This window comes from Ardenticatenales bacterium (genome assembly GCA_020634515.1).
Taxonomy (GTDB): Bacteria; Chloroflexota; Anaerolineae; order Promineifilales; family Promineifilaceae; genus JAGVTM01.
Genome location: JACKBL010000004.1, coordinates 1 through 230,686, shown reverse-complemented (window position 1 = coordinate 230,686; position 230,686 = coordinate 1). Strand labels below are relative to the sequence as shown.

181 protein-coding genes and 4 pseudogenes are annotated in these 230,686 nt (G+C 59.4%); 106 read left to right on the top strand and 79 right to left on the bottom strand.

The window, feature by feature from the left end:
* Positions 1-589: 589 nt before the first annotated feature.
* Together H6650_12675 and H6650_12670 are read right to left on the bottom strand one after the other, a co-directional pair.
* Positions 590-1,543 (bottom strand): polyprenyl synthetase family protein, encoded by a 954-nt coding sequence (locus H6650_12675; protein MCB8952859.1) that lies wholly within the window; start codon positions 1,541-1,543, stop codon positions 590-592.
* 187 nt (positions 1,544-1,730) lie between these two features.
* Positions 1,731-1,898 carry a hypothetical protein gene (locus tag H6650_12670; GenBank protein ID MCB8952858.1) on the bottom strand — a complete coding sequence of 56 codons (168 nt, stop codon included), beginning with the start codon at positions 1,896-1,898 and terminating at the stop codon, positions 1,731-1,733.
* A gap of 541 nt (positions 1,899-2,439) precedes the next feature.
* On the opposite strand from H6650_12670, the gene H6650_12665 reads away from it, so the two are divergent.
* Genes H6650_12665 through H6650_12655 form a run of 3 tightly spaced genes read left to right on the top strand, consistent with a single transcriptional unit; the run spans position 2,440 to position 5,582 of the window.
* A complete protein-coding gene (locus H6650_12665; GenBank protein MCB8952857.1) occupies positions 2,440-3,345 on the top strand; it encodes an alpha/beta fold hydrolase in 906 nt (301 codons plus the stop codon).
* 12 nt (positions 3,346-3,357) lie between these two features.
* A complete protein-coding gene (locus H6650_12660; protein MCB8952856.1) occupies positions 3,358-5,058 on the top strand; it encodes a hypothetical protein in 1,701 nt (566 codons plus the stop codon).
* A gap of 50 nt (positions 5,059-5,108) precedes the next feature.
* A complete protein-coding gene (locus tag H6650_12655) occupies positions 5,109-5,582 on the top strand; it encodes a universal stress protein (protein MCB8952855.1) in 474 nt (157 codons plus the stop codon).
* A gap of 69 nt (positions 5,583-5,651) precedes the next feature.
* Here the strand turns inward: H6650_12655 and holA are convergent, their stop codons facing one another.
* The 3 genes and pseudogenes from holA to galK form a co-directional block, all read right to left on the bottom strand.
* A complete protein-coding gene (gene holA, locus H6650_12650) occupies positions 5,652-6,608 on the bottom strand; it encodes a DNA polymerase III subunit delta (protein MCB8952854.1) in 957 nt (318 codons plus the stop codon).
* Positions 6,609-6,661: 53 nt separating this feature from the next.
* Positions 6,662-7,237 (bottom strand): hypothetical protein, encoded by a 576-nt coding sequence (locus H6650_12645; protein MCB8952853.1) that lies wholly within the window; start codon positions 7,235-7,237, stop codon positions 6,662-6,664.
* A gap of 661 nt (positions 7,238-7,898) precedes the next feature.
* Positions 7,899-9,026, bottom strand: a pseudogene (galK, locus tag H6650_12640) (galactokinase).
* Between the two features lie 185 nt (positions 9,027-9,211).
* Here galK and H6650_12635 point away from each other — a divergent pair.
* The gene (locus tag H6650_12635) at positions 9,212-9,805 is read left to right on the top strand and encodes an orotate phosphoribosyltransferase (GenBank protein MCB8952852.1); all 594 of its coding nucleotides are present in this window, start codon (positions 9,212-9,214) and stop codon (positions 9,803-9,805) included.
* A 234-nt stretch (positions 9,806-10,039) separates the two neighbouring features.
* On the opposite strand, the pseudogene H6650_12630 reads toward H6650_12635, so the two are convergent.
* The 3 genes and pseudogenes from H6650_12630 to H6650_12620 form a co-directional block, all read right to left on the bottom strand.
* Positions 10,040-10,147, bottom strand: a pseudogene (locus H6650_12630) (DNA-binding response regulator).
* Positions 10,148-10,165: 18 nt separating this feature from the next.
* Positions 10,166-11,629 (bottom strand): NAD-dependent succinate-semialdehyde dehydrogenase, encoded by a 1,464-nt coding sequence (locus tag H6650_12625; GenBank protein MCB8952851.1) that lies wholly within the window; start codon positions 11,627-11,629, stop codon positions 10,166-10,168.
* Positions 11,580-12,950 (bottom strand): MerR family transcriptional regulator, encoded by a 1,371-nt coding sequence (locus tag H6650_12620; GenBank protein MCB8952850.1) that lies wholly within the window; start codon positions 12,948-12,950, stop codon positions 11,580-11,582. Before H6650_12620 ends, H6650_12625 begins: the two co-directional genes overlap by 50 nt.
* Before the next feature lie 427 nt (positions 12,951-13,377).
* On the opposite strand from H6650_12620, the gene H6650_12615 reads away from it, so the two are divergent.
* The 5 genes from H6650_12615 to H6650_12595 all read left to right on the top strand — a co-directional run bounded on the left by H6650_12615 (position 13,378) and on the right by H6650_12595 (position 22,133).
* Complete coding sequence (locus H6650_12615) at positions 13,378-15,807, top strand: AAA family ATPase (protein ID MCB8952849.1); 2,430 nt, start codon at positions 13,378-13,380, stop codon at positions 15,805-15,807.
* Positions 15,797-16,639, top strand: coding sequence for a universal stress protein (locus H6650_12610; protein MCB8952848.1), 843 nt, complete (start codon positions 15,797-15,799; stop codon positions 16,637-16,639). The genes H6650_12615 and H6650_12610 overlap by 11 nt, the downstream gene beginning before the upstream one ends.
* A gap of 351 nt (positions 16,640-16,990) precedes the next feature.
* Positions 16,991-18,256 carry a hypothetical protein gene (locus H6650_12605; GenBank protein ID MCB8952847.1) on the top strand — a complete coding sequence of 422 codons (1,266 nt, stop codon included), beginning with the start codon at positions 16,991-16,993 and terminating at the stop codon, positions 18,254-18,256.
* Between the two features lie 14 nt (positions 18,257-18,270).
* Positions 18,271-19,998 (top strand): NapC/NirT family cytochrome c, encoded by a 1,728-nt coding sequence (locus H6650_12600; protein ID MCB8952846.1) that lies wholly within the window; start codon positions 18,271-18,273, stop codon positions 19,996-19,998.
* 425 nt (positions 19,999-20,423) lie between these two features.
* On the top strand, positions 20,424-22,133 hold the full coding sequence (locus H6650_12595; GenBank protein MCB8952845.1) for a hypothetical protein: 1,710 nt from the start codon (positions 20,424-20,426) through the stop codon (positions 22,131-22,133).
* A 166-nt stretch (positions 22,134-22,299) separates the two neighbouring features.
* On the opposite strand, the gene H6650_12590 is transcribed toward H6650_12595, so the two are convergent.
* Together H6650_12590 and fdhF are read right to left on the bottom strand one after the other, a co-directional pair.
* A complete protein-coding gene (locus tag H6650_12590) occupies positions 22,300-22,956 on the bottom strand; it encodes a hypothetical protein (protein MCB8952844.1) in 657 nt (218 codons plus the stop codon).
* 68 nt (positions 22,957-23,024) lie between these two features.
* Positions 23,025-25,139 (bottom strand): formate dehydrogenase subunit alpha, encoded by a 2,115-nt coding sequence (gene fdhF, locus H6650_12585; protein MCB8952843.1) that lies wholly within the window; start codon positions 25,137-25,139, stop codon positions 23,025-23,027.
* Between the two features lie 622 nt (positions 25,140-25,761).
* On the opposite strand from fdhF, the gene H6650_12580 reads away from it, so the two are divergent.
* A complete protein-coding gene (locus tag H6650_12580; GenBank protein MCB8952842.1) occupies positions 25,762-26,799 on the top strand; it encodes a methyltransferase domain-containing protein in 1,038 nt (345 codons plus the stop codon).
* Positions 26,800-26,815: 16 nt separating this feature from the next.
* Here the strand turns inward: H6650_12580 and H6650_12575 are convergent, their stop codons facing one another.
* Positions 26,816-27,826: a dihydroorotate dehydrogenase-like protein gene (locus tag H6650_12575; protein MCB8952841.1), complete on the bottom strand. Its 1,011-nt coding sequence runs from the start codon at positions 27,824-27,826 to the stop codon at positions 26,816-26,818.
* Positions 27,827-28,170: 344 nt separating this feature from the next.
* Here H6650_12575 and H6650_12570 point away from each other — a divergent pair, with 344 nt between their 5' ends.
* On the top strand, positions 28,171-28,971 hold the full coding sequence (locus tag H6650_12570) for a class I SAM-dependent methyltransferase (protein ID MCB8952840.1): 801 nt from the start codon (positions 28,171-28,173) through the stop codon (positions 28,969-28,971).
* Between the two features lie 316 nt (positions 28,972-29,287).
* Here H6650_12570 and H6650_12565 read toward each other — a convergent pair whose 3' ends face one another.
* Positions 29,288-29,581 carry a hypothetical protein gene (locus tag H6650_12565; GenBank protein MCB8952839.1) on the bottom strand — a complete coding sequence of 98 codons (294 nt, stop codon included), beginning with the start codon at positions 29,579-29,581 and terminating at the stop codon, positions 29,288-29,290.
* A gap of 336 nt (positions 29,582-29,917) precedes the next feature.
* On the opposite strand from H6650_12565, the gene H6650_12560 reads away from it, so the two are divergent.
* The 5 genes from H6650_12560 (at position 29,918) to H6650_12540 (ending at position 34,965) form a co-directional block, all read left to right on the top strand.
* Complete coding sequence (locus tag H6650_12560) at positions 29,918-30,397, top strand: MarR family transcriptional regulator (protein MCB8952838.1); 480 nt, start codon at positions 29,918-29,920, stop codon at positions 30,395-30,397.
* A 60-nt stretch (positions 30,398-30,457) separates the two neighbouring features.
* On the top strand, positions 30,458-30,889 hold the full coding sequence (locus H6650_12555) for a cupin domain-containing protein (GenBank protein ID MCB8952837.1): 432 nt from the start codon (positions 30,458-30,460) through the stop codon (positions 30,887-30,889).
* A 235-nt stretch (positions 30,890-31,124) separates the two neighbouring features.
* Positions 31,125-32,354: a beta-lactamase family protein gene (locus tag H6650_12550; GenBank protein ID MCB8952836.1), complete on the top strand. Its 1,230-nt coding sequence runs from the start codon at positions 31,125-31,127 to the stop codon at positions 32,352-32,354.
* Positions 32,355-32,622: 268 nt separating this feature from the next.
* Positions 32,623-34,524 carry a hypothetical protein gene (locus H6650_12545; protein MCB8952835.1) on the top strand — a complete coding sequence of 634 codons (1,902 nt, stop codon included), beginning with the start codon at positions 32,623-32,625 and terminating at the stop codon, positions 34,522-34,524.
* 150 nt (positions 34,525-34,674) lie between these two features.
* Entirely contained in the window at positions 34,675-34,965 is a 291-nt protein-coding gene (locus H6650_12540) for a hypothetical protein (GenBank protein ID MCB8952834.1), read from the top strand.
* A gap of 392 nt (positions 34,966-35,357) precedes the next feature.
* On the opposite strand, the gene H6650_12535 is transcribed toward H6650_12540, so the two are convergent.
* Positions 35,358-36,188, bottom strand: a complete 831-nt coding sequence (locus H6650_12535) for an ABC transporter permease (protein ID MCB8952833.1) — start codon at positions 36,186-36,188, stop codon at positions 35,358-35,360.
* 37 nt (positions 36,189-36,225) lie between these two features.
* Positions 36,226-37,188, bottom strand: a complete 963-nt coding sequence (locus tag H6650_12530) for an ATP-binding cassette domain-containing protein (protein ID MCB8952832.1) — start codon at positions 37,186-37,188, stop codon at positions 36,226-36,228.
* A gap of 460 nt (positions 37,189-37,648) precedes the next feature.
* On the opposite strand from H6650_12530, the gene H6650_12525 reads away from it, so the two are divergent.
* The 3 genes from H6650_12525 to H6650_12515 all read left to right on the top strand — a co-directional run bounded on the left by H6650_12525 (position 37,649) and on the right by H6650_12515 (position 40,606).
* The gene (locus H6650_12525) at positions 37,649-38,476 is read left to right on the top strand and encodes a hypothetical protein (GenBank protein ID MCB8952831.1); all 828 of its coding nucleotides are present in this window, start codon (positions 37,649-37,651) and stop codon (positions 38,474-38,476) included.
* A gap of 83 nt (positions 38,477-38,559) precedes the next feature.
* The gene (locus tag H6650_12520; protein MCB8952830.1) at positions 38,560-39,702 is read left to right on the top strand and encodes a YHYH protein; all 1,143 of its coding nucleotides are present in this window, start codon (positions 38,560-38,562) and stop codon (positions 39,700-39,702) included.
* Positions 39,703-39,922: 220 nt separating this feature from the next.
* Entirely contained in the window at positions 39,923-40,606 is a 684-nt protein-coding gene (locus H6650_12515) for an isoprenylcysteine carboxylmethyltransferase family protein (GenBank protein MCB8952829.1), read from the top strand.
* A gap of 101 nt (positions 40,607-40,707) precedes the next feature.
* Here the strand turns inward: H6650_12515 and H6650_12510 are convergent, their stop codons facing one another.
* The 8 genes from H6650_12510 to H6650_12475 all read right to left on the bottom strand — a co-directional run bounded on the left by H6650_12510 (position 40,708) and on the right by H6650_12475 (position 46,997).
* The gene (locus H6650_12510; GenBank protein ID MCB8952828.1) at positions 40,708-40,938 is read right to left on the bottom strand and encodes a hypothetical protein; all 231 of its coding nucleotides are present in this window, start codon (positions 40,936-40,938) and stop codon (positions 40,708-40,710) included.
* A 177-nt stretch (positions 40,939-41,115) separates the two neighbouring features.
* Positions 41,116-41,739: a response regulator transcription factor gene (locus H6650_12505; protein MCB8952827.1), complete on the bottom strand. Its 624-nt coding sequence runs from the start codon at positions 41,737-41,739 to the stop codon at positions 41,116-41,118.
* Positions 41,740-41,838: 99 nt separating this feature from the next.
* Positions 41,839-43,545 carry a GAF domain-containing sensor histidine kinase gene (locus H6650_12500; GenBank protein MCB8952826.1) on the bottom strand — a complete coding sequence of 569 codons (1,707 nt, stop codon included), beginning with the start codon at positions 43,543-43,545 and terminating at the stop codon, positions 41,839-41,841.
* Between the two features lie 74 nt (positions 43,546-43,619).
* A complete protein-coding gene (locus tag H6650_12495) occupies positions 43,620-44,852 on the bottom strand; it encodes a DUF3267 domain-containing protein (protein ID MCB8952825.1) in 1,233 nt (410 codons plus the stop codon).
* A gap of 5 nt (positions 44,853-44,857) precedes the next feature.
* Entirely contained in the window at positions 44,858-45,082 is a 225-nt protein-coding gene (locus H6650_12490) for a DUF2277 domain-containing protein (GenBank protein ID MCB8952824.1), read from the bottom strand.
* Positions 45,083-45,321: 239 nt separating this feature from the next.
* A complete protein-coding gene (locus H6650_12485; protein ID MCB8952823.1) occupies positions 45,322-46,056 on the bottom strand; it encodes a hypothetical protein in 735 nt (244 codons plus the stop codon).
* Between the two features lie 99 nt (positions 46,057-46,155).
* Positions 46,156-46,311: a hypothetical protein gene (locus H6650_12480; protein MCB8952822.1), complete on the bottom strand. Its 156-nt coding sequence runs from the start codon at positions 46,309-46,311 to the stop codon at positions 46,156-46,158.
* A 26-nt stretch (positions 46,312-46,337) separates the two neighbouring features.
* On the bottom strand, positions 46,338-46,997 hold the full coding sequence (locus H6650_12475; GenBank protein MCB8952821.1) for a helix-turn-helix domain-containing protein: 660 nt from the start codon (positions 46,995-46,997) through the stop codon (positions 46,338-46,340).
* A gap of 258 nt (positions 46,998-47,255) precedes the next feature.
* Here H6650_12475 and H6650_12470 point away from each other — a divergent pair, with 258 nt between their 5' ends.
* The 4 genes from H6650_12470 (at position 47,256) to H6650_12455 (ending at position 50,492) form a co-directional block, all read left to right on the top strand.
* Complete coding sequence (locus tag H6650_12470; GenBank protein MCB8952820.1) at positions 47,256-47,945, top strand: MBL fold metallo-hydrolase; 690 nt, start codon at positions 47,256-47,258, stop codon at positions 47,943-47,945.
* Positions 47,946-47,947: 2 nt separating this feature from the next.
* The gene (locus tag H6650_12465; protein MCB8952819.1) at positions 47,948-48,517 is read left to right on the top strand and encodes a WHG domain-containing protein; all 570 of its coding nucleotides are present in this window, start codon (positions 47,948-47,950) and stop codon (positions 48,515-48,517) included.
* A gap of 280 nt (positions 48,518-48,797) precedes the next feature.
* Positions 48,798-49,922, top strand: coding sequence for an AAA family ATPase (locus H6650_12460; protein MCB8952818.1), 1,125 nt, complete (start codon positions 48,798-48,800; stop codon positions 49,920-49,922).
* A 45-nt stretch (positions 49,923-49,967) separates the two neighbouring features.
* Positions 49,968-50,492 (top strand): DUF4276 family protein, encoded by a 525-nt coding sequence (locus H6650_12455; GenBank protein MCB8952817.1) that lies wholly within the window; start codon positions 49,968-49,970, stop codon positions 50,490-50,492.
* Here the strand turns inward: H6650_12455 and H6650_12450 are convergent, their stop codons facing one another.
* Positions 50,493-51,302 carry a hypothetical protein gene (locus H6650_12450; GenBank protein ID MCB8952816.1) on the bottom strand — a complete coding sequence of 270 codons (810 nt, stop codon included), beginning with the start codon at positions 51,300-51,302 and terminating at the stop codon, positions 50,493-50,495.
* Positions 51,303-51,581: 279 nt separating this feature from the next.
* Between H6650_12450 and H6650_12445 the strand changes: the two genes are divergently transcribed.
* The 11 genes and pseudogenes from H6650_12445 (at position 51,582) to H6650_12395 (ending at position 62,346) form a co-directional block, all read left to right on the top strand.
* Positions 51,582-52,649, top strand: a complete 1,068-nt coding sequence (locus H6650_12445) for an alpha/beta hydrolase (protein MCB8952815.1) — start codon at positions 51,582-51,584, stop codon at positions 52,647-52,649.
* 57 nt (positions 52,650-52,706) lie between these two features.
* Positions 52,707-53,516, top strand: coding sequence for an alpha/beta fold hydrolase (locus H6650_12440; GenBank protein MCB8952814.1), 810 nt, complete (start codon positions 52,707-52,709; stop codon positions 53,514-53,516).
* A 78-nt stretch (positions 53,517-53,594) separates the two neighbouring features.
* Complete coding sequence (locus H6650_12435; protein MCB8952813.1) at positions 53,595-55,067, top strand: substrate-binding domain-containing protein; 1,473 nt, start codon at positions 53,595-53,597, stop codon at positions 55,065-55,067.
* A gap of 58 nt (positions 55,068-55,125) precedes the next feature.
* On the top strand, positions 55,126-55,893 hold the full coding sequence (locus H6650_12430) for an ABC transporter ATP-binding protein (GenBank protein MCB8952812.1): 768 nt from the start codon (positions 55,126-55,128) through the stop codon (positions 55,891-55,893).
* A 61-nt stretch (positions 55,894-55,954) separates the two neighbouring features.
* Positions 55,955-56,656, top strand: coding sequence for an ABC transporter ATP-binding protein (locus H6650_12425; GenBank protein ID MCB8952811.1), 702 nt, complete (start codon positions 55,955-55,957; stop codon positions 56,654-56,656).
* Positions 56,657-56,699: 43 nt separating this feature from the next.
* A complete protein-coding gene (locus H6650_12420) occupies positions 56,700-58,250 on the top strand; it encodes a branched-chain amino acid ABC transporter permease (protein ID MCB8952810.1) in 1,551 nt (516 codons plus the stop codon).
* Between the two features lie 110 nt (positions 58,251-58,360).
* Positions 58,361-59,434, top strand: a complete 1,074-nt coding sequence (locus H6650_12415; GenBank protein MCB8952809.1) for a branched-chain amino acid ABC transporter permease — start codon at positions 58,361-58,363, stop codon at positions 59,432-59,434.
* A 184-nt stretch (positions 59,435-59,618) separates the two neighbouring features.
* The gene (locus tag H6650_12410) at positions 59,619-60,413 is read left to right on the top strand and encodes a hypothetical protein (protein MCB8952808.1); all 795 of its coding nucleotides are present in this window, start codon (positions 59,619-59,621) and stop codon (positions 60,411-60,413) included.
* Positions 60,413-61,636, top strand: a pseudogene (locus H6650_12405) (DNA methyltransferase). Before H6650_12410 ends, H6650_12405 begins: the two are co-directional and overlap by 1 nt.
* 173 nt (positions 61,637-61,809) lie before the next feature.
* Complete coding sequence (locus tag H6650_12400) at positions 61,810-62,181, top strand: GNAT family N-acetyltransferase (GenBank protein ID MCB8952807.1); 372 nt, start codon at positions 61,810-61,812, stop codon at positions 62,179-62,181.
* 6 nt (positions 62,182-62,187) lie between these two features.
* On the top strand, positions 62,188-62,346 hold the full coding sequence (locus H6650_12395; protein ID MCB8952806.1) for a hypothetical protein: 159 nt from the start codon (positions 62,188-62,190) through the stop codon (positions 62,344-62,346).
* Positions 62,347-62,814: 468 nt separating this feature from the next.
* On the opposite strand, the gene H6650_12390 is transcribed toward H6650_12395, so the two are convergent.
* Positions 62,815-63,105, bottom strand: a complete 291-nt coding sequence (locus H6650_12390; protein ID MCB8952805.1) for a hypothetical protein — start codon at positions 63,103-63,105, stop codon at positions 62,815-62,817.
* A 311-nt stretch (positions 63,106-63,416) separates the two neighbouring features.
* Complete coding sequence (locus H6650_12385) at positions 63,417-64,112, bottom strand: response regulator transcription factor (GenBank protein ID MCB8952804.1); 696 nt, start codon at positions 64,110-64,112, stop codon at positions 63,417-63,419.
* A gap of 345 nt (positions 64,113-64,457) precedes the next feature.
* Between H6650_12385 and H6650_12380 the strand changes: the two genes are divergently transcribed.
* Entirely contained in the window at positions 64,458-65,549 is a 1,092-nt protein-coding gene (locus tag H6650_12380; protein ID MCB8952803.1) for an amidohydrolase family protein, read from the top strand.
* 89 nt (positions 65,550-65,638) lie between these two features.
* A complete protein-coding gene (gene pyrB / locus H6650_12375) occupies positions 65,639-66,562 on the top strand; it encodes an aspartate carbamoyltransferase (GenBank protein ID MCB8952802.1) in 924 nt (307 codons plus the stop codon).
* A gap of 164 nt (positions 66,563-66,726) precedes the next feature.
* Here the strand turns inward: pyrB and H6650_12370 are convergent, their stop codons facing one another.
* Positions 66,727-69,483, bottom strand: a complete 2,757-nt coding sequence (locus H6650_12370; GenBank protein MCB8952801.1) for a bifunctional acetate--CoA ligase family protein/GNAT family N-acetyltransferase — start codon at positions 69,481-69,483, stop codon at positions 66,727-66,729.
* 179 nt (positions 69,484-69,662) lie between these two features.
* Here H6650_12370 and H6650_12365 point away from each other — a divergent pair, with 179 nt between their 5' ends.
* The 4 genes from H6650_12365 (at position 69,663) to H6650_12350 (ending at position 73,797) form a co-directional block, all read left to right on the top strand.
* Positions 69,663-70,028 (top strand): hypothetical protein, encoded by a 366-nt coding sequence (locus H6650_12365; protein MCB8952800.1) that lies wholly within the window; start codon positions 69,663-69,665, stop codon positions 70,026-70,028.
* A gap of 434 nt (positions 70,029-70,462) precedes the next feature.
* Positions 70,463-71,593, top strand: coding sequence for a hypothetical protein (locus tag H6650_12360; GenBank protein ID MCB8952799.1), 1,131 nt, complete (start codon positions 70,463-70,465; stop codon positions 71,591-71,593).
* Between the two features lie 54 nt (positions 71,594-71,647).
* Positions 71,648-72,484 (top strand): universal stress protein, encoded by an 837-nt coding sequence (locus H6650_12355; GenBank protein MCB8952798.1) that lies wholly within the window; start codon positions 71,648-71,650, stop codon positions 72,482-72,484.
* 185 nt (positions 72,485-72,669) lie between these two features.
* Positions 72,670-73,797, top strand: coding sequence for an acyltransferase family protein (locus H6650_12350; GenBank protein ID MCB8952797.1), 1,128 nt, complete (start codon positions 72,670-72,672; stop codon positions 73,795-73,797).
* Between the two features lie 68 nt (positions 73,798-73,865).
* Here H6650_12350 and H6650_12345 read toward each other — a convergent pair whose 3' ends face one another.
* The 3 genes from H6650_12345 to H6650_12335 form a co-directional block, all read right to left on the bottom strand.
* Positions 73,866-74,462: a DUF2202 domain-containing protein gene (locus H6650_12345; GenBank protein ID MCB8952796.1), complete on the bottom strand. Its 597-nt coding sequence runs from the start codon at positions 74,460-74,462 to the stop codon at positions 73,866-73,868.
* A gap of 666 nt (positions 74,463-75,128) precedes the next feature.
* Positions 75,129-76,034 carry an alpha/beta fold hydrolase gene (locus tag H6650_12340; GenBank protein ID MCB8952795.1) on the bottom strand — a complete coding sequence of 302 codons (906 nt, stop codon included), beginning with the start codon at positions 76,032-76,034 and terminating at the stop codon, positions 75,129-75,131.
* A gap of 132 nt (positions 76,035-76,166) precedes the next feature.
* Positions 76,167-76,709 carry a helix-turn-helix transcriptional regulator gene (locus H6650_12335; protein MCB8952794.1) on the bottom strand — a complete coding sequence of 181 codons (543 nt, stop codon included), beginning with the start codon at positions 76,707-76,709 and terminating at the stop codon, positions 76,167-76,169.
* 438 nt (positions 76,710-77,147) lie between these two features.
* Here H6650_12335 and H6650_12330 point away from each other — a divergent pair, with 438 nt between their 5' ends.
* The 3 genes from H6650_12330 to H6650_12320 all read left to right on the top strand — a co-directional run bounded on the left by H6650_12330 (position 77,148) and on the right by H6650_12320 (position 80,408).
* On the top strand, positions 77,148-78,212 hold the full coding sequence (locus tag H6650_12330; protein ID MCB8952793.1) for a YHYH protein: 1,065 nt from the start codon (positions 77,148-77,150) through the stop codon (positions 78,210-78,212).
* A 104-nt stretch (positions 78,213-78,316) separates the two neighbouring features.
* Positions 78,317-79,000, top strand: a complete 684-nt coding sequence (locus H6650_12325; protein ID MCB8952792.1) for a response regulator transcription factor — start codon at positions 78,317-78,319, stop codon at positions 78,998-79,000.
* Between the two features lies 1 nt (position 79,001).
* Positions 79,002-80,408 (top strand): HAMP domain-containing histidine kinase, encoded by a 1,407-nt coding sequence (locus H6650_12320; GenBank protein MCB8952791.1) that lies wholly within the window; start codon positions 79,002-79,004, stop codon positions 80,406-80,408.
* 609 nt (positions 80,409-81,017) lie between these two features.
* On the opposite strand, the gene H6650_12315 is transcribed toward H6650_12320, so the two are convergent.
* The 4 genes from H6650_12315 to H6650_12300 all read right to left on the bottom strand — a co-directional run bounded on the left by H6650_12315 (position 81,018) and on the right by H6650_12300 (position 84,336).
* The gene (locus tag H6650_12315; protein MCB8952790.1) at positions 81,018-81,737 is read right to left on the bottom strand and encodes a sulfotransferase; all 720 of its coding nucleotides are present in this window, start codon (positions 81,735-81,737) and stop codon (positions 81,018-81,020) included.
* A 120-nt stretch (positions 81,738-81,857) separates the two neighbouring features.
* Positions 81,858-82,991 carry a HAMP domain-containing protein gene (locus H6650_12310; GenBank protein MCB8952789.1) on the bottom strand — a complete coding sequence of 378 codons (1,134 nt, stop codon included), beginning with the start codon at positions 82,989-82,991 and terminating at the stop codon, positions 81,858-81,860.
* Positions 82,991-83,680: a response regulator transcription factor gene (locus tag H6650_12305; protein ID MCB8952788.1), complete on the bottom strand. Its 690-nt coding sequence runs from the start codon at positions 83,678-83,680 to the stop codon at positions 82,991-82,993. Before H6650_12305 ends, H6650_12310 begins: the two co-directional genes overlap by 1 nt.
* Before the next feature lie 188 nt (positions 83,681-83,868).
* On the bottom strand, positions 83,869-84,336 hold the full coding sequence (locus H6650_12300) for a hypothetical protein (GenBank protein MCB8952787.1): 468 nt from the start codon (positions 84,334-84,336) through the stop codon (positions 83,869-83,871).
* Positions 84,337-84,674: 338 nt separating this feature from the next.
* Between H6650_12300 and H6650_12295 the strand changes: the two genes are divergently transcribed.
* Together H6650_12295 and H6650_12290 are read left to right on the top strand one after the other, a co-directional pair.
* Positions 84,675-85,601: a PAC2 family protein gene (locus H6650_12295; protein ID MCB8952786.1), complete on the top strand. Its 927-nt coding sequence runs from the start codon at positions 84,675-84,677 to the stop codon at positions 85,599-85,601.
* A 288-nt stretch (positions 85,602-85,889) separates the two neighbouring features.
* Positions 85,890-88,595, top strand: a complete 2,706-nt coding sequence (locus H6650_12290) for a PQQ-binding-like beta-propeller repeat protein (protein MCB8952785.1) — start codon at positions 85,890-85,892, stop codon at positions 88,593-88,595.
* Between the two features lie 127 nt (positions 88,596-88,722).
* Here the strand turns inward: H6650_12290 and H6650_12285 are convergent, their stop codons facing one another.
* Together H6650_12285 and H6650_12280 are read right to left on the bottom strand one after the other, a co-directional pair.
* A complete protein-coding gene (locus H6650_12285; protein MCB8952784.1) occupies positions 88,723-90,099 on the bottom strand; it encodes an AAA-like domain-containing protein in 1,377 nt (458 codons plus the stop codon).
* A complete protein-coding gene (locus H6650_12280) occupies positions 90,096-93,320 on the bottom strand; it encodes an FtsW/RodA/SpoVE family cell cycle protein (GenBank protein MCB8952783.1) in 3,225 nt (1,074 codons plus the stop codon). Before H6650_12280 ends, H6650_12285 begins: the two co-directional genes overlap by 4 nt.
* A gap of 369 nt (positions 93,321-93,689) precedes the next feature.
* On the opposite strand from H6650_12280, the gene H6650_12275 reads away from it, so the two are divergent.
* Entirely contained in the window at positions 93,690-95,126 is a 1,437-nt protein-coding gene (locus H6650_12275) for a penicillin-binding protein 2 (protein ID MCB8952782.1), read from the top strand.
* An 11-nt stretch (positions 95,127-95,137) separates the two neighbouring features.
* On the opposite strand, the gene H6650_12270 is transcribed toward H6650_12275, so the two are convergent.
* On the bottom strand, positions 95,138-96,184 hold the full coding sequence (locus H6650_12270; GenBank protein MCB8952781.1) for a response regulator: 1,047 nt from the start codon (positions 96,182-96,184) through the stop codon (positions 95,138-95,140).
* A 364-nt stretch (positions 96,185-96,548) separates the two neighbouring features.
* Between H6650_12270 and H6650_12265 the strand changes: the two genes are divergently transcribed.
* The 4 genes from H6650_12265 to H6650_12250 all read left to right on the top strand — a co-directional run bounded on the left by H6650_12265 (position 96,549) and on the right by H6650_12250 (position 102,587).
* A complete protein-coding gene (locus H6650_12265) occupies positions 96,549-98,696 on the top strand; it encodes a substrate-binding domain-containing protein (protein ID MCB8952780.1) in 2,148 nt (715 codons plus the stop codon).
* A 202-nt stretch (positions 98,697-98,898) separates the two neighbouring features.
* Complete coding sequence (locus H6650_12260; GenBank protein MCB8952779.1) at positions 98,899-99,666, top strand: sugar ABC transporter ATP-binding protein; 768 nt, start codon at positions 98,899-98,901, stop codon at positions 99,664-99,666.
* Entirely contained in the window at positions 99,663-100,895 is a 1,233-nt protein-coding gene (locus tag H6650_12255; protein MCB8952778.1) for an ABC transporter permease, read from the top strand. The genes H6650_12260 and H6650_12255 overlap by 4 nt, the downstream gene beginning before the upstream one ends.
* A 90-nt stretch (positions 100,896-100,985) precedes the next feature.
* Positions 100,986-102,587 carry an ATP-binding cassette domain-containing protein gene (locus tag H6650_12250; GenBank protein ID MCB8952777.1) on the top strand — a complete coding sequence of 534 codons (1,602 nt, stop codon included), beginning with the start codon at positions 100,986-100,988 and terminating at the stop codon, positions 102,585-102,587.
* A gap of 16 nt (positions 102,588-102,603) precedes the next feature.
* Here H6650_12250 and H6650_12245 read toward each other — a convergent pair whose 3' ends face one another.
* Together H6650_12245 and H6650_12240 are read right to left on the bottom strand one after the other, a co-directional pair.
* Positions 102,604-103,371: a hypothetical protein gene (locus H6650_12245; protein ID MCB8952776.1), complete on the bottom strand. Its 768-nt coding sequence runs from the start codon at positions 103,369-103,371 to the stop codon at positions 102,604-102,606.
* On the bottom strand, positions 103,328-104,185 hold the full coding sequence (locus tag H6650_12240) for a sigma-70 family RNA polymerase sigma factor (protein MCB8952775.1): 858 nt from the start codon (positions 104,183-104,185) through the stop codon (positions 103,328-103,330). Before H6650_12240 ends, H6650_12245 begins: the two co-directional genes overlap by 44 nt.
* Before the next feature lie 212 nt (positions 104,186-104,397).
* On the opposite strand from H6650_12240, the gene H6650_12235 reads away from it, so the two are divergent.
* Together H6650_12235 and H6650_12230 are read left to right on the top strand one after the other, a co-directional pair.
* Positions 104,398-104,760, top strand: a complete 363-nt coding sequence (locus tag H6650_12235; protein ID MCB8952774.1) for a hypothetical protein — start codon at positions 104,398-104,400, stop codon at positions 104,758-104,760.
* On the top strand, positions 104,747-104,953 hold the full coding sequence (locus H6650_12230) for a helix-turn-helix domain-containing protein (protein MCB8952773.1): 207 nt from the start codon (positions 104,747-104,749) through the stop codon (positions 104,951-104,953). The genes H6650_12235 and H6650_12230 overlap by 14 nt, the downstream gene beginning before the upstream one ends.
* Before the next feature lie 67 nt (positions 104,954-105,020).
* Here the strand turns inward: H6650_12230 and H6650_12225 are convergent, their stop codons facing one another.
* The 4 genes from H6650_12225 to fabG all read right to left on the bottom strand — a co-directional run bounded on the left by H6650_12225 (position 105,021) and on the right by fabG (position 109,068).
* Positions 105,021-105,359 carry a DUF3253 domain-containing protein gene (locus tag H6650_12225; protein ID MCB8952772.1) on the bottom strand — a complete coding sequence of 113 codons (339 nt, stop codon included), beginning with the start codon at positions 105,357-105,359 and terminating at the stop codon, positions 105,021-105,023.
* A 176-nt stretch (positions 105,360-105,535) separates the two neighbouring features.
* Positions 105,536-107,086 carry a long-chain fatty acid--CoA ligase gene (locus H6650_12220; GenBank protein MCB8952771.1) on the bottom strand — a complete coding sequence of 517 codons (1,551 nt, stop codon included), beginning with the start codon at positions 107,084-107,086 and terminating at the stop codon, positions 105,536-105,538.
* A 94-nt stretch (positions 107,087-107,180) separates the two neighbouring features.
* Positions 107,181-108,194: a ketoacyl-ACP synthase III gene (locus H6650_12215; protein MCB8952770.1), complete on the bottom strand. Its 1,014-nt coding sequence runs from the start codon at positions 108,192-108,194 to the stop codon at positions 107,181-107,183.
* Between the two features lie 109 nt (positions 108,195-108,303).
* On the bottom strand, positions 108,304-109,068 hold the full coding sequence (gene fabG / locus H6650_12210) for a 3-oxoacyl-ACP reductase FabG (GenBank protein MCB8952769.1): 765 nt from the start codon (positions 109,066-109,068) through the stop codon (positions 108,304-108,306).
* A gap of 400 nt (positions 109,069-109,468) precedes the next feature.
* Between fabG and H6650_12205 the strand changes: the two genes are divergently transcribed.
* From H6650_12205 to H6650_12105, 21 genes are all read left to right on the top strand, one after another.
* Positions 109,469-110,188 carry a Crp/Fnr family transcriptional regulator gene (locus H6650_12205; GenBank protein MCB8952768.1) on the top strand — a complete coding sequence of 240 codons (720 nt, stop codon included), beginning with the start codon at positions 109,469-109,471 and terminating at the stop codon, positions 110,186-110,188.
* A 170-nt stretch (positions 110,189-110,358) separates the two neighbouring features.
* Positions 110,359-112,365, top strand: coding sequence for a Sec-dependent nitrous-oxide reductase (gene nosZ / locus H6650_12200; GenBank protein ID MCB8952767.1), 2,007 nt, complete (start codon positions 110,359-110,361; stop codon positions 112,363-112,365).
* 120 nt (positions 112,366-112,485) lie between these two features.
* Positions 112,486-113,130, top strand: a complete 645-nt coding sequence (locus tag H6650_12195) for a cytochrome C (protein MCB8952766.1) — start codon at positions 112,486-112,488, stop codon at positions 113,128-113,130.
* 17 nt (positions 113,131-113,147) lie between these two features.
* Entirely contained in the window at positions 113,148-115,424 is a 2,277-nt protein-coding gene (gene nosD, locus H6650_12190; GenBank protein ID MCB8952765.1) for a nitrous oxide reductase family maturation protein NosD, read from the top strand.
* Positions 115,425-116,261: an ABC transporter permease gene (locus H6650_12185; protein MCB8952764.1), complete on the top strand. Its 837-nt coding sequence runs from the start codon at positions 115,425-115,427 to the stop codon at positions 116,259-116,261.
* Positions 116,258-116,734, top strand: a complete 477-nt coding sequence (locus H6650_12180; GenBank protein ID MCB8952763.1) for a nitrous oxide reductase accessory protein NosL — start codon at positions 116,258-116,260, stop codon at positions 116,732-116,734. The genes H6650_12185 and H6650_12180 overlap by 4 nt, the downstream gene beginning before the upstream one ends.
* Before the next feature lie 333 nt (positions 116,735-117,067).
* Complete coding sequence (locus H6650_12175) at positions 117,068-117,466, top strand: cytochrome c (protein ID MCB8952762.1); 399 nt, start codon at positions 117,068-117,070, stop codon at positions 117,464-117,466.
* 295 nt (positions 117,467-117,761) lie between these two features.
* Positions 117,762-117,986 carry a hydrid cluster protein-associated redox disulfide domain protein gene (locus H6650_12170; protein MCB8952761.1) on the top strand — a complete coding sequence of 75 codons (225 nt, stop codon included), beginning with the start codon at positions 117,762-117,764 and terminating at the stop codon, positions 117,984-117,986.
* Positions 117,987-118,312: 326 nt separating this feature from the next.
* The gene (dhaR, locus tag H6650_12165; GenBank protein MCB8952760.1) at positions 118,313-120,292 is read left to right on the top strand and encodes a PTS-dependent dihydroxyacetone kinase operon transcriptional regulator DhaR; all 1,980 of its coding nucleotides are present in this window, start codon (positions 118,313-118,315) and stop codon (positions 120,290-120,292) included.
* Between the two features lie 595 nt (positions 120,293-120,887).
* Positions 120,888-121,622 carry an aquaporin family protein gene (locus H6650_12160; protein ID MCB8952759.1) on the top strand — a complete coding sequence of 245 codons (735 nt, stop codon included), beginning with the start codon at positions 120,888-120,890 and terminating at the stop codon, positions 121,620-121,622.
* Positions 121,623-121,752: 130 nt separating this feature from the next.
* Positions 121,753-122,826, top strand: coding sequence for a dihydroxyacetone kinase subunit DhaK (gene dhaK / locus H6650_12155; protein MCB8952758.1), 1,074 nt, complete (start codon positions 121,753-121,755; stop codon positions 122,824-122,826).
* 54 nt (positions 122,827-122,880) lie between these two features.
* Complete coding sequence (gene dhaL, locus H6650_12150) at positions 122,881-123,516, top strand: dihydroxyacetone kinase ADP-binding subunit DhaL (GenBank protein MCB8952757.1); 636 nt, start codon at positions 122,881-122,883, stop codon at positions 123,514-123,516.
* Positions 123,517-123,547: 31 nt separating this feature from the next.
* A complete protein-coding gene (gene glpK / locus H6650_12145; GenBank protein ID MCB8952756.1) occupies positions 123,548-125,053 on the top strand; it encodes a glycerol kinase GlpK in 1,506 nt (501 codons plus the stop codon).
* A gap of 56 nt (positions 125,054-125,109) precedes the next feature.
* On the top strand, positions 125,110-126,279 hold the full coding sequence (locus H6650_12140; protein MCB8952755.1) for an FAD-dependent oxidoreductase: 1,170 nt from the start codon (positions 125,110-125,112) through the stop codon (positions 126,277-126,279).
* A 105-nt stretch (positions 126,280-126,384) separates the two neighbouring features.
* Positions 126,385-127,116: a succinate dehydrogenase/fumarate reductase iron-sulfur subunit gene (locus H6650_12135; GenBank protein MCB8952754.1), complete on the top strand. Its 732-nt coding sequence runs from the start codon at positions 126,385-126,387 to the stop codon at positions 127,114-127,116.
* A 51-nt stretch (positions 127,117-127,167) separates the two neighbouring features.
* Complete coding sequence (gene sdhC / locus H6650_12130) at positions 127,168-127,572, top strand: succinate dehydrogenase, cytochrome b556 subunit (protein MCB8952753.1); 405 nt, start codon at positions 127,168-127,170, stop codon at positions 127,570-127,572.
* Between the two features lie 50 nt (positions 127,573-127,622).
* Positions 127,623-128,009 carry a hypothetical protein gene (locus tag H6650_12125; GenBank protein MCB8952752.1) on the top strand — a complete coding sequence of 129 codons (387 nt, stop codon included), beginning with the start codon at positions 127,623-127,625 and terminating at the stop codon, positions 128,007-128,009.
* A 24-nt stretch (positions 128,010-128,033) separates the two neighbouring features.
* Complete coding sequence (locus H6650_12120) at positions 128,034-128,612, top strand: methyltransferase domain-containing protein (GenBank protein ID MCB8952751.1); 579 nt, start codon at positions 128,034-128,036, stop codon at positions 128,610-128,612.
* A gap of 31 nt (positions 128,613-128,643) precedes the next feature.
* On the top strand, positions 128,644-131,151 hold the full coding sequence (gene ptsP / locus H6650_12115) for a phosphoenolpyruvate--protein phosphotransferase (protein MCB8952750.1): 2,508 nt from the start codon (positions 128,644-128,646) through the stop codon (positions 131,149-131,151).
* A 633-nt stretch (positions 131,152-131,784) separates the two neighbouring features.
* Positions 131,785-133,608: an ABC transporter ATP-binding protein gene (locus H6650_12110; GenBank protein ID MCB8952749.1), complete on the top strand. Its 1,824-nt coding sequence runs from the start codon at positions 131,785-131,787 to the stop codon at positions 133,606-133,608.
* Positions 133,609-133,618: 10 nt separating this feature from the next.
* On the top strand, positions 133,619-135,481 hold the full coding sequence (locus H6650_12105) for an ABC transporter ATP-binding protein (GenBank protein ID MCB8952748.1): 1,863 nt from the start codon (positions 133,619-133,621) through the stop codon (positions 135,479-135,481).
* A gap of 171 nt (positions 135,482-135,652) precedes the next feature.
* On the opposite strand, the gene H6650_12100 is transcribed toward H6650_12105, so the two are convergent.
* From H6650_12100 to H6650_12055, 10 genes are all read right to left on the bottom strand, one after another.
* The gene (locus tag H6650_12100; protein ID MCB8952747.1) at positions 135,653-136,318 is read right to left on the bottom strand and encodes a response regulator transcription factor; all 666 of its coding nucleotides are present in this window, start codon (positions 136,316-136,318) and stop codon (positions 135,653-135,655) included.
* 339 nt (positions 136,319-136,657) lie between these two features.
* The gene (locus H6650_12095) at positions 136,658-137,719 is read right to left on the bottom strand and encodes a hypothetical protein (GenBank protein ID MCB8952746.1); all 1,062 of its coding nucleotides are present in this window, start codon (positions 137,717-137,719) and stop codon (positions 136,658-136,660) included.
* Between the two features lie 88 nt (positions 137,720-137,807).
* Positions 137,808-138,377 (bottom strand): hypothetical protein, encoded by a 570-nt coding sequence (locus tag H6650_12090; GenBank protein MCB8952745.1) that lies wholly within the window; start codon positions 138,375-138,377, stop codon positions 137,808-137,810.
* 362 nt (positions 138,378-138,739) lie between these two features.
* Positions 138,740-139,555 (bottom strand): metallophosphoesterase, encoded by an 816-nt coding sequence (locus H6650_12085; GenBank protein ID MCB8952744.1) that lies wholly within the window; start codon positions 139,553-139,555, stop codon positions 138,740-138,742.
* A 296-nt stretch (positions 139,556-139,851) separates the two neighbouring features.
* A complete protein-coding gene (locus H6650_12080) occupies positions 139,852-140,061 on the bottom strand; it encodes a hypothetical protein (GenBank protein ID MCB8952743.1) in 210 nt (69 codons plus the stop codon).
* Between the two features lie 13 nt (positions 140,062-140,074).
* Positions 140,075-140,287, bottom strand: a complete 213-nt coding sequence (locus tag H6650_12075; GenBank protein MCB8952742.1) for a hypothetical protein — start codon at positions 140,285-140,287, stop codon at positions 140,075-140,077.
* A 249-nt stretch (positions 140,288-140,536) separates the two neighbouring features.
* A complete protein-coding gene (locus H6650_12070; protein ID MCB8952741.1) occupies positions 140,537-140,650 on the bottom strand; it encodes an SUMF1/EgtB/PvdO family nonheme iron enzyme in 114 nt (37 codons plus the stop codon).
* Positions 140,651-140,681: 31 nt separating this feature from the next.
* Entirely contained in the window at positions 140,682-141,047 is a 366-nt protein-coding gene (gene avd / locus H6650_12065) for a diversity-generating retroelement protein Avd (GenBank protein ID MCB8952740.1), read from the bottom strand.
* Positions 141,001-142,122, bottom strand: a complete 1,122-nt coding sequence (locus H6650_12060) for an RNA-dependent DNA polymerase (protein MCB8952739.1) — start codon at positions 142,120-142,122, stop codon at positions 141,001-141,003. Before H6650_12060 ends, avd begins: the two co-directional genes overlap by 47 nt.
* A 133-nt stretch (positions 142,123-142,255) precedes the next feature.
* Complete coding sequence (locus H6650_12055; GenBank protein MCB8952738.1) at positions 142,256-143,890, bottom strand: formylglycine-generating enzyme family protein; 1,635 nt, start codon at positions 143,888-143,890, stop codon at positions 142,256-142,258.
* Positions 143,891-145,182: 1,292 nt separating this feature from the next.
* Here H6650_12055 and H6650_12050 point away from each other — a divergent pair.
* The 10 genes from H6650_12050 to H6650_12005 all read left to right on the top strand — a co-directional run bounded on the left by H6650_12050 (position 145,183) and on the right by H6650_12005 (position 158,023).
* The gene (locus H6650_12050) at positions 145,183-146,214 is read left to right on the top strand and encodes a S8 family serine peptidase (protein MCB8952737.1); all 1,032 of its coding nucleotides are present in this window, start codon (positions 145,183-145,185) and stop codon (positions 146,212-146,214) included.
* Entirely contained in the window at positions 146,108-147,469 is a 1,362-nt protein-coding gene (locus H6650_12045; GenBank protein MCB8952736.1) for a S8 family serine peptidase, read from the top strand. Before H6650_12050 ends, H6650_12045 begins: the two co-directional genes overlap by 107 nt.
* Before the next feature lie 571 nt (positions 147,470-148,040).
* Positions 148,041-148,931 carry an ATP-binding cassette domain-containing protein gene (locus H6650_12040; protein ID MCB8952735.1) on the top strand — a complete coding sequence of 297 codons (891 nt, stop codon included), beginning with the start codon at positions 148,041-148,043 and terminating at the stop codon, positions 148,929-148,931.
* Positions 148,932-149,184: 253 nt separating this feature from the next.
* Positions 149,185-151,188, top strand: coding sequence for a Gldg family protein (locus H6650_12035; protein MCB8952734.1), 2,004 nt, complete (start codon positions 149,185-149,187; stop codon positions 151,186-151,188).
* Entirely contained in the window at positions 151,185-151,988 is an 804-nt protein-coding gene (locus H6650_12030; GenBank protein ID MCB8952733.1) for a hypothetical protein, read from the top strand. The genes H6650_12035 and H6650_12030 overlap by 4 nt, the downstream gene beginning before the upstream one ends.
* A 3-nt stretch (positions 151,989-151,991) precedes the next feature.
* Positions 151,992-152,462 (top strand): DUF4340 domain-containing protein, encoded by a 471-nt coding sequence (locus H6650_12025; protein ID MCB8952732.1) that lies wholly within the window; start codon positions 151,992-151,994, stop codon positions 152,460-152,462.
* Positions 152,450-152,989: a DUF4340 domain-containing protein gene (locus H6650_12020; protein MCB8952731.1), complete on the top strand. Its 540-nt coding sequence runs from the start codon at positions 152,450-152,452 to the stop codon at positions 152,987-152,989. The genes H6650_12025 and H6650_12020 overlap by 13 nt, the downstream gene beginning before the upstream one ends.
* 352 nt (positions 152,990-153,341) lie before the next feature.
* Positions 153,342-155,381: a glycosyltransferase family 39 protein gene (locus tag H6650_12015; protein ID MCB8952730.1), complete on the top strand. Its 2,040-nt coding sequence runs from the start codon at positions 153,342-153,344 to the stop codon at positions 155,379-155,381.
* A 482-nt stretch (positions 155,382-155,863) separates the two neighbouring features.
* Entirely contained in the window at positions 155,864-156,712 is an 849-nt protein-coding gene (locus tag H6650_12010) for a hypothetical protein (protein MCB8952729.1), read from the top strand.
* A 63-nt stretch (positions 156,713-156,775) separates the two neighbouring features.
* Positions 156,776-158,023, top strand: a complete 1,248-nt coding sequence (locus H6650_12005; GenBank protein MCB8952728.1) for a hypothetical protein — start codon at positions 156,776-156,778, stop codon at positions 158,021-158,023.
* A gap of 523 nt (positions 158,024-158,546) precedes the next feature.
* On the opposite strand, the gene H6650_12000 is transcribed toward H6650_12005, so the two are convergent.
* Positions 158,547-158,765, bottom strand: coding sequence for a hypothetical protein (locus H6650_12000; GenBank protein MCB8952727.1), 219 nt, complete (start codon positions 158,763-158,765; stop codon positions 158,547-158,549).
* A gap of 127 nt (positions 158,766-158,892) precedes the next feature.
* Here H6650_12000 and H6650_11995 point away from each other — a divergent pair, with 127 nt between their 5' ends.
* The 14 genes and pseudogenes from H6650_11995 to H6650_11930 all read left to right on the top strand — a co-directional run bounded on the left by H6650_11995 (position 158,893) and on the right by H6650_11930 (position 174,950).
* Positions 158,893-159,312: a hypothetical protein gene (locus H6650_11995; protein ID MCB8952726.1), complete on the top strand. Its 420-nt coding sequence runs from the start codon at positions 158,893-158,895 to the stop codon at positions 159,310-159,312.
* Between the two features lie 991 nt (positions 159,313-160,303).
* Positions 160,304-160,849, top strand: coding sequence for a hypothetical protein (locus H6650_11990; GenBank protein ID MCB8952725.1), 546 nt, complete (start codon positions 160,304-160,306; stop codon positions 160,847-160,849).
* Positions 160,850-160,862: 13 nt separating this feature from the next.
* Complete coding sequence (locus H6650_11985; protein MCB8952724.1) at positions 160,863-161,354, top strand: hypothetical protein; 492 nt, start codon at positions 160,863-160,865, stop codon at positions 161,352-161,354.
* A 1,391-nt stretch (positions 161,355-162,745) separates the two neighbouring features.
* Positions 162,746-163,021 (top strand): hypothetical protein, encoded by a 276-nt coding sequence (locus H6650_11980; protein ID MCB8952723.1) that lies wholly within the window; start codon positions 162,746-162,748, stop codon positions 163,019-163,021.
* Between the two features lie 3,256 nt (positions 163,022-166,277).
* Positions 166,278-167,195 (top strand): RHS repeat-associated core domain-containing protein, encoded by a 918-nt coding sequence (locus H6650_11975; protein MCB8952722.1) that lies wholly within the window; start codon positions 166,278-166,280, stop codon positions 167,193-167,195.
* A 120-nt stretch (positions 167,196-167,315) separates the two neighbouring features.
* Complete coding sequence (locus H6650_11970; GenBank protein ID MCB8952721.1) at positions 167,316-167,741, top strand: hypothetical protein; 426 nt, start codon at positions 167,316-167,318, stop codon at positions 167,739-167,741.
* 48 nt (positions 167,742-167,789) lie between these two features.
* Positions 167,790-168,809: pseudogene (locus tag H6650_11965) on the top strand (RHS repeat-associated core domain-containing protein).
* Between the two features lie 264 nt (positions 168,810-169,073).
* Complete coding sequence (locus H6650_11960; GenBank protein MCB8952720.1) at positions 169,074-169,946, top strand: PD40 domain-containing protein; 873 nt, start codon at positions 169,074-169,076, stop codon at positions 169,944-169,946.
* A gap of 398 nt (positions 169,947-170,344) precedes the next feature.
* Complete coding sequence (locus H6650_11955) at positions 170,345-170,800, top strand: RHS repeat-associated core domain-containing protein (GenBank protein MCB8952719.1); 456 nt, start codon at positions 170,345-170,347, stop codon at positions 170,798-170,800.
* 638 nt (positions 170,801-171,438) lie between these two features.
* On the top strand, positions 171,439-171,801 hold the full coding sequence (locus tag H6650_11950) for a hypothetical protein (GenBank protein ID MCB8952718.1): 363 nt from the start codon (positions 171,439-171,441) through the stop codon (positions 171,799-171,801).
* 329 nt (positions 171,802-172,130) lie between these two features.
* Positions 172,131-173,117, top strand: a complete 987-nt coding sequence (locus H6650_11945; protein ID MCB8952717.1) for an RHS repeat-associated core domain-containing protein — start codon at positions 172,131-172,133, stop codon at positions 173,115-173,117.
* Positions 173,118-173,418: 301 nt separating this feature from the next.
* The gene (locus H6650_11940; protein ID MCB8952716.1) at positions 173,419-173,835 is read left to right on the top strand and encodes a hypothetical protein; all 417 of its coding nucleotides are present in this window, start codon (positions 173,419-173,421) and stop codon (positions 173,833-173,835) included.
* A 129-nt stretch (positions 173,836-173,964) separates the two neighbouring features.
* Complete coding sequence (locus H6650_11935; protein MCB8952715.1) at positions 173,965-174,345, top strand: hypothetical protein; 381 nt, start codon at positions 173,965-173,967, stop codon at positions 174,343-174,345.
* Complete coding sequence (locus H6650_11930) at positions 174,342-174,950, top strand: hypothetical protein (protein MCB8952714.1); 609 nt, start codon at positions 174,342-174,344, stop codon at positions 174,948-174,950. The genes H6650_11935 and H6650_11930 overlap by 4 nt, the downstream gene beginning before the upstream one ends.
* An 86-nt stretch (positions 174,951-175,036) precedes the next feature.
* On the opposite strand, the gene H6650_11925 is transcribed toward H6650_11930, so the two are convergent.
* The 10 genes from H6650_11925 to H6650_11880 all read right to left on the bottom strand — a co-directional run bounded on the left by H6650_11925 (position 175,037) and on the right by H6650_11880 (position 198,148).
* Complete coding sequence (locus tag H6650_11925) at positions 175,037-176,161, bottom strand: hypothetical protein (protein ID MCB8952713.1); 1,125 nt, start codon at positions 176,159-176,161, stop codon at positions 175,037-175,039.
* Between the two features lie 136 nt (positions 176,162-176,297).
* Complete coding sequence (locus H6650_11920) at positions 176,298-177,833, bottom strand: acyl-CoA carboxylase subunit beta (protein ID MCB8952712.1); 1,536 nt, start codon at positions 177,831-177,833, stop codon at positions 176,298-176,300.
* 143 nt (positions 177,834-177,976) lie between these two features.
* A complete protein-coding gene (locus tag H6650_11915; GenBank protein MCB8952711.1) occupies positions 177,977-178,780 on the bottom strand; it encodes a 4'-phosphopantetheinyl transferase superfamily protein in 804 nt (267 codons plus the stop codon).
* Positions 178,781-178,850: 70 nt separating this feature from the next.
* The gene (locus tag H6650_11910; protein ID MCB8952710.1) at positions 178,851-188,033 is read right to left on the bottom strand and encodes an SDR family NAD(P)-dependent oxidoreductase; all 9,183 of its coding nucleotides are present in this window, start codon (positions 188,031-188,033) and stop codon (positions 178,851-178,853) included.
* 46 nt (positions 188,034-188,079) lie between these two features.
* The gene (locus H6650_11905; GenBank protein MCB8952709.1) at positions 188,080-189,711 is read right to left on the bottom strand and encodes an acyl-CoA dehydrogenase family protein; all 1,632 of its coding nucleotides are present in this window, start codon (positions 189,709-189,711) and stop codon (positions 188,080-188,082) included.
* Between the two features lie 200 nt (positions 189,712-189,911).
* Positions 189,912-190,934, bottom strand: coding sequence for a tyrosine-type recombinase/integrase (locus H6650_11900; protein ID MCB8952708.1), 1,023 nt, complete (start codon positions 190,932-190,934; stop codon positions 189,912-189,914).
* A 197-nt stretch (positions 190,935-191,131) separates the two neighbouring features.
* Complete coding sequence (locus H6650_11895) at positions 191,132-196,003, bottom strand: hypothetical protein (GenBank protein MCB8952707.1); 4,872 nt, start codon at positions 196,001-196,003, stop codon at positions 191,132-191,134.
* Positions 196,004-196,232: 229 nt separating this feature from the next.
* Positions 196,233-196,961: an alpha/beta fold hydrolase gene (locus H6650_11890; GenBank protein ID MCB8952706.1), complete on the bottom strand. Its 729-nt coding sequence runs from the start codon at positions 196,959-196,961 to the stop codon at positions 196,233-196,235.
* Positions 196,962-197,193: 232 nt separating this feature from the next.
* The gene (locus H6650_11885) at positions 197,194-197,628 is read right to left on the bottom strand and encodes a rhodanese-like domain-containing protein (protein MCB8952705.1); all 435 of its coding nucleotides are present in this window, start codon (positions 197,626-197,628) and stop codon (positions 197,194-197,196) included.
* 34 nt (positions 197,629-197,662) lie between these two features.
* On the bottom strand, positions 197,663-198,148 hold the full coding sequence (locus H6650_11880) for an isoprenylcysteine carboxylmethyltransferase family protein (protein ID MCB8952704.1): 486 nt from the start codon (positions 198,146-198,148) through the stop codon (positions 197,663-197,665).
* 370 nt (positions 198,149-198,518) lie between these two features.
* Between H6650_11880 and H6650_11875 the strand changes: the two genes are divergently transcribed.
* The 3 genes from H6650_11875 (at position 198,519) to H6650_11865 (ending at position 201,823) form a co-directional block, all read left to right on the top strand.
* A complete protein-coding gene (locus H6650_11875) occupies positions 198,519-199,832 on the top strand; it encodes a GAF domain-containing sensor histidine kinase (GenBank protein ID MCB8952703.1) in 1,314 nt (437 codons plus the stop codon).
* A gap of 37 nt (positions 199,833-199,869) precedes the next feature.
* A complete protein-coding gene (locus H6650_11870) occupies positions 199,870-200,487 on the top strand; it encodes a response regulator transcription factor (protein MCB8952702.1) in 618 nt (205 codons plus the stop codon).
* Between the two features lie 160 nt (positions 200,488-200,647).
* Positions 200,648-201,823: a hypothetical protein gene (locus H6650_11865; protein ID MCB8952701.1), complete on the top strand. Its 1,176-nt coding sequence runs from the start codon at positions 200,648-200,650 to the stop codon at positions 201,821-201,823.
* Between the two features lie 21 nt (positions 201,824-201,844).
* Here H6650_11865 and H6650_11860 read toward each other — a convergent pair whose 3' ends face one another.
* The 5 genes from H6650_11860 to H6650_11840 all read right to left on the bottom strand — a co-directional run bounded on the left by H6650_11860 (position 201,845) and on the right by H6650_11840 (position 205,380).
* Positions 201,845-202,930, bottom strand: a complete 1,086-nt coding sequence (locus H6650_11860; protein ID MCB8952700.1) for an alpha/beta fold hydrolase — start codon at positions 202,928-202,930, stop codon at positions 201,845-201,847.
* A gap of 65 nt (positions 202,931-202,995) precedes the next feature.
* Entirely contained in the window at positions 202,996-204,096 is a 1,101-nt protein-coding gene (locus H6650_11855) for an alpha/beta fold hydrolase (protein MCB8952699.1), read from the bottom strand.
* Between the two features lie 42 nt (positions 204,097-204,138).
* Complete coding sequence (locus tag H6650_11850; GenBank protein MCB8952698.1) at positions 204,139-204,468, bottom strand: hypothetical protein; 330 nt, start codon at positions 204,466-204,468, stop codon at positions 204,139-204,141.
* A 16-nt stretch (positions 204,469-204,484) separates the two neighbouring features.
* On the bottom strand, positions 204,485-204,733 hold the full coding sequence (locus tag H6650_11845; GenBank protein ID MCB8952697.1) for a hypothetical protein: 249 nt from the start codon (positions 204,731-204,733) through the stop codon (positions 204,485-204,487).
* Positions 204,734-204,897: 164 nt separating this feature from the next.
* Entirely contained in the window at positions 204,898-205,380 is a 483-nt protein-coding gene (locus H6650_11840; GenBank protein ID MCB8952696.1) for a hypothetical protein, read from the bottom strand.
* A 208-nt stretch (positions 205,381-205,588) separates the two neighbouring features.
* Here H6650_11840 and H6650_11835 point away from each other — a divergent pair, with 208 nt between their 5' ends.
* Positions 205,589-207,838, top strand: coding sequence for a hypothetical protein (locus H6650_11835; GenBank protein ID MCB8952695.1), 2,250 nt, complete (start codon positions 205,589-205,591; stop codon positions 207,836-207,838).
* Between the two features lie 2 nt (positions 207,839-207,840).
* On the opposite strand, the gene H6650_11830 is transcribed toward H6650_11835, so the two are convergent.
* From H6650_11830 to H6650_11820, 3 genes are all read right to left on the bottom strand, one after another.
* Positions 207,841-208,719: an acyl-CoA thioesterase gene (locus H6650_11830; GenBank protein MCB8952694.1), complete on the bottom strand. Its 879-nt coding sequence runs from the start codon at positions 208,717-208,719 to the stop codon at positions 207,841-207,843.
* 267 nt (positions 208,720-208,986) lie between these two features.
* On the bottom strand, positions 208,987-211,257 hold the full coding sequence (locus H6650_11825; GenBank protein ID MCB8952693.1) for a transglutaminase domain-containing protein: 2,271 nt from the start codon (positions 211,255-211,257) through the stop codon (positions 208,987-208,989).
* Positions 211,258-211,259: 2 nt separating this feature from the next.
* Positions 211,260-212,546 carry a DUF58 domain-containing protein gene (locus H6650_11820; GenBank protein ID MCB8952692.1) on the bottom strand — a complete coding sequence of 429 codons (1,287 nt, stop codon included), beginning with the start codon at positions 212,544-212,546 and terminating at the stop codon, positions 211,260-211,262.
* Between the two features lie 229 nt (positions 212,547-212,775).
* On the opposite strand from H6650_11820, the gene H6650_11815 reads away from it, so the two are divergent.
* The 5 genes from H6650_11815 to H6650_11795 all read left to right on the top strand — a co-directional run bounded on the left by H6650_11815 (position 212,776) and on the right by H6650_11795 (position 216,828).
* Positions 212,776-213,624 carry a pentapeptide repeat-containing protein gene (locus H6650_11815; protein ID MCB8952691.1) on the top strand — a complete coding sequence of 283 codons (849 nt, stop codon included), beginning with the start codon at positions 212,776-212,778 and terminating at the stop codon, positions 213,622-213,624.
* A 195-nt stretch (positions 213,625-213,819) separates the two neighbouring features.
* The gene (locus H6650_11810) at positions 213,820-214,254 is read left to right on the top strand and encodes a CBS domain-containing protein (protein MCB8952690.1); all 435 of its coding nucleotides are present in this window, start codon (positions 213,820-213,822) and stop codon (positions 214,252-214,254) included.
* Between the two features lie 383 nt (positions 214,255-214,637).
* Positions 214,638-215,288 (top strand): CDP-alcohol phosphatidyltransferase family protein, encoded by a 651-nt coding sequence (locus H6650_11805; GenBank protein MCB8952689.1) that lies wholly within the window; start codon positions 214,638-214,640, stop codon positions 215,286-215,288.
* 1 nt (position 215,289) lies between these two features.
* Positions 215,290-216,189 (top strand): lysophospholipid acyltransferase family protein, encoded by a 900-nt coding sequence (locus H6650_11800; GenBank protein MCB8952688.1) that lies wholly within the window; start codon positions 215,290-215,292, stop codon positions 216,187-216,189.
* A 3-nt stretch (positions 216,190-216,192) separates the two neighbouring features.
* The gene (locus H6650_11795) at positions 216,193-216,828 is read left to right on the top strand and encodes a VTT domain-containing protein (GenBank protein MCB8952687.1); all 636 of its coding nucleotides are present in this window, start codon (positions 216,193-216,195) and stop codon (positions 216,826-216,828) included.
* Here H6650_11795 and H6650_11790 read toward each other — a convergent pair.
* The 8 genes from H6650_11790 to H6650_11755 form a co-directional block, all read right to left on the bottom strand.
* Positions 216,806-217,513, bottom strand: coding sequence for an ABC transporter ATP-binding protein (locus H6650_11790; protein MCB8952686.1), 708 nt, complete (start codon positions 217,511-217,513; stop codon positions 216,806-216,808). The two genes, H6650_11795 and H6650_11790, sit on opposite strands and share 23 nt — an antisense overlap.
* Before the next feature lie 2 nt (positions 217,514-217,515).
* Complete coding sequence (locus H6650_11785) at positions 217,516-220,206, bottom strand: ABC transporter permease (GenBank protein MCB8952685.1); 2,691 nt, start codon at positions 220,204-220,206, stop codon at positions 217,516-217,518.
* Between the two features lie 25 nt (positions 220,207-220,231).
* Positions 220,232-222,253 carry a hypothetical protein gene (locus H6650_11780; protein MCB8952684.1) on the bottom strand — a complete coding sequence of 674 codons (2,022 nt, stop codon included), beginning with the start codon at positions 222,251-222,253 and terminating at the stop codon, positions 220,232-220,234.
* 8 nt (positions 222,254-222,261) lie between these two features.
* Positions 222,262-223,638 (bottom strand): hypothetical protein, encoded by a 1,377-nt coding sequence (locus tag H6650_11775; GenBank protein MCB8952683.1) that lies wholly within the window; start codon positions 223,636-223,638, stop codon positions 222,262-222,264.
* A gap of 618 nt (positions 223,639-224,256) precedes the next feature.
* On the bottom strand, positions 224,257-224,397 hold the full coding sequence (locus H6650_11770; GenBank protein ID MCB8952682.1) for a hypothetical protein: 141 nt from the start codon (positions 224,395-224,397) through the stop codon (positions 224,257-224,259).
* Positions 224,398-224,613: 216 nt separating this feature from the next.
* On the bottom strand, positions 224,614-225,885 hold the full coding sequence (locus H6650_11765; protein MCB8952681.1) for a M50 family metallopeptidase: 1,272 nt from the start codon (positions 225,883-225,885) through the stop codon (positions 224,614-224,616).
* A complete protein-coding gene (locus tag H6650_11760; GenBank protein MCB8952680.1) occupies positions 225,882-228,116 on the bottom strand; it encodes a B12-binding domain-containing radical SAM protein in 2,235 nt (744 codons plus the stop codon). Before H6650_11760 ends, H6650_11765 begins: the two co-directional genes overlap by 4 nt.
* A gap of 659 nt (positions 228,117-228,775) precedes the next feature.
* The gene (locus tag H6650_11755; protein MCB8952679.1) at positions 228,776-230,647 is read right to left on the bottom strand and encodes a hypothetical protein; all 1,872 of its coding nucleotides are present in this window, start codon (positions 230,645-230,647) and stop codon (positions 228,776-228,778) included.
* Between the last annotated feature and the right edge of the window lie 39 nt (positions 230,648-230,686).

Genomic DNA, 230,686 nt, shown 5'->3' with positions numbered 1-230,686 from the left:
CAACTTCGTTGTCTTGTTTTAGTTTCCGTTCCTTAGGGATAGTTGCCCTGAGCGTTGCTACCATGCCTGGAGAAGAACAGTTCCTTCATTTCCATAGGTGGCTGCGGCGAGAATGCCGGCATTACCGCCATAAAGACGGTACAGCCTCCTCTGAGAAGGAAAAACAAAAAACAACGGCGGCTATCAGGTGAAAAGCGACTATCCCGTTTTCTGCTTCAATAGATGCCTTTCTTGCGCCAGGCCCCATTTTTTTTTTGAGCGTCGCTGCCAATACCGACGCTCGGTCAGCAGAAATCAAGTCTGTTTCATGCGCGTAGCAACCATTGTTTGATATGACATCTCGGAAGACCCCCATCCCCCCGGAAATATCCTTTGCTACAGCAACGAAGCCCGTCAGCGCGGCGCAAATCCATAAACGATCTTTATGCTAACCGCGCCTTACTGCTGCCTGACCATGGGGCGAGAATTTTGGGGTGGAGGTGAATTGAGCGATGTGGAAATGACGCTGAGTGGAATCATGTAAAAGCATGAGCGTGATACCCACCGCCAGGGGCAATGGGATGCGACATGATAGAAAACAGGCGTTCTCCTAGACCTGGATCCCACTCTTTTGCAGAAGAGTCGTGACCAGTCTGATCTGTTTGGTTAATAATTCTAACAGGGGTTGTGCATCTGCCAAGCCCAAATCTGCCAGCATCTGCCGGCCTTTCTCATAACGCGCCATTATCTGAAAAGCAGCATAACTGACCGCGCCGGAGCGCATGAGAATTTGCTGTGCTTCGTGCAAGGAGGCGCTGTCGGCCACCTGTCCCTGCAGTTGGCGGAACCGCTCTCTTTCCGCATGATCGATGGATTGGGCGTAGAGCAGCAGCAGGTTGTTGCGCCCTTCCAGCCAGTCAGGATTTGCCGGGGATTGAAGGGCATCTAGCAGGTCGTCCTGAATCTGAATCATCTCCCCCAGAAGCAGCCCAAACTGGCGCAGTTGCCCCGCTACCGTTGGCGGGGCTTCTCCAGCTACCGCGCCCAGATAAAAAGCCGTGCCATAAAAGGGGGTACTCTTGGCCTCCACCACCCGCCAATAGTTGACTTCCCCCGTCAGGTTTTCGCTATCCAGATGTTGCCCCAGCGCCGTGGCGTGTCCCATCCAACCCAATTCCCGCGCCAGCGCCACGCGCAAATTGTCGCCAATCTCGCTTTGCAATAAAACCCGAAAAGCCGCGGCCTGGAATGCCAGGGACATATTGGCGGCCGCCCCCGTCCCTACCTGGTTGTGCCAGCCGCGCGGGTCATTGTCAAGCATATCATCCGTCAGGATGATGCTAATCTGCATACAGGCAATGGCGGCAGCGGCCGGAATCGCCTGCTCCGCGGGCGCGCCCACTGCCTGGCAGGTCAGTAAGGGCAGGTCCCAATCCGGGCGGGGTTTCTGTTGGGCTACGTCAAATACGCCAAGCATGTCGGGCCACGCCGCCGCTTCTGGCAGAGCCAGCAGGCAACGGTGTATGGCGTCAATGGAGGAACGGGAAGAAATAGTAGGAGGCAAGATGGCTCCTATTTACGCATTACGCATGTGCGAAGACGACCCCGAGGATGACGTGCCAAACAGAAGCAGAGCAAAGCCTTCATGTTGGGGCCGCGACTATCCACTCCGTGGACGAGGTGCTATGTGATTGATGGGGTCGGTGGATCGTGAGGCCCGGTGGTAAATGAACTATTGACCCATTCGATGATTACCACCACCCGGTCCAGGCGGGACTATCTGGAAGCAAATCCTCTTGCAAAAGCCCCAGGTCTTTGACTTCCATTAGCTGTTTCAGGGCGGCGATAAGCTTGTTGTCGTCGCTGCTTTCGGCGGAAAGCATCTGATTGAACTGTTCCATTGAGATGACTGCTTCCATATTTTTTCTCTCCTTTTGCATGAAAAAGGCAGTTGTGATCACGGGAAATCCGTGTTTTCGCCCAACTGCCGGCATAACTCAAAATGACACTGAATGATCATGGCCGTCGAGCAACAATTGGCACAACCCAATTTCGCTATCGAGCGCATCATCACTAAAAAGATTACCATGATTTGCGCCGAGGCACAAGAGTAAGCGCTATAATGGGTGCGCGGAGCTTCTGTTGATGACCCGCAAGCCGAAAATTTCTTACAGAAATCCGAGGGATAACAAGGGGTTACTGCCAGGGTAAGTGGGGTTTTTCCGTTCATGGGGTGAAAATGACCCCAAGAACGGAAAAACCCCCTAAAATTCCTGGCCCAGGGCCGTATTCGCCTTACATAAACGAAGGTGTCAACAAGAACTCCGCGCACGCCTCCACAATGCTATATGGCAAAAATGCGCGGCTTGCCCTAAAATGACAGCAGTCGTGGTGTTCTGTAACGATAATTCGGTTGTGGGGATGGTTTATTGATTCTGGTCATGTAGGTGATAGATGGCAATGATGCACTTAAGTTTGCTCCCTGGGGCTGAACCTTTCTTTTTTCGTGGGGTGGGCGAGCGCGGGCAGATTGGTTGCCTGATTTTGCACGGGTTTACGGGTGTGCCCGGAGATGTGCGCAGCCTGGGGGCGCACCTGGCGGCGCACGGGTACACGGTTTACGGGCCACGCCTGGCGCACCATGGTAGCGATCCCGCCGACTTGAATCGTTCGGAGTGGCATGATTGGTATTTGTCGGGGTTGGATGGGTGGCATGTGTTGCACGCGCAGTGCCGGCAAATCGTGGTTATCGGCCTCTCCATGGGGGGATCCACCGCCTTGCTCCTGGCGGCGCGCCTACCCGTGCAGGCCGTCATCGCCATGGCTGCGCCGCTCTACCTCTATCCCGACTGGAAGCTGCGCCTCACCCGCTACATCTGGCGCGTCTACCCCTTCTCCGCCAAGCCCACGCGCGGTAGTTTGCAGGAGGCGGAGGAGCAGTTTGAGCGCGAGTCTTACAACGTGAACCCGGTGCGTGGCGTAGCGGAACTGCTGGAGTACCTGGACGTGGTGGAGGCAAATTTGCGGGATGTGAATGTGCCGGCATTACTCATCCACTCGCGCCAGGATCAAACCGTCCCCCCCGGTAACATGGACTACATCTACGAGCGGCTCGGCTCGTCCCATAAAGAACGCCTGTGGCTGGAACAAAACAGCCACGTGATCACGGAAAGCGCGGAAAAGGCACTCCTGTTTGCGCGTGTCTCCGACTTCGTGGCCGCGCACACCACGCCCGTCGCCCTGGAAGAACCCCCTGCGACGCCCGGTGAGAACGCGCGCTGGCGGCAACGCTGGCAGATACTGTGGCAGCGATTCCGCCCCACGACGGAGCCGGTCGCTGGTGGTCCCAAGCCGACCGCGCATTGATTCGGAAAACTCATGCATCTACCAAGAAGAATATCGTTGTGGATTGGCCTCATCCTCGCGCTAGCCTGCGCGGGCGTACAGGCGCTGCATGCGCAGGAAGCCGGCGTGCCCACGGGTGAGTATCTCATCTCCGGCCAGATCGTGGACGAACAGGGGCAGCCCGTTGCCGCGGCAGACGTGCGCCTGTTGGCCGTGGATGAGACGCCGCTGGCGGAAGGAGAGAGCCAGGAAGATGGCTCGTGGACGTTGCGTCTGGACGCGCTGCCCGCCCAACCCCTCCAGCTGATCATTGAACGTCCGCACTTCGAGGCGCTTACGCTGCGGATCAATCCGCAAGACTTCAGTGACGCCGAGGACTACACCACGGGGCTGCAAACCTTACAACGGCGCATTACTGCCGGGTTTTGGGCCGCGGGCCTTATTTTCCTGAGTGTGTTGCTGCTGATCGCTTTTGAGCGGCTGCACAGCACGACGGCGGCCCTGGTGGGCATGTCGGCGGTCTTTGTGGTCACGTTTATCGGGCAGGCATTTAATCCGAACTGGTACATTATCAGTTTTGAACAGGCGCTAGATTATGTTAATTGGGAGGTCATTTTCCTGGTGATGGCGATGATGATTGTGATCGCCGTCATTGAGGGGACAGGCATCTTCCAGTGGACGGCGTTTCAGGCGTATCGGCTCAGCCGCGGGCGGGCGTGGCTGCTGGTGCTGATTCTGATTTTGGTGACGGCGGTGGCGTCGGCGCTGTTGGATAACTTCACGACGATGCTGTTGATGACGCCCATTAGCCTCCAAATTGGGTTGGCACTGGGCATCAATCCCCTGGCGTTGATCATTCCAGAGGTGCTGGCCTCGAATGTGGGCGGGATCAGCACGTTGATTGGCACGCCGACGAATATCTTGATTGGGGCACATGCCGGCATCGGTTTCAACGATTTCCTGGTCAACCAAACAGTAGGCGTGCTGCTGGCGCTGCTGCTGATGAGCGGCTACGTGCTGTTCCACTTTCGAGGAGAGTTGTTTGGGCGTCATGCCGGCATTTCCGAAACCCTCTACCAACGCCTGGAAGCCAACGCCCGTATCGCCGACCCCACCGTCCTCCTCAAATCCGGCATCGTCTTCATCTTCATCCTCGCCGGCTTCGTCATCGGCGAACGATTCCACGTCGTCCCCGCCGTGCCCGCCCTCGTCGGGGCCACCGTCCTCCTCGTCTGGCTCAAGCCGGATGTGCATCAGATGATCACCGCCGTCGATTGGACCACGCTCGTCTTCTTCATGGCCCTTTTCATCGTCGTCGGCGCGGTGCAGGAAGTCGGTCTGATCAGCATCTTCGCCCAGGCCATTGGCCGCCTGGTTGGAACCAACCTGCCGTTGGCCGTCTTCATGATTGTCTTTGGTGTGGGCACATTATCCGTGGCTATCGCCAACATCCCCCTGGCTGCTTCCATGCTACCCGTGGTGGATTTCCTCACCGGCTCGCTGCCCGGGGCCAGCAGCAAAGTGCTGTACTATGCCCTCTCCATGGGCGCGGCCATGGGCGGCAATGGGTTCCTGGTGGGCGGCGAAGCCAACCTGGTTACGGCGGGCATCACGGCCCAGGCCGATTTCCCCATTTCGTTCGTTGATTTTCTCAAAGTAGGGCTGCCCGTCACCTTTCTCACGCTGCTGGCCGGTTATTTCTGGTTGGCGGTGCGGTTTGGCCTGTTGGGGTGAGCCGCGGCGTCTTGCGCGTTCGTCCATTCAACGGAAGGGAGGTTTTTTGAATGGCTCCGATGGCAACGATTTTGTGCCCCACACGGGGCGGTACGGCCAGTGTGCCCGCGCAGGAGTGGGCAATTGACCTGGCACGGCGGATGGGCGCGGATCTGGTCTTTCTGTACGTGTCCAACACGCACTTCTTGGACCGGTTTTCATATCCGCGCAGCGTGGATATTTCCGCGGAGTTGGATGAGTTAGGGGAGTTTTTGTTGGCAATGGCGCAGGATCGGGCGGAGAATGCCGGCATTCCCGCGCAAACCGTCGTGCGTCAGGGAGAGTTCCGGGAGCAGTTGGCCGACGTCATCCGTGAACATAACGTCTCCATCGTCGTCATCGGCCTCTCACGACAAAGCACCGGCGTCCTCACGGAAACCTACCGTACCTACCTTTCGCGCTCGTTGTTGGAAGAACTGGGCGTAGAAGTATACGTGATTGGTGATGGGCAGGTCATGGAGCATTACGCGCCCAACGACGCATAGGGCTGACTTTCGGCAACCGCCGGCCATTGGCCCCGCCGAAACCGCGCGCCGCCGAAAACGCCCGGTCACTCAACCCGTCACACCCGCCACAAACAGGTCCAGCGCCGTGCCCATGTCCATGCGCCCCGTCTTCACCCCGACGTCCATCTCCAACAGGTGCGCATAAATCTGCTTAAGTTGATCGAGGGAAAAATGCTGGCTTTGTTGGTAGATTTTGCCGGCAACAAAGCTGTGCATCTTTAACTGCCTGGCAATCGCCGGCGGGCGCAATTCCTGGTCCGCCAGCGTCTTCACCTGGATCAGCAGCCGAAACTGCCGCACCACCATCGAATACAGAAAAAACGGATCCGCCCCCTCGTTGATCTTCTGCTGCAACAGCAGTGCCGCCCGCTTGCTGCCCCGGTTCCCCAAAGCATCCACCAGATCAAAAATACTCGCCTCCGCCGCATAGGGACACAGACGCGCCACATCTTCCGTCTCAATCGCCCCGTCCCCCATCTTGTACAGCGTCAACTTCTCAATCTCCTGGCTCAAAATCCGCAAATCACCGCCGACATTTGCCGCCAGCGCGTGCGCCGCGCGCGGCGTGATCTGCCCGCCCAGACTCTCCACCCGCCCCCGCACCCACCGTTCCAGCGCCCCCCCTTGCGGCGCGGTGAATAACTTCGCGTAGCCGTTGGCGGCGCTGTCCGCCAGCTTGAGGATGGGATGGTTATCCGACAAAGGCTGGCTCTCCAGAAAAACGAGGCGTGTGGTTTCGGAAAGGGTGGGGAGGTAGGATTCCAGTTCCTTGAGGAGCGACTTCGGCGGTGTTTTCGCAAACAGCCCCTCGCAAATCACCAACCGCACCTCCGCCAGAAACGGCAGCGCGTCGCACGCATGGCGCAACTCCGCCAGCGACACCCGCCCACCATCCAACCGCGTCGTATTTAACGCCAGCATATCCGCATCCCCCAGGCGGGCGATCAAACTTGCCAGCGTTTCCCGCTGCGAATATTCGTCATCCCCATGAAAAACATAAAACATCGCGCCCTACTTTTGCCTTCTACCTTCTACCGTCTGCCTTCCGCCCGAATCGCTCACCCCTCCGTATCCACCTGATACGCCTGTACATGCTGGTTCCCCGACTGCCCCAGCAAAAACTGAAACACCCGCGTCACCGGCGAAGGCGTGATCCGGCGAATGCGCGTGATCCGCAACTCCTTCAAGTCGCCATCCGTCGTGTACTTCTCCTGCACCATCATCCCCACGGGGCGGGACACGATCAGCGCCGTCACCGCCGCCAGGACCGCCCCCGGCAGCGCGTGCAGCAGCACGGCGGGCGTCATTTCCCGCACCTTCTGCCGTCGCATCTCCAGGCCAAACGCCAGTTGGCTGGCCATCGTGGCCATCGTGGCCGTCGTCAGCAGCACCGTGCCGCAGTTGGGATGGACGGCCAACTGCCGCTCTCCCGCCTTCATCCGCCGGTACGCCTCGTGTACCGCCGCCTCGACCTCCTCGTCGCTGATGTTGCCATAGATGTTCAGGAAAAACCCTTGCGCCGTCGAATTTCCCTGGGCGCTAAAGCGGTTGGCGTACTTCTCGCTGAGGACGTGAATCGTTGCGTGTTCCAATCCATGATTGCGTCGCACCCGGCTGATCATTTGCGCTAACATTGATACTCCTCATACCCTGTAGGGCGCGTTTCTCACGCGCCCGAAAACGGTTGGCAGTTGGTGGTTGGCCGTTGATGGTGTCCGCGGCGCCACCCGTTCGCGGACAAAACAAACATTTGCGGCATCCGCGAAGCCCGTGGTTGTTTTCATCCATATTAGCGCAAAGACGACGTGGCGCAAGCAGACGCGCCATCCGTGGCGCAAGCGGACGCGCCATCCGTGGCGCAAGCGAAGCGCCATCCGTGGCGCAAGCGGACGCGCCATCCGTGGCGCAAGCAGACGCGCCATCCGTGGCGCAAGCGGACGCGCCATCCGTGGCGCAAGCAGACGCGCCATCCGTGGCGCAAGCGGACGCGCCATCCGTGGCGCAAGCAGACGCGCCATCCGTGGCGCAAGCAGACGCGCCATCCGTGGCGGCGCAGACGCAGCCATCCGTGGCGCAAGCAGACGCGCCATCCGTGGCGCAAGCAGACGCGCCATCCGTGGCGCAAGCAGACGCGCCATCCGTGGCGCAAGCGGACGCGCCATCCGTGGCGCAAGCAGACGCGCCATCCGTGGCGCAAGCAGACGCGCCATCCGTGGCGCAAGCAGACGCGCCATCCGTGGCGCAAGCAGACGCGCCATCCGTGGCGCAAGCAGACGCGCCATCCGTGGCGCAAGCAGACGCACCATCCGTGGCGGCGCAGATGTAGAGCGCGGGCGTCAGGTGGGTTGCCTTTTCGTAGGCGGCGGAGACGGCGGTGACGAAGGCGGGGGCGGATTCTGCCGCGACCAATGCCACGGCGCAGCCGCCGAAGCCCGCGCCCGTCATGCGCGCGCCCAGGCAGCCCGGCTGGCGGCGGGCCAGATTTACCATCTGGTTCAGGGCGTCGCTGGATACGTCGTAATTGTCGCGCAGGCTGTCGTGGCTTTCGTTCATGAGGCGGCCCAATGTGCCGGCATTTTCATTTCGCATAGCCCGAACAGCCGCCAGCACACGCGCGTTTTCGCCGATGACGTGACGCGCCCGCCGCCGTAGTTGTGCCGGCATCTGCGCCGCCTGCTCGTGAAACATGCTAAGGGAAACATCGCGTAATGCCGGCACGCCCAAGAACCGGGCCGCGGCGGCGCACGCCGCCCGCCGTTCGTTATAAGCGGAATCGACCAGGCCGCGACGGGTGGTCGTGTCCATGATGACGATGGCAAATGCTGCCGGCAGGGGGACGGCTTCCACAGCCAGGGTGCGGCAGTCAATGAGCAAGGCGTGGCCGGCCCGCCCCGCCGCCGCGATCATCTGGTCCATGATGCCGCATTGAACGCCGACCCATTCGTTTTCGACATGCCGGCACAACCGCGCCATCTCCCGCACATCCCAGGGCAGGTCGGACACGCTGGCAAACGCCCGCGCCACCGCCAACTCCAGCGCCGCCGAAGAGGAAAGCCCCGCGCCGAGAGGCACGTCACCGCTCATCACCCCCTCCCACCCGCGCAGCGCGTGGCCTGCGCGCCGCAAAGCCCAGGCCACCCCGCTGACGTAGGTGGTCCATCCCTTGTCCCCACGGCGCAAGTCGTCCAGGTGGAAGATCGCCGTCTCGTCGAATTCCAGCGACGTGAGACGCACGACCTGATCCGGGCGTGGCCGCAGGGCAATGGTCACGTCACGATCAATCGCCAGGGGCAAAACGAAGCCGTCATTGTAGTCCGTGTGTTCGCCGATCAGGTTGACGCGCCCCGGCGCGCGCGTCATGACAGCCGGACCCGCGCCATATTGAGCATGAAAAGCGGCAATAACTCGTTCGCGTAGGGACATGGGGGGAGTTGGTGGTGGATAGTTGACGGTTGACGGTTGACGGTTGTTCGTTGGTGGCGTGTCACTTCGGGCCATTCGTTGCGTGATTGTAGCCGCGTCTTCATTTCGGCGCGATACCTGCTTCTCCCATCAACTTCCCCCTCCGACCGTTTGCCCCCCAGGCGCGTTTGTGCCATGATAGGGGCATGGATCCAGAAAGCGTGCAATCCCTGGCGGCAACGTTGTTTGATATTGGCGCGGTGCAGTTTGGTAATTTCACATTGCACAGCGGAAAACGTTCGTATATTTACATGGACTTGCGCGTGTTGGTGTCTTTCCCGGAGGCGCTGCGCCGGGTGGCCCTGGCTTATCGCCAGATTCTGGTGTCGTTGTCGTTTGATTTGCTGGCAGCGTACCCGTATGCGGCGCTACCCATTGGCACGGCTATTGCCCTGGAGATGAATGTGCCTCTGATTTATCCACGCAAGGAAGTGAAGAATTATGGCACGGGGAAATTGATCGAAGGGCGCTGGCAGATTGGGCAGCGGGCGGTGCTGATTGAGGATTTGGTCACGTCGGGGGCGAGCATTGGGCAGGCGATTGCGCCGTTGAAGGCGGAGGGGCTGTTGGTGGAGGAGGCGGTGGTGTTGATTGATCGGGAGCAGGGGGGGCGGGAGACGCTGCGCGAACAGGGGTACAGGCTACACAGCGTGATGACGCTGTCGCAGTTGTTGGCCGAATTGGAGCGCGAAGAGCGGATCACGGCGAAGCAGCGCGCGCGCGTGCTACGCACATTGTAACCCCCCCCCCCTCGGTCCCATTTAGAAAATGGGACAACCCCATGTAGTCCGATTGTGACTATACAGGTCATCTGCCCAGATTGGACCAATTTGCTCCGGTTGAATCTTATTGATGTCTACAAAATTGGTCCAATCTCTCGGAGACGTGAATAGTTACGTCCGATTTTCCAAATCGGACACCCCCCCCGACATCAGGCATTAAAAGCCGGCGGCGGGCGGCGTCTCCCCTTCGTAGCGACGCAGCACGGCCTTGATGTGCGCCAGCAGCACGTCCACGTTAAACGGCTTCGTTATGTAATCGTCCGCCCCCAGCTCCAGCCCGACCACTTCATCCAGTTCGCGGCGGTGGGCCGATTGGTCCTATTTATCCAATCCCCCCAGGCAGACGTACTTCACTTCCACGAATGCCTCAATGCCATACTTTGAGCCTTCGCGCCCGATACCCGACTCCTTGACGCCGCCGAAGGGGGCCACGGTGGTGGAGATGAGGCCGGTGTTGATGCCTACCATGCCATACTCCAATCCTTCCGCCACGCGCCAAATGCGTCCGATGTCGCGGGCGTAAAAATAGGCGGCGAGGCCGTAGGGAGTGTCGTTTGCCAGGCGGATGGCCTCGTTTTCGTCGTGGAAACGGCGCAGCGGGGCTACGGGGCCGAATATCTCTTCGTTGTTGATGGACATATCCGGGCTGATGTTGGTGAGGACGGTGGGTTGGAAGAATGTGCCGCCCCGTTCGTGCCGCGTGCCGCCCGTGACGATCACCGCGCCGCGCGCGACGGCGTCGCGCACCAGGCGGGCTACTTTTTGCACGGCGGCCTCGTTGATCAGCGGACCAATGGTGACGCCCGGCTCCAGGCCATCGCCCACGCGCAGATCGCGCACGGCGGCGGTGTAGCGCGTGGCAAAGGCGTCGTAGACGCTGTCTTGCACGAAAATGCGGTTGGCGCAGATGCAGGTCTGACCGGCATTGCGGTATTTGGCGGCGATGGCGCCGTTGACGGCTTCGTCCAGGTCGGCGTCGTCGAATACAATGAAGGGGGCGTTGCCGCCCAACTCTAGCGATACTTTTTTGACGGTGTCGGCGCATTGGCGCATGAGCCGTTTGCCGACCTCCGTGGAGCCGGTGAAGGAGAGTTTGCGCACCAGGGGGTTGCGTGTCAGTTCGCGGCCTACGGCGTCGGGGTTGTTGGTGGTGATGACGTTGAAAGTGCCGGCAGGAAAGCCAGCACGTTGCGCGAGTTCAGCCAGAGCCAGCGCGGAGAGCGGCGTGTCCTCGGCGGGTTTGACCACGACGGGGCAGCCGGCGGCCAGTGCGGGCGCGACCTTGCGCGTGATCATGGCGATGGGGAAGTTCCAGGGGGTGATGGCGGCGACGACGCCCACGGGCTGTTTTAAGGCCAGGATGCGTTTGTCGGCCATGTGGCTGGGGATCACGTCCCCATAGATGCGGCGCGCTTCCTCGGCGAACCATTCCACGAAGGATGCGCCGTAGCGCACTTCGCCGCGCGCTTCCACCAGGGGCTTGCCTTGTTCCAGCGTCATCAGCCGGGCCAGGTCCTCCAGGTGGATGTGCATGAGGTCGTGCCAGCGGCGCAGGAGGGCGGCACGTTCGCCGGCGGGGAGGGCGCGCCAGGCGGGCCAGGCGGCGTGCGCGGCGTCGATGGCTTGCTCTGTTTCCGCCGCGCCCATGTCGGGGACGTCGGCGAGGCGGTGGTTGTTGGCGGGATTGGTAACGGGGAAGGTGGCCTGGTTGAAGGCGTTGGTCCAGTGGCCGTTAATGAAGGCCTGGGTACGCAGAAGTTGGGGGTCTTTCAGGGGAGACATGGGGTTCATTTCCAGTTTGCACGGCGGCGCTGCCGGTGTCTGCGAGATGTTCTAGCCAGGTGGTGATGGCGGTGGCGGAGGGGGGCAGGTTGTGCTGGGTTGCCCGGTGGTAGGCGGCCAGGTAGTGGCGCAGGTAGGGGGGAGAGAGGTGGTAGTTGACGCAAAGGTCGGCAAACCAGGAGAGGGAGGTGTCCAGGAGGGGGAGGATGCCCAGTCTGAGGGCGGCGATGATGATCTGGGCTATTTTGGCGTTGATTTCGGGGAGGTGGTCGGTGGGCTGGTTGCCGGCATTCATGGTGTCCCAGGTGGTGGATTCGATAGCGCCACGGCGGGAGCGATAGTGGGCGAGGGTTTTGGTGTCGGCGGGGGTGGGGGAAATGCCGGCATTTCCCCGTCCTTTCCCTTCTAATAATCGTCGCACCGCCTGGGGCACGTCCGCCAGGTGCTGCCCCAGAAAATGGCCGGTAATGCGCTGACGCAAGATAGGGTACGTATTGAAGATGCGTCCACCAAAAGCCAGGGCCGTTTGCCGCGAAGCCAGCCGCCCCGACATTTCCATTAGATCGGCGGCGCTTTGCAACTGCTGCGCGCACATGATTACCAACCGTGGCGCAACCTGCGCAATTGTACTCTCGATGGCCGAGGGGACGTTAGCCCCCAGGTAGACCACGTCCCATCCCTGTCGGCGCAGCAGTAAGGCGATCAGCAGCGGGCTGAAGGCGTGATGGTCGCCGGGGGCGCAGCCGACGAGGATGCGTTCCGTCCGGATAGGCATGGGGGCGGCGGACAGGAGGAGGTAAAGGCGGCGCATGGCGAGGGCGGAGGTGAAGTGCTCCTGTTGCGTGGAGACAATGCCGGCAAACCAGCCCCGTCCCAATTCCGCCAATCCCTTTTGCAGCACCTCCTGGCACACTGTTTCCGGGGGGAAAAATGAAAACGCCTGCCCCAGAGTCCGCTCCGCCGTTTCTTCGTCAAAGGCAAGGCAGGCGGCAAGCCATGCGTTTCGCAGGCGTTCCTGTTCGGTTGGTGGTGAGGGAGACGAGGATGTTGTCTCTGCCGGCATCTCTTCCGCCAGCGGGTCTTCTCCCATTTCTCGCAGCGTATGCCACAAAGACACGGCGTGGCTGATGCTCATGCCCTCTTCCTGCCGCGCTTGCAGCCATTGCACCGTCTCAATGTCCTCCTGGTTGTAAAGCCGCTGTCCTGATTCAGAGCGCGCCGGTTGGGGCAGCCCATACCGTCGCTCCCAGGCGCGCAGCGTTACGGCCTTCAGGCCCGTTCGGGTGACGACAACGTTGACAGGAAAAGTGAGTTCATTCATGGCTGTGTGGCAGTTGGCGCGTGGCAATGTTGTTGGTACATGGCCCGCTTCCCGGAAGCTGTGTTGATGCCATGTGCTATGGAGGGCGGCGCTTCCGGGAAGGTTTGTTGGAATATGTACCGTGAGGCTGAAATGTTGCCCTTATTCTAGCCTAAAGTCAATTATGTAGTAAGGGGTTGATGCCGGCATGAGACAAGATGAAGTGCGATTGACGGGGGTGGTTGAACTGGAGTAAACTAGCAAAAGGGAAAAAGGCAACTACTAAGCCAGATTGGACCAATTTGCTCTGGTGAAAATCGCCATTGAACGCGTGAAATTGGTCCAATCTCCAGAGAGCGTTAGTAGTTACGGAAAAAGGGAGAAAGAGCGCCTTCTTTTCGTTCTTAACACATTCCCTTCCTCACGTCCGCCTGGAGGTGCGAAACATATGAGCCAATCACTATCTCCTGAAGCACTATACCGCGCATGTGATCCGGAGCAATTTGAATTCGAGACGACGGCCTCTCTGCCCGACCTGGAGATGATCATCGGCCAGGAGCGGGCTGTAGACGCGGTGCGTTTTGCCATTGGGATTCGCCACACGGGTTACAACTTGTTTGCGCTTGGCCCTTATGGGACGGGCAAGCATACGGCTGTGATGCAGTTTGTGGCGCAGCAGGCATCCACGGAACCGACGCCTTCTGATTGGTGCTACGTGTACAATTTTGATCAGCCACATCAGCCGCGGGCCGTGGAAATGCCGGCAGGCAGAGGCATCATCTTCGCGCAGGATATGCAGCGCCTGGTTGAAACCCTCTTCACCGTGATTCCCGCCGCCTTTGAAAGCGACGAATACCAGGCCCAACGCGGCAATATCGAAGAAGCATTCAAACAAAAACATGACCAGGCGCTGGAAAAATTAGAAGAGGAGGCCAAGTCGAAAAGCATCACCCTGATCCGCACCCCCTTGGGGCCGGCCTTTGCCCCCTTGCGCAGTGGCGAAGTGCTTTCCCCGGATGAGTACATGAAGCTTTCCGAGGAAGAGCAGAAGCATATTGAGGGCGAGGTGCAGGACCTGCAAGACAAGCTGCGCCGTATCCTGCACCAGGTGCCGCAGTGGAAACGGGAAGGGCAGGAAGAGCTGGACAAGCTGAATAAGGAGGTGGCGGAGTTTGCCGTGAAGCCGCTGTTGGATGAACTGCGGCAAAAGTATGAGGGTGTGCCCCCCGTGCAGGCGTATTTGCAGGAGGTGCAGGGGGATTTGGTGAGTAATGTGCCGGCATTTCTCAACCCCCAACCCCCCTCCGGCGTCCCCGTGGAAGGCTCCGATGGCTCCCAGCCTGCCCTCTCCCCCATCACCCGCTACCAGGTCAACGTCCTCGTTGATCATAGCCAAACCAAAGGCGCGCCCATCGTCTACGAAGACTACCCCACCTACCACAGCCTCGTTGGCCGCGTCGAGCAAGTCGCCCACATGGGCGCGCTCCTCACCGACTTCACCCTCATCAAATCCGGCGCATTTCACCGCGCCAACGGTGGCTACCTCATCCTCGACGCCCTCAAAGTCTTGCAGCAGCCCTACGCCTGGGAAGCCATCAAACGCCTCCTGCGCGCCGGGCGCATCCACATCGAATCCCTCGGGCAAATGGTCGGTCTCATCAGCACCGTCTCCCTCGAACCGGAACCCATCCCTCTCAACGTCAAGGTCGTTCTCATGGGCGAACGGCTCCTCTACTACCTCCTTTGTCAGTACGACCCCGACTTCGTGGAACTGTTCAAAGTCGCCGCCGACTTCGACGACCAGATGGAGCGCACGCCCGAAAATAACCAGTTCTACGCCCGCCTCATCGCCACCCTATCCCGCAAAGAATCGCTGCGCCATTTCGACCGCCAGGCCGTCGCTCGCGTTATTGAACACAGCGCCCGCCTCGTCGAAGACGCGGAAAGACTCTCCGCCCACATGCGCAGCGTCGCCGACCTGCTGCGCGAGGCAGACTACTGGGCCGGAGAAGCTGCGCGCGAGGTCGTCACCCGCGCCGATGTGCAGCGCGCGATTGAGGCGCAAGATTATCGCCTGGGGCGCGTGCGCGACCGTCTGCGCGAAGCCGTCCTGCGCAATACCATCATGATCGACACGGACGGCACCAGAGTCGGACAGGTAAACGGCCTCTCCGTGCTGGCGTTAGGCAGCAGCCAGTTCGGCAGCGCCAGCCGTATCACTGCCCGCGTGCGCATGGGCAAAGGAGAAGTCATCGACATTGAGCGACAGGTGGAAATGGGCGGCCCCATTCACGCCAAAGGCGTCCTCATCCTCTCCAGCTACCTGGGCGCGCGCTACGCCGCCGATTTCCCCCTCACCCTCTCCGCCAGCCTCGTTTTCGAGCAAAATTACGGTGGTGTGGAGGGAGACAGTGCCTCCTCCACCGAGTTATACGCACTCCTTTCCGCGCTGGCGGATGTCCCCTTGCGCCAGTCGTTGGCCGTCACCGGCTCCGTGAACCAGCATGGACAGGTACAGGCAATCGGCGGCGTTAACGAGAAAATAGAAGGCTTCTTCGACCTGTGCCAGGCGCGTGGCCTCACGGGTGAGCAGGGGGTCATGATTCCCGCTGCCAACGTCAAGCATCTGATGTTGCGCCAGGATGTGGTCACCGCCGTGCGCGCGGGCCAGTTCCACATTTACCCCGTAACCACGATTGATGAAGGGATTGAAATACTGACGGGCACGCCCGCCGGGGAAATGGATGCCGCAGGGAATTACCCCCCGGATTCCATCAATCAGCGCGTGATCGCCCGCCTGCAAAGCTTCGCGCACAGGGCGCGGGAATTCCAGGCTCCGCCCAAAGAGCCAACCGCGGAGAAAAAAGATGAGCAGTGAGAATCCCGAAGCAATCATACAGCGAATTCTGGTAGCCCTGGATGCGTCCAGCTACAGTCTCGCCGCGCTGGAAGCCGCCGCCCGGCTGGCGGCGACGCTGGAGGCGGAACTGGATGGCCTCTACGTCGAGGACGTGAACCTGCTGCGTTGGGCCGAGTTGCCCTTCACGCGGGTGGTGCGCTATCCTGCCTCCACGGACGAGGAAATCGACGCAGTCATTATGGAAGAGCAATTGCGCCGCCGCGCGGAATCGGCGCGGCGGGCGCTGGCGCACATTGCCCGCGAGTTGGATGTCACCTGGTCGTTTAAGGTGGTGCGTGGACAGGTGACGTCCGAGCTGCTGGCCGCCGCATTAGAAGCGGATATGCTGGCGTTGGGCTGGCTGAGCTACCCGCGCACGCGGCGACGGCGGCTAGGCTCCACGGCGCTGGCGCTGGCGACGCAGTCCCCCCGCGTTGTGTGGCTGCCTTCGCGGGAGGCGGCGGAGGAGGATGCGCCCATTTTCGTCACGTATGATGGCTCGCCGGTGGCGCGCAAAGCCCTGGCGCTGGCGGACCACCTGGCGGCGCAGGCACCCATCGTTTGTGTGTTGACGGGACCGGCGGACGCGGTGCGCCAGTTGAAGGAAGAGGTGCAGGGCCTGTTGACGACCAAGGAGGCGCGCCAGGTCATGTTCCGCCACCTGCCTGAGGTCAGCGTGGAAAATCTGGCGCGGCTGGTGCAGCTAGAGCAAGGTGGGGCATTGGTTGTGGGAGGGCAAATCCCCTTCCCTGAACTGGCGCTCGAATATCTGCTCAATCAACTTGATTGCTCACTCCTCCTTGTGCGCTAAGCCGCCATCCGCGCATTTGACTGCAGACGGGAGTGGTTTCCACTTCCCGATCACGCCGGTTTTTGTAATCTGTTGCCGGCAACACGATCCGTGACGTACGTGGCCGCCCAAAGATTACATTTGACCCCCAAACGAATGACAATTGACCTGCGCACATAGTTGGGAGGGTACCTATACTTTCTGCGTCAGGGCAACAATCCTTGTTGCCTTTTTCGCTGTTTCGTGTCACCATTGCCGTTTCATCGCTCCAGCAACCCCAGTCCAACAGATCTATGCTGGATTGACGGAAAACCCGAGCAACTTGCCCGTCTGATTTTTGGGTTGCTGCCAAACCACCCAGGAGGCCAATTGATGTTTCGTCGCCAGATCCGCTTTTGGGTAACAGGCAGCCTGATCTGCTTGTTCTTTCTTATCGGGTGTCGGGGGGTAGAGGGGCCAGCGGGTCCCGTGGGGCCGGCAGGTCCACCAGGACCGATGGGGCCTGTGGGGCCGGCGGGCGAGGATGCCAGCGCCAGCCAGAGTTACGTGGGATCGGAGAAGTGCGGACAGTGTCACGAAAGCGAGTATGCCCGTTTTTCGCTGTCGGGGCATCCGCAAATCATGTCCGCGGTGGCCGGCGACCAGCCGCCTGTGTTCTCGTCCGCCAGCGAGACGGGCGGCGTGCCGGAACCGCCCGCCGGTTATGACTGGAATGACATCAGCTACGTGATTGGCGGTTTCCGTTGGAAAGCGTTGTTCATGGACAAGGCTGGCTACCTGATTACGGGCGCGGAAGGGGAGACGACACAGTTTAACCTGCCCAACGACGACCTGGATGCGGGCGCGGGCTGGGTGGCGTACCATGTAGGAGAGACGCTACCTATGGACTGTGGGCCGTGCCATACGACGGGCTATCGCGCGCAAGGGCGTCAAGATAACCTGGAAGGGGTTGTGGGAACCTGGGCGTTTGCGGGGGTGCAGTGCGAAGCCTGCCACGGTCCCGGCAGCCGCCACGCCGCCGATCCGCAAGGGGTGCGCATGGTCCTGGATCGTGCTTCGCAGTTGTGCGGTGACTGCCATCAGCAGGGGAGTCTGGTTTTGATGCAGGCGCATGATGGCTTCGAGCAAGGCGGTCAGGAGTTCACCGATCTGTATAACTCCAAGCATTTTGCCCTTAACTGCATCACCTGCCATGATCCTCACGCCAGTTCCCAATTCGCCGATGCGGAAGTCAATCCTGACCAGGGCATTCGGCAGGCGTGCGAGAACTGCCACTGGGAAAATCTGACGCAGGGCGTGCGCAAGCATCTGGGTGTGGATTGCGTTGACTGCCATATGCCGCCCCTGGCGAAATTGGCGCAGGCCAACCCTGACCTGATGCAGGGGGATGTGCGCGCGCACCAGTTCTCGATCAACCCGAATCCGAACGCGCAGCAGTTTACTGATGATGGGGCGCGGGTGAATCCCTATTTGACGTTGCAATATGTGTGTCAACAGTGCCACAATGGGGAAATTGCCGCGGCGCAGGACGCAGAGACGCTGGCGGAAGCTGCTCGTGGGTATCATTTGCCGGCAACGGCCACACCGCTGCCTACTCCTGAACCCACTGCCGCGCCCGAAGCCACGCCCACCCCATAGCAGGAGGCAGCAACATGCGAAAATTACTTCGTGGAATCAAGCACTTCTTCTTCCCCCCGCCGGGCAGCCCGCGCTGGGTCCGCGTGCTGCCATTCGCCATCCTGGGCATGGTTACGGCCCTGGCGATTTATGGCAGTGTGGAAGCCTGGACTTACACCAACTCTCCTGCCTTTTGTGGATCGACGTGCCACACGATGCCGCCCGAATTCAGCTCCTATCTCCGCTCTCCGCACGCGCGCGTGCAATGCGTTGAGTGCCACCTGGGGCGCGATGTGTTCACCACGCAGTTCTCGCGCAAAGCGGGCGACTTGCGGCACGTGATCAAGACGGTGACGGTTGATTACGAATTCCCTATTTATGCGCACGATATGCGCCCGGCCACGGATTCCTGTGAGCGCTGCCATTTCCCGGAGAAGTTTTCCGACGACAGCCTGCGCGAGATTCGTCACTATGGTGACGACCTGGCGAATACACCGGAGTTCATCTACCTCATTTTGAAAACGGGGGGGGGCACGCAGCGCGAGGGATTGGGGCGTGGCATTCACTGGCACATTGAGAATGAGGTGTATTTCCTGGCGACGGATCCGTTGCAGCAGGAGATCCCTTATGTGCGCGTGGTGGAGGACGATGGCAGTATTACCGAGTATTATGACATTGCTTCCGGGGTGACGCCTGACGATGTTGCCGGCACGCACCTGGAGCGCATGGACTGTATCACCTGCCACAACCGCGTCACGCACGGCATCTCCTCCCCCGAAGAAGCCGTCGATCAGGCGCTGAAGAAGCATCTTATCTCCATCGATCTGCCCTACGTGCGGCAACAGTCGGTGGCACTGCTGCGGACAGGCTATGAAAGCACCGACGCCGCCCGCGCCGCCTTCGAGACCCTGACAACCTACTATGCGGATAACTACCCTGACGTGGCCGCGGCGCAGTCCGACCAGATTCGGCAAGTCATTGCTACCCTTAATGACATTTACGTGCAGAGCATTTTCCCTGAGCAGAAAATCGACTGGGAAACGCACCCCGACAACCTGGGGCACAAAGATTTCCCCGGTTGCTTCCGCTGCCACGATGGCAAGCACCTCACCGGTACGGGTGAGTCAATCCGGCTGGAGTGCAACCTGTGTCACTCTATCCCGCAACGGAATAACGGTTTCGATCTCGTAACGACCCTAGAAATCGTGCGCGGCCCCGAACCCCCTTCACATACGCATTCCAACTGGATCAGCCTGCATGGGCAGACGATTGATCAATCTTGCGCGATTTGTCACAAGCCCGCGTCGCCGGACGTGGATTACACCCAACTAAACGGCACGCCACTGGTGGATGGTTCTTTCTGCGGCAACGTGGCCTGCCATGCGAATAAGTGGACGTTTGCCGGGTTTGATACGCCGGAGTTGTTGCCGGTGCTGGAGCGACAGGCGTATATCTTGCAGCATACCAGCCCGTATCTTTCCGCCGACCTGGCGCGCACCTACACGGGCACGTTCAAGGCGATGCTTGATGGTCGTTGCGTCATTTGTCACAGCGGGCCTGAGGCGGAGGCGGGATTGGATTTGAGCCGTTATGCCGGCATTCTCACCGGCGGCAAAGATGGTCCAGCACTGATCGCCGGGGACGTCGCCGGCAGCCTGATCATCCAGAGACAAACGGAAAGCGCCCCCCACTTCGGACAGATGTTGGACGACGAAATCGAAGCCATGACCGCCTGGATCGCCGCGGGCGCGCCGGAAAAATAGACAAAGCAGCATCCCCCACGCCACCAGAACAAAGCCGGGAGAGCCAACCGGCGAACGATGCTTGAGCATAGGGGCTTTGGTCAGAACAACACCAAAGCCTCCATGCCGCCCTCAATAAAACAGCCCCATTGACGCCCGCTCGCCCGTTACTTTTGCCGCGATTGAACGACCTGATTATCAGGTCCGTTTAGGTCAGTTTCCCTTTCGCCAGGAACAAGCTTGGGATCCGGTAAAATCCGATCCTCCTTCTTTCCCCCTATCCCTGGCGGAGAACGGCGGCTCTTCGTGAAAGATGACGCCGGATTTCCTCACATTACTCGTGTTAACAAGAATCAGGTTCCCGCGGACGGCCAGAACGGACACCGTGGGTGGCCCTTCTGACCACTGCCCACTATCAACTGGCAACCTTTATACAGGAGGCACATATGAAGAAGTTTGTGTATCGTTCTCGAAGGCGTTTGTTACGAATCGCGCTGCCATTGGTCATGCTTTTGCTCACCATGAGCGTCTTTAAGATGACCGGGGCGGCCAATCCCGCGCTCAAGGTGGCGCTGAAGGAGGCGGGGGATTACGTGGTACTGGCCTGGAATGATTTGGGTATGCACTGCTACAATCCCGACTTCCAGGACCTGGCGGTGCTGCCGCCCTTTAACACCCTGTTTGCCCAGGTGGTGCAGGTGGGCGACCCGCCGCAACTCGTGACCAGCGGCGTAGAGGTGAGTTATGCGTTTGCCGACAACACCTATTCCGTGGGCAAAACCAATTTCTGGGATTACGAGGAAGCCCTCTTTGGGGTGGACCTGCCCCCGGATGTGGGTCTCACGGGGAAAGGGTTGGCGGGCAGCATGGACCTGGTCAACGCCAGCTACGTTGCCGAGGGCATTCCGCTCACCGAATACAGCGACAGCAACCCCACCGTGCGCCAACCCTACCAGTTAGCCACGGTGACGGTGCATGATAGCAACACCGGAGAGGAATTGGCGACGGTGCATCCCGTGGCCCCCGTTTCCACGGAAATGCACTGCGACAACTGTCACTACGATGGCGGCGTGGGGGGTATCTCTACCGGACGGGTGGAGACCAATATCCTCACGCTGCACGATGAGGAACACGGGGATGATTACCCACCCGGCCATGAAGGACCGTTGATGGGACGTCGCCCCATTCTCTGCGCCGAGTGCCATGCTTCTAATGCGCTGGGCTTGCCCGGCGTGCCCGGCCTGCCCAGCCTGTCTAAGGCGATTCACGAGAAGCACCATGACGCCGTCCCGGATACGCTGAATGGCTGCTACAACTGCCATCCTGGCCCGGAGACGCAATGCCTGCGCGACGTGATGTCCACGCAGTATGGCATGGATTGCATGGACTGCCACGGCGGCATGGAAGACGTGGCCGATAATCCTAACCCCTGGCTCAACGAGCCGCGCTGCGACGACTGCCATACGCAGCCCGGTTATGAGCAGAATAACGCGCTCTATCGTTTGTCCACGGGGCATGGCGGTCTTTACTGCGAAGCGTGCCACGATAGCACGCACGCGATTGCCGCCAGCAGCCAGCCGCTTGATGGCGTTAAGTTCATGGAGCTACAAGGGCACGTGGGTACGTTGGATACGTGTACGGTGTGCCACGCGACGCAGCCCACGGGGCCTGGTCCGCACGGGATCATGGCGCCCCAGGTAGCGAATCTGGCCAATTATGGCATCAGCAAGGGGGTGTTGGAAGGGGGTAATTTGCAGTCGCTGCGCTTGTCGGATGATGACCGTTTGCAGGTGCATACGGTGGCGATGGGTGGCGGCGTGGCGCAGGGGTTGTTGATGAATGTGGTGGCGATCAGCCCGGTGACGACGGGCAAGATGGATGTGCGGCTGGAGTGGAGTTCGGATATTGCCGGCACAAACGCGATCCTCTACCTCTTCAATTTCAACCAAAACACCTGGGTCTCCCAGGGGCAATGGCCGTTGGGTCTGAACGACTACACCGTTGTGGCGGCCATGAACAATGCGGCCCCCTACATCCGCAACAGCGATGGGCTGGTTGCCGTCCGGCTGCTCAGCCTGGGTCGTACCCAGACCTTCCCGCAAGGGTATTCCTTGCGCCTGGATCAGGTGGAGATCAGTATCACGCCCAATAATTAGCCAAGATTGGTTCATTCTTCAAGAATGACTCTACTGAAAAAAGGCCAAAAACCGGGTTTTTACACATGAACCACTCTGGTAATTTTGGCCGGGCACTCGAAAAACCCGGTTTTTTCAGTGAACTCAAGAATGAACCAATCTTTTTTTTGCCGGCATTCCGGTTATGTCACACGGGCGGGCGGCGGAAAATTTCGTCGCTGAGGACCTTGTCCGCCTTGTCCGTTGTTTTCTGCCGCGACCGGGCAAAGACGTCCGCGCTTTCCTGGAGAATGCCGGCAACGCCCGCCACCACCGGGTGCGCGGCGTCCATCTCCTCCGCCGCTTTGTCCAGTAAAGCCGTGACCGGCACATCACAGATCAGGTGCGGCCACCCTCGTGGATTCATGTTGCGCCCGCCCCAGCCATTGCGAATAGTCGGGTATTCATCAATGCCGAACGTGACATGCGTGTGTCCCTGCTCCGATTTCGCCACGCCAAAGCGCACGGTTTGCACACTGTAGGCGGCATCTTCGCCCAGGTCGTCGGGCATTTCCAGCGCCAGGTGCAGGCGAGCCTGAATCTGATCCGCGCGCGGGTTGTCCAGGTGGATGAGTGTCGTCGCGCCGGGTGTGAAATCGGCGGTGTTGAAAGGTTCATCGTCGTCGAAAGTGGGCGCGGGGCGATACTGGTCAAATGGTTGGGGGTAGGAGGCCTGTATGATGTTGCCTGTGAGCAGGGGTTCCGGGTCTACGTGGACGACCTTGATCCATCTATCAATAACATCCACCTGAGTCCAGGGGGCGTCCGTATCAATTTTTACGGTGAGGTGAATACGCTTACTCATGGGGTTATTCCTTCCCGCGTGGGGATGTGCGGGGGTGATCGTTTGCCGCGCCGACGGCTGCCGTGTGGTCAGGTCGGTTGCCCATTTTTCCGTTCGTTGGGAAGTGGTTCCAGTTGCACAGCGCACACTTTGTATTCGGGGATTTTGGCAACCGGGTCAACCGCGTCAATGGTGAGGAGGTTGACGGCGGCTTCGGCGAAATGGAACGTCATAAAAACAGTGCCTGGGGGTGAGCGATGGGTGATTTCGGCGGCGGCGGTGACTTCGCCGCGCCGCGAGCGCACACGCACCATCTGGCCGGCATGGATATGGTCGCGGCGGGCGTCGTCGGGGTGGATTTCCACGGTGGCGGCGGGGGCGATGGCGTCAAGACCGGCGGAACGACGCGAGAGGGTGCCGCCGTGCCAGTGGAAGAGCATACGCCCGGTGGAGAGGATGAAGGGGTAGTCGGCGTCGGCTTCTTCGACGGGGGGGGCGTAGCTGACGGGGCAGAAGAGACCGCGCCCGCGGCTGAAGGTGTCTTTGTGCAGAATGGGCGTGCCCGGATGATCGGGCGTGGGGCAGGGCCATTGCAAGCCGCCGTCTCGTTCGAGTCGGGTGTGGGAAATGCCGGCATACGACCCCGTTAACCCCGCCATTTCCGCGAAAATCGCCGCCGGATTCTCGTATTGCCAGGATGCGCCCAGCCGGTTTGCCAGATCGATGAGAATTTGCCAGTCGGGGCGGGCTACGCCGGGGGCGGGCAGGGCGGGACGAATGAGCTGCACGCGCCGCTCCGTGCTGGTGAACGTGCCTGATTTTTCGGCGAAGCTGGATGCCGGCAAAACCACATCTGCCATCCGTCCCGTTTCATTGAGGAAAATATCCAAGACCGCCAAAAAAGGAACCTGCTCCAGAGCCGCGCGGACGTGGTGCAAATTGGGGTCCGATAGCATCGGATTCTCGCCCATGACCACCAATCCCTTGATCCGTCCCGACAAGGCTCCCTCCATCACCTCCGTTATTGTCAGGCCGGGCGTGGGGTTGAGCTGCTCGGGCGGCACATTCCAGCCGGCGGCAAACTTCCGGCGTACGGCTTCGTTGGCGACGGGCTGGTAGCCGGGGAAGACGTTGGGCAGCCCGCCCATGTCGCACGCGCCCTGCACGTTGTTCTGCCCGCGCAGTGGGTTGAGGCCGGTGCCGGGGCGGCCAATGTGCCCGGTGAGCAGAGCCAGGTTGGAGAGCGCCTTGACATTGTCTGTGCCCGTGGTGTGTTGGGTGATGCCCATGGCCCAGAAGATGGCGGCGTTGCCTGCCTCGGCGTAGAGATGGGCGGCGCGTTCAATGTCCGATGCCGGCACGCCCGTGATCGCCGCGGCGCGCGCGGGTGTCCAATCGCGCACCGATTCCGCCAGCGCCTCGTACCCCTCGGTGCGCGCGCGCACGAATGGCGCGTTTACCAGTTCGTCGCGGATGATCACGTGGGCCAGGGCGTTGAGCAGGGCTACGTCCGTGCCGGGGTGATGCCGCAGGTGTAGGGCGGCGAAATTCGCCAGCTCAATACGGCGGGGGTCGACGAGGATCAGCCGTGCCCCGTTTTGGCGCACGGCCCGCTTCATTTGCAGGCTGAGGACGGGGTGGGCCTCGGTCGTGTTGGAGCCGATCACCAGGAGGACATCCGCGGCGGGGATGTCCATGATGCTGTTGGTCATGGCGCCGGAGCCGACGGTGGTGGCCAGACCGGCCACGCTGCTGCTGTGTCAGAGCCGGGCGCAGTGGTCTACGTTGTTTGTGCCGATGATGCCGCGCGCCAGTTTTTGCATCAGGTAGTTTTCTTCGTTGGTGCATTTGGCGGAGGTGAGGAAGGCGATGCTATCGGGGCCGTGGGTGTCGCGCAGGTGGCGGAGTGTGGTGGCGGTCAGGGTGAGCGCCTCGTCCCAACTGGCCTGGTGGAAATCTCGTGCGGCGCGTGGGGCGATGCCGGCATTTTTCAGCAGCGGCGCGCGTAATCGATCCGGGGCGTGCACAAAATCACACCCGAAGCGTCCCTTGACGCACAGGTTGCCCCGATTGACGTCGTTATCCCAGCGGCCATCGATGCGGTAGATAATGTCGTTGGCGACGTGTAGATCGATCTGGCAGCCGACGCCGCAGTAGGGGCAGGTGGTAGGAACGACGCGGTCGGCCTGCAAAGGCGTTTTCATATTGGGTGACTCCATATCCATACTCGTTGTCGGCGGGGGAATGCGCCGCGCGGGGCGGAATTGCCCTATTGGGATTGTAGGGATGGCGGGCAAGTGGGGTTAGTGACAGAATACACAGGTTTGCGGGATGAACGTCACTGTCGGCGCGGGCGGCGGATTGTTGACAAATGTCACATGCAGGTAATGATAATAATCACTATGGTTTTGGGCAGCAATAACGTACTCTTATGGAAGAAGGGTTTCCTCGCTCTTCGTGGAGCAGAGTTATTAGGCAGCACGGCAGAGGGGGTGGGGGCCGGGGGAATATATTTCGAGGCTCAAAAGGTGTCGCAGCCTTTTGAGCCTTTTTTGTTGGATGGGGAGGGGAAATGCCGGCATTCTCCCCCCAAGAGACCACGCATTTGCCCAAAATAGCACCCAGACACCTTGCATAGATATATTCAGTCGTTATAATTCGATTTCAGGTACGGCGCACCTCTTCTTGATGCGGCGGCCTTCCTCGATTGTTTGTGTGATGAAACGACCGCCTGCAGTGGCGTCATATCATCATGTTTTCTGGGGCCTGGCGTAGCTATTAACCTCTTCAGTGATCTCGCCGGACTACAAAAGGAAATGAGACTGTATGCTCGATCGATTGCGAGTCGCTCGTGTATTGGGATTAACGCGATTGCGGGATCTCTATCGCGGCTACAAATATGGTTGGATGGGAGCGATTCACGGATACGTGACCACGCGCACCATGCAAACGCTCTTTGACGTTGGTTTCTTCGAGGAACTGGAAGCGCGTGGGCGTATAAACGTAGACGCTTTTGCGCGGGAGAAGGGGCTGGACGCTCACGTCCTCGGTGTCTTGTGCAACTCGCTGTACGCCCAGCGCGTGTTGCGGCGTGAGGGCGACGACTACGTATTTGGCAGCCGTGGCGTGCCCCTGGCCCAGGTATCTCGCGGCTGGTTTGATGGCATTTCTGGCTATAGAGAGATCTATGACAACCTGGAGGGGGTGCTGCGCCGGGAGCGTGTGTACGGGGAGGACGTGTACCGGCGCACGGATTTGGTGGCGCAGGGTAGTGGCGAGGCGGAGTCGTGGATTTATTTTCCCCTGGCGATTCATATGATTGTGGACGGCGGCTATCGGCGGGTGCTGGATTTAGGGTGCGGAGACGGCACATTTTTGCGACATTTGTGCGCGGAGACGTCCGTGGAGGGTTTTGGCATTGACCTGGCTCCGGAAGCTATCGCCGCCGCCATCGCCGCCACGGAAGCCGCCGGGCTAAGCGAGCGCATTCGCTACGCCGTCGGCGATGTGACCCAACTTGAACAGACCCCGCCCGCGTTTCAGGACGTAGAAATCGCCACCACCTTCTTTGTCCTGCACGAAATCCTTTGGCAAGGGCGGCAGGCGGCCGTGGATGTGCTCAAAGGCTACCGCCGCCTGTTCCCGCAGATCCCCCTTCTGCTGTTTGAAATCATCCGCCCCACCGACGAGGCGATGCGTCGCCGTCCCGGCATGATGGTGCAATACCTGGTGCAGCACGAGCTTTCACATCAAAAACTGGTGGGACGGGATGATCTGTACGGCATTTTCCATGAAGCAGGATTTGCGGACATCGACGAATGGTACATCGACGCCGTACGCACCAGTATTTTTACCTTGCGCTGAAGACGCTCGCGCCGCGTTAGCCTTGCACGTAGCCAGGGCCGTAGGAGGTGACGGCGCGGATGTAGTTGGCGCGTTCGAAGGCGGCGGGGGCGGCGAAGTTCGACTGGCTCATGCTGCCGCGGAACTGCTCCAGCGATTCGTATTCGTGTTCCACCAACCACATACCCACGCCGGCTAACATTTCCGACAGCCGCTGCACGCCATTTTTCAATAGCTCCGAAGCCAGGGTGACGACGGTGGCGCCGGCGGCCAGGCTCTTGAGGACGTCCTGGGTGGTGTGGACGCCGGTCGCCAGGGCGAGGTCGGTTTCCACGCGCCCGTAGAGGATGGCGATCCAGCGCAGGGGGAGGCGGAGTTCGTTGGAGTCGCTGAGGGTGAGGTGGGGAACCACGGCTCCTTTTTCCAGGTCAATTTCTGGTTGGTAGAAGCGGTTGAAGAGGATGAGGCCATTGGCCCCGTTGTCTACCAGGCGTTGGGATACGTTGGCGATGGCGCTGTAGTAAGGGCTGAGTTTGACGGCGACGGGGATGGAAACGGTGTTTTTGACCTCGCGCAGGACGTCAACCGTCATGTCCTCTACCTGCGCGCCGGTGATTTTGGGGTTGGTGGGCAGATAGTAGACGTTGAGTTCCAGGGCGTCGGCGCCGGCCTGTTCGATCTGTTCGGCGAAGGATATCCAACTGCCGCTGGAGACGCCGTTAATGCTGGCGATGACGGGGATGTCCACGGCGCTCTTGGCTTGTTGAATGTGCGTGAGGTAGGCGTCGGGGCTGGTGTCGCGGTAGGTGGGGGGTTTGGGGTAATAGGAGCGTGCTTCGGCCTGGCCTTCGTTGTCTTCGAGCAGAAATGGATCGAGGATGCCGGCATCTCGGTTGATGTCCTCTTCGAATAAAGAGGGGAGTACCACGGCTGCCGCGCCCGCATCTTCCAGGCGGCGCAAGGTGCTGAGGTGGCGTGCGAGGGGAGACGATGCCGGCACAATCGGGTTGCGCAGTTTCAGGCCAAGATAAGTCGTTGCCAGGTCCATAAAAATTCTCCTTCTTGCTGAGTTTGTTCCGTTGCCGCTACGTACTCGTTCCTGAGCGCGGACCTGGCAGGCGGGAAATGCCAGGGGCAAACGAGTAGAGCCACAGCCGCAGGGCGAAAAGGTCCTTTCCGCACGGCTGACCGATTCAAAGTAGTATGCCGAATGCCGGCAACTTCCTCTAGTGATAAATCGCCATCGCTGGGAAGACAAATGTCATCATGTAAACTGGCGTGCCCTTCTAGTATATCCCACTTTGGACAGATGAAAACGAAGTTGCCGGCATTCCCTGGTTGTGTAAAATCACCATCAACCAACCAACTGTCAGACAGCGAGAGAGACGAGTGATGACCGGTGTTCGGGACCAATGGGCAGCGGGATCAAGCTACGAAGACTTCATGGGCCGATGGAGCCGCCGCCTCGCGCCTGAGTTCGTTTCCTGGTTACAAATTCCTCGCGGCGTTCACTGGTTGGATGTCGGGTGTGGTACGGGTGCGCTTGCCGATGCTGTCTGTCGCCACGCCGACCCTGCGTCGGTCGTAGGTTGCGACCCATCGCCCCCCTTCGTCGCATACGCGCGAGAACTCAGTCGTGACGCCCGGCAATCCTTTGTGATTGCTGGCGTTGGCAGTCTGCCGCACCGCCCAGGGGGGTACGGCAGCGTTACTTCCTTGCTCGCTTTGAATTTTCTGCCAGACCCCGAAGGGGCCGTTCACGAAATGTGTTCCGTGGCTGCACCGCGGTCCACGGTGTCCGCGTGCGTGTGGGATTACGGTGACGGAATGCTGTTTCTGCGCCACTTTTGGGATGCGGTGGCCTCGCAGGATTCAACCGCCTCGGCGCTCGACGAAGGTGCCCGATTCCCTCTTTGTCGCCGTGACGCGCTGGCATCGCTGTTTCATGCCAGCGGTCTTCGTGATGTGCGCTGCGAGTCGCTGGAAATCCGCACGGAGTTTGCCGGCTTCGATGACTATTGGCGACCGTTTCTGGGAGGAACAGGCCCCGCGCCATCATACGTTGCATCCCTCAACGCTGAGCGTCGCGCGAACCTGGCGCGGAAGCTCGAAGAGAAGTTGCAACAAGGACCAGATGGGATGATCATCCTCAACGCGCGAGCCTGGGCAGTTTGTGGAACCGTGAACGGATAAGTGCGCGGCGTTCGGTTGCTGAAGATGAAAATGCCGGCACGCATCCCTCCCCAAACGGGTGCGCGGAATGCAGCCCCGTTTTGTCCGTGATGGTGTGCGGCGAGTGGGGGGGGGCCGGCATTCAGCTGCTGCCCCGTCTACCCCGCCCCTGCATGAATACCCGCAAAATGAGAACCGCTGCTGTATCTTCAGTCGTTCTAAATCAGGCTGACGCCACTCAGCAAGCGTCAGTCGTTTTTCCAGGCGCATGGACCTGATTGTGCCGGCAATAGCCTATGCCCACTATCTGAAGTAGCGGGCATAGGCCAATCAAAGATTATTCGCTGACAATGGTGAAGAATCCGGCGGACATTGTACGCATATCAATGAAAGACATGAAGGTATGAGCCATCTCACTGGTGTCTCTTTGGGCGCCACCGCGCGCGTTTTCCATCGTGTCGTAGCGCAACACCAACAGCCACTCGCCATTTTCTCCTACTGTGGCCTCCCGCCGCAATAGTCCTGGCAAAGTAGGAACGACCTCTTTCTGGAATCGCTCATTGATAGCCCGAAACGCGGCTTCATCTACGCCCGCATTCAGCTTGAACCGTACAATTTGAATCACATTCATTACAGTTTTCTCCTTGTTGTTTTGCTGTCGCAACGGATCCGTGTTACAATAATGACAAATTATGTGCGTGCGCACGCACATAATCTGTATTGTATATGCGTGAGCACGCATCTGTCAACAGCAAAAAGTATCTTCTCAATAAAGTGGGGCAAAGTTGGCTGAGCCTGTCGAAAACAATGTCCTTCGACAAGCTCAGGTTGCGGTTCCCCCGAAATATCGAGAAGTTACAGCAAAAAGATGTAACTGCAACGGTGCCGCCTGCTTTTCCCGTGGGTGGCACGATGAAAAAGCTGTTTGTAAGTGAGACGCACCTCTGGTGGTCGAACAGGTTCTGAAATGGATGACGATTTTACCCCTTTGGAACAGAATGCCTGGGGCGGTTTACTGGGCATGTATGGTCGGCTAGTCCGTCGGATTGAGGCCGACTTGCAGGAACACTCGCGGATTAGCCATGTTGAGTTTGAGGTATTGTTGCGTCTGTCCTGGACGGAAGACCATCGGTTGCGGATTCAGGATTTAGCGGAGCAAAGTGTGTTAACCCGCAGTGGTGTTAGCAGAATGGTGGGACGTTTGGAGCAAGCCGGGTTGGTCGTTCGTGAAAGTGCCACGGAAGATCGGCGGGGCGCCTATGCGGTACTCACCGAAACCGGCTTGGAACACTTTCGCCGGGCTTTGCGGGCGCACATTGTTTTTGTGAGGCGCAATTTTTTGGCGTTTTTCAGCGATGAGGAGTTGGCGCAGATGGCTGAATTCTGGCGGCGGGTTGAACAACAGGATAGCGCCTCAATACCCGAAGCCAAAACCAGTACAGAATGAAAACGGCCAGGTCGATACCAATCTCCAGCAGTCGCTAACCCTATTATCAGGAGAAGACATATGCAGCAGCAAGTTGTTCCCCCCAGCCAAGGCATGGAATATGATTGGTCTAAAGATCACATTTTTGTTAAATGCGGTTTGGATTTAACCGGAGGGCGAGTCACGTTAGTGGAAGATACCCTCAAAGCGGGTTTCCATTTGTCTCGGCACTATCATAAAATCATGACTGAAATTTTCTATATTCTGGCGGGTGAGGTTGCGTTTAAGTTTGACGACGGACTGGTGGTGGCGACGCCCGGTACAACGGTCAACATTCCTCCGGGCATCTGGCACGAGGTGACTTGTGAACAAGGAGGAAAACTGCTTACCATTTTCAGTCCGGGGGGATTTGATCAATACCTGGTCGAATTGGCCTCCCTCACTGAGCTTGAGTTTGCTGACGAAGCATTTATGATGGCGCTGGCCGAGAAATATGACACCTGGAATCGGTAGCGCCTTGAGATAATCTCCGGCCAAATGCGCCGTGCCGCTCATCTGTCCGCCAGCGCGACCACGTGCCAAACCGCTCTGGCAAACTTACCGCATATCATCCATCACGGAACGCAGTCTCATTTTGTCGGGATGCCCAGGCGCGTGCTATTGTGCGGTGGGCAGGAGATGACTTGCCGGCATTTTCCCGCAAAAAACAAGCGGTTGGTGGAAACGCCGGTCGCCAAAGGGCATTGAAGTGAAAAATCAAAGAACAGTCCACATCATCAACCTACTCGTTTTGCTTCTCATCCTCCTCGTCGGGTGCGGCGGACCGGAAGCGGATACAATGGCCGATAACGTTCCGGGCGCGGATGAAAGCGTTAGCCTTGTTCCAGAGGGGGCAGGTGGCGCGGATGGAGAGGAAATAGCCCAAGACCAAGGGGATTTTGCGCAAAAGATCACGGAATTTGTCGAAGGCCGGATGATGGCGGATGGCCTTCCGGGGGCGGCGGTCGCGGTTGTGCGCGGCGATGCCGTGGTCTTCGCGGAGGGCTTTGGGTTTCGTGACGTGGAAAAGCAACTGCCCGTCACGCCGGAAACGCTGTTTCACATTGGCTCTACGAACAAGTCAATGACCGCGATGATGATGGCCACGTTGGTTGACCAGGGGCTGTTCGATTGGGATACGCCGGTTGTAGAAATAGACCCCGATTTTGCGCTGTCGTCGGCGGAAGCGACGGAAGCGGTCACGATTCGTCACTTGTTGAGTATGCAAAGCGGCATCCCTGATGATGCCGAAGATGATTTTGATGTTGATGATGCCGCCGGCGAAGATCTTTTTGCGTATGTGAAAACCGTTCCCCTCCTGGGCATGCCCGGCGAGCAATTCAGTTATAGCAATATCTCCGCTTCTCTCGCCGGGTATTTGGGCGTCATGGCCGCCGGGGGGCGCTATCCTGACCTCTACACGGGGTATGCGCGGCTTTTACGGCGGCAAGTGTTCGACCCCATCGGCATGAGTGCCGCCGTGGTGCATGTCAGTGATGCCGAAACCAACCCGAACTACGGTAAATCTTATGTCATCAAGGCGGGGAATGCGGTTGCGGCGGAACGGGAAGATTTCGACGGCGATCCGCTGGCTCCCTCCGGCACGGTCAAGGCGAATGTGATGGACATGGCCGCTTACATTAGCACGCAGCTCCATCGCGGGCAAGCGCCCAATGGCACGCGCGTGGTCTCGGAGGAGAATCTGCGCGAGACCTGGAAGCCGGACCTGGAGAATTATGCGATGGGGTGGGAAATCAGCGAGCATGAAGGCCATGAGGTTATTTGGCATGACGGGGCTTACGACAACTACGTGAGCGTCATTGGTTTTGTCCCCGACCTGAATATGGGGTTTGTCATTCTCGCCAATTCGGAAGAGGCGGGCGAGGGGTTGATTGATGAAGGGCCGGCATTTTTGATTGCGTTGGTGATGGATTCTTGAGGGGGGAATGCCGGCATTCCCTTCGCGGAACGCGGAAAAAGGCGGATAGAACATCAATCCGCGCCATCCCGCGCCATCCTGATTGTCTTCATCCATCGCGGCGCGCCTTGCCCATACTTCCTGGACCATTCCTGAGTAGGTAGGTTTTCTTGCGGGAACGCATTGAGCAAGCGTTGTAGGGCACGAAGCCGTCAATGGGGTGCGGAATGCCCGCGCGTAGGTCACGGGCTATCCCTCGCAGTGTCTGGAGTGAGGTATACTGGTGCGCATGAACAATCGCCCCACGGAAAACACCGACGTCGTTAAACAAAATCGCCTGCGCGTGCTGCAAAACCAGATCGACCGCCTACAGCGGCGCGTGGAGGTGCTGCGCCGCCTCAGTTATCGCTACTCCTGGCTGCGCTTGGGCGCGTTCTTCGGTGGTGTGCTGCTGGCGGGAACCGTTTATGAGCAGGCGGGCGTCCTCTGGGGGGCGGCAGCGCTGCTGTTGGTCCTGCTGCTCTTTGGCCTCGTCGTGCGCCAGCACCGCCGCATTGACCGCCACATTGCCCAGTATACGCTCTGGCAGCAAATCAAACGGGCGCACATTGCCCGCGCCACGCTCGACTGGCAAAACATCCCCCCCGCCATCTTCACGCAGCCCGATTTTGACCACCCTTTTGAGCCGGACCTGGACCTGGTGGGACCGGTGGCGCTGCACCGCTTGCTGGACACATGCGCGGCGCAGGGGGGCAGCCGCTTGCTGCGCGATTGGCTGGCCGCGCCCCTGCCGGAACGGGAGACGATTGCCTTGCGCCAGGCGCAGGTACGCGAACTGACGGCGCAAACGTTGTTTCGGGATCGGCTGGCGCTGCACGCGCAAACGGCGGCGCGCCGCCCGGTGCTGGCGCTGCGTGGCGGACCGGAAACCCGCGCCGCCGCCGGAGAGAAATGGCGCGCGGATGAACTGCTGGCGTGGCTGGGGCGGCAGCCGGTCCACGCCCATTTGCGCCGCTGGCTGTGGGTATGCGGGGGATTAGCCGTGGTGAATGGGGTGTTGGCGCTGCTGTATGGGGTGGGCGTGATGCCGGCATTCTGGCAAATCACCCTCCTCCTTTACTTCAGCCTGATCATGCTTCAATCCCGCGCCACCGGCTCCGCCTTCCGCGACGCCGCCCTCCTCCAGGACGCCCTCCAGCAACTCATCCAGGTTTTCCACCACCTGGAAACCTTCTCCTACCAGGCCACGCCCCACCTGCGCCCCGTCGCCGCCCCCTTCTGGCAGCCCGCACAGCGCCCCTCCCGCTTCCTCGCCCAGGTCCAACGCCTCGTGGCCGCCACCGGCGCGGGCAAAAACCCCGCCCTCTGGCTCGTCCTCAACCTGCTCTTCCCCTGGGACCTTTACTTCGCCTACCGCCTGCAACAGCAGCAGCAGGCGCTGCGCCGACAGCTTCCCCACTGGCTGGACGCCTGGTTTCATATCGAAGCCCTCGCTGCCCTGGCGAATTTCGCTCACCTCAATCCCGACTACGTGTTTCCCACTTTTGCCGGCACGGATACCCCCGAACCCGTCTTCACCGCCACCCAACTGGGGCATCCCCTGCTGCCAGCAGCGGAAAAGGTTTGTAATGACTTCACCCTGAGCCGCCTGGGGGATGTTGTTATCATTACCGGCTCCAACATGGCCGGAAAAAGCACCTTCCTGCGCACCGTGGGCATCAACCTGGCCCTGGCCTACGTGGGCGCGCCCGTCAACGCCGCCGCCCTCCACGCTCGCCTTTTCCGCCTCTTTACCAGCATCCGCGTCAGCGACTCCCTCGCCGACGGCATTTCCTACTTTTACGCCGAGGTGCGCCGCCTGAAGTCGCTGCGGCATCACCTGGACACGCCCCACCCCTTGCCCCAATTCAGCCTCATCGACGAGATTTTTCGCGGCACGAACAACCGCGAACGCCTCATCGGGAGTCGCGCTTATGTCCGGGCGATTGCCGGCAAAAACGGCGTTACCCTCATCTCCACCCACGACCTCGAACTGGTCCAACTCGCCGACGAAATCTCCACCGTGCGTAACGCCCACTTCCGCGACGACATCCGCGACGGGCGCATGACGTTCGACTACCGCCTCTACCCCGGCCCCTGCCCCACCACCAACGCCCTCAAAATCATGCGCCTCGAAGGCCTGCCCCTGTAGAGGCGGGTGGCGGGTGGCGAGTGGTCAGTGCCCCCCCAACTACAAACCATCAACGGCAAACTGTCAACCATCCGCCCTACCCCCTCTTGTCAAATTCAGGACGAGAGATATAAATATACGCGGAAGCCTGATAGACAAGTTGGAGGCAGAATGGCGCAGCAGAGTACCGCAACATTAAACACACTTTACCAGATCATTACAGTGGCAGTCGAAGATTGGGCGCGGGGGTATTTTGCCTGCCCGGATGTGGTCGTTCATGTGCTGGATCAGGAAGAGGATGACGAACCGGATCGCTATCTGACTTCATTGGCCGTGCGCGGCTTCGATTTGTGGCAGGCGGCGGAGGTGTGGCTGGAGGGGAGCGAGGTGGTGGCGATTAACGACTTGGGGGAAGGATTACCGCCAGACGGGGTCAACTGGCCCTGGCCCGACGATAGCTAAAAATGGGGACAAACGCCCGTTATTTCGGGCGCGGCAAGGAATCCCGATGGCGCGCGCCCACAACGTCCGCCGGGATTCCTCTCTTCAGCCTGCCCTGAGCATGACATGCCCAAAACGCCGCGGGAGCCTAAAGTTCTTTTTTGCCGGCAATTATGCATCCGTCAATTCCCGAGCGAAGCCTTTATGAATGGATGCGCCCTAAGGGTTCGCTCGGAATTAACTTTGGACTTTCCAATACATAAGAACCCTTCCAGCGCATCCGTCAATTCCCGAGCGAAGCCTTAATGAACCGATGCGCCCTAAGCTCGTTGCCTGAGCCTGTCAAAGGCTGTATGGGCTTTGACAGGCTCAGCCCACGAGAAGGGTAGCCGGTAGCCGTTTTCTTTGCGGAATCAATTGCGCCGTGTGCGCACACGCAGGGCGTAGACGGCCAGGGCATACATGATGGCCGCCAGAATGAGGCACGCCAGGACGCCGCGCCAGATGGCGTTCCCATCCCATCCCGTGTTCAAGACCGTGCGCATCGCTTCCAGCACATAGGTGATGGGATTGAAGCGCGCCGCCGTATTCAGCCAGCCGCTGAGCAGGTCCAGCGGCACAAAACTGGCCGTAAGAAAGGTGAGGGGGAAGAAGATGAAGCTGGCTCCTTGCGTGGCGGCGGCGCTGCCGCTGCCCAGCGCCGCGGAGACGGTGAAGCCCGCGAATCCCGTGCCCAGTAGAATTGCCAGCCCGATGACGAGCAGCAGCCCGCCCAGCCCCGTGGCCGATTCCAATCCCAGGATCAAAGCCACGGCAATGACGATGCTTGCTTGCAGCCCCAGGATGAAGGACCCGGCCAGGATAGGTCCCAGCAGCAGGGCGGCGCGGCTGATGGGAGTAAGCAGCAGCTTGTCGAAATACCCCGTTTCAATGTCCCGCACCAGGTTTTGCGCGGCGATGCCCGCGCCCGACAATGACGAACTGACGATGGAAAGGGGCAGAATGAAGCCCAGGTAGCTGTTGCCGCTCAGGTTGGGGATGAAGTTGGCCGCCTTGCCCAGCGTTGATTCGTAAATCACCAGGAAGAAGATGCTGATCGCCAGCGGCGGCAGTAGGGCGGCGGGCGTGCGGAAGATCGTGATCAGGTTGCGCTGGGTCACGAGCAGGATTTGCAGTAGCAGGCTCGCTTTAGGCGCTTTGACGGGGGCCGTGGTGAATGTTTTCGTAGAAACATGCGTTGTCATAGTCAGTAACCTCGTAGGAAAGGCGATGGGCGGCGGTTTATTGCGCCGCTGCCTGCGTGGTCTCTAGCCGCTGCCCCGTGACTTGCAAGAACACGTCATCAAGCGTGGGCTGCGTCAGGGTGAGCGAGATGGGGTTGAGCCGGGCCTGTTGCAGGCGGCTGACGACGGCGGGGATGGTTTCGGCGGCGTGGCTCATGTACAGGCGCAGCGTGTCGCGGTCCGTCTGGATGTTTTGCGCCATATCGCTCAGTTCCGCGCGCGCCTGGTTCGCCACCTCCCGATTGTCGAAGGCCAGATTGATGGATTCCGTTCCCACGGCGGCCTTCAGGCGCGCGGGAGAGCCTTCCACGGCAATTTTGCCCTTGTCAATGATCGCCACCGTGTCCGCCAGTTGGTCCGCTTCCTCCAGGTATTGTGTGGTGAGGAAGATGGTCATGCCAAAATCCCGATTGAGGCGGCGCACCTCTTCCCACACGTCGCGGCGGCTGGCGGGGTCCAGGCCGGTGGTTGGTTCATCCAGGAAGAGGATTTCCGGTTTGTGGACCAGGGCCAGCGCCAGGTCCAGGCGGCGGCGCATCCCGCCGCTGTATGTGCCCACGCGCCGGTCGCGGGCGTCCGTTAGTTTCACCAGTTCTAGCAGTTGTTGCGCGCGCATGGTGGCCTGTTTGCGATTGGCGCCAAAGAGCTGCCCTTGCAGGGTGAGCAGTTCCATGGACTTCATCATGGGGTCAATGCTGATGTCTTGCAGGGCGACGCCGGCGATCCGGCGTACTTGTTCCGCTTCGTTGACCACGTTGTAGCCGCCGATGGTGGCAATGCCGGCACTAGGCAAAGCCAGCGTCGTCAGAATTTTAATGGTTGTGCTTTTGCCGGCGCCATTCGGCCCCAAAAAGCCAAACACCTCGCCAGAACGAACGCGGAAGGAAACGTCATCAACCGCGACCACGTCCCCCGGATACCGCTTGACCAGATTGGCAACAATAATTTCACGATTCGACATAGGTGTACTCCAGTTGGTCCTATTCACGACCACCTTCCCGGAAGCTGTCCTGATGCCAGATGATCGGCATGATGAGGCGTTTTGGGCTGGACAGCGAGCTTCCGGGAAGATCTCTAGGCTGAATAGATACCTCCAGTTTTGCTTAGCGGTTGCCCCTTTCGTGGACAACCATGGCAAAGCATAACACATTGCCCAGCTATTGTCAAAGTATTGTCCATGCACGTATGAGAGAAAATTGGTCCAACCTGGCTTAGCCGTTACCCAAAATCTGCACAATCCGCGAAATCTGTGATGTCATGTTCGTCTGAAGCAAGACGCGGCTCACGGCGTCTCCGTAAAACTGAAACAAATCTCAAGCAGTTCTAAACGCAATCTAAACCTGGGAGATGTACCATGTCTACATTCTTCTCCAGAAGTAGTCGGTCCAATTTTCTTGACGTGGATAGTAGGAATGACCCCCATGAGACAACGATTGCCACACCCCCCCCAACGAAAACGCCGTCGCCGCAGGATCACCGTCGCCACTTTTCTGTTCGCGCTCTTCGCCGTCCTGTTTGCCAACATCGCCCCCGCCCGCGCCATCAGCGGCGACATCCACTACCAGGCAACCTGGGCATGGGGACGCGCCGTGGACACACCGGGACCCGGCTGGCAGGTCACAAACGATCTCGGCTACCTGGTGACCGTGGAAGAAGGCTACCTCGCCTCCTACAGCACGGAACTGGTGGAATGCGCCCGGCAGGATACCCCCTCACTCCTGGAGCAGATTCTGGGGGCGATCAACCCCGGCGTGGCCCTGGCGGGGCATTCACAAGGCCCCAACCCTGCGGCGGTCGCCGTCTCCCGCGTGGAGTCCCTGGCGGAACCCGCCTCCGTGGACCTGGGGCAGGTTTCCGTTTCCTACGCCACCTATTGCCAGGGGCATTACTTGCTGGCGCGGGCTACACCGGATGCTGTCAATCTGCCGGCATCCGACGCCATCGGCACCACGCTCTATCTGCAAGGCACATACCAACTCGGCGACGACGAAGCCGTTCCCTTCGTCATCGAAACAAACCTGGCCTGGGGCGGCATGAGCGACCTTTACCTGGCGGATGCGCCGGACCAGCCCATCTACGCGGCCATCAGTCGAGACGCGCTGCAAGTGACCATTGAGCGGGACCTGGGAACGCTGTTTGATGGCGTGGACTTCGCCACCACGGATGCCGAAGCGCGGGCCAAAACCATCCTGCGCACCTTCACGAGCAACGCCCGCTTCATTATCACGGGAGGGAAGACGCATGAGTAGTTGACAGTTGACAGTTGATAGTGACTCGCCACTCGCCACTCGCCACTCGCCACTCGCCACTCACCACTCACAAGGAGTACGAAATGTTGAAGAAACTTAGTGCCGGCATCGCCGTCTTCACCCTGGGCGCACTATTCTGGCTCATGATGGCCCACAGCAGCGCCGCCGCCCCCCTGGATGTCCAGCAACTTGCCACCCTCAACGGCACCGTCTGGATGAACGGACAGGCAACCAGCAATACCTGGTCTATTGACTTTACAAACATCGCCTATCCCAACCTGTCCGGCGTGTTCACGGACGCATACGGAGCCACCGGAAACAGCTATATGAATTTGAACAGCAACCGCCTGATCCTGCGCTATGGCAGCGGCTGCGACCCCATCTACGTGGGCATCAGCAACGGCGCTTCCGTCACTGGCGTGGTCTACAACGCCTGCACGGGCGCAACCACCGGCCAATGGCAGGCCACCTGGGAAGGTGGCGGCGGCACGCCCACCCCCACCCCCGATCCCAACTGCCCCACGGACACCTTCATCGACGTTTCCGAGTACCAGCAGCAGCCCCCCTATCCCGATCCCGTCCTCAACGTCTACTGCGACAACGACCACATCATTGCCGAATCCAACGGCATCCCCAACTTTGAATTCGTGCCCATCACGCCCAACCAGCTACAGGAGCAAGATTACACCTGGATGATTCCCCTCAACCCGCAGGAAGCCGCCCAGCCATCGAACATCCCCCTGCTCGGTCCCGTGGCTATTGCCGTCAATGGCCTGCCCATCTTCGGCCCCAACGAAGCCCCGCCCACCTATGGCGACCCCTTCCTGGATGGCATCCTCGACTACTGCCTGGGGCACACGGCGCAATTCGGCAACTACCACTTCCACGCCCGCCCCGAATGCCTCTTCACGGACATAGAAGGCAACACCTCGCTCATCCTCGGCTACGCCTTCGACGGTTACCCCATCATGGCCCCCTTCATCTGCGCCGACCCCGACTGCAACGAGGTAACGGAGGTGCAGAGCAGTTGGGTGCTGGTCAATCCCGGCGCGACCAACGCCTGGGTGCAGCATCAATATATTGAAGGCGCGGGAGACCTGGACCAATGCAACGGCATGGTGGGACCTGACGGCGACTACCGCTACTACGCCACCGACACCTTCCCCTACTTCCTCGGCTGTTACCACGGCGTCGCCGAACTCCCCGGCCCGCCCGGTCCACCCTAACACCCGCCCCAGACTACAAAAGTCTCCAGCGCGAATGTTCATGAACCCGTCTGGTTCAAGACTTTTGTAGTCTCATCAACCCGCCGTCTTGCTCACGCATCACCCATGACTTTCTTCCGGCGGCGCGCTGTTGTTTATCAATAGCGCGCCGCCTGCTGTTTGCGCTACACTACGTCTATGATGAACGCGAGGTGGGAGTGTCTCATGCCGGGAGGTTACTATGCAAGCCGCCATTCGTAGACGCATCATCCAGGTTGTGGTCCTCATCCTTCTGTTTTGCCTGCTGCTATTTGGCGTGGGGGGGCAGTGGGACTGGGCGGCGGGTTGGGCCTACGTGGCGCTCTATCTGCTGGGCACGCTCATCAACGCCTACATTCTGCTGCGCAAAAGCCCTGATCTGATTGCGGAGCGGGGAAGGCCAGGAGAAGGGGTGAAGGCGTGGGATAAGGCGCTGGCGCCTCTCGTGGGGTTCTTTGGTCCCTTTGCCCAATGGCTGGTCGTGGGGTTGGACCATCGCTTTGGCTGGTCGCCGCCGCTGTCGCTGCCCATTGTCGTCGCCGGTTTCGTGCTGGTGGCGTTGGGGTTTGCTCTCACGGTGTGGGCCATGGCTGCCAACCGTTTCTTTTCTGGCATGGTGCGCATCCAGGCGGAGCGGGGGCATGTGGTGGTTTCCACGGGGCCTTACCGTTACGTGCGCCATCCAGGATACGCGGGGATGCTTCTCTTCACCGTGGCCACGCCGTTTGCTTTGAGCGCGTTGTGGGGGCTGCTGCCGGCATTATTCACCCTCATCGGTCTCGTCATACGCACCCAACTGGAGGACCAGGCGCTGCAAGTGGAACTGGACGGCTACGCCGCCTACGCCCGGCGCGTGCGCTCTCGCCTGCTGCCCGGCGTCTGGTAGAACAGCATGGAGCCAGCCGCTCCCCTATTCCCCGCGGAAGAAGGGGGCGGCGGCCAGGGAGAAGAGGAGGATGTCGGAAAGAAATACCTGGGGTGCATCCGTCATTTCCAATCTTGACTACGGGTGGCCCCTTTGGGCGACTGCTGCTGCCGCCGATATTCGCGCAGGGAGCCGATGCCGAAGCCAATACTTAACCCCACCGGAATGCCCCACGCCCAAATAGCCTGGTTTCCCGTAAGCTGGCTGATGATCAAGGCCACCAGCGCGCCGCCGAGGATGCCCCAGGTCATTTCCTTGCCAACGTTGCGTGTTGGCCGCTTCTGCTCGTTCATGGTTACTGCTTCCTTGTCTTGGGCGCGGAGCATCGCCGGCACGCGCCGCGCTCTGGTCGAATGGATATGCCATCAGTATAAGCGGCGACACCGGTTTTGCTTTTAGCCAAAGGGAGCAATTGTTTCTATAACTTTCGTTATAGGTGGGGGGCGAGTTACGAATTGCATCTTTCGTCTTTATTCCAAGCGGATGAGGCCGCGGCGGAGGGCGGTGGTGACGGCCTGGGTGCGGTCGCTCACGCCGAGTTTACCCAGCAGGTTGTTGACGTGTGCCTTGACGGTTCCTTCGGTGATGTGCAGGGTCAGGCCGATTTCGCGGTTGCTTTTGCCGGCAGCGATTAACACCAGCACGTCTCTTTCTCGTTCGGTTAATGCCGGCATCGTCAAATGCTCCGCCAGACGCGCGGCCACGGCAGGCGGGATATGCTTCTGGCCCCCATGCACCGCCCGAATCGCCGCCAGCAGTTCCGCCCGCGGCGTGTCCTTCAATAAATACGCCCTGGCCCCCGCCCGCAAACCACGAAAAACATCCTCATCCCCATCAAACGTCGTCAGGATGATAAAACGGGCCTCGGGAAACTCGGCGTGGATGGCCTCCATCGCCGCCACCCCGCCCATCACCGGCATGCGCAAATCCATTAGCGTTACGTCGGGGCGTGTCTGGCGGAACAAGGTCACCGCTGCCGCCCCGTCCGCCGCTTCGCCCACCACCAGCATATCCGCGCGCCGACTGAGCATTGCCGCCAGCCCCTCCCGCACCACCGGATGATCATCCGCGATCAAAACACGAATCTGTTCCATCTGCTCTCCATATTTGGGGGGACGCGGAGGAGCGCGGATGGACGCGGATTTTTCAGCAACGGGGTCTCACCCTCATTGGCCATCCAACAGTTCACCCATTCACCCATTGATTATTACCACCTCTGCTTCCACTTCCGTCCCTTTTCCCGGCGCGCTTGTCACCGTCAGTGTGCCGCCCAATTCCGCCATGCGCTCGCGCATCCCCGCCAGCCCATACCCCGCGGGCATTTGCTCCGGGTCGAAGCCGCGTCCATCGTCGCGCACCGTCAGCCGCACCGCGTTCGCGTCGAAGGTAAGGTGCAGATCGATGTGTTCCGCCTGGGCGTGTTTGAGCGCATTGGTGACGGCTTCCTGGCCGATGCGTAGGAGATTGTCCGCCGCGCGTGCCGGCATTTGGCGTGTTTCCCCCTGTTGATGCAGACGCAGCCGGGGCTGCCGTGTATCCAGGTCCTCCAACATCCGCCGCAGCGCCTGCGGCAGCGTCGCCTCCTGCAACGCCCGCGGACGCAAGGCGCGCACCGAACGACGCGCTTCCGCCAGACTATCCCGCGCCAACTGCCGCGCCCGCTCCAGGTGCGCGAGTACGGCGGCGGGTTCCACGGTTAGACTGTCTTCGGCGGCCTCTAACTGGATGACGATGCCCGTGAAGCCCTGCGCCAACGTGTCGTGAATGTCCCGCGCCAGGCGGTTGCGCTCCTCCAGCACCGCTGCCGCCACCGCCGCTGCTTCCGCCTGCTCCGCCAGCCGCGTCAACTGCAGCGCCAGCGTGATTTGCTGCGCCAGCGCCTGCGCCAGGTCCAGTTCGGCGGCGGAATAATGGCGCGTGGTCTGGCTGTTTACGCTATAGTGCCCCACGACTTCCGCGCCCAGCAGCAGCGGGACGATGAGGATGCCGCGGATGCCGTCGGCGATGATGCGGGCGCGGTATTTCAGGCGCGGATCGTTGGAGACGTCGTCCACGAGAATGGGGCGGCGGGTGGCTTGCAGCTCCGCCCACAAGGGAATCTCCGCCACGGGGGTGGGGGGCGGCGGCTGCGGTTGAATTTGCGCCTGGGGGGTGATCTCGCCTTTGATGTAGGCGATGCGCAGGGCGAGGACGTCTTGCGCCGGATCGTGGAACCAGAGGGTGACGGTGTCCGCCTGGAGTTGGGCGGCGATGGCTTGCAGCGCCTGCCCCAGGAAGGTGTCCAGGTTGTCGGTGTGCGTGAGGGCGGCGAGGGTGTGGGCGAGGGCGGCGGTTTGTCCTTGTGAGACGCGGGCGGTGTGTTCCAGATTGCCGGCATATAGCCACACGAGCCAGGCCGTGCCGGCAAAAACCACCCACCAAAACAGAACCCATCCCGCCAACCATTCCCGGCTGGCCGGCGGCCCCCACATGCCCATCCCTTGCCCCAGCGTCGCCAGCAGCAGCCAGCCACCGCAGGCCGCCGTCCAAAAGCGGAGGAACCAGCCGCCGATCACCAGCCCGCTGATAATGATGCCGCCCACGAACAGCGCATTACTCGGGCTGCCCACGCCGTACTGCTGGCTGGCAGCCGCCAGCGGCCAAAACAAGCCCGCCAGCAGCCACCGCGCCGCCGCTTCCACGTTGCCGCGGCGCAGCAGCCAGGCGCAGCCGAGGCAAACGGCCCACGTCAGCAGCCCTAACCACGGATACAGCCTGTCCGTCGGGAAGAGGAAGAAGCCCGCCAGCAGGTAGATGGTCGCGCCCACGCCCGCGCCCCACAGCAGCCGCCGCACGAACGGGGCGCGCAGGTTGACGTCATAGGTGGGGGGAGCGGTTCGTGATTTGAACGTGTTTCGCATAGTCAGATGCCTGGAGCAAGCGACCCGCCGGGTCTGACGCGGCTCCCCACGAATGAACCAATCGGAAAACCGGGTTATACCCGTCCCTCGTGGGGTGCAGGACGCGAGGCGGTTAATTCGGCGTGGAGGTTGCGGCGGGCGGGGGGTTCCAGGTGGGCCAGCGCTTCCGTGAGGAAGATGCGCGGGCGCGCCAGGAATGCTGCCAGCACTTGTTGTCGTCCCAGGTGGTAAAGGTTGTCGGGGATGCCGGCATATTCCCGACGAATCGCCTCCTGATAACGTGTGTACACGTCCGCGCTTGTCGCCAGGATGCTCAGGTCCAGGTCCAGCAGCAGCCGGGCGGCGGGATCGTCGGGGATGGCGCGGTGCGTGGTGGCGCGGATGAGGGCGGCGGCGTGGTCCAGAATGAGGTGGGGGACCAGTCCCGCCAGATTGTTTTGCGCATAGTCCGCGCTAAGAGCCTCGTTATCGCCCGCGCGCGGGTCGTAGATGACGTCGTGATACCAGATAGCCAGGTGGAATGCCGGCATATCCGTGTCATACTCGTCCGCCAGTTGCAGCAGATGGTGGATGTGCGTCAGATTGTGGTAGGGGCGGGGGGCGTAATGGGCACACAGGTCGGCGAACAGCGCCTTCGCTTGCGCTTCGGCCATGCCGAACCCCGCCGCCAATGCCCACCAGCGTCGGCGCAAATCGGGCAGAACGTCCGCCACGGGTGTGAACAGGACCATCGTGGCCCCTTCGTCACGCACGAGGGCGGCGCGGGGCTGGCGCAGCAGGCGGGCCACCACGTAGAGGTCGCCCGCCGCGCCGGCGGCGTTGATGATCAGGCCGACGAGGAGGGGGGGAACCCAAGGGAAGGGCAGCCAGGGCAGGCCAATCAGGCCGATGGCGGAGAGGAGAACCAGCGGGGCCAGGCCGATGATGATGAACTGGTTGCGCGGCAGATACCAGCCGGGGGCGGCGGCGTAGGCGTAGAGCAGCCCCACGCCAAAGGTGGGGCGTTCGCGGGTGAAGAGCCAGAAAAACAGGCCATGCGCGGCTTCGTGCAGGATGACGACCAGCAGCATGACGCCGATGAGGAGGGGGAGGTTTAGATGGACGCGCAGGCTGTGTAGGGCGGATGCCAGCAGCCGCAATTCGGGACGCAGCCACGCGCCGGCGCGCCAAAAAGCCCACCCCCAGAGAAGGAGCAGCAGCAGCCCGAGCAGGTTTAGCCCCAACGTCATCCACGGCGAAGCGAGGTTGAGGGTGGCGCGGTGGGCAAATCCGGGCGGTGGGACTTTGGCGGGCTGGGGGGATTCCATGTTGATCAGGCGATCTCGTCGGTGGCGGCAGGTGGGGCGGGGAGGGCGGCGAAGAGGGCGCGGGCGGCGGCGGCGACGTCGGCGACGGCCTGGTCGAAGGCGACCTGGTTGGCGCGCGAGGGGGCGCGGTAGCCGCTGATTTTGCGCACGAACTGGAGGGCGGCGTCATGCAGTTCGGCGTCGGTGGGAAGGCGGTCAGAATAGCGTAGTTTTTTGATGTTACGGCACATGGGCGTCTCCGGGAGTGAATGGTTAGGAGACTATTGTATCATTTTGGAGGGGAGTTGTTAGTTGGGAGTTGCGGGTTGTTAGTTGGGAGATGGGGAAAACGATAAAGCGCCGTGCCAGCCGGGTGCTGACACGACGCCATATCGTCTACCAACGGGAGGCTTTATCAGGGGGGCGTCGTGGGCTTGCGCCGCCCCTGTTTTTTGCGGTGGCCGGGCGGGTTGCGCCGGTCCGTTTTGTTTCAGGCGCGCGCTCGCGCGGGCGCGGTGGTTTCGCCGCGGGTTTCCGGGCGGGCGGCGGTGAGGAAGCCGGCGAACATGAGGGTGGCGGCGATCAGTTCGCCCAAATAGAGGAGTGAGCCGTAGCCGAGGCGGGTGAGGGTGCTGGCGAAGCCGATGGAGAGGGCGCCGACGGCGATGAGGACGTTGGCGACGACGCGGTTGGGCAGGACGCGCTTGCGCCAGAAGAGGTAGGAGGACCAGAGCGCGCCGCCGACGAGGGTGACGAGGCCGTAGATGTTGAAGAAGGGGGTGGTGAGGCGGACAGCGCCGCCGTCGCTGACTGCCGGCATAATATTCCGGTATTGCTCACTAATGGGTAGCGACGTGGTGAACTGGGAAGCGTCGAGGCGGGGCATGATTTGCAGCATCAACACCAGCGCCCCCAGGCTGCCCAGGATGAGGATGGCCGTGAGGATGTGGACCCATTTCTTGCGGAAGAGTAAATAGACCGTGCCGTGCCCGATCCAGCCGGCGTTGAGGACCGCGCCGAAGAAGTACCACATGAAAAAGACCCATTTGTTCCAGGCCAGGGCCAGGTACGCTTCGGCGAAGCTGCCCGCGCCGAACATGGCCAGCCCGATGCCCCAGAAGAGGAAGTGCAGTTTGCGGCGCACGAGGTACCGTTGCAGCACGAAAAGGGTGAAGGCGAGCATGACGGCGGAGGAAATGAAGGGGAGAATGAGGTTGATGGACATGAGTTTACTAGGGGGTGGGTGATTGGTTGTTGACGGGTAACTGCTAAGCCCAATGGGTCTAATCTCCAGAGCGTGTTAGTAGTTACGTTGACGGTTGGGTTATTGGAAGGGGATGAGGCCGAGGAGAATGCCGGCAGCGACGACAATCAAAATGACCATGATAATCCCCAGGCCGACGAGTAATGCCGGCACAACCTTCTCATAAAATGTAGAGTCGCCGGGCATGTGGGAAACGTTACGCTGTTTGCGGGCCATAATCGGAAATTCCCTCTTTGAGTGGCTCAAGCATACGCCTCGGCCATCGCTAGCTGGATCACGTTTAGCACCGTGTTGATGCGGCGCAGGAGTTTTTTGCGCGCCTGGGGCCGGACTTTCACGCTGTCTGGCAAATCAATGGCTACTTCCATCAGCGTGTCGCGGAAAAACATGGTGGCTTGCATTGCCTCTGTCAATGACAGCCCCGCGTTCAGGGCGTTGGCGGCGTATTCGTTGGCAATGGCGCGTACTTCGGTGAGGAGGCTGCCGGCATCCGCCCCATCCTCCCCATCCGCCGACACATATTGCAGCAGCAGCCCCATCAGCCGCCGCCCCAACAGTCGCTTGCGCGCCCGGTCTTCTTCATCAAACGAGGTCAGCCACCGCGCTTCCCCCAGTCCCACGATTTCCGTGCGTGTGTGGCTCAACGCCTTCTCCGCCAGCACCAATTCCAGAGTATGCGCCGGGCGCGCCTCTTGCCGCCGCTGCGCGATAAACCGCTGAATGTCCGTCAGGGCGAAGCGGCGATGGCCGCCTGGCGTGAGCATCACCGGGAATTCCGCCTGGTCTGCCCAGCGGCGCAATGTGGCCGGATGAACCCCCAGCCGGTTGGCCGCGTCCGTCAGCGATAGCCAGGTCTCGACGGTAGTGTCTGTTTCCAAAATCTCTTTTTTGCTCATCATCATGAATTTACCTTCCCGGCGCGGAATGCTGCGCAAACCGCTGAAATTATATGTAAATCTATACAAGGCAACAACCTGACAAACGTCATGAATCTCCGTGACTTTTGTCCCCTTGCCGCTGTTCGCGGATTTCGTTCCTGGCAAGGCTTGACAAACTAAGATTAGTAGTATATAAACTAAGCATATTAGTATATGACGGCTGGGTGGAAAAATGCCGGCATTCTCCCACATCCACCGCCGCCCCCAAAAAGGAAACCTGTCATGAAAACAACCCAACACGGAGCCAACCTGCTGCAATTGACCCGCCTGGCGGCATTCAACTGCTACCTGGTACGCGAAGAGGATGGATTCACCCTGGTGGACACCGGTCTTGCCGGCAGCGCCAACGACATTCTGCAAGCCGCCGCCGCCCACGAACACCCCATCCGCCGCATCCTCCTCACCCACGCCCACGCCGACCACGCCGGTTCTCTGGATGCCCTCAGCGCCCAAATGCCGGCAGCGGAAATCCGGGTCTCCCCGCGCACCGCCCAATTCCTGGCCGGCGACCTCAGCCTAAATCCTGACGAACCCGCCGCCAAAATTCGCGGCGGATTTGTCCGCTGCCAGGCGCAGCCCACGCGCCTGCTGCATCCCGGCGACCACTGTGGTTCGCTGCGTATCATCGCCGCTCCCGGCCATTCCCCGGACCATATCGCCTTCTTCGATGAGCGCGACGGCACGCTCATTGTCGGCGACGCCTTCCAGACTCAGGGAGGCGTCGCCGTTTCCGGGACGCTGCGCTGGCTTTTCCCCTTCCCTGCCCTGGCTACCTGGCACAAACCCACCGCCCTGGAAACAGCCCGTCAATTGCGCGCCCTCAACCCCACGCGCCTGGCCGTGGGGCACGGGCGCGTTTTGGAAGCCCCCGCCGCGGCCATGGACGCGGCCATTCATGCCGCCGGGGGATGATCATGGGCAAGCTACGGCGACTGAACAAGGAAATCGTGGTGGCGGCGGCGGCGGAACTCGCTAACCGTCGTTCCACCGCCGACCTCACCCTCACGGAACTGGCGGCCGTGCTGAACGTGCGCGTCCCCTCCCTCTACAACCACATCGCCGGATTAGACGGCATGCGCCGCGACCTGGCCTTGTTTGGGTTGCGCGACCTGCTGGCACGGCTGCGGCAGGCGGCCTTTGGGCGCGTGGGGCGGGAGGCGCTATTGGCGCTGGCTCACGCCTATCGCCAGTTTGCCCACGAGCAGCCCGGCGTCTATCCGCTGACGCTGGTCGCCCCCGCCGCCGACGATGCGGAATGGGTGGCGCTTTCGCGGGAGTTGGTGCAGATGATGCTGCTCCTGCTGGCTTCCTATGGGTTGCAAGGGGACACCGCGCTGCACGCCATTCGCGGCCTGCGCGCGCTGCTGCATGGCTTCGTCTCCCTGGAGGCGCAGAGCGGCTTTGGCCTGCCCCTGGACCGCGACGAGAGTTATCAGCGACTGGTGACGACATATCTGGATGGTTTGATGATGCGTGGCGAATGAAGGAGGGGCGAGGGGGGTACTCAATGGACGGGATGCGTTTTACATCGGTCAGGGAAAGTCTGGCTTCGCTTGATTGTGGCAAATGCCGGCATCCACAACGCCCCCTCCTCACCCAAGTCTAAATCATCCTCACCCACTGCCCCCACGCAAGGTGGTAAAACAGAGACGGTGACTTCCCGTCTCTGCTTCCTTGTTTCAGCGAAATAACTCATGTAACATCTATTTTGAAACCACTATTTGCGATAGCTTCACATTTGGGGGTGGTTTTCAGGAGGTTCCGTTGAATAAACCCCAATTAACAAATATCACCATCAGAGGATTCAAAACACTCAAAAACCTTGAGGACTTTAATCCGGGACCACTTACCGTTTTTGTCGGGGCAAATGGTGCCGGCAAGTCCAATTTCATCTCGTTCTTTCGCCTGCTTTCCTGGGCAATTGCCAGCAGCCCCGGCAACTTGCAGAGGTATGTCGGCGAGATGGGAGGCAGCAGCAGCCTGCTCCATGATGGTCCGGCCATCACCCGCGAACTTGAGGTGGCGTTGTCATTGAATACGGACAAAGGCCGAAATGATTATGCTTTTCGGCTGGTGTTTGCCGCCAAAGATACCTTTATTTACGCGAATGAACGGTTTCGTTTCTCGCGCGAAGATCAAGCTACGGCGGCCTCGTGGATAGACTTAGGAGCCGGCCACCGGGAGGCGCAGATCTTGGAGCGGGCGGGCGAGGGCGACAAAACAGCGCGTTTCATACTGGGATCGCTGCAAAAGATAAAAGTCTACCAGTTTCACAACACAACTTCCTATGCCCGTATTCGCACCCGGTCATCCGTTGAGGATGGTCAATGGCTGCGAGAGGATGGGGCGAATCTTGCGCCATTTCTTTATCGCTTACGCGAACATGAGCCGGCGTATTACCGGCGAATCGTGGAAACCTTGCGCCTGATCTTGCCGTTTTTTGCTGACTTTGAACTGGAGCCAGATTACGGCACATTGCTTCTACGTTGGCGGGAACGAGGCAGCGATCTTGTTTTTGACGCTTCTCAGGCCGCGGACGGTATGTTGCGCGCGATGGCGCTCGTATCCTTGCTGTTGCAGCCCGAATCTGATTTACCCAACGTTATTCTTCTTGACGAACCCGAATTGGGCCTGCATCCCTATGCCATCAACATCATTGGGGGCCTCATCCGCAGCGTAACGAACTGGACGCAAGTGATAGCGGCCACGCAATCCGTATCGCTCATCAATTGTTTCTTGCCTGAGGAAATCGTTGTTGTGGATAGGGTGGATAGGGTGTCGTCTTTTCGCCGGCTTTCTTCTGACGAGTTGGCCGTCTGGTTAGAAACGTACACGTTATCAGAACTCTGGGAGAAGAATCTTTTTGGGGGAAGGCCGGGATGGGCATAAGGTTACTTTTCGTTTTTGTATGGTCTGCCGGACGATTTTCCCCAGATGGCCGATAGTCGCGGCATACGTGACCCCTACGAAAGGGTTTTGTTTTTGGAAAAGGCTCTGGCCCAGGACATCGAAGATCACCGCTTTATTCCATATCTACAATTGAGTTCACTGAAAAAACCGGGTTTTTCGATTGTCCGACTGAAATTACCAGAGTGGTTCACGTGTAAAAACCCGGTTTTGGGCCTTTTTTCAGTAGAGTCACAATTGCATGAATTTGAGGCGCTCATTTTGTCCGAGCCGGCGCGATTGCTTTCCGAATTTCCCATGCGGCATGACGCCGTAAACGCATTAGAGGGGATATTGCGCGAACATGGTAGTAATGCGGAACTGGTCAATGATGGACAGGAAACCGCGCCTTCCAAAAGGATTATGCGTGTGATTCCAGAGTACGAGGGGAGCAAGGCGTCCGCCGGTCCGCTTGTTGCCAGTGCGATAGGGTTAGACGGGTTGCGGCACCGATGCCGGCATTTTGCTCATTGGCTAAAACAGTTGGAAAACTTGGGCGGGGCGGCATTTTAGTCAAAGCGGCTTGCCGGCAATAATCTGCTCGTAAAGATGGATCGTTGCCGGCATCGGCTCAATCCCCAACTCATCCGCCAGTGCCAGCCGGCACTGACGATAAACACGCAGCGCCAGGGGGCGATTCCCGTTCGCCATATGCCCCCGCATCAGCAGGCGGTAGGCCTCCTCCCAACAAGGATCAATCGCCACCACCCGCTGACACCAAAGCACCATCTCCGGCGCGGCCCCCGCCCCCAGCAGCAGACGTGCCAGGCGCGTCGCCGCCGCCAGATAAAGCGCCGTCAGCCGTTCCCGTTCGCCGCTGGCCCAATCCTCATAAATCGCATCCGGCAAATACTCTCCCTGATACAGGTCCAACGCCCGGCGATAATGCGCGATAGCCGCCGCGTCGTCTTCCCCTTCAACGCGGCTGCCCGCCGTAATCAAGCGTTCAAAATCCATTACATCCACGCGCAAGGACGAATCTGGGTCCAACCCATAGCTCGTCCCCTGCCGCGCCACGTAGACGGAGAGGGAGCGCGGCGGGCGGTCCGGCTCCAACGCCGTGTTCAGGGCATTCAAGGCCACCTTGAAGTCGCGGTCGGCGCGGTCCGGGTCCAGTTCCGGCCACAGATCGTCCACAATCCGCTCCTTGCTTGTCAGACGCTGCCGGTGCGTGAGCATGTACTGGAACAACTGCCGCGCCTTCTCGCGCCCCCAGATTTTGCCATCCAACCGTGCGCCATCTCGCCACACGGCAAAACGGCCTAGCGTCTGGACATATAGTTCGGCGGACATGGTTGGTAGTTGGTCGTTGACGGTTGGCATCAATAGTTGAGTTCACTGAAAAAACCGGGTTTTTCGATGGTTCATGTGTAAAAACCCGGTTTTTGGCCTTTTTTCAGTACACCCCTTGTAACTTGCACGTAACTTTCGGGCAGTATATTGTCCCTATTCTATCACCTTCCAGGAAGCTCACACCTTCCAGAAAGCGCACATTTTTTCAGGAAGGTTACACCTTCCGCACCTTCCAGGAAACTCACAGCTTTCTGGAAGGTCGAACTGTGACGTATCCCCCACCGGAGGCGGGCAACAAGCCCGAAACAATTGATGAGCGTTCCCACTTTGCCTCACATTGAATCGCGCCTCGTCCCCACGGCGCGCATTATCACGCATGTATTGTTCAGCGGCCCCAGCCATGGCGAGCCGGTTGTCTTTTTGCATGGCAATTTCTCTTCCAGCACCTACTGGGAGGAGACGATGGTCAACTTGCCGCCGGGCTATCGCGGCATCGCGCCCGATTTGCGCGGCTATGGCCTGACGGAGGATAAACTGGTTGATGCTACGCGCGGCATGGGGGATTGGAGCGACGATCTGGCGGCGCTGTTTGCGGCGCTGGGGATTGCGCGGGCGCATGTAGTAGGCTGGTCATTAGGGGGCGGGGTGCTGTATCGGTTTTTGATTGATCATGCGGAGAAGGTGCGTTCGGTGACGTTGGTGTCACCGGTGTCGCCTTTTGGGTTTGGCGGGACAAAGGGGGAAGAAGGGACGGCCTGTTATGCGGATTATGCCGGCAGCGGCGGAGGCGTCGTCAATCCCGAATTCGTGCGCCGCATCATCGCCGGCGACCGCGGCGCCGACGACCCCAACTCCCCGCGCAACGTCATCAACACCTTCTATTATAAAGCCCCCTTCCACGCCAACCGTGAAGAAGAGTTCCTCAGCGCCGCCCTGCTGGAAAAAATGGGCGACGACCGGTATCCCGGCGACTTCACCCCTTCCGCGAACTGGCCCAACGTCGCCCCCGGCCAATGGGGTCCCATCAACGCCGGGTCGCCCAAATACGTGCTAGGCGACGTGCCCCAGTTGCTCAACCTCCCGGTCAAGCCCCCCATCCTCTGGATACGCGGCAGCCACGACCAGATCGTCGCCGACAACTCCTTCTTTGACTTTGGTACACTGGGGCAGTTGGGCTTCGTTCCCGGCTGGCCCGGGGCAGACATCTACCCGCCGCAGCCGATGGTCAGCCAGACGCGCTACGTGCTGACGCAGTACGCGGCCACCGGCGGCGCATTCAGCGAACACGTCATCGAAGATACCGCGCACAGCCCGCACATTGAAAAACCAGACTCTTTTGACGACCTCTTGCACGCCTTTTTGTTGCGGAATCGTTAAAAGCATCGCAAAAACCCGGCTTCTCCCCGAAACCGGGTTTTTCACCCCCTTCCCTCTATGCCTGTATGCACAGCCAACAACATCCAAATCGAATATGACGACCACGGGAGTGGCGATCCGCTGCTGCTCATTGCCGGCCTGGGATACGACCGGTGGATGTGGCACAAAATGGTTCCCGGCCTCGCCGCCCATTTTCGCGTCATCACCTACGACAATCGCGGCGTCGGCGGTACGGACCAACCCCCCGGCCCCTACAGCGCGGAGATGCTCGCCGACGATGCCGCTGCCTTGCTCACGGCATTGGGCATTGAACGCGCCGCCATCATGGGGCACTCCATGGGCGGCTTCGTGGCCCAAGCCTTCGCCCTCAAATACCCGCAACGGCTGACGCGCCTCATCCTGTCTGCCACCAACTTCGGCGGCCCGCGCCATGTACCCATCACGCCGGAAGCGATGGCCGTCCTCATGGATATGAGCGGCGATCCGCTGGAACGACTATGGCGGGGCATCGTGGTCAGTACCGCGCCCGGATTCGCCGAAGCCCACCCGGACATGCTCGACGAGTGGCTGGCCTACCGCGCCGCGCACCCGATTGCCCCTGCCGGCTACCAGGCGCAGCTTGGCGTGGGCATGGGCTTGCTGTCCGAGGCTGCCGCCTTTGAGCGCCGGCTGCCCCAGGTGCAGGCCCCCACGCTCATCCTCTTTGGGGCGGCGGATAAAGTGGTTCCCCCGGCCAATGCGGACCTGCTGGCGGCGCAAATCCCGCGCGGCCGCGTCAAAATCCTGCCCAATGCAGGGCACTTCTTCCCCTTTGAAGCGCCGGAGGCCGCCAACGCGGCCATCATCGTGTTTTTGCGCGGAGAATAGCTGCTCATGATGGCGGGACACGCGCGCCGGCCGTGTCGCGCCGATGAGAATACCATTTACATTTACGAGAGGAGAAACATGAAACCGTATCAGAAGTATTCTTTGTTGATGATTGTACTGCTGGTGTTTGCGGCGCTCTTGAGCGCCTGCGGTGGCACGACGCAAGAGTCGGTGCAGGCCACTGTGGCGGCGGTTGCGCCGACGGTGCAGGCTGCCGCCGAAGAATTGGCGCCGACGGTGGAGGCGGCAGTGGAAGACCTGGCCCCGACCATTGACGCGGTGGCGACGGAATTGGCCCCCACGCTGGAAGCCGCTTTGGAAGAATTAACCGGGGATGAAGGGATGGCCGGCATTTCCTGCGAGAAGCCAATTAAAATTGGCCTGATCACGGACCAGACGGGCGCACTGGCGATCTACGGGGCACACATCATGCGCGGGTTCCCCCTGGGCATGGAGTACGCTACCGGTTCGGAAAACGCGAGTACCGACACGGCGATGATGTCCTACAAGCTGGATAACTGCGAAATCCAGGTGTATGTGCGCGACGATCAGAGCACGCCGGATACGACGGCGACGGTGGGGCGTGAGCTGATCGAGGTGGAAGGCGTGGATATCCTTGTGGGAACGGTCAGCTCCGGCGCGACGGCGACCCTGCAAGAACTGGCGCGAGAGAATGAAAAGGTGTTGGTCGTAGCTCCCGCCGCCGCCAACGACATCACGGGCATCAACTTCAATGAGTACACTTTCCGTGTCAGCCGCAACAACTACCAGGATGCGGTGAACATCTGCCAATATCTGACCACGGAGTACAAGACGTTTGTGCAGATCGCGCCCGACTACGCCTTCGGTTATGGCGGCGCGGCGGCGTTCCGCGATGCCTGCACGCTGTATGGCGGCGAGTTTGTGGCGGATGACATTTTTGCGCCGGCGGATACGACGGATTTCACGCCGTATATGGAGCAGATTATGGACTCCGGAGCAGAGGCGTTCCTGGTGACGTGGGCGGGCAGTGGCTTTGTGCCGCTGCTGCAAGGGGCGACGGACCTGGGGGTGCTGGATCAGATGTCGATGGCTTCGGCGTTTGTGGATAACGTGGTGATGCCGGCATTCTTCGCCAACGCCATCGGCAGCACCAGCGGCATCCTCTATCACTACACCCTGCCCAACAACCCCGTCAACGACTGGCTCACGGAACAAGACAAAGCCCGCTTTGGCGTTCCGCCCGACCTGTTCGACCCCGATGGCATGAACGCGGCCCTGCTTATCGTCGAAGCCCTGAAGAAGACGGGCGGCGACGCCAGCGCCGCGGCCCTCATCCCGGCCATGGAAGGGCTGGAATTTGAAGGCCCCAAGGGGTCGATCACCATTCGTGCTGAAGACCACGTGGCCATGCAGGATATGTATATCGTCAAACTGCTGAACGTGGACGATCCCGAATCGAAGTTCTTTGAACTGGTGGAAACCAACCGGCCCGATGTGCCCTGCCTCCTGCCGGAAGACCTGAAAGCGCGCTGCGGCGACCTGCCGTATGGCAGCTTGAGCGGACAGTAACGGATTGCTCGTACCTTCCTGGAAGCTTTGCGCTTCCAGGAAGGTTTTGGCCCCCCTCATGACGAACGAGATTATTCTGGAAACACGGCATCTGCGCCGGGAGTTTGGCGCGTTGGTGGCCGTGGCGGATGTGTCGATTCAGGTGCGGGCGCGCACGCTGCATTCGATCATCGGCCCCAACGGCGCAGGCAAGACCACGTTCTTCAACCTCCTCAGCGGCAATATCGCCCCGACCGGGGGGCAGGTTCTCTTCAAAGGAGAGGATATTACCCGCTTGCCACTGCACCGCACGGCGCACCTGGGCATTGGGCGGTCGTTCCAGATTACGAACATTTTCCCCAACCTGACGGTGCTGGAGAACATTCGCCTGGCGTGCCAGGCGTTGGGCAAGGACAACTTCCGCTTCTTCCAGTCGCACCGTCGCTTCCGCCGGTATGAGGAACGCGCTTGGGCGGTGGCGGCGCAGGTGGGGTTGGTGGAAAGGGCGTTAATGCCGGCACGTACCCTCCCCCACGGCGATCAGCGCAAACTGGAACTGGGCATGATCCTGGCCCCGGACCCGGAACTGCTGCTGTTGGATGAGCCAACTGCCGGCATGGCCTCGGAGCAAGTGCCCGAACTGCTGGCCCTGATCCAGGAAATCCAGGCCGCCGGCAGCAAAACCGTCATGCTCGTGGAACACAACATGAACGTGGTGATGAGCGTCTCTGATACCATCACCGTCATGCACCAGGGGCGCGTTCTGGCGGAAGGGTCGCCCGCGGAAATTGCCGACAATGAAACCGTCCAAACCGCCTACCTGGGCGGACTGTATGAGATTGGTTGATGGTATCTACCGTCAGCTATTGTTCACCAACCACCAACTACCACCAACTACCAACCACCAAATGTCCCTACTCGAAGTACAAGACATCCACACCTACATCGGTCAGTTTCACATCCTGGAAGGGGTGTCGTTGGCGGTTCCGCGGGGGGAGATTGTGGCGTTGTTGGGGCGGAATGGTGCCGGCAAAACCACTACCCTCAAATCCATCCTCGGCCTCACCCCGCCGCGCCAGGGCACCATCCGCTTCGATGGGCAAGAAATCCAGGGACGGCGCAGCTTCGACGTTGCCGCCCTGGGCATCGGCTTTGTCCCGGAGCATCGCGCCATCTTCCGCGACCTCACCGTGGCCGAGAATCTGCGCATCGCCGAGCGGCAAAAAGGGGATTTTGCGCGCAAAGAGGCATTCATCTTCAGCCTGTTCCCCGATCTGAAACGGCTGATCAAGCTCTCCGGCACGAATCTTTCCGGCGGGCAGCAGCAAATGCTGGCAATCGCCCGCGCCCTCGTCCCCGACAACAAGCTGCTCCTCATTGACGAGCCAAGCGAGGGACTGGCTCCGGTGCTTATTGAGCAGATGATGGAAGCAATCCGCCAGCTTTCCCACGAGACAACCGTGCTGCTGGTGGAGCAAAACTTCATCGTCGCCAGCAAACTGGCGCAGCGGTACGTCATCATCGAAGAAGGGCAATCCGTGCGGCGCGGCCTCATGGCGGACCTGATCCACGACAAGGAAACGATTCACCGCTACCTGGGCGCGGCGTAGCGACCGGGAAAAAACCGGGTTTTTAGCATCAGGAAGAGAACGCATGGAGACGCTGCGTAAGAATCGCACCCGCATCATCACGTTGGCCGTCCTGGCCTTTCTGTTTGTCACGGCTTTGCAAGGAATGGAGCCGAAGGATTGGGCTATCACCGTGCTGCGCGGGCTGTCCGTGGGGGCGATCACGTTCCTGGTGGCGGCGGGGTTGTCGCTCATTTTGGGCCTGATGGACGTGCTGAATCTGGCGCATGGGGAGTTGTTCATGATTGGCGCATATGTGGGTTGGACGGTGTATGTGCGCCCGGATACGTTTGTGGATTTGCTGACGCCGGCGTTGTTGCTGGCGGCGGGGCTGGCGTTGATGCCGTTGTGGCGGGGGGTGTTGGGGCGGCTGCGACTGTCGCCACGCGCGGCCAACATCTGGCCGTGGGTGGGGCTGGTCGTTTCCGGGCTGATTTTGGCGCTGGCGTTGGGGCGCTATCCGATTGCTATCTGGAACCCGGATGTGTTCGCGGAGAGTCCGGGCACATATGCGTTGGCGTTGGATCAGGGGCGGCTGCAAATGCCGGCAGCGGCCACCTTCGCCCCCATCTCCCCCTTCCTGGACCTGTTGGGTATTTTGTTGGGCGGCGGGCTGCTGGGATTGTCGCTCGTGGGGTTGGGAATGCGGCGCGGCGCGGCCGCCGTTGCCCGCGTGGAGCGCGGTCCCTTGTGGACGGCGGGCGGGCTGCTGGCGGCGGGCGTGGCGATCTATCTGGTGAACACGCCCCTCAGCGAGGCCCTTTTCAATATGAATTCCACCGCCCGCTTCTTCGTGTCCATGGCCGCGGCCACGGGCGTCGGCTTCCTCCTCGGTGGCCTGATAGAAGCCACCCTCATTCGTCCCCTCTATGACCGCCCTATCTACCAGATTATGCTCACCCTCGGCCTCAGCTTCATCGGCATTGAGCTGGTGCGGGCCATCTGGGGGCGACCCGAATTTACCATGCCCAAGGCGGCCCTGTTCAGTGGCACGGGGGATGGCTGCCCCGCTACCAGCCTGGGTGATTTGCTCGCGCATCAATGCTCCACTATTTTGCTTTTTGACGGGCGCATCCGCACCTACAACGAGGTCTTCATCATCCTGGTGGGCGTGGTGGTGCTGGCGGCGGTGTGGCTGTTGTTGCAGCGCACGCGGTTGGGCATGATCATTCGCGCCGGCGTGCAGGACAGTGAGATGGTGGAGGCGTTGGGCATCAATGTGCGCCGTGTCTTTACGTTGGTGTTTGCGTTGGGCGTGTCGCTGGCGGCATTGGGCGGGGTGCTGGCCGCGCCTTCGATTGGCCTGTCCAACGACATGGGCACGCGCCTGCTGCTGCTGGCCTTAATTGCCCTGGCGATTGGCGGCCTCACCAGTTTTCCGGGGGCGGCGGCGGGCGCGCTGCTGGTGGGGTTGATGCAGCAGTTTATTATCAAGTATGGGCAGATTGGTATTCATTTGCCGTTTTTGTCGGAACCATTTAAGCCGTCGCCGCCGTTAGTGCCGGCATCTACCGTCCTATTGATGGTCATTATTCTTCTCGTCCTGCCTAACGGCCTGTTTGGACGAAGCGAATAACAATAAATAATGGGTGAACGGTTGAATGGCTGAATGGTTAATGTCCGTGGGCGACGCCATTAACCATTCACGTATTTACCCATTCACCGATTAACGATGGAGTGTTCTTCATGAGCGAAAGCGTATCCGCCGGGCGCGGCGGCTGGATAAAAAGCAACGGCGGCTGGCTGACGCTGACGCTGTTTATGCTGCTGCTGCCCTTTATCGCTGCCATGCTGGACGGACAGTCGCCCGGCAGCGTTCTCGCGGGAGAAACGGGCAGCGCCAAGTTCATGCAAGGGTTGCTGATTGAGGTCTTCGTCCTGGCGATTTACGCCCTCAGCTATGACCTGGTGCTGGGGGTGACGGGGCTGCTTTCCTTCGGGCACGCCATGTTTTTTGCCGTGGGGGCCTATGCCACGGGGATCGCGTTGAAGACGCTGCAATGGGGCCTGGGGCGGACGCTGTTGGCGGTGGTGGCGGCGAGTGTGGTGCAGGCGCTGCTGTTTGCGGTGGTGCTGCCGCGGGTGAAGGGGATCACGTTTGCGCTGGTGACGTTGGGGATGGCTTCGGTGTTTAGTATTGTGGTGCGCTCCAGCGATTTGAGCGCGTACACGGGGGCGGATGTGGGGCTGCAGGGGGTGATTGTGCCGGCATTCCTGAACACCAACACGCAGCGGTTCCGCTTCTACGTCATGGCCTTGCTCGTTACCGTTATCTTTTATCTCATCTACCGCCGCTTTGTGGACTCCCCCACGGGGCGGGTGTGCATCGCCATCCGCGAGAACGAAGACCGCGCCCTGATGTTGGGGTACAACACCTTCACGTTCAAATTGGCGGCCTTGTTACTGTCCTCGTTGGCGGCGGCCAGTGCCGGCATGTTACACACCCTGCACCAGCCCATCGTCAGCCCCACCATCGCCAGCCTCGGCTACACCGTCGCCGCCCTCCTCATGATCCTCATCGGCGGCGTCGGCACCCTCAACGGCGCCATCGTCGGCGCCGCCGTCTTCCGCCTGCTCGAATTCTTCCTCGACCGCTGGTTTGGCGAAGTCGCCAACTTCCTCCTCGGCCTCATCTACATCGGCCTCGTCATGTTCCTCCCCTACGGCATCGTCGGCACCTGGCGCGCCAAATCCTTCCAGATCAAACAAGGCTGGGACCACCTGCTGCGCCTCCTCCATCTCCAACGCCGCGCGCCCTAAAGGCGTCTTCCCCCAAAGTTCTTGCAGGTTTTTGCTATAATCTGGGTAAAGCAACCGCATCATGCCGTTTGGATGGTGTTATTCGATCCTATTCCCAATCAACTTGTCCGCTTTTTAGATTGGTTCATTCTCCGAGAATGAACCAATCTGAACGCTCACATAGCGAAAGTCGGTAAAAATCAAAGTGAATGAAGAACGATACCTGGAAACCTTCCTGGAACCTATCAGAAAATCCAAAGAATATAAGCCAAAATTCGGGCAGGGTGGCAGTAACGGTGGTCTTTCCCTAAGTCAGTTCAAGCATCTTTACGGGTCAGACCCCTTCTATGCCTGGGTTGGCCTGGATACCAACCTCATATATTCGGCCCATCGCGCAGCGGGTGGGATGACTTCCGTTTATCGTCAGCTTGGTATTGGGTGTGAACGCCTTTTTCGCACCGTGTTGGTCGATGTTACCGGATATACAGACCCGGAATCTGCAACATGGTCATATACAACACAAACAAAGTCAGGAAAATCCAAAAAACTATCTCTTGATGGCCGGCTGGAACTTGGCAAAATACAAAACAGGACCGTGCTTGAGAATGTCCAGCAATGGATCATTGACTATTGCGCAAACCTGGGAGAAGTGTCCAAACCCTCAAACGGCATTGTTTTTGAGGTTCGTCAAGGATACAAGAGTAAAGATTCTAAGCGTCAGAATGCGGATATAGATAACGCTACTGTGGCATGGGCGAACGATTATCTCCCGGTATTCGCTATTTTTTCGTCACAGATAGATTCTGATATTGTGTTGAGATACAGAAATAGTCGTTGTGGCATTCTCATTGGTACCACAAACGGAAATAGTCAAGTGTCTTTGTATGCGTTTTTTGAACAGATTCTTGAATATGATTTGGCTGGTTTCTTCCAAAGAAATAGCGCTGAAATAAGAGAAGAGATCCACAACGTGCTTGAAATACTGTTGCGTGCTGAATGATGGATATGATGAAGGTTAAACAGCGTTCTGATTATACGTTCAAGTACAATGCAAAACTTGGTAGACATGGATGGTTGCGTCTAACGCCAGCTTACTCGGTGAAGTTAGTTGAAGAAATAATTGACTCTCTTTCGGAGGATTCTCTTATTCTTGATCCTTTTTCTGGGACAGCAACAACAGGGCTTGTTGCCGCTGAGCGTGGCATTTTGGCCCATTGCTTTGACATAAATCCGTTTCTAATCTGGCTCGGCAATGCCAAATGCAGAAACTATGCCTCTTCGGAAATAAAGAATTTGAGAATATCCGTTGATAAGGTGCTTGATGAATGCAAGCGATTGGTAAACGAAGACAACTGGTTGCCGGATATTCATAATATTACAAGATGGTGGTCTGCACACACGCTCAGCGTTCTTGGCGCACTTCGTCGGGCGTTGGTGAATCAATTGGGAGAGCCAAAGGATAATCACGTTTCTTCACTTGCCTGGGTGTCTTTTTGCAGACTCGTCATTGAAACATCATCTGCTGCATTCAATCACGTCTCAATGTCATTTCAGGATGAAGTGACCTCGTTTGATATTAAACAGATTGAGTCTCTGTATATAGATATATTGGAAGCCGTTATTCGAAGTGCAAGCGTGCCACTTCCTGGTTTTGCATCTGTTTATTCCGTGGACGCGCGGGAGCCTGCATCAATTGACAACATTCAATACTCGCATATTGTCACGTCCCCACCTTACCCCAACAGAATCAGTTACATTCGTGAACTTCGACCTTATATGTATTGGACCCAATTCCTCGATACCGCCCGTGAAGCGGGTGAACTTGATTGGAAGGCAATAGGTGGGACTTGGGGGGTCGCTACCAGTAGGTTGCAAAATTGGGAGCCAAGTGGGATTGCGCTTCCAGAGTCATTGCGAATGGTCGTTTCTGAAATACTGTATACAAATGAGAAGAATGCTTTGCTGATGGCGAATTATGTCTGGAAATATTTCCATGATATGCATTTGCATTTTCAGAACTTGCGCCCGCGATTGAAAAAAGGTGCCGTGCTTTCATACATAGTGGGCAATTCTAGCTTTTATGGCGTGCAAGTTCACACTGAAATTCTACTTGAGGACTCGCTAAGGTCGTTGGGGTTTACGAATATCGGGCACAAGATTGTCAGGAAGCGTAATAGCAAAAAAGAACTCTTTGAGTATTGCGTTTATGCCACCTGGCAAGAAGCAAGCCGCTTTGAGCCAGAGTACTTTCGCTCACGTGACCATCAAGCTGTTCAGCTTCAGTTTTTATTGGAATGCAATGCGAACCTTGAGCCAACAAGGCTATGAATTCAGGCCGCAAAGTGGTTTAATGGTTTCGCGCGCAGTGGCCTGATTATTACGCGGGGCGCGCACCGGTGGATGTGGCGCGGGATTTTGCCGCTGAAGCGAATCGGCGCGACTTGCCGGTGCGGCTGGTGGCTTTTGTGGATGAGGCGCTGGCGGGTACGATTGTGCTGCGTGAGCGCGCGATGGAGGCGCTGCCGGCATATACGCCCGGTCTTGGTGGGTTGTTTGTCGCGGAGCCGTTCCGTCGCCGGGGTGTGGGGACGGCGTTGATTGCGGCGGGTATGAATTTGGTTCGGGAACGGGGGGATGGGTGCGTTTATGCCGGCACAATCACCGCCCGCAACCTCCTGAAAAAGTCAGGTTGGGAGCTGGTTGGCTGGAAGGTGATCGGGCCAATCCCGCACGAGCAAGAGCATCTGGCGCTCTATCGCTGGCGTTGAAATCGGATGACAGAATTCGAGCTGCGCTTCAATTATGATTTTCACTTCTGGTGGGCGCACACGACATTCTGCCGTGACCTGGCGCGGCAGGTCAACGTATCCATGCGCGCGTTAGATCCGGCTCTTTGGCAGTATTCGCGGGAGAATCAACAGCGAAAATGCTAATGCTTTTTCCGGCGACGGGGAAGTTGCGTGCACGATTGAAGGCACTATGCGCGCAGGGTTGGCCGCCTATCTCCTGCGAAACGGCATCTTTGCATAAGATGCGCGACATCGTGCCCCCCAGAGGAGGGGGGTTGCCCGGCACGAAAGCCATGCCGGTGGCGGGGCGATCCATTGCCCCGCCCGATCATTGAGCACAACGTTTATTTAGTAACCGTCCGAAAATAACTTCACACGTTTTACGGACGGTTACTGCGCCCGCACATTTCCGCTATTTAATTGCGGACAGCCCCTCAAACCCACGAAGCGCTGGGCGTCTCCCGTTTCCTCCCTTCCGGCCTCATCCGACTTCCGCCTGCATGATTGCGCCGCCGTAGGCTAAGGAACGGAATTAAATAAGACAACGAAGCTGTTTCCTCACTGTTCCTTCAAGCTGACGATGCAATTCCGTACTTCATTTCATCGTCAGTCCTAATAGTCGTCTGTGTCGTCGAAGTCGTAATCGTCTTCGTCGTCAAAGTCGTAATCATCATCATCGTCGAAATCGTCATCGTCATAATCAAAGTCGTCATCGTCATCGAAAGGTTCTTCAAAAGCCCAATCGAGCTTGACGGTAGGGGAGAGTTGGACGATTTCCAGGTCGTCGCCACATTCAGGGCAGGTCACGATTTGCCCGAGATGCAGCTTTCCTGAAAGACGAATGGTGGTGTCACAGCTTGGGCAAGTACCCAATGCCGGTTTGTCAGTACGTTTGGAAGCCATCTAGTTGTTACTCCTTCGAAGATAGTGGCCAGTGGTCAGAAGCGCGTTATTCGCTGCCCGTGTCTCGTGAATTGCCGGCAGAAACCGATGCGACAAACATCTCCATCCAGCGCGGCTTTGGCACGGGCCTGGCCGTACAACGCGCAGCGTGCCTGAGGAGCACCCTGGCCGAAAGGGATTTCCCAAACTATAGCAACACGTCGTATCAAACCTGGGTGAAGGGCTGTGCAAAAAGCGTGTCAACTGGCCGCCTGGTGTGCCAAATGCGTGTAAAATGGTGCGAAAACGTGGGGGATGGGGGGAACGCCCGCTCAGGAGTCGGCGGGGGCGTCCGTGGAGAAGCGGTAGCCGACACCGGGGATGTTTTGGATGAAGCGTTGCGACGCCGATGGGGTTTCGATTTTGCGCCGTAGGCGACGAATCAGGCCGCGCACCAGTTCGCGGTTGCCCTGCCCGCTGTAGCCCCAGACACGCTCAACGATCATGTCCGCGGGAAGCACCTGGTTCTGGTTGCTGACCAGGAGATAGAAGAGGCGGAATTCAAGTTGGGTGAGGCGCTGGGGGTCGCAGCCGCTGACGGTGACGGTGCGGGTGGTGGGGTCGAGGAGGATGGTGTCTGTTTCAAAGCGGGGGAGGACGGATGCCGGCACTGTTCTTGACCGCCGCAGCAAAATTCGCACATACCGGCTGAGTACCCGTGCCGAAAATGGGCGCGGCAACACCAGGTCCACCCCCGCATCCAGCAACGCGCAATGCAACTCCTCCGTCAGCATCCCCATCAACGCCACCACCGGGACCTGCGTCACCAGGCGCAGCGCCTCAATATCCGGCAGCAGGCGCCCACTTTCCGGCAGCGACAGCAGCACCAGGTCCACCGGACGCTCCGCCAACGTCGCCGTCACCGGCTGCAGCGCCGCCGTCGTCGCCACGGCCACCCCCGCGTGCCGCAAAACAAAATTCAAAAAGTCTCGGTCTTCCTGATTATCGGCTACCACGATGGCCTGCATCGCCGCTCTCCCTTCTATTCTCCGCCAACATGCGGAACTCTCGCCCGCCTCTACCTTCAGACAAAGTTTAAGCCAGATTCAGCGGCTTGCGCCACCGACCACGATCATTTTACCTGAAACCCGCGCCCGCGCATTGTCATTTGCCCCCACTGACGCAACGTGCTAGACTTGCCGCTTGGTGTTTACGCTAGACTGTCTTCTCGTTCGCATACTGCTTTTGCGCCCGCGAAAACTTCTTCTTTTTTCGCCTTCATTGCCCGATCCTTTTTCAGGATTGGGCTTTTTTTTTGCCTATTGCGATTGTCTCAACGCAGCGCGCTTGTGTTGCGCTCCTGGTGAGGAATTATGTCTGACCTGATTTTACCTGGCTTGATTGATGTTCACACGCATTTGCGCGTGCCCGGTGGGGAACACAAGGAGGATTTTGCCACCGGCACGGCGGCGGCGCTGGCCGGCGGCGTGACCATGATCCTGGGAATGCCGAACACATCCCCGCCCCTTTCCACGCCCGCGACGCTGGCGGCGACGCGCGAAACGGCGGCGCGGACGATTCGCTGCGACGTGGGATTGTTCGCCGGAGCCAGCCCGGCGGAAGTGGCGCAGCTTGCCGCGTGCGCTCCCCATGCGGTGGCGTTGAAAGTCTATCTCAATGACACATTTGGCCCGCTGCGCGTGGATGACGTGCCTACGCTGCGCGCCTGTTTCCGCGATTGGCCGCGGGGGAAGCTGATCGCCATGCACGCGGAGAAGCAGAGCGTGGCCGTGGGCATTGGCCTGGCCGCCGCCTACCAGCGCCCGGTACATTTCTGCCACGTTAGCCGCCGCGAGGAGATTGAGTTGATCGCGGATGCGAAGATGGCCGGATTGCCTGTCACCTGCGAGGTGACGCCGCATCATTTGTTCCTGGATGCGGCCGCGTTTGACCGGCTGGGGCCGCTGGCGGACATGCGCCCCGTGTTGGGAACGCCGGATGACGTGGCGGCGTTGTGGGCGCACCTGGGGGAGACGGTGGATTGTATTGCTACGGACCACGCGCCACACACGCTGGCGGAAAAACAACTGCCACAGCCGCCGCCGGGCGTGGCCGGGTTGGAAACGTCGCTGCCGCTGATGCTGACGGCGGTGCATGAGGGGCGGCTGACGCTGGCGCGGTTGATTGATTTGATGCACACGAATCCGCGCCGCATTTTTGCGTTGCCGCCGCAACGCGATACCTGGGTGGAGGTGGACGCGGAGGCTTCGTGGGTGATCCAGGATGAGATGATGTATTCGAAGTGTGGCTGGACGCCTTTTGCCGGCATTCCCGTCAAAGGAAAAGTGCGCCGTGTCATCCTGCGTAACCAGCTTGCCTTCGAAGACGGCCTTGTCCTGGCCCCGCCGGGCAGCGGCCAACTTCTCCCGCAAACCACCAACGGAAAACCGAACACCAACAACTGAATACCAACAACTGGAGACCCCCAATGTCACTCAAACCATTATTCGACTACACACGGCTGACGGACAAAAACCATCGTCAATCCAACGGCATGATCGGCTGGGACATCCTTTCCGTGGACCAATTCGACAAGGCGCGCCTGAACTTCGTCTTTGCCCGCGCCCGCGAAATGCGCGAAATGGTCCAGCGCGCGGGCGCGGCGGATTTGCTCAAAGGCTACGTCCTTGCCTGCCTCTTCTACGAACCCAGCACACGCACCAGCGCCTCCTTCATCGCCGCCATGGAGCGATTGGGCGGCAGCGTCATCCCCATCACGCAGGGCGTGCAGTTCAGTTCCGTGAGTAAAGGGGAAACGCTGGTGGACACGATTCGCACGCTGGAGCAGTATGCGGACGTGATTGTCCTGCGCCACCCGGAAATCGGCTCCGCGCAGGTGGCCGCCGACTACGCCCATGTGCCGGTGTTGAACGCGGGCGATGGCGCGGGGGAGCATCCCACGCAGGCGCTGCTGGACCTGTTCACGATCCACGAGGAGTTGGGGCGTATTGATGGGCTGAAGGTGGCCATGGTGGGGGATCTACGCTATGGACGCACGGTGCATTCGCTGACAAAACTGCTGCTGCAATATGACGTCAGCCTGCGTTTTGTCTCCCCGGAGATTTTGCGAATGCCGTTGAACATCATGAATCGGGTGATAGATGCCGGCATTCCCGCCCGCGAAACCCACGACGTTGCCGACGTCATCGAAAACGCCGACGTCCTCTACGTCACCCGCGTGCAAAAAGAACGCTTCAACGACCTGGCTCAATACGAAGAAGTGAAAGATATGTACGAAATCACCCCCGAACTGATGCGGCGGGCCAAAGAGAAAATGGTCGTCATGCACCCCCTGCCGCGCGTGGGCGAAATCCACTACGCCGTAGATAACGACCCCCGCGCCGCCTACTTTCGCCAGGTGCAAAACGGTATGTTCATCCGCATGGCCCTGTTGGCCGCCGTCCTGGGCAAAGCATAAGTAACCGTCCAAAAACAACTGCACACTTTTTACGGACGGTTACTGCCAAGCCATCATGGATAGCCGCTATCTGGATAGCCGCTATCCATGATGGCCGCCATCTGGACAGCCACTAAATAGGCGTGTCTGGGCAGAGGAATGGGCGCAGACACGCAATGACGCGCTCACAGGGTGAGGATGGCTTCCAGGACACCGTCGTTGAAATGGAAACGGAAGCCCAACCGCTGACAAACGCGCTTCATGCCGACGTTTTCGGGCAGCATGTAGGCCAGTACGCGCTGCAACCCTTCGTCGCGGGCGACGTCCAGCAGGCGGCGCAGCAGTTCCGTGCCCACGCCCTGGCGCTGGTAGTCGTCGTGGATGAGCATGGCAAATTCGGCATCGGCAGTGCCGGCAATTTTGCTCAACCGACCCGCCGCGATAACCCGTCGCTCACCCGTGTGCGCATCCCGCAACGTCGCCACCAACGCCATCTCCCGATCATAATCAATAAAGCAAATCCGCGTCAGCCGCTCGTGCGCCACCCGCTGGCTCAAATCCAACGTATGGAAATACCGCATAAACACACTCTGCGCCGACAGCCCCTGGTGGAACTGCCCCATCAGCGGCTCATCCTCCGGGCGGATAGGACGGATATTCACCGCCGTGCCATCCCGTAGCGTCCACGGCTGAATATACTGTGTCGGATAGGGGCGAATCGCCAATTGCGGCGGCTCCGTCACCTCTGACGGATACAACACCACCCGCGCATCCAGCGCCAGAATTTGCTCCGGCGACGCCAGCAACGGGTTAATGTCGATCTCCTTGATAAGCGCCTGCTCCGCCACCAACTGGCTAAAACGCACCATGATCTGCTCCAGCGCAGACAAATCAACCGACGCCCGCCCGCGAACACCCCGCAAGGCGCGGTAGATTTTCGTCCGCTCCATCATCCGCCGCGCCAGCGTCGTGTTCAACGGCGGCAGCCCCAGCGCCCGATCCTGAAACACCTCCACCAACGTCCCGCCAGTGCCGAACAGCAACACCGGGCCAAACTGGGGGTCTGGGCTGCTGCCGACGATAATTTCGTACCCTTCCAGTTTCACCATTGGCTGCACCGTCACCCCCAGGAAGTCGTCCGGCAGGGGATCGCGCCCCGCCTGCGCCGCATAGTCGCGGGCGCCGGCGGCAATGCGCGTGAATGCCTGACGCACGGCGGCCGCGTCCGCCAGGTTCAACTGCACACCGCCCACGTCCGTTTTGTGCGTGATGGAGCCGGAATGGAGTTTGAGGACGACAGGGTAGCCAATGGCGGCGGCCAGTGCCTCGGCTTCGTCGGCGCTGGCGGCGACGCGGGTGTCCACGGTGGGAATGCCATAGGCGGCGAAGATTTGCTTAGACTCGAATTCGGTGAGGATGGTGCGCCCCGCCTGCCGCGCGGCGCGGATGACCGTTTCTGCCAGGGTACGATCAGGTGCGCCTTCCTCGGTTCCTGCCGGCAAAACGGGCGTCTCATACAAGCTGCGTAAATTATCACTGTATCGCCACATATAGTTGAACATCTCCGTGGCCGTATCAGGATAATCGAATGTGGGAATGCCGGCCTTATTCAGCACAGCCTCCCCCTCATTCACCTCCGCGCCCCCCATCCAACTGGCCAGCACCGGCTTCTTCTTCAAACGATGGCTCACCTCCTTCAACTCCACCGCCGTCTCCGTCGGGTCCGACATCGCCTGCGGCGTCAGAATCACCAGCAAACCATCACTGTTGGGGTCCGCCGCCGCCACCTCCAGCGTGCGCGCATACCGTTCCGGGCTGGCGTCTCCCAGCACGTCAATCGGGTTTCCGTGGCTCCAGTGCGGCGGCAGAATCTCATTCAACTTCGCTTCCGTCTCCGCGGAAATCATCGCCAGTTCACCCCCCCCAGAAATGAGCGAATCCGTCGCCAATACACCCGGCCCGCCCGCGTTCGTCACAATCGTCAGGCGGCGGCCACGCGGCAGCGGCTGCTTCGCCAACACCTCGGACATGGCAAACAGATCAGAAATATCATTCACGCGCAGCACCCCGCAGCGGCGGAAAGCCGATTCCAGCACCTCGTCGCTGCCGGTGAGCGACCCGGTATGCGAGGCGGCGGCGGCCGCGGCGGCCTGGGTGCGCCCTGGCTTGATCACGATGATGGGCTTGGTCAGGGCCACTTCCCGCGCCGCGGACATAAATGAGCGGGCGTCGCCGATGGTTTCCATGTAGATGACGATGCTTTTGGTGTTGGGATCGTCGCCCAGGTAGTAAATCAGGTCGCCCCACCCCACGTCCAGCATGGACCCAATGGAAACGAAGGCGCTGAATCCGACGTGCTCGCGCAAGCTCCAGTCCAGGATCGAGGTGCAAAGGGCGCCACTCTGGCTGATAAAGCCCACGTTCCCCGGCAAGGCAATGGTGCTGGCAAACGTGGCGTTTAGTCCGGTGATAGGACTCATGGCGCCGAGGCAGTTGGGGCCAACGATGCGCATGTTGCCCCGGCGCGCTTCCGTCAACACTTCCTGCTCCAATGCCGCCCCTTCCGGTCCTGTTTCTTTGAATCCGGCGGAAATGATGATGGCCCCGCGCACGCCATAAGCAACGCACTCGCGCACCACGTCCGGCACGGTGGGGGCGGGCGTGACAATTACGGCCAGGTCAACGGGATCGCCGATGGCCGCCAGGTTGGGGTACGCCTTGATGCCCAACACAGCTGGCCGCTTCAGGCTGACGGGATACACGGTTCCGCCAAACGGGCTGCTGATCAGATTGGAAAGAATGGTGCGCCCCACGCTACCGGGGCGTGCCGTTGCGCCAATAACGGCAACGCTGCGCGGGCGGAAGATGGCATCGAGCGGATGATGTTCATAACGGAGGATGTCGTGGATTTTCTCCGTACGGGAGACAATTTTCGTGGTCATGATAGTCCCTTGCGATGTTTGCGGGATGAGCGACGCAGGTTGTTGGTAAAGGGGTCACGGCTTTCCCGGCATGTCGGGCGACAGCAAACAGAGGAAGAAACGCGCCGCCCCTATAGGGAGTATACCAGTTCAACGCCACGCCGCCGATTCATCCCCGCCAGCCGGGCCTGGTCACCGCCTTGCTTGATGACGGACGCATCACGATCGGCCTCATCGTCAATGGCATTCACGTCTGTCCCGCGCTTGTGCGGCAGGTGTGGCGGCTGACCGCGGGCCGCCTCAATCTGGTCCGCGACGCGATGGCCGCGCTCGGTATGCCAGACGGACTCTATCAACTGGGGGATTTTGCCCTGACGGGGGGGAATGGGCGGGCGCGGTTGGCCGATGGCACGCTGGCGGGCAGCATCCTGCCACTGGACCAGGCGGTGCGGCATTTGATGGCCTACGCGGCGTGCGATTTTGCGGCAACCGTGGACGCGGCGATGGTGCGGCGGTTGGCGGCGGCCATGCGCCTGTTTTTGCTCTTTTTGGACAGTTGGATATGATTATCTTACTGCTATCGTAGCGACTTACGTTCTCTGGAGATTAGACCAATTTCACCGGAGAAAATTGGTCCAATCGGACTTAGTAACCGTCCGAAAATAATCTCACACTTTTTACGGACGACTACTGACAAGGTGTCCGCCCATTTCCGCTAACTTCATTGCGGACAGCCACTTAGCAGTTACCTTCTATCACCATGCCCTCCGGGGGATGGTGATTTTCAATTACGCTCCAGGAATTGTATTCGGGAATCGTAGGGAGATCATGGACTGAGGCGCGACCCGCCAACTTCTACCCCTTCTCCCTCGGGGAAAGCAATCCATTTTGAGACCACATCACCGTTCCCCTCGCAGGAGGAACGGGGTAATAACACGATTGCCGGATGATTGCCTTAAGCGCAACTGGCCACGGTTTCCGTCTGAAAGGAGAACCCGTTATGAGCTTGCATGTGGACGTGAAGAAACGTCGTGCTGTGAAAAAAAAGCAACTGCAATCCACCGTGCTAAAACGGTGGCAGTATCTTGTCGGGCGCATTGCCTGGCGTAAAGTGGGGATTTTTGTTGTCAGTCTGTTTCTGTTCATTCTGGCGATTACGTTGATGAAGGAGGGGGCGCGGGGGCTGGCGCCGCTGGTGCGGGATAGTTTTGCCGTAGACAATCCGGCCAATAGCCTCGGTTTTGGTTGGCTGTTCGCCTATGTGATTATGAGTGGTTCTCCGGTGGCGGCGGCGGCGTTGACTTTTTATGATGCCGGCATTTTCAACCAACTCAGCGCCTTCACTATGATCACCGGCAGCCGCCTGGGGGCGAGCTTCATCGTCCTTTTCATCGGCTTCATCTACGTCCTGCGCGGGCGCAACCGCGCCAACAGCCTGGGCATGGGTCTGCTCTCACTCATCGTCACGGGGACCACGTATCTTGCCGGCATGATCATCGGCCTCACCCTCCTCACCAGCGGCATCCTTACTCCCCTGCAACCCCAATCCGGCGTCCTCCTCAACGCCATCACCGACCGCATCTTCGACCCCATCACCGCCTTTTTCCTCAGCTTCCTGCCCCGCTGGACCCTCTTCCTCGTCGGCCTGGGCATCATCATCATCAGCTTCAACCTCTTCGACAAATGCCTTCCCGACATGGCCCTCAAAGAAAGCCAGGTAGGCCGCATGTCCCGCCTCATCTACCGCCCCTGGGTCATGTTCCTGCTCGGCTCCCTCATCACCCTCATCTCCATGTCCGTCAGCGTCTCCCTCAGCATCCTCGTCCCCCTCAGCCAGCGCGGCTTCGTCCGCCGCGAAAACGTCATCCCCTACATCATGGGAGCCAACATCACCACCTTCATTGACACCCTCCTCGCCGCCGTCCTCATGAAAAACCCCGCCGCCTTCACCATCGTCCTGGCGGAAATGCTCAGCATCACCATCATCTCCATCCTCATCCTCACCTTCATCTATCGCCGCTACGAACGCGCCATGCTGCGCGTCGTCGCCTGGATCACGGACGACAACCGTCACCTTGCCCTCTTTATGTGCGCCATCCTTATCGTCCCGCTCATTCTTTTCTTTCTATAACCAGTCACTCACCAACCACTGTTCATGGACCCTGGCTACCAACGGAGTAACCCTATGCGTATCCTCATCGCCACAGGCGGCGCACCCCATTCACACATCGCTGTACGTCTTGGTGGTCGTATCGCCGCCGCCACCAACAGCCCTCTGCCCACCCTGCTCACCGTCATTCGCCATGAAAGTGACCGGGCAGAGGGAGAGACTATACTTGCCCAGGCGCAAGCCCTGCTTGCTGCCAGTGATGCAGCCCTGACGGAAGCCGGCGAGCCTTCCGTCCTGCTGCGCCAGGGCGCGCCCGCCGAAGAAATCATCCGCGCCGCCAGCGAAGGGGCGTATGATTTGCTCGTGATGGGAGAAAAACCTGAGCATGGATTCGTCAAACGATTGCTCGGCCCTACCTCCACCCGCGTCATCGCCCAACTCCCCTGCCCCGTCCTCATCGCCCGCCGCGATACGCCTGCCTTGCGGCGATTCCTTCTCTGCGAAGGGTGGCGCGATCCGCTCTTGCTGCGTCGGCTCATTCATCCATTGGCCCCTCTGATGCAGTTGGCTCAGGAGATGACCCTGCTGCACGTCATGTCGCAAATGGTCGCCGCGCCGGGTGTGCCCGGCTGGGAACTGCGCGCGGAGGCGGCGGAGTTGATGGAGCGGCACACCCGCGAAGGCAAGCTGCTGCAACAGGACCTGGCCGCGCTACAGGGGGTGATCCCGCATATTCAGCCCAGAGTACGGCACGGCCTGGTCGTGGATGAAATCGTGGCCGAAGCCGACGAGGGAGATTACGACCTCGTCGTCATCGGCGCGCACCAGGGTGAGGGCTGGGCGCGATTGCTGCTAGACGACATCACCAGCCAGATCATGTCCCAGACGGATCGCTCCGTGCTGGTTGTCTGAACCATCCGCGCCCCACTCAAGAAGACTGGCGCGACTTGCGACGTTTCACGCAGGGGCGGGAAAGGCGGGATGTCATGTAGATGATGACCAACCCGCTGTCTCCCGCCTGTCTCCACCGCCCGGATTGAGGATGGCTGATACAATTGCCGCGCAGTTGCCGCCTTTATCATACGGAGGGAAGATTCATGCAATCGGAAAACATGGCGACAGTCGCGCCCGCAACCGTCACCGACCATCGTCGCCACGACGTTGATTGGTTGCGGACCCTGGCCCTGGCTTTGCTCATTGTTTATCACGTAACCGTCAGTTTTCAACCCTGGGGCGTCTACGTCGGTTTCCCTCAAAATGAGCAGCCGCTGGAAGGGTTGTGGTTGGTCATGATGATGCTCAACGTCTGGCGCATTCCCATCGTCTTTGTGATTTCCGGCATGGGCGTTCGCTTTGCTTTGGCGCGACGCAACTGGCAAGATTTGCTGCAAGATCGAACGATTCGTATTCTCGTTCCGTTTGTTTTCTGCGTATTTTGCATTGCCCCCATCAGCGCCTATTTTTTCCAGAAGTATTATGAACAGGAAATCGCCTACACGCCCAATGCCGGACATCTCTGGTTCTTGGGGAACATTTTCGTGTACGTCTTGCTCTTGTTGCCGCTACTGACTTATCTAAAGAATCGCCCGCACAATGCCCTGTTCCGCTTTCTGTCCAGATTATTCAGCCATGCGGGCGGGATTGTGGTCCTGGTGCTACCGCTTGTCCTGGAAGCAGCGTTAACCAGGCCAGATTCATTTGTGACCTATCAGTGGGGCTTCAGTCCAGATGGCCTCTACGTGCCGGCGCATGGTTTCTGGCTGGGCCTGGTTTGCTTTTTTATCGGCTTCCTGATCATTTCGGTGCAGGATGCTTTCTGGCCGGCGGCGGAGAAAATGCGCTGGGTTGTGCTGATAGCGGCGTTTTTGCTGTTTTTGATGCGGTTGTTTGTCTTTACGTTTTGGCTGGAAATGGAGGTCGGGTGGTTGGTTGCCGTAGAGTCCATGCTCTGGATGTTGGCATTTCTGGGTTTTGGCGCCCACTATCTCAATAAGCCGTCTCCCCGTCTGCGCTATTTCAGCGCAGCGGTCTATCCGGTGTATATTGTCCATTTACCAACGCAGTTTGTGCTGGCGTACTTCCTTCTCCCTTTGTCGCTGCCGGCATTTCCTAAGTGGATTTTGTTAAATGCCGGCACTTTCGCCATCAGCCTCCTCCTCTACGAAATCCTCAGACGCATCAAATTAGTACGTCCCCTTTTCGGCATGAAAGCGCGTTACGCCTAAGGGCGCATCCGTTAACAAGTTTGGAATGAACGGACGCACCCTTCGTGCCGGCATCCGCGAAAACCCGCCTACTTACCACGCTCCATCGGCGAACTGATAATGGCTTCGTAAGCGGCCTGGTCAAGGTATTGTGGTTGATATTCCCCGTTTTGCTTTTGCAACGTGGCAATAAAAGCGCGCAGGTGATTGCGAGAACCTTTCATCAGATTCTCGTAAACCAGAACAATATCCGCGTTATCGGTTCTGGCAACGGCATTTTGCAGATCGACAATATCCAAATCCTCAATGGTCGCACCAACCTGCAAAGCCGCGACAAGTGACTGGCTTCCCTGGGCCACCAATTGGTCATACAGCGCCTGGAGACCCTCATTGGCGAAAACACCCACAGCCCTGTCCAGAGCCGGGTCAGCCAAATCATACCGCACCAGTAGCGTTCTGATAGCTTCGGTATGTGTCAACTCGCTGTTGGCGATATTTTGAAAGATACGCAAACCCCACTGTTCATACAAAGTCAGGTAAACGTCGTGGGCCAGTTTTTCTTCTTCGCGCATAAAGAGCAAATCGGCCACCTCTTGCTCATTCAGCGCCATTGAATCTTGTTGACTGAGCACGTTGTCTAAAGAAGTTGTATCCACAGTCGTATCTCCCTCGTCGCCTACCGTCATAACGTCGTCACCCGCGACCGGCTGCGCAACGGGAACGACGGTTGGCACAACTGGCGTGGGACTACTGGCCGGCTCGGTGGGCGGAGGATTTGTAGCAGCCGGGGCCGTGGCTGTGGTCGCAACGGGAGATTCACTGGCACAGGCGACGATAACAGTGGCCAACAACAAGAAGATTATAATTGAAAGATGCTTTGTCATGAGGTTGCTCCATCAAAGGGCATGCCCAGTTGGTCACGCCGTTTCCACTTGATTGATGACGGTGCCTGATGCGTTCAGCCACCGTCATCTGGAGAATAGCGGTAAGGTATGAAGCAGTGGTGAAGAAGACGTAGAAGAGTGATGTGGTCGGCGCGAGTCAGCAAACAGGGCAGGGGGACATGGAACGGGAAACCTTCCCGGAAGGTCGATTTCAGGCAAAGGGCATCAAAACAGCTTCCGGGAAGGTGGCCGTGAATGGCAGCTCTCAAGAAACCTTCCCGGAAGCTCGCTCTCAGGCAAAAGGCATCAAAACAGCTTCCGGGAAGGTGGCCGTGAATGGCAGCTCTCAAGAAACCTTCCCGGAAGCTCGCTCTCAGGCAAAAGGCATCAAAACAGCTTCCGGGAAGGTGGCCGTGAATGGCAGCTCTCAAGAAACCTTCCCGGAAGCTCGCTCTCAGGCAAAAGGCATCAAAACAGTTTCCGGGAAGGTGGCCGTGAATGACGACTCTCAAGAAACCTTCCCGGAAGCTCGATTTCAGACAAAAATCCCATCACCCTATCCACTGTGTCCACCAGGGCGTGCCCCGCGCCGGGAATGATGGAAACCGTCAGCCGGGGCAGATGCCGATGCAGGCGAGCGGCAATCGCCGCCATATCCCGCAGTGCATCCTGGTCGCCACCCAACAGCAGCACGGGCATCCGCAACCGCGCCAGTTCCGCATCCGTGAACAAAGGTAGCACACCCAGGCGAGCGTTAAAGCCCTTCATCACCGCCGTGAAGACCTCCTCCACCCCTGCCGGAATGGGCTGTTGGGCATAAAGGAGGCGGATCATGCGGCGCACGCCCCACCGACCCAACAGCGAATAGACCACGGCGCGAAGCAGAAACGACATCCGATCCGCCGTCACGCCGCCGGGGCAGAGCAGCGCCAGGCTCGTCACGCGCTCCGGCTGCGCCACGCCAAACTTCAGCGCCGTCCAGCCGCCCTGAGAAATCCCCACCAACGTTGCCTGTTCGACCGCCAGCGCGTCCAGCACGTCCGCCAGCCACTCGGCGTAGGTGGGTGTCTCCCAGGGGGGACGATTGGGCGCGCTCTTGCCTGCCTCGCCCAACAGGTCTACTGCGTAAACGCGGTAGCGTTGGCTATACTGGGCCACATCGCCGATCCAGATGGCCGAGTTTGTGCCCGCGCCATGCAGCAGGACAAGGGGCGGCGCGCCCTCGTCCCCGCAGGCGATGACGAAGGTGTCTCCGTGGCGCGTCGGGATCAGGCGCGTGTGGTAAGGCACGGGCCAATGGGACAAAGCCTCGTCGTAAAGGGTCATAATCGCTTGCTCGGCTGCCGCCGATTTGTAAAGCGGGTTGTACGTCATGATGTTGCCTCCTGCGAAAAAAACTCGTCGGGCGAGATTGGTTCATTCTCTGGAGATTGGACCAATTTCACCAGAGAAAATTGGTCCAGGCTTGGCAGTTACGGAGAATGAACCAATCTTGGGAATCACCTATCACGAATCCGCCTGACTCAGATTTTGGCGCGTGGCGTGCGCCCAGGTCTGCTGCGTCTCATAATAGGAAATCCAGTTCTCGTCAATCGCCCGCCACAAAGCCATCTCGCGTGGCGTGCGGGCGGGCGCGTTGTGGCCGCGCTGTGCCTGCTCGCGTAGCATAAGCACCTGCACGCGCATCTCTTCCTCGTACCGCGCCAGGAGGTCGTCCAGTTCGGCGGGAGTGAGCAGGTCCGCCCAGGCCAACTGCACCAGGAAGGTGTTGCGTAGCTGGGGCATGTCGGGGGTGGATTGCACCCACCGACGCAGGGCGTCATGGCCTGTGGGGGTGATGGTGTATTCTTTGCGTGCCGGCAAATTCTCTTGCGACTGCACCTCACGCACCACCAACCCTTCCTGATGCAATTCCACCAGAGCGCGGTAAATCTGGTTGCTGTTGCCCGACCAGTGCATCGCCGCCGACTCCGCGAACAACTTCTTCAAGTCGTATCCACTCAACGGCTTCCAACTGAGATAACCAAGAATAGCCTGCTTAATTGTCATCGTGACCTCCAGGAGCGCCTGACGGCGCCATCGCCTACGGAAATTGGTTTTCCAGACGGGAGCCGTTTTGGAAGCCGCGCCAGTCTGGAATCGTAGTCCCTATGCAACATATGTTACTAGTGACCTATGTTACTAAGATATTTTCTTTTTGTCAAGTGATCCGATCGTGACTGGAAAGGAACGAAATCAAATAAGACAACGAAGCTGTTTACTGATCGTTCCTGCAAACTGACGATGCCATTCCGTACTTTATTTCATCGTCAGTTCTAAAGGTCTCCAAAAGCTTTCGGGTTTCTTGTCTATACCACATCTAAACGTCCCCTGAACGGTCCCTTGACACGCCTCAACTACAATGCCCAACATGAGGTCGCGGAGAGCCGCGACGACAACGCATACGCCGCGGGCATAATCACGTCCGCGCATCGGAGGAAAAATCTCATGACACGCCGTCTCGTTCTTTTACTCATCCTGGGCCTGCTGCTGACTGCTTGCGGCGCTACCGTTACTGCTTCGCCGGGCAACACTGCTGACGAAAATGCCGGCATCCAACCCACCACCACCCAAAACGCCCCGCAACCAGCCGCCAACACCGCGACAGCAACAACCACCCAGCCCACCGTCGCCGCAGCCGGGGCGACAGCAGACTGCCCCACAGCCAACTTCCAGGACGTGCAAGCCCACCCCGCCAACAGCGCCTACCCCGCGCCCGAACTCACGGTGACTTGCACGGAAGACAGCGTCGTCATCCACACCAACAACATCCCCAACTTTGAATTCATCTCCATCACCCCCAACGAATTGCAGGCGCAAGACATCACCATCACCCTGCCGCGCAATCCCACGCCGGCGGCGCAGGTCACGGATGTGCCATTGGGCGGCGCTTCCGCCATCACCGTCAACGGCCTCGTCATCTTTGGTCCCACGGAAGCGCCGCAAACGGGCTACCGCGACCCATACCTGGACCAGATTCTCGACTACTGCAATGGACACACCGCGCCCGGCGGCGTCTACCACTTCCACGCCCGCCCCGACTGCATCTACGCAGAGATAGACGGACAGGTCGGTCTCGTGCTGGGCTACGCCTTCGACGGTTACCCCATCCTCGCCCCCTACATCTGCGCCGACAGCACCTGCACCAGCGTCAAAGAAGTGCAAAGCAGTTGGGAAATGCAAAACCCGGACGAAAGCAACGCCTGGGAGCAGCACGTCTACGTTCCCGGCCTGAGCGAACTGGACCAGTGCAATGGCCTGGCCTTCGCCGACGGCTCCTATGCCTACTTCGCCACGGACACCTTCCCCTACTTCATGGGCTGCTATCACGGCACGGTGACGCAACAAGCGGCCGGCGGCGGCAACAACCCGCCCCAGGGCGGAACGCTGCCGCAAGGGACACTGCCCAACCAGGGCGGACAATCGCCTCAAAGCGGAGGGCCACTCCAGGGAGGCGCGCCGCCGCCAGGAGGCCTGCCGCCCCAGGGAGGCGCGCCGCGCCGCAATGGTTAGGGTGATCCAAATGGGTAGTTGCTCCGCTGCCCCCGCTTGCCTATACTCTGGCAAGATTCGCGGCTTCCGCCGTGCCGCGAACCCATCCGCGGAGGGCAATCTTTATGCAAACGATACTCGTTGTTGATGACAAGGCCAGCGTGCGCCTGCTGCTGCGCGAATATCTTGAGGAACAAGGGTTCCGCGTTGTTACCGCCGAGAATGGGCGCATGGCTTTGTTCGTCGCTCGCCAGGCGCATCCCGACGTCATTCTGCTGGACATCATGATGCCGGAAATGGATGGCTACCAGTTCATCACCCACCATCGGCGCGAAGCCAACACGCCTGTGATCGTGATTACGGCACGCAACGAGGAAACTGACGCGGTGATTGGCCTGGAATTGGGAGCGGATGATTACGTGACGAAGCCGTTTCGCCTGCGTGAACTGGTGGCGCGCATTCATGCTTTGCTGCGGCGCGTGGGGCAGGAAACGACGAACCGGGGGCGGATGCAGATCGGCGGCGTGGTGTTGGACAAGAACGGCTACACCGTGACCGTTGATGGCGCGGCTGTGTCCTTGACGCCCACGGAGTTTACGCTGCTGGCAACGTTGATGAGCGCGCCGGGGCGGGCCTTCACGCGGGAGATGCTGCTCAACGACCTGGTGGACATCGGCTACACCGGCCTGGAACGCACCATCAACGTCCACATTCGCAACCTGCGCACGAAGATCGAACCTGATCCGGCCAAACCACGATACATTGAAACCGTCTTTGGCATTGGTTACCGTTTTTGCCAGGATGAATAAGATGATGATACGCACCTCGCTGGCGTGGAAATTTATTCTGGCTTTGATGCTCGTCTCGCTCACGGTGGCGGCACTGGTTGTATTCGCCATTCGCCAGATGAGTGTGAGTCAATTGCAGTCGTTGATTATCGAACAGGAGCACGCTTTGCTGGCCGAGGAACTGGTCAACTATTATGAGCGTGTCGGTTCCTGGGACGGGTTGGAACGGTATATTCGCCAGCAGTATCCGCCAGGTCCCGCTCCGCTTCCCCCTGATCCTGGTGCGCCGGGGCAGCCAATGCCGGCATCTAATGCACCACGAGGCCGTTATGCCATTGCCAACGCGGAGGGCCGGGCGCTGCTGCCGCTCCCGCCAAACTACCGCATCGGGGAGATCGTTTCGGAGACGATTCTGGCGCAGGGCACACCCGTGCTGCTGGAGGGAACGCAAATAGCCACGATCATCGACGCGAACGTGCGCCCGCTAGGGCTGCGGGCCGAGGAAGCGGCGTATTTGCAGCGTACGAATCAGGCGCTGTTGCAGGCAACGTTGGGGGCATTGGCGGTCGCGGCGCTGCTGGGGGTGCTGCTGACGCGCCCGTTGCTGCGCCCGATTCGCGAATTGACGCGGGCGGCGCAGGCGATGCGCGCGGGAGAGTTGGCGCAGCAAGTGACGGTGCGGACGCGGGACGAGTTAGGGCAGTTGGCGGAGACGTTTAACCAGATGAGCGCGGACCTGGTGCGCGCCAATGAGGTGCGCCGCCAGATGACGGCGGACATCGCCCACGACTTGCGCACGCCGCTGACGGTGATCGCGGGTTATCTGGAGTCTATGCAGGAAGGGGTGCTGCCGCCGACGCCGGCGCGGCTGCGCACGATTTATCAGGAGGTGGAGCATTTGCAGCATTTGGTGACGGACTTGCATACGCTGGCGCGGGCGGATGCGGGGGAACTGGAGTTGTATTTACAAGTGATGCCGGCATCCACTCTCTTGCAACGAACGGCGAATGCGTATTTCTATCAGGCGGAGCAGAAAAGGGTGACGCTGGAAGTGGCGACGGAGCCGGACCTGCCCCTGGTGCAGGTCGATGAGGAGCGCATGGCGCAGGTGTTGGGCAATCTGGTGAGCAACGCGCTGCGCTACACGGATGTGGGCGGCGTCATCCGCCTGGGGGCGTCCAACGTCAACGGTCAGGTGCGGCTACAGGTGGCGGACAATGGCAGTGGGATTGCGCCGGAGCATCTGCCTCACATTTTTGACCGTTTTTATCGGGCGGACCAGTCGCGCCAGGAGGATGGGGGGGAATCTGGATTGGGATTGGCGATAGCCAGGTCGTTGGTGGAGGCGCATGGGGGGCGTATCTGGGTGCGGAGTAAGCTGGCGGAGGGGACGGTGTTTGAGTTGGAAATGCCGGCATTCTCCCCCTGACCCCTCCCGTAAGAAAAGGGAACGACACTTCCAGGCGACCGGACCGGTCTCCGCACCGCGGCGGAAGCACTATTTGAAAAAAGTAACTGCCAAGCCAGATTGGACCCATTTGCGCTGGTGAAAAAGACCATTGAGCGCGTGAAATTGGGCCAATCTCCAGAGAGCGATATTAGTCACAAAAAACAATAAAATTCAACACAAAACAGTACTAAAGTACCCCATTCTGATATTGTTCTTCCCCATCACTATTCTCTATAATGCAAGTGGCTCCCCCAAAGGGATGGAACTCCCTGGTAGCGCCCGCTATCAGACCATCCCGCTTATGGCTCCCTGGAGGCCTTCCCTGTGGCGCCCGCTGCGGGGAAGGCCTCGATATTTTTCCGCGGTCGGCAACCAGAGGCCAAAAGAGCCTGCGAGCAGTTGGCTCTCCCCCATCATTCGCCTCCGTCCCCCAATTTGATTTACATCAGAAAATTGGTCCAACCTGGCTTAGGGTTCGCCCAATAGCAGCTTTGGACTATCCATCAAACCGTTCCTTCAAACTGACGATGCAACTTCGCACTTTATTTCATCGTCGGTCCTTAGCCATTACGTAAAAAGAACACAATCCTAAAATAGTCGCAGTAGTTTGAGGAGGAGGGTGATGAGGCCGGCGCCAAGCAGTATCTCCACGACGAATGCGCCAATGGCAATGGCGCGGCGGCGGCGCAACAGGCCCTTTCGTTCGGCGGCGTCGTTGGAGCGGGGAAAGGGTTTGTCGGGCACGGGCACGCCGAGGAAGTGACACAGCGGTTCCCATCCTTCTTTGACATCGTAGACGAGCAGGCGTTCTGCCGGCACAATCCGCTTCACTTCGGCCACATTATCCGCAAAAACCCGCAAGGCGTAATCCTTATCCAAAAATCGGCCTTGAAAAACGCCCTGCCACACCACCTGGTCCAACACCTGAAACATCTGGCGCACCGGCGGCAGCGGCCACAACGTCCAGCGGGGCACGGATTCGCTTTCGGTGTGGATGGTGTTCGTCATGCTGGCATACCAACGTTCGGGATCGCGCACGCTGAGGATGACTTTGGCGTCGGGGTAGGCGGCCATCAGTTCTTTGTAGAAGTAGGCGCCGGGCCAGTCGAGGATAGCCTGGTAGCCGCTGAAGATTTTGTCCCAGTTGACGGATTTGCCGGCATACGCATCCAACCAGACGCGCGGATGAGCGGGATGGGTGATCATTTCCCGCATGTGGTAGCACTTCGTAAAGCCCAACTCCTCCAGGGCCATCTTCAGTGAGGTCGTGCCCGTGCGCCCAAAACCGGCGCCAATCACCTTCAACATAGGATCTCCTTCTTGATGCAAATATCGCAACAGGTTAACGGACGATGTCCACCACGGCAATTATAGCAGAGTTGCGGCTCAATTCATGATTTCGTGCCGGCATATCGCCAACACCGCCTCTTACGCTTCACGCGCATCCAGCGGGAATTCAAGCACAAACGTCGTCCCCTGCCCAGGCTCGCTTTGCGCCTCAATCGTCCCCCCATGCGCCCGCACCAACTGCCGCGTAATCGCCAGCCCCAATCCGCCACCACTGGGTACGCCACCGCGCTGACGCGCCTTATCCCCCCGCCAAAAGCGGTCAAAAATAAAAGGCAAATCCGCCGCCGCAATCCCCTCCCCCGTATCGCGCACCCGCAAAACCACCATCTCCCCCTGCTGCTCCGCCGCCAGCGTAATCGTCCCGCCCGCCGGCGTATGCCGCAGCGCGTTCACCATCAAATTCCCCAGCACCTGATCCAGCCGCCCCACGTCGCCACGCAGCCACAACGCCCCCTCTTCGGGAACCAGCAGCCACAGCGACACCCCGTCATGCTCCGCCTGCCCGCTAAAACTGGTGACGACATCCGCCAGCAAAGCCGCCACGTCCACCTTCTCCCAATGCAGCGGAAGCTGCCCCGCCTCCGCCAGCGACAGCGTATGCAGATCATCCACCAGCCGCGCCAGCAGGTGCGTCTCCTCCAGCGTATCGCCAATGTGCGCCGGCGTCGGTTCATACACCCCATCCAGAATGCCCTCCAAATTGCCCTGGATAATGTGCAGCGGCGTGCGCAGCTCGTGCGCCACATCTGCCGTCAGGTTGCGTCGCTGCTGGTCTGCCCGCTCCAACTCCGCCGCCATGTGGTTGAAAGAACGCGCCAGGCGGCTGAACTCCCCGCGCGGCGACGAAATCACGCGCACGCTCAAATCCCCCCCGGCAATCGCCTCCGCCGCCGCCATCACGTCCGCCAACGGCGTGGCAATGCCGCGAAACGCCCGCCGCCCCATGCTCAAGGCCACCAGCGGCAGCGCCAGCGATAGGCCGCAGCCCGCCACCCACACCAGCAGCGCCGTGTGCCCATAGTCGCGGAAGAGCAAGTTAAGCAGGAATACAACGCCCCCCACCCCCGCCGTAAAGAGCAGCGCCATGAAGCCAAACCAGGCCACGAAGCGCCAAAACAGGCGCTGCCGCCGCGTCCCCCACGGCGGTTTGCCGTGTCGCCGGGGGTGATGCGGCGGCGGCGTCCAGGGCGGTGGATGCGGCGGCGGTTTCATCAGGCGACCTCATCCGCGAAGCGATACCCCACGCCGTACACCGTTTCCACGTAACGCGGCGCGGCGGGGTCCGGCTCTAATTTGCGCCGCAGGTTTTTGACGTGCGCGTCAATGCTACGGTCGTAGCCATCGTAGCTGACGCCATGCAGGCGGCTGAGGAGTTGGGAGCGCGTGAACGCCTGGCCGGGATGCCGCGCCAGAATCGCCAGGAGATTAAACTCCGTGCGCGACAGGTCCACCAATTCGCCGCCCCGTGTGACGCGAAAGCCATTCAGGTCAATCTCCAGGTCGCCCACGCGCAGCAGGCCGGGCTGCCCCAGGCCGCCTTGCACGCGGCGCAAGATGACGCGCACGCGCGCCACCAGTTCGCGCGGAGAAAAGGGCTTGGTGATGTAGTCGTCCGCGCCCAGTTCGAGGCCGATGAGGCGGTCCGCCTCTTCGACGCGGGCGGTGAGCATGATGATGGGCACGTCAGACATGCGCCGCAGCGCCCGGCACACGTCCAGGCCATCCATGCCGGGCAGATTCAGGTCCAGAACCACCAGGTCGGGCTTCTCGTCACGGGCCAGCGCCAGGGCCGTTTGCCCGTCGCCCGCGCCCACAACGCGAAAACCGCTGCGCTCCAGGTAATCGCGCGCCAGGCGAATTATTTTCGGTTCATCGTCAATAACGAGGATAGTGCCGCTCATAATGGAAAGTGGGTAGTGGGTAGTGGGTAGTGGGTGGTGGTTAGTTGGTTGATAGTTGGTGGTTGGTGGGGTACGGGGGGCATTGTATGACAGGAGGGGCGGCGCGCCAAACGAATGGGGGGCCGTGCGCCAGGCGCATGACGGCGCGGCGCGCTGGGGGGCGCGCCGCGCTTCTGCCGGCATTTACGCTACGCCGAGCGAATATCTGGTTCAACGTCTTCCGGCTGCTTTTCATGCGCGGGACCGTGATGGTGCGCGCTATGCGGGCCATGTCCCCACGGGCCATGTCCCCATGGACCATGTTTGCGCGGACCATGCGCCCACTGTCGCTCATGCCCCCAGGGACCACGACGACGGAAGAAGAGGAGGCGCAGCAGGAAAAATAGCGGGCCGATCACCAGGAAGAAAGTAAAGCAAGCGCCCAACAGCCACAGACCCGGGCTAAAACCCCAACCGACGTGGGGGTATTCGCGGACGGGCGCGGCGGGGGCGGCGGCCCCATCGCCGGCAACGGCGGCGGCACCGGCTTGCAGTCCCGCGGTATAGCCGTCTGACCAGGCGGTGCGATAGCTGGAACCGCGAATGACGCTAAAAAGGCCAAAGAAGAGCAAGAGCAGCATGAAGCCACGGAAGAAAAAGCCTCGACGGTAAAACATGAAGGGTCTCCTTGAGTAGTTGACGGTTGGTGGTTGATAGTTTTCAGTTGACTGTTGTAACTACTAAGCCAGATTGGACCAATTTGCTCTGGTGAAAATCGCCATTGAACGCGTGAAATTGGTCCAATCTCCAGAGAGCGTTAGTAGTTACTGACTGTTTTCAGTTGACTGTTGCTGGTTAGTATGGGGGAAAGTTGTGAAAAAATTATGAATGGGTGGGGGAAGTGTGGTGAAAACGGAGCGGCGCGGCAGAGGGGGGGATTACGTTTTGCGCGGTGGCGATGTACAATAAGAGTAGATGCGGGTAAACGGTTGCGGCGGGCCAAGGAAAGCAGGCAATGAATAATGAGTTGGTCGTTTTTGAGGAAATGCCGGCAGCGAAAGAAATATACCTGATCGCTGGCTGGAGACAGTGGGCTGATGCCGGCTCCATTTCGTCGGGGCTGCCGGAGTACCTCGTGGAGCACCTGGGGGCGCGGCGGATTGGCGAGATTCGGGACGACAGCTTTTATTTGTTCCAGATTCCGGGGATGCACCACTTCTTGCGCCCACAAGTGCGCATTGAACAGGGGCATCGCCAGTCGTTGACGCGGCCCAAGAACGAGTTTTTCTACGTGGACAGGGGGGAGAAGGGGCTGCTCATCTTCCTCGGCGACGAACCTCATCTGAACATGGACCGCTACGCTGCCGCCTTCCTGCACGCCGTGAAACTGACGGGCGTGAAGCGCGTGATCACGCTCGGCGGCGTCTATGGCTCCGTGCCCTACAACCGGGAGCGATATATTTCGGCCATCTACAGTCTGCCCCCGTTGCAAGAAGAGCTGACCAATTACGCCGTGAATTTTTCCAACTATGAGGGCGGTTCCTCGGTGGGCACTTTTTTGGCCGACTGCGCGGAGGGGGAGAATGTGGCGCTGGTGGGGTTTTATGCGTTTGTGCCGGCATATGACTTCTCCCAGTCCGAAAATTTCCCCCAGAGCATGCGCATCGAAAACGACTACAAAGCGTGGCTGGACATCATGCGCCGCGCCGACCACATGTTCCGCATGGACCTCGACCTGGACGACCTGGAACACAAGAGCCAGCGGCTGATGACGGCCATGGAAGCCAAAATCAGGGAACTGGAGAAAAAATTCCCGCAATTCGATGTGCGTGGCTACCTGGCTCAACTCGACGAAGCCTACGAGGAAATGCCCTTCTTTCCTCTGGACGACCTCTGGGAGCAAGAGCTGCGCAACATTTTCAACAACATGGACGAGCAGTAATGTGGCGTGACCCATCGCGCGGCGTGCCGGAGAACGACCACGCCGCCGCGCGTCACTTTGCGAAAAGGTAACTGCTAAGCCAGATTGGACCAGTTTTCTCCGGTGGAAATGGTCGTTGCGCGCGTGAAATGGGTCCAATCTCCAGAGAGCGTTCGCCGTTACGCGAAAAGTGCGTCACACCTGAATCGACACGTCGGTAAACGGTTCACGTGGCCGGCGCTGCACCACGAACATATCTGATTACCCGGCCAGCGGAACCACTTGCCACCCGACAAAGGAGAGTGGTTCATGTCAGGCGCAAGCAAAAGGTTATCGCTCGGGCTGATCCTCTGCCTGGGCTGGTTCGGCCTCTTTGCCGACCGGGTCGGTTCCGCCACGGCGCGGCCCGACTATCTGCAACAAATCCCCTATCTGGTCAAAGACATTCAACAAGACACGGACAGCGCCAACCCGCACAATCTGGCGCAAATGGATGGCGTGTTGTATTTTGCCGGCACGGACGGGCAAAATGGCGTGGAATTATGGCGCGGCGACGGCACGGATGCCGGCACAACCCTCGTCAAAGACATCCATGCCGGCAAAGGCGACAGCGACCCCGATGCCCTCGCCGTGGTTGATGGTTGGCTCTACTTCAGCGCCGACGACGGCAGCCACGGACGCGAACTGTGGCGCAGCGATGGCACGGATGCCGGCACAACCCTCTTCCTGGACATTAACCCCGGCGCGGGAGATAGCGACCCCGCCGAAATCACCCCCATGGGCGATGGCTTTGCCTTCCGCGCCGATGATGGCGTGCATGGTCCGGAACTGTGGCGCAGCGATGGCACGGATGCCGGCACGACGATGGTCAAAGACATCAGCCCCAACGAATTCGACCCGGGGCCGGGGCAGCTCATCCTGCTGAACGACATCCTCTACTTTGCCGATGACGATGGCGTGCATGGATACGAATTGTGGCGCAGCGATGGCACGGATGCCGGCACAACCCTGGTCAAAGACATCAACGCCAACGGCCCCGCCTACCCCGGCTACCTCACCCACTACAACGACGCCCTCTACTTTTCCGCCACCGACGGCAGCAACGACACGGAACTGTGGCGCAGCGATGGCAGCGCGGGCGGAACCGTGCGTGTCAAAGACATCAATCCCGATGGTGGCTCCGTGCCGCTCTCCCTCACGGTGGTCGGCAACCAACTCTTCTTTTCCGCCAGCGACGTGGCCCACGGGCGCGAACTGTGGCGCAGCGACGGCACGGAGGCGGGCACGTTCCTCGTCAAGGACATCAACCCGTCCGGCCACGCGCTGCCCTATTCCCTCACCGCTGTGGGCGACATGCTTTACTTCAGCGCCTCGGACACGGACGTGAACGCGGAGCTGTGGCGCAGTGATGGCACGAATGCCGGCACAATCAAAGTGAAGGAGATCAACCCCACCGGCCCCGCTTCTCCCTCCTACCTCACCGACGTTAACGGCCTTCTCTTCTTCTCCGCCTACAGCCCGACCACGGGGGACGAATTGTGGCGCAGCGATGGCACGGATGCCGGCACAACGATGGTCAAGGAGATCAACCCAGGCACGGCCATCGCCGTCCCGCAAAACCTGATCAACGTCAACGGTGTCCTTTTCTTCAGCGCCAATGATGGCCCTCACGGAAACGAATTGTGGCGTAGCGACGGCACGGATGCCGGCACGCTGATGGTGCGGGACATCAACATCGTCACCCTCGGCAGCGCCCCCAGCTACCTCACCCCTTTCCAAAACCAGGTGTTTTTCTCCGCCAGTGGGCCGGATGGGTACGAGTTGTGGCGCAGTGATGGCACGGATGCCGGCACAATCCAGGTGAAAGACATCAGCGCCTACGACGGCTTCCCCAGTTCCCTCACCGTATTCCAGAACCTGCTCTACTTCAGCGCCGCCGACGAGACGTATGACCAGGAGCTATGGCGCAGCGATGGCACGGATGCCGGCACGGTGCTGTTCAAGGACATCAACCCGACCGGCTCCGCCTACCCGCAGCAGTTAAAGGTGGCCGGCGGGCTGCTCTTCTTCGTCGCCGACGACGCCAGCCATGATCAGGAGTTGTGGCGCACGGATGGCACAAATGCCGGCACGCTGCGCCTGACCAATTTCGCGCCCGCCTTTCCGCAAATCGGCTACCTCACGCCCGCGGGCAACGTCCTCTACTTCAGCGCGGACGACGGTGTGCATGGGGTGGAACTGTGGCGCACGGATGGCAGCACGGCGGGAACGTTCATGGTGAAAGATGTATATGCCGGCAGCAACGACGGCTACCCCACCCACCTCACCTTCGTCAACGACCGCCTCTTCTTCAGTGGCAAAGGCGCCACCCACGGCAAGGAGTTGTGGATCAGCGATGGAACCGCCGGCGGAACCACGCTGCTCAAGGACATCGCTCCCGGCGCGGGTGACGCCTATCCCTCCTTTATGACGCCCGTCGGGAACGTTGTCTACTTCGACGCGGACGATTTCAGCCACGGGCGGGAGTTGTGGCGTAGCGATGGCACGGCGGCGGGAACGTACATGGTGAAGGACATCTATCCCGGCGCGGCCAGCAGTCCCGGCTGGTACACGAACTGGAACGGGACGCTCTATTTCGTGGCCTCGGACGCGGCGCATGGGCGGGAGTTGTGGCGTAGTGATGGCACGGATGCCGGCACGACGCTGCTGGTGGACCTGAATCCCACGGGCAATAGCCATCCGCAGCAGTTGTTGCTGGTGGATGGGCGGCTCTATTTCGCGGCGGATGATGGGGTGACGGGGGTGGAATTGTGGCGGAGTGATGGAAATGCCGGCACAACCCTCCGCCTCGGCGACATCAACCCCACCGGCAGCGCCAACCCCCTCTACCTCACCAACGTCAACAACCAGCTCTACTTCGTCGCCGACGACGGCCACACCGGTCTCGAACTCTGGTCCCTGCGGCAACAATCCCTGGACAACAACATCTACCTCCCCTTCCTCGCACGCCCCTGATTGACCAGGACGGAAGCCGCCCCGGCAAAGCGAGGTGGCAACCCACGGTTCGTGTCATACCAGGAACGAAGTTCCCTGGAGGAACTTCGTTCCACAAACATCAAATCACGGCGTCCAAACCGCCCCCTCATTCCCCATCAACAAGGGTAGCCTGGACCTGTTCGGCAACGGCCTTTAATTGTTCATAACAGGCTGTACTCACATCCACTTGCTCCGCCATCACCCGCAAAAACAGGACCAGCGCCGATTCCCCACGCGCATTATATTGATCATATAAGTAATCCACCACGAGTGCCACGCGCCCCCCCGTCGAATCCGCCTGCGGCAAACCCTCTTTCCAGGTGTGTATCCGGCTATCAACAAACAGCGCTTCCAGTTCGCGGGGATTCCGGAACGGGCCGCACTGCGTCAACACATCAATCAGGCGGCGAGTAAGCGCACCAGGGATACCTTGCCCAGCCGTCGGCAACGAAGACGGCGTATGCTCTACATGAGCAAGCATCTCCGCAACCAGCCTGTTTCTAACGCGGCAAAAACCATCCGTGTCCGCCTTGATGACGCCCAGTAGTTCTAATCTGGCCTGCAACCGATTGCCGGCAGGATGGAAGCGAATCCGTTCTCCGCGAAGCAACCTTTCCAGATATTTCAAGAGCGATGCATCATCCATCAGGCGTTGCATCATGGGCGGGAGAAAATTCTGTTCATCCTGCCGTAGTTGCGCAACGCAAGCATCAACCGCTGGCGCCTTCGACTCTGGGCCAAGACAAGAACAAAGTAGTTGCGTCAAATAAGGTTGCCCATCCGTCCACTCAAAAACACGCGCGGCGACCTCGGCTGCCGATGCCGCCGACCAATTGGCTTTCTCCACCAGTTGCCGCACCTGCTTGCTGTCAAAATCTGGCAGCCGTATGCGTCGGGCGATATTGAAAGGAGAAACAGCATCGTCTTCGATCAGATTACGCGGATGGAAGGAGCCGATCAACAGGAAAGTGAGGTAGTCTAACTCTGGCTCAACCTGCCGAGAGTTGTAGATGTCGCGCAGAACGCTGAAGAAGCTGGTGGAACCCGGGAAAGAAACCGCGCCGATTTCATCCAGCACAATAACCAGGGCAAGTCGGGCCTGTTCCAGGACATAAGCCAGATCACTGAGGAATCCGCGCCACTCGCTCGCATTTTTTGGCAGCGCCAGAGACATGGCGGACGGAATGTGGCGGCGTAACTGTCGCAACAGCCGGGGGCAAAACGAAGCGTACCAATCAGCTTCAGTCGCGCGTTCCGGCGTGGTCACGTCAACATAGGTGAAAATCATGCCCGAACCAGGCGAACGCCGCACCAGATAATTGACAAGGCTCGTTTTTCCCTGCTGGCGAGGTTCGATGATCATGTAGTAGTCCATGCGCCGCAACCCTTGCAGCAATTCCTGTTCGGCATCCCGCTCAATGTATACGTCCGCATGGCGTTCGGTTAGCGCACCTCCAGCCTGAAAAACAACGTGTCTGGTCATTGTTGCTCACGATACTCCTCTACCTGAACAGCCAACGTATCCTCAAGGGTCAGCGTTTGGGCAACGACTGACGGAAAGGCGGTGGCCCTAAATTGATAACCAGATGGCGTCCGATTGAGGATCAAACGCAGATCAACCAACAATTGCAGGCTGGCATCTATTTCGCGGGAACTGACATCCAGGTTGCAGCGGGCAACCAGTGCCTCTTTGATGGTGGACAGTGTCCTCAGATGCGGATTTTCAGCCATGAGCAGGCTGACTATCTTTTCCAGTGTCGTGGCCGATCCCCAGTATGTTTCTAGCAAGTCGTCCCGCAAGAAGCCAGGCTCTTGGGCCACGGCTTCCACGTCAGCAAGCGTTATCGTTCGCGCCAGACTGGTCTCCAGGCGATTGGCCTCAGACGCTCCTCCTGTTTCCGCAAGGTTCAGGCTTTCGGGGAGCAAGAAAGACACGGCGCGACCGGCAATCTCCCGCCACTGAAACCCGCCGTCATGCACCTCTTTGCCTGGTGGGGAATCCGAGATGATTTGTTGAACAATTTCCCTGTCGGGATTTTCGCGCAACAATCGGTCAAGCAAGCGGCTACAGAGTCGTTGGACAAGATTGGGGTGGCCGGATGTAATGTCCCAAATCCGTTCAACGACCTCATCCTCCGGCACGAGGCGAATGCCTAGCTGACTCATTGGGCGCACAATCAGGTCGGCCACGGAAGGATAATCCAATGGCCCCAGACGAACCGGGTCAACCAGGTTGAAGAGCGGGCCTGAGGAGTCCTGGAGGGCGCCAAGCAAGACGCGCTCCCCGCAAAGAACAACTTTGACGTTGCTGGAGTTTGTCAGGGCGCGCATTGCTTCCAGAATTGGCCAGCCTTGCTGTCGATCCAGGTTGACGATCTTGTCAGCCTCATCCAATAAAAGCATAAGGGGTTGGTCTAATGCCGGCATTTTCAACAAATCACCAAAGGTTGCCGGAGCCTGGGCGGGAGGCGCGGGTCTCCAATCCCGTAGCGGCGTAGCCAAAAAGCCCGCATATGACGAAATGATAGTGCAGTCCTGGTAAAGAGCGAGAACCCCGGCGGCCGGCAATCTGATGCCGTGCAGTCGGCGCAAGAGAGACGTCTTGCCGATGCGACGCCCGCCGACAACAACATAGTTCGTTGTTGTCGCGTGTTCGACGATCTCCCTTATCTCTTTTTCCCGTCCGACAAACATCGTCTCCGGCGTCGCCCCCGCCGTGACAAAAGGAGAAATCGTATGTAGATTGATGACGCTTAGAATCAGCCGCCGAAAATGATCGCGTCGGTGGCGACGGGTGGACAAGGTAAGCATTTCCGGTTGCCCAATCACCACAACGTCGAAGGCCAATACCTCCCGCAGGCGCGTCAGAGACATAGCAGAACGATGTCTGGCTGACCACGCCAACAAAATGGCAATGTCCACTTTGCCGCTGATTTGCCGCGTTAACTCAGGAATGGACATCCACTCATTTTCCGTTAGCTGGCTTTTTGCCGGCATCAAGATCAACAATTGCCGTGGGAGCCGCAAACTGGAAAACAGATCGTATGTATTCAGCAAGAAAACGTGAAAAGACGTGCCGGACAAGGTCCCCTCAAACGCTTCAATCGGCGACGCCAGCATTTCACTCAACACCTCCAGCACCATGGCGGCCATCCCCCCGGAAACGCCTCCTTCATTTTCATTCATGGAATTGACTAACCGCCACACAGCCTGGTTTTTTTGCCGCAGGTCATTATTCGCATATTGAAGCAGCGTCTTGTTTGGCAGCGTCAGATCACGCTCAGGATGTTGACGCAAATAGGTCGCCAGGAGTTCAGCGCCATTACGACCCAACAGAGCAGCCTCAACCCTCCCCGTTTTCTCCAGGTTCTCCTCAATGATCGCTACCCAATCCTGGTCAAACCGCACGGCGGTCAGTCGCATGTCAAACAATGAATAAAGAAAGACGGCGAAAAACCCAAACACGACCAAGCGATTCACTGTAAAAGAAAGCGTGCTGGTCGCCGAAGCCACAATGTCAAAAGCATCTTCGATATTTTGCGTGGGAACCCCACTGATCAACTGCGTGTTTCGGTAGACAAGCAACCCTAAAAGCAGCACACTCGCGCAAATCAGCAGCGTAGACCAGGAAAACATTAATCTTCGTGCCCTCTTTCTTTCCTTATCCGGGGGAGTATCCGATTCAACCGCCGCGTCACCATGCCGGGAAACACTCAATAGCAGTCCCACCACGACAAACTGAACGACCAGATCGCTGCCGCCATAACTGATATACGGCAGTGGCAGCCCACCAGCCGGAAACACCGCCGTCATGCCGCCCACGTTGATCAAGACCTGCCAAAGAAGCAAAGTTGACACGCCATAGGCAAGCAGGCAGCCAAAGTAACTCTGCGATTTGCGCGCGATCATGATGCCTCGCCAGGCGATCAGCAGGAGCAAGGCGGATACCAGCAAGCTCCCTATTAAGCCAAACTCCTCACAAACTACCACGTAAACCGCATCCGAGAAAGGTACAGGAATAATGTACTTCACCTGTCCGAGGCGATATCCCTGCCCCCCTATTCCTCCGTTAAATATGGCCGCGAACGCGGTTTGTATCTGGTATGAGCTTGCCGCGGGCTGAGCAACAGTCGCCATCCAGTCTTCAATTCTAGCCCGGGCATAGGGCAACCCTGAAACAAGCGACACAAACGCGGCCACACCGGCGAAACCATACAGGGCGAAGTATTGCCAGGTAGCGCCAGCCACGAAATAGAGTGAAAAGGCGACCAGCATCAACAAAATCGAGGAGGTCACATCCGGTTGCAGCAGAATGAGAGAGGCGACCAGTCCAACGATCAGGCTGAATGGTATCAATCCCTGAAACGGCGACTTGATCCGCCGTCTTCCGCGAGATGAAGCCCACACGGATACATAAAGCAAAACGGCCACCCTGGCAAAGGTAGCAACCTGATAACTCCCCGCAAACAAAAATCGGGCCGCCCCAAACACTTGTTCGTTAACAACAAGTAAAAGCATCAACGCCAAAATGGAAAACAAGATGGATGGCAAAGCCAATGATTGCAGCCACTCAAGGCGCGTACCGGACAGAATTATCACCAACATGACACCGATGAAGGCGGCCCGCGCCTGGTTACGAAAAAAGAACAAAGGGTCCTCATCAGTGGTATAACGGGTGCCTACTGTGGTACTATGGACCATCATCAAGCCAAACAAGCAAAGCGCGGCGACAGCCAAGAGCAATACCCAATCAATCCGCTTTGCTTCCGACCATAACGCTCGAGTTCTTATTTGTACTGGATTTTCTTGCTTGTGCATGGCGTATGAAAAGAGGACTTCCTCGTCATGAGAACGCAATCACTCTCTGCTCTATCAAGACATAAAGAGATCTTGCTACGGCTTTGTGCTTTGGTGCTGGCAATATGGGCCGCCTATGCGCTGTTTTCCGAGAACAATCTGACCGTCAAAACACTGCTGGAGAGACTGTTTTTGCCAGCGGAGTTTGTCAAACGGACCGCGCCTTTAGTCGAGGAACGAGACAGGGGGACGATTTTCGACCGGGATGGAGAGTCTTTGGCGTACACAATCCATGATTACCGGGTCGGGGCGGGTCCAGGCTACATCACGGATGTCGAGTTTCTGGCGGCTGCGCTTTCTCCCCTGCTACAGACACCTCGCGGGGAGATCGCATCGCTCTTGAGAGAAAACGATATTTACGTTGTTTTGGCCGGGCGCGTTTCCGCGGCGGTTGCGGAGCAAATCGAGGCCCTGAATGAACCAGGATTATACCTCGAACCGCTGCCCAGGCGATTCTACCCCCACGACGAGCTAATGTGCCACGTTCTGGGCTTCGTCAATTTCGAGAATCTTGGTGGTGGGGGCGTTGAAGCCTATTACGACGATTTGCTGACCGGCGGGCTGTCCGGCGCGGAACCCCGCTACAACCTCGCGGATAATCCCCTGGGCGCGGTGGCCGATCTGCGGCTGACCATAGATAAGGATGTGCAGACCATCATAGAGCGACACCTGCATGAAGCCTTGCGGAAGTATGGCAGCGAGAGCGGGTCCATTATCGTGATGAATCCGCAAACGGGAGAACTCCTGGGCCTGGCCAATGCCCCTTGTTATGATCCTAACGTTTTCTACAATGAGGAATTGAGTCTTTTTATCAATCCCGCGGTTAGCGTTATCTATGAACCTGGCGGCGTGTTCCAGCTAATCACCATGGCGACAGCGCTGAATATCGGAATCGTAGAGCCGGACACACCTTTTTATGACAGCGGGGTTCTTGAAGCGGATGGCTTCCGGTTAATCAACGAAGATCGGGCTGCTTTTGGCGAGATCGACATGACCGGCGTGCTTGTTTATGGCTCTAATACCGGCGCGGCAGCTCTGGCGGGAGCCATCGGGCCGCTAAGCTATTACAACTACCTGAGAGCTTTCGGACTGGATCAGCGCACGGGAGTGGACCTGGCGGCGGAATCAACCTCGTTGTTCAATGAACCGGGAGAACCAAGTTGGAGCGAATTTTCTATGCTGACGACGGCATTTGGGCAGGGGATCGCCGTCACGCCGATGCAGATGGTGAACGCCGTCGCGGCCATTGCCAACGGCGGCTTGCTGATGCAGCCGTATGTCGTGGAGACGACCACGATCCAGGGAAAAGAGCGGGCAAGGGAACTGGTTGCCGGCAATCGCGTTATCAGCGAAAGTAATGCGCGGAAGCTGATAGACATGTCCGTGGCCTCTGCCGGCAGCGGCGCAATAGATGGTTACCTGGTGGCGGGCAAAGCCGGCACAGCCCAAATTGCTGAAGGCGGCATCTACCACCCTACTGACACGATTGTTTCCTACGTCGGGTGGCTTCCCGCTTACAATCCGCAATTCATCATTCTGGTCAAGCTGGATCGGCCACAAATTGCCCGTTCGGCCCAGGAAACCGCCGCACCGACATTTGCCGGGCTGGCGGCGGAATTAGCCGTCACCCTGGGGATCTCCCCGGCCCCGTAATCCGCAATCTGTTACAGGGCTACGTCCTCAATCACCTGCCGCAGCGTCTTCCCATCCAGGTCCTTCTTATCCAGAAAAGCCACCGCCCCCGCCTCCAACCCACGCCGGTGAAACTCCCGATCAGGATAGGCGCTGATCAAAATGATGCGCGCGGCGGGCAGGCGCGCCTTTAGCGCCCGCGTACACTGGATACCATCCTCATCCCCCAGCACCACATCTACCAACACCAGCCGCAAATCCACCCGCCGCGCCACGGCCAGGGCGCCGGCGATGTTCTCCGCCTCATAAATCGTGGCCTGCGGATACACCTTACCCACCATGCGCCGCAGTTGCGCCCGATACCGCGCATTATCATCCACCAACAGCAAACTCACTTCGTCGCCGCCGGGACGCGCCGGCGCGGGCGGCGGCAGGGCGTGCCCCGCCTCCCCGATCAAGTCCGGGTGCGCCATGATGTGGTTCAGCGCCTCCAGGCGGCTCTGTACGCCAAGCTGGCGATAGATGCGCGTCAGGTGGTTCTCCACCGTCTTCACGCTCAGGCTCGTCTGGCGCGCAATGGATTGGTTGTCCATTCCTTGCCGCAAAAGCCGCAAAATCTCCCGCTGTCGCTCCGTCAGCGCCGGCCTCTCGCCCGCCTCCGTCGCCGGATGCAGCAGCCGGCTGAGGACGCGGCTGGAAACCCACCGCTCACCTTGCAGCACGCGCTGCACGGCCAGCCGCAGGTCGGCGAGCGGTTGGTCCTTGAGGTGGTAGCCATGCACGCCGACACCCAGCAGCCCTTGCACGTACACGTCGTCATCATATGCGGTGACGACGAGGATTTTCATGTGGGGATAAAGGGCGCGGATTTGCCCGATGGCGGGGATCGGGTCGAATTGGGGCATGGTCACGTCGAGTAGCAGGAGATTGGGGCGATGGTGGGCGAGAGCATGGAAGAGGGAGGGGCCGTCCCCTACTTCGCCGATGATTTCCAGTCCGGGAAGCTCTTTGATGGCGTTGAGAATGCCGGCACGCACCACCGCATGATCGTCCGCTAACAAAAGGGTCGTCTTTGCCATGTCGCCATTTTACCTGAATTCGCCCGGCGATGAATGGCCCCGTCTCCCTATGCCCGTTAGGGGTTTTCCCCCAAAGCAAGCAGGGGATTTCCGTTAAATGATTGGGGGGAAGCCTTGATGCCGGCATTCCCACTCCCATGCTATCCTTTTTGTGTAACTTAACCAACGCCAGTTCAGTTTTGTATGGCACATCGCCCAACAACTGATCACCTCTTTCCCCGGTTTCCGTGGGCAACGGCTCAACGCGGCACGCGCCACCAATCGTTGTGCGATGAATTGGCCTATTCCCGGCACAGCGTCCCCCGCACCGGCAACGTTGCCCATACATTCCCGTCCACCGTTCATCTTTTCGAGGAGAAGGAACATGCTATTCTCAAGCCGAAATCGCCTATTCACCCTGCTGCTGGCGCTCGCGCTGGCCCTGGTACTCGTCGCTTGCGGTGGCAGCGATACCAGCGAAACGAACACTCCCGCGGCCACCGAAGCCCCCGGCGGCGGCACATCCGAAGAAATAACCGCCCCGGAAGGCAGCATCGCCGTGCTGCTGCCGGACAGCGCCTCGTCCGCCCGCTGGGAAAATGACGACCGCCGCTTCTTTGAGCAAGCCTTCGACGCCGCCGGCGTGAAATACACCATCGTCAACGCCGAAGGGGACGCCCGCACGCAGCAAACGCAAGCGGAGCAGGCGATCACCAACGGAGCCAAAGTGCTGCTCCTGGTCAACCTGGACAGCGGTAGTGGCGCGGCCATCATCGCCCAGGCGCGCGAGGCCGGCGTCAAGGTCATCGACTACGACCGCCTCACCATCGAAGGCCCCGGCGCGGATGTCTACGTCAGCTTCGACAACGTCTCCGTCGGTCGCCTCATGGGCGAAACCCTGGAACCCCTGATCAACGCCCTGCCCGTGGACACGCCGCAGGTGGTGCAGTTGAATGGCTCCCCCACCGACAACAACGCCACCCTCTTCCGTGAAGGGTACTTCTCCATCGCCCAACCGCACTACGACGCGGGTGAATGGAACCTGGTGGCCGACCAGGCCGTGCCGGAGTGGGACAACCAGCAGGCGCTCGTCATCTTCGAGCAGATTCTCACCGCCGCCGGCGGCAATGTAGACGCCGTCTTCGCCGCCAACGACGGTCTGGCGAACTCCGTCATCTCCGCTCTCAAGAGCCAGGGCTTGCAGCCCATCCCCGTCAGCGGCCAGGATGCCACCGTCGGCGGCATCCAGAACATCCTCTCCGGCTGGCAAGCCATGACCGTCTACAAGCCCATCAAGTTGGAGGCGGAAGCCGCGGCCCAGGTCGCCATTGCTCTTCTCAACGGCGAAGAAGCCGCCAGCCTCACCGGTGACACCATCAACAATGGCCAGGGTGACCTGCCCTTCATCAAACTGACCCCGCTGGCCGTCACCAAAGACAACATCGCCGACACCGTGATTGCCGATGGCTTCCGCACCTGGGAAGAAATCTGCGTCGGTGAGTACGCGCAGTACTGCCCCACGGAGCAGGGCGGCGCGATGATGGATGAAGGCATGATCGCCGTGTTGCTGCCGGACAGCGCCTCGTCCGCCCGCTGGGAAAACGACGACCGCCGCTTCTTTGAGCAAGCCTTCGACGCCGCCGGCGTGAAATACACCATCGTCAACGCCGAAGGGGACGCCCGCACGCAGCAAACGCAAGCGGAGCAGGCGATCACCAACGGGGCCACCGTGCTGCTCCTGGTCAACCTGGACAGCGGCAGTGGCGCGGCCATCATCGCCCAGGCGCGCGAGGCCGGCGTCAAGGTCATTGACTACGACCGCCTCACCATCGAAGGCCCTGGCGCGGACCTTTACGTTAGCTTCGACAACGTCTCCGTCGGTCGCCTCATGGGCGAAACCCTGGAACCCCTGATCAACGCCCTGCCCGTGGACACGCCGCAGGTGGTGCAGTTGAATGGCTCCCCCACCGACAACAACGCCACCCTCTTCCGTGAAGGGTACTTCTCCATCGCCCAACCGCACTATGACGCGGGTGAATGGAACCTGGTGGCCGACCAGGCCGTGCCGGAGTGGGACAACCAGCAGGCGCTCGTCATCTTCGAGCAGATTCTCACCGCCGCCGGTGGCAATGTAGACGCCGTCTTCGCCGCCAACGACGGTCTGGCGAACTCCGTCATCTCCGCTCTCAAGAGCCAGGGCTTGCAGCCCATCCCCGTCAGTGGCCAGGACGCCACCGTCGGCGGCATCCAGAACATCCTCTCCGGCTGGCAAGCCATGACCGTCTACAAGCCCATCAAGTTGGAGGCGGAAGCCGCGGCGCAGGCCGCCATTCGCCTTCTGCGCGGCGAAGATGTGTCCGTGGTCGCCAACGACACGATCAACAACGGCCAGAATGACATTCCGTTCGCCAAGTTGACGCCCATCTCCGTGACGAATGAGAACATCGCGGAGACGGTGATCGCGGATGGTTTCCGCAATTGGGACGAGATTTGCGTGGGTGAGTTTGAGCAGTACTGCCCCGCGGATCGGTAATAAATGAAGTGAGCCGGGTGCGACGTACTTCATCGGTGCGTCGCACCTATTGCGCTATAATGGTGGCGTACCTGTTCAGATTGGTTCATTCTTGAAGAATGAACAATCTTGGGGAGATAAAAGTTCTGGGCGCTCACTTGGTTGTTTTGAGGGGGGCGAGCGAGAAGCTCGCCCTACAGGGTATTCTCCAGGAGGCGGAACATTGGCAGCAGAAGCGATCCTTGAATTACGGGGGGTGTCAAAGAGCTTTGGCGCCGTGCATGCGTTAAAGAATGTTGATTTTGCCGTGCGCCCGGGGGAGGTGATGGCGCTGGTGGGGGACAACGGGGCCGGCAAATCAACGCTGATTAAGGGAATTGCCGGCATTTACCCCTTCGACCACGGCGACATCTCCTTCGAGGGTAAAAAAGTCAACATCCATGGGCCGCGCGACGCCGCCGCCCTGGGTATCGAAATCGTCTACCAGGACCTGGCGCTGGCCGACAACCTCGACGTCGTCGCCAATATGTTCCTCGGACGAGAACGCACGCTCAGCTTCCGCCGTCTGGATGAGGCCTCTATGGAACAGGCGGCCATCGAAACGCTCGACTCCCTCTCCGTGATGACCCTGCGCTCCGTGCGGCAAGCTGTCGCCGAACTCTCCGGCGGGCAGCGGCAGGCCATCGCCGTGGCCAAAGCCGTCATGTGGAACTCCAAACTCGTCATCCTCGACGAGCCGACCGCCGCCCTCGGCGTGGCCCAAACGCGGCAAGTGCTGGACCTGGTGCGCCGCCTGGCGGACAAAGGACTGGCTGTGGTGATCATCTCCCACAACCTGCATGATGTTTTTGAAGTCTCGCACCGCATCACGGTGCTGCGCCTGGGGCAAAACGTGAGGGAGTTTTTCACGGTCAACACGACGCAGCAAGAAGTTGTTCACGCGATTACTGCCGGCAAACTTGAACACGTTCCAGGGATGAAAGAGACATGAGCAACTCAGCAGCTAACGAAACCACCTATTTGACACAACCCGCCCGGCAAACAGCCGGCCAATACGTCTCCGACTACCTCAAACGTGTTCGCTCCGGCGACCTCGGCTCGCTACCCATCTTCCTCGGCCTGATCATCATCGCCATCATCTTCCAATCGCAAAACGAGAACTTCCTCACCGCCCGCAACTTCGTCAACCTCATCGTGCAGATGGCCGGCTACACCACCATCGCCATCGGCGTCGTCTACGTGCTGCTGTTGGGGGAAATCGACCTCTCTGTGGGGTACGTCAGCGCCGTGGCCGCTGTCAGCATGACGCTGCTGCTGCGCGAACCCAATCCGTGGCCCTGGTACGCGGCTATCCCCATCGCCCTGGCCGCCGCCGCCGCCATCGGCATCCTGCACGGCTTCATTATCACCCGTTTCCAGGTTCCCTCTTTCGTCGTCACGCTGGCCGGATTGTTGGCCTGGAATGGGGCCGTGGTCATTCTCATCGGCGGCGCGGGCACGGTAATCATCCAGGACAAGCTGGTGATCGGGATTGCCAACTTCTGGCTGCCGCCGCTCTGGGGCTGGTTGGCCGCGGCTGCTTTTGTGGGGTTGTACGCGCTGCTGCAATTGCAGGGCGTCCTTAGCCGCCGCCGCCAGGGGCTGGCCAGCAAGCCGCTGCTGGTCACAGTGGTACAAATCGCGCTGTTGGCGGTGATCGTAGCGGGCGCCGTGTTTGTCGCCAACAAGGATCGCGGGGTTCCCATTGTGGGGTTGATCTTGATTGTGCTGCTGGCGGGTTTCACCTTTCTGGCTACACGCACGCGCTTTGGGCGGTATGTGTACGCAGTGGGGGGAAACAAGGAGGCGGCGAGACGTGCCGGCATTAACGTCGAACGGATCCGCATCCTCGTCTTCATGATCTCCAGCCTCATGGCCGGCATGGGCGGCATCATCCTCGCCTCCCGCCTGCGCTCCGTGGACACCGCCGCGGGCGGCGGCAACCTCCTCCTTAACTCCATCGCCGCCGCCGTTATTGGCGGAACCAGCCTCTTCGGCGGCAGCGGGCGCGTCGTCAGCGCCGTATTAGGCGCGCTCGTCATTGCCAGCGTCGAAAATGGCATGGGACTCCTCGGACTTAGCTCCGGGGTCAAATTCATCATTACCGGCATCGTCCTCCTCGTCGCCGCCCTCGTTGACTCCATTTCACGGCGTAGCCGCAGCCAGTCGGGCATCGCCTGAGCCGATTGGTCCAGCTTCAGCGGATACATCTTCCCGGAAGCTGTTTTGCCGCCAAATGGCCTGGAATCGAGCTTCCGGGAAGCACAGCCTATGGAACCGCTGCTTCGGGTCAACAACCTCTCCAAGAGCTTTGGCACCCTGCAAGCAGTGCGGGGAGTCAGTTTTGACGTGGCCGCCGGGGAGGTGGTTGGGCTGGCAGGGCGCAGCGGCGCGGGCAAATCCGTCATCGCCAACATCCTCGCCGGGCTGACGCCCCCCAGCGGCGGTGACATCTTCTTTCAAGGGCAGCGCCTCCATCCCGGCCAGGAAACCCGGCAGCTAGGCATCGAAGTCATTCACCAGGAACCGCAGCTTGTTGAGCGGTTGGACATCACGGGTAACATTTTTTTGGGGCGGGAGATTGGTTGGCCTCCCTGGAGCAAAGGGATTCTCTTCCCCAGCCAGCGGCGCATGGACGAACAAGCCACGCGGATTCTGTCCCAGATGGGTGTCTACTTCGACTCGCTGCGCACAAAGGTGATCAACCTCTCCAGTGAGCAGCGACAACTTCTGACCATCGCCCGCGCCATGACCGGCCAGCCGCGCCTGGTGGTGATGGATGAACCCACCAATCTTCTCAGTTATCGCTATCAGCAAGGTGTGCTGTCCCTCGTCCAACAGTGGCAGCAGCAGGGCATGACCGTTCTCTTTGCCAGCAACAACCTGGAACACCTCTTTGCCGTCACCGACCGCATTATTGTGCTGCGCCAGGGCCGCCTCATTCGCAACTGGCGTACCGACGAGACCAGCCGCGAAGAAGTGGTGGCGGCCATGATGGGCATGCACGAACAGGCGCAGTTGACGCCGGCGCTGTGGGCGTTGGACAGCTACTACCGCGCCCGCGAACAGGCGGAGAAGCTGCGGCATCAACAGGCGATGTTGGAACGCAGCCTGGAGGCGCAGGACACGCTCAACCGGCAGCTTGTGCAGGAGTTGGGCAAGCAGGTGCGGGCGCTGGATCAGGCGAACCTGGCCTTGCAGGACGCGCAGCGCCGCCTGCTCACGGAACGGGAGGAGGAGCGCAAGCATCTGGCGCGCGAGCTGCATGACGAAGTGATCCAGGATATGCTCAGCATCAATTATCGCCTGGAAGAGATCGAAACGGACGAGACCATCACGCCTGAGCAGCAGGAAGAGGTCGGGGATATTCGCCATAGTATTCGGGAGTTGGTGGAGGATGTGCGCCGTATTTGCGGCAACTTGCGCCCGCCGACCATTGACAGCTTTGGCGTGGGGGCGGCGCTACTCAGTTTCACCCGCGATTGGAGCGAGCGTACGGGCGTGCAGGTGAAACTGGAGATGAACGCCAACGTGGGTCGCCTGCCGGAAGCCATTGAGTTGTCGATTTTTCGCATAGTGCAGGAAGGGTTGAGCAATGTGCGCCGCCACGCGGGGGCCACGGCGGTGACGGTTTCGTTGCAGCATACGACGCCGCGCACGCTGTTGGTTTCTATTGTGGACAATGGGCAGGGGTTGCCGGGGGATTTTGATCTGGCCGCTTTGTCGTCACAAGGGCATTATGGGTTGCTGGGGATCAGCGAGCGCGTGGCTCTGTTGGGGGGGCGTTTGCGGCTGCGAAATTTGCCGGATGGCGGGGCGATGCTGCTGGTGGAGATTCCCCACCCGCGCGTGGAAGCGTCTATCTCCGCTTGAGGCAGGCACACAGGTGTCAGGCTTCGGGGGCGGCGGCGTCTATCTGCAAATGCAGCGGGCCGATAATGTGGTCTCCCGAGACGTCAAGCACGTCGGTGATGGGTAGGGGGGGGAAGGAGAGCGGCTGAGCGGAAAGGGGCAGGGTTTGCTCATAGTCTCCCCAGCGCAGGGTGACAAACAAGGGGGCGTCCACACCACTCTGTCCGACGGACAGGATTAAATGGAGGCTATTTTCATCTGGGTGGTAGACGGCATCCAGAGAAACGTCGAGCAGTTGGTTTTCCACGCGCGCCTGGCTGCGGAAGAGGAGGTATTGCGCGTCACCGGCGGGGTCAACGGCACGGTGGGCGCTGAGGGCAGCCGGGGGAAAGAAGATGGACTGGAGTTGCGCGGCGGTCTGCTGCCAGGTAACGCGCCATTTTTGCTGACGCCACCATTGGATGGTCGGTTTTGGGGGGACTTTCGTCAAGAATTCTAGGGAGGCGGGGGCGGGAGGAGGTTGGAGGGGGGACTTGCCGGCATTCATCTGCTCCAACGCTTCCAATGCATCCAAAAACGCCCGGCGGAGTTCCGGGTTGACCAGAAGCTGATAGAAGAAAGCGGGATGCTGGGCGGGAATGTCAACGCCATCCAGCGCCTGCTGCGCCAGCAGGTCAAGCGATTCCATGTCGGTGGGTGACGTTTCTTCCGGGGAAATGCCGACAGCCGCCAGGTGTGCGCGTAACTGCGCCAGTAGAGACTTATTGGGGGTCTTCTGGGTGAGTTGGGCGCGCAAGTAGATCATCTTGGCGCGAAGGTCGTTTGCCGGATTGTTTGCTTCCATGTAGAGTATTATACTCGTTTGCCGGCAAAATTTCCCTCAGTCGGGCAATTGCCTTGAAATGAAGATTGTAAACAGCCTTCAAACTGCGCCCCATGACCTCGGCGATTTCGACGTAGTCGAGACTCTCGTAATAACGAAGTAGCAGCACCGTGCGGAAACTGCCAGGGAGTTTCCAGAGCAGCTGCTTCATCTCTTCGGTGGCCTCGTCGATCAGCAGCCACTCTTCATGAACGCTGGCCGATGAGGCGGGATGCCACTGCTCCAGGCCCACTTGATGGCGATCGGGTGCGCGCTTCTGGCGCATCGCCCTGGCAATATACTTGCTACAGGTGTTCTGCGCCAGCGTACGCGCCCAGCGGTCGAAGTCAATGTCGTATGGGAAGTGTGACAGCAGCAGTTCTTCGACGGTGAATGAAGTGTAATCATCGACCAGGCGAAAAGTGCCTTCGTTGGGCATGAACCCGTGCCGGCAGAGGTAATCGTACACCCAAGAACGCACCTGGCCGTACAGTGTTTCCCACAGCGTTGAATCTCGCCCGATTTGTAGTCCTTCAACTCGCTTGTGCTGCTCTCGATAATTACGAATGACCAGCCGGATATATTGGACGAGACTGGTATCCGCCTCTTTGTCCAAATACCTCGCCAGGCGTCCCCGTTCTGTGTTTTCCGCAATGAGATTGAGGAGTAGGCCCGAAAATTCTTCATCCAGCGAAATATCGAAAAGCACACGCACTGACTCAATCTCCCGCCTGATCTGTTCTCGATCTGGTTCCATTCCTTTCCTCCCGAGGTGTCCCCTTCATCACAGTAGACAACACTATGACAATGTTAACGGCTGAAACGCAGCCACAGTATAGAATAAATATGAATAGAGGTCAATCTTCTTTGAACTTTTTTCTCTCTAAATCTATCATTTCAAGCGTTTATTGGCGTTTTTAGTCTGATTCTTGCGCGTATTGACCCGTGTTTTTGAAGAGGGGAGGGGGAATGATGCCGGCAAAGGGGGAAAGTTGCCGCAAAAAACGCATAAAGATAAGCAATAATCGAAGTTTGCCCTTAAAATACGTGAGAGTTAAGCATATCAAGACATGGGGAAAGCCGGGCGCGTCATCCTGGATCGTACTCTGTGCTAAACCAACATTGAGACGTTACGCTGGCGTCTCCGATCAAATAGCTTCCGGGAAGATGGTGGCGGCATGTACCGACAAACCTTCCTGGAAGCTCGATTTAGGCCAAAAGCGTCTCGCCATTCAAATCACTTCGCATCAATATGGCTTCTGGGAAGACGGTGGTAACTATTTACTCGCATTCATTGCAATTGTAGGAGTATTAGGAAATGAACGACAATGACTATGACGACAATGTCATGACGGTGAAAGAGGTTTCCTCTTACCTGAAGTTGGCCGAATCCACCGTTTACCGCCTCGCGCAAGACGGGCGGTTGCCTGGACGCAAATTCGGTGGAACCTGGCGCTTTTCTCGCAAGGCGTTGGACAAATGGTTTCAGCAAACAACCTCCACCGAAGTGCAGGGGTCTGTTTAGAGCGGACAAGGCTATCAAAGGCGTGGCGCACCGGCAAAGCGTCCTTCGCCAGAGGGGGCAGCCAGTTCTAGGGGGTTTCTTCTTCGGGAAATGGTATATCTCCCAGACGCAGCTTGATCACGCCCTTAAATTCATTCGGGTCCGCGGGCTTCCCCTTGCGCAAAATGAGGATGTATCCGGACAGGGCCAGTTTTTTGGCCGTGAGGCGCACGCGCGGCAGCAGTGATTGCCACGCCTCAGGATAGAGCGCCCGTGCCACTTCTCCGGGATCGACTGCGCCGGTCGCGCCCGCCGCTGCGCACAACTGCAAAATAGTATCTCGCACGGCCTCGTCGCTAATCCGACGCCGCTTTTTTTTTCTGGGTTGTTCCTGTTCCACGACGATTCCTTTGTGGCTGTCCGCCATTAAATCCGCGAAAATGTGCGGACAGCGGCTATCCATGACAGCGGCTATCCATGATAGCGGCTATCCATGATAGCGGCTATCTACGATAGCGGCTATCTACGATAGCGGCCATCGTGGATAACTTGTCAGTAACCGTCCGTAATAGAGCGTGAGGTTATTATCGGACGGTCATTTTGTCAGGTAGACGGAGGGCTGAAGCGATTTTTCAGCTCCCGTTTGAGGATTTTGCCGGCAGCCGATACCGGCAGTTCGGGCAAAATCTCCACGCGCCGGGGCACTTTATAACGCGCCAGACGTGCCCCCAGGAAGGCCAGCAGCGCCTCTGCCGTGACGGCCTCTCCCGGCTGCAGCACCACGCAGGCCAGGCCCACCTCTCCCCATCGCGCATCCGGCAAGCCAATGACCGCGCACATATGCACCGCGGGATGTTGATACAGCACCGCCTCAATTTCCGCCGGATAGACGTTCTCCCCGCCGGAAATAAACATGTCCTTTTTGCGGTCCACGATGGTGAAATACCAGTCCGCATCGCGCCGCGCCATGTCCCCTGTGTGGAACCAGCCGGCTTCATCCACGGCGGCGGCGCTGGCTTCAGGGTCATGGAAGTAGCCGGAGGATTGGCTGGGACCTTTCAGGACCAGTTCGCCTACCTCGTTGGGGGGCAATGGCCGGTTGTCATCATCAACGATGCGTGCGTCTATGTAGAAGTTGGGGCGGCCAATGCTGCCGGCATGATCCACGGCATCCTCAGCAGCCAGCGCGAAAATACCGGGGCCAAACTCCGTCATGCCAAAACCTTGCTTGAAGCGCACCCCCTTTTCCGCTATGTATTTTTGCGCCAGGGGCACGGGCAGCGGCGCGCCGCCGCTGGTGCAGAAACGCAGCGACGCCAGGTTGGCCGAGGCCCAGCGGCCGGCCTGGGTGAGCATTTGGTACATGGTGGGCACGCCGGCGAAGAGCGTGACCTGTTCCTGCTCAATGAGGGTGAGAATCTGGTCGGGGTCGAACTGGCGCGTGAGGATGGTTGTGCCGCCGAGGATGACGTTGGGCAGGGTGTAGACGAAGAGGCCGCCGGTGTGGAAGAGGGGGAAGACGTTGAGGTAGGTGTCGTCGTGGTGCAGATCGTGGATGATGGTGTTGAGGGTGTTCCAGGCGATCATGCGGTGGGAGATTTGCGCCGCTTTGGGGAGGCCGGTGGTGCCGCCGGTGAAGATGAGGGCGGCTATGGTTTCTTCGTTGACGGTTTCGGTGGCAATGGGGGCGGGGCTGCCGGCTTGCAGGATGGTTTCAAAGTGGGCGCTGCCGGGCGCGCCTTCGCCATCCAGGTGCAGCATGTGGGGGATGGCGTGGGCGGCGAGGTGTTGCTGGATTTGGGTGACGGCGGGGAGGAAGTCGTGGGAGTAGATGAGGACGGTGGGGGTGGTTTGGGCGAGAATGCCGGCATTTTCCCGCCAATGCAGCCGCCAGTTTAAGGCTGTGTGGATCGCCCCCAGCTTGCCGCAGGCAAAGAAGGTGTCCAGATGCTCCACACCGTCCCGCGCCAGAATGGCGACGCGGTCTCCCGGTTGAATGCCGGCAACCTGGCGCAGCCAGCTTGCCAGCCGATTGGCCCGCTCGTTCATTTCCGCATACGTGAGCCGCCAGGGGGGATTTTTGCCGGCATCCACCACCGCCAGCCGCTCTGGAGAATAAATAGCCCGTCGTCCGAGATAGTCGCCGATGAACATAGTCGTTGATGATTAGCAAGATTGGTTGGTCACAAGAGGTTGGTTCATTCTTGGAGGCTGATCTAAAGAAATACCCTTCCGCCAACCGTCAACTTCACCACCGCCACAAACTCACGGCCATGGAGATGCCGCCGCCGCTGGCGCAGAAGAGTACCAGGTCGCCGGGATGGGGGCCACGGCCTTGCTCCAGGGCGTCATCCAGAGCCATGGGGATGCAGGCGGAGCCGGTGTAGCCCCATTTGTCCATCACCCAATGGGTTTTGGTCAGCGGCTGCTCCAGGATCGCCATCGTTTCTTTGATGGTGTTCAGGTTGAGCTGCGTGAAGACGAAGAAGGCCACGTCGTCTACGGTGAAGCCCGCTTTGGCGACGGTGGCGCGAATGAGGGTCGGCCAGTTGTCGGAGTTGAAGGTGGGGGGGAATTTTTTGACGAACTGCACGCGGGGTATGCCGGCATTTTCGCTAACAGGCGTCGTCGGACAGGCAACACCCCCCGTGTAGATGCCCAGGGCGTCGTAGTAGCCGCCGTAGGCCACGATTTTGCTGGCGAGGAAACCGGGCGCATCGCCCACGCCGAGAACGACGGCTCCCGCGCCATCGGCAAAGAGGGTGCAAGTCTTGTGGTCGGTGTAATCCACAAAACGACTCATGCCGTATGCCCCCACGACAAGGACGTGGTTGGTGTCCGCGTCGGTGAGGATGTGGCGGGCGGCGGTGTCCAGGGCGGTCACCCAGCCGGCGCAGGCACAGTTGAGGTCAAACGTGCCGGCATTCCACCCCGACCCCACGCCTTCCACCTGCCGCAGCTTCTCCTGTAACACCGTCGCCGTCGCCGGGCTGATGAAATCAGGCGTATCCGTAGCCACAATGATCAGATCGAGGTCGGCGGCGCGCAAGCCAGCGCGCGCCAACGCCTGCCGCGCCGCGTGCAGCGCCAGGTCGCTCGTCGCCTCCTCCGCAGCCATCACATGCCGCTCGCGGATGCCCACGTTCCGCGTCAGCCAGCCATCAATATCGCGCTCCGGGAAGAGCGCATCAAAATAGGCATTGGGCAGCACCTTCTCCGGCACATACCGCCCCGTACTCAAAATCCGCACATATCGGGTCATAAGGTTAGTTTGTAGTGGATAGTTGGTGGTTGGTAGTCAGTGGTTGGTGGTCAGTGGTTGGTGGACAGCCACTCACCACTCGCCACTCGCCACTCACCACTCGCCCCTCTCACGTCCCAATGACGATGCCGCCATCGACGCTGAGGACCGCGCCGGTGATGAAGCTGGCTTCGTCGGAGGCGAGAAAGGCGTAGGCGTTGGCGATGTCCACCGGTTCGCCCAGGCGGCCAATGGGGGTGTGTTCGCGCATGACGGCCAGCACTTTTTCCGGCATGGCCTGCACCATTTCCGTCCCGATGAAACCGGGGGCCACGGCGTTGACGCGGATGTGGTACTTGCCCAGTTCCCGCGCCCATACTTTGGTCATGCCGATGACGCCCGCTTTGGTGGCGACGTAGTTGGTTTGTCCGAAGTTGCCGTAGAGGCCAACGACGGAGGAGGCGTTGAGGATGACGCCGCCGCCCTGGGCAATCATGATGGGAACGACGGCCTGGGTGCAGTTGAAGACGCCTTTGAGGTTGACGTTGATGACGGCGTCCCAGGCGGCCGCGGACATCTGGTCCACGACTGCGCCGTTTTTGTATTTGATGAGTTGGGCGTCGCGGGTGATGCCGGCATTGTTCACCAACACATCGATCCGCCCATACGCCGCCGCCACATCCGCTACCCACGCCTGCACCGCCGCGCTATCCGCCACATTGACGACATCAAAGCGCGCGCCCGCTCCCAACGCCGCCGCCGCGGCCTGCCCCGCTGCTTCATTCACGTCACAAATCACGACGCTGGCTCCCTCCGCCAGGAATTTTGCCGCCGTAGCGCGGCCAATGCCCGCCGCGCCTCCTGTAACCAGGCACACTTTTCCTTGAAATTTCATTGTGTTCCGTCTCGCTTACTCCTGGGAGTTGAATTAGAAATGCCGGCACGTCCCAAGACCCGCCCCGGCAGTCCCTATTCTGACACAAGCAAGTTACAAACCAGCTACAGCTTCAGTCGCAGGGCAACCCTTCTCCTACGCCGCATTTCCCCGGCGCTGCGTGCGCCAGAAGGTCATGATTAAGGAACGGAAATTCAAGAAGACAACGAAGTTGTTTCCTTACCGGGTCTTCAAACTGACGATGCCATTCCGTCCTTTATTTCATCGTCAGTCCTGAGCACACCACACCCGTGGCGACTGAAAAACCGCTTTTCCAGATGGGGGAGCGGGGTCTGATCCGTCCGGGAATCATCAAGATTTGTAGGGGCGTCTGGGCGCGAATTATGCTACGATTGGGCCTATGATTGATGAGCGTGAACTGATCGTGCGCCGCTGCGGGTTCCTGCACGGTTTGCAGCTTGATGAGGTTGAAGCATTTCTAGGATACGGGCGCGCGCACCAGGCTGCCGCCGGTATCTACCTGTTCCATCAGGACGATCCCGCCGATCTGTTTTATATTTTGCGCCAGGGGCAAATCCGACTGCAGCAGATCACGGCGGAAGGGCATCAGGTTATTGTTCACCACGTCACCCCAGGTGAGGGCTTCGGCATCATCGCCGTGTTAAGCGGCATGTCATACCCGGTTTCCGCCGAAACCCTCGACCAATGCGACCTGCTCTGCTGGGATGCCGCCACCACCAAACAGTTCATGCTCCGCTATCCACAACTCGCCCTTAACGGTCTTGAAATAATCGCCAACCACTTCCTGAATATCTCTGACCGCTTCCGCGAGTTAGCGACGGAGCGCGTCGAGCGACGCATTGCCCGCGCCCTCTTGCGGCTGGTGCGGCAGCTTGGCCGCAAAACGGCGGATGGTATTCTCATTGACTTGTCGCTCTCCCGTCAGGCTCTCGCGGAAATGACCGGAACAACGCTCTATACAACCAGCCGCACACTGTCGCAGTGGGAAAAGGCCGGCTGGATCACCACGGGGCGCGAGCAGGTGGTGCTGGTCCAACCGCATGAAATCGTTGCCGTGGCCGAAGATTTGCCCAATCACCTCCCGCGCAAGCACCCGTAACGCTGCCGGCAACTTCCCCCCTCTCCTGATCAAACCAATTTCATATCATGGCGTTCGTATTTGCGCCAGCGCAAAGAAGAAAGGTCATTTCTCCCTTACAGTTACGGTGTATGTAACTATGTCAGAGGGCAGTTCTGCCCAGAGAAGAACCAGTAAACGGAGATATGATCATGAAACCCTACCCGATCTTGCGCCGACCCTTCCTATGGTTGCTCATCATCTTGACAGTGGGATTGCTGGCCTCAGTTGCCAGTTGCCGTCAAGACGAGGAGACATCCGCGGGATTATCGGCTGATACCAACGCCATTATCGAAGCCCGCGGCCTGACTCCCGAAGATGTCGCTGCCGCTCTCAAAACCTATACCCCCTCAGGAACACATGACGAATACATCATGTTTTCCTCAGGGGGTCACTCCGGTCAGGTGTATGTTATTGGTATGCCATCCATGCGCATCCTCAAGAAAATTGCCGTTTTTACCCCCGAACCGTGGCAAGGGTATGGTTACGGCGCGAGCGGCACGATGGAAGTGCTGCAAGGCGGCAACGTCAATGGCCGGGAAGTGCTTTGGGGCGATACCCATCACCCCGCCCTCAGTGAAACAGGCGGCGACTACGACGGTCAATTCCTTTTCATCAACGACAAGGCCAACGCTCGTATCGCCCTCATTGACCTCAAGGATTTTGAAACCAAACAGATTATCAAGAATCCTATTGCCGTCAACGATCACGGCGGCACGTTTGTCACGCCCAACACCGACTGGGTGATCGAGGGTGGACAGTACGCCGCGCCGCTCGGTGGGGCGTACAGCTCGCTTGACAACTATGCCGAGGATTACCGCGGCATGGTCACCATCTGGAAATTCGACCGCGCCGCCGGACGTATTGTCCCCGGTCAATCGTTTGCCCTGGAGCTGCCTCCCTACTGGCAAGACTTGTGTGATGCCGGCAAATTAGTCAGCGATGGATGGATTTTCTGCAACTCGTTCAATACGGAAATGGCCACGGGTGGCGTCGAAGACGGCAACGCCCCGTTTGAGTCGGGCGCCAGCCAGCGCGATATGGACTACCTGCACATCATCAACCTGAACAAAGCCGCCGAAATCGCCGCTGCCGGCAAAACAACCGAGATCAACGGCTTCCCCGTCATCATGCTCGACACCGCCATTGCCGAGGGGTTGCTTTACTTCGCGCCGGAACCCAAAAGCCCACACGGCGTCGATGTGGCCCCCGGTGGCGAGTACTTCGTCATCAGTGGCAAACTTGACCCGCACGTCACCGTCTATAGCTGGAGCAAAATCCAGGACGCTATCGCCAACGAGAAGTGGACATCGGACGACTACGGCGTGCCGGTGTTGGATTTCGACGCCGTCGTCGAAGCCCAGGTAGAACTCGGCCTCGGCCCCCTGCACACCCAATTCGGTCCCGATGGCTACGCCTACACCAGCCTCTTCCTGGACACCGCTGTTGCCCGCTGGACCCTGGGCGGCGATTACGACAAGCTCAATGATGATCCTCCCTGGTCGCTGGTGCAAAAAACACCGGTGCAATACAACGTGGGCCACATTGCCGCCGCCGAAGGCGATACCGTGAGTCCCGACGGTCAATACCTGGTGTCGCTGAACAAGTGGGCGGTTGATCGTTTCGCCAATGTCGGTCCATTGCTGCCACAGAACTTCCAGCTTATCGACATCAGTCAACCCGGCACGACAATGCCCGTACTCTACGACATGCCCATTCCCGACGGAGAGCCACACTACGCCCAGATCATCAAGGCGGACAAGTTGCAGCCGTGGGAGGTGTATCCTGAGATCGGCTGGAACCCGCACACCGGTGCAGTTGACCCCAATGCCGTCCAGTTGGGCGAGGAGCGCATTGAACGCAACGGCAACGAGGTCGAAATCTGGATGACGGCGGTGCGCAGCCACTTCACGCCCGAGCATGTGGAGATCAAGCAGGGCGACCATGTCATCTGGCACATCACCAACGTGGAGCGTGCCTACGACGCGACGCACGGCTTCTCAATTCCGGCGTACAACATCAATCTGAGCATTGAGCCGGGCGAGGCGGTAACGTTTGAATTCGATGCCACGGACGACGGCGTCTTTTCCTACTACTGCACCGAATTCTGTTCGGCGCTGCACCTGGAGATGGTTGGCTACTTGTTGATCGAGCCGTAACCAATTTGCCCTCATTGACGGGGGCAGGCCTGCGTGTCTGCTCCCGTCAAATGTGCAAGTTCAATCCAGGAAAACAAGGCTCCGTTGATTTTGGACGAATCCATAGGATGAATGCAAACCATGTTTAAGAATTTTGTCGGGCCGCGCATTCCCACCAACGCAACGCACACAGAGCGCGCGCGCTATCGGCGTCCGGCGGTGCTGTTCGTGGTGGCGGCAACCGTGTTGTTGGTCTCTATTTTCTTGCCGTACTGGCGTATGAAATTGCTGGCGCCGCAGTATCCGCGTGGGCTGGAAGTACAGGTTTACGTCAACCGTTTGACGGGCGACGTGAACGAGATCGATGGTCTCAACCATTATATTGGCATGCGCCCGCTGGATGAAGCGGCGCAATTGGAGCGCTCGATCAGCATCCTGGCTATTGTGATATTGGTGTTGCTGGTGTTGGCGGCCGTTCAGATTCACAGCAAATGGACGGTGTTGTTTACGCTGCCGGCATTGCTGATGCCTTTTCTCTTTCTGGCCGACATGTATTACTGGATGCGTAACTTCGGCCTCAATCTCGACCCGCACGCGGCGCTTAGCAGTTCAATCGGCCCGTTTGTCCCGCCAATCTTGGGGCGCGGGAAAGTGGGGCAGTTTGAAACGGTGGCGTCGTTTGACATCGGGCTGTGGCTGGCGTTTCTGGCGGTTGTCCTGATTCTTGTTGGCTTGTACTACCATCGACAAATGTATAAGCCGCTGGTCGAGAGCGTTGCAAAGTGAACGTTATAGGTTCCGAAATGATAAAGCGTTTGTGGTTAGTGGTGTTGATCGGCCTGATCATGGGGGGAGCGGTTTCGGCGGAAACCACGTCCACGCTCTCCGCCGCCGATCTACGCGCCGCCCTGGACGCCGCTAAAGCGGGCGATACGCTTGAAATCCACGGCGGCGTTTACGATGGTCCCCTGACCATTGACAAACCGATTACCCTGATCGGCGTTGATTGGCCGGTGGTGGATGGCGGCGATTTGGGCACTGTCATCCAAATCACCGCGCCCCATGTGACTTTGCGCGGCTTTGTTGTACGCCACAGTGGGCAGGTCCTCGATCAGGAAAATGCCGGCATCGCCGTCGAGTCGCCAGATGCCCTGATTGAAAATAATCGCCTTGAAGAAACACTGTTCGGCATCTATTTGCGCCAGGCCGACCGCACCATCTTGCGCAACAACCAGATCAGCAGCAAAGACCTGGCCGTGCAGCGCCGCGGCGACCCGATCCGTGTCTGGTACAGCAACGACGTGATCATCGAAAGCAACACCGTCATCCGCGGGCGCGACGTCGTGCTGTGGTACTCGGAACGGTTAACGGTGCGGGGCAACAGCATCAGCCACGGACGCTACGGCCTGCACTTCATGTATTGCGACGACGCCCTGATCGAACGCAACAGCCTGCTCGACAACTCAGTCGGGGCTTTCCTGATGTACAGTCGGCGCATGACCATGCGACACAACACCGTCGCCCGCAATCGCGGCCCCAGCGGCTATGGCATCGGCCTCAAGGACATGGATGACGCGGTCGTGCAAAACAATCTTTTCCTCGACAACCGTGTGGGCGCATACGTGGACGGGTCGCCGCGTGAAGTAGACAGTATCGGCCAGATTGCCGGCAATCTATTCGCCTACAACGACATCGGCATTGAACTGCTGCCGGCGGTGCGCCACAACGACATAAGCGATAACAGCTTTGTGGAAAACGAAGAACAGGTCTCGATCACCGGCGGCGGCTCGCTCGTCAATGCCAACAATTGGACGGTGGGGAACACCGGCAATTACTGGAGCGACTACGCCGGTTACGATGCCGATGGCGATTTGCGCGGCGACTTCCCCTACCAATCAGATCGCCTCTTTGAAAGTATGACCGCCCGCCGCCCCGAACTGCGCCTCTTTCTATACAGTCCGGCCACGGCGGCGCTTGACTTCGCCTCACGTGCCTTTCCCATCGTCAAGCCGCAGCCCAAACTGGTCGATACCCACCCCCTGCTTGCCCCCAGCATCCCCGATGCACCCCCCCTCCCCAAAGTCGCGGCGACCGGCTGGGTGCTGACGACGGGTGGCTTGCTCCTCGGGGCGCTGACACTCATCAGCCTGACACAGGTAAAGGTGGCGCGACGACAAAAGAGGACGCGACCCGGAGAACGATCTGCTGCCCCCACGGATGTGATGATGATAACGATTGACCATCTTACCAAACGCTTCGGCAACCTGACTGCCGTCAATGACCTGAGTGTGACGATTCGCTCCGGCGAAGCAGTTGCCTTCTGGGGCGCGAATGGCGCGGGGAAGACCACTGCCCTGCACTGCCTGCTCAACCTCATCCCGTTTGAAGGTGCTATAACCGTTGGCGGACTCAATGTGGCACGGCAGGGCAAAGCGGTGCGACGATTGATCGGATTTGTGCCGCAGGAACTGACCTTCCACGATGACATGACGGTGCGGGAAACAGTTGCCTTCTATGCTGCCCTCAAGAAAGTAGTGGTTGATAGCCGCACCGAGAACCTGCTCGAACGGCTGGCGTTGCAGCCGCACCGCGATAAATGCGTCGGTGACCTCAGCGGGGGTCTCAAGCAACGGCTGGCGCTGGCGCTGGCGTTGCTGGCGGATCCGCCATTGCTGATTCTTGACGAGCCAACGGCCAATCTCGACATCCGCGCTCGCGAAGATTTTCTGGCGCTGTTGTTGCAATTAAAACATGCCGGCAAAACCCTGGTCTTTTCATCTCATCGACTGGAAGAAGTGACGGCACTCGCCGACCGCGTGTTGCTGCTCGAAGGGGGTGAGCTGGTTGTTGATGCGCCGCCACACGAAATAGGACAGCGCATCGGACGAATGGCTACCCTGCACCTCTATTTGCCACCCGATGGCATAGAGGCCGCTGCCCAACTGCTCACGCAACATGGCCTGACCGTCAGCGCCAATGGGCGGGGCATCCGCGTGCAGGTTGCGCCACAGCGAAAGGGCCTAACGTTGCGCATGTTGCACGAGGCGGGCGTAATTGTGAACGATTTTGTCGTGGAGTAGATGATGGTCGATTATCAAAACATCTTCATCTTGACCCAAAAAGAGCTGCGGGATGCCCGGCGCAACCGCTGGCTGGTTCTGTATACGGTTGCCTTTGCTGCCCTCTCGTTGGCCCTGGCATGGTTGGCTCTGTCGGGCGCGGGGCGCTATGGATTGGCGGGATTCGGGCGAACCGCCGCCAGTCTCATCAATCTTGTATTGCTCATCGTGCCGCTGATGGGGCTGACCCTCGGCGCACTCAGCCTCGCCGGCGAACGCGACCAGGGCACGCTTGCCTATCTGATGACGCAGCCAATCAGCCAGACCGAAATGCTGCTGGGCAAATTCCTGGGGATGGCATTGGCGCTGCTGGCGGCGCTGGGACTGGGTTTTGGTATCACCGGCGCAGTTATCACCGCCAGCGGCGGCGGCGCGCAGGCCGATGCTTATCTACTGCTGGTGCTGTTCGCTTTCCTGCTGGCCGTTGCCTCGCTCAGCCTCGGCTTTTTTCTGTCCGCCGCCGTGCGGAAAGCGGCAACCGCCGTTGGGCTGGCGCTTTTTCTCTGGCTGCTGCTCGCTTTCTTTGGCGATTTGGGGTTGATGGGCACTGCGCTGGTAACGCGACTAGATATCGCCCAGCTATTTACTTTGACGCTGATCAATCCGCTGCAACTGTTCAGAGTCGCCGCCGTTCTCAACATCCGCGGGAATCTCGAACTCCTCGGTCCGGCGGGCGTCTACGCCACGCGCACATTCGGCGCCGCGCTGCTGCCGCTGCTCATCGGCCTGTTGCTGCTGTGGATCGCCTTGCCATTTGCCGGCACGATGGCTCTGTTCAAACGGAGAGGTATATTGTGAAACTCACAATCTGGCGCGCGGTGCTTGGTTTGCTGCTACTCATGTCCCTGTTCGCAATCGGGTGTAGTCATTCGCCCGACACCGGGCAGCCGCCCGTCATCATCTACGGAGAAGACACGTGCGACCGTTGCCGCATGATCATCGACGACGAGCGATTTGCGGCTGCCTACTGGACAGCAGAAGGTCAGGCGCGCCGCTTTGATGATATTGGCGGTATGGTGGCGTATGTGCGCGAAGCACAGGAAGAGGTAGCGTCGTTCTGGGTGCATGACTATTTGAGCGGGGAATGGTTGTCGGCGGAATCGGCTACCTACGTCCTTGACAACGCCCTGCATACACCGATGGGCTTCGGCATCTTGGCATGTGCGGATGAGGCGGAGGCCCAAGACCTGGCGGAAGCGTATGAAGGAGCGCGAGTGCTGACCTGGCAGGAGTTGCTCATGCAGGGCGGCGCTGAAATGGAACATCCGTAGCCGTCCCGGCTCGCTGTAACTACTAACGCCCTCTGGAGATGGGACCAACCTCACCAGAAAAAATTGGTCCCATCTGGCTTAGCAGTTGCGGCTCGCTTACAAAAATCACGGCAACAATTCAGGTTGCCGTCAGCGCAAGAGGTCGCCTCTCAAGGGGACCCGCAAATCTATGTAGGTAGTTACGTACAAGACACTGGCGTTTGGGGCGTGGAAGCTACAGCCGGCCCACAGATGGGGTTTGGCCTGGCAAAAGCCGCGATTCCGATCCCCATATATGGATTTCGCCAGACTTGCTTTACGTAGTTACAAGTCGTAACTCTTGGAGAAGAATCGATGAAGGTATGGCGTATTTTGTTCCTGTTGTTGGTTGTGTCGTTGGTCGCGTGTGGCGGAGGCGGGGAGTCGGACGCCTCCCCGTCTGACACGTCAGATGGCGTGGTTCAGGTTTCTACGGGTGACGCGAAAGCAGGTGAAGACCTGTACAACTCAGTTTGTATCGCTTGCCATGGTCCGGGCGGCGTCGGCATGGAAGGGCTGGGTAAACCCTTTACGACCAGTGAATTCGTCGGTATTACGACAGATGAGGATCTGTTAACCTTCGTGAAAAGCGGCAGGCCGATTAGCGATCCCGCCAACACAACCGGCGTTGACATGCCGCCAAAAGGGGGCAATCCTGCTCTCACAGACGAGCAGATCCTCGACATCATCGCCTATTTGCGGACGCTGCGGTGAGATAACGATTGATTACGGGCACATCGTGCCCTTTACTGAGAAGGAAGCCATCATGCGCGTTTGTGGGAAGCGGTCTGGGACAAGCGTGCTATGAATCTCCGTCGGCGGAAGGGGACAAGGTGGTCACGCGCCTGACCCTGCCAGGCACACACCATAGCCGTCTCATGGGTGTGGTCGGAGCAGGCAGGCGCGTGCCAGATAAAGCCTTGCTTCTTTGGGAACTTGTGGGGTCAATTGTCAACGATAACATGTTGGCCTGTCTGGCTACCTGGATACACTGAGCGCGGGAGTCTTCATGATGGACGATGGTGCTTTCGCAACGATGACAATTGAAGCCGTGCTCACGCGCTGGCCGGCAACAATGGCCGTTTTCAATGGTCACAAGATGGCCTGTGTCGGCTGCATATTGGCCCGGTTTTACACCGTGGCGGATGCCGTCGCTATCTACGGCCTGTCGCTGCCCGCTTTTGTGGTTGAATTGCGCGCCGCCATTGGTGATCAAGATACGTCGCCATCGTAGTCGTGACCGCCGCAAAGAATTGATTGCTGAAATGTTTCTTTCAGCGATTGCTCTCTTTGTTATTGCCGGTCGCGGCGGAGATTGGACTATGGCGCCGTCTGAGATGCCGGCATAGTCCGCCACCTCCAACGCATCAAAACCAACCGCGGCCATTCTCATGGGCTCTTTGGGCTTGCAGGAGTGAGTGCCGGCTTCAACGGGAACCGTACCGGCGCAAGTCTCTACTCCGCTTGACAAATATCCCTGCTCGCATACTATCTATATATAGACAGGCGCAATTGAATGCTTCTGTACGTTGTCAGGCGCACACGCCGTCAAACGTAAACATGCAGCCCACCTCCTACCCCATTAACCACGACACCTTACAGCAAATCTGGCTCGCCTTTATGGACAGCGGCCAGGTTCCACCCCACCTGGCTGCCGCCGCCGACCCGGCCGTACTGCAATCGTGGCGACGCTGTGCCTTGCGTGCCGGCACATCCCCTCGCCCCAAATCTCTGCGCGAACCGGCCTTGACCTCGATCCTCCGCGCACAATCAGACTTTATTGCCCTCTCCACGCCTTTTCTGGAAGACATGTACCAGTTTATGGAAGGCTCCGACTGCGCCATCTTGTTGGCGGATGGCACAGCCTGCGTTTTGGCGCTGGGGGGCAATGCCACCATGTCCGCGACCATTGACCGGATGGGCCTGGGGCAGGGCAGCTATTGGGCGGAAGGGCAGTTGGGCACGACGGCGCTGGGTATGTGTATGCTGGAAGCCATGCCCATCCAGGTTGTGGGCGCGGAGCATTATTTCCAGGCTTTTCACCACCTGTCCACCTCGGCCGCGCCTATTCATCATGTCAACGGACGCATCATTGGCATCATCGCCATTGTCGCGCCGGTCACGGCGGTTACGTCCCATACGCTTTCTCTGGTAATGAGCGTGGCGCGGGCCATTTCCGGGCAGTTGCAAACAGACCTGTTTCTGGAGGAGGCCAACCGGCGTCTGACGGAAGTGAATACGGTGCTGGAGGCGATTGACGAAGGCGTTATTGCCTGGAATGAATCGGGCCAGATTAACCACATCAACCCCCAGGCGGGTCGTCTGTTGCGTTTGAATCCCGCGACCGTGTTGGGGCAGGTGCTGTCGGAGGTGATGCGGCTTCCAGAGGTGCTGAAGAAGGCCATAAACGAGAATCGGGAGTTGCAAGACGTGGAGATGAATTTCCATGTCAATGGTACGGCGATTTCTTGTTTGCTCAGTCTGCGTCCAATTAATGCCGGCAGCAACCAACCCATCGGACACATCGCCATGCTGCGTCCTATCGAACACGTACGCCGCCTGGTGCAGCAGCAAGTCGGCGCGCAAGCCACGCTCAAGCTCGAAGACATGTCCGATCAGTCGGCGGCCATGCGCCGCATCTTACGCCAGGCGCGCACCGCCGCCCGCGGAACCGCGCCTGTCCTCCTCCGCGGCGAAGGCGGCGTGGGTAAAAATTACCTTGCCCGCGCCATTCACAACGACAGCGACCGCGCCGATAAACCTTTCCTTTCCATCAACTGCCGCGCCATTCCCCATGAACTGATGCCACAGGAATTTCTGGGTTACGAGAAGATGGACGCATCCAGCGGACGCCCCAGCAAGTTTGAGTTGGCGAACCATGGCACGCTGCTGCTGGATCAGATCGAAGGGTTGTCCCTGGAGATGCAGGCCGCCCTCGTCCACGTCATCGAAACGAGCCACATCATGCGCCTGGGGAGCAGCCACCCCGCGCCCGTTAACGTACGCATCATGGCCGCCACTTCCGCCAATCTGGAGCAGGCCGTCTCCGACGGCAACTTTCTGCCGCACTTGTATTATCGCTTTGGCATCTTCTCCATCACCGTGCCCCCCTTGCGAGACCGCGTTGAGGACATTCCCCTGCTGGCGGAATCCTTTCTGGCTCGTGTCACCTTACGCGAAAAACGTCCCACCCGGATAGACGATGAGGCCCTGGCAATTTTGCGCCGCTACCCCTGGCCAGGCAACGTGCGTGAGTTGGAAAACGCCCTGGAGCGCGCCATGAACCAATGCACGGATAGCGTCATTCGTGTGGAAGACTTGCCCGAAGTGGTGCGGCGGGGGCGCGTACTCACGGGTTGGAGTCCACAGCCGCAACCGATTCTGACGGTGGCGGAAGCTGAACGAGAAGCGATCATTCGGGCCGGGTGGGCTTGCGAGGGGCGTGTAGGGGAAATGGCGCAACAGCTACAAATGGGACGCACCACGCTCTGGCGCAAAATGAAGCGCCTGGATATTTCCCCGGCGCAATTTCGCCGATAATCCTCTCACACCTTCGCGGCAGGCGGACAGCCCCATCTCTTCCCTCTCTGTTTCATAAAGGAACGACAGTAAGGCGAATACGTTTCATTGTGAAACGTATGTTGTCGAATGATTGATTTTATTGGTCTGTTGCATATTATAAAGGTGTGTCGGTGTGGAAATCAGCCGACACACGCGCCCAAAATCCTGTACAACTTGCCCGATCAACGTCTACTGGATAAGGTGTGTCCGCTGATGGGCTTTGTTTGTGCAAAAGCTGCTGATTCGCAGCAACGTCATTGAACCAAAGGAGGACAAACATCGACCAGAACACTCCCCACCTCGCTTTTCTATCCCCCCCAAAAAAAACCTGCTATAAGCCCAAAGAATCGGCTCCCTGAGGCATCTCTTCTCCACGGGGCGACTTCTGAAATGATAAGGTGACTGTTTCCGCGGCGCGGATCCACCCTATCGCAAGCCAAAATCAAACGTAGCTGCTAAGCCAGATTGGAGCAATTTTCTCTCGTGAAAATGACCATTGAGCGTTTGAAATGGGTCCAATCTCCAGAGGGCGTTAGTAGTTACAATCAAACAACAACACAAAGAGAGGGAAAAAATGGCTAGTCCGTTTTTAGGCGAATTGTTCGGCACAATGTTTCTGATCATTTTGGGTGACGGCGTGGTGGCCGCTGTTTTGCTCAACAAATCGAAGGCGCAAAACGCGGGTTGGATCGTGATTACCACAGGGTGGGCCTTCGCCGTCATGGTTGGCGTTTTTGTATCCGGCGCGTTTGGCAGCACGGCAGCGCACATCAATCCGGCAGTAACGATTGGTTTCGCCGTCGCCGGGACCTTCCCGTGGGCGGATGTCCCCGTTTACATCCTCGCGCAACTCATTGGCGCTTTCCTCGGCGGCGTCATCGTCTGGTTGGCTTATCTGCCACACTGGGCGGAAACGAAGGATCAAGGGGCCAAGTTGGGTGTTTTCTGTACCGGCCCGGCTATTCGCAACATGGTTTCCAACAACATCACGGAAATCATTGGTACGATGGTGTTGGTTTTGGGCGTGGCTTCGATCTTCGCGGAAAACGGCATGGCACAAAGCGGCATTCCCGCTTCTGGTCTTGGTCCCTTCCTGGTAGGCGCGCTGGTGTGGGGCATTGGCCTCTCGCTCGGCGGTCCCACGGGCTATGCGATTAACCCGGCTCGTGACTTGGGTCCGCGTATTGCGCACTTCCTCCTGCCTATTGCCGGCAAAGGCGATTCCGACTGGGGATATAGTTGGATTCCCGTGGTCGCCCCCATCATCGGCGGCATCCTGGCGGGACTTGTCATCAGCATCGTATTGTAAGGGGTGCGTGGCGAGTGGTGAGTGGCGAGTGGCGAGTGGCGAGTTTGCCCACAAACCCGCAAACTCACGGACTCGCAAACCCGCAAACTCGCAAACTCGCGGACTCGCCCACTCCCGGAGGCAATCTCACATGAAGAAATTAATCAACGCGGTTGAAGATGTTGTCAAAGAGCAGTTGGAAGGTATGGCCGTGGCGCATCCCGACATGCTGCAGGTTCATTTTGAGCCAAATTACGTCTGCCGCGCCGATGCGCCCGTTGCCGGCAAAGTCGCCATCATCTCCGGCGGTGGCAGCGGGCACGAACCCATGCACGGTGGGTTCGTGGGCATGGGCATGCTCCATGCCGCCTGTCCGGGCGAAGTCTTCACCTCCCCCACTCCGGACCAGATGTACGAAGCGGCGAAGACCGTGGACGGCGGCGCCGGCGTCCTCTTCATCGTCAAGAACTACACAGGTGACGTTCTCAACTTTGAAACAGCGGCGGAACTGGCCTATGCCGACGGCATTCAGGTACAAAGCATCCTCATCGACGACGACGTGGCCGTGAAGGACAGCCTGTACACGGCAGGTCGCCGCGGCGTGGGCACGACCGTGCTGGCGGAAAAGATCGTGGGCGCGGCTGCCGAAGCCGGCTACAACCTGGAGCAGTGCGCCGACCTGTGCCGCAAGGTGAACCAGTATGGGCGCAGCATGGGCATGGCGTTGACGTCCTGCACCGTGCCCGCCGCGGGCAAGCCAACATTCGACCTGGGTGACGACGAAATGGAAATCGGCATTGGCATCCACGGTGAACCAGGGCAAAAGCGGATGAAAATGGTGACAGCGGACAAGATCACGGAAATGATGGCCCTGGAGATCATCAACGACCATGCGTATACGCGAACGGTGCGAGAATGGGATAACGATGCCGGCGATTGGGAAGAGAAAGAACTCGTCGACACCCCCTTCCAGGCCGGCGACAACGTCATTGCCTTCGTCAACAGCATGGGCGGCACGCCCGTCTCCGAACTGTACGCCATCTATCGCAAGCTGGCCCAGGTCTGCGCCGACAAAGGCATCACCATCGTACGCAACCTGGTCGGCCCCTACATCACGTCCCTGGAAATGCAAGGTTTTTCCATCACCCTGTTGAAGGCGGACGACGAAATCCTTACGTTCTGGGATGCGCCCGTCAACACGCCTGGCCTGCGCTGGGGCATCTGAATTCCAGATTGGTCCAATCGTTAAGATTGGACCAATCTTTTTTAGGAAGACGATATGGTCGTAACCAAAGTCCAAATCGTGCAGTGGCTGGAAAACCTGGCGGCTGTGCTATTTGAAAACAAAGAGTATCTGACCCAGTTGGACTCCGCCATTGGCGATGCGGACCACGGCATCAACATGGCCCGCGGCTTCACCAAAGTGTTGGAAAAACTGCCGGGCGTGGCCGACAAAGACATCGGAAATGTTCTAAAAACGGTGGGCATGACATTGATTTCCAGTGTCGGCGGAGCCAGTGGCCCCCTGTACGGTACCTTCTTTATGCGCAGCGGCATGGCCGTGGGCGCAAAAGAGGAACTGAACGGCGAAGATCTGTACGAACTATTCAAAAAGGGCGTCGATGGTATCGTGCAGCGGGGCCGCCCACAATTGGAAGACAAAACGATGTTTGACACCTGGTCGCCCGCGTTGGTGGCGATGCGCCAGGCACTGGACAACAACAAGGCGCTTATTCCCGCATTAGAACAGGCAGTCACGGCGGCCAATGCCGGCATGCTCAGTACCATCCCCCTGCAAGCGCGCAAAGGCCGCGCCAGCTACCTGGGCGAGCGTAGCATCGGACATCAAGACCCCGGTGCAACCTCATCCTACCTGATGTTAAAAGCATTGCTGGACACCCTCCAAACAGCCTGAATCCGGCTGTTCCTCCCAAGGAGACAATCACATGGCTAAATATGTTGCCGCAGTAGACCAGGGTACAACCAGTACCCGGTGTATGATCTTCAACCATGCTGGTGAACCCGTCGGCGTCCACCAGCTCGAACACGAACAAATCTACCCCAAGCCCGGTTGGGTCGAACATGATCCCATGGAAATCTGGGCGCGCACGCAAGACGTGATCAAAGGGGCCATGAAAAATGCCGGCGCCACCGCCGCGGACATCGCCGCCGTCGGCGTCACCAACCAGCGCGAAACCACCGTTGTCTGGAACAAAAACACGGGCAAACCGTACTACAACGCCATCGTCTGGCAGGACACGCGCACCGACAAAATCTGCAATGCCCTCGCCGAAGATGGGGGCCAGGACCGCTTCCGCTCCCACGTCGGCCTCCCCCTGGCAACCTACTTCTCCGGGCCAAAAGTGCGCTGGATTCTGGACAACGTCGCCGGCGTGCGCGAGGCCGCCGAGCGCGGCGAAGCGATTTTTGGCAATATCGACACCTGGGTCATCTGGAACCTGACCGGCGGCGTCACTGGCGGTGCGCACGTAACGGACGTGAGCAATGGCAGCCGCACCATGCTCATGAACCTGTACACGCTGGATTGGGATGCGGACATCGCCGCCACAATGGGCGTCCCCCTGGCGATGCTGCCCGCCGTGCGCTCCTCCTCCGAAGTGTATGGCTACACCACGGAAGGGGGACCTTTTGGCGGGCGTATTCCCGTCAGTGGCGACCTGGGCGACCAACAGGCGGCCACCGTGGGGCAGGCGTGCTTCAGCCCCGGCGAAGCGAAAAACACGTATGGCACGGGCTGCTTCATGCTCATGAACACGGGCACGGAAGTGGTGCCGTCGAATAGCGGTTTGCTGACGACACTGTGCTACAAGTTCGGCAACGAGCCGGCCGTGTACGCGCTGGAAGGGTCCATCGCCATCACGGGCGCGTTGGTGCAATGGCTGCGAGACAACCTGAAGCTGATTGACAACTCCCGCGATGTGGAGACGCTGGCGCAGACGGTGGAAGATAATGGCGGGATTTATTTCGTGCCGGCATTTTCCGGCCTCTTTGCTCCCTATTGGCGTTCCGATGCCCGCGGGGCCATCGTGGGCATGACCCGCTACGTCAACCGCGGCCACTTCGCCCGCGCCACCCTGGAAGCCACCGCCTACCAGACCCGCGAAGTCCTCGACGCCATGAACATGGACTCCGGCGTGGAACTCACCGCCCTCAAAGTAGATGGCGGCATGGTCCACAACAACCTGCTCATGCAGTTCCAGGCGGACGTCCTCGGCGTGCCCGTCATCCGGCCCAAAGTCGCCGAAACCACGGCCCTGGGCGCAGCCTATGCCGCCGGTCTCGCCGTCGGCTTCTGGAAGAACACCGACGAAATGCGCGCCAACTGGGGCATGGACAAAACCTGGCAGCCCAATGCCGGCAGCCACGCCAGCACCGCCATGTACAAAGAATGGAAAAAAGCGGTCACCCGCACCTTTGACTGGGTTGAGTAATCACATAATACCTTCCCGGAAGCTCCAAAGCTTCCGGGAAGGTTTCGGGAGTAATCATGGACAGGTTTCATGCGCTCGTTATTGGCGGCGGTGGCACAGGAGCCGCCGTTGCCCACGACCTGACGCTGCGCGGCCTGCAAGTCACCCTGGTCGAACGCGGCGAACTCACCTCCGGCACCACGGGGCGTCACCACGGTCTGCTACACAGCGGCGCCCGCTACGCCGTCAAAGACCAGGAATCCGCCATCGAATGTATCGAGGAAAACACCATCCTGCGCCGCATCGCCCCGGGCACGTTTGAAGAAAACGATGGCCTCTTTGTCGCCATTAGCGACGAAGACCTGGCATACAGCCACGCATTCATCGAAGGCTGCCAGGAATGCGGCATCCCCGTGCGGCGGCTCACCCGCGAACAAACCCTGCGACTCGAACCCAACCTGAACCCCAACCTGAAGATGGCCGTCCAGGTTCCCGACGCCACCATGGACGCCATGCGTATGCCGCTGCGCTTCTTCGCCACCGCCCAACACAACGGCGCCGTCATCAAGCCGTTCACCGAGGTCGTTGACTTCATCAAATACGGCCACAACGTCACCGGCGCGCGCGTTCATGACCTCACCAACGGCCAGGAATACGACATCAAGGCGGACATCATCATCAACGCCGGCGGCCCCTGGAGCGGCAAAATCGCCCACATGGTGGACGTAGACGTGCCCATCCGCCCCTCGCCCGGCGTGATGCTGGCCTTGCGCGGGCGTCTTTGCAACATGGTCGTCAACCGGCTGCACACCTCCGGCGACGGCGACATCGTCGTGCCGCAGCGGGGGCTTTCCGTGGTGGGGACCAGTTCCTGGGTCGTGGACGACCCGGACGATCTGGGCGTGCCGGAAGAGCATGTGCAGTTGATGGTCGAAAAAGGGGCGGAGTTGATCCCAATGGTGAAAACGGCCCCCTTCCGTGGGGTCTGGTCGGCGGCGCGCCCCCTCATTGGTCCGCGTGGCGAGGACAGCGGACGAGAGTTGAGCCGTACCTTCAAATGCTTTGATCACCAGGACGAGGGCGCGGAAGGATTCGTGACGATTACGGGCGGCAAAGCGACCACGCTGCGCGGCATGGCGGAAGCCGCGTCGAATGTGGTTTGCCAGAAGTTGGGCGTGGACGCCCCATGTCGCACACGCGAAGTGGTGCTGCTGCCACACACCGCGTATTACAGGCATTCCCCATGAATGGGGTTCTTCACCATGAATGAAAACGATGAACCGTCGTAGCCCGATTTTCCAAATCGGGCGGGCGATTTGGAAAATCGCCCTACATTTTCCCAGGAGGCAAGTTTGATGGCCGAAGTGGAAAGAGCGTTCCGCGTGTTCCGCTACAAGCAGGGGCAATCCGCGCCTACCTACCAGACATTTACGACAAAGGTAGGGCCACGCACAACGGTGTTGGAGGCGCTGCAAGAGATTCGGCGCACGCAGGATCGCACGTTGATTTTGCGCCACTCTTGCCACCACGCTTCCTGCGGGACGTGTGGGATGCGGGTGAATGGGCAGGAGGTGCTGGCCTGCGTGACGAATGTGCTGGATTTGGGCACGGAGACGGTGCTGGTGGAGCCGATCCGCAATATCCCGCTGGTGGCGGACCTGGTGGTGGATATGGGGGCGTTTTATGAGCGGTACGGCGATGCCGGCATGGCCTACATCCGCCAGAGTGAATTCCAACCCGAAGCCGAGCTTCCTGCCGGCATCGCCCAATACACCCGCTACGAAAACTGCCTCGAATGCGGCCTCTGCGTCTCCGCCTGCCCCATCATGGGCAGCAGCGCCGACTACTATGGCCCCGCCGCCCTCGCTGCCGCCTGGCGTGTCGTCGCCGAACCACGCGGGCAAAACCCCCAGGTCATCCTTGATTGGGTGGACAACGAAAGCGGCTGCTGGCGCTGCCACGTCGCCTACGAATGCACCGAAGTCTGCCCCTCCGAGGTTGATCCCGGCGGCGCCATCATGTCCCTGCGCCGCAAACTCACCGGGCGCAAATTCCGCCGCCTGCTCCGTTTGCCAGATGCTTAGATTGGTCCAATCTTGAAGATTGGACCAATCTTTCCGCGGAGGAAACCCACCGTGCAAAACGTACAAACTACCGAAGAAACCATTCGTCCCAGGCAGCCACTGCGGGCCTGGTTTGACGTGCGCCGCCGCCGCCTCGGGTCGTGGGCATTTGCCATCAACCGCCTCACCGGATTAGGGCTGGTCCTCTACCTCTTCCTGCACCTGGCTGTGTTGAGTACCCTGCTCCAGGGCGAAGCTGGCTGGGACCGGTTTCTGCAACTGGCGCGCAGCCCGCTGTTCCTGCTGCTGGACGTCGTCCTCATCTTCGGCATCCTTTTTCATGGACTGAACGGCATTCGCGTGGCCCTGGTGGGCATGGGCGTCGGCGCGCGTAGCCACCGCGCCCTGTTCGTCACCCTGATGATCATCGGCTTCATCCTCCTCGTCATCAGCGCCTGGAAAGTCTTCACCTTGTGATACAAAAACCCGGTTTCTTGCAGAGACCGGGTTTTTATCCGGAGGAAAAAATGCAAAACGCCATCACCGGCCAGGCCGCCAGAGACCGACAGCAGCGCAGCCGCGCGGGCGCTTTGTGGCTGGTGCAGGCCATTTCCGGCCTGCTGCTGGTTTTGCTGCTGGGGCTGCACATGGTCGCGCACCATTTCGTCGCCGCCGGTGGCCTGCGCAATTTTCAGGAAGTGTTGGCCTACGTCTCTAATCCCGCGATTTTCTTCATTGAAGTCGTTTTTCTGGTATTCGTGACCACTCACGCCATGCTGGGGCTGCGCGCCGTCGTGCGTGACCTGGGCTTAAGCCCGTCCGCCGCCCGCGCCATCGATTGGGTGCTGGCGCTGGTGGGCGCGGGGGCGCTGGCTTATGGCTTGTGGCTGGCCGTCGCCATCCAACGGCTGTAGCCGTCATGGGAACGGGAAATCGGGATGAACGAGCGGGATTGGGAGCGCATGTGGTCTCCCTACGACGAGGCCACATATGAGCAAGCGACGGCGTGGATCGCGCCAGATGATGTGGTATTGGACATCGGGGCGGGCGATTTGCGCCTGGCGCGCCGTCTGGCGGCGCGGGCGCGGCGTGTGTACGCCATCGAAATTGAGCCGACGTTATTAACGCAGGGGCAGATGAGCGCGGCAGGTGGAATGCCGGCAAATATGCGGTTGATAGCCGGCGACGCTCGTGTTTTCCCCTTCCCCGTGGACGTGACTGCCGGCGTGTTGTTGATGCGACACTGCCGGCATTTTCACCTCTACGCCCGCAAACTACAACAAACCGGCTGCCGCACCCTCATCACCAATGCCCGTTGGCGGTTGGGCGTGGAACGGATTGACTTACAGCAGGCGCGCCCACCTTGCGCCCACCTCCCCTACGGCTGGTACGCCTGCCTTTGCGGCGCGGTTGGTTTCATCCCCGGTCCGGCGGACGCCCTCACCTGGGCCGATCTAGACCTCATTCACGAAGTTAGCGACTGTCCCGAATGCCGGCATCTGCGCACAACTACCTGACGCCGGCCCCGGGCGCACCACAAAGGAACACATGGTCGGCATCGTAATCGTCTCCCACAGCGCCCAACTGGCCCGCGGCGTGCAAGAACTCATGGATCAGATGACACAAGGGCGCGTCCGCGTCGCCATTGCCGGCGGCATGGACGACCCCGAAAACCCCATCGGCACGGACGCCATGAAAGTCATTGCCGCCATTGAAAGCGTCTTCGACGAAGCCGGCGTCGTCGTCCTCATGGACCTGGGCAGCGCCCTCCTCAGCGCCGAAACCGCGCTCGACTTCCTCGACCCCGCCCAACGCGACCGCGTACATCTATGCGAGGCCCCCCTCGTCGAGGGAGCCATCGCCGCCGCCGTGCAAGCCGCCGTCGGCAGCAGCGCCGCCCAGGTCATGGCCGAAGCCCGCGGCGCGCTCACCGCCAAAAGGCAGCAACTTGGCATTGCCGCCCCCGCCGTCGCCGCACCGCCCCCCACCCCCTCCCCCACCGGCGCGGCCCTAAGCCAGACCTTCACCATCCGCAATGCGTTGGGGCTGCACGCCCGGCCCGCGGCCCAATTCGTCGCTGCCGCCAACCGCTTCCCCGCCAGCCTCACCGTGCGCAAGGGAGCGCGGCAGGCCAACGCCAAGAGCATCAATCAGGTGGCGACGCTGGGCGTGCGCCAGGGGGATGAGATACTTGTGGAGGCACAAGGAGACGGGGCGGAGGTGGCGCTGGCGGCGCTGGCGGCGCTGGTGGCCGCTAATTTTGGCGAGTCGGAGACGGCGCCGGTCATTTTGCCGGCATCTGCGAAGCAGCAAGGGGTCGTGGGAGAAAATGCCGGCATCTGGACCGGCATCCCCGCCGCGCCCGGCGTGGCCGTAGGCCCCGTGCAGCAATATCGCCCCACCCTGCCCCCCGTCGTCGCCCGCGCCATCAGCGACGTAGACGCCGAATGGCAGCGGCTACAAAAGGCCATCACCGCCGCCGCCGCCGAGTTGACGGGCGTGGAAACCGCCGCCGCCGCCCAGGTGGGGCGGGAAGAAGCCGCCATTTTCGCCGCCCATCGCCTCTTCCTGCTCGACCCCGCGCTGCAAGAGGCGGCGCGCGACCATTTGCAAACGCGGCGGGTCAACGCGGAATCGGCCTGGGAACAGGCCATGCAGGAAATGGCGGAAACGTATCGCCAGATGGACGACGCCTACATGCAGGCGCGCGCGGCGGACGTGTTGGACGCGGGCGCGCGCGTGCTGCGGCAGTTGCTGGGCGTGGAAATGCGCCCGCTCACCCTCGCCAACCCCGCCATCCTCGTCGCCCGCGACCTGACGCCTTCCGACACGGCGCAGCTTGACCCGGACCGGGTGCTGGGTATCTGCACGGAGTCGGGCGGGGCCACCTCGCACAGCGCCATCCTCGCCCGCGCCCTGAACATCCCCGCCATCGTCGGCCTGGGGCCGCGGCTGGCGACGCTGGCGGATGGGCAAACCATCGGTCTGGACGGCGCCGCGGGGCAGGTTTGGGCGCAGCCAGACGCGGAAACGCAGGCGCGGCTGGCGCAGCAGCGGGCGGCATGGCAGGCGGCACAGCAGCAGGCGCGCGCCACCGCGCAGGGGCCGGCCATCACCCAGGATGGACGACGCATCGAAGTGGCCGCGAACATTGGCGGACCGCACGACGCCCCCCTGGCGCGTGAATACGGCGCGGAGGGGGTGGGTCTGTTCCGCACCGAGTTTCTCTTCCTGGATCGGGAGACGGCCCCCGGCGAAGCGGAGCAGTTCGCCGCGTACCAGGCGGTGGGGCAGGCCATGGGCGACTGCGCCGTGATCGTGCGCACGCTGGACGTGGGCGGCGACAAACCGCTGCCCTACCTGGACCTGGGGGCGGAGGAGAACCCGTTCCTCGGCTGGCGCGGCATTCGCTTCTGCCTGGATCGGCCGCAGGTGTTCATGCCGCAGCTACGGGCTATTTTGCGGGCGAGCGCGGGGGCGCGGCTGAAGCTGATGTTCCCTATGGTGGGGACGGTGACGGAGGTGCGGGCGGCGAAGCAGATGCTGGCGGAGGCGCGGGCGGAGCTGCGGGCGGCGGGGGAGTCATTTGCCGCGGATATGGAGGTGGGGGTGATGATTGAAGTGCCGGCAGCGGTGGCGGCGGCGGACCAACTGGCGCGGGAAGTAGACTTTTTTAGCATTGGCACGAATGATTTGACGCAGTATACGATGGCGGCGGATCGGGGAAATGCGAAGGTGGCGCACCTGGCGCAGGCTTTGCAGCCGGCGGTGTTGCGCTTGATTGATCAGACGGTGCGGGCGGGGCATGATGCCGGCATTTGGGTGGGGATGTGTGGTGAACTTGCCGGCAATCCCCTGGCCACTCCCCTCCTCGTCGGGCTGGGGCTGGACGAACTGAGCATGAGCGCCCCCGCCATCCCCGCCGTCAAAGCCGCCGTCCGCCGCCTCACCCTGTCCCAGGCCCGCCAGATCGCCGCCCACGCCCTCCAACTGGACACCGCCGACGCCGTCCGCGCCTACCTGGAAAGCGTCCGCCTATCCTTTGCGACCATCTAAAAACGTCACTGCCAGGCCAGATTGGATCCATTTTCTCCCGCGTGAAATTGCTCCAATCTCCAGAGAGCGTTAGCCGTTATCTCCAAGAATCACCCCATCTTGCGGAGAACCAAACTCTAGACGCACACGTCGCCAGAGTCAGAAGCGTCCGGGACTCGTTTCCGGCAAAGGCGCCAGGTTGCGCCGCTGCCATTTATGAGTCCTTGATAAGCGAACTCGGGTCCACTTGCACAATCCCGCGAACCTGCTATACTCATACATGGCTCCCCCCCCAGAGGTGGTACATCTGACGCCCGTCAGGTGTCCACCTCATTTTTTTTGTAGCTTCCCCAGGCGCGGCGCACTCACAAAGCGCACCGCGCCTTTTTTATTCCTTGCGGCAGCGCCATAATCTGACTATCATCCCCTCTGAAAATGATCTTCCCGGAAGCTTCATCACGGATGCTGGCCCTGGGTAACAGCTTCCGGGAAGATATCGTCATTCATGGCGGCGCGGCCGCGCCTTGCTCCCACGCATTCACGACCACTTGTAACTACTAACGCTCTCTGGAGATTGGACCAATTTCACGCGCTCAATGACTCTTTTCGCCAGAGAAAATTGGTCCAATCTGGCTTAGCAGTTACGATCACTTTATGACTACATCATCCGTTACGCCCGTTTCCCTCAAGGGACAGACAGACGCGGGTCGCATCCTGCGCCGCGGATTCAGCTATTTGCGCCCCTATTGGCGGTTGACAACAGGCGCATACGTGGCGATGGTGTTTATTAACGCCCTCAACCTGCTTGTGCCGCAATTCATTCGCTGGATTGTGGACCGGGGCATCGATGGCGGGGATATGCGGCTGCTCTCCTGGTCCGTTTTCGGGCTGCTGGGGTTGACGTTTGGGAAGGGGGTGGTGAGCTATTGGCAGGGGCGGTGGACGGAGATCGCTTCGCAAGGGGTGGCTTACGATTTGCGCAACGCCATTCACGACAAACTGGCGGCTCTCTCTTTTTCCTACCATGACCGCACGGAAACTGGGCAGCTTCTCTCCCGTTCGGTGCAGGATGTGGAGCGCATCCGTTTTCTCACGGGGCGGGCGCTGCTGCGGTTGGTGGAAGGCGCGGTGCTGCTTATTGGCACGGCGGTGGTGCTGGCCTTGATGAACTGGCGGCTGGCGCTGTTGTCGCTGCTGGCGATGCCGCTGCTGGCGTATCGGGCGCTGCAATTTGGCCGGCATTTTCGCCCCCTCTCTCTCGCCATTCAACAACAACTGGCCGTCGTTACCACCCGCCTGGAGCAGAACCTGCGCGGGGCGCGCATCGTGAAGGCGTTTGCCCAGGAACCGGCGGAAGTGGCGGCGTTCGCGGCGCAGAATCGCCACTGGTTTGATCTGGAAGCGCGCTCGGCCCGCTTGCAGGCGCTCAACATTCCCCTGATGGACCTGATCGCCAACATCGCCACGGTCGTCGTCATCTGGTATGGGGGCATTCTGGCGACTCGGGGGACGCTGACGCTGGGGGAGTTGGTGGCTTTTTCCACGTATCTGGGACAGTTGATTGCGCCTGTGCGACGGTTGGGGATGATTGTGCCGGCATTAGCCATGGCCGCCGCCTCTGGTGAACGCATCTTTGAAATCCTGGACGCCAGCTCCGAAGTCGCCGACGTCCCCGATGCCGCGCCCATGCCCCCCGTGCGCGGTCAGGTGCAATTCGAAAACGTCTCCTTCGCCTACTTCCGCGGCCACAAGGTCCTGGACAACATCAGCTTCACCGCCGCGCCCGGACAGGTGATCGCCCTCTTGGGGACGACCGGATCGGGCAAATCCACCATCATCAACCTCATCCCCCGCTTCTACGACCCCACCGCCGGGCGCATCCTCATCGACGGCCACGACATTCGCCAGGTCAGACTCGCCTCCCTGCGCGACCAGATCGGCATCGTGCTGCAAGAAAGCACCCTCTTCGCCGCCAGCGTGCGCGAAAACATCGCCTTTGGCCGCCCCGACGCCGACGAGGCAGCCATCATCGCCGCCGCCCGCGCCGCCCAGGCCCACGACTTCATCATGGAAATGCCCGACGGCTATGAGACGCGCGTGGGAGAGCAAGGCTCAACCCTTTCCGGCGGGCAGCGGCAGCGTCTGGCGATTGCCCGCGCCCTGCTAAAAGACCCGCGCATCCTCATTCTTGACGATGCGACTTCCAGCGTGGACACGGAGACGGAGCAGCTAATCCAACTGGCCTTGCAACGGCTGATGCGACCTGAGGGTGGGGTGGCGCGCACCTCTTTTGTGATCGCGCAGCGCCTCAGCACGGTGCGCATGGCGGATGTGATCCTGGTATTGGAGAAGGGGCGTATCGCCGCTGCCGGCACGCACCACACCCTGCTGCAAACCTCCCCCCTTTACGCCGACATTTACTACCGCCAGCTTCGCCCCAGCAGCGAGCTATCGGCAAATGGACGGATGATCCCGTGAAGGACGCCCTATGAGCTTTTCCATTGGTTCCACCGGCGCCAACATGGGGCCGCGCGGCGCGCTGGAGCGATTTGGCGAAGAAGTTGACGAACGCGCCATTGATTGGCGCACCACCGGCTGGCGCGTGATCGTTCGCCTGCTGGCCTACCTGCGTCCCTACTGGCGACGCATGTCCGCGGCCTTCGTCTTCATGCTCATCGCCTCCGCTCTCACCCTGGCCACGCCGTATCTGGTGAAGGTGTCCATTGACCAGTACATCACGGCGGGGGACGCGCCCGGACTGACGCGCATTGCCCTGCTGCTGGCGGGCGCCTTCCTGGGCATTTACGCCGCCACCGCCGCGCAGCGATATTTGCTCTCCTGGGTGGGACAGCGCGTGCTGGCGACGCTGCGCTTGCAGTTGTTCCAGCATTTGCAGGACCTCTCGCTGGGCTACCACGACGAACACATCATCGGCGTCACCATTTCCCACGTCATCAACGATGTTTCCGTGATCAACGAACTGTTGTCACAAGGACTGATCACCCTTATTGGCGACATGCTGGTGCTGCTGGGCATCATCGGCGTGATGCTGTCCATGAGTCCGCGGCTGGCGCTGATCTCTTTCAGCGTGCTGCCGCTGATGGTGCTGGTCACGTACCTGTTTGCGCGGCGGGCGCAGGTGGCGTTTCGGCGCACGCGGCAGCGCATTGCCGCCGTAGTGGGGGAACTGGCGGAGGATATTTCCGGGATGCGCGTGATTCAGGCGTTCGCGCAGGAGGGGGCTTCGCGGGAACGGTTCGATGCGGTGAATCGGGCGAACCGGGATGCTTATGTGGAGGCGATGTCGTTGTCGTTCGTGTTTTTGCCGGCAGTGGAGTTCCTCGGTATGTTAGCGACGGCGATTGTCCTCTGGTTTGGCGGGCGCGCCGTCGCCGCCGACGAACTGACCCTCGGCGTCGTCGTCGCCTTCCTCGCCTACGTCACCCGCTTCTTCCAGCCCATCCAGGAACTCAGCCAGCTTTACACCACGCTGCAAGCGGCCATCGCCGGCGGGGAAGAGGTGCTGCGGCTCCTGGATACGTCCCCCGCCGTGCAAGACGCGCCCGACGCCATCCCCATGCCACCCATCCGCGGCGAAATCAGGCTGCGCGATGTCTCCTTCGCCTACCGCGCCGACGAACCCGTCCTCTCGCACATCGATTTGTACATCCAACCCGGCCAGATGGTGGCCCTGGTGGGGCCGACCGGCGCCGGCAAATCCTCGATAGCCAATCTGGTGGCCCGATTCTACGAGGTGACGGAAGGGGAAGTGCTGATTGACGGGTTGGACGTGCGCCAGGTGCGGCAGCAATCGTTGCGGGGGCAAATGGGGCTGGTTCCGCAGGAGCCGTTCCTGTTCACGGGCACGGTGGCGGACAACATTCGTTTTGGTCGCCCGGATGTGGACGACGTGGCGGTGGAGGACGCCGCCCGGCTGGCCAACGCCCACGACTTCATCCTGGCTTTGCCCCAGGGCTACCAGACGCCTATCCTGGAGGGGGGTGTCAACCTCTCCATTGGGCAGCGGCAGCTCATCTGCATCGCCCGCGCCGTGCTGGCCGACCCGCGCGTTTTGATTCTGGACGAGGCCACGGCCAGCGTGGACACGGTGACGGAGGCGTTGATTCAGGAGGCGCTGGCGCGGCTGTTGCGGCCCGAAACGGGCGCGGCGCGCACGTCCATCGTCATCGCCCACCGGTTGAGTACGATTCGGGATGCGGATGTGATTTGCGTGGTGCAGGCGGGGCGGATTGTGGCCCGGGGGCGGCACGAGGAACTGCTGCAGCAAGGAGGCTTATACCGCCAATTGTATGAGCGGCAGTTCCTGCGCCGCGCGGATGATGTTTCCTAGCCCGGTATTAGTCGTCTAGCCGGTCATTCAACCAGCGAATCTGACCCCGCCAGGAAACGGAGTCGTTTCCGTTAGCAACTGCTCCAAAGATTTTTGGCAGTCGAGACAGATTCCAGTCGTATTGGTGGGCCAGGATGATGCCGGCATGATGAATCAAGCTCCGAGCGTGGTTTATGCTTCAAACAGGGTAGCGCCGCCGGAGACGATTTCACGCTCATACCAGAGCGCGGCTTCGGTGCGGGAGGAAACGCCCAACTTGCGCAAAATACGGCTGAGGTGATTGCTTGCCGTTTTTCGCTCTATTCGCAGGGCGTCCGCGATATTCTGGTCGGTCTTTCCCAAAACGACCAGCGCGAGGACTTCCCGTTCCCGTGTTGTCAGGCTTTGCCACCGACAACCCACTTCGGAGTGCCAACGGTTGACTCTGTTTTGCTGCTCAGGATTGAAGGACATCTCTCCTTGAGATGCCTGACGCACGGCGGATACGATTGTCTCTGGCGATTCTTCTTTGAGGAGGTAGCCAGATGCGCCTGCTTCCCACATGTTGGCCAGGTAGGCGTCATCGTTGTGGGCGGTAAAAACCAGGACAGATGTCTCTGGGTGCTGTTCTCGTATCCAGTTTATGATTTCGATGGGGGGTGGGCCTGGCATGCTCAGGTCCAGGAGGAGGACATCGGGCCGATATTGGGCGGTGAGTTGTTTTGCCTCGATTCCGTTTTTGGCTTCGGCGATGATCTGGATGTCTGGGACGTGATTGAAGATTGTGTAAATGCCGGCACGCACCACCGGATGATCATCAGCCAACAATACGCGAATGCCCGGAGAATCTTCAAGCATAAAAAGCTCCCTTTAGTGGCTGCCCGCAATTAAATTAGCGGAAATGTGCGGGCAGCTTGTCAGTAACCGCCCGTAAAAAGCGTGAAGTTGTTTTCGGGCGGTTACTTAGTACCGGCTTATACGACGCCATTACGGCAGCCCCATTGCATGTTATTGCCAACGCCGTGACCGCGATCTCCCAAGAATAATAGAAAAAAGGGCGAAAATGCCCAAGTGGAGCAACAGGGACGCCGGAAACTCACACAAACTTCTCACAAGCGCGCGGCGGAGAAGCGTCGCCCCACCCCAGCACCTTCCCCCCAAATAGCCCCTTGCCCTCAAGCCCAACTTTCCCGAAAACTATGGCAATAATCCCGAGGTATCCACGGCAATGCGGAAATCGCTTAACACAAAAGCAGCCCGCACCTCCTTGTTTAATATCGAGCGGTAGGGATCAAAGATATACACGACTTGTAGTTGATTTACCCCCGGTTCACTAACCAACTGCTGACTGGTGGGTATGACAATCTCTTCCCCTGGTTCCAGACGAACCACGGTTACATCCTGGTTTTGGATCGGGACCTGGTGGAAGTTGTAGAACATCATCAGGGCATAATCAGCCCCCATTTCCCCCTGTAAGTTGGATACCCAGAGATGATAATTGAATGTCTCACCCGGTTTGGCCTCGGTCACGTAAAGCTGCCGCTTACTTGGATGAACGTCTTCACGGGTCGTATAGGTGGCGAACGCCGCATTCAAACCCAAATCTATGCCATCTGGCACTAATTCTCCGTGCAATGGCGCGGGTAATTGCCGGCCCAATTCGTTGCTATCCCCCACGAGTACAATCGCCCGTCGGCCTACCCCCTTGTTGGCCGTACTCATACGATATTGATGATCGAGCGTTCCGTTATACGGGTCCACAAAGGCAAAAACGATCACCTCATGTATTCCTGGTTGGGGGATATCCAGTTCAATGGGAATCTCCAGATCGCTCCCTGGCGGAACGACCACCTCATGTAGTAGTCCCTTTTGCCCGTCCAGTTCAAATGCCACCTGCTCAAAATCCACGAGCATGGTAATCAAGAAGGTTTCTTCTTTCTCGGACTTCAGTATCAAATAGGGATCAAACGCCTCCCCAACCGACAGGTTTATCTCACTCGTCTGTGAACGCTCGTCAGGTGGCAAATGGCGTTCCTCAGGCCAGACATAACCAATCGCCTGCCCTCTGGTCGGTGACCATTCAGGAGCCAACCGGCTCATATCGGATAGTTCCCCGTGTACGACAACATCAGGAATCGAAACCACGGTTCCGGTCAGATTCTCGACCAATCGTGCTGAACAAGCGTTCAGAAAAAGCAGCGAGCAAATCAAAACGGGCAAATAGTAGTTGTATGGCTGTTGTTTTTTCGTGTAGGGCATAAGAAAAGAGGGAACAACCACCAGGCAGCCAATGGCTGCCTGGTGGTTGCATTGCGTGAGGCGATTAAATCAGTCGTCACTAACCAGATCAGGCGCTATCATTCGTGGAGAAATTGGAGTCCACGTAACCCGACTTTCTGAAATGATGATCTGTTTCCGCATAGATGGTGCGGGGCAGAAGTTGGAAGAAGTTATTGGTACAAACAGCATTATAACCTGCCGTATGTTGACTGCATGTGGTCCGCCAACTTCCATCCGTTGTTATTTTCAGACGACCATCAGCCCAAATCTCATCTTCCCACAGGTCAGAATGACTATTGTGCGCCGACAGGTGGTCCCAGCCAAATTTCTTCCAATCAAAACTCCAAGACCAGGCAAGCCAGGCATCCGTGGACCCTGTACGAGTTGCCAATATTCCCGCTTCTTCCTCCGTACTTATAATGGGAGCAATAGCAATGGCGCCTGGATTAAACACTTTGTATCCGTTTTCGCCGACGATACCCCCTTCGTATGCCATGCCTACATCTGGGCGGATCACCGTTGTTTCGTTTACTTGAACACCTGAATCCTGAATCTGGTCTTTCGCCAATACAGGTAGCGCCATCATCATTGTAGCCATGATGCTCAACAACACGAGCCATTTGACCTGCGTTTTCATATTTACCTCCAGGTATATGTTGGAATCCTAAAATCCAAGTCAGAATCATCAGAAGTAATGAGGTGTACCGAAGCGAACGCCTGCTCGTTTTCGGAATGGGTATCATTCAAAGAATGATCTGACTCTAGCGGTTTTCTTGCCATCTTATAAGAACCCTTTCGGTTTGTCGTGAGGATTTATCCCTCATTTTTGGTGGCTGTCCGTGATTTGGTTGATGCCATTGCACGGATAATCACAAACAGGTCATACATGATCACTTGAAGGGTTGCGTATGCCGGCAACCCTCCTGCCAGAGAAAAGCGCGCACGACGGACGGTTTCCGCGGACAGCCACTTACCTTTCAGGGGATGGAGGCTCCTTTTCTACGGCAATATCTGGCGCAAATACCCTTCTACTCCCCGCGCTGCCTGCCATTGATGCGGATAGCCCAGCGAGACCTCGTGAAAATCGACGCCATCACGCGCGTACGTGCCGCGCATGTGCAAATGCCCATGCACCACCGCACGCACAGGGAAGCGCGTATGCCACGCTTCCGTCAGGCGGGTCCCACACCAGATGGAAAAGCGCGGGATGCGCGGCAGCCACACCAAATCCTGGCGCAAAGGGAAATGTCCCGCCAGGATAATGGGTTGGCGCGGGGGCAGGCTTTGCAGCCGCGTTTCCGTGTAGCGGCAGCGGGCGGCGCACCACGCCTGGCGTGAGGGGAACGGGTCGGGGGAGAGGAAATACTCATCCGTGCTGACGATGTTTGTTTCCGCTGCCCAGGCGATGGCTTCCGTTGCCGGCACATCGTCGGGGCGGAAGCTGTAGTCGTACAGGGTGAAGATGGGGGCGATGAGGATGTCCGCGCCGTTGGGGTTGGGCCAGGCCGCGTACGAGTCTTCGGGGGTGAGGATGCCCAGGGCGCGGCAGATGCCGACCAGGCGGTTGTACTTGAAGACGCCCCGCTGCGCGGGCGGGCTTTGTGGGTGCGCCCACAAGTCGTGGTTGCCCGGTGTCCAAAAGACGCGCGCAAACCGCCGGCTGAGGACCGTCATCGTGGCGGCAAACTGGTGTTCGCTCTCGCTCACGTCCCCGGCCACAATTAGCCAGTCATCTGTATAAGCGGGCAGCGCGCGCACCGCCTCCCAATTCGCGCCCCGGCTCACGTGCAGGTCGCTGATCGCGTACAGTTTCATCCTGATTTAACCTGGTATCTCCCCAAGATTACAAAAATCTGCGAGATTTTTGTAATCTGTACTTACTCCCCGCCGGCTCAAGTTAAGATATCCGAAATGAAGGCCAAACCAGCCACTTTCTGAAAAGCCGTGTCTGCCGAAATAAGAAACTCGAGTCTGGCGAAATCCACATATGGTGATCGGAGTCGAGGCTTTAGCCGGGTCAACCACCATATGTAGACCGGCTGAAGCCTCCACTCCAGAAACAGCAGAGTCCAGTAAGAAATACAATGAAGGCATTTGTGTCCGGCAAAACTTCAGCGCCACGCACGACGGCTTTCCTTCTGGAAAGCAAGGCCATCCTGTTCCCACTTCAGAATGCCGCTGTATTTCAGCCGGTCAAACTGAGATGCGTATAGTTTGATTAGCTCATGCAGCATTTTTTCAGCATCGCCGCCGAATTCTTGCTGCAAAAGCTCATTCACTTCTTTTTCCAACGCGCGGCCTTGAATCTGTAGGGTAATCATAGCTGTCTCGCTTTCATGGCGTCTCTTGTGCAGAGAAGTGTTGTTCGATTCTTCTTACAAGCAGGGCGTCAAGCGTGACGGAATGACCTCGTTGCGCCAGAATCGCCAACGCCTGCGCCCGACGCTTCTGTTCTGCTGCGGACATAGATGGCGCGGACTCTTCCCACAAAGCTTCGTCACTGAACCAATGCAAAGCAGCCAGCTCTTCGGCCAATTCCATCGGCATGTCTATTCAATCCTTCAGCAATCGGCACCGTCATATGAGTCAGATCCGAAACGCGACTGCTCCGGCCTTCGGTTCACCTACCAGCCGGAGCAGTCCCCTTTATCTTCGGCAAGAGTTGCCCCCTACCAGGAAAACAAGCTGGAGTACTTTCTCCCATTTGGCTCTGATTACTCACCTTTTGGAATATTCTCCTTCTGAGCAGGTAATATGCCGGCCAGCGCACTATGATGCACGGGTATAGGGCAAGGACTACTGGGCGCACCGGAACCCCACGTTGTTGTTGCGGTTCGTCGGGTTGTTGTTGTTGCGGTTGGAGGCGCGGATGTTGTTGTCGTTGTTGTTCCACGACCCGCCGCGAAGCACCTTAACGCCTGTTTCCCTACAGAAAGACCGGTCACCCGGTCACAACTGCCTTTTTCATCCAGCCACCAATCAATCGCCCTAATTCGGCGATGCGGCGGCTGCCTTCTTCATACTGCCGCGCAGTAATCAATTGCAGATGATAGCACCGCCGCAGGTAAAAACCCAACTGCGTGAGTTGCACATCCGCCTCATGCAGATAACGACCTGGCCTGTCCGCTTTGGCTGCGCGCACGATTTGTTCATAAAAGTCCAGAGCCCGGTCTTCTGTGCGGCGGGCCAACCCGAAGCGATGGTGTTTGGGGAACTGGGCCGTAATCGGCAGCAGCCAATCCAGAAACTTTTCAACACGCTCAAAAATAGGGGATTGTTTCATCATCAGAAGCAGCAGGGTGGTCAATGGGTGGGCCAATTTGCCAGGACACTTTGCTCAAAAGCAGATAACGCAAATGGTAAGTATCTCCATGCTGCACGTGGCCGATCCAACTGGCCAGCGAACGTCGCATCGCTTCAGGGGATAGTCCACCGCTGGCCATAGCTTGTCGCTGTCGGCGCAGCCGCTTTCTTGCTCGCCGCAGGCTCTCGCTTAACAGTCGGCGGTGCGTGGGGAACAGCCGAAAACCGAGAAAGGGCACGCCCTGGTCCGTAGGCATAACGTGGCATTTGCGCGGATGCAGCGTCAGCCGCAGCCCCGCCAGATAATGAGCAATCTCCCGGTGCAATTGCCACAAGGTGGCCTTATCCTGGCCAAAGAGCAAAAAATCATCCACGTAGCGCACATAACCTTGTACCTGCAGATGCTCTTTGACGAAGTGGTCCAACTCGTTGAGCAACACGTTGGCCCAAAACTGGCTGGTCAGGTTGCCAATGGGCAGGCCTTTTGCATGTTCCAGAGGAGTGAGCAACGTGTCACCCGGGAACCATTGCATCGGGTATTCATCCGACAGCACGTCTTTTCCGCTGTGAACGATTTGCTGGCATAAGGCCAAGGTCGGCTGGCAGCAAATTGTCTTGTTCAACGTTCGCAGTAAGATGGCGTGGTCTACACTGGGGAAGAATTTGAGAATATCTGCTTTCAGAACGTAGGGGAAACGCTTGATAAAGCGGTCTGCCCGGTCCAGGGCGGCATGGGTACCTTTGCCCACGCGGTTAGCATAGCTGTCATAAATGAACTTACGCTCGAACAAAGGCTGGATAACCCGGCACAAGGCGTGGTGAACGACGCGGTCCCGAAACGGAGCGGCGCTGATTTTACGCCGTTTCGGTTCGTATATGTGGAAGCTGCGATACGGACCGGGACGGTAGCTGCCGTTATTTAGCTCTTCATGCAGCCACCATAGATTGTCTTCCAGATTGAAGCTGAAAGCGTGCATATCGCCTGTTTGCTGTTTCCCTTTTCTGGCGCGTTCATAGGCTACCAACAGGTTGCTAAAGGAGGCAATTCTGGTGAGAAGATTGTCGTAGGTTTTCGGCATTTCAGAACATCTCACGCTTATTTGTTGGTCATAATACCTACCGAATGGAGGTTACCTACTCAGAAATTTTTCGCGATCGGGGGAGTCCCCCCGACCCCCCCAAACAGAAACCAGAAATCAGAATCCAGAAATTTTAGGGGGGAGAAAGATACTCCTGGGCGCACCGGAACCCCACACTGATGTCGCGGTTCGTGGGGTAGTAGTTGAAGCGGTAGGAGGCGCGGATGAGGAAGTCGTAGGAGTACCACGACCCGCCGCGAAGCACCCGATACTGGCCGCTGGCCGGCCCTGGTGGATTCCGGTTGGGACTGGATTCATAATAACGACTATCATACCAATCTGCCACCCATTCCCAAACATTGCCCGCCATATCCAGCGCCCTGTACGGACTGGCCCCTGTAGCATAACTGCCCACGCGCGTGGTGTCGCCAACGCAACTAAAGTAATTAGCCTGATCACAACTGACGTCTTCTCCCCAGGGATAAGTCCGCGCATCCGTGCCCCGCGCCGCCTTTTCCCATTCCGCTTCTGTGGGCAGACGGCGTTCCGCCCATTCACAGTAGGCATAGGCATCTTCCCAACTGACGTAAATCACCGGGTAGTCAGCATAACTGACGTCACCATAATAGCTGCTGCGGGTGTAGCTGCTGCTGTCTCCCGGCGGCTGGCAAGCAGCGGCAGCTACGCAACTGGCGTACATGCTGTTGGTTACTTCCGTCTGGTCTATCCAGTAGGCGTCCAGGGTGACGGTGTGTACAGGTTTCTCGCCGCTCCCGCCATCATTGCTGCCCATGATGAATGGGCCTGCCGGCACAAAAACCTGCACCATCCCATCCACCGTCGAAGTCATCATCGAACCAACGCCCAAAGTAGGCAACGGCGTCAGCGTTGGCGTGGGCGTGGCAGTTGGTCTGGGAGTGGACGTCCGAGACGGTTGGCGCGTGGGCGTGGCTGATGGAGGCAGGGTGGGGGGCACGGTTGCCGTTGGCGTCCTGGTGCGCGTGGGCGTGGTTGTTTCCACGGCGGCGACTTCTGCTGCTGGCGTCCCTAAAGGGGTTGTCGTGGTTCCGGACGGCGGGCCGGGAAGCAGCGCAAGCATCAACCACACAAACAAAGTGATCCCGGCTACCCCCACGGGCGACCAACGCGCCGCCTTTGGCAAGGCGCGCCAGCGTCGCCCGACGGCCTGCCATCCATCTTGAATTTGCCGGCTCAGGGGGCGCGCTAGCGTGGGGCGTGCCGGTTGCCGGGCGTGATCTGGCGCACTCCGTGGGGGCGTCTCCGCAATAGGTTTTGTCGCTGGCAGGGTCGTTTCCAACTTCCGCGCGCCTTCCGATTCATTGCCATCTGACTGCCGCGATTCTTCCCCGATGCCCCTGTTTCCTGGCACTGACAGCGCAGCGGGCGTGGATTCTAGTCCGGTAGAGAGCGGGGAAAGTGGAGGCAGACCCAATTCACGAGCGACTGCCTGGGCCGCGTTACGCAGGGTCTGGCTATGTCTGCGAGAGGTTTCGCGGTCATCGCTCACCACTAATAGAAACAGGGCTAAGGCGTTTTGTTGCTGGTCGTTCTCCCGTTCCAGTAACCAGTCTACCAGCAGATTAACGCGCTCAATGCGATTGTTCGTTTCCGGGATGCCGCTTTTCCATTGGGCAATACGCTTGTCCACGAACAGCGCCCGCAGCCGTCGATGCGCACTCAGGGCGGGGCATTTTTCTAGCGTCGTATAAATCTGGTTCAGCGTTTCCGGTTTCAGGCCCGTTGTCATTGCTTCGCCCACGAAAATGGATAGGTATGATATGCCCGAGAATATTTCAAATGCATTGCTCAGGCCGCTACCACCGTAGGACAATTTGCCAAAATTGTCCCGTTGTGGCGCAGGACAATTCAGCGAATTGTCCTACAGTAGCGGTCAAATGCGTTAATCAGGCGGCTGCCGCCGTAGGACAGGCCATAGGTGTCGTTGTGGCGCAGGACAATTCAGCGAATTGTCCTACAGTAGCGGTCAAATGCGTTAATCAGGCGGCTGCCGCCGTAGGACAATTTGCCAAAATTGTCCCATTGTGGCGCAGGACAATTCAGCGAATTGTCCTACAGTAGCGGTCAAATGCGTTAATCAGGCGGCTGCCGCCGTAGGACAATTTGCCAAAATTGTCCCGTTGTGGCGGGGACAATTCAGCGAATTGTCCTACAGTAGCGGTCAAATGCGTTAATCAGGCGGCTGCCGCCGTAGGACAATTTGCCAAAATTGTCCCGTTGTGGCGCAGGACAATTCAGCGAATTGTCCTACAGTAGCGGTCAAATGCGTTAATCAGGCGGCTGCCGCCGTAGGACAATTTGCCAAAATTGTCCCGTTGTAACTGGGGTTCAGCGGGTGTCCTACGGTGCGCAATCAGTGCGTTAATCAGGCGGTTTGCCGCCGTAGGATGGTGCCAAGGTATCCATTGTGGCTGCTGAGACAATTCAGCCATTGTCCTACAGTAGCAATCAAATGCTAATCAGGCGGCTGCCGCCGTAGGACAATTTGCCAAAATTGTCCCATTGTGGCGCAGGACAATTCAGCGAATTGTCCTACAGTAGCGGTCAAATGCGTTAATCAGGCGGCTGCCGCCGTAGGACAATTTGCCAAAATTGTCCCGTTGTGGCGCAGGACAATTCAGCGAATTGTCCTACGGTAGTGGTCAAATGCCGCCGTAGGACAATTTGCCTAAATTGTCCCGATGGCGGGGGACAATTCAGCGAATTGTCCTACGGTAGTGGTCAAATGCCGCCGTAGGACAATTTGCCTAAATTGTCCCGTTGTGGCGGGGGACAATTCAGCGAATTGTCCTACGGTAGCTTTTTGCCCGGCGAGATAGGTTTTCGGGTCAGGATTATACCCCTTAATCAAACTCTTAACAGTTGATGAGATGGATTATAACTGATGCTTGTCTTTGGCGGGCAAAAGGGTAGGATAATTAGCTTTGTTTTCTTTTCCGTGTTGCACCCTATCTTTCGCCTATGTTGGATAATGTGCCTGTCTGTTCCGTATCCACCTCCAATACCACAAGGAATCCCCGCATGAAATCTGTGAAAACCTGGCTCCTGATTGTTCTGGTATCCGTGACGTTTTGGCTGCGGCAGGCGGCGCACGCGCATGAGGCGACGGCGGCTGCCGCGGTTCGTCTCCAGCCTGTTCCCGTAGCCCCTGAGGTGCTGTCCGCGTTGGAGAGCCAGGGGCAGGCTGACTTCTTTGTGCATATGACGACCAAGTCGGATTTGGGCGCGGCGGACAATCTGGGGACGAAAGAAGAAAAGGGGGCGTTTGTTTTTGAGACCTTGCGGGATACCGCCGTGCAGTCGCAAGCTGATCTGCGCCGCTACCTGGATGCGCGAGGCGTAGATTATCGTCCTTACTACATCGTGAACCAGATTCTGGTGCGCCAGGGCACGGCGGAACTGCTGTCCGAGTTGTCTTACCGCCCGGACGTGGCGGAAATCAGCGCCAATACCGCTTTTTACGTCCCGCCGCCGGTGGCGGAGGTTCCCGCGACCGGCGCGGGACAGGGGATTGAACCCAACATCGCTTTTGTGCGCGCGCCAGCGGTGTGGGCGTTGGGCGTGAATGGACAGGGCATCGTCCTGGCGGCCAATGACACGGGGCTGGATTGGGACCATGAGGCGATCATCAGCCATTATCGCGGTTGGGACGGGCAGACGGTGGACCACAATTATAGTTGGTGGGACGCCACGGGCGCGTACCCGGACGCGCCGGGGGACGCGGGCGGGCATGGCACGCACGTGAGCGGCACCATGGTGGGCGATGATGGTGCCGGCAATCGCATTGGCATGGCTCCGGGCGCGCAAGTGATTCATTGCAAGCATCTGGGCGGGACGCGCATGACGACGATTGCCCAGGCGGTGGAGTGTTTTGAGTGGGACCTGGCGCCGTGGGATTTGAACGGGGAGAATCCGCTGCCGGCAATGGCCCCCGACGCCATCGCCAATTCCTGGGGCAGCATTCCCGGCGGGAACACGACCTGGATGGAGGCGGTGCTGGCGTTGCGGGCGGCGGGGATTGCGGTGGAGGTGTCTGCCGGCAACGAAGGCTAACTGCACCACCTTACGATCCCCCGGCGACTATGCGGAAGTGATCACCACGGGGTCGGTGCAGCACAGCGGCGGCGTTTTGCCCGGCACGATCACCGGGTTCAGCAGCCGCGGCCCCTCCGTGCTGACGACGGCCTACACGCCGGATGTGATGGCGCCGGGCGAGAACGTGCGTTCCGCGCTGCCGGGGGACGAGTACGCTTACTGGAGCGGCACGAGCATGGCCGGACCGCATGTGGCCGGGCTGATCGGCTTGATGTGGGCGGCCAGCCCCTCGCTGCGAGGGAAGGTGGGGGTCACATACCGGTTGATCAAGCAGACGGCGACGCCGCTGACGGGGCAGGTGGGGTCGCAATGTGGCGGCGATTACACTACAGGGCCGAACAATGATTGGGGATTTGGCACGATTAACGCGCCGCGGGCGGTGCTGGCGGCGATGCAAAAAGCCGGGGCCGATTTCCGATTGTATGCGCAGCCGGCGACGGTGAATGTTTGTGCCGGCATTTCCGCCACCTACCCCCTCCTCTCCGCCAACCTCCTCGGCTACAACGCCCCCGTCACCCTCAGCGTCTCCGGCGCGCCCGTTGGGGCCACCGCCACCCTCGACCCCGCCATCATCACCCCGCCGCAAAGCAGCCTTTTAACCATCAGCGACACGGGAGGCGTGGATGCCGGCAATTACCCCCTGATCATCACCGGCGTAGGCGACGATCCCGCCCACAAAACACACCAGGCCACCGCCTTCCTCAACCTTTCCGCCGCCCCGCCCGTCGTCACCCTGAAGCAGCCCGTCAACCTTGCCGCCGGCCTCCCCCTCAAACCCACCCTTCGCTGGGGCGCATCCAACCAGGCCAGCGCTTACCACCTGCAAATCGCCACCGATGCAGCCTTCACCGACATTGTTTACACCTATGAGGGGGTCGTCGCCAACCATACGCTCACCAGCTCGCTGCAACCCCTGGCGACCTACTACTGGCGTGTTCAGGCCGGCAATGCGTGCGGGTTTGGCGACTACGCCGAAGTGCGCCAATTCACCACGGGACCGCTGCCGCCCATCCTCTCGGAAGGGTTCAACCAGCCACTCAGCCAATGGCACGATGGCTGGCTGTATGAATTTACTTCCGCCGAAAGTTACTATGTGGCTGCCGGCATTCTGCGATCCCGATTACGTAGGCAACCTGCCCGGCAGCCTCTGGATTTCCGACGACCGCGGCTGCGGCAACCTGACGCCAGAAAGCCCCGTGCGCCTGTCGTTTGACGGCTTCGCCGACGCCGCCACCGGCTTTTCCCTGCAAATGTTCACCTGCGTGGACGGCGTGACTTTCCAGGCTTATGACAAAGATGGCGCGCTCATTATCTCCGAACCGGTAGCGGAACATTGCTACTGGTTTGAACCCCATAGCTGGAACCTGGACAATGGCCTCTCCGCCATTGAATGGGCCTACACGGGAGAACCGGCGGAAGGGAAAGTGGCGATTGATGAGGTCAAACTGTATCATGATCCGCCCTGCTACAACGCGGTGGATGTCTCGTTTGCCGTGGGGACCACGCTGAGCATGGGCGTCCATACGGACCAGCCCGCGCAATTGGTGGCCTATCTCTACGATTACCAGGGCAATCCGATACGAGAGTTGGTTAACGAATCCATGCCGGCATGTACCGACCACACCTTTGGCAGCAACGTCTTTAACTTTGGCGCCCGCTTCGTTTGCGCCTCCCTCTACGACGCGCAAACGCAAGAACTGCTGACAACCGACTGCGATCCCGTTTATTAGAAGGACGATTGGTTCATTCTCCAAGAATGAACCAATCTTTTTGGAGGATATGGCATGATAGAAGTAGAAAACTTACACAAATCGTATGGCTCCGTGCGGGCGTTGCGCGATGTCAGTTTTAGCATAGCGCCGGGAGAGATTGTGGGATTGTTGGGGCCGAATGGTGCCGGCAAAACCACCATCATCAAAACCCTCACCGGCTACCTCCAACCCGACCGTGGCCGCGTCCACATTGACGACCTCGACGTCCTCACGCACACCCAGGAAGTCCAGTCTCGGATTGGCTACCTCCCCGAAAACGCGCCCCTCTACCCCGAACTGAGCGTTCAATCCTACCTGCGCATGATCGCCGGCCTGCGCCAGATTGCGCCGGAGAAAGAAGACGCCCGCCTCTCCGACGCCATCGTCGCCACCGGCCTCGCGCAGCACCTCACCCGCCCCATCGGCCAGCTCAGCAAAGGGTTTCGGCAGCGCGTCGGCCTGGCGCAGGCCATCTTGCACGATCCCCGCCTGCTCATCCTCGACGAGCCGACCGTCGGCCTGGACCCGACGCAGATCGTGGAGATTCGCCACCTGATCAAGCGGCTGGCGCAACACAGCACCGTCCTCTTTTCCACGCACATTTTGCCAGAAGTGGAGGCGCTCTGCGACCGCGTGATCATCCTCATGAACGGAGAAATCAAAGTGGACGCCCATCTGGCGGAACTGGCGGAAACGAGCGACGCCATACTCGTTTTGCAGCAGGCGACGGCGGACATGGAGGCTATCCTCCATGAAATCGCGGGCGTGCGCGCCGTGGCTCCCCTGCTCGACGGTGACGACGACCACCCCGCCTACCGCATCCGCGGCCACAAAAATACCGACCTCTGCCCCCTCATCTATCAGGCGGCAGTGGCTGGCGGTATGTGGCCTGGCGACTGCTGCAGACGCTGGAACGGTGTTTAACCCGATGACGTGATAACGCCGGCGGGTTTTACAAAAACCCGGTTTTTTCGAACGCAAAATACTGAGTTCACTGAAAAAACCGGGTTTTTCGATTGTCCGCTAGAGTGGTTCACGTGTAAAAACCTGGTTTTTCGGGTTTTCCAAAGATGCAAAATACTATGAAACGACAAATTCTTTCCATCACACGTAAGGAACTCAGCAGCTATTTTGGTTCTCCGCTGGCCCTCATTTCCTGGGCACGTTCCTGGCTGCTGTGCTGTTTATCTTTTTCACCGTGAGCACATTCTTCGCCCGCGGCATTGCCGACGTGCGCCCCCTGTTCCAATGGATGCCCATCCTCCTCATCTTCCTCCTGGCGGCGCTGACGATGCGCCAATGGAGCGAGGAGCAGCGGTCGGGCACGCAAGAACTCCTGCTGACGTTGCCGGTCAATCCGCTGCACCTGGTGCTGGGCAAATTCCTGGCCGTCATGACCATGATCGTGCTGGCGCTGGCGCTGACGCTGCCGCTCCCCCTCACCGTTGGGCTGATCGGCAATCTGGACTGGGGGCCGGTGCAAACGGCGCTATCTGGCGCTGGCGGCACGCTGTGCAGCCATGGCGTTGCCTCTGCCGTCTCCTCTAACGCACTGATATCATGGCGCTGGGTGATTGTGACCGTTCTGCTCGGCGGTCTCTTTTACCTGGTGGGCACGAGCGGCGTCACCAATCTGGTCGGCGGCGGCGTCAGCCAGATTTTGTGGGCCGTGGGCACGGGCAGCCGCTTCGAGAGCATTGAGCGGGGCGTGATTGATCTGCGTGACCTCGTTTACTATCTCTCGCTGGCGGGGCTGTTCCTCACGCTGAACACGGTTTCCCTGGACGCGGTGCGCTGGAGCCAGCAGCAGCGCGACTATCGGCGCAAGGTGTGGCTGACGGCGGGGCTGCTGGGGCTGAACTTCGTGCTGCTGAATGTGTGGCTATTTCCCTTGCAAGGGCTACGGCTGGACCTGACGGCGCAGCGGGAGTACAGCCTGTCGCGCACGACGAAAGACCTGATCGACAATCTTCAGGAGCCACTGCTCATTCGCGCCTACATCAGCGACAAGACGCACCCGCTGCTGGCGCCGCTGGTCCCAGAGATTCGGGATATGCTGCGCGAGTATGAGATTGCCTCTGGCGGGCAGTTGCAGGCGGAGGTGGTCGATCCGCTGCAAGACCCGGAGATTGAGGCGGAGGCGAACCAGGTTTATGGCATCCGCCCCACGCCGTTCCAGGTGTCGGGCCGCTACGAGGCGTCGGTGATTAACTCCTACTTCGACATTCTCATCCGGTACGGCGACCAGAATGTGGTGCTGAACTTCCAGGATTTGGTGGAGGTGCAGCCGCGGGCGGATGGGACGGCGGATGTGCGGCTGCGGAATCTGGAGTATGACCTGACGAGCGGCATTAAGAAGGTGGTGTATGGCTTCCAGAGTATTGACGCGGTGCTGGCGGCGCTGGATCAGCCGGTGCGGTTGACTTTGTATGTGACGCCGAATACGTTGCCGGCATCTCTCTCCTCCACCCAGGACACCATCATCCAGGTCGCCACGGACATCCAGAACAGCGCCAACGGTAAATTCCTCTTCTCCGTCGTCAATCCCGACGACCCCAACAGCCCCGTCACTCGCCAAACCCTGCAAGACCGGTATGGCATCCAGCCCATTCCCGTCTCCCTCTTCTCCAGCGACAGCTTTTACGAACACATGGTGCTGGAAAACGGGGACCAGGTGCAAATCATCTCCCCCAGCGTGGACGCCACGGAAGCGGACGTGCGCATTGCCATCGAATCTACCCTCAAGCGCACCTCCAGCGGCTTCCTCAAAGTCGTGGGTCTGTGGACGCCCCCGGACACGCCCGTGACCGACCCCGTGCTGGGCAACACCTTGCAGCCCATTGCCAGCTACGACCTGCTGCGGCAGCAATTGAGCCAATCCTACACCGTGCGCGACGTGGATCTCTCCACGGGGCAGGTGGCGACGGACGTGGACGTGCTGCTGCTGATGGCCCCGCAAAGCCTGGACGACAAGGCGTTGTTCGCCATTGACCAGTACCTGATGCGTGGCGGCGCGGTGGTTGTGGTCACGGGGGGCTATTCGGTGATGTACGACCAGTTCAGCCAGCAGTTGGCGCTGGCCCCGATGGCCAATGGGGTGCGGGATTTGCTGGCCGGCTATGGCGTGAATGTGTATCGGATTCGCTGCTGCTGGATGCGCAAAACGCGCAGTTCCCGGTGACGGTGGCGCGCAATGTGGGCGGCATCCAGGTGCAGGAGATTCAGGCGATTGATTACCCGTTTTTCGTGGATGTGCGGGCGGATGGGTTGGATACCAAGAGTCCGATTGCCGCGAATTTGCCGGCACTCACCCTCAGTTGGGCCTCCCCCGTAGAACTTGACGAAAACATAAACACCAATCGCCAGACCGCCATCCTGGCCCACTCCAGCGACAACGCCTGGCTCACCACCGACACCAACATCCAACCCAACTTCGACCAGTACCCGGCCACCGGCTTCCCCGTCAGCGGTGAACCGCAATCCTACCCCCTGGCCGTCTCCGTGCAGGGCGTCTTCGACAGCTACTTCAAAGACAAACCCTCCCCCTTCCAGCAAGGCGACAGCGGCGACGCCGCCCAGCCCACCCCCACCGCGCCCGGATCGGAACCGTTGGGCACGATCACGCTCTCGCCCGAATCCGCCCGCCTGGTCGTCATCGGCAGCCCCTCCTTCGCCGACGACTTCCTCCTCAACCTCTCCTCCCGCCTCAGCGGCGAACGCTACCTGAACAGCCTGCAATTCCTGCAAAACAGCGTGGACTGGTCCGCCGAAGACCTGGATCTGCTCGCCATTCGCTCTCGCGGAACCTCGACGCGCCTGTTGAACCCACTGACGGAACAGCAGCAGTCCGTGTGGGAGATTGGCAACTACGTCGTCGCCCTGCTGGCGCTGATCGCCGTCTACTACGGCTGGCGCGTGCGCAGCCGCCGCGAAGAGCCTATCGTCCTCACGCCGCCCCCGACCATTGAGACAGGAGATTAAGCCATGACCAAAATACAGAGAATTCTCGCCGGTATTCTGGCGCTGCAACTGCTGGCTGCCGTGGTTGTTTTCTGGCCGCGCAACGTGGCCGGCGCGGAAACCGTGGCCTTTTTTGATGGCGTTACCGCCGATCAGGTTGTCGGCCTCTCCATTGTTGACAACGAAGGCGCGCGGGTGGACCTGGCGCGCCAGGGTGACGGCTGGGTGCTGGCCGACGGCGGGGATTATCCGGCCAAGACGGAGACGATCACGCCCGTGCTGGACAAGATCGTGGCGCTGCAATCCAACCGCCTCGTGGCGCGCACGGCGGCCAGCCAGAAACAGTTGCAGGTCGCGGCGGATGATTTTGTGCGCCAGGTGACGGTGACGCTGGCGGACGGCAGCAGCAAGGGGTTCTATCTCGGCTCGGCGACGAATTTCCGCGCCACGAATTTCCGCATGGATGGAACAATACCTATCTGGTGGCGGACCTGAATATCTACGAGTTGAGCGCGAATGCCACGAGTTGGGTGGATACGGCGTATGTCAGCGGCATTGCGCAGGATAGCGTGACCGGGCTGACGTTAAGTAATGGGGGTGGGACGCTGACGTTTGTGAAGGATGATGCCGGCACATGGACACTGGACGGGCTGGCCGAAGGCGAAATGCTGGACACCACTCTCTTCAACAGCCTCCTCAGCCGTGTCATCAATCTGCGGCTGGTGCAGCCGCTGGGCACAACCGCCGCCGATTATGGCATGGATCAGCCCCAGGCCACGATCACCGTCGTCAGCAGCGGCGATGCCGGCACGCAGACCGACACCATCACCGTTGGCGGGCGGCTAGGGGACCAGGACGACGATCCCAGCAACAACAACTACATCGTCAAATGGTCCGGCTCACCCTACTACGTGGCCGTCGCCCCCTTCAGCGCCCAGGACCTGGTGAACCAGGGGCGGGCCGACTTCATCCAGGTCCCCACCCCGGAGCCTGTTCCCAGCGACGCCACCCCCGCGCCCTGATCGCGGCCGGGGTACAGGGCGGGTTAGCTCAATTCGCCCTGTACCCTTCTCAAGCCTGCGCCCACCGGAAGCTCGATTTCAAGCCCCAAACGCCTCATCATTTAGGTCGTGTGGCATTAGACAGTTTCCGGGAAGATAGTGGGGATGATAGACCGATGCGTAGCGTTGTTTGGTTTGCCGGCATTCGTTACAAATTTCCAACGCCTTCTTTACCGGATCTAAACATTTTCCGTCTACAATCGCGCCAGATTGTTCGCCGCAGTGGGGCAGTTTTGCCCCGTTGCGCCCTTTCCTTTCCGATCCCTGGCGCGATATTCGCCTGCGCCTGGACCTCACTGTAACAAGTGCCGCCATGCAAACAACACTTACGCCGCCCGCCACCCGTGAGGAGCGCGGGAAATCGCTCTCCCGTCCGCTCCGTTGGGGTATAACGCCTGCTGCTTTGCTGCTTGCCGGCATTATCGCCCTTTCCGCCTTCCTGCACTTCTACCGCCTCGACAACATCGGCGACGGCAACCTCTACTACACCGCCGCCGTGAAGAGCATGTTGCAATCCTGGCACAACTTCTTCTTCGTGGCGGCGGAGCCGGGTGGCTCCGTGACGGTGGACAAACCGCCGCTGGGGTTGTGGATTGAGGCTGCATCCGCCTTCGTCCTCGGCGTCAACGGGCTGGCCGTGGTTTTGCCCAATATCCTGGCCGGCCTGCTGAGCCTACCGCTCATTTACCATCTGGTACGGCGATATTTCGGCAGCGGTCCGGGACTGCTGGCGGCGCTGGCGGCGGCGCTCACGCCCGTGAGCCTGGCGGCGGAGCGCAACAACACGATGGATGGGATGCTCACGTTTTGCCTGCTGCTGGCGGCGTGGGCGTTTCTGCGCGCCGTGGAAACGGAGCGTCGCCGGTTTTTGTGGTTGGGGGCGGCGCTGGTGGGGGTGGGATTTAACATAAAGATGATGCAGGCGTTTATGGTGCTGCCGGCATTTTACGCCCTCTACTTCTTCGGCTCACGGACAGGGTGGGGGCGCAAAATCGTCAACCTGCTCCTGGCAACCATTCTTCTCCTGCTCGTCTCCCTCTGGTGGCCCATCGTCGTGGACCTCACCCCCGCCGACCAGCGCCCCTTCATTGGCAGTAGCACCGACAACACCGTCATGGAGTTGATCGCGGGGCACAACGGCCTCAACCGCTGGTTTGGCCCGCAAGGAAGCGGCGGAAACAACAATGACGCGCCGCCCAATGACACACCATCAGGCGCGCCCAACTTCGCGCCGACCAACGCCAATGCGCGCCCATTTCCGGGAGACGGTCCGCCACCCGGCGGCGGTCAGCTACCTGGCGATGGACGGCCGCCGGGTGGTAGTCAAGCGCCGGGCGGCGGTGGACCGGGCGGCTCCAACGAAGTCGGCTCGCCCGGCGTAGCCCGCTTTTTCCAGGCCCCCCTGAGCAAGGAGATAAGCTGGCTGCTCCCCTTTGCCCTCATCGCCATGTTGCTGCTCCTGCCACGCCGCCTGACGCTGCCGCTGCATCCCGACCACCGTTTTCTGCTCCTCTGGGGCGGGTGGCTGCTCACTTGCCTCGTCTTCTTTAGCTTTGCCAGCTTCTTCCACGCCTACTACATGGTGATGCTGGCCCCGCCGCTGGCCGCCCTTGTGGGGGGCGGCGCGGGCGTCTTGTGGCGGATGCGCGGCGCGCATCCCCGCCGCGCCGCGTGGCTGCTGTTAGGGGCCGCCGCCGTCACGCTGGCTTTTCAATGGCTGAATGCGCGCCAGTTTGACGTGTCCGGTTTCTGGTTGCCGCTGGCGGCGCTGTTGCTGGCGGCGGGGGGCGTGCTGCTGTGGTGGGAGGTGAAGCGCGGGTCGGTAATCGGCTTTGCGCTGGTGCTGGCTTCCTTGCTCATAACGCCGCTGGTCTGGTCTGGTTTGACGGTAACGAATGTGGCGAATGTGAATTTGCCGGCAGCGTACCAGGGAGCAACCGTCGCGGACAATTTTCGACCTGCTGGCGCGCCGGTTGCTGGCGGCGGTGGCAATGACCGCACCCCGAACGCGGCCACGCTCGCCTACCTGGAGGCGCGCACGCAAGATGTGACTTACCTGCTGGCCGTGCCCAGTTCCATGCAGGGCGCGCCCTACGTGCTGGCGACGGGGCGGCCTGTGCTGTACATGGGGGGATTTGGCGGGAATGATGCGGTGGTGTCGGCGGCGGATCTGGCGCAAATGACGACCGACGGCGCGCTGCGTTATGTGTTGGTGGAGGAGGGGGGGCGGAGCCAGAATCAGGGGGAAATTAGCCAGTGGGTGCGGGCGGAATGCCGGCAAGTGACCGACCTCAACACACAGCGACTGGGGATCGGTTTTGCCGGCACGCTCTACGACTGCGCCCCGCCCTGATCGCGGCCGGCGAAACGGATTTCATGACTGACCCAAAGTCCCAACCTTAAAAAATAGCGAAAACGTTCTAAAACGGTTGACAACCGCCCCCAAATGGCCTAAACTTTCGGCCATTGTTGCCGAAACCAAATTGAATAAAGCCACCAGCCAGAGGTCACTACGGTCGGTCTGTCGCCCGTGCCGGCACACCTTATCACCGCACGCTATTGCGCAGCGCTGATTGCCGCCAGGCGACGGTCGGCAGGGACATAACCTCGCCTCGCCGCGCGCCGCTCGCCGGCCGCAACAGGCGGCCCCCTGCTGCCTATTGGCGATGTGAGCCTCTCCGTGACTTCCCCAGTGGACACAGACACCCCCCTCACCCTCACCTTGCATCGCAGCAGCAACCCCATCACCTCTCCGCGCCGCGGCACCTGCACAGCTGCCAGTCCAACCCCGCCGTGCGCTACCTCTCCAGGCCAGGGCTGACGGGGAAGCGGTCCATGAGGCGACGATGGAAATACCGGCAGCATTCCCCCCACCAGCGCCCACCTCCTCACCCCTCACCCTCCATCGCCGCCCCGACGCCGCCCCCCATCACCCCTCCCTTCCACCTCCACACCGTGAAACCACCGCCACCCCTCACAACCATTACCCTGCAACCGACGCAGAAAACAGCCATTGCCGCCACAAACGCAAAACAACCCCACCCCTGGGAACCCACCTACACCCAGCGCGCCCGCCTACACCAACGCCCGCCACCCACGCATCCCATCGGCAGCGGCGGCCTACAGCCTCCCTCACCCCTCGCTTCCTGCAGCGGCGTCGACACCGCCCCCCCCTCGGGCGACGGCGCTTCGGCCTCGCTGGTCGCGCACAACCACAAATCAACAACGGCACAGCACCACCCGCCTGATATTCAGCTTTCGACAGAAACTGCCCCACCGCTTCCACCCCCTCAACTGAACGGCGCGTCTTACCGCCTGCAACCCATCGCCCTGGACCCAGACAACCGGCATGGCCGCTACGTCGCCCTGGGCGCCAGCCGCATCAGCGATTACGTGGCCGTCACCAGCCCCAACTTTCAGCAGGCCTGGCGCGCGTACGCTGCGCCGCCGGCAGCATCACCACCTTCGGCTACCAGGCCGACGCCGAACAACCATCGCCCCCATCAACATCCCAGCGCCAGCCGGCCCCAAAAACCCAGACATGACCCGCCTCGCCTGGAAACTGGACCGCATCAGCGACCTCTACGGACGACACGTCGTCTACCAGTACACATACCGCCTGCAGCAAGCGTACAACAGCCGGTTTCAATGCCCATAGCCCCCTACACCGAAGTAGACGTCTAGCCCTCCAGACCCTCTACAACTACATCAACGAAGCGCCGACCACACCGTCATCTCATTTCAACTATGACAAGCGCCTGCAACGGCAGCGTCTGCTACAACAACGACGCCGCCAAACAAGACACCTACGCGTTGACGGCTACCCAGCCCGCCCCGCCGCGTCACCGTGCGTCAAGACAACCACCTCGTCTCCGCCACCACCTTCACCTACGACGCCAGCTGCACTGTCGACAGCCCAACGTCAGCCTGCACTACTGGTTCCTGGGCAGCAGCATCACCCGGCGCCGACTTCAACGGCACCAAACCGGCAGCACTGCTCCCGCAAACCTTCGCCAGAACACCCACTACCAGTTGCCAGGGCGACGACTGCGCCACCTGCTGCCCCGCGTCGACAACGGCTACGGCATGCGTCACCGCACCCCCCTCACCTACGAACGGTGGGACAACAGCGACATCAACGCCAAACGCCACCGCCGGACGCTGGTTCGCCGTCGTCGCCTGCTGGACGCCTGGGACGGGGTCGCCCACCGGTACGGCAGCAGCGCCGCCAGCGTCGCCGCCATCTACAGCCGCGCCGATGGAAGCGGCTGCTACGACGTGGTCGATTCCGGCTGCTATCTACCCGACACCGCCGCCAGCAGTGCCCTCGCCGGTTTCCAGACCGTTATCATGGACACGATAGAACCGGCCAACAACAACCAAATCCTGACACGGCAAGAACAGCAGTTCCGCATCGACGAATACTGGCTCAACGGCAAACCGAGCCGCAGCGCCACCTACCACCCGGACGACGCGGGGCTGAAACAGGTGACGGAAACAGAGTGGGGGCGGGACGCCGACTACTTTCCATTCGTGCGCGTGCAGGAAGAGCGGCAATTCACCCAGGACGGCCTCACGCCCCGCCAACTGACGCGAAATGTATACGACTATTTCCCCATCGACTTCGCCACCGCCTTCGGTGCCGTGCGTCGAATTGAAACATTTGGCCCAGACGATGCCAACACCCCCCACCACTGCCTGGAATACGCCTACGCGCACAACGTCAGCGGCGGCAACTGGCTGGTGAACAAACGGCTGCGGGAGAGCCGTTATGCCGGCAACTGCGGCAGCAACAAAATCAGCACCACCCTCTACCGGTACGACAACAGCAGCACCCCCCAAGACACCACCCTCGGCGCATTCGGCCAACGCACCTGGACATTACGCTGGCTGCCGAACGCGTCGACTACTACCAAACCACGCACGCCACCTACTATGACAACAGCAGTCCGTATTATGGCCTGCCCCACCAAACGGAAACGTTCACCGACCTGAGCAGCAACACCGCCTACGCCACAGACGTACGCAACACAACCACAATCGGGGTATACCCCCCCTCGGTATGCCAACTTGAAACCTACCACCGCCTTTCGGTGTCCCCGCGCAAACCAACATCAACTACCACCCCACCATTTCCCTGGCTGCCGGCCACCACCGTCACCAAACATAACCTTTTCAGCAGCTGGCTACGACCTGTTCGGTCGGCTCCACCGTCTACGCCCCCAAACCGGTCAGCGGCAGTCGGCACTCCCTGCGGGCGAGCACCGGCTGACCCGGCGCGGGTGTTGACCATCGCAAACCATATCCGACCCATCCGACCCGACGCAAAACCAGGTGGGCAAGCGGTTCACCGTGAGCTGGCTTGGTCGTGCAAGAACAGCGGCTGAACCTTGGAAGTGCCGGCAGCGCCATTTTGCCGTCATCTAGACCACCAGATACGACGGACGCGGCCTCCCCATCTGCCAGACCACCCCCAAAGCGGCGGCGCGCGGAAGCAACCCAAGACCTGCGCCAACTGTCACCTACCAGCCTGACCCCTTTGACCCGCGCCACCCACATCCTGCGCCGACAGCGTCACCACCACCTGACCCACCATCCCCCACCAGCCCCAGACCATTAAAGTCCGGGTCACCGACGCCAACAGCCACCATACCTCTACCAGCACAAGGCAGCTTTCCGTGGTGCGCGAGTTCTTCAGCGCGGCGCTGGCAGACAACACCAGACACCGTTTATGCACGCGTTGCCGGCAACCTCAAAAAAGTGAACTTCGGCCTTGCTTCAACTTCCGGAACCGGCAGCCTGCGCCAGAACAGCGCGAGCCACAGCACCCTGGGGCGCAAAACCGCGCGAAATAGCCGACCGGCATGGGTTACTGGACCTGCGAAGTGGCGCCGGCGGCAACCTCACGCCAAAGGCCAGCGGCCACCGCCGATCGTCGCCTCTGGCACTACTACGACAGCCTGAATCGCCTGCGCCACAAACCGGCGTCAGCCCGCTACCTGCCGGCCAACCCCGCACCGCCAGCGGCTTCCCCCAACACCTGTCCGACGGAATGCGACACCGCCGCCAGCGGCCTGGGCAAACCAGTGACGCCATCCGCGCTGGGGACTGAAGCCGGTCGCTACGAGACTTTCCAGCTTTACGACCAACGCGGCCCGCCTCACCAGCCACGCGCACGATTGACGGCCACACGCCTTCACCTGACCGTGACCGTCTACGACAACTGGTTGCCCCCTGACCGTCACGACGGCAGACTCATTACTGGGCGACCTGCCGACCAGTAACCTCTGCCGGCGATGCTCCATCATCGCCTACAGCCAAAACGGATGACCAACGGGGCGGCGGCAGGCAGGACACCCTCTTCTACTTTACTACCTGCAACGGCGCGGCACTTCACCGGGCATCGTACCGCCACTGCTAACCAAACCAGACCTGCTCCTCTTCTGGACCACGACCGGTGATCATCTGTTTGGCGTGTGTGCCAGCTCACCTGGACGCCCCCACCGCCGTCGGCCCCTGACGCTCGCCTGCGACAAACTGGGCATATCTCAACCTTCTGGCGCTGGCTACACCACCAGCCAGAAAAGGCGCGTCATCACCAGCGGCGGCCAACAGTTCGCGTGCGACGCCTTTAACGACAACCGCAACGGTGCTAAACGCTGTATATTCAATGGCGAAACCTATCAGCGCGTCCTGCCGGCAGACGACCACCCAGATTCCTGACGCTATGACAGACCATCCCGCCTGATACGAAGAAGAACATCCTCCACTTTACCCACACGCCACCACGTACCCCAATAACGCCGCTCTTGCTGTAATACTTTTCTTATGCTTTTTCCCTACATATACCGCCCATCATCCTCATATCAATATACCACTTTATATATGCTGGCTACGCCGACAGCAATCCACCCTCCCGCCACCTGTCGCCAGCGGTGGCCTCTCGCCTCAACATCGCCCTCGATAAAACCTTCTCTGGCGCCCGCCGCCGTCCGCTACACGCGCATCAACATTCTTGACGGCCTGCCTGGGCATCATCCCACCGGAACCAGCACCACCGCCTGGCAACCTGTCCGGCGGCGGCTACGGTTGGAACGTGGCGGTACCTCACCGGCGGCATGACTGGTCGCCCGCCGCCCACCTACGAATGCCCACTGCGCCAACCGCGATGGCGGGCGGGCCCTGCGCTCGGCGGCTGGCGCGGTCGTCAGCACCGGGACCAATGATCGTCGTCGCCGCCGGGCTGACGTTGCTGCTGCCAGCCTGGCGGCGTCCGTGCCTGTCCGGAACCGAGGCCGTCAGGCCAGCCCTGGCGAAGGCCTGGTCGTTTACCTGGGGCTCCTGCGCAAAGCCCACCGGCCTTCGAAGCGACTGGCTTTGGCGGCGGCATCCAGAACGGCTACCATCATTCCAGCAGCGTCTGCTTCCTCGCCGGGCGCGTCGCCGTGCGGCAGATCATCCTGGCGAGACCAACAACCTGCTGCACCTGCTGGCGACCTCGGCAGCAATAATCGCTGCCAGCGGTGGCGGCATGGTTGCCGGCAGCCCGCACCCTCCTTCGGCGCTACCGCTGCTTTAGCCAAACCCTATACCGACCGCGGCTACCGGCAGAAGCACAACGACGACCTCGGCCTCATCTACTACAACGCCCGCTACTACCTGCCGGGCGTCAGTCGCTTCACCTCTGCCACCATTACGATTATTGCCGGATATGCGTCCCGAACAGTTCAACCGCTATGTCCTTGCACTAAACAATCCCCTCAGCTATATACCCAGCCCACTGGACGCACCAGCCCTTGCCCGGCAACCCGCGCCAACTAGCTTTCTGAGAATTATGATGCTGAATGTTGTATTACCTGGAAAACAATTCTGTGATGACGTTGCTTGCGGTGAAAATGGCTGGCTAGGCTGGCTGGTTTCTGGGATTCTCGGTGGCGCTACTTCTTTATCCGTGGACGAAAAGAGCAGTTGCAGATTCTGGCAGAACAATTACAGAATACCGTCACGGCACGGAATGCCGGCATCAACTGTGGACGCAAACACCGCTGGCAGTTACCTGAAAGAATCCGTCACCATGACGGAAATACCAACTACTGGTCTGGAGGAAGATTTTTTATTACATCAGAACAGCCTTCATCAACCAGCGCACATTTGTATCGCGAGATTGGGTATTCGCGCCTTTGGTCTGTGGGCATTCGAAGAAGCCACGAACAGTGGATACCACATTGTCTCTGCAAACAATACATATTTGAAGGTTACTATTTTCGAGAATATGGCCTGGTGCGGCAGGCTCCCCAATGCCGCGACCTTTGCTTTCGTAGGCTGAAACCTGGGCAGACGCCTTTAGCGTGTTTGTTTTTACCATGACTGAAGAGTTCGTTCTCCACCCAGACCAAAGACTGGGGTACAGCTATAGACGTATCACTTTTTGAGGATAGTAATCCTGAGAGATTCAATGTAACATACATCATTTCACTCAAGGGATTCTCGTCTCTCTCTCAGCTACGGAGGGAGATAAATAAAGTGGGCTTCAAGCGGTTAACTATAGTCTAGAGGAGTTTTCATTCTATTGACCTCACTGCTTCTCGTTAGTTGCATATGGGACACGGCTCAAGATATTTCCTGACAGATGCCCTGTTTTGTAAATCTTATGGGTATAATGTTGGAGCGTGGGATTTTCAATGGTCATCCGACATGGAACACATCTTGTTGGGTTTGCGAGTCTCAGGCATCCTTCAGGTGGTACATAGTGTCTTGAGACTGGTTTGGTCAGATTCTTTCGACCTTCAATAGTGCAAGTAAAGACGGAGAGGTGGTCTCTTTCCTGTGGTCTCAAATGAATATCGTTGCACTACATGATGGCACAAACTAACTATCGCCTTGACTATGATACTGGTGAAGCAGCCTACTTAACTCAAGGGTATGGCGATAAGCTGCTTTGCTGGTCCCCAGATGGGGAAGCATATATCGTCTTTGTTAAGGACAAAGCTGGTATGTCGCATGAATATTGATGTATGGTACAGACGAACGCCCGATTACCGGCAAATTGAAGTACAGTTAAAAAATGTATCCTTCCAGGCAAAGATATTAGTCTCTTTGTCCGGTGCTAGAAAAAATCGACCAGAGACAATATCAGCATCGATGATATAGATAGTGGGCATATTACCCAGCTGAATGCAAAGTTGCCAATTTCACCTCCGTTGGTCGCCGATACTTCGACAAATCACCCCATCTCCGTGATGGGAACCAGGACATCTTCATCATGGATATTTGATGGCAACGATATGGATTGTAATAACACCGCCCCAGCACGAAGGTTTCTCCCCTGGTCGTAATGGTCGTCAAATCGTCTTCACCGGTATCATGCCCTCGGCGTAAAGGAATTCAACCAGGAGATTTATGTGATGAACGCTGATGGTGGCGAGCAGCAACGGGCGATTGTGGACGCGCCCGGATGGGAAGGGCATGAGTCTGCGCCGCTATGGTCGCGCGGATGGGGCGCAAATAGCCTTTGGTCTGGGACAGCAGATGGGTGAAGGCCAGATTCCGTTGGTGGCAGTTGAATGTATGCGTGCGGAACGGCTCTGTCGTCGCACGTGCTTAACATTGCGGCTGAAGGGACGACCTACAATCTTATCACTGGGTGGCCCATAGAGACTTCAGATGCACAAAATGGCGTTTTAAAGCGCAGATCGAGATCACGGGCTGACACTGTGGTTGGCTGCTGCTGCTCCCCGACCAGCACACCTGGCGCGTCGGTGCCTGTCGCGGGACGAACTGCGTCAGGCCGGCCCTGTTGACGCGTCGTTTACCGTTCCCACCCCATGTGCCGCAAGCCTGCGGCGCGCCCGACAGCAGCGACTGGCGGCATCAGGCAGCTACACCATCGTCCACAACGCAGCGTCTGCGCGCCTCGAAGCCGTCGCCGTGCGGCAGGTGACCCTGGCGGACCAACCTTCTGCTGCACCTGCACGGCGACCACCTCGGCTGTAATAGCGTCGCCTGGGCTGAATAACGGTGGCCAGCGGCATGGTTGCGGCAGCCTGCACCCGCCACTACCCCTTCCTTCGGCGCTACCGCACCGCCCCAGCCAAACCTTCTTCCACCGACCGCAGCACCACACAAGCCAGAAGCACAACGACGACCTCGGACTCATCTACTACAACGCCCGCTACTACCTGCCGGGCATCCTACGCCCGCTTCGCCTCCGCCGATACCTGTTCCCACCTTGAATCCCCAATCCACCACAATCCTTTCTTGTAACATTGAACAATCCTTTGACATTTGTTGATTCGACTGATCCCATTTATTGGAAAATGGAGATGAAGCATGTTGGTCATTGGTGGAATCTGCAAAGCATGCGAAGAATGGCAAGGTAAGGTTGGCGATTGGTGGAACCAAACGCATTTGGGACAACCTAACATACCATGACTTGGTTGAACTGGAACGGCGTATTAACCCCGAAAACTGGGTCACGACCCCAGCAGGTGATATTTGGGTCGGTGAAGGAACAGACCATGGGCTACAATACTGAGCCGTATCAGGATAGCTATCCTCCTCTTTGGTTTTCCGTAAATGGGGTTTAATTTTGGTGCTTCAAGCCCGAAATCAGGCCTTTTGCGAGACCGGATAGCTTCGTGATATCCGGGCGACTGGTAGCGCTGACCGAAGCCTTCTTAGAAAGTTGGTTGGAAAGTGGCAGACCAACTTTTTTTAAATGCTTCATCAGGCGTCCATACGTCGGTTTGGCAGCTCTGTGCAAGCCAGTCCGGATTGGCGGTAGGGTCGCCGCCAGATATTTCAATAGCGACCAAAATCATGGTCAACGCCGGCGCGTGAGCGCAGTCAGGTCAGGTGGTTTCATTACCGCCACCAGACCAAAATCGCGCCACGTTTGCGGAACTCCTTCCTCTGGCCAGCGTTCTTGAGTGGGAAAATCGCCTGCATGGAGGCCGCGGTCGGTTCAACACAGGCCGCAGCAGCGGGTCTTCGAAATCAGGGTGGTGAATGGCGACAACTGGAGCGGCGTGTGTCACCAATTGCGCTTACGGCGCTTTTCGTCTTCAACCGATCTAGATGACGCTCAGAAGTAGACAGGATGACCAGACCTATTTATCTCAACGCTATCCTCAGCAACAAGCGTATTGCGTTTGCGTTAGTTGGCAGGAGATTGTCCCCCATGTTTCGCGCCAATGGGTGTTTTCCCTTCAACCTATTGGCGCTGGGCGTTGGCCCTTCATCTTGGAATTTCGCGGCAGTATCTTGCCTGCTGTTTGCCGAAGGGTGCAGTTCTTGTTGTCGTACCACACAGTTACCCCATGCCTAACGCATCTATTGAAAATCCATCAAGGGGGACTAGGTCATCTCCCGTCCAGCTTTTGCCGACCTGCCCTTTTCCATCTCGCGGATGCGCGTTTGACCTCGCATCTTACCAGACCAGTAGTTCAGGATGGCGGCCCGTTGTTCTCAACGCCCTGTTGTCCCCATCATGCCGTGGCACCGGGCAGCGCTTTGGGCAGCATCTGAGATCATACGTTTTGCTCTGGGCCCTTTCACTCGTGCCTTTTTGTATGCCGTCCTCGACGGGTTTTATTGTCGCTGAATCACGTTGCCTGCCATTGTTGACCAGCCGCGTCTGCTTGCTTTTCAACTCGTCGAGCAACTCTGCCAGATTGGGCGGCCGTACATGATCCTTTGGCTGCCCGACGACTCCGCGCAGCTCGTTCTGCCTCGCTTCATCAATGAATGCGCTCAAATACTGGTCGACCGCGGGCGCCCAGTGCCACCGCCTGGTCGACAAAGTATCCGCTGTACATCCAGCGCTGATGACATCACAGATTCGTCAGTTCCTTTCGGCAGCGTGGCAACCATTTGCTCAATTGCTTGTTGCACCTGATAATGGATAGCTGTGGGCTGTTGGTGTTGGTGTTTGTTTTCACATACTAATCATCCATCAACGCCTTTTTTGCCTGTTTTCTCTCAGTTGGGGGAAAATAGCTCCTGTATGGAGTTGAAGATTCCTTTATGGGAATGGGTAGAGGTCAGTCCTATTAAATTGGGACTTGAAATGATGAAACAAACCTGTTGTGAGTGATTGGAATTATGTGTGGTCATTTTGCTTCCAGCTTTATGGGCAGGGAAAACAACTGCCACAGGTGGTGGTATTGGGTCCAGCTTTATCTTTCAGTGGTGGAATGGAAATTGGAAATGATTACACAATCGATCTGAACTTTCCGCCCAGGGAGCAAAGTGTTCTTTAGAGGAGAACTGATAACAAATCAAGGAGAGCAGATAAAGGAATCACCAGGATGGGACTTTTTATTTTGACGTCAACGATCTTCAATGCTGGATTAACAGAAAGAGTCGGTCATAAATCTAGATAAATACTTGAACAAGTTAAATCGCGTATGGACTATTTGTAGCTTTTCTTCCCTTTGCTACCATGCCGATGATAATTGGCTTTCTTGGCAACCACTGTGCTTCAAAGCCGCCATGTCTATTGGTGAGTTAAGAACCATTCGTTTTCATGAATTTGGGATATTCGTTTCCATCTTATGGGTGATGTCCTGTCATTGAATTTCGTTCACCTTCAAAGCAACCAAAGGATTACTAAAGGGCTCGAAGTTGGTGGGTACCGAAATTAATGCTGCGACAATGCATGAGCGCGGTCAGTGTTGGACGCATCTTATGTTAAATTCTGACTAGCCTGGATGTAAAAGCCTCCTTTGCGGCGGCAGAGACATTGTTTTCCGCTGTAAGGAGACTCCGTCGCTCCGACCACCGACTGCCCTACCACCTACAAGACGCCCATCCTCGTGTGGGACGACCCCGCGCTCCAGCAGCACGGGCATGCTCAGCGCCGGCTGGTATGAAATGGAATAGCAGGCCAGAACCAGCCCCCATCACCCCCTCGTCGCCGCCGGCTTCCGACACCAGCTGGCTGCTGTCATCCCCGACGACAGTTACACCTGGCGCTTCGTTCCTGCCGGGACGAAGACTGCGTCCAGGCCATACCGGCCCCCTAGCCCGAAGCGCTGACCCGAAGGTTGCCTTCACCGATGACCCCGTTCCGGCCCACAAGGCCACGCGGCGTCCACAGCAGCTGCACCATCACCCGCTGCGGCACTTTCACCCTCGCCGGACGGGTACGTCGCCATACGGCAAGTCATCGGCGAGAGCAACGCGGCATCTGCTGCACCCTGCACCGACCATTTTAAGGCGGCAACAGCGTCATGTGAGCTATATAACAATGGCAGGGGCGGCGTCGGCAGCAGCGCACCCGCTACCTCTCCCTTCAGTGCTACCGCGCACCGCCCCTAGCCAAACCTACACCGACCGCAGCTTCACCGGCCAAAAACACAACGACGACCTCGGCCTCATCTACTACAATGCGCGGTATTACGTCCCTGGTATCGCCCGCTTTGCCAGTGCGGATACGATTGTGCCGGAGCAGAGTAATCCGCAAACTCTCAATCGTTACGCCTATACACGGAATAATCCGCTAAAGTATGTCGACCCGACTGGTCATTGTGCGCAATATGCAGGTTCAGAGCAGTATAAGCAATGTACGGATGCCTGGAGTTCCATAAGGCAGTATTACTTGATGCTACAAATAGAGTATGGAGAAGAAATGCCAACTCAGTGGATACAGGATCAATACGAGACTGCAGACATTGAGACTCTTGAACTCATAATGAAAGGACTTGGAATCGACCAAGATTATCAATACTCGCCACGAGGGAATGGACAATTGGATGGAAAACACGCATGCCAGTATTGGCAGTCGTGTTGGGAGCGTGATCATCAAACAACACACACCGAGTCGAATCTCTTAGGTTTTAGCAAAGAACAAGATATTGGAAAGGGATTGGTAGCGGAAAACCCACCTGCCGTTATTTGTTTTGCAGTATGCATTGCCTGGGGTAATAAGGACTATGTTTATGCTGATGGAAGGCACACAGAAGAAAAACAAGTAGGTTTCGGAATAGGCTTTGGGGCTGATTTCAATGAAGTTGACGTTGGTATCTACTTCGTAATACGGGGTACGTGGCTCACGGACACTAATGGCAATCAGCATCATAGGCCAGGCTCAGCTTTCTCCATCAGTTTACCTCTCGATCTTGTTGAGTATAAATCTGCTACTACTGTTGACTTAGGAAATCCTTGAGCCGATTTCGCAATTTAGCGGTATTGAGCGCCTATCATTAAGTGCGTTGCATCCAGTCATAGGCAATCTCTTGTTGCAGTTGTGGATAGGTCAAGGCGAAATCTTGGAGGGAAAACTATTGTGATTGGGCGAACATCTTTAAAAATGGCAGGAGCATTTGTTCTTTCATATATTGTTTCAGCGTCACTGTGCGACGTTTTGATTTTTTTTGCCTTCCCTAGCAATATCCGCGAAATTACATCGATTGCGGCGCTTATGCTTTTTCCGTCGGATTTTGGAGGCACATTGGTTAATTTAGCCATTTATATCAGTGTTGCTGGTTTATTTGTAGCAGTTGTGGCGTGGCTGTTAAGGAAGGTCCGCCAAGACATTCATCTCAGGCACACAGCTATAGGTCGTTGGGTTCTTCTTGGGATTCTCTTGGGCTTAACAGAGTTCCGTGAAGTTCAAGATACGTTCGTTCTCAACATACTGTTTGGTCTACTCTTGTTGATTTCTTATTGGCTGGCTTTCTATAGATTTCCCCCACAATCCAGTTCGCTCTAGCGGACTGTCGCCGTGCGGCAGGTTGTCGTAGGCGGCAGCAACAGCGTCATGAGCTACAATAATGGGGGTGGGCTGGTTGCCGGCAGCCGCACCCGCTACCTCCCCTTCGGCGCCTACCGCACCGCGCCGACGCAAACATTCACCGACCGCGGCTTCACCGGCCAGTAGCACAACGACGACCTCGGCCTCATCTACTACAACGCCCGCTACTACCTGCCGGGCATCGGTCGCTTCACCTCTGCCGATACGATTGTGCCGGACCCAACAAGTCCCGAACAGTTCAACCGCTATGTCTATGCACTAAACAATCCCCTCAGCTATACTGACCCCACTGGACACTGTGCCGGCAACCGCGCCAACCCAGCTTCTGAGAATTATGATGCTGAATGTTGGCAATACCTGGAAAACGAATTCTGTGATGACGTTGCTTGCGGTGAAAATGGCTGGCTAGGCTGGCTGGATTTCTGGGATTTACTCGGTGGCGGCGGCTACTTCTTTGCTCCGTGGACGAAAGAGCAGTTGCAGATTCTGGCAGAGCAATTACAGAATACCGTCACGGCTTTGGGGAATGCCGGCATCAACTGGACGCAAACACCGCTGGCAGACCTGAAAATCCGTCTCCATGACGGAAATACCAGCTACTGGTCTGGAGGGAAGATTTTTATTACGCCAGGGCAACTAATCAACCAGCGCACATTGTATCATGAGATTGGTCACGCCTTTGGTCTACAGCGGGCATTCGAAGAAGCCACGAACGGTGGATGCCACATTGTCTGCAAACAATACGCGGCCGAAGGTTACTATTTTCGAGAATATGGCCGCAGTGCGGCAGGCAGCTACAATGCCGCGACGCGCAGCTTCATGCGGGCTGGCGAAACCTGGGCAGACGCCTTTAGCGTGTTTGTTTTTACCATGACTGAAGAAGGTTCTCCACCCAGACCAAAAGACTGGGGTACAGCTATAGACATGTCACTTTTTGAGGAGGATAGTAATCTCCTGAGAGATTCAATGCTTAACATACATCGTTTCACTCAAGGGATTCTCGTCTCTCAATACGGAGGGAGGTAAATAGAGATGGGCTTCAAGCGGTTAACTATGGTCTACAGAGGGGTTTTCATTCTATTGACCTCACTGCTTCTCGTTAGTTGCATATGGGACACGGCTCAAGATATTCCTGACAGATGCCCTGTTTTGGCAAATGCTTATGGAAGTTATAATGTTGGAGGCGGCAATGGGATTTTCCAATGGTCATCCGACGCGGAACACATCTTGTTTGAGTTTGCGAGTCTCAGGCATCCTTCCAGGTGGTACATAGTGTCACTTGAGACTGGTTTGGTCGAACCTTTCGACCTTCATGTTAATTTGCCAGAAGTAAAAGACGGAAGGTGGTCTCCTGTATGGTCTCCGATAGACAATGTCGTTGCACTACATGATGGCACAAACCTTTATCGCCTTGACTATGATACTGGTGAAGCAGCCTACTTAACTCAAGGGTATGGTAAGCTGCTTTGGTCCCCAGATGGGAAGCATATCGTCTTTGTTAAAGGACAAAGCTGGTATGTCATGAATATTGATGGTACAGACGAACGCCCGATTACCGGCAGAATTGAAGTACGGTTAAAAATGTGGCATCCTTCCGAGCCAAAGATATTAGTCTCTTTGTCCGGTGCTAGAAAAAATCGACCGGACAATATCGGCATCATTGATATAGATAGTGGGCATATTACCCAGCTAACAGATACCAAAGATTGTGAATTTCACCTCCGTTGGTCGCCCGATGGCCGACAAATCACTTACATCTCCCGTGATGGGAACCAGGACATCTTCGTCATGGATGTTGATGGCAGCAATGTGGTTAACCTGACCAACACCGCCCCCCAGCACGAAAGGGATTTCTCCTGGTCGCCCAATGGTCGTCAAATCGTCTTCACCCGGTATCATGCCCTCAGCATCAAGGAATTCAACCAGGAGATTTATGTGATGAACGCTGATGGTAGTGAGCAACGGGCGTTGACAGACACGCCGGATGAGCATGAGTCTGCGCCGCTATGGTCGCCGGATGGGGCGCAAATAGCCTTTTGGTCTACGGGACAGATAGGTGAAGGGCCAGATTCCCGTTGGTGGCAGTTGAATGTTATGCGTGCAGACGGCTCTGCTCGTCGCACATTAGCAACATTTGCGGCTGAAGAGGACGACCTACCATAGTCACATCACTGGAGTGGCCATAGAGACTTCAGATACGCCACAAATGGCGTTTAAAGCCTTGAATCGAGATGATCACGGAGAGCTACGACACTGGTTGGCTGCTGCTGCTCCCCGACAGCTACACCTGGCGCGTCCGTGCCTGTCAGGACGAAGACTGCGTCCAGGCCGGCCCCTGGCCCGACGCCTGGTCGTTTACCTACCAGGAAGCTCCCACCCCCATGCCGCAAAGCCCGCAAGCGCCCGACGGCAACGGCGGCGGCATCCAGAGCGGCTACACCATCGTCCAACGCAGCGTCTACTTCCTCGCCGGGCAAGCCGTCGCCGTGCGGCAGGTCGTCCCTGGCGAGACCAACAACCTGCTGCACCTGCACAGCGACCACCTCGGCAGCAATAGCGTCATGAGCTACAATAACGGTGGCGGCATGGTTGCCGGCAGCCGCACCCGCTACCTCCCCTTCGGCGCCTACCGCACCGCCCCCAGCCAAACCTATACCGACCGCGGCTACACCGGCCAGAAGCACAACGACGACCTCGGACTCATCTACTACAACGCGCGGTATTACCTCCCCGGCGTGGGCCGGTTCCTGAGCGCGGATTCGATTGTGCCGGATGCCGGCAATCCCCAATCCTTCAACCGCTATAGTTATGTTTTCAACCAGCCGACCAGAATCACCGATCCAAGTGGGCATTGTCCCTGGTGCCTTGGAGCATTAGGAGGAGCAATTGGTGGTGGTTTAGCAGCTTACGGCAAACAAGTGCTAGGAAACCTACAGGGAGGCATGACCCTCACAGCGTCTTTGACCACGGATATTGACCCAAGCAAAATTGCGGCAGGGGTTGTTGGGGAGCAATAATCGGAGGCACCTTTGGTCTTGCCGCCACTGCTGGTGGCGGCGCCCAGCAGGGATTGGCTTATTAGAAGCAACGAAGTATGGCGCTATTGGTTACTTCACGGCTGGACAAGCTCGAGCTTTAACTGAAGCTACCGTATCCCAAGCCCTTGATCACTTGCGAGGGAACAATGAATTTGAGATTGCTAAATTATGGGACGAGGCTCATGAGCTTGGGTTGCTCGATCCCCAAACCATGGTTATAGATACGGTATCAGGAGCGATAGGCGGGAGTATCGCCTGGGGTTTTTCGTCTCTTCTGACCTCACTAGCTCAAGATTTTGGGGTAATCCCCGTATCTAGTTCTGATAGCACTATTTCCACAATCAAGGGCTTTATGAAAACGGGACCTGGGGAGGGATTTGTACTCTACATTGAAGCTGAACAGCGTAGCATCTATATGGGGAAATATCTAGGGGGTATTTGCAGAGTTTCTTCGCCTGGTGAATTTGTATGGAATAGATGAAGCAGCAGAATTCCTCAGCGACCAAGTCCAATCCACGATTGATAGGGAATCTCCACCATGACAACAAACAGAACCCTTTTTTTTGTACCTTGTGGCATGGCTAATTGCTTGGTACATCCTACTTATGGTATCCACTATGTTAACTGCCGAACTAGTCGTATTGTCATCCATCGTACTGGGAATTGTGAATGCCCTGATTCAAGAAAGATTGTTGTCGCCTTTTTTCAGTGCAAAGAGTGGAGGCAAGGTCAAGGAGTATTCCTTCCTGGCTCTCATATCTGCATTACCAATTCCTGTATACATGGTAGCAATAGCGTCATTTCCCGCCATTTGTGGGATGGATGGTGCCGGCTTGCCACTATTATTGAACGGCGTACTTGATTTCTGTACCAATAAAAACCTTCAAACACAAGGTGTCATGTTCTTAATGGCGCTTGCGTGCGTAACAACGCTATTATTCGGTATGGGCCGGATACTCGAACGGAATAAATCAAGATGATAGCTCCTGGCTGGCAGAAGATTGGTTAGTTGCTCCTCGTCCCCGACAGCTACACCTGGCGCGTCCGCGCCTGCCAGGACGAAGACTGCGTCCAGGCCGGCCCCTGGCCCGACGCCTGGTCGTTTACCTACCAGGAAGCTCCCACCCCCATGCCGCAAAGCCCGCAAGCGCCCGACGACAACGGCGGCGGCATCCAGAGCGGCTACACCATCGTCCAACGCAGCGTCTACTTCCTTGCCGGGCAGGCCGTCGCCGTGCGGCAGGTCGTCCCTGGCGAGACCAACAACCTGCTGCACCTGCACAGCGACCACCTCGGCAGCAATAGCGTCATGAGCTACAATAACGGTGGCGGCATGGTTGCCGGCAGCCGCACCCGCTACCTCCCCTTCGGCGCCTACCGCACCGCCCCCAGCCAAACCTATACCGACCGCGGCTACACCGGCCAGAAGCACAACGACGACCTCGGACTCATCTACTACAACGCGCGGTACTACTTACCCGGCGTGGGGCGATTTGTCTCCGCAGATACCCTCGTCCCCGACCCAACGAGTCCCCAATCCTATAATCGCTTTTCTTATGTGCGAAATAACCCTGTCAACCGAATTGATCCAACTGGGCACTTTGATATGGGATCATATGAGGATGGATATAACGAGTATTCTGAAATCTATCGATATTATAAAGATATTGGATGGAGCGATGAAGATATTACACTTCTATTTACGTTTTGGGAAACACAATACAGAGGCTGGTGGGATATGTTAATACAGGCAAAAGTTGGAGATTATGTTGATTTTGAGGCCTACGATGGTATAAACATGGCAATTCAATTCAGTTTCCACGCAGATGGGGACATGCCTTTTGGGCCGGGAGTAATGATTTCCGCATTCACATCAGTTGGTGGGGAAGACTTAGGTCATATGAGGCTCGATCATGTGCTACATGGTTATTGGGATTGGGAACATGGTTATGACAGTTTATCTTCTTTGATCGGAAGTAGACACTCTGTAAGCGCGAGTAACATGTTGTTACTTAGATCAAATCCTTTAGATTCGTCACAGTATATGTTTGTTATTGGCACAGGTCATTTTTCTGACCCCTATAATCCAATGCCTGAAATAGATTGGATGGGAACATCTGTAGACTCGGCGGGATGGTTTACCGCTGCTGGAATAGCAGCACTTCACCCGGAAGAAGGTGTCCTTGGCGAATTAATTTTGGGAGGAATAGGTGTCGTGAATATGTTAGTTGATGTTGGGCAGGTATATGAATCTCAAAGGAGGCTGTCACGATATACGTATCCAACTAATCCTTAAATCCTGACTCTACCAAAAAACGATCAAGCGGCCCAAACAGTGCGCAACTCAACATAACATGATAAAATAAAGGCATCTTCCTGACGAGAAAAGGACCTATGTTTCGCAAAAATAGCCAACAGCAACAACCCAGTTTCTTCAACAGTGATTTCCTGCTGTCGGGAAAAATGTGCCAGCAGTTGCACAGTTCCTGGGCATACACATTCCGCACGATGGTTTTCGGTCAAATCCCGGAAGAACAGTTCGCCACGCTGTACAGTGAGGTCGATTCGCGGCCCAACGCACCATGGTGGGCCGCGATATGCTCAAAAGCAGGTTTAGCTGGACGAATGAGGAACTGGAGAGCCATTTGCAGTTTGACCTGCAAACGCGCTATGCACTGGGGCTGGGTGACTTGAGTCAACACATACCCACCATCCGAACCTTCCAAAATCTGCGGCGTCGGGTTCGAGAACACGCGGAAGCAACGGGAGAGAATCTGTATCAGGTTGTTTTTGAAACGGTAACCGATGAGCAAATAGCGCAGTTGGGCTTGAAAATGGGGTGGCAACGGATGGATAGCACCCAATTGTTGAGCAACATTGCGATAGTTAGCCGGTTGGAACTGATTCTGCGGGTGTTGCAGCAGGGGGGAGCAGCGTTGCCGCCCGAGCGACAAGCGGTTTGGGCGGGAGCGGATTACGTGGGTAAACACCCCGTCACATCTGCTACCAGCTGAAGGACAAAGAAGTTACCGACCATTTGTCACGGGTGGGAGAGTTGTTGGTCAACCTGCTGATGGAATTGGAGCAGGTCGCGGCCAACAGCGAAGCGTGCCCGTTGGTAGCCCGGGTGTTGCGGGAGCAGTGTGAATATAGAAGACGACTCGCCCATCAAGCTGCGACCAGCGGCGGAAGTGGCGGCGGACAGTCTGCAATCGCCTCATGACCCGGAAGCGACCTATCGGGAGAAGAATGGCGAACGGTATCGGGGCTATGTCAGCAACATCGGTGAGACTTGCGACCCGGACAATCCGGTGCAGTTGATAACCAGTGTGCAAACGGCCAGCAACGATAGCGATGACGGACAATTGTTGGCGCAATCGCTGACCGAACAAGCGGAACGGGGTCATCAGATAGAGAAAGTAACGGTTGATGGCAGCTACGCCGGACCGACGTCCGAGGCGATCTGTGATGAGCATGGCGTTGAACTGCATCCTTTGCGCATCCGAGGGGCAAGGGCAAAATGAACAAATGGGGCTGGGATGCCTACAGTTGGCAGTTATCCGATGAGGGTGTGCCCGAACAAGTGGGTTGTCCTGGTGGACAGGTGATTGTGTTGCTGCCAGGTCAGGGAGCGGGGCGTTGGTTGGCTCGTTTTGACGAGGATGTTTGTGCCCAATGCCCCTTTTTCGATAAGGCGTGCTGGGTCAAGCGGCGAAAACGAATCGGCCCTACCTTGTTTGTAACGACGCGCTCGATTCAAATGGCGCGGTTGAGGCAGCGGATAACAGCAACTAACAACGGGGTTTGTGCCGGTGTCGAAGCGACAGTGCGCTCGGTCAAGCATCCTTTCCCTGGCGGGAAACTGCCGGTACGCGGTCTGATTCGTGCCCACATGGTTGTTTGTGGTTCGGCTTTGATGGTGAATGTTCATCGTCTTTGCCAATATTTCCGGGAGCAAGTATTCCGGGTGGATGCAGAAGTGTCTGTCGCTTCTATTTTGGTCCGATTGGGTGTATTGGTCGCCATTATAATGGCTTGGTATCGTCATTGGGCGGCTACTTTTGCCCATCGTCCTGTTTTCCTGCCTGAATCGTCAGTTTTCGCTGTTGCTTGGCCCTCTGCCGATTAAGGCTTTTTTCGGATGAGTCAAAGCTATTCTCATTTTTTGTCAATCCGCCTTGTGTGGCGGGTGAGACCACAGTTAATCGTGGTCGGTTAACACCATCGATTTATCAGTTCTAGCAACGCTTTAGAAGGCCGCCCACGTTGCTTGGGTGGTGTCCAACGCGGTGGTGGCACACGATACATTAACAATTCATCGACTGTCCAGATGTGGTCTGTCAATCCCGCTGCGATAGCTGGCGTGCGCGGCACCCAACGATACCCCCTTTCGCCCACAGACAGACGACAACGCAAAGAGCGATGGGGGTCGCAAAGGTTGTACAAACACCCTGTGACATACATACCCACCGTTAAGGTCGCCGTTTGTTGCGCCAGATGCCGCGTGCGCCGGCCCAACCAGCTTAGGCGAGAGCGGAAGGTGGCATTGAGCCGCTCAATGAAAGCGGTATTGATAACACCCACTCCATTTTGCGTCGTGGCAATCAGCTTCTCTACCTGTTGCGGGTCACCCTGAGCCACTCGTCGTTCAACCTCCAGTCCAGATGGCAGACGCCGTTTGATGACTTGCACGATAGCCACTTCGGACCAGGCGTGCCATTGACAACGACCTGGCTGCCCCCAGCGGGGCAACTTGCTGCGGAAACTGCGGCCAAAGGCTTTGACGTAGCCGGGCAAGCCATCCACCGCCAACAACAACGGACGACACAAGGCCATTTGGCGCACCTTGTCCGTCAGGCTTTGCAGCAAGCGCTTATCCCGTCGCGGGCTGATGACGCCACCTAACCAGAGTCGGGTGGATACCATCATCGCCAACGCCATCCACACCGAACCGCCTTGTACCTTGACTTTGATTTCATCCGCTTGCACTTGTTGCAAGTCCAGTGGCTGGCTGGCAATGACCGCTTCATGGACATGTGCGCAATGCACACCCGCTCGTTGCCACCAATTCTTGACCGTGCGCTCATCAAACCCAAAGGCTTTGACGATGGCCTGGACGGGACAGCCATACGCCAGCAAGACGATGACCCACATCACTATTTGCGGGTCGGTGCGCAAGCGATAGAACAATGTCCCTTTGCTGACGGCAAATGTTGTGTTGCAGACATGACAATGACATCGCTTTTCTTTTTGGCTATGGACGGTGATATTGCCTTCACCCCGTTGTCCTCTAGCCGGACAGTCGATATTAGGGCAAAATAGTTGTTCTGGATTCATCATGTCTCCTACTGATTTCGGTTCTGCAAAACTTACCAGTATGCATGATGAATCCTTTTTTGCCAAATTGGCCGTTTTTGACGGTCAACCACGATTTACTGTGGTGCTACCCGCTCGTCGCTGCTTCCCCTTTTGCTTTCTACATCGGCGAAATGCCGTGCTTCTTCGGCACGTGCCGTTCCCGCTTAGAAAGCGTCAGCTCCAGGGCGCGGATCAGCGCGCGGCGCGTGTCGCGGGGTTCGATCACGTCGTCGATCAGGCCGCGCGAGGCGGCCACGTAGGGGTTGTTGAAGCGGCGCTCGTAATCATCCACCAGTTCACGGCGGCGCGTCTCCGGGTCATCGGCGGCGCTCACCTCGCGCCGGAAGAGGATGTTGACCGCCCCCTCCGCGCCCATGACGGCGATTTCCGCGTTCGGCCAGGCGTACAGCAGGTCGCCGCGCAGACCCTTGCTGCTCATCACGCAGTATGCGCCGCCGTAGCTCTTGCGTAAAATGACCATCAGCTTCGGCACGGTCGCTTCGCTGTAGGCGTAAATCATGCGCGCCCCATTGCGAATGATGCCCCCGTACTCCTGCTCCTTCCCCGGCAGGAAGCCGGGCACATCCTGCAAGGTGACGATGGGCACGTTGTAGGCGTCGCAAATGCGGATGAAGTGGGTGGCCTTCACTGATGCCTTGATGTCGATGCAGCCCGCCAGCACCATGGGCTGGTTAGCGACGATACCCACGACGTAGCCGTTCAGGCGGGCGAAGCCGACGACCATGTTTTCCGCCCACAGTTGATGCACTTCAAAGAAGCGCCCATCGTCCACGACGCTGGCGATTACCTGGCGTACGTCGTAGGGCTTGTGCGGGTCGGTGGGCACGATATGTTCCAGTTCCGGGCAGCGGCGGTCGGGATCGTCGGCGGGGGAGAGGTAGGGGGGATCGTCCAGGTTGTTGCCGGGCATGTAGCTGAGGAGCGTGCGCACGCGCTCCAGGCAATCGCGGTCGTCGGTGGTGAGGAAGTGGCAGACGCCGCTTTCCTGGCTGTGCATGAGGCCGCCGCCCAATTCCTCAAAGGTGACATCTTCTTGCATCACGGATTTGACCACGTCGGGACCGGTGATGAACATGTAGCTGTTTTGGGTCATGAAGACGAAGTCGGTGAGGGCGGGGGAGTAAACGGCCCCGCCGGCGCAGGGTCCCATGATCACGGAGATTTGGGGGATGACGCCGGAGGCTTCGCAGTTGGCGTCGAAAATCTTCGCGTAGCCTCCGAGGCTGTCCACGCCTTCCTGGATGCGCGCGCCGCCGGAGTCGTTGATGGCGATGAAGGGGCAACCGTATTGCAAGGCCATGCGCATCGCTTTGACGATTTTGTTGGCGTGCATTTCGCCCAGCGAGCCGCCCATGACGGCGGCATCCTGGGAGGCGGCGAAGGCGTGTCGTCCGTTGATGAGGCCGAAGCCGGTGATGACGCCGTCGCCGTAGCGGGATTCTTTGCCGCCGAGGTAGGTTTCGTAGCGGGGGGTGACGAGGGAGTCGATTTCGGTAAATGTGCCGGCATCAAACAAAAGTTCAATCCGTTCGCGCGCCGTCAGCCGCTTTTTCCGATGCTGCCGCTCCGCGTCTTGCGCCGTTCCGGCGGAAATCGCCTTGCGATTTTGCAATTCCTGGATATAGGAATCCATATTCTTGACCATGCATTACCTCCTGCATAATGGGTAGTTGTCAGTGGGGCGCGAGCCATTGTTACCGCCGTCAATGATGCGACGAGAACGAATTGTGCCGGCATTCACATACCAGACTGTTATTGTACCATCACTGAATTGGTTTACTGAGCGACAGCAGCGGAATTGGTCCCCATTTGCGGCGCGGCCACAATTGTGAGCACATACCCCGGAATCATTTGCCACCAACCCGTGAGCGCCGTGCGCAAAACGCCGTGGTGGAAATTCGACTTTGCCGCCAAATGTGCCGGCAATCTCCCCACCAACAACCCCTCATCCAATTCAACGGTAAAGGGCGTCCACGTGCGTGGATAGTTGTGTACGGGCGCGATCAGGCACGTCACCGCCCGCGTATCCACCGTCAACCCCAGTTGCAGCGCCTTCAGTGTCGCTTCCTTCGCGCTCCACATGGCCGTCACCATCATGTCGTAGAACGGCGGCGGCGACTGGCGCAGCAGTTCCTGCTCCGGCGGCGTGAAGTAGTCGCTGACGAAAGCGGCGGCACGGGGGGTGATTTGCTCAATGTCCGCCCCCATTGGCCAGTCCGGCTGCTCCACCAGGGCGCAGAAGGCATACTCGCCGGCGTGACTGATGGACAGGGTGAATTGATCCGGTATCGGCGACGGGGTTTCCTCCTCCGGGTGGAGATACCGGGCCACGGGCGCGCCGTTTAGCTGGTTGTGAATGGTGATCGTTTGCAGCGAGGGCGGGATGCCGATTTTGCCGGCAATAACCTGTTGCAACAGATGTTTCGCCGTCCACCGCCCCAGAAGCCAATCCCGCCGCCGCTTATCCGTGTGCAGCGCCACAAAACGCGCCTCCTCGGCTGCCGTCAGCAACCCTGCCGGAGACAACCCCAGCACCAGATCAGGATGCGCGGCGGCGGTTTGTGTGAGCCAGTGGATCATATGCGTGGCGAGTGGCGAGTGGCGAGTGGTCAGTGGCTATCCACTGTCCACGAACCACTCACCACTTCTTCTAAAAACCTTCGGGTATATCAATCGTGCGATACGCTTCCACGGTGACGTAGACGTTGCCGGCATCGTCCACCACGTGACCATCGAAGGCGTCACCGTTGTCGCGGGCGCGGATGGCCGCGTAAAGGCGCGTGCCGTCCGCGGGCTGGCGGAAGGCGCTGACGCGGGCGATGGAGAGCGGGAGGGCCATGCCCCCATTGCGTTGGATTTTCCACATGCCGGCAGTCTGGAATACCAGTTCAATCAGGCGCGGCGTCATCAGCGCGGCCACATTTTGCGGCTGCGTGTTCGGCGGCAGCGCCAGCGGCATCAAACCCACCGCCGCGTCACCCGCCAGGGCCACCTTCTCCAACACCTGATACGCCGGACCATGGAAGAACACGTCGTAGATTTTCTCCCGGTCAATGCCGTCCGCCTCTTCCCAAGCCACGGGCGCTGGCGCGGGCGCGGCCACCGGTTCCGCCTGCAAATGCACCGTGGCGCTAAAGTGCAGCTTCTCCTGCGGCGGCAGCCCTGGCTTCGCCAGCCTTCGCAGCGAGCGCAGCGTACAGTACGCCAGCAGGCCGCCTTCCGCCGCCGGTTCCAGGCGCGTCTGCAAGTACAGCGTCTGCGGTTCCATACGGTAGAACTTGAACGGATTCAGGAACTGCACATCCCTCACCGCACTGACGTGATAATCGGGAGCCAGCACGGTCGCCAGTTCCGCCAGCGTCTCCGTGCCCATCACGCCCGGCAGCAGCGGCGTCCCGTCCATCGCGTGGTCATACAGGAACGGCTGCGCTTGCGGGTCCAGCGTCGTTTCCGCTTCCAGCCCACCGTACAGCCGCGCCGCCTTCACCTCCCCAACCATGAGCAGGGAGGGCTGCCGTTGGGTCAGCGCCTGCGCCGCGCGTTCCCCATCCAGGCCGCCGGTTTCGTCCCATTCGTCCATCATCATGCCCAATTCGCCCGCGACCACCACTTCTCCTTTGAAGCCACCATAGGTCAGTTCGCGGCGCACGGTGGGCACGCCCGCTTCTGGCGGCAGCATGGTGATGCCCGCCGCCTCCATGATCTTGGGGATGGAGCCGCGAGTGGCCATGCCGATGCCGCCCCAGGCGGTCCAGTCAATGACGATGCCGCGCGTCCCCGGTCGCCACTGGCGCATACTGCTCGTGATCTTGCACAAAAGGTCATTGGCGGCGCTATAGTCGGTCTGCCCGCTGTTGCCGAAGCGCCCGGCAACGGAGCTAAAAGCGACCGTGGCCCCAATGGGCATCTCTCGCGCCGCGTGCAGCAGACTGAAGAAGCCGTCCGCCTTCACGTCAAAGACGAGATTGAATTGCGCCGCGTCTTTGTCGTTGAGGGCGCGGCTGATTTCCAGCCCGCCCGCGTGTACCAGCACATCCAGGCGGCCATGCCGTTGCTGAATCTCCGCCATCACCGCGCTCACGGACGCATGGTCGAGGAGATTGACGCTGCGGTAATGGGCGGTTCCACCGGCGGCCTGCACCGCTTCGATAGCGCGCAGCGCCGCTTCGTCCCGCTCCACGGCCATCAGCTTTTTATCAATGACGACCGGGGTGGGGCGTTCGCCAGCGGCGCGCATGTCGGCGATCAGCGCCTGCTTCAATGCTTCCTTGTCGCGGCGGAAGAGGGCGATGTGTGGGTCGTTCGCGTCCGGGGCGGGGACGAGGTCCAGCAGGTAGAATGTGCCGCCGCTGTTTGCGGCCAGGTCGGCAATGATGGCGCTGGTGATGCCGCCCGCCGCGCCGGTGACCAGGAAAATGGTGTCGCGGTTGAGGGTGAGACCTGCGCCACCATCCCGCGCCGACTGTTCCACCAGGGTGACGGCGTATCGCTGGTCCTGGTAGTAGCCGACTTCCACGATGCCGGGGTCGGTTAACGTTTCTTCGATGAGGGCGTCGGCGGGTTGGGCCGTCCTGCGGCTGACTTCGAAGTCTACCGCTTTCACCAACACGTCGCTTCGTTCCCGCTTGTATGCTTTGGTGAAGCCGGTGACGGCGCCGCCGAGGGGGGCGGAGGCGCCGGCGGGACCGTAGCCATGCAGGCCACCGAGGTGGGTGGCGGAGATGAGGAAGTGGTTGGGGCCGTTGATGGTGTCGTAGAGGGCGCGCATGGTGGCGTACAGGTTTTTCACGCGCTGTTGGTTCATGCCGCGCCAGGCGGTAAAGTCCATTTCGGTGAGTGGGGGTTCGACGTCAAATGCCGGCAGCCAGTACACTCCCTGCACCTCTCCTTCCGCCAGCCACGCCTGAATCTGCGTCGTTATTGCTTCCGCGCCGGCCCCTGTCTCCAGTTCCAGCACCGTCACCCCCCGCTTTTGCAGGCGGCCGATCAACGCTTTCCCCAGACCGCCGTTATCCAGAGCCACGATCACGCGGCTGTTTTCGTCCAGCGTTACGCCCGTGGGCTTGCACCAGGTCACGGGCGGGCGCAGCGTCGGAACCGGCACGCGCCGCGGCATCTCATCCGCCGCCGCCAGCGTGCCAATCGTCGTGACCGCCGACGCAGCGGGAGCCGCTGCCGTCGGTGATGGCGCGACAGCGACTTCGTCCTGCGTCCTTTGTCCGGCGTCCCGCGCCAAATCGGGCCGCATCGCGCGCACGAACCCGATCACCTTCTCCAACGTGGGGTAGTCGCGCAGTTGCAGGTCGTCGCGGCGGGGGATGTCGAAGGTGGCGCGGATGGCGGCGAACGTTTCCGCCTGCTTCACCGTGTCCACGCCCAGGTCGGCTTCCAGGTCCAGGTCCAACTCCAGCATATCCGGCGGATACCCGGTCTGTTCGGCCACAATGGCCAGCACCTTTGCCGTGATTTCATCTTCGCCCGCGTCAGGCGGGACGGCGGCGGGAGCCGCCACCGGTGCCGCCGATGGCGCGACAACGAGTTCGTCCCGCGTCCTTTGTCCGGCGTCCCGCGCCAAATCGGGCCGCATCGCGCGCACGAACCCGATCACCTTCTCCAACGTGGGGTAGTCGCGCAGTTGCAGGTCGTCGCGGCGGGGGATGTCGAAGGTGGCGCGGATGGCGGCGAACGTTTCCGCCTGCTTCACCGTGTCCACGCCCAGGTCGGCCTCCAGGTCCAGGTCCAACTCCAACATATCCGGCGGATACCCGGTCTGTTCGGCCACAATGGCCAGCACCTTTGCCGTGATTTCATCTTTGCCCGTGTCAGGCGGGACGGCGGCGGGAGCCGCCACCGGCGCCGCCGATGGCGCGACAACGAGTTCGTCCCGCGTCCTTTGTCCGGCGTCCCGCGCCAAATCGGGCCGCATCGCGCGCACGAACCCGATCACTTTCTCCAGTGTGGGGTAGTCGCGCAGTTGCAGGTCGTCGCGGCGGGGGATGTCGAAGGTGGCGCGGATGGCGGCGAACGTTTCCGCCTGCTTCACCGTGTCCACGCCCAGGTCGGCTTCCAGGTCCAGGTCCAACTCCAGCATATCCGGCGGATACCCGGTCTGTTCGGCCACAATGGCCAGCACCTTTGCCGCGATCGGGTCGCCCTCGTCTGCCGGGGGGGCGGCGGGGGCCGCCACCGGCGCCGCCGATGGCGCGACAACGAGTTCGTCCCGCGCCCTTTGTCCGGCGTCCCGCGCCAAATCGGGCCGCATCGCGCGCACGAACCCGATCACTTTCTCCAGCGTGGGGTAGTCGCGCAGTTGCAGGTCGTCGCGGCGGGGGATGTCAAAGGTGGCGCGGATGGCGGCGAACGTTTCCGCCTGCTTTACCGTGTCTACGCCCAGGTCGGCCTCCAGGTCCAGGTCCAGGTCTAACATGTCGGGCGGATACCCCGTCTGTTCGGCCACAATGGCCAGCACCTTTGCCGCGATCGGGTCGCCCTCGTCTGCCGGGGGGGCGGCGGGGGCCGCCACCGGCGCCGCCGATGGCGCGACAACGAGTTCGTCCCGCGCCCTTTGTCCGGCGTCCCGCGCCAAATCGGGCCGCATCGCGCGCACGAACCCGATCACTTTCTCCAGCGTGGGGTAGTCGCGCAGTTGCAGGTCGTCGCGGCGGGGGATGTCAAAGGTGGCGCGGATGGCGGCAAACGTTTCCGCCTGCTTTACTGTGTCAATTCCCAGGTCCGCTTCCAGGTCCAGATCCAGATCGAGCATGTCCGCGGGGTAGCCGGTTTGTTCGGCGACAATGGCTATCACTTGCGCCGCGACGGGATCGCGTCCGTCGGGTGAGGGTGGGGTGGGAGCGGGCGCAACCGGTGCGGCCATCGTAACCGGTGGGGGGGCGACGCTTTCCGTTCGCGCCAACGTCACCGGAGTGGGTGCGGGCTTCATTTCGGGCGGAGGTGGGGGCGGGGTTGCCACCGCCGGCTCTGGCGCGGGCGGCGGGGCGACGATAGTGATCGCGGTGGGTGTTTCCGCCTCCGGCCTGCCGCTTTCTACGATGGCTTCCCGCATGCGCGCGGGGCGTTCCACGGGGACAAAGCCGTCCGTGACCAGGGCGAGCATGGTGGGGCCGGTTCCGTATTGCCAACGGTTGGGGGCGGCGGGGCGGGTAGGCGCCCCCTGGTCTTTGATGCGCAGGACGCGCTTCTCCACTTCCGTTTGCGCCCAATCATAGCCGCTGATGTCTGTCAGCCAGCGGTTATAGAGCGGCTGGTTGTCAATGCGGTGCAGGCTACCGGGGATGCGGCGGGTGAGCGTCATGGCGATCTGGCTGCCGAAGCCCGCGGCCAGGTGCAGGGCGTACTTGACGGGGTAGCGCCCGCCGCGACTGAGGTTGAGTGGTCCTAGTTCGGGGTCCACTTCCTTGAAGTTGGGCACGGGCGGGACGATGCCGTGTTCCAGAATCTTCACGGCGATCACGTCTTCGATACCCACGCCCATGGGGTGTCCCGTGAACCCTTTGGTATTGGCGACGATAATTTCCTTGGCTGCCTCGCCGAAGGTCTGGCGTAGGGCGACGACTTCCGCGCTGGCGCTGCCGCCACGCGCGGGCGTGTAGGTTTCATGGGACATGAAGACCATTTGCGGGGCCATGGCAAAGCGGTTGAGGCCAAAGCGCCGTTCGGCGGCGGTGATCAGGTTGTTCATTACCAGGCTGATGTGGTCCACGTCCAGGCGCGTGCCGTGGAAGGCGCTGTTGTTGATTTCGCTGCTGAGGAGTTCTACAACACCACGCATGCCGCGCTCCCGCACGGCGTCTTCGCTTTCCACGACGAGGCCGCAAGCGCCCATGCCCATGATGGTTCCGTGGCGACGTTTGTCGAAGGGGAGGGCGGCTTCTTCGAGGCGGTCTTCGGTGGTGGCCGCGCCGACGGCGAGGAAACCCGCGCCGACCCATTCCATCATGTTGTCGCTGGTGACGTCATCCGCGCCAATGACAATGACGCGGCGGCAGCGTCCGGCGCGAATCCAATCCTCGGCGATGGAAACGCCCTGGGCGGTGGAGGCGCAGGCGGCGTTGACCTGGGTATTGGGGCCGCGCGCGCCGATGTATTGAGCGAACTGGCTGTGCCCCATGGAAAGGATGCGGAAGAGGAAGCGGCGGTCAAAGGTGTAAGGCTCTTGCGCCAGTTGGTCGCGCAGTTGGTGGATGCGGCGGTTGATTTCCCGGGCGGTTTGTGGGTCGTCTGTGTAGCGACGTAAATCTTCCAACATTTCTAACTGGGTAAGGCGGTTCTGGTAGGTGTGATACCGCATCAGTTCGTCGGCGAAGCGGTCGCCGCCGGGGAAGGCGCTGGCGAAGATGACGCCGGTGTCGTCGCGCAGGGGTTCGGGCAGCATCCAGCGGTCGGGGAGGAATTTGCCGGTGGTGGTGCGTTTGTAGGTCATGACCAGGGGGATGCCGGCTTCGCGCAGGGCGTCCAGGCCGGCGGCCATGGCGAGTTGGGAGGTGATGTCGAGGGCTTCGATGAGTTTTGCCGGCACGCCATACTCTGCCTCCAGGTCAAAATACCCCGGACGTCCGGCCAGTTTGATCACATCGTTCGTTTCGTCAATCGTGGCGAAACTGCCGCCGCCATCCTCTGACTTCACCACGCGCACAATGCGTTTGGCGACCATCAATTTGCGGAAACGCTCCGGGATCAGGTCCACAAACTGCTCTCCACGCAGAATGCGGGCCGCGTTTTCGGGGTGCATCACGGACTTTTCCGCGCCAGGCAATCCCAGCCCGGTGCCGCTGATGACGACAGAACCCGCGGGCGGGGCGTTTCGGTCGTAGACGGCGGGGGTGGCGGCCTGGGGCGCATTTACTTGTTGCAGCGCCTGGGCCAGCATTTGCCCCAGCACATCGAGGGTGGCGGGGGGGGCTCCGTTGCTGGCCGGGGCGGGCGAATCTTTTTTCATAGCAGGGGTTTCCGATGTCAATGTCGCGGTGGTAACGGGGGTTGGCGCCGTGACGGTGGTGGTGGTGGCCGGCATTTCCAAAGATTCAGTACCATACCCCGCGGCATACAAACCACACAACGCCTGGTTAAATGCCGGCAGCTCGCCCGTTTTGGGGTGGTTCGTGATCAGCGCCGTCACGTCCGTCTTGTCCGCCAGGATGTCGTTGACGAAACCGCGCAGAGCGCGCTTGGGGCCAACCTCCACGAAGGCACGCGCGCCAGCCGCATACAGTGTCTGCACGCCCTTCACCCACTGCACCGGGGAGGCGATTTGCCGCTGCAAAATGTCTTTGATCGTGTCAAGGTTGTCGGTGGGGTAAAACTCGCCGGTCACGTTGGTGACGATGGGCAGTGTAGGCAGGTTGACGTTTAGCCGGTCCAGCACCTGGCGTAGCGGGGCGCTGGCGGGGGCCACGATTTTGGTATGGAAGGCGTGGCTGACGGGGATGGTGCTGGCTTTGTATCCCCGTTCGGTGAACAGGTCTACGGCGGCATCCACGGCGTCGCTGGCTCCGCCAAAGACGCATTGCGAGTTGCTGTTGATGTTGGCGGGGACGACGTAGCCGTCAATCTCGGCCAGCGTGGCCTGCACGACGTCCAGGGGGGCGAGGACGAAGGCCATTTTGCCGTTGTCGTCCACGCTGACTTTGCTCATTTCGCTGCCACGGGCGGCGGCGGCTTCCAGATTGTCCTCGAAGGGCATAATGCCGGCAGCCATCAACGCCGCATACTCCCCAAGCGAATGTCCCATTACCATGTCCGGGTAGAAGCCGTAGGATTGCAGCAGCCGCAGCAGCGCCGCGTCCAGTGTGAGCACCGTCGGCTGCGTGATCTCCGTCTGCATCAAATCAAATTCCGCCTTCATGAGTGCGTTGGCATCGTTGCCGTCCACGAAGACATAATCGGTCAGCGGTTTGCCCAAAATCGGCGTCATCACGCGGTCCGCCTCGCGGAACACCTCCGCCACGATGGGTGTGGCGCGGACCAGGTCGCGCCCCATGTTCACGTACTGGCTCCCCTGACCGGGGAAGAGAAAGGCGATCTTCCCTTTGGACGCGCCGCTACCGCGGAAGACGCCCTGCGACTCCAGCGCCTTCCACGCCTGCGGATTGTCGAAGCTCATCACTTTTTGCGCTTTGTGCAGGCGGGACAGTAGTTCGTCGTGATCGCCAAAATCAACCACCAGTCGCTCGCGGGCGCGGATCGCCTCCGCTTTGGGCAGGGCGATAGGGGGCGTCCATCCCCCTTCGACGCGCTGGGTCACTTCCACCAGCCGCTCTTGCAGCGCGGGCAGCGTATCGGCTCCCAATGCCAGGATGCCGCGCAAGGGGCGGCGGCTGACCGGGGGGGCGGCGCTGATGACCGCAGCGGTCGGTTGCGCCGCTGCGACGACGGTTTGCGTTGCCGTGCGCGGTTGGCTGAGCATCCCCGGCACATGTTCTTCCAGGACGAGGTGGAAATTCGTGCCGCCGAAGCCATAGGCGCTGACGCCGCAGCGGCGGGGTGTGCCGTTGCGACGCGGCCACTCTTGTGTTTCGTGGTTGAGGAAGAAGGGGGAGTTTTCGAAATCAATGTTCGGGTTGGGCACGTGGGCGTTGAGGGTGGGGGGTAGCGTCTTGTGATAGATGGCCAGGGCCGCTTTCAGCAGACCTGCCGCGCCCGCGCCGGCTTTCAGGTGGCCGATGTTGCTCTTAGCGGAGCCGAGGGCGATGCTGTGCGGCGGCGCGCCGCCAAAGACGGTTTGCAGGCTTTCCACTTCGACCACATCGCCGACGCGCGTGCTGGTCCCGTGGGCTTCGATGAGGGTGGCCGTGGCCGGGTCCAGCCCGGCGTTTTCCCAGGCGCGGGCCATTGCCAACTGCTGTCCGATGGGGTTGGGGGCGGTGATGCCCTTGCCTTTGCCATCGCTGGCACCGCCGACGCCGCGAATGACGGCGTAAATGCGGTCTCCGTCTCGCTCGGCGTCCGCCAGCCGTTTCAGCAGGAAGGCGGCCGCGCCTTCGCCCATGACGAAGCCATCTGCGCCATCGCCGAAGGGGCGGGTTCCCGTGGGGCTGAGCGCGCCGATTTTGCAGAATTTGACGTAGCTGGAAATATCCATGTTGCGGTCCACGCCGCCGGTGAGGACGGCGTCCACCTTGCGCTCGATGAGCATGGCAAAAGCCGCTTCCACGGCGGCGAAGCTGGAGGCGCAGGCGGCGTCGGTGATGAAGTTGGGACCGCGCAGGTTGAGGACGTTGGCGACGCGCCCGGAGATGATGTTGGGCAGTTCGCCCGGCATGGTGTCCTCGGTGATGGCGGGGATTTTGTTGGTGATGGTTTCCTGCCAGCGGTGCAAAATTTCTTGCTGCGTGGAGCCGGGCAGGCGGTTAAAGGCGGCGACGGATTCCAGCGCCTCGGCGTATTCGGGCAGGACGATGCGGGCGCGGGTGAAGAAGACGCGCTCGCCGCCCATGGCCGTGCCCAGAACGACGGCGGTGCGTTCGGTGTCCAGGGGGCGTTCCGGGTAGCCGTAGTCGGCGAGGGCGTCGGCGGCGATGGTCACGGCCCACTGCTGCCCTTCGTCCATGGCGTCGGCCACTTTGGGGGGCATACGAAAGCGCCGCCAATCAAAAGAAAACCCGCGCACCCAACCGCCGATTTTGCTGTACGTTTTGTCAGGGGCGTTGGGGTCGGGATCGTAGTAATGTTTGATGCTCCACCGGTCGGGGGGGACTTCGGTGATGCTGTACTGTTTGTTGATGATGTTGTCCCAGAAGGCGGTAGCGCTGAGGGCATCGGGCATGATGGCGCCAATGCCCACGATGGCTACGGCTGTATCCGCTGAATGGTCCATAAGAATCTCTCCCTCATGCAAAAATCATCCACGCAGGACGGGCGTGTTATGAAAAGGCTTTATTCAGTTGTTGGGCGGCGAAGTCCATGTCGTCGATGAGGCCGGTTTGAGATTGGTAGATTGCCGGCAAATTCAACGACGCCGCCAGGTTAGGATCACTTTGTCCTGCGCCAATGGCCCAGCGTAGGCCGTCCGTGGCGACTTTGAGCGCGGCTTCCCGGGCATGGATGCGCGCCAGCGCCTGGCGGGTGGGGATGTCCAGTTTGATCGCTTCGGTGGGTTTTTGCGCTACGCGCTCGGCAAAGATGGCCGCCGTTTCCGCATAAGCGACCAGTTCTCCCAGGCGGAACAGCACATGCTGGTTGCGCGTGAGGCGGTCCAGGCGGCAGCGTTCCATGATAGTGCCCAGGGCACGCATTGCCAGGGCGGCGAGATCCGCGCCGTTTTGCGGTTCGCTCAGGTGCAATGCTTCCAGGCGGGCGGCCCAATCATTGTAGTAGGCGCCGCGCGTTTTCAGGTGTGACTGCCAGCGGTCGCGGGCCATGGTCCATTCCATGATCTCGGACGTGCCTTCGTAGATGGTGGTAATGCGTACGTCCCGCTTGATTTTTTCCACGAAGTATTCTTTGGTGTAGCCGTAGCCGCCATGAGCCTGGATGGCGTCTTCGGCGGCTTTGTTGCCGGCTTCCGTGGCCATGTATTTGGCGACGGCGCCTTCCGTGGCCAATCCCTCTTCGCCACTGTCCAGCCGTTCGGCGACCCATTCGATGTAGGTGCGGGCCGCTTCCAGGCGGGCGGCGTTGGGGACGATGAGTTTGTGGGTGTAGCCTTGTTTTTGGCTGAGGGGTGCGCCGCCCTGGATGCGTTCCTGGGAGTAGCGGATGGCGCGGCGGAGGGCTTCCCAGCCGGCTCCGAGGCCGAACGCGCCGACCATGAGGCGGGTGTAGCCGAAGACGGCTTGCGCCTGGGCCAGTCCTTTCCCTTCCTCGAGTCCTAGAAGGCGCTCTGCCGGCACATAGACGTCATCCAGGAACAAGGCTGCCGTATTGCTGGCGCGAATGCCATGCTTGTCTTCCGGCTTGCCGTGCGTGAAACCGGGCACATCCTTCTCCACCACAAACCAGGAAGGGCCGCCGGGAGCCAGGGCGAGAATGGAATACAGATCGGCGACGCCGCCGTTGCTGATCCACTGCTTACGCCCGCTGATTTTGTAGCCGGCGATGCTGCCATTTTCGTAAACAGGTTCTGCTTTGGTCGTGAGTGCGGCCAGGTCGCTGCCGGCTTGCGGTTCCGTCGCGCCGTAGGCCATGAGCAGGGCTTCGTCGGCGACGCGCCCCATCCAATGCGCCTTTTGCTCTGGCGTTGCGCCCACAGTGATGGGATCGGAGCCGAGGAAGGTCGCCAACACACCGGTGGCTACACCGAGGTCCACGGCAGCAATCAATTCGGAGATACGATAAATGTCATACGCTCCCCCGTCCAGCCCCCCATACTCTTCGGGGATGAAGAGCAAGTGCAGCCCCAGGTTCATGGGATCGTATAGTTCTTGCAATACTTCGTGGGGAAATTCGTCTTTATAGTCAAGCTCAAGCAGATACTCTTGGGTTAGTTTACGCTCAGCATACTTCTTGAGCGTATCCAAGACCATATCACGCGTTTCTTTATCCAATCCGGGCATGGCATTCTCCTTCAAAACGCAGTGTGGGATATTTAGTTGCGTACTTAACAATTGTAAATTAGGGTGGGGAGGACTTGAGAGTGACAAACGTCATGCGATCACGATGAGAAAATAACGTAACGCAGGCAGGCAATGGGCGTATCATGCGCCTGTTGCCCGCGGCGGAAGTGGCTGTTTGTGTGCTTCGGTGTTGCGTGGTTCTATTGGGTGAAAGGCTGCGCCAGCTCAATCTGGATGAAGTCCCCCGCCGTCACTTGCAAACTGCGCATTGGCTCCAGGTAACGCTCCGTGGTGGTGATGCTGGCGTGCCCCAGCATTTGCTGAATCTGGCGCAGGTCGGCGCCCCCTTGCAGTGCCAGCGCCGCCGCCGTACGACGCAGGTCGTGGGCGGCAATGGTTGGTTCCCCTTTTCTATTTATAAATCCTGCCGCCCGCGCATGTTCGGCGACGATGTTGTAAATGGCTTGTGGCGTGAGGTTGCCGTCGGTGCGGTAGCCTCCTTTTGTGCGCACGCGCCCCGCTAACTGTCCGTCTTTGTTGAGGGCGCGGAAGATGCGACCCTGACGCACGCCGGATGCGCTTGCCCACTGGTCCAGAGCGGCTTTTACCCAGGGCGGAATGCCGATGGAGCGCACGCGCCCCCGTTTGCCCACCAGGTCAATGATGGCCCAACGACCATCACGTTGTTGGATGCGTTCCCAGGAGAGGCTGGCGGCTTCGGCGCGGCGCAGTCCCGCGCCGACGAGTACGGCGAGTATGGCCTGGTCGCGGATGGCTTTGAGGATGGGGATTTCCTCCCGCCGCCAGCGATGGATGGGGGCGTTGATGAGTGTTTGCGCCTCGGGTTGGGTGAGCCAATTGCCGGCACGCACCCCCTCCTGCTTCACCCCTTTTACCCGCTCCACGCCATAAGCCAGAGGTGGGGGAACCAGCCCATTGTCGGCGGCCTCCGTTGCCAGTTTGCGAATAGCGGACAACGCCTGGTTGATGCTGCTGCGGCTCTTCCCGGCCAGCAGCATCTCTTCGCGGTAGGCATTGACCACCGCCTTGCTGAAGCCGGGGCGACCATTTTCCTCGTACCAATCCAGAAAATCGATCAAGGCGCGGCTGTAGGCGCGTTTGCTGTGCGGACTGTCTACGCTGTTGGTTACCAGGTCGATGATGGCGTACCAGTCATGCTGCGGCGCGGGAATCAGAGCGTTTCCGGTTTCTTCAGTGGCCATGCGCTCATTGTACGGTTGTGGGAGCGGCTGTCAACCGTTCTGGGAATGGCTTTCTATATTTTAGATTGGAATCAACGGATGCGCTGGAAGGGTTCTTGCTTGTCGGATAGTCCAAAGTTAATTTTGTACGAACCCTAAGCCAGATTGGCCCCATTTTCTCTGTTGAAATTGGTCCCATCTCCAGAGAGCGTTAGGCGTTACATTCGTCCCAGCAACTGACCCAACGTAAGCTGCCGCAGCCAGGTTGTGTCCAGGGCGGTGCAGAACTGCGCCAGCAGCGTGGACAACGCCTGGCTGTCGGCCAGGGAGATGTCGTCAGGGCCGATAAGGGTTTGCAGCGCCGCCGCGCTCAAGCTGGCTAAATCATACAGTGTCTTGTTGTCGGCGAGTGATGGGGGCACGTCTGGCGCGGCGCTCAAGGCCAGGCGAGTTTTGATGTAGAACTCAATAGGCTGCAACGAATTTTCCGCGACGACCATCGCCGACAGGTCAGTGTCGGAAAGCCGCGCCAGACTATCCAGGTTGTGGACGGCATATTGCGCCAGCCGCGCCTGCCAACTGCTGTTGACGCCTTTCAGGGCGGTTATTGGCAGCGAACGGGGGGTGAACGGCAGGCGGAAAGAGACGGGTGCGGGGTTCAACAACGTGTTGTTGTCACCCGGAGGATTGTGCGGGTCGTCTAGTTCCAGGTCGATACCGAAGGCGTACAGGTTGTGGGGTTGGCCGTCCCAATAGCGCGTGGGTAGGGGGAAGGAGAAGCGATGGTAGTTGCCGGCAAACGTGAGGATGGGACCATACTCGTCGGTCGTAAGACGGGCAACTACCTGCGAGCCGGGGCCTACGTCGTCGATGTAGATGTCCACATACACGGGCGTTTCTGGCGCATCCGGGTCCAGACACCAGCCCCGCACCACACCATCCTGTTCTACGCCATCTACCCATCCCACAGGCGGCTGCGCGCCCATCTGGATGGTAAAAGGGAGGGCGGAACCGGGCAGCAGATGCCACGTTTCTTGCGCGTCCTGGGCGTAGGCGTAGAGGGTATGGGGCTGCCCATCGCGGTAGGTGTCGGGGATGATGAAAAGGAAACGGTGGGTGGCGAAGAGGTCCGCCGTCATGCTACCCACCCATTCGCCGGTGGCCATGGGGCCGTCCACGTAGAATCGAACCGCCAGGTTGGTTGCGGGCGCGGCGGGATCGCTGGCATAGCCATCCGCCAAGCCTCCGTTGAGGATACTCACCAGTTCGCCACTGAGGGCGGCCGTGAGTTGAAACGGCACGGCTGCGCCTGTGAGAAGGGTGTGGTTGAAGCTGTCCGGCTCATGTGGGTCTCCTCGTTCCAGATCAATGCCATAGGCGTATAAGAGGTGTGCCTGCCCATCGCGGTAGGCGAGGGGGATGGAAAAGCTGAAGCCGTGATGGTCGCCGGGGAAGGTGAGGATGGTACGATGCTGATTGGCGGTGACGCGGGCCACAGGATATGTGCCAGGACCAACGTGATCTATGTAGATGTCCACAAAAACGGGTTCTGTGGGTGCGTCGGGGTCCAGGCACCAACCGACGAGCAGACCTTCTTCGACGATGCCGTCTATCCAGCCGGCGGGTGGTTGCGCGCCCATCTGGATTTCAAACAGGCGGGGCGCGCCGGGGAGGAGGAAGAGGTCGCCGTTGCCGGCATTTTGTGCGTAAGCAAACAGCGTGTGGGGGCGACCATCGCGGAAGACGTCCGGGATGACGAAGAGAAAGCGGTGGGCGTTGAACAGGTTGGCGATGGTTGTGCCGGCAAAAGTTCCTACCCCCTCCGCCCCATCCACATAAAAATGCACCGTCAGCCGTTCTCCACCTCCGGCTTCAGCAACGGCATGGCCGGAAGCAATACCGCCATTGCCAATCGCTTCCAGTAGCCCCGTAAGGCGCGGCGGTGGTGGCGCGAGCGGGGTAAGGTGAATGCCCACGAGCGAACGGGGGGGGATGGACAGCGTTACCGTTTGCCCGCGTGTGACCTGGGGCAGCAGGCTTTCGCTCACGCCTGCCGCGGCATAAGAGACGATAGTTCCCCGCCAGTCGCGTTCCCCCAGGCCGCGGCTAAAAGCGACCTCAACCGTGGCGGCGCGGTTGCCGGCGTTGGCAAAGGCATATAGCAACTCCTGCCAGGGGCCGTCGTCCGTTTGCCAGACCATATGCTGAATCTGGTCTGTGGCGATCTTTACGGCGTTCGTTGTGTCTCCTGGAGCGTGCGGTACGCCCAATGGCTGAATATGTTCCGCATCAATGCCACGCGAGATAGCGTCGAAGATGCTCATGGTCGTTTGGGCATCTGCTCCGGGGTAAATCGCCTCTACCAGCGGAGGGACGTCCACAAATTGCCGTCGCTTCACATACCATGCCCACAGGCTTTTGTTGCCGCTGAGAAGATGGGGTGTGCCCAACATGAAACCGCGGCGGAAGAAGGTCTGGAATCGCTGTTGAAATTGCACCGCGCGATCAGCCATATGCAATAGTTCCTGGTTAAAAACAGGCGTGATCCAGTTTCCTTGTTCATCTACCATGGCCTCAATCCAGGCGGCGGGGACCAGGATGCGCTCACCGCGTACGGCGGCGGCGGCAAAGCGAAACAGGCGCGCGCGCAAGTTGAAGACGTCTTGCACGCCGCGTTTGTAGGTGTAGGTTGTGCCCGAGTTTGTGGGGTAGCCAACGGGAGCCATGCCGTGTTCCAGGATGGCGAAATTGGCGGCGAAATACTCTTCGCACTGCTGCCGCCAGATCTCGAAGTTCAGGCTGGCGGCGGTGTCGTCGTCGCGCGCGGCGGCGAGCATGTAGGCGGGCGGGACGGCGTGCCGGGTTTTTTCCAGGTAGCCGGGGTGGTTGTATGTGCCGGCATCGACCATGTTCATCTTTGCCGTAATCATCTCCGAATAGATGTGCTGCCAGAAAGGAACCGGGCGTTGCGCCAGCCGCTCAATAGAGGTTGTTCGCAGCGGCAGCGAGCGTGTATCCCCCTGAAACACCTTGATAGTGGAGGCCTCATGGTCGTACCAATCCGTAAAATAAGGGACCATATGCTCAGGCGGCAAATGTTCGTTGGTGATGGTGAAGGAGGAAATGCCGGCGCCCAACCCTATCTCCCACACACGCGCCAACAACTGTTGCAGTCGCCGCGCATACCAGGGGCCAAACCCTACCACATTGTCAAACGGCAACCCCACAACGCTGTCCGCCATATGCTGATGCGCCACGTTGTAGCAGAGAGAATGCCAATACGGATGCAGCATAAACTCCAGCAGGCGGAAGCCATGATGCAACAGGCGCGTATGCACCCAATCCTGCGCATATAACTGCTCCAGACCCGGCGTCGGGCATAGCGCCACATTACGAAAATCATAGAACTTGCTGTCACTGACCCCGACGTGTTCCAGCGTATTCCCATTCAGATACACCTTCCGCGCTGCGTCCGCCGCCGCGGTCAACGGATCGCAGCCAGCATCAATCTGGAACACACGGTTATTCTCCGGTGTGCTGGTGACGGCGCACGTGTGGGCCGTCAACTGCGTCGGAAATGGCTGCGTGATAAACGGTTCCCAGGTATCCGGCCCGGTCTGGCGTAGATGGCCGCGATACCGACCGCGATTCCATTGAATATCACACGGACCACTGGTGACCAGGGGATAAATGCCCTCTAGCAAGAGCCGATCCATCACCTGGCGGAACGTGTAAGGTGTCTCCGGGAAAACGTCGCTGATGGGGGGGTAGCCGCCCAGAAAACGATAGAATCCGCCCATCTCAAAACCCCATATTTGCGCCTCCAGCTTGATTTGCCCCTGGTTGAGCTGTTGTTTCAGACGGCGCAGCAGGTTCGGCAGCGTTTCATTCGGGTTGTTGGGCATGTTGGGCGGCGTGTCCAGGGGGTGCATTTCCAGCCAATGGCGTAAGGCCGGCGGACCATCGTAGCGACCAATGGGGCCATCAAGCGAATAGTTGATGGCAATCGTATAGGGGTGCATTCCGTCCAGCGGCGCATCCGCCGCGCGCTCTTCGGGGCGGCGGTAGAAACGGGGCCGACGGGCGCGCAGCCATTCGCGGTACAGGTTCGCCACGTCGAACCAATCCACGGGTGCGTCTGCTGTTTCCGCTTCGCGGCGGAAAGCGCGCAGTCGGACCTGAAACTGCGCCCCGGAAAAGCCACCATCCGCCGCGCCGCCGGAAAGCGTGTAGGATTCCGGGCGTACAAACTGCCCTTGCCGGAAGTGCATGGGGAAAACGGTGTCCAGGGCAAAGGTCGTTTGCGTGGAAGTGTCAAAAGGGTAGGTTTTGTTGTCGTAAAAATGCTTTTCATGACCCAATTCATCTGTCCCGGATACGGCAATCCCCTGGGCCACATTTCGACCGGCGGCGGTATCTCGTGCTAATTGGTAGAGGGCCACAAACTGGGCTACGAGTGGGTATTGCGGCCAGAAGTCGGCGTATCCGGGTTGCCATTCCATTCCCTGTGCTAACTGCACGAAGCCTCCCGTCTGTCCATTGGGATTGAGCAGATAGTATTCCCGGTCGGGAATGGTCATTTCGTCGTTATGGAACTGCAACCAGGGGCAAATAATGCGCGTCTCCCACGCTTCCTGCGCCGATTGCCGCGGGATGGGGCTGGGATAGGTGAAGGATAGGTCCAGGTCAATCCAGCCTGCGTCCAGGCCCTGCGGGGCGGATAGGCGCAGGGTGACGCTGATTGGCCCATAAGGGATGTTGCCGGGTTGTATTATCAGTTCGGGGGCCAGTTGGGTGTATTGAATGAGGAGGTCGCCCGTGGGGGTGGTATGGTAGGTTGGGAGGGCGGCGTTTTGCCCGCTGTATTGCAGCACGGTAGGGGGCGTGTCTTTAACGGCTTTGCCATCAATAAGGCTGAAGCGGACGAAGCGTATGGCGAATAGGCTGTGGTGGGTGGCGGGTAGTGTGTACAGGTTGCTGCCGTGACGTCGCAGCGTCATCTGGCTCAAAACGGCCTGGGGCAGGCTGATTTCCAGGTGTGTGACGCAGCCTGATGCGTCAGGTTGGGAGTCAAAGGGGATGATGGTCATGGGATTCTCCTGCCGGCATAGCAAGACAAGGCTGCGTTGCGAGGATGGGTGGCTGAATGGCTACATTATACGGAAATCCCACAGGAAAGGGAGAGGTAAAGGAAAAGGAAGCGTGTTGGTTGCTGCCGCTACCTGCCTGGTTGACGATGCTGTTTTGCGTCAACAATTGGCACAAGGCGCTCTTACTACGATGAGGTAGCGGGACCCACTGGAATAGCGGGCAAACACGCTACCTCTGATCGTCTTCACTACTGTCTGCCGCGGCTGGCGGGTTTGGCGTAGGTGCGCGTAAGGCGATTGTTTGCCACCAGGTTGTTAGATCACGCATGCCTTGTGCCGGCATTTTATGCCCCCCCGCATACTCCCGACACGTCAAATCCGCTCCTGCTCCCCGCAAGATCGTAGCGCACGCTTGCGCCCGCTCATACGGAATCTTGTCATCCTGCCGCCCCACCGCCATAAACACAGGCAGCCCGGCCAACGCCTGCCGCGCCATGGCCTCCTCCGCATTCGTCGGCGCGAATCCGACCAATCCGGCCACTCCCCGCACCAGCGGGGGATGGCGCATGGCGACCGCGTAGCTGAGCGCCGCCCCCTGGCTGAATCCCATCAGGTAGAGACGGCGCGGGTCGGCATTGTACAGTGCCGGCAGGGCGCGGATCAGATGCGCTACCACGGCCACGGCGGCGTCAAACTGCGCCAGCGACGGCCAGACGTGTGGCAGGCGCGGATGCCAGGCATATCCGCCCTCGTCCGGTTTGATGGCGCGGGGCGCGACGAGCAGCCAGCCCGGCGGCAGGGCGCGGGCAAAGACCCACATCACATCTTCGTTGCCGGCACGACCATGCAGCATGACGACGGTAGGATGGGGACCTGTTGTGGGAGGTTGGTGGACGCGGTGGAGAATGCCGGCACGCTGAAAAGCAGGGCCGTCCATCACGAGTTGGGTGTCAATCATCACTTTCCAGAATCCGAATTCTCGCCCAAAACCGGAATCTTCCGTATTTGGGCAAAAAAAATGAGGTGGGCCTTAAGCGGGCGCTTAAGGCACCACCTCCGGGGGGGGGAGCCAAATAAAGTATAGCATGTTCATAAAAATGCGTCAACTATTTCGCACTGGGAAAATCGACCCATTTTATGGGCATGCTAGACCGGTTTTTCAGGCAAGTTGGAACGCGCCGCCGCGCGGCTCATGGTTCGACGGAATAGCCCGCTTGCTGCCAGGCAAGAATGCCCCCGGCCATGTTATGCACGTCCGTGTAGCCTGCCTGGCGCAGATAGTCCGTCACCTGGCCGCTGCGGTTGCCGCTACGGCAGGTGACGATGACGGTCTTATCCGTGGGGATTTCGCTGAGGCGGTTGGGAACCTCGCCCATGGGGATCAGCGTCACGCCGGGGATGTGCTGCTCGTCATACTCCCACTGCTCGCGCACGTCCAATACCACCACGTCGGACCGGTCCTTGATTTGGGACACCGTTTGCACGTCTACGGTGTCCGCCAGGTCCAGGCTGCCCGCGGCGGCGGGGGCTGTGTCCACGGCAGCGGGCGCGGCTTGCCCCCCGCAGGCGACGAGGAAAGCCAGCAGAAGAAGCGTGAGAAGGGTAAATGTTGATTTGAATTTCATGCAATACCTCAATGATTGTGCCCCGTACCGGGGATCAGTAGATGAAGGGAATCAGTTTGTGTACCCGCTGCTGGTAGGCGGCGTAGCCGGGAAACTTGCGCCGCAGCCATTTTTCTTCGCGGCGGGATTTCACGTCAAAGAATAGGAAGAGCAGCAGCGCCAGCCCCACGGTGAACAAGCTGTTCCAGAGCAGCCCCCATCCGAGTGAGCCAAGAATGATGCCGCTGTAAATGGGGTGGCGCACCAGGTTATACGCGCCGCTGACGACGAGATTGGCGTCTTCTTTGGGGTGGGGCAGGGCGGAAAGGTTGCGTCCCAGGGTGACGATGCCGGCAGCAATAAAAGTGCCCCCGATGAAACCCACCAGCAGCCCCACGATGCGCCCGCCGACAGCCGCCAATGGTCGCCAGCCGCCCATCGGCCACAACCACGGCCCCGCCAGCACCACGCCGAACAGGGCAAACTGCGCCACCACGTACCACTCCCCTCGGCTCCCGCGCCACCACGGTTGTTTTTCCATCCAGCACCTTCCTGCCTTTGCGGGCGGGTGGAGTTGCGCGTGAATGCGTCCCGCCTCTTGTCACATCCTGGAAGTTTACTGTTAACGCCGTGTTGCCGCCAGTGGAACGGGCCGGGCGCGGTGACGCTCCATTGATGACCCCCTTCCCGGAAGTGGTTTGGGTGCTAAATGACGTGAACGATGAGGCGCGCTTGGCCGGAAACGGAGCTTCCGCGAAGGTTTTGGGTACATGTCTCCCTGAGGCTGATAGTCATTCGCTGACTTTCATCTTGACCCGAGGTGCTGTTTCTCACTGGTGAAAAAATGCCGGCACGGTTACACTTAATAAGGCGCATTTGCCCCACTTTACCCCTTTCTCGCGGGAACCACTGTGACACCCTCCGAACGTCCCCCTTCTTCTGTTTCGCCACCGTCACCCACCGACCTGGAGCCATACGTGCAACAGCGTACCGCCGCGCTGCAAGCGGAACTGACGCGGCAGCGGCAGGCGCACAAGCATTTACAGGACGCCTACCAGGCCTTGCAGCGGCGCATGTTTGCCCGCAACCAAGAGATCAACCAGCGCACGCAGCAGCTTGAGGCCCTCTACCGCGCCGACGAGGAGCTGTATCGTCACCTGGACCTGGACGAAGTGCTGCAAACGCTGACGGTTGTGGCCGTGGACTTGCTGCAAGCGGACAAAAGCGTGGTCATGGTGTGGGACGGCACGCGGCAGCGGCTGGCGGTGCGCGCCGCCTATGGCTTCAGCCCGGAAACGCTGGCAACCGAACTGCTCACGCCGGAAAAGAGTCTGGCGGGCGTCGTCGCCATCACCGGCATTCCCGCTGTCGTCGAGGATGCGCTGGTGGATGCGCGGGTGGCCCGCCGCATCACCGACCCGGAAGGGATTCGCGCCTTCATGCACGTGCCGATCAAAATTGGTGAACAGGTCTACGGCGTCTACAACGTAGATTACCTGGAGCCGCGCACCTTTAGCGAAGAGGATCAGCGCCTTTTCATGAGCCTGGCGCAGCGGGCGGCGCTGGCGATTGAAAATGCGCGGTTGTATGAACGGGCGCAGTATGCGGCGGCGGCGGAGGAGCGCAACCGGCTGGCGCGGGAACTGCACGACGCCGTGACGCAGACGTTGTTTTCCGCCAGCCTGATTGCGGATGTGCTGCCGCGCCTTTGGGAGCGCAGCCCGGAGCAGGCGAGGCAGCGGTTGGCGGAACTGCGGGAACTGACGCGCGGCGCGCTGGCGGAAATGCGCACGCTGCTGTTGGAACTGCGCCCGGCCAGCCTGATGGAAATCAGTCTCGACGATTTGCTGCGACAGTTGGCGGAGGCGATTATTGGCCGGGCGCGGCTGCCGATTGAGGTGCAGGTGGTGGGGCGAGGGGATTTGCCGGCGGAAATCCGCGTCGCTCTCTATCGTATTGCCCAGGAATCGCTGCACAACATTGCCCGGCACGCGGCGGCGGACCAGGTGCAAATCTGGCTGCATTATCAGCCGGAGCGGGTTCTCCTCACGATTCGGGACGATGGGCGTGGTTTTAACCCGGAGGTTGTGCCCGTGAATTCCATGGGGTTGGGCATTATGCGCGAGCGTGCCGGCAAAATCGGGGCCACCCTCACCATCGAAAGCGGGATCAACGAAGGCACGCAAGTCACCGTCGTCTGGCCCATCCCTGACGTTGCCCCCTGAGGAACGCATCATGAACCCACCTCGCCCCATTCGCGTGATGATTGTGGATGATCATGCCGTCGTTCGCAGCGGCCTGACCGCCTTTCTGCTGGCCTTCGACGATCTGGAACTGGTGGGAGAAGCCAGCAGCGGCGCGGAGGCCGTGGACTTGTGCGCCCAATGTCACCCGGACGTGGTGCTTATGGACCTGGTTATGCCGGGAATGGATGGCGCGGCGGCGACGAAGGCGATACGGCAGAGCAACCCGCGCGTGAAGGTGATCGCCCTCACCAGTTTCCGCGAGGAGAAACTGGTGCAGGGGGCGCTGCAAGCGGGCGCTATCAGCTACCTGTTGAAGAACATTTCCGCCGCGGCGCTGGCAGATGCGATCCGCGATGCGTTCATGGGGCAGTCCACCCTGGCCCCGGAGGCGACGGAGGCGCTGATTCACGCGGCGCAATCACCGCCCACCCGGTACGATCTGACGCCGCGCGAGCAGGAGGTGCTGGCGTTGATGGTGCAGGGCTTGAGTAATCCGGAAATTGCCGATCGGCTGTTCGTCAGTCGCTCCACGGCCAAATTTCACGTTAGCAGTATTCTGTCTAAACTGGGGGTGGGTAGCCGTACGGAAGCGGTGGCGCTGGCGTTGCGACAGCGGTTAGGGCGCATCCGTTAATAGATTTTGAAATGACGGATGCGCTGGAAGGGTTCTTACTTGTGGGAAAACCCAAAGTAATTCTCGAACGAACCCTTAGGTATCGCGGAGGGGGATGGTTCGCGGCTACAGTAACGACAAAGCGCGGTATCATTCCCCGCCGTGATGAGGAGGAACCCTCATGAAACGCTTGCCTGGGATCATCGTTCGTGTGCTGGTGGGCGTGCTGGTGGTGGTGGTGAGTGCCGGCATTTTCTTCACCCTCAACACCCGCCGCCTCCCCAACCAATCCGCCATCTCCGACCGCCTCAGCCCGGCGGAAAAGGCGCGCCTGGCCGAACTCTTCCATCTGCGCCAGACCGTGGGAGAATCCGTCTGGCCGGGATGGGGGCAGGCCGACATCCCCGTGATCGCCTACAACGAATCGTACGCCTTTCTGCTTGGGTTAGACGATCCCGCCGTCGGTTGGCTGCAAATGCCGCAAAACCGGCCGCGCGGCGGCCCCTGGGAGATGGTTCCCGGCGACACGTTCCTGGGGCGGCCCTACTATCGCCAAGAACTGACAAACGGCATCACGCCGCAGGCGTTTACGGTGCGCGTGGGGGAGGTGTGGGTCGCCAGCCTGCAAACGAAGGAATGGTTGGAGATTGCCCTGCGCCAGCAGACGCAGGCGGAATTGCCCGCGCCGCTCGATCAGGCGTTGCCCTATGCCTGGCTCATCCCGCCCCTCATCGGCCATACGGAAGGGTACATCGCCAAAGTCGCGCACGAAACCTTCCACGCCTACCAGGGGCAGGTAGCGCCGGAGCGGCTGGATAATGCGGAAACGGCGCAGCAATCGTACGCGAGCCGCTATCCGTGGAACGATCCCCTGTTCACGGATGATTGGCGCCAGGAGTTGTCGCTGTTGGCGGCGGCGCTGGAGGCGGATTCCCCGGCGGATAGGACGGAACTGGTGCGCCGTTTTCTGGCGCAGCGGGACCATCGCCGCTTGCAGCGTGGGTTGCCCGCAGCCGGCGAGATTTACGAGCGGCAACGGGAGTGGTTGGAGGGGATGGCGTTGTACGTGGAACTGGCGACATGGCGGCAGGCGAGCCAGTCCGATTATGCGCCGCTGCCGGAGTTGGTGGCGTTGGATGCGGATTTTTATGGCTATGGTGATTTTGACGGCCAGTGGCGCCGGGCTATCAGCACGCTGCGGCGACAGGCGAACCAGGGGGATACGCGCTTTTACTACAGTGGCATGGCGCAGGCGTTTTTGCTGGATGCGCTGCTGCCGGGCTGGAAGGATCGCATTATGGAGGGGGGCGTCTGGCTGGAGGGGCTGCTGGCGGAGGCGGTGGCCGCGGCGGATTGAGTGGGCGCTCTTGTGCCGGCATTAGCCGCTGCGCGGGCGCAACCAGTTGGCGAGTTGGGGCCAGAGGTTTTGTTTGGCGTTCTTGCCGGCAACGATGCCAATGTGCCCGCCCCGGATCACCAACGTCTCCTGGTCCGTACTGCTGACGAGGTCGTTTAAAGCGAGGACGGATGGAGAGGGGGCGATGTGGTCGTAGGTGGCGGTGATGTTTAGGAGGGGTGCGGTGATGGCGGCGAGGTTGACGGGAATGCCGGCAATCTCCAATCGCCCTTGCGCCAACCTGTTTTCTTGATAGAGCGCCTTGACGTACTTGCGATACGCCGCGCCGGGAAAATCCACCTCGTCCCGCAGCCAGAACTGTAGCCCTAGATATTCTTGCAGCCGCGTCTCATCATCCAACCGCTCCCACAAGCTCAATGACTGCCGCAAAGCATTACCCGGGATCGCGTTATTGAAGGCGCTGTTCATTAACCATCCGGGCATATTGCCATAGGCATCTACGATGGCATCCGGGCGGAAGTGGTCGGGGCGCGTCCAGGCGCACAGCAATCCGTCATCGCTGAAATCAATCGGACCGGCCAGGTTGATCAGGTTGCCGATGTCTTGTGGGAACAGGGCCGCGTAAATCGTGGTGAAGATGCCGCCAATGCAGTACCCCAACAGCGAAACTGTCTGACCACCCGTTGCCCGCCGCACCCGCCGCACCAGCCGCCGCAAATAGGTGACAATGTAATCATCGAAGGTGTCGAAGCGGTCTTCCGGGCCGGGCGCGCCCCAATCCACCACCCATACATCAAATCCTTCCTCCAGCAGATAAGCGACCATGCTGCGCCCCGGCTGCAAGTCCATGATGTAGTGCTTGTTGATGATGGAGGGGACCAAAAGAAGCGGTCGGCCCAGGTCTGGGTTGCGCTTGGGGTTGATGTAGCGCAGCAGACGGCTTTTGTTTACCGTGTATTCCGTTTCGGCGGGGGTGGGACCCAATTGCAACTCCGCCATTTGCGGCGGCCTGGTCTGCACTTGCAGCCAGCGCAGCCCGCGCACCGCTGTGCGCCGTTGGTAAGCGTTCCAATCTTGCCACAAGGCCTGGGTGAAGTTTGCCGGCATGGGAATTCCTTGAGAGATGTGAGTAGGTCCGTTGACGGTTGGCGGGCTGCCGCGAGAAATCGGTGCTACAGACGGCTGTGGGCGACCAGCCAGTCGCCCAGCGGCGGCCAGAGGTGTTTGGGTGCGCCGCGCCCGGCGACCATGCCCACGTGCGGTCCTTTTAGCATCAACAATTGCTGGTCACTGCTGCTGACGAGGTCGTTGAGAATAGCGACGGAGTGGGCGGGGGCGGTTTCGTCATGTTCCGAGGCAATGGTTAGCACGGGGCAGCTAATTCGCCCCAGATCGACGCGCTGGTCATGGATGGTGAAATTGAAGTGGACGAGTTGGTTTTCCTGGTACAAAGCTCTTACGTAACGGCGAAATGCCTGCCCGGGAAAATCAACCTGATCGAAAATCCACATTTGCATGGCCGCAAAGCTGCGCACATAGTCCGCGTCGTCCATCTGGTTGTAGAGGTAGAGGGCGCGCAGGAGGTGGCTGGTGGGGCGCAGCATCTGGAAGGTGGCGCAGAGTAGGGCGGCGGGGACGTTGCCATAGGCGTCCACGAGTTTGTCGGGGTCGAACCAGTCGGCACGGGTGAGCAGGGAAAAAATGCCATTGTCGTGGTAGTTGATGGGGCCTGCCAGGTTGATGAGATTGGCGACGCGGTCACCAAAAAGGGCGGCATAGATGGCGGCAAACATCCCGCCCATGCAGTAGCCGAGCAAGGTTGCTTGCGTCGCGCCGCTGTGGGCGAGGACGGCGTCGAGCGCCTGGTGTAGGTAGATTGTCAGGTGGTCGTCAAGCGAGATACGCTCGTCCGTTTGCGTGGGCTGACCCCAATCAAGCATGTACACATCCAGCCCCAGGGAAACGAGGTGTTTAACCAGGCTGCGTTCAGGCAGGAGGTCCAGGATGTAGTAACGATTGATGAGCGAGGGGATGCAGAAGACGGGGATTGGGTAGCGTTGGTCGGTGAGGGGATGATAGCGAATGAGGCGGGCGCGCCCCATTCGCCATATTTCTTCGGCGGAGGTTTGGCCGACTTGCGCCTGACCGAGTTGGTATGCCTGCACGGAGTCCGCCCATTGGGCATAGGATTGCCATACGGTGGCAAAACCTGTCTGCCACAGTCGGCTCCACTGGCGTAGGAATTGGGCATAGGCGTCAGCGGAATCATTCATGGGTATGAGCGGGAATGGCGCACATGTCTTTATGGAAGTGCGCTACTGCTTTTCTTCGCCGGTGTTTGCCGGCATTTCCAGGCGCTCAAGAATCGTATCCAACCGGTCGTCCAGGTCGTCGAGCATCATTTGCAGCCGATTGATCTGGTGCAGGATGCGTTCCTGGCGGTCGCGGGTGGGGAACTGCCACGCCTCCAGGTTGGCCTGGGTGGCCTGGTTGAAAGCCTGCTGACTTTTCAGGCTTATTTCCATGACCTGCCAGGCGCTTTTCAGGAAGCCGGGGTCGCGCAAGACGGCGTTCCAGAAGTCCGCGGTCTGCTTTTCCCACTGCTCAAAGGATTGTTTGAAGAGGTCGTCCGGTTTGGGAAGCATGGGGAGGGCCGCGATGTTACTCTTTGGGGGATAAGAGGGTCATCATCTGGTCGATCTGGTGTTGCATGGATTGAATGCCGGCATTCACCATCTCAAACTGACTGTTCACCACCTTCTCTACCGCCACCTGCACCTGATTCTGAAACGCCTGCGACGTTGCCAAATTCTTCTCAAACATCGCCATCATATTCTCCACGGCGCTGTTGTTAAACGCTTGCCACATCTCCAGATTTTTCTGGAACGGATTGTTTTGCATATCGAACATAATCAAACTCCTTCGAAAATAATCTTCCCGGAAGCTTCGTCACGGACGATGGTCCTGGATAACAGCTTCCGGGAAGATGTTGTCATTGGGTCGTGAAAAGTGGTTAGAAGCGTCGCTCGCCAATTATCAGCAAGACAACTCCGCATCATCCGTGAAATCCGTGACTATTCTTGCCGCACCCGCTGCTCCAATTCATCCATCTTCGCATCCAGCGCCGCCAATTGCGTCGTCAACGACTCTAATGCCGTCAGCGTGCGTTCCTGCTCCTCGCGCGTGGGCACGCCCCAGGCTGCCAGCGTACTGGCGACGTTCTTTTGCAACTGCTGGGTCACGGCCACGTTGCTATTCACTGCCTCTTCCATCGTATCCATCATCAACTTCGTGTACTGTGGCATCAACTCGCCCCAGAGGCGCGTTGTTTCCAACAGCGGATTCGCGTTTTGTTCACGCGCCGATCCCACAAAAGATTCGCGGATCACCTCGTTGACGTGCGCCTGCATGAAGGTCAGCGCCTCGGCAAACTGGGTGAAATGCTCCTGCGAATCCCCCTGCACATGCTTGATGACGCCGCGCCAGCGTGCCTGCTGGTCCTCGCCCACCTCGCGCACAAAACGCAGCACAAAAGAGACCATATCTTGATTCATCATATCACTCCATCCGCGTGAACGCGCGGCCACGCGCCGCTGCTGCCCACTCTCGCGCATTATAGCCAGCCGTTGTTACGACGTAGTTACGAAACGGGCTGACCCCTGTTTCTATTTTCCTATGTCGGTTGCTTCCTTTTTTACAGTAGCCTGCGTTATACTGCTCGCAATTGATTCTGCTCTCCTTGATAGCATCTTTGGAAGTCTGATTATGATACGCTGGCGCTGGTTGTGGTGGCTGTTTTTGACGGTGACGCTTGTCGCCTGTGGGCATTCTTCCTCCGGCGTCGAACCGGATGCCCCCACGCTCTCTTACCCCTTGCTCTTCGTTACCCAGGTTCCCGTCCCCGCCGATTACACCACCATTGGCGCGGTTTTTGGCAACCAGCGCGCCGACTTACAATCCGTCGCCCGCGGCGGCGACCTGTGGATGCGCTATCCCGATGGCGCGCTGAAGAATCTGACGCAAACGGCGGGATATGGCATGGAGGGGTTCCAGGGAGCCGCGGCTATTGCCGTGCGCGATCCGGCTGTCCATTGGGATGGACAGAAAGCCGTGTTTAGCATGGTCGTAGGCGCGCCGACGCAGCAGTATCAGGTGGAGACATACTATTGGCAGCTTTACGAGATCACGGGATTGGGTTTTGCGGACACGCCCGTGATCACCAAAGTGCCACACCAGCCGCCAAACGCCAATAACGTATCCCCCATTTACGGCAGCGATGATCGCATCATTTTCACCAGTGACCGCCCCCGCAATGGCGCGCCCCACCTTTACCCGCAGCTCGACGAGTACGAGACCGCGCCCACAGTGAGCGGACTGTGGAGCCTGGACCCCACGAGCGGCGATTTGCGGCTGCTCAACCATGCCCCGTCGGGCGATTTTACGCCGCTGCTGGACAGTTTTGGCCGGGTGGTGTTCACACAGTGGGATCACTTGCAGCGGGATCAGCAGGCGGACAGCGAAACGCCGGGCACGGATTGCTACTACGGGGCGGATTACGGCACATTCAATTATGCGGATGAGTCGGCGGGGGCGGCCATGTTGGATGAGCGCACGGAGTATTTCCCGGAGCCACGCTCCTGTCGCAACGATTTGCTGGCGGGCACGCACCTGGATGGTCACAGCTTCAACCACTTCTTTCCCTGGCAGATGAACGAAGATGGAACGGAGTTGGAGACGCTGAACCACGTGGGTCGGCACGAACTGCACGCTTATATCGGGCGCAGTTTTAACAATGACCCTAACGTGGTGGAGTATTACGGACAGTATGCGCGCTTTAATGACCGGCCGATAAACAATATGCTGCAAATGGCGGAGTCGGTGACGATGCCCGGCCTGTATTTGGGGGTGGATGCACCGGAGTTTGGCACGCACGCCGCCGGGCAGGTGATTGCCTTGAACGGTTCGCCCACGTTGAACGCGGACCAGATGCAGATCACGTATGTGACGCACCGGGATACGGCGTATGCCAGCGAGGACCCTGGCCCAGAGCATTCTGGCCTGTACCGTGACCCGCTGCCGTTGTCGAATGGACTGATTGTGGTGGCGCATACGGATGAGACGCGGGAGGATGAGAATGAGGGCAGTCGCGCTTTTCCGCAGTCGCGCTATGCGTTTCGCCTACAGCCGCTGGTGAGTGCGGGGGATGATCTGTGGCGGGCGGGTGCGCCGTTGACGGCGGGGATCAGCGAGACGATTAGCTATTGGGACCCAGATGTGTGGGTGACGTACAGTGGGGCGTTGTGGGAGTGGCAGCCGGTGGAGGTGCGCCCGCGTCCGCGTCCTGATCGGCTGGTGGCGGTGCTGCCGGCACAAGAGCAGGCCGTTTTTGCGGCGGCGGGCGTGGATGTGGCAGATTTTCAGGCGTACCTGGCGGCGCGTAGCCTGGCGCTGGTGGTCAGCCGCAATGTGACGACGCGGGATGACCAGGACCGTCAGCAGCCGTTTAACCTGCGGATTGCCGGCACAAACACACAAACAATCGGCGCAAACGGGACCATCTACGACGTGTCCACGATGCAGTTCTTCCAGGGGGACTTGCTGCGCGGCTGGATGGGGGGCGGGGATACGGTGCGACCGGGGCGACGGGTGCTGGCGCAGATGCTGCACGATCCGGCGGCGCTGGCGGCGAATCTGGCCGCGCCGGATGGGCCGCCGGGGAGCGTGGTGTTGGGGGCGGATGGGTCGATGGCGGCGATTGTGCCGGCACAACGTGCCCTCACCTGGCAGCTAACAGACGAAAACGGCGTCGGCGTTGTGCGCGAACGGTACTGGCTCACCTTCCAACCGGGCGAGATTCGCGTCTGCACTTCCTGCCACGGTTTGAACAATCTTGATCAGGCCCACCACACCGCGCCCACCAATGAACCGCAGGCGCTGCTGGCCTTGTTGCAGGCATGGGACGTCCCCCCGCCCATGCTTCCCTATGCCGTTTTTGTGCCTGTGGTGCGGCGGTAGGATCAGGTTGTGGCGATATTGCCGGCAAAATCCGCGGCGAAGTCAGCAGGAATGCGAATGGGCATCCCCGTTTGCAGGTCCACCCAGACCCAGAGGGCGCGGGCGCGCGCCAGCAGCACGCCATCGCCGACGCGGGTGATGGTGTAGTGGCGCACGGCGGTGGCGCGGCGCACGTCGGAGAGCCAGGTGGCGATCTCTAGCTGGTCGTTGAGGACGGCGGGGAGCAAATACTCGATGTGGTATTCGCGGGCGACGATGCCGAAGCCTGCCGCCGTCATGCGGTCAATGGACCAGTTGCGCGCGTAGAGGATTTGAATGCCGGCATCTTCCGTAAACGCCACATAATTCGCATTATTCACATGCCGTGCCGGGTCCAGGTCGCGCCACAGCACCCGCTGCCGCAGCGTAAAAACCCCCGACGGCGGCGCGGGCGGGCGCGGGAAAGCCTCCCGCTTATCCCCCTGGGCAGTTCCCCCTTCCGGCAGAAACGTGCGCATCATCTCCTCCGGGACCATCACCGGGCGAAACGTGCGCGAATCCACATACACCCAATCCGTATACCCCCGCGCCATCACCCGCGCCGTCCCCGCCAGCCGCATCTCATACATGCGCCGCGACCGCACCCGCCGAAAATCCCCCACCCAGGTGGTTACATCCAGCGATTGCTGATGCAGCACGGGTTGCAAATAGGTGATTTTCGTCTCGCGGATGAGCCACTGCTGCGCCACCTGCTCGTAGTAGTCCATGTCGTATCCCGCGGCTGCCGAAGCGTCAAAAGCCGCCTCCTGCATGTAGCGCAAATACGTGGCGTGGTTCAGATGCCCATACGCATCACACTCATAAAAACGAGCGCGAAAAGTCGTGGTGTGTGTAAGCGGCATAATTGTCCCCAAAAATGACGGAGGAATAGGCCGAGGCGCGAAATAGATGCCGGGGCTGCTTTTGCCACGAGAGCCGCGGGCATCGCTGAAACCCATAAAACAAGCATGTCCCTATCAAATCCGCATTGTAACATAGTCCGAGTCCGATTTGGAAAATCGGACAACCCTGGCCGTGCGCCGCTTTTACAAATTGGATACCCTGGAGCCACGGTCCGATTTAGAAAATCGGACTACCCTTTTTGGTCCGATTTGGAAAATCGGACCCCCCTAGTCAGGGGGTGGCGGGGGGTGGGGACGAATGCGGCGGGCGAGGCGCAGCAGCCATAAGGGGCGGCGTATGTGCCGCCAGATAGCCGGCGCTTCCGTGTCGGTCGCGGCGGGGGGAGCGGGCGGGGCGTATTGGTGCCGCATGAAGAGGCGGGCCAGCCGCGTCGCGCCCGTGCGTGCGGTTTCCGCCCAGGCTGCCAGGCGGGGGCGGTCGGCGAAAGGTTGCATATGCCGGCAAAAGGCATCGGCAAATTCGAGCGGTGTCTGGCTGGCGGCGGGAGCCATGCCCAACCCGCGCGCCCCGCGCAGCAGCCGCGCATAGGCTGCCTGCACGTCGTCTAACGGCGCCCCGGTGTGCCGTCGTCGCCAGTACCACCATATCAGGGCTGTGAATGCCGGCATCGCCAACCCCCCCACCACCACCCATCCCACAGGAACATGCCTATCCGCCGGCGGAATCGGCGGAGCCGCCAGCGGCGCGGGCGTCGCCAGGAACTCAGGCGGCCTTTCCGCGTCCGGCGTAGATGGGGCCGCCGGCGAAAACCGCGAGAACGCCGCCGTCGGTTCAAATTCCAGCCAGCCATAACCGGCGAAATACACCTCCGCCCAGGAATGCGCGTTAAGCTGTACAATACGCTGCGTGCCCCTTGTGTCGGGTGGCTGCGCCAGGTAGCCCACCGCCAGCCGTGCCGGCAGCCCCACGGCGCGCGCCAGCACAACCATTGCCGAGGCGTAATAGTCACAATACCCCCGTTGCAAATCGAAAAGGAAATAATCCACCGGATCGCGCCCGGTGGGAGGTAATTCTACGTCCAGCGTGTAAGGATATTGGCGCAGGAAGGTTTCAATGGCGCGCGCCTGGTCGTAGGGCGCGGCGTAAGGGGCGGTGATCTCTTGTGCCAACTGGACCACGCGCGCGGGCACGTTTGCCGGCAATTGCGTGTAGCGACCCGAAATGAGGGGAGGGACGGCCGCCAGCGTCGCCAGCCGCCATGCCGCTTCGTCGGCGGCGCTGGCCGTGGAGAGTGCGGTGTAGGGCGCGCTGCCCGCGCCGCGCACCTGCGAGAGGTCGTCCGCGCCACGCCAGTAGGCGGCGACGGGTTGGTCGAACTGGCGCGGCAGGCCGAGGGTGTAGCGCGTGCTTCGTGGGACAAAGAGCCAGGCGACGGTTTGGGTGATGGTGGTGGATTGGCTGATGGGGGGGATGGGGATGGGCATCTGCGCCGCCACGCTCTCGCGCCGCTCGGTGGACACCTCCCATCCCCGCCCGTTGTAGACATCGTAGCTGAGGCCGCGCCAGTGCAGACCTGCCGGCACATTTCCCCGCACCGTTGCCGTCATCACCACCGTCGTCGCCAGTTCGGGGGCGTTGCCGATGAGGAAGTCATTGGGAAACAGGCCCGCCCCCACAAACAACGCCGCATCCTCCCGTGGCGGGCGCACGCCGGCAAAGGCCCGGCTGAGTGTTTCTTCCGTTTGCTGCACGACGGGCTGCTCCAGAAACGCCCGTGTTAGTTCGCGCAGGTGAATGCTGGGGATGGTTGTTGCCAGCACCAGCAGCAGGCTGGCGACAACGCCCGCCGCCGCCAGCAGTTCTATCTGGATGCCCGTCGGGTAGCTGATCTGGTTTTGCTCCCAATCCTGTTCCAGATAGGCGTAGTTGAGCGTTGCCGTGAGCAGCGTGGCGGCGGTGACGAACACCACTGCGTACCAGATGGGCGCACTTCCGTAGTAGCCGTTGACGGCCAGCGCCAGCCCCACCAACCCCAAACCGCGCAGCGGCTGGCGTTGGCGGAAGGTGCTCCAGGCCGCGTAGGCCGCCAGCAGCCAGGCGGTCATCCCCAGGCCGAAGGCAAAGACGATGGTTTCGCGGCTGCTGCCACCGTCGGCGATGGCCTTGATCCATCCCGCCCAACGGTCTACGAAGAGGGCGACTTGCTGCCGGTTGAACTGGGCGTAGGTTTCCCAGCCCGCAAAAATGACGCGCCAGGGAGGGAGCAGGCGACCGAGGTAGAGGGTGACGAGCAGGAGGCCATAGAGCAGGATGAGCGTCCAGGCGGGTGCTGTGGGGAGAGGTCGCCCAGCCTGGATTGCGCCAAAGGCCAACCCCACCAGCGTGGCGGCGATGACCACGCGCCCTTCGGGGACCCAATCCGCTTCCACGACCGCGCCCGTGAGGCAGCCGATGGCGACCCACAGCAGCAGCAGAGCCAGCCACCCCTCGGCGGGGCGCAGACGCTTCCAGGTCCAGATGATGGCGTTGGCGATCATGGTTAGTCGTAGGGGGTGCGGATGGGAATGGCTTTGCCGGAGGGGGTGACTTTGAACTCCCAGTAGCCATGTTTGGGCGCGGTGAGGGTGGGGAGGGGCACGTCGCCGCGCCGTATGATGTAGCAGTCGGCGAAGAGCTGGCGCACCAGGTCGCGCAGGGCCGCGCTGTTGCCTGTGCCGCCAAAGCTGGGGCGGTCCAGCAGGACGACGGCGCCGCGCGCGCCGCGCCGGGTGAGTTGGGCGGCGGCGGGCAGCCACTCCGCGTCCCCGTTGGGGGTGATGATGATGACGCTGGATTTCATCCCGCCACCGTTGCGCCCCAGGCGTTTGCCCAGGTCGCGCAGCCCGGCGGCGAGGTCGGCCTGGCCATCGGCGCGCGCCAGGGCGAGGGCGCGCAAAATGCGCCACTGTTGCCCTTCGCCGCGTTGGGGGGGGATGATTTGCGGCTGCTGTCCGTAGCAGGCGATGCCCACGCCCCGGTTTTCGCGCAAGGCCCGCGCGGCCAGGGTGGCGGCGATGATGATGGCGTGTTCTTCGGTGCTGTTCAGGTGGCTTTGCGGGTCGGTTTCCTCGCCCAGGTGGCTACCGGCTTGCATGTCCACGACAATCCAGATGTCGCCGGCGGCGTCCAGGTCGAATTCGCGCACGTAGAGTTGGCCGGTGTGCGCCAGGGAGGGCCAGTGAATCCAGCGGTAGGGGTCGTGGGGTTGGTAGGGGCGGGTGCTGGCGGCGTTGATGGTGGCTTGCAAGGCGCGTTGCCGCGCGCGGGCGCGTCCGTCGCTCTGGCCGGCGGGCAGGGGGATGGGGATGGGGCTGTGGGTGGGGGGATGGATGATGATTTCGTCGGAGATGGGGAAGTGGTGGGTGACGCGGAAGATGCCGAAGGGGTCGCCGCTGATGAGTCGCCAGGGGCCGAGGCGGAATTGGCCGCGCTGCCGGCATATTGCGTTTTGTCGCCATTGGGTGCTGCCGGCATTGACGCTGCGCACCCGCGCGGCTCGATAGCCCGGTACGTTGGAGTCGTCCTGGATTTCAATCCAAAATGCCGGCAGCCAGCCATTGTTCGTCAGCTCAAACTGCTCCTCCAGGCGGTCCCCTACGCCCACCCAGCCGAAGCGCAACTGCCGCTGCGCCCGTAGTCCGGCGGCCAGCGCCCGCGCCCAGATGTAGGCGACCACGAACAGTCCGCCTAATCCGACCAACAGGGTGTTCCAGATGCGATCAGGCAGAATGAGGGCGGGAAGGAGGAGGAGGAGAAGCCAGAATGCCGGCAATTTGGACCGCAACACTAGCGTAACCTTTTCGGCCATCATCAGATTGTGCCATAAAGCCCGTCCAAAGCAAGTGGAGGGTGGCTGCCGCCGGTCGTGACAATCATCACCTGCCGTAGATGCCATTTTCCACTTTTCGCGCCGGGCAAGAGGGCGTAAAGTTCACCATAATGAGGAGGTGGCGTTGGCATCCTCTGGGGAGCAGCCCCCCCGCACATTTTCGTCTTTTTGATCCAGAGAGTTACCCATGGCTATCCTAAACCGCCAGGAGATTGAGGACGCTGCCAGCCTGATTGACGCCAATCTGGCCTATGCGCGGCTGCGCCAGGTTGATTTACGCCATAGGAACCTGGCCGGCGTCAATCTAAGCCACGCTGATTTGCGCGAAGCCTTGTTGGTTGGGGCGGACCTCACGGGAGCGACGTTGCGTTTTGCCCGGTTGGATGGAGCCGATCTCACGGGCGCGATCTTGCGCGAGACCATTTTATTCAAGGCGGATCTTAGCGGGGCGATCCTGATGCAGGCCTGTCTGGATGGAGCGGATTTGCGCGAGGCCGTGTTGGAATTGGCCATCTTATCGCAGGCTTCGCTGCAATGCGCCGACTTGCGAAACGCGGTGCTGAAGCAAGCATCCCTCGTGCGCGTCGATCTGACGCACGCCTTGTTGACGCTGGCGAATCTGGCGCTGGCGGACCTGGGGCAGGCCTCGTTGCGCGAAGCGGACTTGGGCGGGGTGAATCTGGCCGGGGCGGAGTTGATGGGCGCGGATTTGCAAGGCGCATCGCTGCGTGGGGCGGATTTGCGCGGCAGCCATTTGCAGGGTGCGCGTCTGGTGGATGCCAGCCTGTCTTGGGCCAATCTGCGTGGCGCGGATTTGACCGGGGCGGATATGACGGGCGTAAATCTGGATGCGGCTATCCTGGCGGATACGATTCTGGTGGATGCGGTGCTGGCGGGGGCGCTATTGGGTGAGACGACGTTGACGGAGGAGCAGCGTCGGCAGGTGAAGGTCTTGCCCGGCGGGTTGGGGGGCGTTTTGCTTTGGTCGAAGGTTGTACGACATTGGCAGGACAAGTCGCGGAGCGACCATGTGTAGGCCCGCTTCCCCGGTGGTGATACCCGTCATGTGGGGAAGGTGACATTCGCTATCGTGCCGGCATTTTTCCATCCTTTACACTATTGAAAACGACCTATGGATGACAGCCCGTAGGGATCAGCCACGGACATCCGACCATCTCGCTCATCTCCGTCCATTCCCTCAACCCGTGGCGAACAAGACAAGGAGAATCTGATGATGAGGCTCGTCGATTTAATGACTCCAGACCCGCAGACCGTTATGCCGGATACGACCTTGATGGAAATCCTGGCCCTGATGAACAACGAAGGGTATCGCCAGGTTCCCGTTGTTGACCGCGCCGGCATACTTTTGGGCATTATCACGGACCGCGACATCCGCCTGGCGATGAACTCCAGCGTCCTCAACGTGGAATTGAGCAAGCAGCTTTCCCTGTTGGAAAACGTCACCGCCGCGGAGTGCATGACGCCCAATCCCCTGACCGTAGATGCGGACACGCCCATCTACGAAGTTGCCGAAATGCTAAATATGCACAAATTCGGCGCGCTGCCCGTTATGCGCCACAACAGGCTCGTGGGCATCATCACGGTTACTGACTTTCTCAACTACATCATTGCCCAGACACGTCCCGTGGCGATGAGCCTGAACTGACGATGCTGGCGCGGCAGGGCACGGGTGCGACGTGCTTGCGCGTCGCACTTCCGGCTTTGTAGCGAACAACAACCCTTCCAGCGCGTCTATCAATGCCCGGTCATTTGACGGATTGCGCCCTTCTCATGAATATGGTGGGCCTCGGGGAGAGTCTCTTTTCCCGTGCGGAAAGGGGCGGGTGGAGCCGCGCCTTTTTTGCTTTCTCGTCGTATTGATTGGCGGAACGCGCGCCTTCCGAGACGGATTTTGCTTTGTGCCCTATCTCGAATTACAATGCGCCTGGCCTTTTGTATGGTGCATGAGGGCAAATGCCGGCATGCACAACCAGGAATGGCGTGTTCTTCCTCCCCTCTTACCGTATAACCGCCCTAAAGGAGAGTAGCATGGCCGGTGAAGATAGCATCAGATACAAGCAAGGGCGGAGTAGCCATATCAATACGGCAAACACCATCACCATACTCCGCTATCCCCTCCTCGTCTTCATCGTCTGGTTGTTATATCAGGAGAGTCGTGCCGGCAAAAACGCGGCTGTTGGGCTGATTATCTTACTCATCCTTATGGACACGCTGGATGGCGTGGTAGCGCGGCGGCGGCACGAAACAACGCTGCTCGGAAGCGCCCTGGATATCGCCACCGACCGTGCCGTGGAAATTGTCCTCTGGGTCGTGTATGCGCATTTGCGGTTGATTCCCGTTGCGATTCCTCTCGTGGTGATTATTCGCGGCATGTTGACCGATTCCATTCGCGCCGTAGCCTTGCAGCACGGCATCTCCGCGCACCAGATGATGCGCACCACGTTGGGCAAATGGCTGGTTGCCTCGCCCCCCATGCGCACCGGTTACGCCATCGTGAAGATCGTCGCCTTTGTCACTCTGGCGCTGACACTGGCCTTGCAGGCCAACAATCTGGCCTGGACGGGTGTTTACCAGGTCGCGCAAGTTGTCAGTTGGCTGGCGGTGGTGATTTGCCTGGCGCGTGGCCTGCCTGTGCTGCTGGAATCCCCCTCCTTTTTCCGGTCGCTGGAACAGGATTAGAATGATGCGGCTGGAAGATGTGCTGAACAACAAAGTGGTCACGCAAAGCGGGATTCGCCTGGCGCAGGCAATGTCGCCGGGGATGGGTCATGCTTTGGCGAATATGGCAGCGGGGATAATTGCCGGCATTCGTCCCACCATCTACCATACCGTCCAGGCCAATCTGCGCCATGTGTTAGGGCATGAGGTGGACCCGCGCCAACTGGCAGACACCACCCGCGCCGTTTTCGCCTACGCCGCCCGCTACAACTACGAATTCTTCCACGCCATCGAATACGACGCGACACAGTTAGCGCGAGAAGTCGAGGTTTCTCCCGACATCGTGCGCATGGTCCGCGACAACATGGCGCGCGGTCGGGGCACCCTCCTTCTGGGCACGCACACGGGCAACTTCAACCTGGGCCTGCTTGCCCTCAGTACCTATCGCGTTCCCATTCAGGGGCTGTCTCTGGCAAACCCCACCGGCGGCTTTGAGATTTTGAACCGCATCCGGGCCAGGTGGGGGCTGGAATTGACGCCGATCACGCCGCAGTCGTTGCGGCAGGCTATCCGGCGGCTCAAGGCGGGGGGTGTCGTCATGACTGCCCTGGACCGCCCCGTGCCCGATGATCGTCACCTGGTGCCCTTTTTTGATGCGCCCGCCTATTTTGCCATTGGCCCCGTGCGTCTTGCCTTGATGACGGGCGCAGATGTGATTCTGGGAAGCTGCTATGAGTCGCCGGGGCGGGGGCAGGTGCTGCAAATGCAGCCTATCGACATTGTTGCCAGCAAAGACAGACAGGAGGCAATTTCGGTAAATGCCCTGCGTCTGGCGCAGGCGTTGGAGGGATTCGTGCGACAATATCCCGACCAATGGTTGATGTTCCACCCGTTCTGGCCTGGTGAAGCGGATGAGGCATGAAGCATGATTGCCACTTTTGAAACGCTGCTGGAGATGATGCGCGCGCTGTGGACGAGCTTGCAGCAAGGCCAACTGCCGGAACTGGGGCATTGGACCTATTTTGTGCTGGCGTTGTTGGTGATTATCGAGGGACCACTGATGACGCTGCTGGGCGCGGCGGCGGCGGCGGCGGGGTTGCTACGGCTGCCGTTGGTGTTTCTGGCGGCGGCCCTGGGGAATCTGTCGGCGGATATGGTGTGGTATCTGGTGGGGCGTGCCGGCAAGCTCAGTTGGTTTTTGCGCCTGACGGCTCCCGCCAAACGCCCTTTGGCGCGGCGGCGCATTGAGGTCTTAAAGGAGGGGATGAGCCGGAGCGCAACCAAGCTGGTGTTGGTCGCCAAACTATCCGCGGGCTTTGTCGTGCCCACGCTGATTGCCGTGGGGCTGGCGCGCGTGCCCTGGAAACGTTGGTTTCCGATTGCGTTCCTGGGGGAGACGTTATGGACGGGGAGTTTGTTGTTGTTCGGGTATTTTGCCGGCACCTACGTGACCAGAGCAGGCCAAAACCTGCGTCTCTTTGGTCTCGTTCTGACCATCATCCTCATGCTGGCCTCCGTCTGGCTGGTGCGTCGCTTTTTCAAGCAGAATGGTCTGGAGTGAGCGCATCCGCCGCCACCAACCGACCATCTATCAGATTGAGTACCCGGTCTGCTTGTTCCGCCACGTAGGAATCATGTGTCACCACGACAATGGTCGTCTGCGACTGTTCGCGGATTTGCTTTAGCGTCTCGAGAACAAGCCGCCCGGCTTCCACGTTCAAGTTCCCCGTTGGCTCATCAGCCAGAATAAGCGGCGGGTTGTTGGCGATGGCTCTGGCAATTGCCACGCGCTGCTGTTGTCCGCCTGATAATTCCGCGGGGCGGTGGTGCGCCCGATCCCGCAGGCCGAGCAGATTGAGCAACTCCAGCGCCCGCTTTTCCGGCTGAAACTGTCGCGTATGGGCAAAGTGTAGCGGCAGGGCCACGTTTTCCAGGGCGGTGAGCGCGGGGATGAGATTGAAAAATTGAAACACAAACCCTATTTTTTGATTACGAACTCGGGTTAGCTCGCGTTCGCGCATGTGACTTATGTCAACCCCGTCCAGTTGGACTGCGCCTGACGAGGGGGTGTCTAATCCGCCCAACAACCCCAGCAGCGTGCTTTTGCCACTGCCAGAAGGGCCAACGATGCCCACAAATTCGCCTCGTTGAATAGCGAAAGTGACATCACGCACAGCGTAGACCGTTTGGGCGGCTGTGCGGAACTGTTTGCTGAGACTTTGAACTGTGATAACGGGTGTTTCCATCATTATTCGTACCGTAAAACGACAAGGGGTGAGGTCCGGGCTGCGCCGTAGGCCGTGATCAGGGTGGCGGTCAAGGCCAGCACCAGGGAGAGCAGGATGAGACCAAGCACGGTGGGGAGGGGGAGAATGCCGGCATTGTCCGCTACCAGGTCCGTTAACAATACCAAAACCACGCCCGCGCCCGTGCCCAGCACGCCCCCTAACAATCCAATCAATCCATTTTCCAATAACAAGAGCATCAACACTTGCCGCGTCGATAACCCCAACGCCTTCATAATGCCAATCTGCCGCCGCCGTTCTTGTGTCGCCAGCGACACCGTGTTTGCAATAATGACGCTGCTGCTGAACAACGCCAGCACGGCTATCAACAAGGGCAGCGCCGTCAATTGTTCCAACAGGCGGGACAAAAAGGCGTTAAATTGGGATGTTTGCAAGACAAACACACCGGGGATGTTTCCTAACTGAGCCACTGTTGGCGCTATTTCCGGCTGCGCCACAGTGAGGGCGAAAGGAGAGGGAGCGGGTTGGACCGCGGCAGGGATAGCGGATGCCGGCGCCAGGGCGGCCTGCGCGCCGCCAATGCGAATCTGGATGATGCCGCCATTGCTGGGCAGGGCAACGATCCCGCGCACCGTCACCGTCTGGCTGTGCTGGGCGTCGAACTGCAACGTCAACGTGTCGCCGGGCTGTAAGTCAAGCCACTGAACAGCTTCCGAATTGTAGAGCAGTACGCTATCCGGTTGCGCGAACACATCGACATCACCGCTGATGAGGTCGAGGCTCTGGGGGTCCTCCGTCAGCAGGGTGATGGAAAAGCCTTGCGCGAATTGCGTCAACTGGGAGAGCGTTTCCGCGCGCGCCTGTTCGTCTGCGCCCGTGCCCACTTCCGCGGCAACAGCCTGGTCGGCTACGGTGGCAAGCAGGTCGGCCACGTCCTGGTTGTCATTGATGGCCGCGAGATGGGCTGTATAGATGGTTTCGTGTTGCCAGGCTTCTATCTGTGGCAGCGTGTTGATGGTTTGCGCCAGTTCTTCGCTGACGGCCAGGCTATTGGGCAGCGCCAAAATGTTGCCGCCTAATTGTTCTTCGGCAATCCCTTCGATGGCGTTGATCACTGCCTGGGTCATGAGGAGAATGAGGCTGAGGGAGAAGACGCCGATGATCATGGCCAGCAGGGTGCTGGCCATGCGCCCTCGTTGGGTACTCAAGAAACGCTGCGCCAGTTTGAGTTGGATGCTGCCAAATGCCGGCAGTCGCCCCAAAAGCCAGAGCAAGCCCCCCAGTAACCAGGTGAGCACGCCCAGAACCGCCATGGTGGCGTAGGCAATCAACACGCCCTGTAGCGGGTCATCCAGAATAACGCCGATGATCAGACCAATGATAAAGGTCATGCCGGCAATCACCAACAGCGTCAACCCCCTGCCCACGTGAGGTACAATCGTCTCGTGGGCGGAAAGAACCGCGTTGGGACGGATACGGCTGGCGGAAATGATCGGGAGAAACCCAAACACCAGGGTGACCACCACGCCCAGGGCGAGACCCATGAGAAGCGCCTGCGGGTAGATGGCGAACGTTAATGTTTGCGCCACCACGCGCTCTCCCAACCCGCGCAGGAAAAAGACCAGGCACAACCCTGACAAAATCCCCAACAGGCTGCCCACCACACCCAGGAGCAAAGACTCAATCAAGAATAGAAGCGTAATCTGACCACCAGATACGCCGAGTGTTTTCAGGACGGCCAGTTCGCCGGCGCGCCGCTGTACGACAACGTTCATGGTGTTGGTGATGCCAATGCCGCCTATCAGGAGCGACACCAGACCTAGTGTGGTGATGAGCCGATTGATCTGCTCACTGACGCGACTGTTTTGTGCTTCCAGGTCGGCGGTGGACACAATATCCAGAGTGGGGAATGCCTGCCGCAATGAGCGTTGGAGGGCGTCAATGTCTGCTTCTGGCGATGTGCGCATGTAGATGACGTTGGCGTTAATGCCCAGCGCGGCTGCTCCCGGCGCATACGGCAAGTAGAAAAAGGGGAAGAAGAGGGTGTTGAGGTCTTGCAGGCTGCTTTCGCTGTCGTTGTTGACGATGGCCGTGACGCGCAGGCGATCACTGACGCCGGGAAAGCGCAGCGTATCGCCGACGCCCAGGTTGAGTTTTTCCGCCAGGCTTTCGCTGATGATCACGCTGTCGGGGTCAGCGAGGCGTTGCGTCAGTCTGGCTCCAGACGGTTGCAGGATGTCGATCTGGTCATAGAAAGGGTATTTGTCCGGTTCGACCAGAAAGAGTAAGGCGGCTTCGCCGGTGTTGTCCGTGGCGCTGACGGTAATAGGACGCTGGTTGGCGCGAAGTGCCAGACTGATCTCCTCTACCCCGTTTTGCGCTGCCCAGGATTGGACGCGGGCGATGCCCTGGTCGCTGAAGGTGCGGGGGAAGAGGACGTTGCTCTCTTGAAACAGGGTCTCGTTTGCAACCTCTGTTTCGCTGTTGCCCGTGGGAACGCGCAAGACGATGTCGCCGCGGTTGGCGATTTGTAGATTGCCGGTGAGCGCGTCGCCAATCATCAGGCCCAGTGTGCGCAGGGAGACGACGGCGGCGACTCCGGCGGCAATGCAGAAGAGGACAAAGAGCGTGCGCCGTCGGTTGCGGGTGAGTTGCGCGGCGGTGTAGCGGAGAAAGAAGGAAAATTTGTTCATAACGAAATGGTGTGGTGGATAGGATTCAGCGACGCCGCCGCAAGGCCAGCAAGGCTTGTAGGGCCGTAGCCGTGGTGAAGAGCCGCCGCCAGTCAGGCACGATGACGTTTAGCCCAATGGTGGACTCGGTCCAATGTTCTTGTTGCCAGGGTCGGCGCACGTTGGGGGCAGGGACGCGCAAGACGGGCAGGACGGACCAACTGCCGTCGGGTCTTTGGTGGTTGATGAGATAATGAATGCCGGCATTCAACGCGGCTTCTTCTTCCTTTGTTTGGGCGCTCACGGCTAATGCTTGTGCCGCGAAAGCCGTATGGAATGGCGCGCCCGTCTGCTTGCCGTTTGCGCCCCAACTTCCGTCAGCGCATTGGGAGCGTGCCAGCCAGGCCGCGGCGCGGGCCAGCGCCTGTTCATCTCGCGGATCACCCATGGCCTTCATTGTTTGCAGCGCGCGACAGGTGGCATACAGTCGCCCCGACCACCAGTAAGCGTGCCAGAATCCGTCCGCATGTTGTTGGCGGCGTAGATAGGTCAATACCCGCTCCGCATGGGGTCGGATCGCATCCCCAGCGTGCCTTGCGGACAACGAGGCCAGCAGCAGACCGATGACGCCCGTCACGCAGGCGTGGGAATGGGTCCAACCCGACAGTTCCTCCATCTGCGCCCGAAAGCGTACCAGCCAGGCCTCGGCATCAATGATGGTGCTGAACCCGCCATCATCGCTTTGATGGGCCAGTAAGACGTGTAAAGCGGGCTGCCAGACATCTGGCGCCATATCCGCCTGGGTGGAAAGGAACAGCAGAACGTTAGCGATGGAGTCCGCATCTAACGGCCAGTTGCGATTGTATCCCCAACCGCCTCCGTCAAACTGGTTTTGAATGAGCCAGTGGGCGGCCTGCGGCAAGCGCCCCACGGGTTTGTCTAACTGGCTCAGAGTCCAACCGACGTAGCCCGTGACCCAGAACGTGCTTTGTTCGGCCAGAAGCATGAAGTCACCCCAGCGACCATCGCCGGCCTGGTTCTGCGCCAGGTATGCGGCGGCGTTGGTTATGGCGTGGTGCAAGGCCTTGTCCTCGGCGGGAGCGGTGTTTTTTTCGGGGCTTGCTGTGTGCGGATGGCTGGCGGCTGCCGCACGGCGTCCCTTCATCACTATTTCGGCGATGTCTCTACGCAGCGATTCGCTTTGCTCCAAAAACCGGGTCAGTAGCGCGCCCCAGAGGGTGGGGGAGAGGTCGCTGACGGCGGCCATGGCGCGGTAAATATGGGCGGACGCTTCTTCTAACGTTTGCCCGGCGCGTCCGGTATAGTAGAAATGGCGTCCTACCGACGTTAGTAGCGCTTCTCTTGCGGCGGGATCCGTCGCGGCCAGTTGGGGGGTTTCCGTCAGCAGATTGATGAGGGGATAGGAGAAAACGCCGTGGCGGTAATCTTCTTTCCAGTTCAGCACGCTCTGGAAGAGGGAAATGCCAATGTACAGATGGCGCTGTGAGTGGCGCACGGCCTCGCCCACGTCTGGCCGGGCGGCCACGGTGGCAAAAGCGGTGGTGATGATGCGCGCCGGCGCTGTTTTGCCGGCAATGATATGGTTTAGTGCCGGCAGGGGATAAGCGGCGGCGGGTAGTTGCAGCCACTCCCGTTCTTGTTCAAATCCATGCCGGCATTCGACAAGACTGGCGTCGAATTGCGACCAAAATGGCGCCGCGGCATCAATGAACGGGAGCAGTTGCGCGCGGGCAAATGCTTCTAGCCAGGCAGCCCCCGCGTGGACTTGCTCGGTAGACCACGGTCCCCACTTTTGTTGTTGCCGCACAAAGCCGTACATACCCGTCGCGCGCGCTGCCAGGGCGATTTGACGGGCCGTGTGAAAGGAGACATCGGCGAAGTACTCATACAGATTCAGAGGAAAGAAATTCCAGAGATTGTCGCTGCGTACTCGCTCGCTCGTTTCAGTTGTGTAGGTGGGTGCAATGCCGTTTTTGTTTTGCCAGGCCAGCCATTGCCGGTCAAACTGGGCATTGAGACGATTTAATTCCAATTGCAGTAATGACATTTCCAGGTTCAGGCGACGAGTTGATAGCGATAATGGCGCAGCACATCGGCGGCTGTGACATCCGCCAGTGACATAGGGTAATGTGTGCGGTAATCTTGCACGAGCCGATAGCCGAGGTAGCGACCGATAGCCAGTGGCGCCCAGGGAGGAAGCATGCCCCCCGGCGCGGTTGCCGATGGCTGCCATAAGAGAGCTGGCTCCGCCATGCTCAGCGATAGAATGGTTTTCAGCCAGGCGTCATTGTAGTGGCACCATGTCCATTCCGCCGACGACAATCCCAGGTGGCGCTCCCATTCGTATTGGGCGTGCGCCTGTTGTGAATGATGGATAGCCAGCCCGAGTTGGCTGACAGCCGCGCCCAGGTTCTTCGCCCCTTCCTGCTTGCATAAATAGTCGGTCTGTACCTGATTGACCGGGGGGGGCAGGGGAACCGGCATTCGCTGTGGATCGAGCCAGGGGGGCCAGGTCGGGGAGATGGGCAGGGGCATGTTGCCGTCGGCCAATTCTTGCGACCAATCGAGAGTAATGGCGGTTTCGTCCGCGGTTAAGGGGGGCTTGGGTTCAAGTTGAAAGGTGAATTCCTCAATGCGCTGCCGTGTTTTTTGGATGGCCGCCACCCAACTGCCACTATCCATTTCCAGGCTGATCAGGTCTTCCGCGCGGTCCAGGTACTTGACGGCGACGGTGCACATGCGTTCAGGGATGGTGAGCTGCTGCAATAGGCGTCCGACTTCTTCTATGCTGGGCCTCGTTTCAGACTCGACGCGCCTGCACCAGCCTGCTTCTGTGAAGGCGAGCGTGAGCGGATAGGAGTAGTGATGGTTGTGGTAATCCAGCCGCCAGTCTTGCAAGTCGTCCAGCAATTGAAAGCCGACGTAGAAGGTGTCGTGAGAATTGACCAGGGCGGGGATTAAGTCCGGGCGGGCGCTCAGGGTGGCCATGGCTGCGATACAGACTTTGCCGACGGCGGGTTTGCCGGCATATATGAAAGCCAGTTCTTCTTCCGTATAGGTTGTTACCAGATGATGATGGCGAATACGTTCCTGTAAACTGGCCTGGATGAAGTGCTCAAAGTACGTTTGCAAGTATGGCCAGAAAGGAGAATCGAAGGGAAACAGGCTATACAGCAAGGAAAGGGCTTGTTGCTGCAACAGGCTGCCAACCAACACATTCCCCACATCGCCGGCATCCCGGTGGTCCATGAGTCGATCTAGAGAGAGGATGTAATCAAACAGGTAGGAGCCAATCAGGGAAAGTGCGCGCAGTTGGGCCAGGGAGAGATCGGGGAAAAGGGTATAAAAGAGGAGTGGATAGGTGTAGTAACCGCGGGTGTCCACGTTGGCGCGCATTCTTTGTGTGGAGATGAGATCGGCGAATGCCGGCATTTCTCCAACACGAAGTATCCGACGGGCATGGCGTACGAATGGCTGGCGCGCTGCCTGCACGTGAGCGTTGTCGTCTTGCCAGCCGACGTCAATACGGCGTTTAGTTTGGCGCTGAGACATCATTAACCCGAAATGTATTGAAGCGCGAACACTGCGCGGTCCTCTGGACTCGTTTTGTCCTATGCCTGTATCTTCTCAATAAAGGGTGGTAACGTCGGTTGAGCCAGTCGAAACCAACGGCCTTCGACTGAACTGAACGTACCTTCTCAATAAAGGGTGGTAACGTCGGTTGAGCCTGTCGAAACCAACGGCCTTCGACAAGCTCAGGCTGCGTTTCCCCCGAAATATCGAGCATTTATCCATGCCTCGCGCAAAAACAGGAAACATCGGCATCAGGTTACGGTAGAGTGACCTGAAGTTGAACATTGATGAGACGACAGCTACCCGTGGTCCAGAGTTGCGCAGAATTGTTTCATATTTCAAAGTCCAGCAAAGCGTCTACATAAAAGTCGAGGCATTTGCGGGATTTAAGAACATATCTCTGCACTTCTGTGGTAGGTCACATATGTGCGTGTGCGGGCTTGGTCTGCGAAGCAGATTTAGATCTGTAAATGGTTGTTACCAGGATACGGTGACGGTTACCTCAACGTCAACAGCGGATGTTCCGGCTGTTGCCATTTCCAGACGAGATTCCAGTTCTTCGATGCCTAGCTCTTCAATGGACATATTTTCAAACGGGGTTTCGTTGAAGTTCTGCATAAAACTAGTCTCCTTTGCAAGTGATGGAGGGTTGACAGAATGTTATGTCATAGTAGCCGTTGCCCAGGCACAGCCACTCTACCGTTAGGATTGTTTTCTTCTGTTCCAACCGATATTAGGGTTCGCGCAAAATTAACTTTAGATTATTCGGCAAGTAAGAACCCTTTCAGCGCATCCGCCAATTCTTCAGCGAAGTCCTTGTTAATAGATGCGCCCTTATGGCGGCAGGGCCACGGAGGGGGCGCGCTGAACTGAAACGCGCTTGACCAGGGCGCGAAGGCCGCGTAACAGTAGTAGAGTGAGGCCAAGTAGCGTGATGCCTGGCGAAATGAGTCTGAGCAGGGCTGCGCCAATCAAAGCCCCGTCAGTGGTTTGCCAGCCACGCAGAAGGCCGTCGATATTGGTGGTTAATGTCGTAAGAAGCTGTTGGATAAATGCCGGCATATTTCCCCCCACCTCTATCACCATGGTTGCCGTTAACCAGACAAACCAGACCAGGTAAATGCCTAGCCCAATACGTACCCAGGGCTTGAAGGCCATGCCGATTTGCCCTTGCTGCCGGCCCAACAATCGCTTGACCATTTCCCACAGGCGACGATGTAAGTTAGGGACGCCCAGAGCATCGGAAACGATCCAGTATCCATCAAACTTGGCCAGGGGGTTAAATGCGAGCAGGACAATCAGGCTAATGTTGATCACGGCCAACAAAAAAACGCGGCTTCCGCTGAGTAGATAAACGAGATAGTAAATGACGGCTGCCCAGAGCTGAAAATAGATGCCGCCCAAATCGACGACCACGCGTTGCCAACGGGTGAGTCGCCAGATGCGGGTAACGTCGGCGTAAAATACGGGGAAGATAAGGTAGATGCCAAACCCAATCGTGCCATACTCCTCCCCAAAGCGGCGGCACGCAGAAGCGTGCCCCATTTCGTGCCACAAAACGCTTAGAATCGTCAACCCGTAAACGAGAATGAAGTCACTCTCGCCCAATGATTGCGCCCACTGATGCCAGACGGCATTGGCATCGGCATAGACAAACAAATAAGCCAGGGCTATGACGAACAAACTGGGGATCGCTACGGGCCAGGTGAAAAAGTATTGTCCCAGGCGGGTCAAAGGGGCAATGCGGCGTGGAGAAAAGAGGTCAACGCGCCAGGAAAAAATCCGCCCGGCACGACCGGGCAGAGAAACGGCGGCGTCGCTGCCGACCAATAATCCGTAATTTCCCAGGTGACGCTGGGCCATTTGCCAGACCTGTTCCGCGGGGATGGCGCGGCCCCATTTCTGTTCTAGAATGCCGGCAATTTCCGCCACCGTGCGCTGCCCATCAATACACGTCACGAACTGATACATGTTTGGGGTCAAGCGGAAATGCCGCCCGTCTGGCAATACCAGAATATACTGCTGTTCAGCAGCCGCGGTGTCAAAAGGTGACAGCGTTGTCCCCTCCGGTAGCTGCAATACGGCCGTTTCGCTAAAGGCGTTCATGCGGTGGCAAACCCCGCGGCCATTAATTCTATTTCTGTCATGTTATGCCGCGTCGCAAAAATGCGTTGCTGCGTATTATTGCGAATAATCAAGTTGGGTCGATTTCGCAATTGGGTTGCCGGATCACGGATTTCTAATATGTCGCCGGGCTGCACCACCGGATGGTCCGTCTGTGGGATGGGAACCTCTAAAAAGACAAAGCCCTTGTCCGCCGAGGGCATCAGATTGACAAACAAGACCCCCGTTGGCTTGGGTTGGATATCTTCTGGCCATGGCGCATTCGTACGGGTCATCTCGTTGAGATACAAAACGTCGTAGGTAAACAGATAGTACAGGGTGAGATCGTGCGTATGCCCACGATACAACGCATACTTTGCTTCGAAGTAGGCCACCATGTCGTGCAAATGGGGGGCCTGCGGATAGTGTGGCAGTACCTCAGTCCGCAAGAAGTGGGAGAAATCCAGACCAAAGCGATAAAGGAAATAATCTTGTGTAATATCTTCTTGATTGACGTGTTCATATTGCCAGTCAACCCACTTTAGCAGCATATCCTTGAGATTAATGCCGGCATGTCGCAACGCGATCATCAAATTAGGCGACCCATACACGGTTGCCGAAACGACTTTGGGAAAGCTTCGGTCCATGTGCGGCGTTGGAATGTAATAGAAATTGGGGAAAACGTCTGGATGGTCCTGGACAACCTGGGTTTCCTCTTCCGTAAGCAGGAACAAGGATATGTCCGAGCTATGGCCGTCAAACACCAATTCGTCCTTATGTTTGGCGTACAGGGGGCTGCCCACCAATGGCGCTAATAAGTGCATCTGGCCTCGCGTTTCTTTGGCCAGGTGGATCACATCCAGAGCCATATTCATGGAATCCGCCGCATCATCAACCGTCTCATCAGGAAAGCCCGTGATAAACGAAGCTGTTGGAGCCATATTGTTTTCCAGGCAGGCCAGCATCGTGGGCATGACTTTGGAGACGTGCAATTTCTTCTTCACGATCGGCTGCAATCTCTGCGATCCCGTTTCGATGCCAAAGAACACCCCTATGCAGCCCGCCTCGGCCATTTCCGCCAACAACGTCTCGTCTACACAATCAACACGGGCGCTGCATCCCCAATTAAACTTGTGACCGCCATCTATTAAGGCGCGAGAAAACTTGTGTACCCATCGCGCATCGACCGTGATCATGTCGTGTACCAGGTCGAATTTGCTGTATCCGTAGGTCTCTTGTAAAAACACCATTTCCGCAATCAATCGTTCGGGCGATTTGATGCGATAACGGCGGCTGAAAAAGAGATTCGTAGAACAGAATGTACATTCAAAGGGGCAGCCGCGACCGGCTTCAATGGGAATCAGCGAGACGTTCAGATGCTCAACAGGATATAAATCATAGGCCGGATAAGGCAAAGCATCCATGTCCTGTAACAGGGGAGGGCCAGGATTGACGACGATCTGCCCCCCCGGCGCGCGGTAGGTGATGCCCAATAGCGATTCATTCAATGGTTGCCCGGTAGCCCAATGATTTACCAGGGCGGGAAAGGTATGGTCCGCTTCGCCGCGGACAATGGCATCAACCCAGGGGAACACGCGCAGGGTGGCTTCATCTACGGCTGTTGCCTGTGGCCCTCCCAGGACGATTTTGGGTTCGGGATTGTGTTCGCGGCAATGTCGCGCGAGCGTGAGCGTTTGCGGGTAAGAATTGCACATGGTGGTGAACCCGATCAAGTCTGGCTCATCACGCAATATCAATTTCGCTACTTGTTGGTGGAATTGGGGTCCATCACTGGCTTTCCCCAACGTCAGGGCCAGGGTTTGATCCACGATGGTGACTTCATGCCCATGTTGGCGCAAAATCGCGCCCAGGCATAGCAAATTGAGGGGGATATACGGACTGGGGATGCGCCCAAAGAACCAATCTGCGTTAAAGCATGTAACCAATGAGATTCTCATTGCTCTGCTCCTGGGTAATATGAAATAAATATGACCGGACACTGCTTTTGCGGATGCCGGCATTCTATGCAAAGCTAAACAGCCGTATTTGCCCTTTCCTCTCGTGTAACGGCTAACCGTCTCGTGGGCTGAGCTTGTCGCAGCCCATATTGCCTTCGAGCGGTTCAGACAACGGACTAAACTCTCCCGCAGGGGGCTAAGTGGCTGTCCGCCTGGCATCTGGCGAAATCCACATATGGTGACCAGAGTCGCGGCTTTAGTCGGATCAAACGCCATATGTGGGCCGACTGAAGTCGCCACGCCACAAACGCCAGTGTCCAGTAAATCTATTTAATTGTCTTTGGCAATTTGGCTGTGGAAATGTCGTTAAGTTACGACTCTTTGACTCGCTATCCACACACCCAGGCTTCATGGAGATTCAGCAAATAAGCTGTTTTCTCCTGGCTACCAGGCAAAACCCCGAACATCATCGAAATACTATACATGCTTGACCCATGACGACCGTACTGGTCTGAGTGCAAGTTGAAATTAGGAAAAACAATACCATTCCTTGTCGTACTTTACAATGGGACAAAACTCTTAGGAACGGAAATTAAATAAGACAACGAAGTTGTTTCCTTACCGTTCCTGCAAACTGACGATGCAATTCCGTACGTGACTATACAGGTCATCTGCCCAGATTGGACCAATTTGCTCTGGTTGAATCTTATTGATGTCTACAAAATTGGTCCAATCTCTCGGAGACGTGAATAGTTACTTCCGTACTTTATTTCATCGTCAGTCCCTAGCTTCTTGTAGTAATCGCCCGAAAATAACTTTGCACTTTTTACGGACGGTTACTGCCCACCGCAGTCCATGATAGTCGCTGTCCGCACATTTCCGCTCATTTAATTGCGGACAGCCACTGACGATTGCGCCCTTTTCTTCCCACCCCCTCAGCGCCCGCCGCCGGCACAGGCGCAGGCACAGGCGCAACCCGCGCAGGCACAGGCACAACTGCCGCCGCCGCTGCGGCCGCCGCTGCCCCCCGAACCGGAAGCCATTGCCTTGAATACATCTCCCGTTACCTTGTCCACGCCGCTGAGATTGATGTAGCCGCCCGCGCCGGGCACTTTCACCCCGCCGGGAAGAATGGCGCCGGCCATCGATCCCATTGTCGTTTCCGCCCAACCGGCGAAGCCGGCGGCCACGTCCCCCAGGCCGGGCACGGAGCCAGAGCCTGATCCCTTGCCGCCGCCCAGCGACACCCCGCCGCCCGACATTGTCGGCGAGGGGCGCACCCAGCGGGGAAAATACGTGTACGTGGGGCGCGCGAAAACGGTGGGATATTCGTCCGACATGAGAATCCATTCCAGGTTGCGGTCCACGGTCTTCTCAAATTCCGGCAGGTCGCCAATGCTCTGCGCTTCTGTGATCGCCCGATCCACGATGCGGCGATAATAGTCGCGCGTTTCTTCCAGATTGAACCCTTTCATGCGTGCGGCCAGGCTTTCCAGGAAGGCGCGCATGGGTTTGCTGAAGTTGATTTGGGGCACGGGCTTGTTAGGGTTGTCCTCCAGCGCCTCCAGGAAGGCGTGTTCATATTTATGTAGCACCACGCCCGTGTCCTGCGCCGCCTGTCGTCGCGCTTTGTCTTTGTCTGGCTGCGTGGTGGGCAGCGCGGCGCGGAAGGCGTCGTTGACTTCCAACTTCAGCGGCGTGGCCTGTACTTGCCGCACGATGCCTTTTTTCAACAGGCCGAAAAGCACCAGGGTGAGCACTTTGTTGAGGGGCATTTCCAGCAGCGCCGCCGCTTCCGCTGCCGTGAGGCCGCGCTTGATGCCGCCCCCTTCGACGCTGACGATGGGGGGCAGGTATTTGCTCTTACGCTTCTTCAAGCCGCGTTCGTTGACGAAGATGAGGGCGATGAGGGGGATGAAGCTGAGCAGGTGCAACCCGGGGCTGACGACGTAAATCCAGATGAGCGCGCCGCCGAGGAGGAACCAGAGTGTCCAGCCGGTGCCGCCGGAGAAGCGGAAGAAGAGGAAGGTGAATAGAGCTGCGCCGAGAATGCCGGCAAGCAGCCGAATGCCCGGATTACCCACGAACCAGTTGATCGCCAGGTCAATGACCGTCTGCTTGATGACGTACGCCATCACGGCTTTAGGAAAAGAGACCCCAACCCGATGCGGCCCATCCAGGCGCGTATCCGGGAATTCCCACAAGGCCACGGCGTGTCCCTGGAACATCGCTTTTTGCGTGAAGGGTTCATCCTGATAGAGCATTTCGTCTGGGTTGACCCCTTCGGGCAGATGGATAGCGATCTTCAGGTTGGTGCTGCCCTGCACAAACTGCCCGTCAAACCAGGTGGGTGTGATTTGCAGCGACGCCAGTTCCTTATTGGTCACGTCCTGATACACCATGTTGGGCATGGTGAACTCGAAATGCAGGATGCCCGTGCCGGAAGCGGGGATGGTGAAGCGGTCCAGGTGAATTTCCACGCCTGGCTTGACGAATTCCGAGGGGCGAATGTCCGTGATGGCGGCGCCGCTGATGGAGGCCGTCATGTTGCTGATGTCGTAATCTTTGGTGGGCATGCCAATGTCCACGATGTCGATCACGTGCCCGCCCGTGCTGTTCTGGAAGGTGATGTCGTACTGAATGCGGGCGGAGCCATCTGTTTGCACGAAGACTTGCATTTCCACGTCGGGAACGCCGAAGAGGTAATCCTGGGCGGCGGCGGGCGCGGCCAGGATGATGAGCAGGCACATAGCGAACAGCACTGCCAGGGGGCGGCTGAATTTTTCGAGGGGGGTCAAGTTGAACATGGTCTTCCTGTTCCTGGTAGGCTGAGCGAGGTCAATAAT

Excerpts from the sequence above, each read along its gene's own strand:
- H6650_12670 (MCB8952858.1), bottom strand. The coding sequence starts at position 1,898 with ATGGAAGCAGTCATCTCAATGGAACAGTTCAATCAGATGCTTTCCGCC.
- H6650_12665 (MCB8952857.1), top strand. The coding sequence starts at position 2,440 with ATGATGCACTTAAGTTTGCTCCCTGGGGCTGAACCTTTCTTTTTTCGT.
- H6650_12660 (MCB8952856.1), top strand. The coding sequence starts at position 3,358 with ATGCATCTACCAAGAAGAATATCGTTGTGGATTGGCCTCATCCTCGCG.
- H6650_12655 (MCB8952855.1), top strand. The coding sequence starts at position 5,109 with ATGGCTCCGATGGCAACGATTTTGTGCCCCACACGGGGCGGTACGGCC.
- holA (MCB8952854.1), bottom strand. The coding sequence starts at position 6,608 with ATGTTTTATGTTTTTCATGGGGATGACGAATATTCGCAGCGGGAAACG.
- H6650_12645 (MCB8952853.1), bottom strand. The coding sequence starts at position 7,237 with ATGTTAGCGCAAATGATCAGCCGGGTGCGACGCAATCATGGATTGGAA.
- H6650_12635 (MCB8952852.1), top strand. The coding sequence starts at position 9,212 with ATGGATCCAGAAAGCGTGCAATCCCTGGCGGCAACGTTGTTTGATATT.
- H6650_12625 (MCB8952851.1), bottom strand. The coding sequence starts at position 11,629 with ATGTCTCCCCTGAAAGACCCCCAACTTCTGCGTACCCAGGCCTTCATT.
- H6650_12620 (MCB8952850.1), bottom strand. The coding sequence starts at position 12,950 with ATGAATGAACTCACTTTTCCTGTCAACGTTGTCGTCACCCGAACGGGC.
- H6650_12615 (MCB8952849.1), top strand. The coding sequence starts at position 13,378 with ATGAGCCAATCACTATCTCCTGAAGCACTATACCGCGCATGTGATCCG.
- H6650_12610 (MCB8952848.1), top strand. The coding sequence starts at position 15,797 with ATGAGCAGTGAGAATCCCGAAGCAATCATACAGCGAATTCTGGTAGCC.
- H6650_12605 (MCB8952847.1), top strand. The coding sequence starts at position 16,991 with ATGTTTCGTCGCCAGATCCGCTTTTGGGTAACAGGCAGCCTGATCTGC.
- H6650_12600 (MCB8952846.1), top strand. The coding sequence starts at position 18,271 with ATGCGAAAATTACTTCGTGGAATCAAGCACTTCTTCTTCCCCCCGCCG.
- H6650_12595 (MCB8952845.1), top strand. The coding sequence starts at position 20,424 with ATGAAGAAGTTTGTGTATCGTTCTCGAAGGCGTTTGTTACGAATCGCG.
- H6650_12590 (MCB8952844.1), bottom strand. The coding sequence starts at position 22,956 with ATGAGTAAGCGTATTCACCTCACCGTAAAAATTGATACGGACGCCCCC.
- H6650_12580 (MCB8952842.1), top strand. The coding sequence starts at position 25,762 with ATGCTCGATCGATTGCGAGTCGCTCGTGTATTGGGATTAACGCGATTG.
- H6650_12575 (MCB8952841.1), bottom strand. The coding sequence starts at position 27,826 with ATGGACCTGGCAACGACTTATCTTGGCCTGAAACTGCGCAACCCGATT.
- H6650_12570 (MCB8952840.1), top strand. The coding sequence starts at position 28,171 with ATGACCGGTGTTCGGGACCAATGGGCAGCGGGATCAAGCTACGAAGAC.
- H6650_12565 (MCB8952839.1), bottom strand. The coding sequence starts at position 29,581 with ATGAATGTGATTCAAATTGTACGGTTCAAGCTGAATGCGGGCGTAGAT.
- H6650_12560 (MCB8952838.1), top strand. The coding sequence starts at position 29,918 with ATGGATGACGATTTTACCCCTTTGGAACAGAATGCCTGGGGCGGTTTA.
- H6650_12555 (MCB8952837.1), top strand. The coding sequence starts at position 30,458 with ATGCAGCAGCAAGTTGTTCCCCCCAGCCAAGGCATGGAATATGATTGG.
- H6650_12545 (MCB8952835.1), top strand. The coding sequence starts at position 32,623 with ATGAACAATCGCCCCACGGAAAACACCGACGTCGTTAAACAAAATCGC.
- H6650_12540 (MCB8952834.1), top strand. The coding sequence starts at position 34,675 with ATGGCGCAGCAGAGTACCGCAACATTAAACACACTTTACCAGATCATT.
- H6650_12535 (MCB8952833.1), bottom strand. The coding sequence starts at position 36,188 with ATGACAACGCATGTTTCTACGAAAACATTCACCACGGCCCCCGTCAAA.
- H6650_12530 (MCB8952832.1), bottom strand. The coding sequence starts at position 37,188 with ATGTCGAATCGTGAAATTATTGTTGCCAATCTGGTCAAGCGGTATCCG.
- H6650_12525 (MCB8952831.1), top strand. The coding sequence starts at position 37,649 with ATGAGACAACGATTGCCACACCCCCCCCAACGAAAACGCCGTCGCCGC.
- H6650_12520 (MCB8952830.1), top strand. The coding sequence starts at position 38,560 with ATGTTGAAGAAACTTAGTGCCGGCATCGCCGTCTTCACCCTGGGCGCA.
- H6650_12515 (MCB8952829.1), top strand. The coding sequence starts at position 39,923 with ATGCAAGCCGCCATTCGTAGACGCATCATCCAGGTTGTGGTCCTCATC.
- H6650_12510 (MCB8952828.1), bottom strand. The coding sequence starts at position 40,938 with ATGAACGAGCAGAAGCGGCCAACACGCAACGTTGGCAAGGAAATGACC.
- H6650_12505 (MCB8952827.1), bottom strand. The coding sequence starts at position 41,739 with ATGGAACAGATTCGTGTTTTGATCGCGGATGATCATCCGGTGGTGCGG.
- H6650_12500 (MCB8952826.1), bottom strand. The coding sequence starts at position 43,545 with ATGCGAAACACGTTCAAATCACGAACCGCTCCCCCCACCTATGACGTC.
- H6650_12495 (MCB8952825.1), bottom strand. The coding sequence starts at position 44,852 with ATGGAATCCCCCCAGCCCGCCAAAGTCCCACCGCCCGGATTTGCCCAC.
- H6650_12490 (MCB8952824.1), bottom strand. The coding sequence starts at position 45,082 with ATGTGCCGTAACATCAAAAAACTACGCTATTCTGACCGCCTTCCCACC.
- H6650_12485 (MCB8952823.1), bottom strand. The coding sequence starts at position 46,056 with ATGTCCATCAACCTCATTCTCCCCTTCATTTCCTCCGCCGTCATGCTC.
- H6650_12480 (MCB8952822.1), bottom strand. The coding sequence starts at position 46,311 with ATGGCCCGCAAACAGCGTAACGTTTCCCACATGCCCGGCGACTCTACA.
- H6650_12475 (MCB8952821.1), bottom strand. The coding sequence starts at position 46,997 with ATGATGATGAGCAAAAAAGAGATTTTGGAAACAGACACTACCGTCGAG.
- H6650_12470 (MCB8952820.1), top strand. The coding sequence starts at position 47,256 with ATGAAAACAACCCAACACGGAGCCAACCTGCTGCAATTGACCCGCCTG.
- H6650_12465 (MCB8952819.1), top strand. The coding sequence starts at position 47,948 with ATGGGCAAGCTACGGCGACTGAACAAGGAAATCGTGGTGGCGGCGGCG.
- H6650_12455 (MCB8952817.1), top strand. The coding sequence starts at position 49,968 with ATGGCCGATAGTCGCGGCATACGTGACCCCTACGAAAGGGTTTTGTTT.
- H6650_12450 (MCB8952816.1), bottom strand. The coding sequence starts at position 51,302 with ATGCCAACCGTCAACGACCAACTACCAACCATGTCCGCCGAACTATAT.
- H6650_12440 (MCB8952814.1), top strand. The coding sequence starts at position 52,707 with ATGCCTGTATGCACAGCCAACAACATCCAAATCGAATATGACGACCAC.
- H6650_12435 (MCB8952813.1), top strand. The coding sequence starts at position 53,595 with ATGAAACCGTATCAGAAGTATTCTTTGTTGATGATTGTACTGCTGGTG.
- H6650_12430 (MCB8952812.1), top strand. The coding sequence starts at position 55,126 with ATGACGAACGAGATTATTCTGGAAACACGGCATCTGCGCCGGGAGTTT.
- H6650_12425 (MCB8952811.1), top strand. The coding sequence starts at position 55,955 with ATGTCCCTACTCGAAGTACAAGACATCCACACCTACATCGGTCAGTTT.
- H6650_12420 (MCB8952810.1), top strand. The coding sequence starts at position 56,700 with ATGGAGACGCTGCGTAAGAATCGCACCCGCATCATCACGTTGGCCGTC.
- H6650_12415 (MCB8952809.1), top strand. The coding sequence starts at position 58,361 with ATGAGCGAAAGCGTATCCGCCGGGCGCGGCGGCTGGATAAAAAGCAAC.
- H6650_12395 (MCB8952806.1), top strand. The coding sequence starts at position 62,188 with ATGACAGAATTCGAGCTGCGCTTCAATTATGATTTTCACTTCTGGTGG.
- H6650_12390 (MCB8952805.1), bottom strand. The coding sequence starts at position 63,105 with ATGGCTTCCAAACGTACTGACAAACCGGCATTGGGTACTTGCCCAAGC.
- H6650_12385 (MCB8952804.1), bottom strand. The coding sequence starts at position 64,112 with ATGCAGGCCATCGTGGTAGCCGATAATCAGGAAGACCGAGACTTTTTG.
- H6650_12380 (MCB8952803.1), top strand. The coding sequence starts at position 64,458 with ATGTCTGACCTGATTTTACCTGGCTTGATTGATGTTCACACGCATTTG.
- pyrB (MCB8952802.1), top strand. The coding sequence starts at position 65,639 with ATGATCGGCTGGGACATCCTTTCCGTGGACCAATTCGACAAGGCGCGC.
- H6650_12370 (MCB8952801.1), bottom strand. The coding sequence starts at position 69,483 with ATGACCACGAAAATTGTCTCCCGTACGGAGAAAATCCACGACATCCTC.
- H6650_12360 (MCB8952799.1), top strand. The coding sequence starts at position 70,463 with ATGAGCTTGCATGTGGACGTGAAGAAACGTCGTGCTGTGAAAAAAAAG.
- H6650_12355 (MCB8952798.1), top strand. The coding sequence starts at position 71,648 with ATGCGTATCCTCATCGCCACAGGCGGCGCACCCCATTCACACATCGCT.
- H6650_12350 (MCB8952797.1), top strand. The coding sequence starts at position 72,670 with ATGCAATCGGAAAACATGGCGACAGTCGCGCCCGCAACCGTCACCGAC.
- H6650_12345 (MCB8952796.1), bottom strand. The coding sequence starts at position 74,462 with ATGACGGTAGGCGACGAGGGAGATACGACTGTGGATACAACTTCTTTA.
- H6650_12340 (MCB8952795.1), bottom strand. The coding sequence starts at position 76,034 with ATGACGTACAACCCGCTTTACAAATCGGCGGCAGCCGAGCAAGCGATT.
- H6650_12335 (MCB8952794.1), bottom strand. The coding sequence starts at position 76,709 with ATGACAATTAAGCAGGCTATTCTTGGTTATCTCAGTTGGAAGCCGTTG.
- H6650_12330 (MCB8952793.1), top strand. The coding sequence starts at position 77,148 with ATGACACGCCGTCTCGTTCTTTTACTCATCCTGGGCCTGCTGCTGACT.
- H6650_12325 (MCB8952792.1), top strand. The coding sequence starts at position 78,317 with ATGCAAACGATACTCGTTGTTGATGACAAGGCCAGCGTGCGCCTGCTG.
- H6650_12320 (MCB8952791.1), top strand. The coding sequence starts at position 79,002 with ATGATGATACGCACCTCGCTGGCGTGGAAATTTATTCTGGCTTTGATG.
- H6650_12315 (MCB8952790.1), bottom strand. The coding sequence starts at position 81,737 with ATGTTGAAGGTGATTGGCGCCGGTTTTGGGCGCACGGGCACGACCTCA.
- H6650_12310 (MCB8952789.1), bottom strand. The coding sequence starts at position 82,991 with ATGAAACCGCCGCCGCATCCACCGCCCTGGACGCCGCCGCCGCATCAC.
- H6650_12305 (MCB8952788.1), bottom strand. The coding sequence starts at position 83,680 with ATGAGCGGCACTATCCTCGTTATTGACGATGAACCGAAAATAATTCGC.
- H6650_12300 (MCB8952787.1), bottom strand. The coding sequence starts at position 84,336 with ATGTTTTACCGTCGAGGCTTTTTCTTCCGTGGCTTCATGCTGCTCTTG.
- H6650_12295 (MCB8952786.1), top strand. The coding sequence starts at position 84,675 with ATGAATAATGAGTTGGTCGTTTTTGAGGAAATGCCGGCAGCGAAAGAA.
- H6650_12290 (MCB8952785.1), top strand. The coding sequence starts at position 85,890 with ATGTCAGGCGCAAGCAAAAGGTTATCGCTCGGGCTGATCCTCTGCCTG.
- H6650_12285 (MCB8952784.1), bottom strand. The coding sequence starts at position 90,099 with ATGACCAGACACGTTGTTTTTCAGGCTGGAGGTGCGCTAACCGAACGC.
- H6650_12280 (MCB8952783.1), bottom strand. The coding sequence starts at position 93,320 with ATGATGGTCCATAGTACCACAGTAGGCACCCGTTATACCACTGATGAG.
- H6650_12270 (MCB8952781.1), bottom strand. The coding sequence starts at position 96,184 with ATGGCAAAGACGACCCTTTTGTTAGCGGACGATCATGCGGTGGTGCGT.
- H6650_12265 (MCB8952780.1), top strand. The coding sequence starts at position 96,549 with ATGCTATTCTCAAGCCGAAATCGCCTATTCACCCTGCTGCTGGCGCTC.
- H6650_12255 (MCB8952778.1), top strand. The coding sequence starts at position 99,663 with ATGAGCAACTCAGCAGCTAACGAAACCACCTATTTGACACAACCCGCC.
- H6650_12250 (MCB8952777.1), top strand. The coding sequence starts at position 100,986 with ATGGAACCGCTGCTTCGGGTCAACAACCTCTCCAAGAGCTTTGGCACC.
- H6650_12245 (MCB8952776.1), bottom strand. The coding sequence starts at position 103,371 with ATGATCTACTTGCGCGCCCAACTCACCCAGAAGACCCCCAATAAGTCT.
- H6650_12240 (MCB8952775.1), bottom strand. The coding sequence starts at position 104,185 with ATGGAACCAGATCGAGAACAGATCAGGCGGGAGATTGAGTCAGTGCGT.
- H6650_12235 (MCB8952774.1), top strand. The coding sequence starts at position 104,398 with ATGATGCCGGCAAAGGGGGAAAGTTGCCGCAAAAAACGCATAAAGATA.
- H6650_12230 (MCB8952773.1), top strand. The coding sequence starts at position 104,747 with ATGAACGACAATGACTATGACGACAATGTCATGACGGTGAAAGAGGTT.
- H6650_12225 (MCB8952772.1), bottom strand. The coding sequence starts at position 105,359 with ATGGCGGACAGCCACAAAGGAATCGTCGTGGAACAGGAACAACCCAGA.
- H6650_12220 (MCB8952771.1), bottom strand. The coding sequence starts at position 107,086 with ATGTTCATCGGCGACTATCTCGGACGACGGGCTATTTATTCTCCAGAG.
- H6650_12215 (MCB8952770.1), bottom strand. The coding sequence starts at position 108,194 with ATGACCCGATATGTGCGGATTTTGAGTACGGGGCGGTATGTGCCGGAG.
- fabG (MCB8952769.1), bottom strand. The coding sequence starts at position 109,068 with ATGAAATTTCAAGGAAAAGTGTGCCTGGTTACAGGAGGCGCGGCGGGC.
- H6650_12205 (MCB8952768.1), top strand. The coding sequence starts at position 109,469 with ATGATTGATGAGCGTGAACTGATCGTGCGCCGCTGCGGGTTCCTGCAC.
- nosZ (MCB8952767.1), top strand. The coding sequence starts at position 110,359 with ATGAAACCCTACCCGATCTTGCGCCGACCCTTCCTATGGTTGCTCATC.
- H6650_12195 (MCB8952766.1), top strand. The coding sequence starts at position 112,486 with ATGTTTAAGAATTTTGTCGGGCCGCGCATTCCCACCAACGCAACGCAC.
- nosD (MCB8952765.1), top strand. The coding sequence starts at position 113,148 with ATGATAAAGCGTTTGTGGTTAGTGGTGTTGATCGGCCTGATCATGGGG.
- H6650_12185 (MCB8952764.1), top strand. The coding sequence starts at position 115,425 with ATGATGGTCGATTATCAAAACATCTTCATCTTGACCCAAAAAGAGCTG.
- H6650_12175 (MCB8952762.1), top strand. The coding sequence starts at position 117,068 with ATGAAGGTATGGCGTATTTTGTTCCTGTTGTTGGTTGTGTCGTTGGTC.
- H6650_12170 (MCB8952761.1), top strand. The coding sequence starts at position 117,762 with ATGATGGACGATGGTGCTTTCGCAACGATGACAATTGAAGCCGTGCTC.
- dhaR (MCB8952760.1), top strand. The coding sequence starts at position 118,313 with ATGCAGCCCACCTCCTACCCCATTAACCACGACACCTTACAGCAAATC.
- H6650_12160 (MCB8952759.1), top strand. The coding sequence starts at position 120,888 with ATGGCTAGTCCGTTTTTAGGCGAATTGTTCGGCACAATGTTTCTGATC.
- dhaK (MCB8952758.1), top strand. The coding sequence starts at position 121,753 with ATGAAGAAATTAATCAACGCGGTTGAAGATGTTGTCAAAGAGCAGTTG.
- dhaL (MCB8952757.1), top strand. The coding sequence starts at position 122,881 with ATGGTCGTAACCAAAGTCCAAATCGTGCAGTGGCTGGAAAACCTGGCG.
- glpK (MCB8952756.1), top strand. The coding sequence starts at position 123,548 with ATGGCTAAATATGTTGCCGCAGTAGACCAGGGTACAACCAGTACCCGG.
- H6650_12140 (MCB8952755.1), top strand. The coding sequence starts at position 125,110 with ATGGACAGGTTTCATGCGCTCGTTATTGGCGGCGGTGGCACAGGAGCC.
- H6650_12125 (MCB8952752.1), top strand. The coding sequence starts at position 127,623 with ATGCAAAACGCCATCACCGGCCAGGCCGCCAGAGACCGACAGCAGCGC.
- H6650_12120 (MCB8952751.1), top strand. The coding sequence starts at position 128,034 with ATGAACGAGCGGGATTGGGAGCGCATGTGGTCTCCCTACGACGAGGCC.
- ptsP (MCB8952750.1), top strand. The coding sequence starts at position 128,644 with ATGGTCGGCATCGTAATCGTCTCCCACAGCGCCCAACTGGCCCGCGGC.
- H6650_12110 (MCB8952749.1), top strand. The coding sequence starts at position 131,785 with ATGACTACATCATCCGTTACGCCCGTTTCCCTCAAGGGACAGACAGAC.
- H6650_12105 (MCB8952748.1), top strand. The coding sequence starts at position 133,619 with ATGAGCTTTTCCATTGGTTCCACCGGCGCCAACATGGGGCCGCGCGGC.
- H6650_12100 (MCB8952747.1), bottom strand. The coding sequence starts at position 136,318 with ATGCTTGAAGATTCTCCGGGCATTCGCGTATTGTTGGCTGATGATCAT.
- H6650_12095 (MCB8952746.1), bottom strand. The coding sequence starts at position 137,719 with ATGCCCTACACGAAAAAACAACAGCCATACAACTACTATTTGCCCGTT.
- H6650_12090 (MCB8952745.1), bottom strand. The coding sequence starts at position 138,377 with ATGAAAACGCAGGTCAAATGGCTCGTGTTGTTGAGCATCATGGCTACA.
- H6650_12085 (MCB8952744.1), bottom strand. The coding sequence starts at position 139,555 with ATGAAACTGTACGCGATCAGCGACCTGCACGTGAGCCGGGGCGCGAAT.
- H6650_12080 (MCB8952743.1), bottom strand. The coding sequence starts at position 140,061 with ATGATTACCCTACAGATTCAAGGCCGCGCGTTGGAAAAAGAAGTGAAT.
- H6650_12075 (MCB8952742.1), bottom strand. The coding sequence starts at position 140,287 with ATGCCGATGGAATTGGCCGAAGAGCTGGCTGCTTTGCATTGGTTCAGT.
- H6650_12060 (MCB8952739.1), bottom strand. The coding sequence starts at position 142,122 with ATGCCGAAAACCTACGACAATCTTCTCACCAGAATTGCCTCCTTTAGC.
- H6650_12055 (MCB8952738.1), bottom strand. The coding sequence starts at position 143,890 with ATGACAACGGGCCTGAAACCGGAAACGCTGAACCAGATTTATACGACG.
- H6650_12050 (MCB8952737.1), top strand. The coding sequence starts at position 145,183 with ATGAAATCTGTGAAAACCTGGCTCCTGATTGTTCTGGTATCCGTGACG.
- H6650_12040 (MCB8952735.1), top strand. The coding sequence starts at position 148,041 with ATGATAGAAGTAGAAAACTTACACAAATCGTATGGCTCCGTGCGGGCG.
- H6650_12025 (MCB8952732.1), top strand. The coding sequence starts at position 151,992 with ATGACCAAAATACAGAGAATTCTCGCCGGTATTCTGGCGCTGCAACTG.
- H6650_12015 (MCB8952730.1), top strand. The coding sequence starts at position 153,342 with ATGCAAACAACACTTACGCCGCCCGCCACCCGTGAGGAGCGCGGGAAA.
- H6650_12010 (MCB8952729.1), top strand. The coding sequence starts at position 155,864 with ATGAGGCGACGATGGAAATACCGGCAGCATTCCCCCCACCAGCGCCCA.
- H6650_12005 (MCB8952728.1), top strand. The coding sequence starts at position 156,776 with ATGACAAGCGCCTGCAACGGCAGCGTCTGCTACAACAACGACGCCGCC.
- H6650_11995 (MCB8952726.1), top strand. The coding sequence starts at position 158,893 with ATGGGTTACTGGACCTGCGAAGTGGCGCCGGCGGCAACCTCACGCCAA.
- H6650_11985 (MCB8952724.1), top strand. The coding sequence starts at position 160,863 with ATGATGCTGAATGTTGTATTACCTGGAAAACAATTCTGTGATGACGTT.
- H6650_11975 (MCB8952722.1), top strand. The coding sequence starts at position 166,278 with ATGGCAGGGGCGGCGTCGGCAGCAGCGCACCCGCTACCTCTCCCTTCA.
- H6650_11955 (MCB8952719.1), top strand. The coding sequence starts at position 170,345 with ATGAGCTACAATAACGGTGGCGGCATGGTTGCCGGCAGCCGCACCCGC.
- H6650_11950 (MCB8952718.1), top strand. The coding sequence starts at position 171,439 with ATGTTAACTGCCGAACTAGTCGTATTGTCATCCATCGTACTGGGAATT.
- H6650_11945 (MCB8952717.1), top strand. The coding sequence starts at position 172,131 with ATGAGCTACAATAACGGTGGCGGCATGGTTGCCGGCAGCCGCACCCGC.
- H6650_11940 (MCB8952716.1), top strand. The coding sequence starts at position 173,419 with ATGCTCAAAAGCAGGTTTAGCTGGACGAATGAGGAACTGGAGAGCCAT.
- H6650_11930 (MCB8952714.1), top strand. The coding sequence starts at position 174,342 with ATGAACAAATGGGGCTGGGATGCCTACAGTTGGCAGTTATCCGATGAG.
- H6650_11925 (MCB8952713.1), bottom strand. The coding sequence starts at position 176,161 with ATGATGAATCCAGAACAACTATTTTGCCCTAATATCGACTGTCCGGCT.
- H6650_11920 (MCB8952712.1), bottom strand. The coding sequence starts at position 177,833 with ATGGATTCCTATATCCAGGAATTGCAAAATCGCAAGGCGATTTCCGCC.
- H6650_11915 (MCB8952711.1), bottom strand. The coding sequence starts at position 178,780 with ATGATCCACTGGCTCACACAAACCGCCGCCGCGCATCCTGATCTGGTG.
- H6650_11910 (MCB8952710.1), bottom strand. The coding sequence starts at position 188,033 with ATGGACCATTCAGCGGATACAGCCGTAGCCATCGTGGGCATTGGCGCC.
- H6650_11905 (MCB8952709.1), bottom strand. The coding sequence starts at position 189,711 with ATGCCCGGATTGGATAAAGAAACGCGTGATATGGTCTTGGATACGCTC.
- H6650_11900 (MCB8952708.1), bottom strand. The coding sequence starts at position 190,934 with ATGGCCACTGAAGAAACCGGAAACGCTCTGATTCCCGCGCCGCAGCAT.
- H6650_11895 (MCB8952707.1), bottom strand. The coding sequence starts at position 196,003 with ATGACCATCATCCCCTTTGACTCCCAACCTGACGCATCAGGCTGCGTC.
- H6650_11890 (MCB8952706.1), bottom strand. The coding sequence starts at position 196,961 with ATGATTGACACCCAACTCGTGATGGACGGCCCTGCTTTTCAGCGTGCC.
- H6650_11885 (MCB8952705.1), bottom strand. The coding sequence starts at position 197,628 with ATGAAATTCAAATCAACATTTACCCTTCTCACGCTTCTTCTGCTGGCT.
- H6650_11880 (MCB8952704.1), bottom strand. The coding sequence starts at position 198,148 with ATGGAAAAACAACCGTGGTGGCGCGGGAGCCGAGGGGAGTGGTACGTG.
- H6650_11870 (MCB8952702.1), top strand. The coding sequence starts at position 199,870 with ATGATTGTGGATGATCATGCCGTCGTTCGCAGCGGCCTGACCGCCTTT.
- H6650_11865 (MCB8952701.1), top strand. The coding sequence starts at position 200,648 with ATGAAACGCTTGCCTGGGATCATCGTTCGTGTGCTGGTGGGCGTGCTG.
- H6650_11860 (MCB8952700.1), bottom strand. The coding sequence starts at position 202,930 with ATGCCGGCAAACTTCACCCAGGCCTTGTGGCAAGATTGGAACGCTTAC.
- H6650_11855 (MCB8952699.1), bottom strand. The coding sequence starts at position 204,096 with ATGAATGATTCCGCTGACGCCTATGCCCAATTCCTACGCCAGTGGAGC.
- H6650_11850 (MCB8952698.1), bottom strand. The coding sequence starts at position 204,468 with ATGCTTCCCAAACCGGACGACCTCTTCAAACAATCCTTTGAGCAGTGG.
- H6650_11845 (MCB8952697.1), bottom strand. The coding sequence starts at position 204,733 with ATGTTCGATATGCAAAACAATCCGTTCCAGAAAAATCTGGAGATGTGG.
- H6650_11840 (MCB8952696.1), bottom strand. The coding sequence starts at position 205,380 with ATGATGAATCAAGATATGGTCTCTTTTGTGCTGCGTTTTGTGCGCGAG.
- H6650_11835 (MCB8952695.1), top strand. The coding sequence starts at position 205,589 with ATGATACGCTGGCGCTGGTTGTGGTGGCTGTTTTTGACGGTGACGCTT.
- H6650_11830 (MCB8952694.1), bottom strand. The coding sequence starts at position 208,719 with ATGCCGCTTACACACACCACGACTTTTCGCGCTCGTTTTTATGAGTGT.
- H6650_11825 (MCB8952693.1), bottom strand. The coding sequence starts at position 211,257 with ATGATCGCCAACGCCATCATCTGGACCTGGAAGCGTCTGCGCCCCGCC.
- H6650_11815 (MCB8952691.1), top strand. The coding sequence starts at position 212,776 with ATGGCTATCCTAAACCGCCAGGAGATTGAGGACGCTGCCAGCCTGATT.
- H6650_11810 (MCB8952690.1), top strand. The coding sequence starts at position 213,820 with ATGATGAGGCTCGTCGATTTAATGACTCCAGACCCGCAGACCGTTATG.
- H6650_11805 (MCB8952689.1), top strand. The coding sequence starts at position 214,638 with ATGGCCGGTGAAGATAGCATCAGATACAAGCAAGGGCGGAGTAGCCAT.
- H6650_11800 (MCB8952688.1), top strand. The coding sequence starts at position 215,290 with ATGATGCGGCTGGAAGATGTGCTGAACAACAAAGTGGTCACGCAAAGC.
- H6650_11795 (MCB8952687.1), top strand. The coding sequence starts at position 216,193 with ATGATTGCCACTTTTGAAACGCTGCTGGAGATGATGCGCGCGCTGTGG.
- H6650_11790 (MCB8952686.1), bottom strand. The coding sequence starts at position 217,513 with ATGGAAACACCCGTTATCACAGTTCAAAGTCTCAGCAAACAGTTCCGC.
- H6650_11785 (MCB8952685.1), bottom strand. The coding sequence starts at position 220,206 with ATGAACAAATTTTCCTTCTTTCTCCGCTACACCGCCGCGCAACTCACC.
- H6650_11780 (MCB8952684.1), bottom strand. The coding sequence starts at position 222,253 with ATGTCATTACTGCAATTGGAATTAAATCGTCTCAATGCCCAGTTTGAC.
- H6650_11775 (MCB8952683.1), bottom strand. The coding sequence starts at position 223,638 with ATGCCGGCATTCGCCGATCTCATCTCCACACAAAGAATGCGCGCCAAC.
- H6650_11770 (MCB8952682.1), bottom strand. The coding sequence starts at position 224,397 with ATGCAGAACTTCAACGAAACCCCGTTTGAAAATATGTCCATTGAAGAG.
- H6650_11765 (MCB8952681.1), bottom strand. The coding sequence starts at position 225,885 with ATGAACGCCTTTAGCGAAACGGCCGTATTGCAGCTACCGGAGGGGACA.
- H6650_11760 (MCB8952680.1), bottom strand. The coding sequence starts at position 228,116 with ATGGCGTTTGATCCGACTAAAGCCGCGACTCTGGTCACCATATGTGGA.
- H6650_11755 (MCB8952679.1), bottom strand. The coding sequence starts at position 230,647 with ATGTTCAACTTGACCCCCCTCGAAAAATTCAGCCGCCCCCTGGCAGTG.